Source organism: Bradyrhizobium sp. B039, assembly GCF_038965675.1.
Lineage (GTDB): Bacteria > Pseudomonadota > Alphaproteobacteria > Rhizobiales > Xanthobacteraceae > Bradyrhizobium > Bradyrhizobium diazoefficiens.
This window is the reverse complement of record NZ_CP152416.1, coordinates 8578951-8809636: the sequence shown is the minus strand read 5'-3', so window position 1 is coordinate 8809636 and position 230686 is coordinate 8578951. Positions and strand designations below refer to the sequence as shown.

The window sequence follows — 230686 nt, the reverse complement described above, 5'->3', positions numbered from 1 at the left end:
CAGACACCGGCAGTGCGACGATGGCGGTGTCGAGCCGGCCTTCGACCAGTTCCTGGATCAGCCGCGGCGTCATCGTCTCGCGCACGCGGATGTCGAGTTCCGGATGCATGCGCGTGAGATTCTTGGTGATCTTGGGCAGCAAATACGGCGCGATCGTCGGAATCATGCCGATGCGCAGTCGGCCGGCGAAGCGGTCCTGCGACGCCCGCGCGAAATCGCCGAGCTCATCGACCGAGCGCAGGATGTCGCGGACGCGGGGGGCGAGCTCTTCGCCGAACCGCGTCAGCGCGACCTGCCGGGCGGTGCGCTCCAGCAGCAGGCCGCCGAGCGCCTCCTCCAGTTCCTTGATCTGCATCGACAGGGCCGGCTGCGAGATCGAACTCGCCTCCGCCGCGCGCCCGAAATGGCCGTGACGCGCCAGCGCGTCGAAATACCGGAGCTGGCGCATCGTCACGTTGACCATCAGAAAATCCTATCGCAGCGATCATTAAAGTCAACTTCCCCTGATGGAATGCGAGGCTTAGACTGCTTCTACCTGGTCAAAGGCGCGAGTTCGACGCCACCAGAGGAGGTATTCATGGACGACACTTCAAAGTGCCCGTTTTCGGGTGGAAAACGCGTGCCGGCGAACCGCGATTGGTGGCCAACCCAGCTCAGCATCGAGATGCTGCACAAGAATTCCGGCCTGTCCGATCCGATGGGCAAGGAATTCGACTACGCCAAGGAATTCAAGACGCTCGACCTGAACGCGGTCATCAAGGACCTGACCGCCCTGATGACGGACTCGCAGGAGTGGTGGCCCGCCGACTTCGGTCATTATGGCGGCCTGATGATCCGCATGGCTTGGCACAGCGCCGGCACCTACCGCATCACCGATGGCCGTGGCGGCGCCGGTGCCGGTCAGCAGCGCTTCGCGCCGCTCAACAGCTGGCCTGACAACGCCAACCTCGACAAGGCGCGCCGGCTGCTCTGGCCGATCAAGCAGAAATACGGCCGCAAGATCTCCTGGGCCGATTTGATGGTGCTCGCCGGCAATGTCGCGCTGGAGTCGATGGGCTTCAAGACGTTCGGTTTCGCCGGTGGCCGCGCCGACGTCTGGGAGCCGGAAGAGCTGTATTGGGGTCCGGAAGGCACCTGGCTGGGCGATGAGCGCTACAGCGGCGAGCGCCAGCTCGCCGAGCCGCTCGGCGCGGTGCAGATGGGCCTCATCTACGTCAATCCGGAAGGCCCGAACGGCAAGCCGGACCCGATCGCCGCGGCAAAGGACATCCGCGAGACCTTCTTCCGCATGGCGATGAACGACGAGGAAACCGTCGCGCTGATCGCCGGCGGTCATACCTTCGGCAAGACCCATGGTGCGGGCGATCCGTCGCTGGTCGGACCGGAGCCGGAAGCGGGCGCGCTCGAGGATCAGGGTCTCGGCTGGAAGAGCAAGCACGCTTCGGGCCTGGCGGGCGATTCCATCACCAGCGGTCTCGAGGTGACGTGGACGACGACGCCGACGAAGTGGAGCAACAACTTCTTCGAGAACCTGTTCAAGTACGAATGGGAGCTGACGAAGAGCCCGGGCGGCGCGAACCAGTGGACGGCCAAGGGTGCCGATGCGATCATTCCCGACGCCTTCGACAAGTCGAAGAAGCACCGGCCGACGATGCTGACCACCGACCTCTCGCTGCGCCTCGATCCGGCCTATGAGAAGATCTCGCGGCGCTTCCTGGAGAACCCGGATCAGTTCGCGGACGCATTCGCCCGTGCCTGGTTCAAGCTCACCCATCGCGACATGGGTCCGATCCAGCGCTATCTCGGCCCGCTGGTGCCGAAGGAGACGCTGATCTGGCAGGATCCGATCCCGGCCGTGAATCACGAGCTGGTCAGCGATCAGGACATCGCTGCGCTGAAGACGAAGATCCTGGCCTCGGGCCTCTCGGTGCCGGAGCTGGTCTCGACCGCATGGGCGTCGGCCTCGACGTTCCGCGGTTCGGACAAGCGCGGCGGCGCCAACGGCGCGCGCATCCGTCTCAGCCCGCAGAAGGACTGGGAGGTGAACCAGCCGGCTCAGCTCTCGAAGGTCCTCGGCAAGCTCGAGGCGATCCAGAAGGAGTTCAACGCCTCGGCCGGCGCGAAGAAGGTCTCGCTCGCCGACCTGATCGTCCTCGGCGGCACCGCCGCGGTCGAGAAGGCCGCGAAGGACGCCGGCATCGACGTCAAGGTCGCGTTCACGCCGGGCCGCATGGATGCTTCGCAGGAACAGACCGATGCGGCTTCCTTCGCGCCGCTGGAGCCGCGCGCCGATGGTTTCCGCAACTACGTCGGCAAGCGGCAGCAGTTCCTGCAGCAGGAAGAAGCGCTCGTCGATCGCGCACAGCTTCTGAAGCTCACCGGACCCGAGTTGACCGTGCTGGTCGGCGGTCTGCGCGTGCTCGGTGCCAATGCGAACGGTTCGAAGCACGGCGTCCTCACCGCGAAGGTGGGTGCGCTGAGCAACGACTTCTTCGTCAACCTGCTCGACATGAGCACGCAGTGGGCGCCGGCGGCCGACGGCACCTACGAGGCTCGCGACCGCAAGACCAACGCGGTGAAGTGGACCGGCACGCGCGCCGATCTCATCTTCGGCGCGCACTCGCAGCTCCGCGCCTACGCCGAGGTCTATGCCACCTCGGACTCCAAGGAGCAGTTCGTGAAGGACTTCGCCAAGGCCTGGACCAAGGTGATGAACCTCGACCGGTTCGATCTCGCGGCGTAAGGCGGTGTTACACCTCTCCCGCTTGCGGGAGAGGTCGCGCCGAAGGCGCGGGCTCACCCCAGCCCTCTCCCGCAAGCGGGAGAGCGAGCGCAGCTCTCCCGGGGCGAGCACGAACACAAACAAAAAGGGCGGCCTCTCGGCCGCCCTTCGTTTTTCTGGACTGGTGCGAGACTTACTCGCCGGCCGCTTCGCGCGGGGCCTTCTCGCCCTCGGCGGCCTTGTCCTTGGCCTCGAGGTCCTCGCCGGTGGTCTGGTCGACCACCTTCATCGACAGGCGGGTCTTGCCGCGGTCGTCGAAGCCGAGCAGCTTGACCTTGACCTTGTCGCCTTCCTTGACGACGTCGGAGGTCTTCTGCACGCGCGCCGAAGCGAGCTGGCTGATGTGGACGAGGCCGTCCTTGGAGCCGAAGAAGTTCACGAAGGCGCCGAACTCCATCACCTTGACGACGGTGCCGTCATAGATCTGGCCGACTTCGGGCTCGGACGCGATCGACTTGATCCACTTGATCGCGGCCTTCATCGCCTCGCCGTCGCTGGAGGCGACCTTCACGGTGCCGTCGTCCTCGATGTTGACCTTGGCGCCGGTCTTCTCGACGATCTCGCGGATCACCTTGCCGCCGGTGCCGATCACTTCGCGGATCTTGTCGGTCGGGATCTTGAAGGTCTCGATGCGCGGCGCGTATTCGCCGAGCTCGGCGCGGGCGTTGGTCAGCGCCTTGGCCATCTCGCCGAGGATGTGGATACGCCCATCCTTGGCCTGGCCGAGAGCGACCTTCATGATCTCCTCGGTGATGCCCTCGATCTTGATGTCCATCTGGAGCGAGGTGATGCCCGATTCAGTGCCGGCGACCTTGAAGTCCATGTCGCCGAGATGATCCTCGTCACCGAGGATGTCGGAGAGAACCGCAAAGCGCTTGTCTTCCAGGATCAAGCCCATCGCGATGCCCGCGGTCGGCCGCTTCAACGGCACGCCTGCGTCCATCAGGGCGAGCGAGGCGCCGCAGACCGAAGCCATCGACGAGGAGCCGTTGGATTCGGTGATCTCGGAGACCACGCGGATCGTGTACGGAAACTCGTGATGCGGCGGCAGCACCGGGTGGATCGCGCGCCAGGCGAGCTTGCCATGGCCGATCTCGCGGCGCTTGGTGCCGCCGAGGCGGCCGGTCTCACCGACCGAATAGGGAGGGAAGTTGTAGTGCAGCAGGAACGTCTCTTTGTACGTTCCCGACAGCGCGTCGATGTACTGCTCGTCCTCGCCGGTGCCGAGCGTGGTCACGACCATCGCCTGGGTCTCGCCGCGGGTGAACAGCGCCGAGCCGTGGGCGCGCGGCAGCACGCCGACTTCGGCGATGATGTTGCGCACGGTCTTGGAGTCGCGGCCGTCGATGCGCTTGCCGGTGTCGAGGATGTTCCAGCGAACGATCTTGGCCTCGAGCTCCTTGAACACGCCGGCGATGCGCAGCTTGTCGTATTTCGGTTCCTGCCCTTCGGGGAAATAATGGGCGATCACCTTTTCCTTGACCTTGCCGACCGCGGCGTAGCGATCCTGCTTGACCGGGATGGCGTAGGCGGCGCGCAGTTCCTGCTCGACGAGGCCGAGCATTTCCTTCTCGAGCGCGGCATTGTCGATGACGGTGACTTCGCGCGGCTCCTTGGCGGCCTTCTCGGCGAGCTCGATGATCGCGTTGATCACCGGCTGGAAGTGGCGGTGACCGAACATCACCGCGCCGAGCATGATGTCTTCGTTCAGTTCCTTGGCTTCCGATTCCACCATCAGTACGGCGTCGGCCGTGCCGGCGACGACGAGGTCGAGCTGGGTGTCGACCATCTCGTCGAGCGTCGGGTTGAGCACGTATTCGTCATTGACGAAGCCGACGCGCGCGGCGCCGATCGGACCCTTGAAGGGAGCGCCCGACAGGGTCAGCGCAGCCGACGAGGCCACCAGCGCGACGATATCGGGATCGTTCTCCATGTCGTGCGACAGCACGGTGGCGATCACCTGGGTCTCGTTGCGCCAACCGTCGACGAACAGCGGACGGATCGGGCGGTCGATCAGGCGGGAGACCAGCGTCTCCTTCTCGGTCGGACGGCCCTCACGCTTGAAATAGCCGCCGGGAATGCGGCCGGCGGCGTAGGTCTTCTCCTGGTAGTCGACGGTCAGCGGCAGGAAGTCGACGCCTTCGCGCGGCGCCTTCGCCGCGACGACGGTGGCGAGCACCACGGTCTCGCCATAGGTGGCGACGACGGCGCCGTCGGCCTGGCGGGCGATCTTGCCGGTTTCGAGCTTGAGAGGGCGTCCGCCCCAGTCGATCTCGACTGAATGCTTATTGAACATAGAGGTCTTCTTTCATGGGTTCTCGAAACAAGGGACGCTTCGAAAAACAAAAACCATGCGCAAGATTGCGGGACGCTGATCGGAGCGGATGATCAGCGTCCTGCGATCCTGCCATGGTTTTTGGATTTCGGATGGCGTCCATCCTTTCGGGTCATACGGGCGCCTTGCCCGTTGTGCCCAGCCGCCGGATTGCTGCTGGACTGTCAGTCGGCACGAACGCGAACACCGAACTGCGGTCTTCGCCGATCGTGCCCCGGATGCTGGCCGTCACTCGAGTATGATCCGGAAAAGTGCGAATCGGTTTTCCGAAAAGATCATGCTCAAACAACAATCCAAAGTGCGATTCTTCGCGCTTTGGGCTCGCATCCGACGCGCACGCAGCCTCGATCAAAAACCTTCAAACAAACGCTTTCGTTCGAAACCACGCGCGAAAACGCGCGCCAGTGGCGCGCGCAGGAACACTTAACGACGAATGTTGTGCTTCTCGAGCAGTGCCTTGTAGCGCGCCTCGTCCCTCTTCTTGAGGTAGTCGAGGAGCGAGCGGCGGGTCGAGACCAGCTTCAAGAGACCGCGACGCGAATGGTTGTCCTTCACGTGGGTCTTGAAATGGCTGGTGAGGTTGTTGATGCGTTCCGACAGGATCGCGACCTGAACCTCGGGCGAGCCGGTATCGCCGGCCTTGGTGGCATTCGTCTTGATGACTTCCGCTTTGCGTTCTGCGGCAATCGACATCGTCAATTTCTCTCGTTGCGACCGGGGCTGGCAGTCAGGCCGGTCAGGTTGAACACACGCTTGGGGATGATTTCGCCATTGCCGACTTCGGCAAGCGCCAAAAGGCGGCCTGCCACCGTGACATAGACTGTGCCGCTACAAGTGGGCGCATCCCGTCCGCGCAACAAAACGGCCTGGCCCCGATGGAGCCTTGCCGCATCAGCCCGAGTGACGGCCAGTGCCGGGATGTCGTCCAGCGCGGTCTCAACGGGCAAAAGCGCGTCGGCGAGGCTGCCCTCGCCGGACGCGGCTCTATCGCACAAAGCCTCCAACTGATCCAGCGGAATCATGTCGTTTTCGCCAAATGGGCCGACCAGGGTCCGTCGCAGCGCGCAGATATGGCCATAAGTGCCGAGAATCCGGCCCATATCGCGGGCCAGCGCACGGACATAGGTGCCCTTGCCGCACTCGGCCTCGAACACGGCCCGGTCGTTATCCGGTTGATCCACAAGGGTTAATCGGTGAATCTCGACCGGGCGGGGAGCCAGCTCCACGACCTCGCCGTCGCGGGCGAGGTCATAGGCGCGCTCGCCCTGGATCTTGATCGCAGAATAGCGCGGCGGGATCTGCTCGATCACCCCGGTGAAGCGGGGCAACAGCGCCAGGATGGCCTCCCGGGTCGGGCGCAGCTCGGAGGTCGCGGTCACCCGGCCCTCGATGTCGTCGGTGTCGCGCTCCTCGCCCCAGCACACGGTGAACTGGTAGCGCTTGCGGCCGTCCATGACGAAGGGAACCGTCTTGGTGGCTTCGCCGAGCGCAATCGGCAGGCCGCCGGAAGCGAGCGGATCGAGCGTGCCGGCGTGGCCGGCGCGCTTGGCGTTGAACAGGCGCTTGAGCACGGCGACGGCCTGCGTCGAGGTCATGCCGATCGGCTTGTCGAGCACGACCCAGCCATGGACGTCGCGGCGGTCGCGGCGAACCTGGTTGCCCTTCTGCTGCTTGGCGCGGGGATCGTTGTTGACGCGGCGCGGCTCCTGGTGCGGCTGGGAATTGCCGCCCATGTCCGCAAAATTATTTTTCTGCACGTCGCGCTGATCGGCCTGTTCGCCGCCGATCGTGCCGTGAGCCGGGTCCATCGTCATTGCTCTTCTTCCCGATCCGAATCCGGATCCTGTTCCAGGTCCTTCTGCACCGCAGGTGTTCGCAAAAGCTTCTCGATCCGTTCCGCTTCGTCGAATCGCTCGTCGACGCGGAAGCGAACGTCAGGTGCAAATTTCAGGTTAACGCGCCGCGCGACTTCGCCGCGCAGGAATTTCTTGTTGCGCTCGAGCGCAGCGATGACGATCTCGGTGTCGCGGCCACCGAGCGGCATCACGTAGATTGTCGCGAGCTTCAGGTCGGGGGACATCCGCACCTCCGGCACGGTGACGATGTGACCTTCGAGGTCCGCATCATGCACGTTGCCTTGCGCCAGAATCTCGGCCATCGCATGGCGAACCTGCTCGCCGACGCGCAACTGGCGCTGCGAGCCTCCGCCGGACGCGGAACTTTTTTTCTGGTGGTGGCGCGGCATTCTGGAAATCACCTCGTCGTGCCCGCGTTTGGGACACGAGCATTGTCATTTGTCCGTTGAAACGAAGAGGCGCGGATGGCCGGAAAAAATCCGGCCATCTCACTCCCGCTATTTCAGCTCAAAAAGATCCGGGCGCTTCGGTAAGATTTGGACTTACAGGGAGCGCTGGATCGTCTCCACGCGATAACACTCGATCACGTCACCGGCACGCATGTCGTGATAGTTCTCGAAGGCCATGCCGCATTCCTGACCGGACTGGACTTCCTTCACTTCGTCCTTGAAGCGCTTCAGCGTCGACAGCTTGCCTTCGTGCACGACGACGTTGTCGCGGATCAGGCGCACATTGGCGCCGCGTTCCACGGTGCCGTCGGTGACGCGGCAGCCGGCGACCTTGCCGACCTTGGAGATGTTGAAGATCTCCAGGATCGCGGCATTGCCAAGCATGGTCTCGCGCAAGGTCGGCGCGAGCAGGCCGCTCATCGCCTTCTTCACGTCGTCCACGAGGTCGTAGATGATGTTGTAGTAGCGGATCTCGATGCCGTTGCGCTTGGCGGCCGCAGCGGCTTCCTTGTTGGCACGAACCGAGAAGCCGATGATCGCGGCGTTGAAGCCTTCCGCGAGCGTCACGTCCGACTCCGAGATACCGCCGACGCCGGCATGCAGGATGCGGGCGGCGACTTCGTCGGTGCCGAGCTTCTCCAGCGAGCCGAGGATCGCTTCCAGCGAGCCCTGCACGTCGGCCTTGATGATCAGCGGGAATTCCTTGCGGCCCGCCGTCTTCAGCTGCGACATCATCTGCTCGAGCGAGCCGCGCATGCCGGAGATCGAGGCTGCCGCGTTCTCGCGCTTCTGGTGCGCGCGGTAGCTCGTGACCTGGCGGGCGCGGGCTTCGTTCTCGACGACGGCGAGGCGATCGCCGGCTTCCGGCGGACCGTTGAAGCCGAGCACCTCGACCGGCACCGAGGGACCGGCTTCCTGCACCGTCTCGCCCTGGTCCGAGATCAGCGCGCGGACGCGGCCCATCTCGGCGCCGGCAACGATGATGTCGCCGACACGGAGCGTGCCGCGCTGGACCAGCACGGTCGCGACCGGGCCACGGCCGCGGTCGAGCTTGGCCTCGATCACGGTGCCTTCGGCCGGACGCTCCGAATTGGTCTTCAGGTCGAGGATATCGGCCTGGAGCGCGATCATCTCGAGCAGCTTGTCGAGATTGGTCTTGTTCTTGGCGGACACCTCGACGTCGACGACGTCGCCGCCGAAGGATTCCACCTGCACTTCGTGCTGGAGCAGCTCGGTGCGCACGCGCTCGGGCTTGGCATCGGGCTTGTCGATCTTGTTGATGGCAACGATGATCGGCACCCGCGCCGCCTTGGCGTGGTTGATGGCTTCGACGGTCTGCGGCATCACGCCGTCATCGGCCGCGACCACCAGCACGACGATGTCGGTGACCTTGGCGCCGCGGGCGCGCATCGCGGTGAACGCGGCGTGGCCGGGCGTGTCGATGAAGGTGATCTTCTTGCCGCTTTCGGGCGACACCACCTGATAGGCGCCGATATGCTGGGTGATGCCGCCGGCTTCGCCGGAGACCACGTTGGCATGTCGGAGCGCGTCGAGCAGCGAGGTCTTGCCGTGGTCGACGTGACCCATCACGGTCACCACGGGCGAACGCGTCTCGGTGTCGGTGGAATCGTCGACCTGGTCGAACAGGCCTTCTTCAACGTCGGACGCGGCGACGCGCTTGACGGTGTGACCGAGCTCTTCGGCGATCAGCTGCGCGGTGTCGGCGTCGATCACGTCGGTGATCTTGTGCATCGCGCCCTGCTTCATCAGCATGCGGATGACGTCGACCGCGCGCTCGGCCATGCGGTTGGCGAGCTCCTGGATCGTGATCGCTTCCGGAATGATCACCTCGCGGATGAGCTTTTCCTTCGGCTCGTTCGAGGCATGGCCCTTCAGACGCTGGGTGCGGCGGCGGAACGAGGCGATCGAGCGCTCGCGCACCTCGTCGGCGTTGAGCGCGGTGACCACCGTGAGACGGCCGCGCTCTTTCTGCGGGCCGGGCTTGTGAGTGGTCTTGGGAGGCGGCGCGGGACGCGCGGCGCCGCCGGGACCGCGACGGATCTGGCGCGGCGCCTCGTCCTCGTCCGGCTCGGCCGCAACTGCGGGGCCGCGACCTGCCGGTGCACCCGGACGCTGCGCGGTCGTCGTTGCAGGACGCGCGGTCGTTGTTCCCGGGCGGGTCGTCGTGGTTCCGGGCCGTGCCGCGGGCGCACCGGGGCGCGGTGCGGGCGCGGCCGGCGCTGCGGTCGCGGGACGCGCGGCCGAAGCCGGCTGCTCGCCCTCGCCAAAACGCTTCTTGGCCTCGGTCTCGGCCTTCCGCTTGGCTTCGTCCTCGTGGCGATGGCGCTCGTCCTCGGCCTTGCGGCGGGCTTCGGCGGCTTCGCGCTCGGCGCGTTCGGCGGCCTCGCGGACAGCGCGGCGCTGGGCCTCTTCCTCGGCCTGGCGGCGTTCCTCGACTTCGCGCAGCTTGGCATCGGCCAGCGCGCTGGCACGGGCCGAACGCTCGTCCTCGGTCAGGGTGCGCAGCACCACGCCGGAACCGGCATTGCGCGGCGCGGCGGGCGGCGGAGCCGGGCGCGACGGGGCAGGCGCGGCGGGCGCCGGCTTTGCGGTCACCTCGGGCGCGTGCGGCTCGGGACCGTCGCCAATACGGCGCTTGCCGCGCTTCTCGACCACGACCTGCTTGCTCCGGCCGTGGCTGAAGCTCTGGCGCACGGTGCCCGTTTCGACGCGCGGCTTGAGCGATAGCGTCTTGCTCGGAACGCTCAGCTTCTTGTCGCCAGGGGTCTTGGTATCAACCATTCAGCAGTCCTAATCCTGATCTTGTTGTCGTTGTGCGTTGCCGCACAGTCATGTCGGTTGGTCGTTGTCTCTCAGAAATCCTGGCCGCGCTTTTCGGCAGTCTTGTCATCGTCCGCCATCCGGTATCGGACCAGCATCTGGCTACGTGACAGGAATGACCTGCTCGCCGGGCCCGCGAGCAGCGCAGCATGTATCACATTTGACCGGGTCAGTGCCAAATCCAATTCTATCGATTTCAGTCCGGTCACGACGGGAATCTGCGGCTTGGCGCCGCGATTTCCGGCATTTTGACGCGCCAGCATGTCCAATTTGCGGATTCCGTCCGCGGCCCCGTCGCTGGCGTGGATCAGGACCTCGACCGTGCCTTCCCGAAGCGCGCTCTCGACCTTGCCGAAGCCGGCCACGACCTGGCCCGCCTTTGCGGCAATCCCAAGGGCTTCCGTCACGCTCCGGACCAGGAGCGCCTCGATGTCGGCGGGAAGCGTCTGAGGGGTGCGCAGCTCGCGCTTGAAGGCCTTGCTAAATTGGTGACGCCGCACCGCTTCCGCAACCACCTCGCGCGAGGCGGTGATCCACATGCCGCGTCCGGGCAGCTTGCGCTTGAGATCGGGAACTATGTGCCCTTCTGGCGAGACGACGAAACGGATCAGCTCGTCGATCGGTCGGACCTCGCGGCTGACCGCGCACATCCGCATGGTCGCGGACCTTTCGGTCCGCGGCCCATGGTCGAGATCGTGGTCAGTATCTGCGAGCATCCGGGCGACATTCTCCTTCGTCCTTAAGCCGGCTGATCTTCGCTCGCCTCAGCCTCTTCAGCGGGCTTGGCGAGATCGGCCTCGGTGATCCAGCCGGCCTTGACGCGGGCCTGCATGATCATCGCTTCGGCATCGTCACGGGAAATCTCGATACCGTCGAGCGCACCCGGATATTTGGTGGATTCGCCACCTTCCTTGCGCTCGGTCCAGCCGACCAGATCGTCGGTGGCGCAGCCGGCGAGGTCGTCGACGGTCTTGATGTCGTTCTCGCCGAACTTCACCAGCATCTTCGAGGTGACGCCGGGCACGTCCTTGAGAGCGTCCTCGACGCCGAGTTCCACGCGCTTGGCCTCGAGCTCGGCTTCCTGCTGCTCGAGATATTCGCGGGCGCGGTTCTGGAGCTCCTGCGCGGTCTCCTCGTCAAAACCCTCGATGCCGGCGAGCTCCTTGATGTCCACCATGGCGAGTTCCTCGACCGAGGTGAAGCCTTCGGACGCCAGCAGCTGGCCGACCACTTCGTCGACGTTGAGCGATTCCATGAAGACGCGGGTGGAGTTCTCGAAGTCGGCCTGGCGGCGCTCCGATTCCTCCTGCTCGGTCAGGATGTCGATATCCCAGCCGGTGAGCTGCGAGGCCAGGCGCACGTTCTGGCCGCGGCGGCCGATCGCCAGCGAGAGTTGGTTGTTGGTATCGGGCACCACGACCTCGATGCGCTCGCGGTCTTCGTCGATGACGACCTTGGAGACTTCGGCCGGCGCCAGCGCGTTGACCACGAAGGTCGCGATGTCGGGCGACCAGGGAATGATGTCGATCTTCTCGCCCTGCAATTCGTTCACCACGGCCTGCACGCGCGAGCCGCGCATGCCGACGCAGGCGCCGACCGGATCGACCGAGGAATCGCGGGAAATCACGCCGATTTTCGCGCGCGAGCCGGGATCGCGGGCAACCGCCTTGATCTCGACGATGCCGTCATAGATTTCCGGCACTTCCTGCGCGAACAGCTTCGCCATGAACTGCGGATGGGTGCGGGAGAGGAAGATCTGCGGGCCGCGGGTCTCGCGGCGGACGTCGAAGATATAGGCGCGGACGCGGTCGCCGTTGCGGAACACTTCGCGCGGCAGCATCTCGTCGCGGCGGATGATGGCTTCACCGCGGCCGAGATCGACGATCACGCTGCCATATTCGACGCGCTTGACGACGCCGTTGACGATGTCGCCGATGCGGTCCTTGAATTCCTGATATTGCCGGTCGCGCTCGGCCTCGCGCACCTTCTGCACGATCACCTGCTTGGCCGACTGCGCAGCGATGCGGCCATATTCGAGCGGCGGCAGGGTGTCGGCGATGGTGTCACCGACCTGGGCGCCGGGATTGGCGCGCTGCGCATCCACCAGCGAAATCTGGTTGGAGTGGTTTTCGACCTTCTCGACCACCAGCATGTGGCGCGACAGCCGCAGCTCGCCCTTCTTCGGGTCGATCTCGGCGTGAACGTCAGTTTCGCTGCCGTAACGGGCCCGCGCCGCCTTGGCGATGGCGTCCTCCATCGCCGCGATGACGATGCCGCGGTCGATCGATTTCTCGCGCGCGACGGCATCGGCGATCTGGAGCAGTTCAAGTCGATTGGCGCTGACTGCCATGGCTAGTCTCCTTCGTCAGGCTCGATCTCGCCGCGCCGCGCGCGTTCGGCGGCCAGGCGATGTTTCTTCGTATTGGTCGGTGCCGGCTTCTTCTTCGGCTTGGTGTTCTTGGTCGTTTTTTCGCTGATTTTCGCGTGAGGCGCAGCCGGCGGCTCCAGGCCGAGATTGCGGCGCATCTCGCGCGCCGCGGCCTTGCCACGGCGCATCGATTCCGCGATCAGCTCGTCGGTCAGTACCAGCCGGGCCTCGCTGATGTCCTCCATCGTCAGGAGAACGTCGCGTTCCTCGCCGGCCTTGACGTCGTCGCGCTGCAGATGCACGCGGTCGCCTTCGACAGCGCCGATCATGCCGCGGAACCGCTTCCGCCCCTCATGGGCGACCGCCATCTCGACCTTCACCAGATGTCCGGCATAGCGCTCGAAATCGGAACGCCGCACCAGGGGGCGATCGATCCCCGGCGAGGAGATTTCCAGCCGATAGGCGCGATCGATGGGGTCGGCGACGTCGAGCACGGGCGACAGCGCCCGCGAGATCGCCTCGCAATCCTCGATCTGCATCGAGCCGTCCGGGCGCTCGGCCATGATCTGCACGGTGCAGCCGGCCTCGCCGGAAATGCGGATCCGCACCAGGCGGTAGCCCATGCCCTGGAGCACGGGACCTGCCACCGCGGACACCCGTGCCGCGACGCCCGGCTCGACCACGAGCCTCGGCTCGGCCAGCAACTCGGCATCCGTGGAACCAGCGGTCGGTTCGGTCATATCCAGGGTCAAGGCGCTCGATGGTTAAGGCTTGGTTACGATTTCAAAGCCCGCTTCGGAACTCTCCCGGCAGCTCGCCGGGCCGCATCTTCCGCCAAGCCGCGCTCAGGTAATAAAAAAGAGCGGGTCCTTTCGGGCCCACTCTCACTACGCGGATCGTATGAGAAGATGAATTGGCGCTGATATAGCCCTTTCCACCCTCGCGGACAAGGCCCATCGCACGGCAGGCGAGGCTTTTTGCGCCTTTCCAATGGCCCCCCGCGCAACGCTTCCTTCATCAACGGGGCCTAAATTCCCTGATTGTGGGGCGACTTGGACCAAGGGCGCACCCGCGGCGTGCCCTGTACGAGTTTGCGTTTTCATGACCGTTGCCACGTCGCTCATTCCCGGACTGGACGATATCGTCAAACGCGGCGACCCCCGGCGCCGTGGCGAGATCGCGCGTGCCATCGCCGAGCTGTTCTTCCAGGATCCCGCCAAGCTCCGTCCCGAGCTCATCGATCTCTTCGACGATCTCCTGATCGATCTCGTCCCGCATGCCGAGCTCGCCTCGCGCGTCGATCTCGCCGAGCGCTTCTCGCGCCTGGACAACGCGCCGCGGCACCTGGTGAACCAGTTCGCGCGCGAAAACGAGATCATGGTGGCGGCCCCTGTGTTGCGCCGCTCGCCCGTGCTCGACGAAGCGGCGCTGGTCGAGATCGCGCGGCTGAAGGGCCAGGGTCATCTGCTGGCGATGACGGAGCGTCCCGCCCTGTCGTCTGTCGTCACCGACGTACTGGTCGAGCGCGGCGACCGCGACGTGGTGCGTCGCGCCGCAGGCAATGCCGGTGCGATGTTCTCACCCGGCGGCTATTCCGAGCTGATCAAGCGTGCCGCGCAGGACGGCGTGCTGACGCTCAAGATCGGTCAGCGCAACGATCTTTCGGGCGAGCACCTGAAAGAGCTGCTCAACGGCACGCTCGACGTCATTCGCCGCCGTCTCTCCAGCGTGGTCAATCCCGTGCGCCAGGTCGAGATCAAGCGCGCCATGGCGGCCATCGAGGAGGCCGCGCTGCCGCCCGGGCCGCGGCGCGATTTCACGGCGGCACAGCGCACGGTGCTCGGTCTGCATCGCGAGGGCCATCTCGGCGAGAGCGCGCTGCTCGGCTTTGCCAAGGCAAACAAATACGAGGAAGCGATCGCCTCGCTCTCGGCGATGTCCGGCGTCCGCCTCTCGATCCTCGACCGCCTGATCGCGGGCGACCGCTACGATCCGATTCTGATCCTGGGGCGCGTGCTCAATCTCGGCTGGCCCACGGTGCGCGCGCTCATCCTGCTCTGGTACGGTCCGCATCGCACGCCGGCCGATGCCGACATCGAGGCCGCCCGCATGAACTTCACGCGCCTGATGCCGACGACGGCGGAACGCGTCGTGAATTTCTGGCGCAACCGGCAGACGATCTGAAGTTACTGTGTTGGTCATTCCGGGGCGATGCGAAGCATCGAACCCGGAATCTCGAGGTTCCGGGTTCGCGCTTCGCGCGCCCCGGAACGACAATCAGCTTCTTCTGAACCGCAAATACGTCGCCTTGCGTCCTTCGCGCGCGGCCTTCCGGCCGTAGCGCGTCATCGTGTAGCCGTCCCATGGCTGCCGGAAATCGTCGGCGCGCTCCGCAAGCCATTTGAAGTCCGCCGAGCGCGCAAGATGCGACAGCGTCCAGGCGCAGTAATCGTCGATGTCGCAGACGAAGCGGAATTCGCCGCCGACCTTCAGCGCGCGCGCCATTGCGGCGATGGTCCTGTCCTGGACGAAGCGCCGCTTCCAGTGCCGCCGCTTCGGCCAGGGATCCGGGTGGATCAGGTCGATCCGCGACAGCGAGGCCTTCGGCAGCCAGGCCAGGAGCTCGGCGGCATCGCCCGCGAACAGACGGATGTTGGCGATGTTGCCGGCCTCGATCTGCGCGAGGATCTTCGCCATGCCGTTGACATAGGGCTCGCAGCCGATGAAGCCGGTCGTGGCGAAGTTCAGCGCCTCGGCCGCAAGATGCTCGCCGCCGCCGAAGCCGATCTCGAGCCGCACGTCGCTCGCCGCGGGATCGAAGATCTCGCACGCATTCCCCGGCGCCTCGCCCGCGATGTCGAGCGCAAGATGCGGCAGCAGATGATCGATCAGCTCGGCCTGGTGCTGCCTGAGCTTGTGGCCCTTGCGGCGCCCGAAGAAGGCGCGCTCGCTGTCATCGCGATCGGGATCTGACTTGCGTTCGCTCATCGCAGCGTCTGATACAGGCGATAGAGCAGCCGCGCGCGCGGTTCGAGCGACGAGACATAGAGCTGCTCATAATGGGTGTGTGCGCCCTTGCCGTCGACGCCGAGCCCGTCGAGCGTGCCGGTGTGGGGAGCGGTGAAATTGCCGTCCGAGCCGCCGCCCGTGTAGGTGTCGATCAGTTCGAAGCCGATCTCCGTGGCGAGCGTCCTGGCATGCTCGTACAGCGAGGCACCTGCATTGCCCTTCTCGTAGGGCGGACGATTGAGCTCGCCGGTGACCTTGACGGTGACGCCTTCCGTCTTCGACCTCAGGGCGAGGATCTTGCCGACGAATTCGTCCGCATCGGTGAAGCTCGGCACGCGCAGATCGATTTCGGCATAGGCCTCTTCCGGCGTCACGTTGGGGCGCGTGCCGCCGCGCACCACACCGACATTCACGGAGACGCCGCGCGCCGGGTCGTTCATCCCTTCCAGCGTCAAGATGATATTGGCGAGCTCGCGGACGGCGCTGCGACCATCTTCGGGTCGCGAGCCGGCATGCGCAGGCACGCCCTTGATGAACACCTGGAAGCGTCCGACGCCCTTGCGTCCGGTGACGATCTTGCCGCCGTCGCGTGCCGGCTCCGTCACCAGCACGTATTTGGCCTTGCGCCCTTCCTTCTCGATCAGCGCACGCGAGGTGGGGCTGCCGATCTCCTCGTCGGAGGTGAACAAGTGGGTGATGCCGAGTGGCGAGCGCTCGGCCGTGGCGCACAGCGCGCGAAACGCGTGATGGGCGATGTAGGCGCCGCCCTTCATGTCGTAGATGCCGGGACCGAACGCGCTGTCGCCTTCGACCTTGAACGGCAGGCGCTCGATGAATCCCAGGGGATGAACGGTATCGAGGTGGCTCAGCACCAGGATGCCGGGCCGGTCCTGGCCCCAGGCCGAGCGTGCCAGCAGATGATCGCCGCAGCCGTCGACGCCGGCGATGCGCTCGAGCGTGACAGGCAGATCGCGATAATGATCCGCGACCAACGACACCAGCCTGTTGACCTGTTCAGGCGCCTCTGTCGGCGTCTCGATCTCCACCCAGCGCCGGATGCCGTCGAGAATAGTTTGGTTATCAAACCAGTTGGAGTTCGTCATGGGCGCATCTATGCCTTTGAATCGCATCATCCGGGAGGACGCGCGTCAAAGCGCGGCCGCAAATGACGACATAGGCCAGATTTGGCGCAGCCTCAAATCGATTGAGCTGGCGCGCCTCAGCGCTTGTCGGGACCTTCGCGCGCCGCGATCTGCTCGACGAGATCGACGATCGAGCGGCGCATCTTCGAATCAGTGATTCGCGTGAACGCCTTGGTCAAAGCGAGTCCTTCGGAGGTCGCGAGGAAGTCCGAGACGTAAGAGGGCGAGGCGCCTTCCGCGAAGCCGTTCGGGCCGGCCACACCGCTCGGTCCGCCTTCGAACAGGAACGACACCGGCACCTGGAGAATTTCGGCAATCTGCTGGATGCGGCTCGCGCCGACCCGGTTCGTGCCCTTCTCGTATTTCTGGATCTGCTGGAAAGTCAGGCCCAAAGCTTCACCGAGCTTTTCCTGGCTCATGCCCAACATGATGCGGCGCATGCGCACGCGGCTGCCGACATATTTGTCAACAGGGTTGGGCGCTTTCGACATTTCCTCAGCCTCCAAACACCACCCTCAGCGCAATCGACGGAATGCCTCAGGTGCCAGCATCATAAAAATCAGACCCTGTTATTGGGAAACATTGCGGAGAAATTTAGCAATGCCCACTGTCTTTTGCAGCTGGTGCAGAATGAGGAACCCGCGTGCAGTCTGTCAACCGTGGGACCACGGTTGTCAAAGGATTCCGGCCGCTTCGGCGGTGACGGCGGGATCAGGGGTGCCGTTTGGCCACACGTCGGCGGACCGCGAGAAGCACGGCCAGCGCGACGAGCACGGCCGCGGGCACGTCGCCCACCCGTGCATAGATCGTCGGCGGGATCGCGGCGGGCAGGCTTGCATCCAAAATGCCTTCGACGCCGAGACCGAGGCTGGCGACGGTTCGCCCCACCGGATCGATCACCGCGGAGATGCCGGTATTGGCGGAGCGGACCAGCGGCAAGCCGAGTTCGATCGCGCGCATCCGCGCCTGCTCCAGATGCTGATAGGGTCCGGTCGAGATGCCGAACCAGCCGTCATTGGTGAGGTTCACGATCCAGCCCGGACGTTCGTTGCGACCGGCAACCTCGCCGGGAAAGATCGCTTCGTAGCAGATCAGCGGCAGCGCTGACGGCGCGCCGGGCATCGGCAGCGCGTGCCGCACGGTGCCGGCGATGAAGCCGCCGCGCACACGCGTGAGCTGCTCGAAGCCGAGCTTCTCCATCAGATCCTGGTAGGGAAGAAATTCTCCGAACGGCACCAGGTGCAGCTTGTCGTAGACCGCGAGCACGCTGCCGTCGTGATCGATCACGTAGATCGAATTATAGGCACGCGTGATCGGCGTTCCCCGCGGCAGATCGGGCGCGCGAACCGAGCCCGTGATCAGCACCGTGCCCTTCGGCAGCAGCTCGGCGATCTCGGCCATCGCGTCGGCTTCGCGGGTCAGGAAGAACGGAAAGGCGGATTCCGGCCAGATCAGGATGGTGGCATCGCGCACGCCGGTCGATTGCGGTCCGGAGGCGCGGTCCGACAGCGCCAGGTATTTCTTCATCACCTCCGTCTTGGCGGCGTAGTTGAACTTCGCGTCCTGCTGCAGGTTCGGCTGCATCAGGCGCAGCTTGGCGCCCGCGACCATCGTGGTCGGATGCAGCGACAGGCGGATCGCGCCGAAGATGCTCATGGCAATCAGAAGCGCGACTGCCGCGGCCGGCGCGCGCCACGCCACGCGGCGATCGGGCGTGCGGTCGATCAGCGTCGCGGGGCTTGCAAAGATCGCAACAGTCAGGAACGTCATGCCCCACAGGCCGATCAGCGACGCCGTCTGCGCCAGCGGCAACGGCTCGGACAGCGCATAGCCGAACGCGTTCCAGGGAAAGCCGGTCAGCGCGTGACCGCGCAGCCATTCGGCGATGGTGAGGCTTGCCGCGAGCGCAAGCACGCGCGTGGCGTTCTTGGTCCAGAGCAGGCGGGCGAGCGCAAATCCGATCGCCGTGAAGATGGAAAGATAGGCCGGCAGGCCCAGCACGGCGAACGGCGTCAGCCAGGCGAACACATCGGCGTCGACGAAGAAGGCATAGCCGATCCAGTAGAGGCCGGGGACGAAATAGCCGAGCCCGAACCAGTAGCCGGTCAGCGCCGCGGCGGGGATGCCGCGGTATCGCCCCGCGCCGGCGCCGTCGATCAGCCAGACCAGCACCGGGAAAGTGATGAACAGCACGGGGAAGAGATTGAACGGCGCCAGCGCCAGCACCGACAGCGCGCCGGCGGCCATGGCGACGAGGGCGCGCTTCCATCCCCAGGTGAGGATGATGGCAAGCGCAATCTGCCGGAGTCGCTGGAACGCGCTCACTGCGGGCCGGTCCCGTCGCTTGGCGGCGGGGTCGGCGTGTCACTGGCCGGCGGTTGACCGCTCTCCGGCGCGCTCTCGCGGCGTCGGCTCTCGCGCTGGGTGCGCGGCGCGGGGCGTTCCTTCCGCGTCGAGATGCGCAGCCGCTTGACGCGGCGCGGATCGGCATCGAGTACCTCGACCTCATAGTTGCCGGGGCCCGAGATCACCTCGCCGCGCACCGGCAGGCGCCCGACGAAGCTGACGAGATAGCCGCCCAGCGTCTCGACTTCCTCGCCGGCCTCGCCGGTGACGAAGTCCGCGCCGATCACGGTGCGGACGTCATCGAGGCTGGCGCGGGCGTCGGCGATGAAGGCGTTGTCGGGCAGGCGCACGATCGAGGGCGGCTCGTCGCTGTCGTGCTCGTCGTCGATCTCGCCGACGATCTGCTCGACGATGTCCTCGAGCGAGACCAGCCCGTCGCTGCCGCCATATTCGTCGACCACCAGCGCCAGGTGGATGCGCGTGGCCTGCATCTGCGCGAGCAGGTCGATCGCCCGCATCGACGGCGGCACGTAGAGCAGCTTGCGAATGATGCGCGCGTCCTCGAGCGGCATCGCGAGATCGACGGTACGAAGGTCGAGGCCGGCCGGCAGCGGCTTCTTGCGCTTGGTCTTGGTGGCGTCCGACACGCGTGCCCGCGCGGTCATGAACGCGAGCAGGTCGCGGATGTGGACGATGCCGACGGGATCGTCGAGCGTCTCGTTGTAGACGACGAGGCGCGAATGGCCGGCGCTTTCGAAGCGGTCCATCAGCTCGCCGAGCGGAATGTCGCGCTTCACCGCGATGATGTCGGCGCGATGCACCATGACGTCGGCGATGCGGCGCTCGTGCAGACCGAGGATGTTGCGCAGCATGGTGCGCTCGACGGCGGAGAAGCCGGTGTCGTCGGGCGTCGAGGCGTCGAGCACGACCTGGAGATCGTCGCGCACCGACCCCGCCTTCCAGCCGAACAGCGTGCGGATCGCGCGCAGCAGCCAGCCTTCGGCGGTCGGACGCAGCACCTCGCCGGGTGCCACCACGACCGGCAAATTGGGCGTGTTGCGGGGATTGTCGTGGATCGGGTCGGAATCCGGCATCTCAGTGCGTCCCCAGGCGGTCGGCATAGGGATCGGGAATGCCGAGATGGGCCAGGATCTGCGTCTCCAGCGCTTCCATCTCCTCCGCGTCGTCGTCGTTCTCGTGGTCGTAGCCGATCAGGTGCAGGAAACCGTGCACGGCCAGATGGCTCAGATGGTGGTCGAACGGCTTCTTTTCCTCGTCCGCCTCGCGCCGCATGGTCTCGTAGGCGATCGCGATGTCGCCGAGCATGCGCGGCGCATCGCCTTCCTTCCATTCGCCCTCCGGCTGGAGCGCGGGAAACGACAGCACGTTGGTCGGCTTGTCGATGCCGCGCCAGTTGCTGTTGAGCGTGCGGATGCCGGCATCGTCGGTCAGCATCACCGCCACTTCCGCCTCCGCGACGTCTTCGTCGACACTCTCGGCGGCGGCCGCGACCGCGCGCTGGATCACGGCTTCGGAATCGGGTTCGCGCTGCCAGCAATCGGCGACGACGAGGACCTCGGTCATGGGAAGGTTGGGGTGTGACATTGTCTTTGTTCGGAACGAAAAGGCGCTCGCGTCCGCGCCCATATGGTCCGGTTGTTGTCCCGTCAGGATTTACCGGCGGCCGGCCGCTGCGGCTGCCCTTCATAGGCGGAGACGATCCGCGCCACGAGTTCGTGGCGGATCACGTCCTCGGCTTTGAAATGAACTTGTGCAATGCCTTCGACGCCGTTCAGCAGGCGGGTTGCCTCGGCGAGGCCCGAGGTCTGGCCGTTCGGCAAGTCGATCTGCGAGGGGTCGCCGGTGACGATCATGCGGCTGTTCTCGCCGAGGCGGGTCAGGAACATCTTCATCTGCATCGACGTGGTGTTCTGCGCCTCGTCCAGGATGATGGCGGCGTTGGTCAGCGTGCGGCCGCGCATGAAGGCGAGCGGCGCGATCTCGATCTCGCCGGTTTGCAGCGCCCGCTCGACGATGCGTGCGTCCATGAGGTCGTAGAGCGCGTCGTAGATCGGGCGTAGATAGGGATCGACCTTCTCACGGAGATCGCCGGGCAGGAAGCCGAGCCGCTCGCCGGCTTCCACCGCCGGGCGCGACAGGATGATCTTGTCGACTTCCTTGCGCTCGAACAGTTGCGCGGCATGCGCGACCGCGAGCCAGGTCTTGCCGGTACCGGCAGGTCCAATGCCGAACACCAGTTCGTGGCGCTTCAGCGCGCGGATGTAGGAGTCCTGCGCGGCGGTGCGCGCGCGCACCGGGCGTTTGCGCAAGTTGATGCTGTCGAAGGTCGTTTTGGCCGATTTGGCGTCGAACTCGAACAGGGAGCCCTGTGCGATCACGGCGCGGATCGCGCCCTCGACCTCGCCCTGGTCGAGATCCTGCCCCTTCACCGCCTGGGCGTAGAGCACCTCCAGCACGCGGCGCGCGGCATCGCAACCGTCGCGCGTGCCGCCGATGGTGATGTGGTTGCCCTTGGAATCGACGACGACGCCGAGCCGGCGCTCGATCTGCGCGAGGTGCTGGCCGTAGGGGCCGACCAGTGCGGATGCGGCGCGGTTGTCGTCGAAGTCGATGACGACCTGGGTTTCGGGCGGAACTTGCATGTCGCGGTCAAATTTGCGGCTGGGAGCGATAGAAGACGAATCCGATGCGCTTTTTGGCAAGGGTTCAGGCTCCAGTGGCGATGGGTGATAAAGCGGGCTCGCGCGCAACGCGCGGTGTGACGAGCTCCCCGAGGAAGCTGTAGCGTTCGAGGCTGTCGATCCGCACCGGAAGGATTTGTCCGATGATGTCGGGTGAGGCCATCACATGCGCGGGCTGGAGGAAGGCGGTGCGGCCGACGATCTGGCCGTCCTTGCGCGCCGGACGCTCGAACAGCACGTCGACCGTTGAGCCAATCGCGGCCTTGTTGAAGGCCGATTGCTGGCTGTCGATCAGTTCCTGGAGCCGCTCCAATCGCTGGTCCATCTCGGCGGGGGACACCGTCTCCTGCATGTCCGCGGCCGGCGTTCCCGGCCGGGCGGAGTATTTGAACGAATAAGCGGCAGCGTAGCCGATTTGCGTGACAAGCGCGAGGGTGGCGAGAAAATCTTGCTCACTTTCACCCGGGAATCCGACGATAAAATCTGATGAAAAAGCAATGTCTTGGCGCGCGGCCCGGAAACGGTCGATGACACGCCGATAATCATCGGCGGTATGTTTGCGGTTCATGGCGGCCAGAATCCGGTCCGAGCCCGACTGCACCGGCAGGTGCACGAACGGCATCAGGGCCGCGAGATCGCGATGGGCCGCAATCAGGCTGTCATCGACGTCGCGGGGATGGCTGGTCGAATAGCGCAGCCGCGCGATGCCGGGAATCCCTGCCAGGTGTTCGAGCAGCCGGCCAAGTGGCCAGCTTTTTCCGTCGGGTCCGTCGCCGTGATAGGCGTTGACGTTCTGCCCGATCAGCGTGAGCTCGCGCACGCCGTTGTCGGCGAGCCGCTTCACGTCGTCGACGATCTTCGCGACAGGGCGGGAGACTTCCGAACCTCGCGTGTAGGGCACGACGCAGAAGGTGCAGAACTTGTCGCAGCCTTCCTGCACCGTGACGAAGGCGGAAATGCCGCGCGCGCGGATCGCATCGGGTTTCGGCTGGGCCAGGAAGCTGAACTTGTCGGCCGCGGGAAATTCGGTCTCGATCGCGCGGCCTTCGTTGCCGGCCCGCTTCAGCAGCTCCGGCAGGTGATGATAGCTCTGCGGGCCGACCACGACGTCAACCACCGGCGCCCGGCGCACGATCTCCTCACCCTCGGCCTGCGCCACGCAGCCTGCGACGGCGATCTGCATCGCGCGGCCCCCGCGGGCGGCCTCGTCCTTGGCGACGCGCAGCCGGCCGAGCTCGGAATAGACCTTCTCGGAGGCCTTCTCGCGGATATGGCAGGTGTTGAGGATGACGAGGTCGGCGTCCTCGGCGCTGGCCGTCTCCACGAATCCTTCCGGAGCCAGCGTGTCCACCATGCGCTGGGCATCGTAGACGTTCATCTGGCAGCCATATGATTTGATGTGCAGCTTGCGCGGCGGCGTCATGGAACCCGAAAATGGAGGTGGAGGACGGCCTTCAGATATAGGCTGGAGGGGGGAAAATCCAGCGAATGGAGCCCGAGGCGGTCATTCCGGGGCGCCCGCAAGGCGGGCGAACCCGGAATCGCTCCAAAAGCACGGGATTCCCGGTTCACGCACCTTGCGCGTGCCCCGGAATGACGAGCAAGGGGGCGAAGTCAGCCCGCCAAAGCGTCCGCCTCGACCCGCCGGACCAGCTCCGGCAACTGCCGCATATCGTCGAACGTCAGTCCGGCGCCGGCGGCCCGCAGCCTTTCGGCGTGCCCCGGCGGGCAATGGCTGCCGCCGTGAAAGCCCAGCACGGTCATCCCGGCGGCGTGCGCGCCGGTCACTCCGGGAAGGCTGTCCTCGATCACGAGGCAGCGCTGCGGGGCGACCTTCATCTGCGCGGCGGCAAACAGGAACAGGTCGGGCGCGGGCTTGCCGCGGGCGACCTGGCTCGCGGAAAAGATGTTCGGCGCGAGCAGGTCGTAGAGCCCGGCGCACGTCAGGCCGTGATGGATCTTCTCCGGCGTGCCGCTCGATGCGACGCATTTCGGTAGATCGATTGCGGCGATCGCCGCGGCCACATGGGTGATCGGCTGCAAATCGCTGGCGTAGAATTGCAGCGTGGCCGCATTCACTTGGCTCTCCAGATCGTCGGGGAGGCTGCGGCCGATTTCCTGCTCGACCATCCGCCGCGCGTCCTTCTCGGATACGCCGAGAAAGCGGATTAGCACCTGCTCCGAGGTGATCGGATAGCCGTGGCGGGTCAGCACATCCGCATGCGCGCGACAGGAGATCACCTCGCTGTCCACGAGCACGCCATCGCAGTCGAAGATGATGAGATCGACGGGCACTTAGCTTGTGGGCTTGTCGTCGTCGAGCGGGACGCAATAGAGCTCGAGCCGGTGGTCGACCAGCTTGTAGCCGAGCTTGCGCGCGATCTCCGCCTGGAGCTTCTCGATCTCTTCGGAGGTGAACTCGATCACCTTGCCGTCGCGCAGATTGATGAGGTGGTCGTGATGGCTGTCGCGCATCGTCTCGTAGCGCGCGCGTCCCTCGCGAAAGTCATGGCGTTCGATGATGCCGGCATCCTCGAACAGCTTGACGGTGCGATACACGGTCGAGATCGAGATCTTGTCGTCGACGGCGACGCAGCGGCGGTATAATTCCTCGACGTCGGGATGATCGACTGCCTCTGCGAGCACGCGGGCGATGACGCGGCGCTGCTCGGTCATGCGCATGCCGGTGGCGGCACAGCGCGCCTCGATGCCGGACGCCTTGGATGCAGAAGAAGGTTTCAGTGCGGTCATGATCTGTCTGCCTGACGGGGCGTTTTCTGCCATCAATGTTACGACAAGTCACGCCGCATCAGAAGGGCGTTCAATTGTTCCCCGTTCGGCTGTTTATAGTAGCGTTCGCGGCGTCCGACCACCATGAATCCGCACCTTGCGTAGAGCCGCCGTGCCGGCTGGTTGTTTTCCTCGACCTCGAGAAATATCGTGCGCACGCCGCGCCCGGCGAGGTGGCCGAGATGGCTCATCAGCAGCGTGTGGGAGAGGCCGCGGCCGCGATGGGCCTGGTCGACCGCGATCGAGAGGATCTCCGCTTCGTCCGCGCCGATCCGCGACACCGCAAAGCCGATGGTCTTGCGGCCGAGGCGCAGCCGATGCACCAGCGTATTGCGCTCGCTCATCATGCTCTCGAATTCGCCTTCGCCCCAGCCGCGCGCGAAGGAGGCGCCATGAAGCTGCGCGAGCCGCGCGGCATCGCGCGCGGAAGCCGGCTCGACGGCGGCCGTGCCGCCGCGCCACCATTCCGACAGCCATCTCATCATGGGGTTGCGGCTTGAGCTGCGAGCGACGGCAGTGCGGTCGGTTTTGCGTCGGGCGCCTTCAGATAGAATGGCCGCGCCGGATTTGTCTCGGGATCGGCGGCAGCGCCAAGCCATGCGACCCAGCCGATATCGGGCGCGGGCTGCGCGTCGACCGCGACCGGCTGCGGTGCATCCTTCGGCCAGCGATCGGCAAGGATGTTTGCGGCATTGCCGACCAGATGCGGTGCGCCGAATTGCGAGGCCGCGATCGCCTCGTCGACGGAGACGACGCCCGGCCGCACCAGCTGGCTGCCGTCGCCGGCGACGATCTGGAAGTAGACGTGATCGTGCCGCGCATCGATAGCGGAGATGACCGGGGCCGATTTGCTCTGGCCGACGACGGTGGCGGCATAGGCCGACAACGTCGTCAGCCCGACGGCCGGCCGCTTGGCCGCGAGTGCAAGGCCGCGTGCCGCCGAAATGCCGACGCGGAGGCCCGTGAAGCTTCCCGGGCCGACGGTGACGGCGATTCGGTCGAGCGCGGTGAAGGAAAGATTGGCCGATTGCATGACGCGCGCGATCATCGGCATCAACGCCTCGGCGTGGCCGCGCTTCATGAGAAGCTGCTCCTGCGCAAGCAGCTCGCCGGCGTCGGTATCGAGCACGGCGGCCGCGCACGCCTCGAGCGCGGTATCGATGGCAAGGATCAGCATGAGAACGCGAATGGCGAGTGGCGAATAACGAGTAGTGTAGCGAACCACGCGCCAATCCGCCATTCATCACGCACTATTTGCAGGCCTCCAAAATGCCCCACGCAAGCTGTCATTCCGGGATGGTGCGTCAGCACCAGACCCGGAATCTCGAGATTCCGGGCTCGGTCCTTCGGACCGCCCCGGAATGACGGCTTCGTCGTCACATCGGCCGGACTTCGACCACGTCGGGCACGAAGTGCTTGAGCAGGTTCTGGATGCCGTGCTGGAGCGTCGCGGTCGATGACGGGCAGCCGGAGCAGGCGCCCTTCATGTTGAGATAGACGATGCCGTCCTTGAAGCCGCGGAAGGTGATGTCGCCGCCGTCATTGGCGACCGCCGGCCGCACCCGGGTCTCGATCAGGTCCTTGATCATGTCGACCGTCTCGGCATCGGCCTCGTCGAAGAACTCGTCCTCGTCGTCGAGATCGGCATCGCTTTGCGCCGCGCCGTCGGCGAGCAGCGGCGCGCCGGACATGTAGTGCTCCATGATGGCACCGAGGATCGCGGGCTTGAGCTGCTGCCATTCACCGTTCGCCTTGGTCACGGTGATGAAGTCCGATCCGTAGAACACACCGGTAACGCCGGGCACCTCGAACAGCTTTTCGGCGAGCGGTGAACGCGCGGCCGATTCGCGGCTCGAAAATTCCATCGGGCTGCCGTCGACCACGACGCGGCCGGGAATGAATTTCAGCGTGGCGGGATTGGGGGTAGCTTCGGTTTGAATGAACATGGTTTTCTCCAGACGTCGCCGGTTCAAGGCCGGCGCGCAAGCTATCCACTAGCAGATGGCGACGGGGAACGCACGATCAAGGGGCGAGATGGCCGTTCCGTTGTTATATCAGTGGGTTAAGGTGCCAAGATATTCCAACCTCGTCATGGCCGGGCTTGTCCCGGCCATCCACGCCTTACTTCGCGGAAGCAAGAACGTGGATGCCCGGGACAAGCCCCGGGCATGACGAGCGCCCGGCCTACGACAGCGAATCCACGCTTTGGTCGCTCAGCGCGCCGGAGATGATCGTCACCGGCACCGGGAACGTGCCCAGCTCATGCGCGAGCAGCGCGACCAGGGGTCCCGGACCTTCCGCGCCGGGATTGGCGGCGAGCACCAGCATGGCGATGTCGGGGTCCTCGTCGATCACCGCGAGCAGCTGTTCCATCGCGGCCCCTTCGCGAATCACCCGCTCCGGCGTGATCGCGGCAATGCCGTTGGCGCGGCCGGCGGCGCGGTCGAGCGCGGCTTCCGCCGCCTCATGCGCCTCGGCGCGCATGATGTCGGCGACACCAAGCCATTCCTGGGTCTGCTGCTCGGGCTCGATGATGCGCAGCATCACCACCCCGCCGCCGGCGCGGATCGCCCAGCGGCTGGCGTAGTAGACCGCGCGGTCCCATTCGGCGGTGTCGTCGACGATGACGAGGCATTTGGGCTTGTGACCCGGCTCGAAGCAAAGTCGCTTGCTGGTCATGCATGTCCCGGCGTGTGCGCGGCCGGCATGCTGCCACACTCCCGCAACGTTTGGGAGAGGGGAAGCGGCCGACGCCGGCGCGCCGGCCGCGTTTTGCGAATGCGACAATCAGCGCCGGCGGATGAAGCCGACGATGTCCTTCGAGAGCTTCATGGTCTCGTCGGCGATCGCGCGGGCCCGGTCGGAACCCTCGTTCAGGATCGCGTCGATATGGCCGGGGTCGGCGACGAGGCGCTTCATCTCGCCGGCAATCGGCGCGAGCTTGGTGACGCACAGCTCCGCCAGCGCGTTCTTGAAGCTGGAGAACTGTCCGCCGCCGAAATCCCTGAGCACGTCGGCCTTGGAGCGGTCGGCGAGCGCCGCGAAGATGCCGACGAGATTGTCGGCCTCGGGCCGGGCTTCCAGGCCTTTCTCCTCGGTCGGAAGCGGCTCCGGATCGGTCTTCGCCTTTCGGATCTTCTGCGCGATGGTGTCGGCGTCGTCGGTGAGGTTGATGCGCGAATTGTCCGAGGCATCCGACTTCGACATCTTCTTGGTGCCGTCGCGCAAGCTCATCACGCGCGTCGCCGGGCCCGTGATGAAGGGTTCCGGCAGCGGGAAGAACATGCCGTCATTGGTGCCCTGGGCGCGGATCGAGTCGCCGAAGTCGTTGTTGAACTTCTGCGCGATGTCGCGCGAGAGCTCGAGATGCTGCTTCTGGTCCTCGCCGACCGGCACGTGGGTGGCGCGGTACAGGAGGATATCGGCCGCCATCAGCACGGGATAGTCGAACAGCCCGACGGAGGCGTTCTCGCGGTCCTTGCCGGCCTTCTCCTTGAACTGGGTCATGCGGCCGAGCCAGCCCATGCGCGCGACGCAGTTGAATATCCAGGCGAGCTCGGCATGACCCGAGACCTGGCTCTGGTTGAACACGATGTGCTTCTTTGGATCGATGCCGCTGGCGATGAACGCGGCGGTCACCTCGCGGGTGTTGCGCGCGAGCTCGACCGGTCCGCCCCAGACGTCCACGCCCTGCGTGATCGCGTGCATGTCGACGACGCAATAAATGCAGTTATGGGTTTCCTGCATCTTCACGAAGTTGACGATCGCGCCGAGGTAATTGCCGAGATGCAAATTGCCCGTCGGCTGGACGCCCGAGAAGACCCGTTCAACGAATGGCATGGCAAGCTTTCCTGGAAGGTACCGGCCGTCGTTTCCAACAGCGGCGCTGCCTCGTCAAGGGCAATTCGATCATCCTGCGCGCCGAGGTCGGGCTAGGCGGGCCGCCTCAAGGCGGCAGCCGCCTCGCGCCAGGAGGCCGCGCCGAGGATTTGCAGGAGCAGGCCGTAGACGGCGATTCCGGCCGCGATCTGCACGCCCAGCACGATGAATTTGATGACGCCATGCGCGTCGGGCGGCACCAGGCCCGCGGTCAGCCAGAGCAGGGCGCCCATGGCGGAAGCGGCGAGCACGATCCGCGGCAGTCGCCTGCGGGCGGCGGTGTCGACCGAGAAGCCGAATTCGCCCGTGCCCTTCCGCAGCAGCGAGAGCGCGCTGCTCCAGGCGCCGGCCGCGATACTCGCGGCGATCCCGCTTGCGCCGAAGAAATGGCCGAGCAGAACCGCAAGCGCGACCGCGACCACAAAACCCTTGGCCGTTGCGAGCAGCGGCGTCATCGTGTCGCTGCGGGCATAGAAGGCCGGTGACAGCGCCTTGATCAGCACGTGGGCCGGCAGGCCCAGCGCCAGCCACATCAGCGCGCGCGCGGTGGCCGTGCTGTCATCGGCGCCGAAGGCGCCATGCTCGAACAGCAGCCGCACGATCGGCTCGGCCAGCACGATCAGGCCGAGGGTTGCCGGCAGCGCGAGCCCGGTCGCAAGTTCCAGCGCGCGCGATTCCGCATGCGCCACCGCGTCGCGGTCGCCGCCGGTGACGGCGCGCGTGAGCTCCGGCACCAGCACCGTTCCCATGGCGACGCCGACGATGCCGAGCGGCAGCTCGATCAGGCGGTTGGCGAAATAGAGCCAGGAGACGGCAGAGGGCGTCGCCGAAGCGATGATCGCACCGGCCACCATCAGCCATTGCGGGCCCGAGCTTGCGATCATGCCGGGAATGGCCTTGGCGAAGAAGCCGCGCATCTCCTTGTCGAAGCTTGCGCGCAACGGTGCGGCAAGCCGTCCGCTTCGCTGCGACAGCAGCATGGCGAGTTGCAGTAGCCCGGCGATGCCGACGGTCGCCGCCAGCATCCACGCGGCGGAGGTCGCATCGGCATGCCAGACCAGCAGCGTCGCGATTGCGGCGATCAGGGCGATGTTGAACAGCAGCGGCGAGAACGCCGTGAGCGCAAAACGCCCCTGCGCGTTGAGCAGCCCCATCAGCACGGTGACGGGGCCGGCGAAAGCGAGATAGGGCAGCATCAGCCGCGCGTTCTGGACGGCGAGATCGAGGCTGCTGCTACCGAGAAATCCCGGCGCGATCACCGTGATGATCAGCGGCATCAAGAGCGCAATGACGAGCGAGATTGCGATCAGGGCCGCGCTGACCGTGCCGAGCACGCGTCCCGCGAACGCGGAGGCGGCCGCCTCGCCGTCGCGATCCCGGACGCGCAGCCAGGCCGGGATCAGCGCCGCGTTCAGGGCCCCTTCGCTGAGCAGCCGCCGCACCACGTTGACGAGCTGGAATGCCGCCAGAAAGGCATCCGCCACCGCGCCGGTGCCGAGCAGGGCGGCAATCATGGAATCGCGCGCAAAGCCCAGCAGTCGCGAGGCCAGTGTTCCCGTCGAGACGGTCAGGAAGGAGCGGATCATTGCGCGTGCATAATACCGTGGCTTGCCCGCGAAGGCCGGGTCGTGATAGGCCGCGAGCCAGATTTCAGGCCGACAGGAAGCGGATTTTCCCGGCAATCGCAATCCGCCAAACAGGATCAAGGTGAATGGCTGACGTGAAATATGACGTTCTCGGGATCGGCAACGCGCTGTTCGACGTGCTGGTCAGGACCGACGAGGCTTTTCTCGCCAAGCACGGCATGACCAAGGGCAGCATGTCGCTGATCGACGAGGCGCGGGCCGCCGCCATCTACCAGGATATGGGCCCGGCGACGGAAGTCTCGGGGGGATCTGCCGCCAACACCATCGTCGGCATCGGCAGCCTCGGTGCGCGTGCCGCCTATGTCGGCAAGGTCAAGGACGACCAGATCGGCAAGCTCTACGTCCACGACATCCGTGCCGCCGGCGTTGCCTTCAACACGCCCGCCGCGAAGGATGGTCCCGCCACCGGCTGCTCCTACATCCTGGTCACGGGCGATGGCGAGCGCACCATGAACACCTATCTCGGCGCGGCGCAGGATCTGTCGCCGGCCGATATCGATCCGGCCGAGATCGCGAGCGCCGGGATCGTCTATCTCGAGGGCTATCTCTGGGACCCCAAGAACGCCAAGGAGGCCTTCGTCAAGGCGGCCAAGATCGCTCATGACGCGAGGCGCAAGGTGGCGCTGACATTGTCGGATTCCTTCTGCGTCGATCGCTATCGCGACGAGTTCCTGTCCTTGATGCGCAACGGCACCGTCGACATCGTCTTTGCCAACGAGTCCGAGCTGCATTCGCTCTACATGACCTCGGACTTCGACACGGCGCTGAAGCAGCTGCGCAACGACGTCAATCTCGGCGTGGTCACCCGCAGCGAGAAGGGCTGCATGGTCGTCTCGGCGGAAGACGCCGTCGCCGCGCCGGCGGCTCCCATCGCCAAGCTCGTCGACACGACAGGCGCCGGCGATCTCTTCGCCGCCGGCTTCCTCTATGGCCTGGCGCGCAACCTGCCGTACAAGCAGTGCGGCGAGCTCGGCGCGCTCGCGGCCGCCGAAGTGATCCAGCACATCGGCGCGCGTCCGCAAGTGTCGCTGAAGGAGCTGGCGGAGCAGCGCGGGCTGACGGCGTAACGCAAGCCCGCGCCTCGCTCTCCGCTGTCATCGCCCGGCTTGACCGGGCGATCCAGTACTCCGAGACGCCTGTGATTTATTGAGAAGCCGCGGCGTACTGGATCCCCCGCCTTCGCGGGGGATGACAGTCGTCGTGTGGTGAGAGCCGTGCGCGAAGTCGCCCCCTCACGCCGCCTTCTGCCCGCTCCCCGCATCGAGCCCGGCATAGACGCCGCGCTCGAATCCCGCGAACGCCTCCAGGCACTTTCCGTCCGCGAACGGCAACACCTGCATCAGGATCACGCCGGTGACGTCGCGCGCCGGGTCGATCCAGTAATAGGTGTTGGCGAGGCCCGCCCAGGCGAGGCTGTTCGGGCTGCGGCCTTCCGGCGTCTTGGCGGTGTTGATGAGGAAGCTGAGGCCCCACTTCTTCACCTGGTCCGGATAGAGGTCGACGTCGTTGGTGTACATCGGCGCCACCGAGGTCATCTTGGTGACGTTGAGATCGCCGATGTGGTTCTGCCCCATCGTTGCGACCGTCTCGGCCTTCAGCACCTGGTTGCCGTTGCCGCGGCCCTTGTTCAGGATCATCTGCGTGAACCTGATGTAGTCGGCCGCGGTCGAATAGAGGCCGCCGCCGCCCATGCAAAATTCCGGCGCCTGCTCGAGCTCGAACGGGATCGCGCCGAGCTGGCCGTCCTCGCCGCGCGCATGCATGCCGACCAGCCGTTTGCGCATGTCGTCGGTGATCTTGAAGCCGGTGTCGCCCATGCCGAGCGGGGCGAACAGATTGTCGCGCAAATACGCGTCCAGCCGCTTGCCGCTGACGGCTTCCACCGCCTTGCCGACGAAATCGATATTGGTGCCGTATTCCCAGCGCGTGCCGGGATCGGAGGCGATCGGCGTCTTCAGCGCGGCGTTCTGGCAGGTGATGATACCCGGCGTTCCGGTCTTCTCGAGATAGATGCCCATATTGCCGTTCCACATGTCGTAGCAGAAGCCGGCGGTGTGGGTCATGAGCTGGCGCAGCGTGATCGGTCCCTTGGCCGGCCGCAGCTTCGGCTCGCCCTTGGCGTCAAAGCCTTCGAGCACCTGCGGCTTGGCGAGGTCGGGCAGCACCTCACCGATCGGCGCGTCCAGCGACAGCTTGCCTTGCTCGACCAGCTGCATCGCGCCCGCTGCGGTCACAGCCTTCGTCATCGATGCGATCCAGAACACGCTGTCCGCTGTCATCGCGTCGGGCTTGGACAGATCGCGCTTGCCGAACGCGCCCTGATACAGCACGTCGTTACCGCTGGCGGCGATCGCCACCACGCCGGGAATCTCCTTGGCGTCGCTTGTCTTACGCAGAACCTCGTCGATCTGGGCTTGGCTTTGCATACGCGTTTCCTCCGGTTTGATTATTGTTGGAAGTGATCGATTGTCCTCCTGCATGCCCCGCGCGGCAAGCGCGTCGCGATGTCTCCGCCGGTCGCGATGTCGTGACTTGACGACCCGCGCCGCGCGCAGGACGACAGGGTCGTCTGAACTGAAACACTCCGTCACAATCTGGGGTGGATGGCCGCAACGAACCGTGACCGTGGACGGGCTCCGGCGATATGTTTCGCGTGTTTGAAGCACTTGAAACATTTTGTGCGTCGCGGCGTTTGGCAACGGGCCCAATCAGCCGCGGACGTTAGGACTTGATACAAATTTGGCGGCCGGCACCGGCCGCGAGGGGGACCTCTGATGATTTCAACCTGGAGCGAATGGAAGCGCTATCCCCGTCCCGGACGGGGCGACAATCTCGAGGCGCCGATCTCGCCCGGCATTTACGAGGTCCGCATCGCCGGCAGCGGCGCGCTCTATTCGTTCGGCGCGGTCGACAATCTGGCGCAGGCGCTGGCGCTGCTTCCGGTCGGCTCGAAATCGTGGTTTGGCCGCCGCGACACCACGGGCGTTCCCGATCTCGAATATCGCACCTGTGCGACCTCCTCGAAGTCCGACGCCAAAGCCGCCGCCGAGCGCATGATCGGCCGGCGCGAGACCTATATGAGCGGCGCGGCCTGAGCATGATCCGGACCCGAAGGGCCGCGTTAGCGCAAAGTGTGCAGCGGTTTTCCGGAAAGATCATGCTCAAACAATAAGTTCGCCGCTACGAGCTTAGCTCCCATCTGATGTGCGTTGCGGGGCGGTGCATTACGCGCCGTCTGTCCCTATATTCCGGGCCGATCCGATCGCGCTCCGAGGAGTAACGCTATGACCCCGACTGCCGCCGCACGCGCCCAGCACGCCACCGCCACCCTGCGCGACCGGTTGAAGGACCCGTCGCTGCTGAAGGAGGCCTGCTACATCGACGGCGCCTGGGTCGGCACGCCGGTCTTTGCCGTCAACAATCCCGCCACCGGCGTCGAGCTTGCGAAGGTTCCACAGCTTGGTGCGGACGATACGACCAAGGCGGTCGAAGCCGCCGAGCGGGCCTTTCCCGCCTGGGCCAAGCACACCGCCAAGCAGCGCTCCAACATTTTGCGCAAATGGTTCGAGCTGATCATCGCCAATCGCGAGGACCTTGCGCTGATCCTCACCTCCGAGCAGGGCAAGCCGCTCTCCGAGGCATTGGGCGAGGTCGACATCGGCGCCGCCTATATCGAGTTCTTCGCCGAGGAAGCCCGCCGCGTCTATGGCGAAACCATTCCGACGCAACGTCCTGATGCGCGCCTGCTCGCGATCAAGCAGCCGATCGGCGTCTGCGGTGCGATCACGCCGTGGAATTTCCCGAACTCGATGATCACGCGAAAAGTCTCGCCGGCGCTGGCGGCCGGCTGCACCGTGGTGCTGAAGCCGGCCAACGAGACGCCGCTGTCGGCGCTGGCGCTGGCCGTGCTCGCCGAGAAGGCCGGCATCCCCAAGGGCGTACTCAACATCATCACCGGCGACGCGCCGCCGATCGGCAAGGTGCTGTGCGAGCATCCGGCGGTGCGCTTCGTCGGCTTCACCGGCTCGACCGCCGTCGGCAAGATTCTCTACCAGCAGGCCTCCGTCGGCGTGAAGCGGCTCGGCCTCGAGCTCGGCGGCAACGCGCCCTTCGTGGTGTTCGACGACGCCGATATCGATGCGGCGGTCGAAGGCGCGATCGTCTCGAAATACCGCAACATGGGCCAGACCTGCGTCTGCGCCAACCGCCTCTACGCCCAGGACAAGATCTACGACGAGTTCGTGCAGAAGCTGTCGAAGAAGGTCGCGGTGATGAAGATCGGCGACGGCACAGAAGCCGGCGTGACGCAGGGCCCGCTGATCAACCTGAAGGCGGTCGACAAGGTCGAGCGCCACATTGCCGACGCCGTGAAGCGCGGCGCCAAGGTCGTCACCGGCGGCAAGCGCAGCGAGCTCGGACGCTCCTTCTTCGAGCCCACGGTGCTCGCCAACGTCAAGCCGGATTCGCTGGTGGCGCAGGAGGAAACCTTCGGCCCGCTCGCGCCGGTGATCCGCTTCAAGGACGAGGCCGACGTCATCGCGATGTGCAACGCCTCGCCGTTTGGGCTCGCCTCCTACTTCTATTCCCGCGATCTCGGCCGCGTCTGGCGTGTCGCCGAAGCGCTGGAGTCCGGCATGGTCGGCGTCAACACCGGCCTGATCACCACGGAAGTCGCGCCGTTCGGCGGCGTCAAGGAAAGCGGCTTGGGGCGCGAAGGCTCGCGCCACGGCATGGAAGAGTATGTCGAGATCAAATACGTGATGATGGCGGGGGTCTAACCGGCAATCGATGCTGCGCGCCGGCGATTTGAACTCGCCGGCGCGAATGCATCAGCGGCACACGTAGGCGCCGTTCACATATACGCGGACGCATGCTGTGCCGACCGCTGCCGCGCCTACCGCCGCTCCCCCTACGACCGCGCGCCGCGTGGTTCGACGTGCGACGCCGGCGACGCTCGCCGGGGTTGCCGGTCGTCCGACCCTGGCTTCAGCGGCTTGAACGACGAGCGTGATGCCGTCCTCGTGTGACCAATTGATCGAGCCGAAAATTCCACAGCCTAGAACGGCTGCAACAAGTAGCATTCGCTTGGTGCCGGCCAGCTTCATGGCAATCTCCCTCGGGTATCAAAGCCGAGCGATCAGCATTCTCTGGTCATTTGCTCCCGGCTTGATCTGGATCAATGGAGCACAGGAATTGCAAAGCGGCTTGCTCGCTGTTGCGAGGCGTGCGCCGTCTGGCAAAGGTGCAAGATGCGGGAGGCGGCTCGAAAGCCGCCTCCCGCTGATGCGACTGTGCCATTACTGACAGCGATACATGCGGCCGTCCTCCATCTTGGTCAGCGTACCGGGTGTGCAGACCATGCCGTTTCGCCTGCGCCAGTCCTCCGGCGAGTAGGCGTAAGACGCGTAAGGACCGCCGCCCGCATAATAGCCCGGACCGGCCCCCCATCCAGGTGACGTTGCGGCAATCGCGGCGGCTGTGCCAACCGCTGCGACACCTGCTCCGACACCGTAGGCGCCGGCACCATATACGGCGCGCCGTGTCTGTCGACGCGCCACGCCGGCAACGCTCACGGGAGTCAGCGGGCGACCGACCCGCGCCTGTGCACTGTCGACCGACATCGAGACGCCGTGCTCCTCAGACCAGGCGAAGGAGAACAACGTCGCGCAGGCGAAGGTCGAGACTGCTATTGCAATTCTTGTCGCGCATGTACGTGTCATGTTTTTTCCTCCATTGCTGTCTTCCAAATGCGCTTTCGCTGTCCGGGGGCCGTTGCGCGGTCCCTGGCGGTCTTCTCGCGCTGGTCTGGAGCGGCGTGCAACCGACGCCGTTTGCGCGCGGCGCAAGCGGCGGCCCTTGCGATAAGAGAAGCTTCATCGGAGGCACGCCGTATCGTACTCGGAGAGCAATGGCAGGCAGGATCATATTGCAGATCGGCGACGCCCGCTATTGTCCCAATGCACCGCAATGGGTCACGCCAACTGCCTCATTGCAATGCTTGGTGGCGCAATCTCATGAGACGGAAGTGCCGTAGCCCGGACTGCGTTTCGCTCCGTCCGGACTACGCGGTCGTTACCGCCGCAGCACCGCGATCGTCCTGTTCGCAAATGTCAGTCGCTCGGCCATGACCGACACGAAATAGGTCAGCAGCTTGCGGCTGAGCGCGGGGGCCTCGTCCCTGATCGCGTCGAACTGGTGCGTGTTCAGCACGTAGAGCACGCTGTCGACCTCGGCCTGGATCGTCGCGCTGCGCGGCGTCTGCGACACCAGGCCCATCTCGCCGATCGTGGTGTAGCGCCCGAGGCTTCGGACCCGCGTCATGCCATTCTGCTCCGCGGGGATCATGATCCCAACGCGGCCGTCGAGGATGAAGTGCATGGAATCGGCGGCATCGCCGGCCTGCACGATGATTTCGCCGGCCTCGACCTCGAGGCGCTGGCAGCGGCGGATCAGTTCGTCGGCATCGTCCTCGCTGTCGAGAATCCCTGCGAACCAGTCGCGCAAATTCGCCTCTTCCTGCGCCAGGCCCTGATGCTGCGCGATGAGCTCGTTCTCGCACCACTCCAGCGCATGATCGAGCTCGGGAATGACGGTGACGCCGTCGCCGAGGAAATCGCTGGAGCGCAGCACCTTCTCGGCCGCGGCTGGCAGGTGCACCAGGATCAGCTCGACGCCGAGGTCGCCGGCGCTGCGCTTGATCTGGGCAAAACTGTAGGCGGCCGACGAATCGACGCCGGTGACGAGCTTGAAGTCGAACAGCAGATAGCGGCACTCCGGGCGTTCGTGCAGCAGTTTCTTGACGTGCTGATAGAGCCGGTTGGCGGACCCGAAGAACAGATAGCTCTGGAGATTCAGGCCCTGGATCTTGCCGCCATGAGCGAGCAGCACCTCCTGGTCGTCGCGCGAGCGATCGAGCGAGGAGCGATATTCGGCGCCGTCAAAACTGTATTTGATCGATTCGACCCGCGCCGCGCTGAATGCGAAGGTCGCGCAGCCGATGATCACGCCGATCAGGATGCCCGGCACGAAACCCCAGATGACGATGATCGCGATGATGGCGACCAGCGACAGATATTCGAGCTTCGAGAGCCGCTTGCGCGACTCGATGAGCCATTTGTGGAGCTGATCGGCGCCGAGATAGAGCAGCAGGCCGCCGAGCACGAATTTCGGCATGAAGCCGAGCAGCTCCGGTGCGATCGCGAGCATCAGCAGTGATATGGCCGCAACCGTGAAGCCGGACAGGCGTCCGCGGCCGCCGCTGCTGAAATTGAGGATCGAGCGGCTGACCGAGATGCAGCCGGCATAGCCGGCGAGCGCGCCGGACAGGATATTGGCGGCGCCGGTCGTGTTCAGCTCCCGCTCAAGATTGGCCTCGCGGTGAACGGCGACCTCGATGCCGGTGGTGTTGAACAGGGTGCTGGAGGCGCTAACGAAGATGACGGCGACGACGTTGCCGAGCAGGTCCGGCACGGCGAACCACGGATAGTGCGCGAGGTCGTCGATGTGCCAGGGCAACATGAAGGTCGCCGGCGGCGGCGGCTGGAACATCCAGCCCAAAGCGCGCGCCTCCTCCGGCGAAATCCCGGCGATCCAGAACGCCAGATGCGCGGCGAGCATGCCGCCGACCAGGATGATCGGCAACCCGAACGCGTTGCGCGAGCGGTGCCACGTCAGATAGAGCACCAGCGCCATCGCGCAGGCGGCGCCCAGCTCCGACATCGTGACGCCGTTGGTGAAGCGCGGCAGGGTGGCAAACTGCACGGGACGATCGGTGATCACCCGGATCGCGCCCATCACGATCAAGAGCCCGGTGGCGCCGAGAAAGCCGCCGATCACCGGATAAGGCACGTAGCGGATGGCGCGGCCCATCCGCGTCAGTCCCAGTCCGCACAGCACGATCCCGGTCAGCATGGTCGACAGGCCGAGCGTGATCAGGACGGGCGAGAGCAGCGGCGCCGACAGATTGGCCGCTTCAATGCGTTCGACCAGCGAGGCGGCCAAGATGCCCGTCACCGCGGCGGTCGAGCTGTCGGGGCCGGCGACCGCGAAGGGCAGGGAGCTTCCCAGCCCAATGACAGCCGCAAGGACCGCGGAGCTGATGAAAGTCGCGGCGATGCCGTAGGACAGATAAGGCGACAGCGGCCCGGTGAAGATCAGCAGCGCGTAGGATAGCCCGAAAGTGACGGCCAGGACGCTGGCGGCGCTCCCGCCCAATATATCATTCAGCGCACGCCTGAGGGCCGGGTTGAAACGGGCAGCCGGACTGAAAATAATTGCTGGATCGGTCACGCGGTTGCGCTCGCCCCTGAAAAAGTCCCGTCCGAGACGTAGACGACTGCGGACTTAGCGCAACAGGATTCTAGTAGCTATGAAATATCCGACAGTTTCGGCGATGGCATGTGAACGGCCAATCATGCGTGAAGAAATAGAGCCGGACGGACAATGCCGGAGCGGCGCACCGACCCCCTCCACGTCATTGCGAGCGTAGCGAAGCAATCCAGAATCCCTCCGCGGAAAGACTCTGGATTGCTTCGTTGCGCTCGCAATGACGAGTTTGTGGCAGCAACTGCGCCTAAATCTTCAGCTCTTTCCCCGTCACGCGCCGATACGCCTCCAGATACCGTTTGCTGGTCGCCTCCACCACGCTCGCCGGCAGCGGCGGCGGCGGGGCGTCGCCGTTCCAGCGGCCGGCGCGGCGCTCGACGTCGAGATAGTCGCGCAGCGGCTGCTTGTCGAAGCTCGCCTGTGGCTGGCCGGGCTTGTAGGCATCGACGGCCCAGAACCGCGACGAATCCGGCGTCATCACCTCGTCGATCAGGATGATGCGGCCGTCCTTGTCGCGGCCGAACTCGAACTTGGTGTCGGCGATGATGATGCCCTGCTCGCGCGCCAGCTCCTCGCCGAGCGTGTAGATCGCGCGCGTCATGCTCTCGAGCGTGTAGGCTGTCTCGTCGCCGACCACCTCGCGCATCCGCGCAATCGTGATGTTCTCGTCATGGCCGGTCTCGGCCTTGGTCGCCGGGCTGAAGATCGCTGGCTCCAGCTTCTCGCTCTCGACGAGGCCGGCCTTCAGCTTCTCGCCCGCGAGCGTGCCGCTGGCGGCGTATTCCTTCCAGGCCGATCCCGAGAGATAGCCGCGGATCACGCATTCGATCGGAAACACCGTGGTGCGGCGGGAGAGCATGGCGCGGCCGAGGATCTCGGCGCGATGCGGCTTCAAGGCGGGCACGGCCGCGATGATCTCGTCGGTGTCGGCGCTGATCATGTGATGCGGCACCACGCCTTCAAGCTCGTTGAACCAGAACGCGCTGATCTGGGTCAGCACCGCGCCCTTCATCGGGATGGTCTCGCCCATGACGACGTCGAAGGCGCTGATGCGGTCGGTGGTAAGGAGCAGCAGGCGGTCGTCGTCGACGGCATAGATGTCGCGCACCTTGCCGCGCCCGATCTTGGGGAGCGGCAGGTCGCTGGAGAGCATGGTGGTCATCGGCAAAGCTTTCGCAGACAGATCTTTCGAAGGCATGGCCTTCAGGCGGGAAATCCGGCCGCGCCTGACGGCACGGCCGGAAACCGGATTAGCCTATTCCGGCAACGGAATGAACTCATGTTCCTGAGGAACCGCCGCGAAGCGGCCGGTTTTCCAGTCCTGCTTGGCCTGCTCGATCCGCTCCTTGCTGGAGGAGACGAAATTCCACCAGATGTGGCGCGGGCCTTCCAGTGCATCGCCGCCGAGAAACATCATTCGCGTGGCCTTGAGTGCCTTCACGGTGATGCGGTCACCGGGGCGGAAGATCAGCAGCCGCGGCCCCTCATAGCGCTCGTTCGCGATCTCGACCTCGCCGTCGACCACGTAGATCGCGCGCTCCTCGTGATCGGGGTCAAGCGGCACGCTCGCGCCCGCGACCGCCGTGACCTCGGTGTAGAACCAGGGCGAGACCATGGACACCGGCGACGTGATGCCGAAGGCGGAGCCCGCGATCACCCGCGCGGTGAAATCCCGCTCGGAGATCATCGGCAGGTCGCCGGCGCCGTAATGCTGGAACGACGGTGCGATCTCTTCCGATCCGGCCGGCAGCGCGATCCAGCTTTGCAGGCCCAGCATCTGCTGGCCCGAGGCGCGCTGCGCATCCGGCGTGCGCTCGGAATGCGCGATGCCGCGGCCCGCCGTCATCAGGTTCATCGCGCCGGGCGCGATCTCCTGGACGTTGCCCTCGCTGTCGCGATGCATGATCGAGCCGTCGAACAGATAGGTGACGGTGGCAAGTCCGATATGCGGATGCGGCCGCACGTCCATGCCCTTGCCGGAAACGAACTGCACCGGGCCGAAATGATCGAAGAAGATGAAGGGTCCGACCATTTGCCGCCTGCCATGGGGCAGCGCGCGTCGCACGACGAAGCCGTCGCCGAGGTCGCGCGTGCGCGGCACGATCACAAGATCGAGCGCATCGCAGGACATGGGATCGCCGAGCACGGGATCGTTGGAGGGTTGCCAGCTCATGATGGACTCCTTTTAACTTTCTTGGCCACGATCGTAGCAGGATTTGGCGTCGCCGTCGCGACAAAGCCGGACAAGATGTTGTGGGGGCGGCGGTGCCACATTTTCAACTGTCATGCCCCGCCTAGTGCGCAATTGCGCACGGGGGCGGGGCATCCAGTACGCCGCGGCCTCTCGGCTCAATCACAACCGTCTCGGTGTACTGGATCGCCCGGTCAAGCCGGGCGATGACAGTTGGGGTGTGGATGGTCCTTGAAAAAAAGGACGTAACGAACGATGTTCGGCTGATTTCAACCGCGACCGATCGCATCACCCGATGACACTTGCCGCAACAGAACTCGCATTTCGCGCGGCGTCCGTGGCGCTGCTGCTGGTGCTTGCGGCGTCCTTGGTCTCGGATTTTCGCAATGTTCTGGCGGCCCGGCTCGGTGCGGCCTTCGCGCTGGGCTCAGCGGCGCACGCGGCGAGCTATTCGGTAGATGTCACGTCGCGGATCCCGCTCCTGCATGCGCCGCTGATCGCGCTCTCGACCGGCACCATCGTGGTGTTCTGGCTGTTCACACGCTCCCTGTTCGACGACGAGTTTCGCCTCCGCTGGTGGCACGGATGGGTCTGGGCGCTGGTGACCGCCTTCAGCTTCGCAGGCTGCGTCTGGATTGCACCCAGCGGCCATGTGCGGTTCTCGGTGACGGTGGTCAATCTGATCGCGCTCGGCTTCATCGCGCTCGCGGTCGGGCAGATGATCGCCTCCTGGCCGGCCGACCTGGTCGAGCGCCGCCGCCACGTTCGTGTCTTCATCGTCTGCGTAACCGCACTCTATGGCGGGCTGAACGCGGTACTCCAGATCGTCGTCGCCGGCCACCACGTCGGCGATGTCGCCGAAACCATCAATGCCGGCGTGCTTGCCTGCACCGTCGCGGCGATCGTCTATGCCATGATGCGCGTTGACGGGGCGGATCTGTTTCCGGCTGCGGCGGAGCCCGCACCGCCGATTGTTTTCAGTCAGCCTGCAGCCGATGACGCGGCCGATCAAAAGCTCATCGACGCCCTGATGCGGCTGATGGCCGACGAGCGGATCTATCGCCAGGAGAACATCACCATCGGCGTCCTGGCGGGCCGGCTGAAGATTCCCGAATACCGGCTGCGCCGGCTGATCAACCAGCGGCTCGGCTACCGCAACTTCAATGTCTTCCTGAACAACCACCGCATCGAGGAAGCCAAGGCCGCGCTCGCCGATCCCGCCCAGGCCGAGGTCCCGGTCATCACCATCGCCATGGACGCCGGCTTCCAGTCGCTCGGCCCGTTCAACCGCGCCTTCAAGGCGGTCACCGGCGTGACGCCGACGGAGTACCGGCGGCTGAAGGTGAATGCGGCGTAACCGGCTCTTCGCCTCTCCCCGCGTGCGGGGAGAGGCCGACGCGCGAAGCGCGGCGGGTGAGGGGGAGCCTCCGCGAGTCCAACTCTCACCGCCCCCGCGGAGGCTCCCCCTCACTCCAACCCTCTCCCCGCAAGCGGGGCGGGGGAGCGGACCACCGTCGTGACTGCATCCTCGCATTGCTTTGAAATATTTGAGTTATTTCGGAATCGGCCAGCACCCGCTCGGTTTCAGCCACGCTATTTTCCAAATCCGGCGAGCGCGTGTCGCCCGCATCCGGCCTGCTCTCCCGCACCTGCCCCGAAGCCGGAGAAAGCCCGTGACCCGCCGCCGCAAGATCATCCTCCTCACCACCACCATCGTCGCTGCCGGCCTCGCGCTCGGCGCGGCGCGGGCGCACGACGTGCCCAGGATCGCCACCGGCTTCGTCGCCGACATCCTGTGCTCCGAGACGTTCGTCTCGGGCCTGGATATCAGGCGGACCTTCGCCGAAACCATGGACGCCATGCCGGGCACCAGTCTGATCACCTGGGCGATGGACTATCAGGTCGATCGCGCGCGCAAGGACGTCACGGTGACATTGTTCGGCATCGGCCGCAGCCATGCCGTCTATCGCGAGGGGCTCGGCTGCACGCTGGAGCACGGCGCGGCGATCGCCGACGTCACCGTGCCTGCGGACGACAGGCAGCCGGCGCTGCTGCCCGAGATCGCCGGCCCTGCGATCGTGCCGCCGCAGAGTCCCGAGCTTGCCGCCGCGCTCGACCGTGCCTTTGCGGAGCCCGCGCAGCCGCCTCATCGCCGCACCCGCGCGGTCGTCGTGATGAAGGCGGGCCGCATCATCGCCGAGCGCTATGCGGACGGCCTCGGACCGGAGACACCGCTGCTCGGCTTCTCCATGACGAAATCGGTGATCTCGGCGCTGACGGGCGTGCTGGTGCGCCAGGGCAAGCTGAAGCTCGATGGGCCTGCGCCGGTCGCAGCCTGGAAAGATCCTGACGATCCGCGCCACGCCATTACCGTCGATCAGCTGCTGCGCCACACTGCGGGCCTTGCGCTCGGCAGCTCATTGGAGGCTTCGCTCGGCTCCGCCTTCGAGCCCGTCAACCGGATGAAGTTCATGGAATCCGACATGGCCACCTATGCGGAGAGCATCCCGCTCGAGACCGCACCGGGCACCGCGTGGAACTATCACGACGGCAACACCATCATTCTCGCGCATCTGATCCGCGTTGCTGCCGGCGGTACCCCCGAAGACGCGCTGCGCTTCGCGCGCCGCGAATTGTTCGCTCCGCTCGGCATGCGTCATGTCACGCTCCAGCTCGACGGTGCCGGCACGGTCGAGGGCTCCAGCGAAATGCTGGCGACCGCGCGTGACTGGGCGCGGTTCGGCCAGCTCTATCTCAATGACGGCCTCGCCGGCGGCAAGCGCATCCTCCCCGAGGGATGGGTGAACTATTCGGCGACGGCGACGCCAAACGCGTGGGTCGGCATCGGCGCCGGCTTCTGGACCAACCACGGCGACAGCTTTGGCGCGAACCTTCGCATCACACACGGCTGGCCGCGCGATGCCTTCTTCGCCAAGGGCACGATCGGGCAGTACACGATCGTCATTCCCTCGGAGCGACTCGTGATCGTGCGGCTCGGCCGCTCGCCGAACTGGCCGCCGGAGGCGGACGGCGTGTTCGATCTCGTGCGCGACGTGGTGGCCGCAACGCGCGAGAAGGGGAAGCTGGCGGGGGTGAATTGATTTAACCTCTCCCCGCTTGCGGGGAGAGGTCGGATTGCGCAGCAATCCGGGTGAGGGGGTACAGGTCTCGCGGCCATCTCATTCGCGGAGAGATGCCCCTCACCCCAACCCTCTCCCCGTAAGAACGGGGAGAGGGGGAAGAGAGAGTCCTACCTCCCCAATTCCGTCGCCTTCGCCACGCGGTCGAACCGCTCCAGCGTCAGGATCGCGTCGGCAAATTTCTCCGCCCGCGCATTCAGCACCGGGCGCGCCAGCGTCAAGAATTTCTGCTGCATCGCCTGCGCATCGGGAAACGAATTCGGCTCGCCGGAGGGATCGGCATACAGCCGCTCGTGCACGCCGTCGTCCGTCGTGATGCTGACGCGCGCGCCGAACGGATGGGTGCGGCCGATCTCGAGCCGGTCGTCCTGCACCACGTCGAACTTGTCGGCGAGCGCGTCGATGGCGGTATCGCCGAGGCGGTTGTAGTCGTCCCAACCAAAGCTGCCCTGATCGAGCGCGAGCGCGCCGGTGAAGAACATCGAGAACTGGCCGCCGACGATCGAGGTCGGATGCCGCTTGGTCGCGGCATCACCGGTCAGCGTGATGCCGTTGCGATGCAGGCCGATCTCGACGCGCTTGACCTGGTCTGGCGTCAGATTGTGCTCGCGCCGCATCGCGATCAGCGCGTCGATTGCGGCATGGGTGTAGCGGCAGCTCGGATACGGCTTCACGCCGATCTTCATCGTCTCATAGGTCTTGCCGAGCTCGGCGACGGCCTTGCCGGGATGCGCGTCGTCGGTGTAGCCGGTGAGCAGGCCGTGCTTGCCCTCGACCGATTCGGTCGCGCCGACGAAATCGTTGCGCGCCAGCGTCGCGGCGATCACGCCGTTCATCGCGGCGGCGCCGACTTGGTAGCGCTTGTTCCAGGCGCCGTTGACCAGGAATTGCAGCGAGCCGGCGGCCTGGCTGCCGGAGACGCCGAAGGCGGCGATGATCTGCTTTTCGCTGAGGCCGAACAGTTTTCCGGCCGCGGCGGCCGCGCCATAGGTGCCGGCGGTCGCGGTCGGATGGAAGCCGCGCGCATAATGCGAGGTCGGGTCGAGCGCGTTGCCGAGCCGGCAGCAGACTTCATAGCCCGCCACGATCGCGGTCAGCACGTCGCGCCCGGAAGCGCCGACCATCTCGCCGACGGCGAACGCGGCCGGAACGACCGGCGCGCTCGGATGCAGCGAAGAATCCGCATGCGTGTCGTCGAAATCGAGGGAATGGCCGAGTGCGCCGTTCAGCAGCGCCGCCACCGCCGGGGTCCAGGTCTTGCTGTCGCCGAACACGGTGGACTCGCCCCTGGTGTCGAGCGCGAGCGCCTCCAGCATCTTCAGGATCGAGGGGGTGGATTCCGCTTCGCTTCTGGCCCGGATCGCGCTGCCGAGGAAATCCAGCGTCAACACCTTGGCGCGATCCAGCACTTCCGCCGGAATATCCTGGTATTTCAGATTGAAGACATAGGCGGCGAGCGTTGCGGTTTCGTGGGCCATCGTGTTTCCTCGTTTTGGCGCGCAAGTTAGGCGGGCTGATTTGGCCTTTCAAGCGGCCTTGGGGCCGCGGGCATCAGCTATGCTTTTGGCAGGCGCAAGAGGATCGGACCGGGACATTCGACGATGGCACTCGCAAGACAAATGTTCGACCGGATCCGATCACGGCGGACGCAGTTGGGGTTGGCCATCCGGGTCACGGTCGCCGCGGTGGCGGCCTATGCCATCGCCACCGCGCTGCATCTGTTGCTGCCGCTCTGGGCGGTGCTGACCTCGCTGATCGTGACCCAGATGAGCGTCGGCCGCTCGCTGAAGGCGACACGCGACTACGTGCTTGGCACGATCGGCGGCGCCATCTATGGCGGCGCCATCGCGATCCTGATCCCTTACTCTACCGAGGCGGGCCTGTTGGGGCTGCTGGTGCTGGCGGTCGCGCCGCTCGCCTTCGTGGCCGCGATCAACCCAAGCCTCAACGCGGCGACGGTGACCGCGATCATCGTGCTGCTGGTTCCGACCATGCATCATTCCGATCCCATGACCTCGGCGATCGATCGCGTCAGCGAGGTCGGGGTCGGCGCCATCACGGGATTGCTCGTTTCGTTCCTGGTGCTGCCCTCACGCGCGGTGCGGCAGATCCGCGCCAGCGCGGCAAGACTGCTCGAACTGATCGCGGACGCCTTCACCGAGCTGCTCGCGGGTCTCACGCGCGGCCGCGACAACGATGCGCTGCACCGGATCCAGGACGGCATCGGCACCGCGATGGTGGGCATGAATGCCATCGGTGCAGAAGCCGAACGCGAGCGTGCCGCGCGCCTGTCGAGCGGGCCCGATACCGGTCCCTTGCTGCGAACGGTGCTGCGGCTGCGCCATGACGTCGTGATGATCGGCCGCGCCACCGTCGTCCCGCTGCCGGTCGAGGTGCAGATGCGGCTCGCCGCGCCGCTGGCGGAGGTCAGTGCGGCGATCGTGCGCTTCCTGCGGTCGGCGGCCGAAGCGTTGCGGGCTGGCGCCGGCGCGCCGCCGATCCATCCCGTGCATGTCGCGCTTCAGCACTACGCCGAGGCGGTTGCCGCCGTGCGCCAGGACGGTCTGATCCGCGGCCATTCCGGCGACACCGCCGAGCGCTTCTTCGCCATCGGCTTCTCGCTGGAGCAGATGCACCAGAATCTCTGCGATCTCGACCGCGTCGTCGGCGAGTGGTCGGAGGCAGCAAGCGACAAGCCCGCGCGCGTGGCGGAGTGAGCCGGTGCTGGAACTAGCAGGCCGATGCGACCCGCCGGTCACGCTGGATCAGCAGTGCCAGAGAGACAGCTCCAGCCACCAACAGCGCCCAGTCTTGCGGCACGCGGAGCAGTATCGCGGCGCTGCCGCCGACAAGCGACCATAGAAACGGGATCACAAGGAGCCAGCGCGGGACCGGCTGCCTTGTCAGCAGCAACATGCCGAAGCTGAAGATGGTGACGGGACACGGCGTGACTCCGAACATCGGCAGTTCGTTGGGGTGCTGACCCATCTCGAGGCCGAACAGGGGGTAGATCGCCGCCGCGTAGAACACGAACGCGACTCCGATAACCCCCGCTGATTCCTCATTGTAGTCGAAATCGATCCGGTTTTGGCACACGCCGAAATAGACGAAGGCCGCAGCCTGGACGACAAACAATGCGCCGAAAATGTAGGCCAGCTTGTTGATCGTTGCGAAGAAGGTCAGGTGATAGACGATCCCGGTCCATGCCCACATCGCCGCAAGAATGCCGGCGACGATCTGATCGGCCCATCTGTCCTTGCGAAACACCAGCACGAAGGCCAGCCCGCCCAACAGATATGCGAGAACCTGCATCGGCCAGATTGCCCGGTTGTAGCTCGCAAAAACACCTAGGAATTGCTCGATCGTGAACGGCAGCATGATCGCGGCTCCTTCCGCGAGGAGACGCTATGCAGCCGGCGAGATGCGTCATTTGACCGGGATCAACGCGGATGCACGCCCGGCCGCGGCATGTTGACCTATGGCGGTCATGGGCCGAGGCCGGTACGCATCAGGACTTGCCCTACCGCTTCGTCAGGCCCTTGTCCTGCATGCGCCAGACCAAGAGATCGATGCGGTCCTGGCCGAAGAACGGCTCGTTCTCGAACACGAAGGTCGGCACGCCCCAATGGCCGGAGGCGGCGAGGTCCTTCTCGTTCGCCGCGATCACCTGCTCGTAACGATCCGGATCGGCGCTGATTGCAGCATCCATCGCGGCGAGATCGAAGCCGGCCTTCTCGGCCGCGCGGGCGAGATGATCGCCTTCGTTCCAGCCCGCCACCGAGCCGTCCCATAGCACGCGCGCGATCGCATCGGTGAATGCGAGCGAACGGCCCTCGAGCTGCGCCATCGCGCCCAGCCGGGTCAGGCGGTGGATGTAGGGTTGCTCGGCCGCGACATCGAACGTCGTCTTGTCTTGCACGATCGGATCTGGCCTCGGAAAGCGGAATGGAATGCCCTCGTGCTGCGCTACGCGCGTGCTGTCGAGCACCACATAGCGAATGAAGTTCGGGCTGGCCTTCTTGAAGAAGCCGGGGACGCGGACTGCGAGCGGATAGACCGGTCGCAGGTTCACCGCGAGGTCATACTCCGCGACGAGCTTCAGCGTCTTCGGCAGCGCCAGATAGCTGAAGGGACTGCGGTAGGAGTAGAAGAGGTCGACGGACAGGGTCATCTCGCCGGTTCCGCGATGCGCTTCATCATGCCGCGGACCACGAACTTGTGGAAGGGCATGATGAGGGCGAGATAGGTCCGGCCGAGCAGATTGTGGGTGCGCACCAGCGTGGTCGATGTCACCTGGCGGTCCGCCTCCGTTCCGGCGACATCGACGACGAGGCGGAAATCGAGATGGGAATCGTTGAAGCCCGCGACCAGCCGCTCGGGTGTTTCGCTGACCACCGGAAACAATCCGATCAGGCCATACGGCGCCGGTGCGCCTTCGCCCGAGGTCTTCAGTCCGAACGGTCTCACCAGGATGTTGCGCAGGCGTATGAGCGCATCGACCCAGCGCGGTCCGTGGAGAACCATCCGCACGCAGGCCTCGCGGGCATTCACCGCCGTTGCGCCGATCTCCACGCGAAATGCGTCCATGAACTGCGCGCCCGCCAGCAGCGTGCCGGCGTCGACATTGGGAGGAACTTCGCGGACTGTGCCGATCATCCCGCCAGTCTGCGCGCCAGCATCCGGAAGCGCAAGACCAGGAGGCCGGCATAGACGAACGTGCCGATCGAGAATCCGATCCAGACGCCGACTGCGCCCAGCCCGGTGTGGAAAGCCAGGACCCAGGCGACGGGAAAGGCGACGCACCAATAGCCGATCGCCGCGAACACCAGCGTCATCCTGGTGTCATTGATGCCGCGCAGTGCGCCACCCATAATGGTCTGGAGGCCGTCGGCGATGAAGAAGGTCGCGCCGACCAGCAGCAGTGTCGCCGTCAGCTCGATCGTTGCCGCGCTGGCCTCGCTGCCGCCGAAGAACAGCCGTCCGAGCTCGTAGCGGCCGAGGATGATGGCAACCGTCAGGGCCGAGACCAGCGCCACGCCAAGCACCGCAGCGACGAGGCCCGCACGTCTCACCGCGGCCGGGTCGTTGCGGCCGAAGGCGTGGCCGACGCGGACCGTCGCCGCCATGCCGATGCCGAGCGGGACCATGAACAGCACGGCCGTGACCTGGAGCGCAATCTGGTGCGCGGCAAGCGCCGTGGTCGAGATCAACCCCATCAGCAGCGCGGCGGACGAGAACAGGCCATATTCCAGCAGCAGGGAAAACGAGATCGGCGCGCCGAGCGCGATGAGCTGGCGCATCAGGGGCCAGTCGATCCGCCAGAGATGGGCGAGCGGGCGGTAGTCCGCGAATGGTTTTCGCCATGCGGCGATGGCGAGCACGGCGAGGAAGGTGCCGAGATTGACGAGCGTGGTCGCGAGCCCGGCGCCGAACAGGCCGAGCTCCGGCAGGCCGAACAACCCGTGGATCAGGACATAGACCAGCGCGGCATTGACGGGGATCGCCGCGACCGTGATCCACAGCGGCGGCTGCGGCCGGTTCACCGCGCTCATCATGCTGCGCAGCGCGATGAAGCCGAGCGCCGGTGCGATGCCCCAGGCGAGGCCGTTCAGATAGCGCTGGGCGAGCGCGGCCGATTGCGGCACCTGTCCGAGAGCGATCAGGATGTGTTCGCCATAAAGCGGCGAGGCCATCATCGGCAGCGAGATCAGCAGCGCGACCCACAGGCCGACGCGCAAGGCGCGGCGGATGCGCCTGACGTCGCCGGCGCCGAACGCCTGCGCCACCAGCGGCGACACCGCAGCCATCAATCCGAGCCCGAAGGTAAAGCTGACGAAATAAACCGTATGCGCCAGCGCGGCGGCGGCGACCGCATCCTCGCCGAGCCGGCCGATCAGCGCGAGATCGGTCGTGATCATCGCGATCTGCCCGAGCTGCGTCAGCATCATCGGCACGGCCAGCCGCAGCGTCTCGACGAACTCATCGGCGAGATGGTTTTGCGGCACGCCGGATTGCGGCTGCGAATGATGTTGCACGGTGTCGAGCATGGTCACTCAATAGCATCACTGAGCGACGAAAACATGGCCCGTGTTTTTTCCCTCTCCCCGTTCTTACGGGCCGCGACGAGCTTTGCTCGCGCTGAGAGGGTTGGGGTGAGGGGCCTGTTTCCGCAGAAAAGATGGCAGTTGGATTCGCGGAGGCTCCCCCTCACCCGGATTGCATCTGCGATGCAATCCGGCCTCTCCCCGCAAGCGGGGAGAGGCAAAGACCTCAGCTCTTCCTTTCCGGCACGCGCTTGATCTTCGCGCCCAGCGCGTTCAGCCGCTCCTCGATGCGCTCGTAGCCGCGCTCGATCTGGTCGGCGTTGTTGATGGTCGAGGTGCCCTCGGCGCAGACCGCGGCCAGCAGCATCGCCATGCCGGCGCGGATGTCGGGCGAGGTCATCGGCGCGCCGCGCAGGCGGCTGGGGCCGGCGATGATGGCGCGATGCGGATCGCAGAGCACGATACGCGCGCCCATCGCGATCAGCTTGTCGACGAAGAACATCCGCGATTCGAACATCTTCTCGAACATCAGGATCACGCCCTCGCATTGCGTGGCGGTGACAATCGCGATCGACATCAGATCGGCCGGGAAGGCCGGCCATGGCTGGTCCTCCAGCTTCGGCACGTGGCCGCCGAAATCGTCCTGGATCTTCAGCGTCTGGTTCGAGGGCACGATGAGGTCGTCGCCCTCGACGCGGCAGACGATGCCGAGCCGTTCGAAACCCATGCGGATCGAGCGCAGATGCTCGACACCGGCGCGCACGATGCGAAGCGGCGAGCGCGTCACGGCGGCAAGCCCGATCAGCGAGCCGACCTCGATATGGTCGGGCTGGATCCGGTAGGTCGCTTCCCCCAGCGTCGCCGGCCCGTGCACGATCATGGTGTTGGTGCCGATGCCCTCGATTTTGGCGCCGAGCGCGACCAGGAAGTTGGCGAGGTCCTGCACATGCGGCTCGGAGGCGGCGTTGCGCAAATAGGTGACGCCGTCGGCGGCGACCGCCGCCACCAGCGCGTTCTCGGTCGCGGTGACGCTCGGCTCGTCCAGGAACACGTCCGCGCCGGCGAGCTTTGGCGCGCGGAATTCGAGCCGGTCGGTCGCGGTGACTTTGGCCCCGAGCTGTTCCAGCGCCAGCACATGGGTGTCGAGCCGGCGGCGGCCGATGACGTCGCCGCCGGGCGGCGGCAGCATCACCTCGCCGCAGCGGGCGAGCAGGGGGCCCGCGAGCAGGATCGAGGCGCGGATGCGGACGCAGAGCTCGGGGTCGAGATCCGCAGCGCGGATGCTCTTGGCATGGATATGAAGCGTGTTGCGGGCGGTCCACTCCGCCGCCGCGCCGACCGAGCGGATCAGCTCGACCAGCGTCTCCGTGTCGCGGATCCGCGGCACGTTCTCCAGCGTCACCGGATGCTCGGTGAGCAGCGCGGCGGCGATGATCGGGAGCGCCGAATTCTTGTTGCCGGACGGCTCGATCGAGCCCGAGAGCCGGTGACCGCCCTCGACGATGTACTGGATGGGCGCCACGGTGGTTCTCGCTGTCCTGTTGGGTGGGGCGGGCTACTTTGGAGGCGCAAACTACCGAGATTTGGGCACGGTAGCAATTCGGGCTTGATGGTCGCCACGAAGGAGGTGTGCTCCCTCTCCCGCTTGCGGGGGAGGGCTGGGGTGGGGGTGCTTCAGCGGTGGGGTTGTCGAAATCTACGGAGAATATCCCCGCGAGGAGAAAGCCCTCACCCGCCGCGCGCGGGACGATGCTTCGCATCGCCCGGGGCGCGCCGACCTCTCCCGCAAGCGGGAGAGGTGCAACGAGGTCGGGGCTAGATATCGATCGTCGCGCTCAGCGAATGTTCCTGGATGAAGTCGCGGCGCGGCTCGACCACGTCGCCCATCAGCTTGGTGAAGATGTCGTCGGCCTCGTCGACCTCCTTGACCTTCACCTGGAGCAGCGAGCGCGCATTGGTATCCAGCGTTGTTTCCCAGAGCTGCTCCGGGTTCATCTCACCCAGTCCTTTGTAGCGCTGCAGGGTGACGCCCTTGCGGCCGGCGTCGGTGACCGCTTCGAACAGATCGACCGGACCGTGGACCGTGTGCTCGACGTCCTTGCGCCGCAGGTTGCCGGGGCGGGCATAAACATCCTGCAGCTTGGGCGTAAATTCGTCGAGCTTGCGGGCCTCGGCCGAGCCCAGGAACGCGGAGTCAATGATCGCGACGTCCTTGACCCCGCGCACAGTGCGCTCGAACTGGAAGCCCTGGCCTTCCACGTAGTGGCCGACCCATCCGCGTTCGACATCCTCGGCCTGCTTGTCCAGCCGTCCGGCGACGTATTGGGCGGCCGCGGCGGCCTTGTCGGGATCGCCGTAGATGTCCTTGTTCAGCACGCCCGTGATGGCGGCCTGCTCGACGACCTTGCGGTTGTAGCGGGTGTGCAGATTGCGCAGGATGCTGCGAACGACGCGGGCGTCGTCGATCAGTCCGCGCAGGTCACGGCCGCTGCGGTCGCCGCCGGTGCCGGGCGTGAATATGCAATCATCGAGACCGGTCTCGATCAAATAGTCCTCCAGCGCCCGCTCGTCCTTCAGGTACTGCTCGGACTTGCCTCTGGAGACCTTATAGAGCGGCGGCTGGGCGATGTAGAGATAGCCGCCGTCGATGATGTCGCGCATCTGCCGGTAGAAGAAGGTGAGCAGCAGCGTGCGGATGTGGGCGCCGTCGACGTCGGCGTCCGTCATCACGATGATCTTGTGATAGCGCAGCTTCTCGATCGAGAACTCGTCGCTGATGCCGGTGCCGAGCGCCGTGATCAGCGTGCCGATCTGCTCGCTTCCCAGCATCTTGTCGGGACGCACGCGCTCCACGTTGAGGATCTTGCCGCGCAGCGGCAGCACCGCCTGGAATTCGCGGTTGCGGCCTTGCTTGGCGCTGCCGCCTGCCGAGTCGCCCTCGACGATGAAGAGTTCGGACTTGGCCGGATCCTTTTCCTGGCAGTCGGCGAGCTTGCCGGGCAGCGAGGAGACCGAGAGCGGGCTCTTGCGCGTCAGCTCGCGCGCCTTTCGCGCGGCTTCGCGGGCGGCTGCGGCCTGGATCACCTTGCCGACGATCATCTTGGCTTCGCTAGGGTGCTCCTCGAACCAGGCCTGGAGCGCCTCGTTGAGCACGTTCTCGACCACGGGACGCACTTCCGAGGACACCAGCTTGTCCTTGGTCTGCGACGAAAACTTCGGATCGGGCACCTTGACCGACAGAACGGCGGTGAGGCCTTCGCGGCAATCGTCGCCGGTCAGCGCGATCTTTTCCTTCTTCGCATTGGCCTCGGCATAGCCGTTGACCTGGCGCGTCAGCGCGCCGCGGAAGCCGGCGAGATGGGTGCCGCCGTCGCGCTGCGGGATGTTGTTGGTGAAGCACAGCACGTTCTCGTGGTAGCTGTCGTTCCACCACAGCGCCGCCTCGACGCCGATGCCGTTGGCTTCCGCGCGCACCATGATCGGCGCCGGCACGATCGCCTTCTTGTTGCGGTCGAGATATTTGACGAATTCCTCGACGCCGCCGGAATAGTGCATCTCCTCGCGCTTCTCGACCGCGTGGCGCATGTCGGAGAGGGCGATGTTGACGCCGGAGTTGAGGAAGGCGAGCTCGCGCAGGCGGTGCTCGAGCGTCGCGAAATCATATTCGATGTTCTTGAAGGTGTCGGGCGAGGCCAGGAACGTCACCTCGGTGCCGCGCTTGCCCGGCGCGTCGCCGACCACCACCAGCGGTGCGACGGCATCGCCATGGGCGAACTCGATGTAGTGCTCCTTGTTGTCGCGCCAGATGCGCAAGCCGAGCTTGCTCGACAGCGCATTCACGACGGAGACGCCGACGCCGTGCAGGCCGCCGGACACCTTGTAGGAGTTCTGGTCGAACTTTCCGCCGGCATGGAGCTGGGTCATGATGACCTCGGCCGCCGAGATGCCTTCACCCTTGTGGATGTCGACGGGAATGCCGCGGCCGTCGTCGCGCACGGTGACGGAATTGTCGGCATTGAGCACGACATCGACGCGCGTGGCGTGGCCTGCGAGCGCCTCGTCGATCGCGTTGTCGACGACCTCGTACACCATGTGGTGCAGGCCCGAGCCGTCGTCGGTGTCGCCGATATACATGCCCGGGCGCTTGCGGACGGCATCGAGACCCTTGAGCACGCGGATCGATTCCGCCCCGTAATCGCTCGGATTTGAGGGCTCGTTTTCGGCAGGCGTCTGCCGAGCAGGTTCTGTCATAAGAGGCCTTCGAGATGTCGCCCGAATCAGCCGCGCAAAAGGCGCTGATGTGAGGCTATTTGTGCCATGAAAGACCGCTCGCGCCTAGCGCAAAGTATCCTCCGGCAACCCTTTGACTAAATAGGGATTTTTGGCCGGTTTTCAAGCCTCGCAAAGGCCGATTCTGGGCGCCGCAAAAAGCGCGATTCGGACCCTCTTTTTCACTCCCTCGAAGGCGTGGATTTTGCGGGGTGGGAAACGGCGTTCCGGGCGCCGTGGCGCGCCGGACCAGGCCACTGGGTTCAGTATATCTGGGACGGTTTCTTATCGTCGCTGAGGCCCCAGGCCTCGCCTGAGGCCAGGGTGACGGTATCGGTGCGCACCAGAAGGCCCGACACGCGTAGCTCGTAGGAATACGTGCCGGGCGGCAGATCCAGCGTTTGTGGATGATTTTCGCCGCCCGCGATCTTGATGGTTTGATCGTTGATCACAAGCGAAGCCACATCCGGCCTTAGATAGCCGAATATCAGCCGCGCTTGTCCTGATATCGGCAGGACATCGGCCTTGGCTGCAGCCTCCGGATTCCGCTGCGCCAGGCTGACCGTGGTCTCGCCCTTGGCGCGGCCAAGCTTCAGCACGGCCGGGCCCTTCGGGGAGACGAAGGCCAGTTGCACGCGATCGGCGGCGATCACCGCGTCATCCGGCTTCTCCTGCCAGCCGCGCTGTCCGAGCTCTCTGCGGTAGAAGGCGAGCACCTCGCTGAGCTCCGCGGGCACGCGCGCTTCGATCTCGAGCCGGAGCGGGACCTTGGCGTCATGCGCGTGCGTGGTGCGGAATTGGCTGAAGCTGCTTTGCTTCGGTGCCGGCATGTCGACGTCGGGATCTGCCGTCAGCGGCTCCTTCGAACAGCCTGCGAGAAGCGTGAGGGCGCACACCAGCAGCCGCCATCGTGCCGGAACTCTCGTCCCGCGCTTGACCGTTGTCATGCTCCATCTCCGAGAATGTCGCGCGTTGTGGTCTTCGCGCGATGCGGCGGCTGCGACACGGTCGCCGCCGCTTCCAGACGACTAGTCGCCCCAGGAACCGGACAGGTTCAACCTGGCCGTTACAGGCACAGGCGGCGGAATCAATACATCTGCAGCGGAAGCACCTCGCCGGTCGGACCCACCATCAGGCCCCAGGCATCGCCGGCGGCGACCGTGAGGGTCTCGGTGCGGGCGGGACGCCCCGGTACGCGCAGCGCATACTGATACTTGCCGGGCGCCAGATTGAGCATCGGACCTTTCGGCGACTGCGGGCCGCCGGCGCCGGCCGCGATCTTGATGGTCTGCTTGTTGATCGTGAGCGATGCTTCCTTCGCCCCGATATTGCCGAGCATCACCCTGGCCTGGCCCGGCTTGGGCATGATGTCCGCCTTGGTCGCGGCATCCGGATTCTTCTGCGCCAGATTGACAATGGTCTCGCCTTTGGCGCGACCGAGCTTGAGCACGGCCGGGCCTTGCGGCGAGGTGAAGTCGATCTGCGCGCTCTCCGCGGACACGGCGGCGCCGTCGGCCTTTTCCTGCCAGCCGAGCTTTCCAAGCTCGGTGCGGTAGAACGCCAGCACGTCGCCGAGCGGGGCGGGGATGCTGGCCTCCAGCTCGCGGCGGAACGGCGTCTCGCTGCCCGGCAGTTTCGTGGTGGCGAGCGAGGTCGACGACCGCTGCGTCGGCACGGGAAGCTGGGATTCGGTGTCCGGCTTGAGCGGCTCGGATGACTTGGCCTGCACCTCCGCAGGCTTATCCGCAGGCTTGGCCGCAGTCACCCTGAGGCCCGAACCCTCGGCACTGACCCGCACCTTGGGGCCCATCTGCATCACGGTGAAGGAGATCGACTTGCCGCTTCTGGCAAACTCCAGCATCGCCATGTTGGGCTGGTTGATGACCGAAGGCCGCTCGTTCCAGCCCAATGGCTTCAGCGAGGCCCGGTAGAACGCGGTCAGCGCCTTCACGCTCGATGTGGACGAGAATTCGAGGCTGCCGTCGCTGCCTTCGAACTTCACGCCCTCGGCGTTCTCCGGCAGCGGCACCGGCGTCTTGCTGTCGGCGAGCGCGTTGAGCGGGACATCGGACAGCGCGGCCGCCTGCACCTTGCGCCGCGCCTCGTCGGCGGCGATGACCTGCTTTGCGGCTGCCGCGGCATCGCTGAAGAATCTGTCGTCAGCCTCCTTCTTTGCCTTGGCGCGGGCGGCAAGGGCTGATTCCTTCACCTGCGCGGTCAGGCTGACCATGGTGAAATCGTATTTGCGGCCAAGCCGCAGCACGCCGGCTTCCTCGGCGTTGGAGATCTTGATCGCCACCTCGTCGCCGGGCGCGAGCGGCGCGCTGCCGTCCTCCTGCCAGCCGCGCGCGGCGAGCTCGCGATGATAGAAGGCCAGCACCGCGGGCAGCTCGGCCATCGCGGCCGCCGACATCTCGCGCTTGTTGGAGCTTGCGCTGCCGAGCCCCCTCGACGACTTGGTGAAAGTTGGCCGCGGCAGCCCGGCGGCGTCGCTGTCGGCCTTGAGATCGAAGGGAAGCGCGAAGGGCGCGACGCGGATGTCGACATTGGTGCGGCCGTCGTCGCGGCGCGTCAGCGTCAGCATGACGGGCTTCTGCTTGTAGAAGCCGGTGACCTCACTGTCGGGATGCTCGTAGAACACGCGTAAGCCGTTGGGAACGGTCTCATCCAGGCTGGTCGTCCAGCGCGCGGCCGTTTCCGGCGTGAGCTTGCGCCAGCCGATCGCTTCCATCTGGCCGGTGTAAAAGTCCGATGTCGCATCGAGCGCTTGAGGCGCGACGCAGCCGAGATAGGGCCTTGTGCCATCGAACACGATGTCGCTCGCGCCGTCGGGGAACGGCACGTTGCCGTAGATCCGGTCGGTCGAATAGTAGACCACGGACTGGTCGGGCCGGCCGAGGGCCTGCGTGAAATGAACGGACAGGCCCTGCCGTCCCTTCTTGAAATTCAGCGTGGTGCTCTTCTCCTCCAGTGGCCGCACATAGGGCACCCAGCCGGCGGCGCTGAGGAGCTTCTTCACCGCCGGCGATGTCACGGATTCCGGCGTCGCCATGCGATATTCGACGCGGTAGGGATCGGGGCGCGAATTATCCTCCACCGCACCCTCGAGCTGCGGCAGCGCGTGAACGTCGACAATGCCATCGTCGGCGCGTGCGGGCAGAGACGCGCTCGCCATGAGCAGAAGGCCGCAGGCAAGCAGCCGCCAGCGTGCCGGGACCTGCGTCCCGCGCTTGATGATCGACATCGCCAAAACTCCTGGATTTCGCGCGGGTCTTGATCCCTCGCGCAATTGCAGACTGCGACACCGTCGGCGCGGCCTCAGACGAGAAGTCGCGGCAGGAACCCGTGAGGTTCAAAAGGGCTCAATACAGCAGGAGCGGCGACCATGCGTCACCGTCGGGCCCGACGGTGAGCTCCCAGGTATCGCCGGCAGCGACGTCGAGGACATTCGTGGTGGCTGGATGGCCCGGCACGCTCATCTCGTAGGAATATTTGCCGGGCTGCAGATCCAGCGACACCGCATGGGCGCCGGCGGCGCGCTTGATGTTCTGCTCATTGATCGTGAGCGTGGCGTCCGTCTTGCTGATATTGGCGAACACCAGCTTGGCCTGGCCGGGTTCGGGCATGACGTTCGCGTCGGTCGCGACCAATGCGTTCTTCTGCACGAGCTTGACCGTGGTGCTGCTGTCCTTGCGGTGGAGCTCCAGCAGCGCTGGTCCCAGCGGGGAGGCGAAGGCGAGCTGGACGTGATCGGCGGCGATCACCGCGCCGTCGCGCTGCTCCTGCCAGCCGAGCTTGCTGAGCTCGGTGCGGTAGAAGGCGAGCACGTTGCCGAGCTCGGCGGGTACGGTGGCCTCCAGTCTGATGCGAAGCGGCGCTTTAACGCCCTGCACCACGGTGGTGTGGGTCCCCCTGTAGCTGTAGCGGGTCGGCGCGGGCAGCTTGGCCTCGGGGTCCGGCGTGAGCTCTGCCGAAAACAGCCGCGGCAGATCCGGCACAAAGGCGCCGGCGGTTGCCGCGAGCATGCAGCTTGCGAGCAGGGCGAGGCCGCACGCAAACGCCCGCCATCGTGCCGGGGCTTGCGCCCCGGACCTTACCGTCCGCATCTCACTCTCCAAGGGATTGCGATTCATGTCATCGCGCAGTCACGGCTGCGACGTCGTCGGCGCGGCCTCCGACAGCTAGTCGCGGCGGGAAATCGTCGGGTTCAATGGCGTTCTAGCGCCGGGCGGAGACGCGTCCGCTCTCGACGTCAAAGACTTCGCCCCCGGCGCCGATCTCGGCGAAAGCGGCGGGGTCCGCGCCGGTCAGCCAGACCTGCGCGCCGAGCTTTTTCAGCTCCTCGAACAGCGCGGCGCGGCGGTTCGGATCGAGATGGGCGACGACCTCGTCGAGCAGCAGCAGCGGCACGATGCCGGTCATCTCGGCGACCAGCGTCGCGTGCGCCAGCACGAGGCCGATCAGAAGCGCCTTCTGCTCGCCGGTCGAGGCATCGCGCGCCGGCATGCCTTTCGGCGCGTAGATGACCTGGAGATCGGTCAAATGCGGGCCGTCGGTGGTGCGGCCGGCGATGGCGTCGCGCGGACGGTTGTCGCGCAGGATCTGGCGGTAGCGGTCCTCGACCGACGTCGCGGTCTCCCGGAGCAGCGCGTTCTCCATCCAGCCGTCGAGCGCGATCTGCGCCGAAGGAAAGGCGGAAGCCTGCGCGCGTGCGTTCAGCATGCCGGTCAGCCTTGCTGCGGTCTGGCCGCGGGTTGCTGCGACCGCGACCGCAAGCTCGGCGGTCTCGCGCTCGATCGCGTCACACCAATGGTCGTCGTAATTGCGCGTCTCGAGCAGGCGGTTGCGCGAGCGGAGGGAGCGCTCGAGCGCGTTGATGCGGCTGGAATGCTCGCTGTCAATGGCGAGCACCAGGCGGTCGAAGAAGCGCCGCCGCTCGGAGGCCGCGCCCATGAACAGCCCGTCCATCGCCGGCGTCAGCCACACCATGCGGATGTGGTCGCCGAAGGCGGCCGCCGAATTCACGGGCTCGCGGTCGATGCGGCAGCGCCGGGTCACGGCAGCGTCGGCGCGCGGCGGCTCGATGCCGGTGCCGAGCGTGGCGAGGCCCAATGCGCCCTCGACCTGCGCAGACACGGCCCAGGAGCCGTCGCCCTGATTGTCGGCAACGTCCTCCAGCGTCGCACGCCGCAGGCCGCGCCCCGGCGACAGGAACGAGATCGCCTCGATGCAATTGGTCTTGCCCGCCCCGTTCGGCCCGACCAGCGCCACCATGTCAGCCGCCGTCTCGAGCCCCGCCGCCCGATAATTGCGAAAATGCGTCAGCGTCAGGCGATGAATGCGGGAGGGGGTCATCAGTTCTTCGTCATGGGCGCGTTCTCCCTTTGCGGGAGCCTGCCGTAGGGTGGGCAAAGGCGCGCGCTTCGCGCGGCGTGCCCACCGTCTTGCCGCGATCTGCGGTGCTGCATGGTGGGCACGCTTTCGCCTTCGCTCTTCGAGCTCCGGCGCAAGCTTTGCCCACCCTACGGCTTCGATGGTTGGCCGAGAGAGGGCCCTCACACCCGCATCGGCATCAGCACGTAGAGCGCGCTCTTGTCGTCGCGGTCCTGGACCAGGGTGGGCGAGCCGGGGTCGGCGAGCCTGAGGGTCGCGACCTCGCCTTCGATCTGGGCGGCGATGTCGAGCAGATAGCGGGAGTTGAAGCCGATATCGAGGGCGTCGGAGGCGTATTCGACCTCGAGCTCTTCGGTCGCGCTGCCGGAATCGGGGTTGGTCACCGACAGCACCAGCTTGCCCGGCGACAGCGACAGTTTCACCGCGCGGCCGCGCTCGCTGGAGATGGTGGAGACGCGGTCGACCGCGTTCTCGAAATCCTTCTTGTCGACGACGAGCTCCTTGTCGTTGCCTTGCGGGATCACGCGGCCGTAGTCGGGGAAGGTGCCGTCGATCAGCTTCGAGGTCAGCACGACGTTGCCGATCGTAAAGCGGATCTTGGCCTGCGACAGCTCGATCGTCATCTCGGCTTCGGTGTCCTCGATCAGGCGCTGCACCTCGCCGACCGTCTTGCGCGGCACGATTACGCCGGGCATGCCGTCGGCGCCCTTGGGCTGGACCAGGTCGAGCTGGGCGAGGCGGTGGCCGTCGGTGGCGACGCCGCGCAGGGTCGCGGCCTTGGCGGTGCCGGCGGCGTGCAGATAGATGCCGTTGAGATAATAGCGCGTCTCCTCGGTCGAGATCGCGAACTGGGTGCGGTCGATCAGCCGCTTGACGTCCTTGGCGGCGAGCGAGAACGAATGCGACATGTCGCCGGCGGCCAGATCCGGGAAATCATTCTCCGGCAGGGTCTGGAGCGTGAAGCGCGAGCGGCCGGCGCGGATCGCCAGCACGGCGCGGTCGCCGTCGGCCTCGAGCACGATCTGGGAGCCGTCCGGCAGCTTGCGCACGATGTCGTAGAACATGTGCGCCGGCACCGTGGTGGAGCCGGCAGTCGCGGTTTCCGCGGGCAGCGTTTCCGTCACCTCGAGGTCGAGGTCGGTCGCCTTCAGCGACAATTTCGCGTTCTCGGCCCGGACCAGCACGTTGCCGAGGATCGGAATCGTATTGCGGCGCTCGACCACGCGGTGGACATGACCCAGCGATTTCAGGAGTTGCGCGCGTTCGACCGTAACCTTCATTGCACTACTCGCCCGATCCCCAAGATGAAAAAAGCCGGGCGGCCGAAAAGCGCGCCGCGGCACCGAAGACCCCGACAGGCCAGGGTCTCCAGCCGATATGACCAAAGCCGTCAGGGTCGCGCAAGGTGGCGCGGATGGCCCCCGGTTTCAAGGGATCGGGAGGCAGTTCCCCACGATTTACAGGCAAAAACACCCGCCGCCGCTCAGGCATAGGTCTGCTCCCTCGCCCCGCTTGCGGGGAGAGGGTTGGGGTGAGGGGGAGTTTCCGCAAGGGAGGTGAGAGTTGGACGCGCCGAGAGTCCCCCTCACCCGGAATCCGCGCTGCGCGCGTATTCCGACCTCTCCCCGCAAGCGGGGAGAGGTGAAAGAAATAGGCGTTTATTCCTGAAGCTGGCGCTTCAGCGACTCGACTTCCTCCGACAGCGCGGTGTCCTTGGAGACCAGCGCCTCGATCTTGCGCACGGCGTGCAGCACCGTGGTGTGGTCGCGTCCGCCGAAGCGGCGGCCGATTTCGGGCAGCGAGCGCAGGGTCAGCGTCTTGGCGAGGTACATCGCCACCTGGCGCGGACGGACCACGTTGGCGGTGCGGCGCGAGGACAGCAAGTCGGAGCGGCTGACATTATACTGCCGCGCCACCACGCGCTGGATGTCCTCGATCTTGATCCGCTTCGGCTCCTGCGGCCGGACCAGGTCGCGCACCTCGCGCTCGGCCATCTCCAGCGTCACCGGCTGGTTGTTGAGCTTGGAATGCGCCAAGAGCCGGTTGATCGCGCCTTCGAGGTCGCGGCCGTTATGGGTGATGGTGCGGGCGAGATAATGCAGCACCTCCTCCGGCACGTCGAACGTCGCATGATGGGCGCGGGCGGCGGCGACGCGCGACTTGAGGATGCCGTGGCGCAGCTCCTCGCCGAGCGAGCCCATCTCGACCACGAGGCCGCCGGCCAGCCGCGAGCGCACGCGGTCATCCAGGCTTTCGAGATCGGACGGCGGACGGTCGGCCGCGATCACGACCTGGCGGCCGGCGTCGATCAGCGCGTTCAGCGTGTGACAGAACTCGGCCTGAGTGGACTTGCCCTGCAGGAACTGGAGATCGTCGATCACCAGCACGTCGATACCGCGCAGCGCTTCCTTGAAGGCGAGCGCCGTCTGCGTCTTCAGCGCGGCGACGAAGCCGTACATGAACTTCTCGGCCGTGAGATACAGCACCTTACGCTCGTTGCCGGAATTGCCGGCCCAGGTCACCGCCTGGAGCAGATGCGTCTTGCCGAGGCCGACGCCGGCATGGATGTAGAGCGGGTTGAACATGACGGGATCGCCGCGACGTCCTTCGGCAACCTGGCGCGCGGCTGCATGGGCCAGCGTGTTGGAGCGGCCGATGACGAAGCTCGCAAAGGTCAGGCGCGGATCGAGCGGCGAGCCGCCGAGCGCGTCATGATTGGCCGAGACCGGCGCGGTCGCAGTCGAGCGCAGCTCCGGCGCAGGCGCGCGGCGTGTTTCGACCGGCACCGGGGCTTCCTTCGGCGGCGCGACCGGGCGCACCGCGGAGCGCACGGTGAGATCGATGCGATGCACTTCCGGCATCTCGGCCTGCCAGCACGACAGCACGCGCTCGGCATAATGGGCCTGGATCCAGCTCTTCAGGAAGCGCGTGGGAACCGAGAGCCGCACGCTCTCATCCTGCACGTCTTCGAGATCCATGCGCGCAAACCAGCTCGTATAGATGTCTTCGCCGACGCTCGAGCGCAGCCGACCCTTCACGCGTGACCAGCGATCCTGTTCCGATGTGTTCATCGTCAAAACTTCTCTTGAGAGATTTAGTTGCGTTGTGAGCGCCATGCAGGGTTCCTGCCATAGGGTTCCTGGCATGGCGCGACCTCAAAGCGAGTCCATCGTCAGGCATGGCTCGACCGTTCGGCGAGAACGCCGCGTCCGATCAGCGATGTCAGAGATGGAGGGGTCGCGAGGTCAGCGCGTACTCGGCGCTCCGTCACACGCGGGAGGCTGGGTGTCCGACGGATTTAAAACGGCATCGTTGGAATGGGAAACCTGTTTCAATACCGCGTTCTGTCCGTAAGACATGATACCTCCCCGTCCTGCCGTGATTGCTCACGGCAAGGTCCTGCGTGTCCTGAAGACATCCGCGGCTAAAGTCGCCGATGTCCTGCCCGTCTGCACTGTTCGTTCGCCCGGCTTCGCCAATCACGCGTGTCGGGGTAGTCTCAAGATGTCTCTCGTTTGCGCTTGGATCTCGCTTGGAGACATTCAGACAAAAAGCTACCATTCCCATGTTGCTATGGGTTTTGAACCGACAATCGCTTGTTGAAGCGTCGCCAACGTGCACACCGCCGCCGATTTGCACGCTCGCCCCGTTTCCAAAACCGCGCTGGTCTCAAGATCGTGGGCGCCGCGAACGACTTAAGGAATACACTAAGCGGAAAGACTCGCAACGAAATTGATTCACACTCGATGCATCAAAAAACTTGACCAGCGTTAACGCCGCGCGCGACTTGTGCACAGGCTCGTGACCAAGTTTTTGGATTCGTGCACAGAATCGAAAATGCGCCGCGTCATGTGACAAATCCTCGTCACAGCCAAAAATTTTTTACAAAATCGTCACGCGCGCGACGTGCAGACGAATTTTCCAAATGCTTGCGATCGCTATGTCGATAAGTGATTAGCGAGACACCGTTTTTTGAGTCTCGTTTCACAGGGTAACTCCATCGCACGATGTGTCCCGGTGAAACTACGGTGTGCAGAACCTGGCGCGCGTGCAGGTGCGAGTTGGGCCCGCCTCGCAAGGGTTTTTCGCAGCGCAGCGCAGCGAAAGTTTCCGCTGTTGCAATATCACCCGCAACGAGGCTGGAGGTAAAATTGCGGAACGCATCATAGTGCGGAGATGCAAATCCTCCAATCGAGGATTGGCGCGTGACTGCTTGCGTGAATATGACAGGCAGCAAAAAGCCCGGCGCGAGGCCGGGCTGATTGACGAACGTGATGTCGAGCGGATCAACCGATCGGATGATTGCAACCAGTCGCTTGGCGAGCCTGGTCAGCGAACTTGCTTCGCGAACTTACTTGGCGAGCTTGGCGATCTGCGCGGTGAGCCGCGAGACTTTGCGGCTGGCATTGTTCTTGTGAATGATGTTGCGCTGCGCGGCGCGCATCAAGGCGGGCTCGGCATTCGCCAGCGCCTTCACGGCGGCGGCGCGGTCGCCGGTCTTGATGGCTTCCTCGACGTTGCGCACGGCGCCACGCATCTGGGTGCGGCGCGACTTGTTGACGGCGGTGCGGCGGGCGATCTTGCGCGTCGCTTTCTTGGCGGAGGTGGTATTGGCCATGGTCTCAATGTCCTTTGCGGGTACCGGTCGCGTCTTGGTCGGGTAGCGCCGGCTTGCTTGACCGCGTAATCGACGCTCGGATTTAGGGTGTTCGGTTCAAGGCTGTTCCCGGAACATGAGGCCTCAAAGAGCCTGCAACTGCTCAAAGAACAGCGGCGGCAGGATTGCGCCCGCCGCCAGTTGGCGCCCTTATAGAGAGGGTCTTTGGCACCGTCAACGCTTTCAAGACCCGGAAAACCGGCTCTGGCGGCCTGAATGGGTGCCGTAACGCCCTGAAGAGGTTGAATTTCTGCCGTCGCCCGGCTATTGGCTGGCGGCGTTTCTTTGGGTCCTCCGACCGGACGACCATATAAGGTGAGGCATGATCCGCGGCTTTTTCCGACTGATTGGGCTGTTGCTGCTCGCCGGCGGGTTCATCTTCATGGTCTATGACGGCGCCCGCTGGGTGGCCGACCAGACCCTCAAGTTCACCCGGTTCGGCCAGTTCTGGAACGACATCAATCAGGCCAGCCAGTCGGCGTTCCGGACCTGGGTCGAGGCCAAGGCGCCCTGGCTCTGGACCTCGGTGATCCGCCTTGTGCTGGATCAGCCGGTGTTCGCCGTCCTCGGCATCCTGGGCATCCTCCTGATGATCCTGTTCCGCCCGCGCAAGCCGCTGATCGGCTATTCCCGGGACTGAGTCCCGCGCGCGGCGCCGCGTAACAAGGCTGCCCCTTCGCGCGTAAACGCCTATATTCCCACCTGATCGCGAGCACGCCGCCTGAGCGCCTGGCTTTTCAAGTCGGCACAAGCGACGGACAGCTCGTTCTTCGGAGATCCGACCATGCTGTTCATGCGCAAGACCACCGCATTGCCGAGCGCAACTGAGGCGCTGCCGGGCCGTGCGCAAGCCATCCCGACCGCGAGCACCCATTTCGTCAACGGCAGCAAGTTGCAGCCGCCTTATCCCGCCGGCCTCGAGCAGGCCGTGTTCGGGCTCGGCTGCTTCTGGGGCGCCGAGCGCAAGTTCTGGGAGCTTGGCGATGGCGTTTACACCACCGCCGTCGGCTATGCCGGCGGCCACACGCCGAATCCGACCTATGAGGAGACCTGTTCGGGACGCACCGGCCACACCGAAGTGGTGCTGGTCGTGTTCGATCCGAAGAAGGTCTCCTACGAGAAGCTCTTGAAGACGTTCTGGGAGAGCCACAACCCGACGCAGGGCATGCGCCAGGGCAACGACGTCGGCACGCAGTACCGAAGCGCGATCTACACTTACTCGGATGCGCAGAAGAAAGCGGCCGACGAGTCGAAGGCGCTCTACCAGAAGGCGCTCGCGGCCAAGGGCCTCGGTGCCATCACCACCGAGATCGCGCCCGCCGGCGCATTCTATTTCGCCGAGGACTACCATCAGCAATATCTGGCGAAGAACCCCGCCGGCTATTGCGGCCTCGGCGGCACCGGCGTGTCCTGCCCGATCGGCGTCGGTGTGAGCGCGTAAGTCAGCTCCGGACTCGCTGCACCTCTCCCGCTTGCGGGAGAGGTCGGCGTGCCCGGGCGATGCGAAGCATCGTCCCGCGCGCCGGGTGAGGGCTCTATCCCCTGGGGGATTGTCCCGTTGTGGAGACACCCTCTCCCCAGCCCTCTCAGCGCGAGCGAAGCTCGTCGCGCCCCGCATCCGCCTTCGCCAAGGCTTCGGCGGACAAGAGCGGGAGAGGGAGCGCAGTGTGCCCGTTGCTCGCGGCGCTCCATCCCCCTCAACGCTTTATTAACCATAACCGGTGCATCACTGGAGCCGTCTCGTTTCGAGGGATAGGTCCGGTGCCGGTTGCACGCGCGTTTCGATGGTCGATGTTGGCAGCGTCCGCCGCGCTTGCCCTTGGCGGCTGCATGCAGACCGCCGGCCCCGTCGCGGTGATGCAGCCGCGCGCCGATCTCGATTCGATGGCCTACGGCCAGCCCTACAACGCGCCGCAGCCGGTTGTCGTCGCCGACGGTGGCGGCGCCATCGGCGCGCTGCGCAACTCCTTTGCCTCCGCGCCTGCGCCGATGCCGGTCGGCTACGCCGCGCCGATGGGAGCGCCGGTCCGTTATGACGCCTCCTACCATCTCGATGCCGGCGACAAGCTGCGCGTCGTGGTCTACGGCCAGGAAGGTCTCACCAACAGCTACGCGATCGATGCCGGCGGCTCCATCACCATGCCGCTGATCGGCGCGGTGCCGGCCCGTGGCCGCACCACGGCGGGCCTCGCCGGTGAAATCGCCGCGCGCCTGCGCAACGGCTACATCCGTGAGCCCTCGGTCGCCGTCGAGATCGAGGCCTATCGCCCGTTCTTCATTCTCGGCGAAGTCTCGGCGCCCGGCCAATATCCCTACGTGCCGAACATGACGGTCGAAAGCGCCGTCGCCATCGCCGGCGGCTTCTCGCCCCGCGCCAAGCGCGACGTAGTCACCGTCACGCACACAGAAGCCGGCGGCTCGATGCGCGCCGTGGTTCCGCTCGGCACGCCGTTGGCACCGGGCGACACCGTGTTCGTCGGCGAGCGCTGGTTCTAGCTCTCTCGTCATTCCGGGGCGCGCGTAGCGCGAGCCCGGAATCTATTTCTCCACCATCTCTGACGCACGGTGGATTCCGGGCCTGCACCGCTGCGCGGCGCATCCCGGAGTGACGGCAGGGATGATGTCGGCGACCTCGCGACCTATCTCCTGAAATCCAGCCGCCCTTCCGGAAAACATCCGTCGATGCGCGCGGCATCGACCACGCGCCCGACCCACGGCCGCGTGATCGCAGGGTTGGTCAGGTTGATGTACTTGCCGACCAAGCGATCCGCGCCCTCGCGCACAGCGTCGATCAGCCCGTGCCGGCGGCCGTTGTCCCAGTCGAAACGCAGATAGATCCGGTTCCCCGCGACGCGAATTTCCGCGCGGCCCTGCTTCCACATCTCCGGCGTATCGCCCGCGATGGTTGGATCGGCGCCGCCGTTCCAGCGGCTTGCCCAGATGCCTTCAAGCGGATCGGCGCGCGAAGAAATGTCTGCCCAATGCGCCGCATTGACGTCGGCTGCATCGCCGGAAAGCGTGGCGGCCGCGGCGTAGTTCATGACGTCAGAATCGTCCGGGCCGGGGACGTCCATCGTGCCGAAGGGGTTGCGGATGACGAGGTTCGTGTTGACCTGCTGCATGACGATCTCCCGGCGTGTGTTGGCTTGATCGGCCAGCTCTAGCGCCGGGGGCAAGGTGCGGCCACCCGATTCCCGCTCTCTCCTCTGGTCATTCCGGGGCGCGCGTAGCGCGAACCCGGAATCCATCGCGCCTCCGACTTTGACGCATGATGGATTCCGGGCCTGCACCGCTTCGCGGCGCATCCCGGAATGACGGAGGAGAGAGTCGCCCGCGCTACTTCGTCAAATGCTTCGCGAAGAATTGCATGCTGCGTGGCCAGGCGATGTCGGCACTCGCCTTGTCGTAGCTCGCGCGCTCGTCGCAATGAAAGCCGTGCTGGGCGCCGGGATAGATGAAGACCTCCACGTCCGGCCGTTTCGCCTTGACGGTCTCGACGTCGGTCAGGGGAATGCCGGCATCCTTCTCGCCGAAATGCAGTTGCGTCGGCACCTTCGGCGTCTCGTCGGCAAAGCGCACGACCGCGCCGCCGTAATAGCCGATCGCGGCCTTCAGGCCCGACAGCCGCGTCGCTGCGACGAAGGCGACGCTGCCGCCGAGGCAAAAGCCGATGATGCCGACCGGGCCGACGCCCTTCACCGCATCGATCGCGGCTTGGGTGTCGCGCAGCATCGCGGCCCAGTCGGGACTGGCCACGAACTTGCGCGCCTCGGCGATCTCGTCGGGCGTATAGCCCGACTGGAAATTGGGCGAGGTGCGGTCGAAGATCGACGGCGCGATCGCGACATAGCCTTCGCTCGCCAGCCGATCGCAGACCGAGCGGATGTGATGATTGACCCCGAAGATCTCCTGGATCACCACCACCGCGCCCTTCGGGCTGCCTGCGGGATCGGCGCGATAGCCGCCCAGCTGGAAATTGTCGGAGGCCGTCAGTCTGATGTCTTGTCCCACGCGGGTTGTCCTTCTTTGTTATTGCGAACTCAGCTCTCTCCCCTCATCCTGAGGAGCGCGCCCTTCGCGCGCGTCTCGAAGGATAGAGGCCGAGCTGCGAGAGGCGGGCCTGCATGGTTCGAGACGCGCGTTCCGCGCTCCTCACCATGAGGGGTGACAGTTATTCCCACATCCAGTTCTCGCCGTAGTCCTCCTTCCATCCCGCCAGCCGTCCGTGGCGGAATTGCAGGAACAGGCGGTGGCGGTAGGGGATCAAGCCGCTGCCGCCGATGTTGCGAAGCGCGAGGTAGATCTCGTTGCCGGGACGTCCCCGTACATATTGCAGCGGCTGCCCCAGGGCTCGCGCGCTCTGCTCGGCGTCCATGCCGAAGGCGAGCGGTGTGTTGTTCGACAAGGTCGCGACGAAGGGCCGGCGCGGCGGCATGGTGCCAAACGGCTCGGCCTGCACAGGCGCCGAGAAAAGTGTCGCCACGACGCCCGCAACCAACATCGCTCGCTTCATCGCCTCAGGTCCCCGTCCGGCCGGCCTATTGCGGCAAGTTCTTCAGGAAAGGCACGACCGCGTCAACAAAAGCCTTGGGCTGATCGATGTTGACGGCGTGTCCGGCGGCGGGGATCACGACCTTTTGTGCGCCGGGGATCTTGGCCGCCATGTAGTCGGATGCGGCCAGGAACGGCGTGTCGTCGGCGCCGACCACGATCAACGACGGCACCGTGATATCGGGAAGCAGCTCGATCACCTTCGCATCGCGCTGGGTCAGCATGCCGCGTGCGGCGAGCGCCAGCCCGCTGGCGTTGCGATGACTAGCGGAGGCGCGCTCGTGCGTCGCCGCCTTCAGCACGTCGAGACCTTCGCGCTCGAGCCTGTCGGCGGTGGCAAGCGCCCGTGCGTTCCAGGCCTCGCGTGCATCGTCCTTCTTGAAGCCCGGGCCGGTGTCGATGATCAGCAGAGCGCGGACGCGTTGCGGATAAGCACGCATGAAGGCGAGCGACATGTAGCCGCCGAGCGACAGCCCGCCGATGACGGCGCGCTTCGAGCCGACGGTATCGAGGATCGCCGCCATGTCGCCGACGGTGAGCGCTTCGCTATAGGCCTTGGGATCGTCGGGATAGTCGGACTGGCCGTGGCCGCGCATCTCCCACAAGACAAGCTTGTGGTCCCTCGCCAGCGCATCGACCTGTTCATGCCACATCGCCGAGGTCGATGAGTAGCCGTGCGTGAGCAGCAGCGGCGGCCCGTCGCCATGAACCTCGTAATAGATTCCGACGCCGTCCCGATCGATCTTCGGCATTTCTCCCGCCTTTATTGTTTGTTTCGTCGCGGCCATCCTAGCCGCCGGGTTACCTCGAAGAAACCGCCTGAAGGCGATGGCATGTATGCTTGACGCGAGGTCTGCCGTTTTCCTTTGCATCATGCGCGCTGCGTCAGTTCCGTTCTCGCAACGCACAACATGCAAAGGCCGAGATGGCTTCGATCAATTCCAGATTGCATTTGCCTCTGCAGCGGAACGCGATCATTCTTGCGATCAAGGTTGACGCCAGCCCGGTGGGCGTCCGCCAATACAAGTTGCCGCCGTAAGCGGCTTCATGCACCGGCAGGGGAAGACGCCTATGCCAACTCTCACCATCAACGGGCGGAGTCTGTCCGTGGATGCGGCGAACGACACGCCGCTCCTCTGGGCTATCCGCGAGCAATTGCAGATGACCGGCACCAAGTTCGGCTGCGGCGCCGGCCTGTGCGGTGCCTGCACCGTGCACGTCAACGGCGAAGCCGTGCGCTCGTGCCAGACCATGGTCGGCGATGTTGCCGGCAAGAAGGTCACCACCATCGAAGGCCTCTCCGCCAAGGGCGATCATCCGCTCCAGAAGGCATGGATCGCCGAGCAGGTTCCGCAATGTGGCTACTGCCAGTCCGGGCAGATCATGCAGGCAGCCTCGCTGCTCGCGAAGAATGCCAATCCGACCAAGGAAGAGGTCGTCGCACACATGGACGGCAATCTCTGCCGCTGCATGACCTATTCGCGGATACAGAAGGCAATCATGCGTGCCGCAACCGAGATGCGCACTGCATCCGCCTCCGGCAATGAGCGGAGGTCCACATGAATAAGCACGTGAACAACGTCGCCCCCGGGACGACCGATCTCAGCCGCCGCTCCTTCCTCGTCGGCACCGCCGCGTCCGGCCTCGTGCTCGGCTATGCCGGCATGCCCGGCATCGATCCGGCGTCGGCCGCCGCGCCCGCCAATTTCGAGCCGAGCGTCTGGTATGCGATCTCGCCTGACGGTCTCGTCACCGTGACCTGCGGCAAGGCCGACATGGGCCAGCACATCGCCTCCACCATGGCGCAGATCGTCTGCGAGGAGCTGGGCGCGAAATGGAGCGACATGCGCGTGCAGCTCGCCTCCAACGATCCGAAGTTCAACGATCCCGTTCTGGGGGCGCAGATCACCGGCGGCAGCTGGTCAACCATGATGAATTTCGAGGCGATGAGCCGGGCGGGCGCTGCCGGCCGCATTGCGCTGACGGAAGCGGCGGCCGCAGCCATGGGCCTGCCGCCCTACTTCAAGGACCAGCTGGTGGTGCGCGACTCCATGGTCTCGCATCCGAAGTCGAAGAAGCAGATGTCGTTTGCAGACATCGTCAGGAGCGGCAAGGCGACCAAGACCTTCACGCCGGACGAGCTCAAGGCGATCAAGCTGAAGACGCCGGATCAATACACCATGATCGGCGTGTCGGTGCCGCAGCTCGACATCCCCTCCAAGACCAACGGCACCGCCAAGTACGGCATCGACGTGATGCTGCCGGGCATGGTCTACGGCAAGGTGGTGACCCCGCCGGTGCGCTTCGGCGCCACGGTGAAATCGGTCGACGACAGCGAAGCAAAGAAGGTGCCCGGCTTCATCAAGGCCATCATCCTCGACGACAAGACCGGAACCACCTCCGGCTGGGTGGTCGCGGTGGCCGGCACCTATGCCAACGCGCGCAAGGCGGCGGATGCGCTGAAGATCGCCTATGACGGCGGTCCGAACGCCAAGCTGTCGAGCCAGTCGCTGCTCGACGAGGCCAAGCGGCTCCAGGGCCTCGAGGATTCCGGCCAGTTCTTCGTCAAGGACGGCGATCCCAATGCGGCCTTCGGTTCGGCGGCCAAGGTCGTGGAGGCCGAGTACACCACCAGCATCAACATCCACGCGCCGCTGGAGCCGATGAACGCCACAGCGGAGTTCAAGGGCGACATCCTGCACATCTATTCCGGCAACCAGTTCGCGACGCGCTCCGGCGCGATCGCCGCGGGCGCGGCCGGGATTGATCCGAAGTTCGTGGTGATGCACCAGCATTGGCTGGGCGGCGGCTTCGGCCGGCGTCTCGATGCCGACATGATGATTCCGGCCGTGCAGGCGGCAAAGGCGGTCGGCAAGCCGGTGAAGGTGATCTATTCGCGCGAGAACGACATGACGATGGATTTCTCGCGTCCGCTCACCTACCAAAAGGTGAAGGCCGGCGTGGACGGCGACGGCAAGCTCATCGCGCTCAGCCACGACGTCGTCTCCGCCTGGCCGACCGCGCGCTGGGGAATCCCCGATTTCCTGACGCCATCGGTCGACAAGAAGGGGCCGCTCGACAGCTTCACGGTGAACGGTGCCGACTTCTTCTACACCGTGCCCAACCATTATGTGCGCGCGATCAAGAACGAGCTCGCGCACAATGCGACGCCGTCCGGGCAGCTTCGCTCGGTGGCGCCCGGCTGGACCTTCTGGGCGGTCGAAAGCATGATCGACGAGATCGCGGCTGCGACCGGCAAGGATCCCGCGCAGTTCCGCATCTCGCTGCTCGACGGTGCCGGCAAGAACGACGGCGGGGCGCAGCGGCTGCGCAACACGCTGCTCGCCGCAATGGGACTGTCCGGCTACGGCACCAGGCAACTGCCGAAAGGCGAGGGCATGGGCGTCGCCTGCGTCTCGTCGCAGGAGCGCGCGACCGCAAGCTGGACGGCGTGCGTCGCCCACGTCGCGGTGGCGCCGTCGGGCGAGGTGACCGTGAAGAAGCTCACGGTCGCAACCGATGTCGGCACGCAGGTGCATCCCGACAACATCCGCGCCCAGGTCGAGGGTGCGGCGCTGTGGGGCCTGTCGCTGGCGATGTACGAGAAGGCGACGCTCAAGGGCGGTGGCATCGAGCAGACCAATTTCGACAGCTACACGCCCTTGCGCATGAGCCAGATGCCCGAGGTCGCGGTCACCGTGATCGCCAATGGCGAGAAGGCCACCGGCGTCGGCGAGCCGGCGGTGACGGTGATCGCCCCCGCCATCGGCAACGCCATCTTCAACGCCAGCGGCGCCCGCGTGCGGGCGCTGCCGATCACGGCCGAGGCCGTGAAGGGCGCAATGAAGGCGTAAGCCGGTCGAAGGCGGCCAGAGATCATCCGCCGGAGGGCAACTTCCGGCGGATTGGTTGTTATGCGGAACGCCGCATCCACATATTCACTGTCATGCCCCGCGCAGGCGGGGCATCCAGTACGCCGCGGCCTTTCCGTATCCTCACGCTGCCTCTGGAATACTGGATCACCCGCCTTCGCGGGTGATGACAGTGGGACCCAAATTCCCCTTTATCTTCAATGGCCGTTCTACTGTGCATGGGGTTGTTTTCACCGTTCTGCAGTTCCCTTGCCGGTAACCGAAATCCGTAAAATTGCGCGCAATTCCGGAAGGTTCCATTGAGTACGCCTCTTAAGGGCCGGAGAACCTGATCCGGCTTAGGCTTTCGCCCGAAACACTCCCGTTCTCTTGGGGAAGCCATGAACGCCTCAGTGAAACCCGCCGCCAAACGCCGGCTTCTGCTCGCCTCCGACCGGAGCGACGAGAGCACCGAGCTTGCCAGCATCCTGAAGGCGGTCGGCGACGTCTCGACGGTGACGACCCAGGACATCCCCGAGAAGCCCTCGCGCGATCTCTCCGGCCTCGTGGTCGACATCAATCTGCGCTCGCCCGAGAGCGTGCAGCGGGTGCGCAACAAGCTGCGCGGCGATGCCTATCGTTCGATGCCGCGGCTGTTCGTGCTCGCCGATGCCCTGCACCACGGCACCATGCAGGCCTGGGCGCTGGGCGCCACCGACACGATCTCGCGGCCGCTTCAGGCCGACGCGATCCTGCAGCGCATCCGCGCCGCATTTCCCGACACCGCCACCTATGACGCGACCGATCGCGGCAAGACGCTCAACCGCGGCGTCGAGGCGGCGCACGCGGTGCTCGCCAAGATGTTCGAGAAGCTGCCTCTCGGCGTGCCCCTGACCTTCGACGACGTCATCGCCGCCGAGAGCAAGATCCTGAAGGCGATGAAGCACTCCTCGCTGCGCGAGTGGCTCACCACGGTCGGCTGCCACCATGTCGGCAGCTATCGCCACTGCCTGTTCGTCACCGGATTTGCGGTCGCCTTCGCGCAGCATCTCGGTATGCGCGAGGACGACCAGCGCCGCCTGACCCGTGCCGCGCTGCTGCACGACGTCGGCAAGGCCTTCGTTCCCTCCGCGCTGCTCGACAAGCCCGGCAAGCTGACCGACGAGGAGATGGACGAGGTCCGCCAGCATCCGCGCCGCGGCTATGATGCGCTCGCAGCCCAGGGCGGCTTCCCGCCGGAGATGCTCGACGTCGTGCTGCATCACCACGAATTCCTCGACGGCAGCGGCTATCCCAACGGCCTGTCGTCGAACCAGATCAGCGACATCGTGCGGCTGACGACGATCGTCGACATCTACGCCGCCCTGGTGGAGAAGCGCGCCTACCGCATGCCCTTCACCCACTCCCGCGCCTTCACGATGATGGAAGGCATGGGCGGCAAGCTCGACCAGCAGCTGCTGCAGGCGTTCAGGCCCGTGGCGCTGGGGTCGTTTTGACTTCTTGACGAGTCATTCCGGGGCGCGCGCAGCGCGAACTATGGTGCGCAGTTGCGCACCTGAGAATCTCGAGGTTCCGGGTTCGGTGCTTTGCACCGCCCCGGAACGACTGTGATCACCCCACCATCTTCCTCAGCTCCGCCTTCGCCACCTTCTCCAGCGTCGAGCGCGGCATGTCGTCGACCAGCCTGATCTCGCGCGGCACCTTGAAGTCGGCGAGGCCTTTGCGGCAGGCGGCCATCACGCTGTCATGCAGGTCCGGCGCTGCACCCGCGACGCCGCCGTGCGGGATGATGAAGACGACCGGCACCTCGTCCAGCATCGGGTGCTTCTTCGCCACCACCGCCGCCTCGCGCACGCCGGGGACGAGCGCGATCACCTGCTCGATCTCGGAGGCCGCGACGTTCTCGCCGCCGACCTTCAGCATGTCCTTGGCGCGGTCGCCGAACCTGATGAAGCCGTTCGCCAGCCGCTCGACGCGGTCGCCGGTGAGGAAGAAGCCGTGCGTGTCGAAGCTCTCGCGCGTGGCTTTCTCGTTGTGGAGATATTCGGCGAACAGCGACAGGCCGCGGATGCCCTTGATCGAGAGATTGCCGGTGTCGCCGACCTCGGTCGGCCGTCCGTCATCGTCGGTGATCCGGATCTGGTACTCAGGCGCGGCGCGGCCGATCGACATCGGGATGTTGGGCTGATCGACCTCGCCGACGATGCCGTGGGTGATGGTCTCGGTCATGCCCCACCAGCCGATGATCTTGACGCCGAACGCGGCAAAGGCCGGCGGCTCGTTGACGGCGCTGCCCCACAGGCGGAATTTGTGGTCCTTCGGGATCTCCTGCTCGAGCAGCGCCTTCATGCAGAAGGGAATGGTCGAGGTCCAGGTCGAGCCGTGCTCGCGCGCGACGCGCCAGAACCGGCTTGCGGAGAAGCGCGGCTGAATCACGCAGGTCGCCCCGACCCAAAGCGTCGCCAGCATGGAGTAGGCCAGCGCGTTGGTGTGAAACAGCGGCAGATAGGCCTGGTGCACGTCGCCGGCGTGCAGGTCCTCATGCGCGGCGTTGATCTTGGCGCCCCACAGCGCGTTGGCGTGGGTCCACAGCACCGCCTTCGGCCGCGATGTCGTGCCGGAGGTGTATTGTACGCTGCACGGCGCGAGCGGATCGGCCATGCGCCCGGGACGGTCGGCGCTGTCGGCGAACAGCGCCCCGAAGCTGTCGTCGTGCGCGACGGGCTGTGCCGGCGCCGCGCCCGCATCGTGCGAGGTCACCGCGATCCAGCGCAGATTGCGGCAGTGCTTTGCAAGGATCTCGGCGTAGGACGGTTGCGTGATGGCGGCAACCGCGCCGCAATGATCCGCAAAATATTCCATCTCGGCCGGCGCCGAACGCGTGTTTGTGGTCACTGCGATGGCGCCCAGCTCGACGCAGGCAAACCAGGCCAGCAGCGCCTCGATGCAATTGTCCAGGTGAATGAGCACATATTCGCCCGGCCTGACGCCGCGCTTCGCCAGCCCCGCCGCGAGCGCGCCGACCCGCTCGTGAAACTCGCCATAGCTCCAGTGCCGCGCCGGCGCGTCGAACGGCGCCCAGATCAGGAAGGGATGAGCGCTGCGCACCTCGGCGCGCATCTTCAGGAGCCACGGCACATCCAGCCCGTCAAACGGGCCCACGATTCCGGCTGCGGTCTGTTGATTGGGCATGCGTCCTCCCGTGCAGCCTGCATCTTGATGGCGGCCGCCTTTTGATTATTGCGTCTTCCTGCCACCGGACGGCGCGGGGAGCAAATCGGGGGCGGTGTGCGCTGTGCAGTGGCCGCGCGCTCGTTCTCTCATTCGTCATTCCGGGATGGTCCGAAGGACCAGACCCGGAATCTCGAGATTCCGGGTTCGATGCTTCGCATCGCCCCGGAATGACGAGTCTAGTTTTCGTACGACGAGATCTCGATCAGGCTGCCGTCCGGATCCCTGCAATAGACCGAGCGCAGCGTGCCGCGGGCGCCCTGCTTGGGAACCGGGCCTTCCTCGATCGCGACGCCATGTGCCTGCAAATGCGCCACCACCTCGTCGGGCGCGGCGGAGGTGAGGAAGCACAGATCCTCGCTGCCGGCGGTCTGGTGATCGGCGGTGAACCACTCGACCTTGTCGGCATCGCGCGGCCGGACGTTGATCTTCTGGTTACCGAATTGAAGGGAAGTCCGCGGCGCTTTGCCGCCGCCGGGGTCGAACACCTTGACTTCCATGCCGAGAATCTTGCGGTACCACTCCGCGGTCACCGCGACGTCGGCGACGTTGATCACGAGGTGATCGAGGGCCTCGACCTTGACCGGCATGCCTTATCCTTTCGTCGCCATGTGCGTTGCGCACTTTCCGCGTGCTTCCGGCTTTGTTACAACGCCGCCGACGACGCTTTCAAGATATCTGGCTTTCAAGAACAACACGTTGGGAGAACCCTTGAAATGATCACTCGCCGTACCGCGCTGGGCCTGCTTGCCGCCACTCCTCTTGCAGCCAGCCCGCTGTCGAAGGCGCTTGCCGCCGATTATCCGGCTCGCCCGGTGAAATGGGTGGTCGGCTATCCGCCGGGCGGCGCCACCGACATCCTGGCACGGCTGATCGGCCAGCGGCTGTCGGAAAAGTTCGGCCAGCAATTCGTGATCGAGAACAAGCCGGGCGCCGGCAACAATATCGCCACCGAATCCGTGATCAATGCCGAGCCCGACGGCTACACGCTGCAGCTGGTCAATCCGGCTAACTACATCAACGCCTCGCTCTACACCAACCTGAAGTTCAACTTCGTGCGCGACATCGCGCCGGTCGCCTCGTTCCAGCGCGTGCCGAACGTGATGACCGTGAACAAGGACGTGCCGGCCAAGACCGTCGCCGAGTTCATCGAATACGTGAAGGCCAATCCCGGCAAGGTCAATATGGCCTCGTCAGGCAACGGCACCTCGGTGCACCTGTCCGGCGAGATGTTCATGGCGATGACCGGCTGCAAGATGCAGCACGTGCCCTATCGCGGCGCGGCGCCCGCGATCACCGACATGCTCGGCGGTCAGGTGCAGGTGATCTTCGACAACATGCCCTCGATCATCCAGCACATCCGTTCGGGCAGCCTGCGTGCGATCGGCGTCACCACCGCGCAGCGCTCGCCGCAACTGCCCGACGTGCCGGCGATCGGCGAGACCGTGAAGGACTACGAGGCGAGCGCGCTGTTCGGCATGGGGGCGCCGAAGAACACGCCGAAGGAAATCATCGCCAAGCTCAACGATGAGATCAACACGCTGATGAAGGAGCCCGACATGACCAAGCGTCTGGTCGAGCTCGGCGGCGAGCCGCGGGTGCAGACCCCCGAGGCGTTCGGCGAGGAGATCAAGGCCGAGACCGAGAAGTGGAAGAAGGTCGTCGAGTTCGCCGGCCTGAAGGTCGAGTAGCGATCTTGTGATGATCGGAATTGGAGCCCTGCCGTTCGGCAGGGCTTTTTTTCTTGCGCGCGTTGTCTCGTTGATCTGGAATAAAGCGGCCCGGCGAAACCTGATGATGTATGGCGCCGTATCTGGCGCCGTGAAGAGAGGAGTTGGGACATGCGCAAGACGCAACTGGTCCTGCTGACATTGGGTGCGACGGCCCTTGCCGGTGTCGTCACCGTCACGCCCGCCGCGGCGCGCGACTATCCCTGGTGCGCCCAGGGCGGCGAATATGATTATCCCGGCGAATGCGCCTACAGCACCTACGAGCAGTGTCTGGCCAGTGTGTCCGGCCGGCTGCTGTACTGCGGCCCCAATCCGCTCATGGCCTATGGCCAGGTGCCGCAGCGCCAACCGCAGCCGCGCCGGCGCACGCGGCCCGTCGCGCCGTACTAGCCGCACGAAGTCATCTCGAAACCCGCAGCGGCGCATTTTCGCGTGATCGCTCCGGAATAAACTGGCTCCGCGAGCCTTTCTCTCTGTGAGGTCGCATGTCGCGCGGCGAACATGGGAGATCGGTCATGCGCAAGGCGCAACTCGTGCTGGGCACCATGGTCCTTGTGTGGCTCGCCGGCGGCAGCCCGGCGCGGGCGGACTATGCGTGGTGCATTCAGGATTCGGAATATGGCTATCCCGGCGACTGCTCCTATCAAACCCGGGAGCAGTGTCTGCTGAGCGCCTCAGGCCGCAAGGGCTTTTGCGGTCAGAATCCCGCCTTGGTCACGCGAGCGCCACCTCAGCCGGCTCCACGAGCCCGGCACGCTCCGCCATACTAGCGGCGCCTCTCATTGACGTCTGCCTGATCACCTGATCGTGCAGATCCGGGCGCGCGGGTTCCCGCTTGACGCCTTCTCGTTCACGTCTATACTAAACCACATGGTTAAGTATCAGGACGAGACGCTGGACCGGACCTTTGCGGCGCTATCCGACCCGACGCGGCGCGCGCTTCTCGCCCGCCTCGGCGAGCAGGACAGTCTGTCGGTGAGCGAGCTGGCCGCGCCGTTTCCGGTCTCGCTGCCGGCGATCATGAAGCATCTCGATGTGCTCACGGACGCAGGCCTGATCGTGCGCGAGAAAACCGGTCGCACGGTCTCGTGCCGGCTCACCGCGCAGCCGATGGAGCAGGCGATGAACTGGCTCAATCGTTACGCGCAGTTCTGGTCCGACAATCTAGATCGTCTTGCCGCCTTCGTGGAGGAAGAGACATGGCCAACACAGCCGTCAACGCCGATTCCCGCAGCGCCGAGCGCCCGGCAGAACGTCCAAGCGAACGTCCAAGCCTCACGCTCACGCGCCGGCTCCGCGCGCGGCCGGAAAAAGTCTACGCCGCCTGGACGCAGGCCGCGCAGCTAGCGCAATGGTTCGGGCCGCCGAACATGAAACCGGCGACGCTGACCGCCGAGCTCGACGTTCGCACCGGCGGTCGCTACCGCATCAGCTTCGTCAGCGACGACGGCGAATATTTCGAGGCCGGCGGCACCTATCGCGAGGTCGTGCCGAACGAGCTTTTGGTCTTCACCTGGGCCTGGCACTCGACGCCCGAGCGCGAATCGCTGGTCACGATCTCGTTCAAGCCGGATAGCGCCGGCACGCTGATGATCTTTCATCACGCCCAGTTCTTCGACGAGGCCGCACGCGACAACCATCGGCGGGGCTGGAGCTCGTTCCTCGACAAGCTCGATGCCTTCGTCGCCTGATTTCTGTCAGAGGAGACCGTCATGCAACCCCATCAGATCGTATCGCGCGAGCAATGGATCGCGGCTCGCAAAACCCTTATGGCGCATGAGAAGGAGCTTACAGCGGCTCGCGAGCGCCTCGCCGAGGAGCGCCGCGCGCTGCCCTGGGTCAAGGTCGACAAGGACTACGTGTTCGACGGACCGAGCGGCAAGGTGACGCTCGGCGATCTCTTCAAGGGGCGTCCGCAGCTCGTCGTCCAGCACGTGATGTTCGCGCCCGACTGGGAAGCGGCCTGCAAGAGCTGCTCGTTCTGGGCTGACGGTCTTGATCGCATGGTGCCGCACCTGGCCGCACGCGACACCGCGACGGTCGCAATCTCGCTGGCGCCGATCGCAAAGCTCGAGGACTTCAAGACGCGGATGGGCTGGACCTTCGACTGGGTCTCGTCGGGAAGCAACGACTTCAACCGGGATTACGGCGTGACGTTCTCGCCGGACCAGATCGCCACGGACAAGCCGATGTACAATTTCGGCACCACGAAGATCTACGGGCCGGAGCTGCCGGGCATCAGCGTGTTCTACCGCAACGAGGCCGGTGAGATCTTCCACACCTATTCCTGCTTCGCCCGCGGCCTCGACATGATGAACGCCGCTTATCAGTACCTCGACCTCACCCCGCTCGGCCGTCACGAGGAGGGACTGCCCTATCCGATGGATTGGGTGCGCCTGCGCGACCAGTACGAGCCGCAGGCGGAGAAGGGTGCGTGCTGCCACGGGTGAGGGGGCGGGGACGCCCTGCCCACGTCAAAGGTGTCATCGCCCGGCTTGACCGGGCGATCCAGTACTCCGAGAGGGGAGTGATAGAGACGAGAGGCCGCAGCGTACTGGATTCCCCGCCTTCGCGCGGAATGACAGCAGTGGTCGGCGCGGCAGCTTGCCTTGCTCGTGAGGGCTACCGCTTCGCGTCGGCCTGCTCCGTCGCGTTGCACGAGATCAGCATCGTATAGGGCCGCGCGTTGCCGGCGATGTCGGTGGTCTTGAGCTCGGCCTTAGGCTCGGCGGTCTGATAGGGCACCACGGAATTGTCGAGGAAGTCGCGCAGCACGCCGGTCTTGATGGCGAAGTTGATGTTCTCGGGAATGTTGCCGGTCGCCACGGCGATGCGGAGCGCGTCGACCTTTCCGGTAACGACGCCCACGATCTGCCCGGTGGCGTCGAACAGCGGGCCCCCGCTGTTGCCGGGCTGCACTGGCGCACTGATCTGCAGGAAGCGCGTGTCGTTGCGCATGCCGCTGAGTGAGCTCACGATACCGGTCGTCACGGTGAAGTCCGAGGTCAGCATTCCATGGTAAGGAAAGCCGATCGCGATGACGGAATCGCCGGAGCGGATCGAGCGGTCGCGGATACGGGCAAAGTCCTTGAAAGCCGCCGTCGACGGCGCCTGCAACAAAGCGAGATCGTTGTTCGCATCGCTGGACACAACGCGCAGCGCCATCGAGGCCTCGCTGGTGAGGTTGCCCTTGATGTCGCCGACGCAGCCGTCGATCACATGGTTGTTGGTGACGACGTGGCCGTTGGCGCTGACCACGAAGCCGGTGCCGCTCTTGGTTCGAGCAGATTTGCCGCCGGTTGCCGGTGATGCCTGCTTGTCCGGCGCGGTCTGCGGCTTGGCGGCAATCTTTGTAAAATCGCCGGCCTTATCCAGGCCGTCGGCTTTGACTCTGGTCACACAATTGGTAATCGCAGCCACCAAAGGCGCAGTTGACGTCAGGCTGAACTGAAAGGGCGTACCTCTCGCCACCGCCACCATCAGGCTCGCCTTCTGGAGCGCGCGGGCGACGTTGGTGGGCAGAACTGCCGAGACCATCACCTCGGAAAACGCGGTCGCGAAGAGTCTTACCTCGGCCTGACCGTCGAAGGTTACGTCGATCGTCAGGTTCTCACCCTTCTTGAAGCGAAATGCCGGATTGGCAAAGCCGAGCAGCCAAGAGCTGTTTGCATCCTGGCCAACAAGCAAGGTGACGCCGTTGGCGTAAGGTGTGCTTGCGGCGCAGTGAGAGAACGCGCCGGTCGAATCATTGGAATAGGCGCCACCGTTCCAGTTGCCGACGCGGATCGTGCCGAAAGGCCCCGCCGCATGGGCCACCCCGGCCAGGATCATCTGTAGCACGCACGCAACAACAGTCGTCTTGAACATCTCCACGCCCCCGGAACGCTATTGGCTCATCTTATCCGGCCGGTCCCCATTGGCGCAACCGGCAGTTGTTCTGTTGAAGCGTGTTTCCTCGGGGCATCCTTCGGGCTTGCGCTTACTTTGCAATGCTATATACTTTGCAATACAAAGTAACGGATCCCGACAAGCGGGGTCGAGCGAGGTTCTGGCGTTGCCGATGCGCGATCTCGACAAGGCGCTGGCCGACATCGTGGCGATCCGCAGCCAGATTGCGGCCGGCACGGCGTTCCGCGGCTACGGCCCGGCAACCATGGTCGCGACCGGCGGTGTCGCGCTGATTACGGCAATCCTGCAATTCTGGCTGCTCGGCGACCCCACCGGAGAGCCGCTCGGCTTTTTCTTCGGCTGGTTCATCGCCGCCGTGGTCTCCGGCCTGATGATCGGGATCGAGATGCGCGCGCGTTCGCGCCGCCATCATTCCGGCCTTGCCGACGCCATGATCCACCAGGCGGTCGAGCAGTTCCTTCCGGCAGGCGTCGCCGGCGTGCTGCTTGCGGTGGTGATGTGGAAGTTCGCGAGTGAGACGCTGTGGCTGTTGCCGGGTCTGTGGCAGATCCTGGTGTCGCTTGGCATCTTCGCCTCCATTCGCTCGCTGCCGCGCACCGTCGCGCTCGCCGGCGCCTGGTATTTCGTTTCGGGTTTCGCGGTCGTGGTGCTCGCGAGCCGAACCCACACGCTGTCGCCGTGGACCATGGGCCTGCCTTTCGTGATCGGCCAGTCGGTGATGGCGGGCATTCTGTATTTTGCGTCCGGAGATCATGATGTCGAAGACTGACAGCGCGCCTTTTTCCTATGAAGGGCTCGACCGCGTCATCCACGAGAAGGCGAGGCTCGGGCTTCTGACCTCGCTGATGGCGCATCCGAAGGGGCTGGCGTTCGCCGACCTCAAGCTGCTCTGCGGCCTTACCGACGGCAATCTCAGCCGGCATCTTGCCGTGCTGCAGGAGGCCGGCCTCGTCGAGGTAACCAAGGGCTATGAGGGCAATCGCCCGCACACCACATGCCGGCTGACCAGGGCAGGCCGCCGCCGCTTCCTCGACTATCTGGCCGTGCTCGAGCGCCTGGTGCGCGACGCCGCCAAGGCCGCCGGTCGCGAAGCGCCGCCGCTCGGCCGTCTCGGTATCATCTCGACCTGATCCTCCCCTTTTTTGACCGGAGACTTTGCAATGCAAAGTGACATGACCTCTCGCAGCGAGAAGCTTCACGTCGGCATCATCATGGACGGCAACGGCAGATGGGCGACGCGGCGCGGCCTGTCGCGGCTGCGCGGCCACGAGGCCGGCGTCGAGACGATCCGCCGCATCGTCGAGGCGGCGCCCAAGCAGGGCATCGGCACGCTGACGCTCTATGCGTTCTCGACCGACAATTGGCGAAGGCCGAAGGCCGAGGTCGCAGCGCTGATGACCCTGCTACGCTTCTATCTCGCCAACGAGGTGCAGAGCCTGGTGAAAAACGGGGTGCGTCTCACCGTGATCGGCCGTCGCGACCGACTGCCTGACGGCATCGCGAATGCGATCGCGCGGGCCGAAGCGGCCACCGCCCACGGCAGCACGCTCCACCTCCGCATCGCCGTCGATTATTCCGCGCGCGATGCCATCCTCAACGCGGCGGCGAAGGCGGCGGCGCTGACCAGCCTCACCCGCGAGGCGTTCTCGCAGCTCGTCACCGGCGAGGCCGGTTTGCGCGACGTCGATCTCATCATCCGCACCTCGGGCGAGAAGCGGCTGTCGGACTTCCTGCTGTGGGAAGGCGCCTATGCCGAGCTGCACTTCACCGAGCGGATGTGGCCGGAATTCGATGCGGGCGATCTCGCCGAGGCGCTCGCCGCGTTCCACGGCCGTGAGCGGCGCTTCGGCGGCCTCCAGGCGATCATGCCCGAGGAGGTGCCGTCACTCTCGCGGGTGTGAGGTACGGCATAGGGCGGCGCGCAGTTCGTTTTCGGCCGCAAGATTGGCAGCAATGTCCAAGCGGTAAGTGCACGGTCTCGGCTAGGTGTGCGGTTCACGCAACCTGCCGAGAGCGTCACGCATGCTACAGCTGTTTCCGGGGGGCGTCGTCGCGCCGGTTGAACTGGCCGAAGCGAAGGGGATGGTCTGCATCAGGGCCGCCAGTGCGTCCGATGTGGAGGACCTGTCGGTCTATTTCACCGGCCTGTCCACGTCATCGCGCAACAAGCGTTTCATGGGGGCGCGCGCCGACCTCGCCGTGGTCGCGGCCGAATGCGTGGCGAAGGCCGACCGTCCCGGTCACTTCACCTTGCTGGCCGAGTTCAGGCAGGAGGGGCAGCGCAACATCATCGGCGAAACGCACTACGCCTACGATGCGGCCGCACGGCACGGCGAGTTTGCCATCTCGGTCGCCGACGCCTTCCAGCGCCTGGGCCTTGGCCTCCAGATGATGACGGCGATGGAGACGCGCGCGATCGATCTCGGCCACGAGATGATCGCCGGCGAGACCGCGCGGACGAACGCGGAAATGCGCGGCCTGGCGAAGAAGGCCGGGTTCAGGGATACCGGGCTCGGCGACTGGCAGTCGGTTCACCTCGCAAAGCACCTGTCGCGATAGCTCTACACAGGTCGAATTGCCGCGTGGCACGGATCGTGCTCTAGTATCCCGGCGATGGGTATCCCCAGCGATGGGAGCTTCGGCGATGCGCGCAGTCCTGGATTATTGCACCGGCGGAATGGAGCGGCAGGTTGCGGCCGGTACGGTTTTCGTCACCGAGGGCGGCACCAGCGGCCATCTCTATGTGCTGATGCAGGGCAAGCTCGAAGTGCTCAAGGGCGAGATGGTGGTCGCCACCGTCACCGAGCCGGGCGCGGTGCTGGGCGAAATGTCGGTGCTGCTGGGCCAGCCGCACACCGCGACGGTCAGGGCCTGCTCCGATGCAATCGTCTACGAGTTCGAGGATGCCGCCTCGTTCCTGAAGCAGGAGCCGGGGGTGGCGCTGCTGATCGCGAAGATGCTGGCGCAGCGGCTCAACGTCGCCAACACCTATCTTGCCGATCTCAAGCGGCAATATGCCGGCCACGGCACGCATCTGGCCATGGTCGGCGAAGTGCTTCAGAGCATGATCAACTTGCCACCGCTTGAGGTCTCGCCAGGCTCGGATCGGCAATCCGATCCAAGAATGTAAGCCAGTCCGGCGGCGCCTCGACAAATGCCGCCGGCCGCTTCAGCGGCGCGCCGAGGTCGATCCACTGCGCCTCGCCGGCCGCGAGCCAGTACGCCCTGTCGGCATCGAGATCCAGCACGATATGCGTCGGCGGCCGGCCCGGTTGCAGGCCCGCGTTGAAGACCCAGGTCTGGCCCAGCCGGTCGAACCACGAGCCGTCGGTGATGAAGGGCGACTGATGCACATGTCCCGAGATCACCATCGACGGCTGATACTGCATGATCCACTGCACCACCTCGACATCGCCGAAGAAGCGCTTGCCGCCCCAGCTCGTCGGCGAATTCGCCGGCGGCGCATGATGCGCCCAGATCCAGCGCTGCGGCCGGCTCGCCGCGGCATCGCGGAGCTGGTCGGCGATGCGCTGCTTGACCAGCGGTCCATCCCACCACGGGCACACCGTGAACAGGGTGTCGCCGATGGTGAGGCTGTCGCCGTCGCAGGCGATGCCCAGCTCGCGCACCTCCGAGATCCAGCGCGAGATCTTCTCGCCTTCCGCATTGCGCTCGTCGAGGTCGTGGTTGCCGGAGCGGATGATCACGCGGGTCTTCCCGGCAAGCAGCGCGAGGTATTTCTTCACCACCACGATCTGCGCGCGAAAATCCACCATCGAGCCGATATCGAGCGCATCGCCGGCGAAGATCACCAGGTCGAATTGCGGCGCCGCGCTGACCAGCCAGTCGAACTGCGGCAGCGCGTAGTGCAGGTCAGCCACGACCAGGCAGCGCATTTGAAATCCGTTCGCGATTGAAATTGTCTGGGAATTCCAAAACGGCAAAAAGCAAGAAGCAGACCAGCACGGCCGCCCCCTCGCGTCAATCCAATGAGCCGGAGCATGCCGCGGCGTATCGCGGCATGCAGGGCATCGGGCGTCGCAGGTCTGGACCGGACCATCGAATTCTGCTGTCGTGGCATATCCTCAATCGCTCGTGTCCGCATGACCCCCTTCAAGACCATTCGTGCCCGCGCCGAGAAGCGCAAGGGCGGCCCCAAGGCGCTGGACAGGCTGATGCCCGACAAGCCCGACCTCAAGCGTCTGGCCAAGCTCGGCGACGACCGCATCCTCGCCGAGATGACCCGGCGGGTGTTTTGCGCAGGGTTTGCCTGGAGCGTGATCGATTCGAAATGGGACGGCTTTGAAGCGGCCTTCCTGCATTTCCAGCCGGCCAAGCTCACCTTCCAGCCGGAAGACTATTGGGAAGGTCTGCTGCGCGATGCGCGGATCGTGCGCAACGGCGCCAAGATCATGTCGGTGCGCGACAACGCCGCCTTCGTCCAGGCGATCGCAAAGGAGCACGGCAGCTTCGGCAAGTTTTTGGCGAAGTGGCCGTCGTCCGACGAAATCGGCCTGCTCGATCTCCTCACCAAGCGCGGCAGCCGGCTCGGCGGCAATACCGGCCAGATGCTGCTGCGCTTCGTCGGCTGGGACGGTTTCGTCACCTCCAGGGATGTCGTGGCCTGCCTGCGCGGTGCCGGCCTCGATATCGGCGAAGAGGTGAAGTCGAAGGGCGATCTCGCAAAAGTGCAGGCGCAGTTCAACGCCTGGGCCGGGGAGACCGGTCTGCCCTACACATATCTGTCACGCATCTGCGCGCTCTCGGTCGGCGAGGTCAGGAGCGAGTAACGGATCAAAAGGCATCAGGAGAAGCCTATCAGGCTGCCCATGATTTGCTCGGCGACGGCGCGGACCGCGACATTCGGATCGTCGAAGCTGCCGATTAGAGCCGCTCACAGGCAGATCGTGGACATCGTGTGGCGAACCCGTGCCGTGAGCGCGGCGGATGAAACTCGCGATCACGAAATACATTTCATCGGAACATTTGTGCGCAGCACCGGTTCGGGAATTTGAGCCAGGCGACACAGGCGCAGGGAACGCCGGTCCTAGCTCAACTCAATGAAACCCGGCACGACAGAAACGGAGCAGCTCATGAAGCTCACATCCGAACAGGTGAAGCAGACCGTCAACCAACTCGGCGCCCAGGTGCTGCCCGACGAGCATCCCGCAATGCCGCAGCTCAACAGCATGTTCGGCGAGCACACCTTCTTCGTCGACGAGACGGGCCTGAAGGTCCTCGAGCCGACCCCGTCGCTCGGCGCCGAGCGCCAGACCGGCGAAGTCGTCAGCCTCGCCGACTGGAGCGATGCCGACCTCACGCGCCTGATGGCCCACGAGCCGGAGCCGACGGGTGTGATCGTCGTGTTTGAGCATGTGAGGCATTGACCATTGCCGGTCGTGAAGGAAGATCAGATCGGCGGGGGAGACCCCCGCCGTGAAGGTGTGACGCCGTCAATCGATACGGCCGCCTTCAGGCAGCTCCGAGCTTGAGATTTTCGCGATAGCGTGGGCGCTTTTCGCCTCAGGTCGCATCAATAAACGCCGCAGCGTCTGGCAAGGGCTTTTACTGGCGGTATGGCCGACGCGTCGGCGATATAATTCGCCTCCATCCATCCATGGAGGTCGAGATGCATCGTGCCGTTCCGATGCTGGCATTGCTTGCCACATTTTTATCCGTTGTATTCTCGGGGCCGGCCCAGGCCGCCGAGGCGGATCGTTACTGCCTGCGTGGTCGCAACTGGGGCTTTCCGGGCAATTGCCAGTTCGCCACACGCCCGCAATGTCTGGCTGCCGCTTCCGGCACGAACGCATATTGCGGCATCAATCCACGCTATGCCGCTCCGCGGCGGCGCTGATCACCCTCAGAGATAAACCGTTCTGCGGTTATCTGCGCGGCAGACGCGTCCAATCAGGAAAGGCACGCTCAGATGCGAAAGCTTGCACTGTTCGTCATCCTGCTCGCGTTCGCGGGAATGTTCCCTTCCAGCGAATCGTATCCTCAGAGCGCGCTTCGGGGTGCGGTCATCGGCGGTGCCGTCGGCGGTCGTCGCGGCGCTGCGATAGGAGCTACGGCCGGAGCGATCGCCGGCGCCCACCGGCGGCATCGGCATTGGCATAGATATTATTGGCGGAACGGCAGCTGCTGGTACCGCTCGAGCAGCGGAAGGTCGCACCGCGTGTCGCATCGGTACTGCCGTTAAGTGGAGCGACGGATCGAGAACGGTAATTCAACGAGGGGATGGCAATGTTCTTCGTTCAAGAGGGATTCACGTACCGAAATTTCCTGATGGACATGATTGCGATATTCGCATTCGTCGTCTGGTTCTGGCTGCTCATCGTCATCTATGGCGACCTGTTCAGGCGCCACGACATCTCCGGGTGGGGCAAGGCACTATGGGTGCTCGTGCTGGTTCTGACCTCCTACCTCGGCATCTTTGCATACCTCATTACGCAAGGGCGAAGCATGGCCGAACGTAACGCCGAGCAAGCTCAACGGGCGCGCGAGGAGTTGCGGCACATCGTCGGCTTCAGCGTTGCAGACGAGCTTACCAAGCTTGATCAGCTCAGAAAGGCGGGATCCGTAACGGATGACGAGTACAGGCGGCTTCGCACCAGGCTGGTTTCCTAGCCGTCATTGCGCGCGGCACATTCGGAAGCGATGTTTGAAAAATCCCGTCACCGTCCATCCGGTTCAAATGCCGAAAGTCAGCTGCGGCTCCGGATCATCCCCGTCCTGGAGGGCAGACAGCGATACGCCCAACAGCCTGACGCGCTTGGGCAGCGGCATCTCGACTTCGAGCAGGCCGCAGGTCAGCCGCTCCAGATCGTCCCGGCCTGCAACCGGTGTTGGTGCGGACCTGCTGCGTGTGATGATCTCGAAGTCGGCAAATTTGATCTTCAAGGTGACGGTGCGGCCGCGGTTGCCGGTCGCCTCGCAATGGCGCCAGACCTTGTCGACGAGAGGCTTGAGCGCGGCGACCAGCGCCTCGAATTCGTCGAGGTCGGCCTGGAACGTGGTCTCCGCGCCGATCGACTTGCGGATCCGGTTGGCCCGCACCGGACGTTCGTCGACACCGCGTGAGATCCAATAGTAATAGGCGCCCGCCTTGCCGAAATTCGCGTTCATGAACTCCAGCGTCTGGTTACGCATGTCGCGACCGGTAAATATGCCGAGCGCATTCATCTTCGCGCTGGTCGCCGGGCCTATCCCGTGGAACTTGCCGACGGGCAGCGCCTCGACGAAGGCGGGTCCCATCTCCGGCGAGATCACGAACTGGCCGTTGGGCTTGCGATGATCGGAGGCGAGCTTGGCCAGAAACTTGTTGTAGGAGATGCCCGCCGAAGCGTTGAGCCCCGTCTCGGCCTTGATCTTCTCGCGGATCCGCAGCGCGACGTCGCGTGCCAGCGGAATGCCCTGCAGGTTTTCCGTCACGTCGAGATAGGCCTCGTCGAGTGACAACGGCTCGATGATCGGGGTGTGTTCGGCAAAGATCTCGCGGATCTGCCTGGAGATCGCCTTGTAGACCTCGAAGCGCGGCCTGACGAAGATCAGGTCGGGACATTGCCGCTTCGCCGTCACCGACGGCATGGCAGAGCGAACGCCGAACTTGCGGGCCTCGTAGCTGGCGGCCGCGACGACGCCGCGTTCGGCGGAGCCTCCGACCGCGACCGGCTTGCCGCGCAGCTCCGGATTGTCGCGCTGCTCCACGGACGCATAGAACGCATCCATGTCGATATGGATGATCTTGCGGACGGGCGAGGTTTCGCCCGTCACCGTGCCGGAATCGCTCATGGAGAGATGATACAATCGTGCAAGGAGAAGCGCGAGGCGATCGATGCTTTTCGCGCCTTACGCAGCCTGGGTTCGCGTTTGCCGGCCTGCTCAATGCGGCCATCTGGCGTTTGAATTGAGGCGTTCAGTCTCGACCAGGTTCAAACAACAGTCTCAGGCTTGTGAGTGGCAAGCATGGGCACGCGATCTAATATGAGGGCGCGGAGGACAACCCATGCAATACAGCTCCGAGCTCATTCGCACGATGCGTCAAGCGCTGGAGACCGTGATGGCGAGCGTACCGGCCCATCAATCGGTCTTCGGTCTGAAAGCGGCTGTGGCCGAATGCATCCTGAAGGCCGCCGCACACGGCCAGACGTCCTACGACGGCCTGGTCGCGTCCGCCTCGGACCAGATCCAGACGATGATCTCGATGCTCAGCTAGGCGCTGGCGTGAAGACGGCGACAAGGCTGGCGCACCCGACACGATTCGAACGTGTGACCTTTGCCTTCGGAGGGCAACGCTCTATCCAGCTGAGCTACGGGTGCAGTGGGCCTCATTTAGCCGATTGGCGAGGGGTGGGCAACCGCTTCCGCCGTGTTCGGCCACGTTGATTTGCGGGCAATGCGGACAGGAACCGGCAGGCTGTCGCAGCCAAGCCGTATTGCCGCATAGAGCGCCTGGTCGGCCAGGCCCAGCAGCCGGTCGGGGGTGCCGTCGGCCTCGCCGGGAATGTGGCTGGCGACGCCGACGCTGAGGGTGACGTGGTCGCCGGCTCCCTGGCGCCATGGGCGATCCGCAAGGCCATGACGGCGATGCGGATCTCGCCATCTCAGGCCACCGCCGCCACCGGAACGGCGTGGCTCGGGCCGAACAGCTTTCGCACCTCGCTGGCGGGCTTCGGCGCGCTGAACAGATAGCCCTGCATCTCGGTGCAGCCGAGCGCGCGGAGCAGCTCGCGCTGGGCCTCGGTCTCGACGCCCTCGGCGACCGTGGTCATGTGGCTCGCGGCGGCGATGTTCACCACCGCCTGCACGATCACGGGCGCGCCGCTCGTCTCCGCGATGTCGGCGACGAAGCAGCGGTCGATCTTGATCTTGTCGAACGGGAAGCGCTTCAGATAGCTCAACGAGGAGTAGCCCGTGCCGAAATCGTCGAGCGCGATCCGCACGCCGATCGCGCGAAGCTGGTGCAGGATCGCGAGCGCCGCCTCGTCGTCGCGGATCAGCACGGCCTCGGTGATTTCGAGCTCGAGCCGGCGCGGATCGAGTCCGGAGGCGGCGAGCGCGCCGGCGATCCTGAGCGCCAGCGTGTCGCATTTGAGCTGCACCGGCGAGACGTTGACCGCAACCCGCACATGCGCCGGCCAGGTCGCGGCTTCGTTGCAGGCCATGCGCAGCACCCAGTCGCCGAGCTCGTTGATCAGGCCGGTATCCTCGGCGATCGGAATGAACTCCGCCGGCGAGATTCCGCCGCGTTCGGGATGGCGCCAGCGCAGCAGCGCCTCGCAGCCGGAGACCTCGCCCGAGCGCAGATCGACCAGCGGCTGATAGTGGATCTCGAAGCCGCCGTTCACCAGGGCCTGACGCAGATCCTGCTCCATGGTCAGGCGCGCCTTGGCGCACGCGTCCATTTCCGGCTCGAAGAAGCGGTGGGTGCGGCGTCCCTCGGCCTTGGCGCCGTACATCGCGAGGTCGGCGTTCTTGATGAGTTGGTCGAGATCGTTGCCGTCCTGCGGCGCCAGCGCGATGCCGATGCTGGCGTCGGTGGAGAGCTGGTGGCCGAGACAGTGATAGGGCTGCCGGATCGCCTCGTAGATCCGCGTCACGAAGGACAGCACGTCGGCACGGGACTGGATTCCGGTCTGGATCACTGCGAACTCGTCGCCGCCGAGCCGCGCGATCAGGTCGCTCTTCTTGAGGCAGCCACGTAGGCGGGTGGCGATCGCCTTCAACAGCTCGTCGCCGACGTGATGGCCGAGCGAATCGTTGATGCCCTTGAATTCGTCGACGTCGATGTAGAGCAGCGCGAACTGCCCGCCGTCGGCGACCTTCGCCAGCTCGCGTTCGATCTGCTCGCGGAACAACGTACGGTTCGGCAGGTCGGTCAACGCATCGTAGTGCGCCATATGCGCGATCTTCTCGTGGGCGCGCCGCCGCTCGGTGACGTCCTCGACGACATTGATGATGTAGCGCGGCTCGCCGGACTTGTCGCGAATGCCGATCCGGGTCGAGGTGATGTAGCGCCGTCCGATGGTCGGGGTGCTCCAGATGTGCTCATCCAGAAATAGTCCGTCCGGCGATTGCAGCAGCTTGTCGTCGTCCCGGGTGATGATCTCGGCGGCGTCCGTCGGATAAAGGTCGAACGCGGTCTTGCCGACGATCGTCTCGGGGGCGGTGACGAGTTGTTCCTCGGCCACCTGGTTGGCCAGGAGGTAGCGCCGCGTGTGGGCGTCCTTCACGGTGATGCGCGAGGGAATATGGTCGATGATCTCGCGCAGGAAGGTGTGGTTGCGATCGCGCTCCTGTTCCAGGTTGCGGCGCTCGGTGATGTCTTCGATCGTGGCGACCCATCCGCCCTGCGCGAGCGGGGTATTGATGACCTGGAAGGCGCGGCCGTTGGCGATCTGATGGGTTCTCGTGGAGACCGTGCCTTCGGCGACGGTCCTCATGACGTCGTCGCAAAATTCCTCGACGTCGCCGTCGAACGCGTCACGTTCCTTGCGATGGTACATCGCCTCGCGGATGTGACAGCCGGGCTTGATGACGTCGTGGGAGAGGCCGAACATGTCGGCGTACCGGCGGTTGCAGGTGACGATGTATCCGGCGGCGTCGTACAGGATCAGCCCTTGCGACATGTTGTTCAAGGCCGTGTCGAGCCGCAGCCGCTCCGCTTCGATTCCCTCCTGGGCTTCGCGGTTCTGCCGGTTGATCTGGCGGATGATCAGAAAGAGGATCAGCGCGATCACGACGGCCGAAAGCGCGGCCGTCGTGACCATGAAGCCGGTCTGCTGCCGCCAGTCGGCAAGCGCCGCCGCCGTGGTGTTGGTGGCAACGATGACCAGCGGGAAATGGTTCAGCGACGCGGCTGAGCCAAGCCGCTCCTCGCCGTCGACCGGGCTCCTGACGCGAAGCGTTTGATGGCCGCCCTCGGTCAGCACCTTGTGCATCAGCGGCGCGGTCTTGAAGCTCCTGCCGATCAGCTCCTCGACATGCGGATAGCGCGCCAGCATCTTGCCTTCGCGATCGAACAGCGAGATCGCCGTGCCTTCGGCGAGCGCCACGGATGCGAAATAGTTCTGGTAGCTGTCCGGATCGATCCGCCGGACCATCGCACCGACGAAGGTGCCGTCCGGCAGGCTCAGCCGGCGTGCGACGACCGTGGTCCATTTGCCGATGATGAAGCTGCGGACGGACTCCAGCAGCACCGGTTCGGCCATCGGGTCCGATTTGAAGGTCTGGAAGTAGGCGCGCGAGGAGATGTTGATCTTCGGCAACGGCTGGGCCCGCGACCAGTTGATCAGTTCGCCGTCGGCATCGTAGATCGCGATGTCTCCGAGATAGGAGACCGAGCTGACCTTGCTGCGCAGCATCTGGTTTGTGGCAGGTCCGTACATGCGCTCGCGGAACATCCCGGGCGAGGCGATGCCCGGCAGGTTCATCTGCCCGATCAGATCGGCGGCGACGACGTCGGAATCCTCGAATTGCTGATCGAAATGCCGCGCGATCAGCTGCACCGTGTTTTCCAGCTCGCGCTCGCGGTTGGCGAGGGTTCGCTCGCGGAATTCGCCGACGGCCATGGCGGTCACGGCGAAGATCCCCGCGACCAGCAACACGCCGCACAGGGTCAGCCACAGGACAGGACCACGCCGCGCCAAGGCCGCCCAGCCGCTCTTTGCGGCTAAGGACATTCCGGCTGCCACCGTGGAAAAGACCTGGCGCATTCCCCCTCCCTGGAGGAACATGAATACACCGCACAAATGGCCCAAACCTTAGGAAAGCCGGTTACCTGAGCATTAATGCGGTTGCACGGCCCGGCCGCATGCAGCTGGGCGGGAATCGCTCCGCGGTTGCGCGATGCGCGTAACAATCGCTGCGCTGCATCACTAACGGCAGCTTAATGCGAGGCGCCCGCGCTCTTGTCACCGCCGCCACTCCGCAGCCGTCCGACCACGCCGGTCGGGAAGAAATAGACGCTGGCAATGAACAGCAGCCCGAGCCACAGCAGCCAGCGGTCGGGATGCAGAAGTCCCGGCAGCAGCGGCAACCCGGCTTCCGACGCCGCCTTGGAGGCGACGCCCATCAGCGACTGGAGATAGTTCTGCGCGAGGATGAAGATGGTGGCGCCGATGATCGCGCCGTAGATCGTGCCCATGCCGCCGATCACCACCATCAGCAGGATGTCGAGCATGATCGAGAAGCTGAGCGAGGTGTCGGGGCCGGCGTAGCGCAGCCACAATGCGTTCAGGATGCCGGCGCTGGCGGCGACGAGGGCCGCGAGGCAGTTGGCGTAGGTCAGGTGGAACACGGTGCGGAAGCCGAGCGCCTCGGCGCGAAAACGGTTCTCGCGGATCGCCTGCAGCACACGGCCGAACGGCGAGTTCACCACGCGCAGCAATGCGAGGATCATCAGGGCCGAGATGGCGAGCACGAGGTAATAGGTGAGAATGCGGCCGTTGACCTCGAAGCCGAACAGGTTTCTGGAGATCAGCACCGTGCCGGGGCGCAGCAGTTCGGGCAGCTGGAAGCTGCGGCCATCCTCGCCGCCGGTTAGCCAGGACAGCTGCGAGGCCAGCACCTGGAAGGCGGAGGCGACCGCCAGCGTGATCATGGCAAAGAAGATCGCCGCGACCCGCAGCGAGAACAATCCGATCGCGAGCGCGAGCAGAGCCGCAAGCGGCAGGCCGATGACGATGCCGGTTGCGACCGCGGCCCAGTTCGGACCCATCCCGTACAGCGCGATCGCGATCGCGTAGCTTCCGATGCCGTAGAACATGGTGTGGGCAAACGACACCGAGCCGGTATAGCCGAGCAGCAGGTCGTAGGAGGCGACCAGCGCGGCGAAGACGCAGATCTTGGCCGCAACGTTCAGCGCCTTGGCACCGGGAAACAGGAACGGCGTCGCCGCAAGCGCCAGGATGATGAGGACGAGGACGAGCGTGAGAACGCGGCTGCGCGGCGGATCGCCTGAGAGGATCATCATCGGCTGGTCACCGCATAGAGGCCGCGCGGCCGCCACATCAGAATGGCGACCATCAGCAGGATGTTGGAGACGAGGGCGAGTTTCGGCACCAGGAAGCCGCCGTAATTGGCGACCATCGCCACCAGGATCGCGCCGATGAAGCAGCCGCCGATCGACCCGAGCCCGCCGATGATGACGACGATGAAGATCAGCACGGTGAGGTCGTCGCTCATGGAGGCGTGGACCTGCTCGCGATAGAGCGCCCACATCACCCCGCCGAGGCCTGCGAGCGCGGAGCCCGTCATGAACACGCCGAGGAACAGGCGGCGGATGCGATAGCCGAGCGCCTCGACCATCTCGCGGTTCTCGACCCCGGCGCGGATCAGCAGGCCGAGCTTGGTGCGGTTGAGCACGAGCTGGATCGCGATGAAGACGGCAAGGCCGATCAGCGTCGCCAGCACGCGGTACTTGGCGATCGCGACGTCGCCGAGGATGAAGGAGCCGCGCAGCGAGGTGGGCAGCGGCATCGGGATGATCTGCGGCCCCCACAGCGCATAGAGCGTCTGCTCGGCGACGATCAGGCCGCCGGTCGTCATCAGGATCTGCTTCAGGTGCTGGCCGTACACCGGCAGGATCAGCACGCGCTCGACGATCAGGCCGAGCGCGCCGGACATCGCCATCGAGAGGAGCGCAGCCGGCGCCAGCACCGCGAGGTTCATCCAGAGCGAATCGGCCTGAATGGACGCCGCAAACGGTGCCAGCACCAGGGTTGCGACATAGGCGCCGACGGCGATGAAGGCGCCATGACCGAAATTGAGCACGTCCATCAGGCCGAACACCAGCGTCAGCCCGGAGGCCATGATGAAGATCATCATGCCCATGGCGAGGCTCGCGGCGGTCAGCGTCAGCCAGGTGCTGGGCGAGCCGACCAGCGGGATCACCAGGAGGGCGAGCGCGATCGGCAGCAGGATCGGCGCGATGTCGCGCTTCGGCTTCGGCAGCGGATCGTTTGCGGCAAGTTCTGTCACTGATGCGCCTCCAGGCTCAGGCCGAGCAGCCGCTCCTGCAGCGGCACGTCGGCGGCGAGCGCCGCCATCTCGCCGCGATGAACGATGGTGCCGTTGTCCATGACCAGCACGTTGTCGCCGAGCTCGCGCGCGGCAAAGAAGTTCTGCTCGACCAGGAGAATGGTGGCGCCCTTGCGCTTGATCTCCTTCAGGCACTCGATCAGCGCCATGACGATGGCGGGCGCCAGCCCCTTGGTCGGCTCGTCGATCAGCAGCAGCTTTCGTGGCTCGATAATGGCGCGCGCGATCGACAACATCTGCTTCTGTCCGCCCGAGAGACTTCCCGCGCGCGACAGCCAGAACCGGCGCAACGCCGGGAAGAAGCCGAAGATCCAGTCGAGCTGGGCGTCGTCGAGCGGCCCGTCGCGGGCCGCCAGCACGAGGTTCTCCTTCACCGTGAGATCGGAGAACACCGCCATGCTTTCGGGCACGTAGCCGACGCCGAGCCGGGCGATGTCGGGCGTGGCGCGGCTCTCGATGCGCATCCCGGCGAGGCTGATCTCGCCCTTCGAGGCCTGCCACAGGCCCATGATGGTGCGCAGCGTCGTGGTCTTGCCGGCGCCGTTGCGGCCGAGCAGCATCGTGGTCTGTCCTTGCGGGACGACGAGATCGATGCCCTGGAGGATGTGATAGCGGCCGATATGGGTGTGCACGCCGGAGAGTTTCAACAGCTCGGTCATGCGGCGCTCTTCGGTGCGATGCCGAGATAGGCCTCCTGCACGATCGGCGAGGCGATCACTTCGGCAGGTACGCCGTCGGCGACGAGCTGGCCGTTATGCAGCACGATGATGCGGTCGGCCAGCGAGCGCACCACGTCCATCTTGTGCTCGACCAGCAGAATGATCTTGCTCCTGTCCTGCTTGAGCTGCGCGATCAGGTTGAGCACCACAGGCACCTCGTCGATGCTCATGCCGGCGGTCGGCTCGTCGAACATGAACACCTTCGGCTCCAGCGCGATCATCAGCGCCACCTCCAGCTTGCGCTGGTCGCCATGCGACAGCGCGGTCGCGGCGACGCCGCGGCGGCCACCGAGCGCGACCTGGTCCAGGATGGCGTCGGCGCGCGCGATCAGGTCGCGGCGGACCATCCACGGCCGCAGCATGTCGTAATGGGTGCCGTTCGCCGCCTGTACCGCGAGGCGGACGTTCTCTTCCACGGTGAGGTTCGGAAACAGGTTGGTGAGCTGGAAGGCGCGTCCGAGGCCCGCGCGGGTGCGCAGCGGCGCGGAATGCTGGGTGATGTCGGTGCCGTCGAACAGGATGCTGCCACTCGATGCGCGTAGCTGGCCCGAGATCAGGTTGAAATAGGTGGTCTTGCCGGCGCCGTTCGGCCCGACGATGGCGGTGAGCTCGCCGGGGCGGAACGTGCAGGAGACGTTGTTGACCGCGACGTGGCCGCCGAAGCGGATGGTGAGGTCGCGGGTTTCGAGAGAGAGCGTCATTCGATGTTTCGACCGAGTTTGGCGAATAAAATGGAGATGTATCCGCGATCACGCTGCGCTCCCTCCCCCGCTTGCGGGGGAGGGTTGGGGAGAGGGTGTCTCAGCAATCGAGAACCCCCGAGCGAGAAGAGCCCCCACCCGGCCTCCCCCGCAAGCGGGGGAGGTGAAGCAAGAAAGCTCAGCGCTTGTTGCGGACGGGAACGTCCATGTCCTCGATCTTCAGCTCGCGCACCGGCTCGAGCACGGCCCAGGCGACGTTCGGATCGACCTTGACCTTGAAGTGATACATGCTCTGGAGCGCCTGATGGTCGTCTTTCCGGAACACCATCTTGCCCTTCGGCGTGTCGAACTCCAGGCCTTCCATCGCGGTGATCAGCTTCTCGGTGTCGGTCGACTTCGCCTTGGTGACGGCGGCGACGACGGACATCGCGGCGGCGAAACCGCCCGCGGTGAAGAAGTCCGGCGGCGCGTTGAAGCGCTTCTGGTGCTCGGCGACCAGCCAGTCGTTCACCGGGTTCTTCGGGATCTCGTAGAAGTAATAGGTGGCGCCTTCCATGCCGGGCAGGCCCTTATAGGCGGCGAGTGCCGGCAGGATGTTGCCGCCGGTGGAGAGCTCGATGCCGTAGCGCTTCGGATCCATGTCCTGGAGCTTGGCCAGCGGATTGCCGGCGCCGGCCCAGATCACCCAGATCACCTTGCGGCCCGGCTTGTCCTTCAGCGCGTCGAACAGGCGCTGGCCGACCGCGGTGAAGTCGGTGGTCGAGGTCGGCGCATATTCTTCGGCGGCGAGCGTCGCGCCGGTCTTGGCAAGCGCCTCCTTGAAGGCGGCGACGCCGTCGCGGCCGAAGGCATAGTCCTGCGCCAGCGTTGCAACGGTGACGCCCTGCTTGCCGATCGCGACCGCATTCGAGATCGCGTCCTGCGAGGAGTTGCGCGCGGTGCGGAAGATGTAGCGATTCCACTTCTCGCCGGTAATCTGGTCCGCGACCGCGGGCTCGACGATCAAGATCTTCTTGTTCTCCTCGGCGACTGGGAGAATGGCAAGCGCTGCGGCCGACGATGTCGTGCCGATCGCGATATCGGCCTTGTCGTCCTGATAGGCTTCCGCGAGCGCGGCCTTGGAGAGATCGGGCTTGCCCTGGTCGTCCTTGGTGATGACGACGATCTTGCGGCCGTCGAGCGTCATGGTGCCCTTGGTGGCGTATTCAAAACCCATCTGCAGGCCGGTCTCGGTCTGCTTGGCATAGGCTTCCAGCGGACCGGTCTTGCCGTAGATCAGCGCGACCTTGAGATCGTCGGCCCGTGCGGAGGTGCCCGCGGCGAGGGCGAGGATGGTTGTTGTTATGATGAGTGATCGACGCACGATGGTCCCTCCTGATTCAAAGTTTCTCGGTAACAGCGAGTTGCACAACGTTACGAACATTGCAATTCATCCTTCCGGCGGACTGCGCCGGCACATGAGCATGCATCATTTTTAGGCCTGCCGTGTCACGCGCGTGTCGCCTGATGCGGCGGGGCTGCCGGCAGACTCGATCTGCCGCCGGTCCGACTGCGCCTCTTCCGCGCTCTCGAAGATGTGCGGCGCGACGCCGCGCTTCTCCAGGGCTTCGCCGAGCTTGATGCGCAGGAAGCCGGACGTGGTGTAGCGCGACACGCCGGAATAGAAGCGGTCGACCAGGCTGCGCACCATGGCCGAATAGTCGTCCATCAGCTCCGGCAGGATCGAGAAGTTGTCGTAGTTGACGATGGCGTAGACCCGGCGGCCGAGCGGGGCGAGCTTCGCCTCGACGAGGGCCGCGATCGCATCGATCTCGGCCTTGCTGCGCAGCGGATAGCGTTCCAGGTTGACGAAGAACAGGTTCTGCTGCTCGTCGAGCGTGAAGCGCTGGTCGAGCGGGATGGTCAGCAGCCGCTCGCGCAGGTCCATGGGGCCGTCGCGGAAGATGCGGGTGTCCATCAGGATAGGGTCGCGCGGGATCAATGGCTTGAAATCCATCAGGCGCAGGATGTCGCGCTCGATGTCGATGCCGGGCGCTATTTCCATGAGCTCGAGCCCGTCGGGCCGCAACGCGAAGACGCAGCGCTCGGTGACATAGAGCACGCGCTGCCCCCGTGCCGCGGCGAAGGGGCCGCTGAAGGTGACGTGCTCGACGCTGTCGACGAATTTGCGCGACCTCGCCTCGTCGAGGATGGCGAGCTTCCCGTCGTTCACCGCGATGCGCTGCTTGCCGGCGCCGAACGTGCCGACGAAGACGACCTCCTTGGCGTTCTGGCTGATGTTGATGAAGCCGCCGGCGCCCGCGAGCTTCGGCCCGAACTTGCTGACATTGAGGTTGCCGGCGCGATCGACCTGGGCGAGCCCGAGGAAGGCGGCATCCAGGCCGCCGCCGTCGTAGAAGTCGAATTGATACGGCTGGTCGATCACCGCCTGGGTGTTGATCGCCGCGCCGAAATCGATCCCGCTCGCCGGGATGCCGCCGATCACGCCGGGCTCCGCCGTCAGGGTGATGAGGTCGATGATCCGCTCTTCATTTGCGACGGAAGCGATCCCTTCGGGCATGCCGATGCCGAGATTGACCACGCTGTTGGCCTTGAGCTCGAGCGCGGCGCGCCGGGCGATGATCTTGCGCTCGCTGACCGGCATCACGGGCAGGGAGGCGGCGCGGACCCGGATCTCGCTCGAGAAGGCCGCATTGTATTGCGTGCCGAAGGTCTGCCAGTGGTTCTCAGGTCTCGCCACGACGACGCAGTCGACGAGGATGCCGGGAATCTTGACCTGGCGCGGATTGAGGCTGCCGCTCTCGGCGACGCGCTCGACCTGCGCGATGACGATCCCGCCGGAATTATGCGCCGCCATGGCGATCGCGAGCGCCTCCAGCGTCAGCGCCTCCTTCTCCATGGTGAGATTGCCGTCGGGATCGCCCGTCGTGGCGCGGATGATCCCGACATCGATCGGGAACGTCTTGTAGAGCAGGCATTCTTCGCCGCCGATCTTGATCAGCTCCACCATGTCCTCGGTGGTGCGCGCATTCAGCTTGCCGCCGCCATTGCGGGGGTCGACGAACGTGCCCATGCCGACGCGGGTGATGTGGCCGGGCCGGCGCGCAGCGATGTCGCGGAACAGATGCGTGATGACGCCCTGCGGCAGGTTATAGGCCTCGATCTGATTGGCGATCGCAAGCTGCTGGAGCTTTGGGGCAAGGCCCCAATGCCCGCCGATCACGCGCCGGACCAGGCCTTCATGTGCGAAATGATTGAGGCCGCGATGCTTGCCGTCGCCCTGGCCGGCCGCATAGACGAGCGTCAGATTGCGCGGCTTGCCCTGCGTATAGGGCGCATCGCCCTCGTGTGAGAGATAGAGCTCCTCCAGTGCGATCGCGATCTCCTCGGCAAAGCCGATGCCGACGAAGCCGCCGGTCGCGACGGTGTCGCCGTCGCGGATCAGCATGACCGCTTCGGCCGCCGTGACGACCTTGCCTTTCTCGGAATTGCGCAGATAGGGCAGAGCTGGATGATGGCTCACGGCGTTCCTCCCGATCCCTGGACGGTATGCCGTCGTTGCTGTGCGTCGATCCTAGCGCGGGGAGCAGGCCCGGAACAGGCTGCTCCTCGCGACAAGAGGTCAAGAGGTATCGTCAGGACGTTCAGGACTGCACTATCTTGCGTGTTTCGGTGGCGAAATAGACCGACACGACGGTGATGATCGCCAGCGCGATCATGTAGAGCGAGATCGGCCAGGTCGCCGGCGCGTACGCCGTCATCAATCCCGTCGCGATCAGCGGCGACAATGCGCCGGCGAAGATCGAGGCGAGGTTGTAGCCGAGTGAGACGCCGCTATAGCGCACCTTGGTGCCGAACAGCTCCGACAGGAAGCTCGCCTGCGGGCCGTACATCGCGGCGTGACCGACGGCGAGGCCGAGCACGATCGCGATCCAGGCATATTGCGGGTTCTTGGTCGAAAGCAGCATGAACAGCGGGAACGACATCAGCGCCGAGAACACCGCGCCGAAGATGTAGATCGGCCGCCGCCCGAGCCGGTCGGAGAGCGCGCCGAAGGCGGGAATGGTGAAGGTCTCGATCGCCGCGCCGATCAGCACGCCGTTGAGCATGTCCTGCTTGTTCATGCCGAGCGATTGCGTCGCATAGGCGAGCACGAAGGTCGCGTAGATGTAGAAGAAGCCGTTTTCGGCAAAGCGCGCGCCCATCGCGAGCAGGATGTTCTTGGGATACATCCGGATCGCCTCGAGGATCGGCATCTTGACCTCTTGCTTGGTGTCCTTGACCTTCTGGAACTCCGGCGATTCCGCGATGGTGAAGCGAATCCACAGGCCCACCAGCACCAGCGCGATCGAGAACAGGAACGGGATGCGCCAGCCCCAGGAAAGAAGCTGCGCGTCGGTCAGCATCGCGGACACCACCGAGAACACCAGCGTGCCGAGCACGAGGCCGAGCGGCGCCCCGAGTTGCGGCCAGCTGCCGTAGAATCCCTTCTTGTCCGCGGGCGCATGCTCGACCGCCATCAGCACCGCGCCGCCCCATTCGCCGCCGAGGCCAAAGCCCTGGATCAGCCGGCAGGTCACCAGCAGGACCGCGGCCCAGATGCCGGCGGTCTCGTAGGTCGGCAGGAAGCCGATCGCGGCGGTCGCCGCGCCCATGATCAGCAGGGTCAGATAGAGCATGGTCTTGCGGCCGATCTTGTCGCCGTAGTGGCCGAACACGACGCCGCCGAGCGGACGCGCGATGAAGCCGAGCGCGTAGGTCGCGAACGCCAGCAGCGTTCCCATCATGGGGTCGAAGGTCGGGAAGAACAGCTTGTTGAAGATCAGCGCCGCGGCGGTACCGTAAAGGAAGAAGTCGTACCACTCGATGGCCGTGCCGATCAGGCTCGCGGTGGCGACGGTCACGTGCGAGGGCTGTCTCGCCTCAAGCTGATGGACTGAGATCGCTTCACTCATCTTGCGTCCTCCCTGGTTGCGAATGCGCATGTGCAGCACGCGTCATTGTGCAGAGCGAAGAGCAAGCTCCGCGCCAGATGCCACAGGTTTGCGCAAAATGGCTGAAAACCCAGCAGTTTCAGCGCCTGATCCGGGACAGAACGGCAGCGCGCCGTGTCTGGAGTCCGAGACTCCGGACACGCGATGTCTCGCAACTCAGACGGATGCGGCTCCCGAGGCGAGGCCGAACTTGGCGAGCTTCTTGTAGAAGGTCGCGCGCGAGATCTGGAGCATCTTGGCGGCCTCCGAGATCTGGCCGTTGCTGGCGGCGAGCGCCTGTTCCAGCGTGTGCTTCTCGAACTCGGCCTCGGCTTCCGCATAGGGCAGGACGAGGCCGGCCGGCCGCGATGGTGCCGTGGGCACCGTCTCCGCGCCGACGGGGAGAATGCGATCGAAGTCGTCGCTGGTGAGGCGTCCCGAATCGCTCAGGATCAGCGCGCGTTCCAGGATGTTGCGCAGTTCGCGGACGTTGCCGGGCCAGCCATAACGCGCAAGCGCAGCCAGACCGCTCGGCGTGATCCTGGCATTGAGGTAGTCGCCGGATGCGCTGATGTCCTCGAGCAGCCGTCCGCAGATCTCGGGCAGGTCGTCCAGGCAGTGGCGCAGGGGCGGCAGCTCGATCGAGAGCACGTTCAGCCGGTAGTAGAGATCCGCCCGGAATGTCCCCTCGCTGACCCGCTTGTGCAGGTCGACATTGGTGGCCGCAATCACGCGCACGTCGACCCTGGTGACCTTGTCGGAGCCGAGTGGCTCGATCTCGCGCTCCTGCAGCACGCGCAGCAGCTTGGCCTGCAATTGCAGCGGCATCTCGCCGATCTCGTCGAGAAACAGCGTGCCCCCGTCGGCGATCCGGAATTTGCCGTCGCGACCCTTGCGGTCCGCGCCGGTATAGGCGCCCGGCGCGGCGCCGAAGAACTCCGATTCGATCAGCGTATCCGGGATCGCCGCGACGTTGACGCTGACGAACGGCTTTTCGGCGCGGGCGGAGGCGTTGTGGATGGCCTGCGCCAGCATCTCCTTGCCGGTGCCGGTCTCCCCGGTGAGCAGAACGGTGACGCTCTGGCGCGCGGCGCGCGCTGCAAGCTCCTTGGCCTGTGCGATGCCGGCGGTTGCGCCGACATAGTCGTCGAAAGTGAACCGGGCGGCGCGCGCATGCGACAATTGCCGCCGCGCCAGCCGCAAGTCGTTCTCGAGCTGGGCGACGCGACCGAGCAGTGGCTTCAGGCCCTCGAGGCGGTCGTAAAGCACGAAGCCGATCGCGCCGATGATATTCCCCTTCTCGTCCTCGATCGGCATGCGGGTCACGACGAGTTGCTCGCCGCCGAGCTCCATGATGTCGAGGATGATCGGTTCACCCGTCTCCACGACCCTGCGCATCAGGCTGTTGGGGATGACCTCCTCGATCGGGCGGCCGAGCGCCTCGGATTCATGCGAGAGGCCCATCGCGGTGACGTATTTCTCGTTGACATACACCACGCGTCCGCTGCGATCGATCGCGATGGCGCCCTCGCACAGATGCTCCAGCCGCTCGAACAGCGTCTCCATGGCGCGTGCGCGGATATAGGCGGGATCGCTGACGACAGAAGAGGGACCGGACATGGCGTGCCTCGCGGGAAGCCCGCCTGTTTATTACCAAAAGGGCAGTAATTTCAAAGGGGAGAATTGGCGCTGGCTTCGCGACCCATTCTCGGTCGTCGTCCTGGACAAGCGAGCAAAGCGAGCGCCGATCCAGGACCCATTACCCCAGGAAGCTGTTTGGCGAAGACTCGTGGTCACCATCCCGCGCCACGACACCTGCCTGGGGTAATGGGTCCTGGCTTTCGCCAGGACGACGGCGGTGTTTGTTGCGCCGCTGTCGCCCTACCGCCGATACCCGCCCGCCCGCGAATAGCCGTGTCGGTTCTGCTGCATCGGGCGGCTGGCCACGCTGGCGCGGGACTCGCTGGCGACGGGTGTTGCGAGCTTCAGCTCCTCCAGGAAGATCGGCCGCGAGAAATAATAGCCCTGCGCGTAGCGGATCTTGGTCGCGGCCTGCAGGTAGGCGAGCTCCTCGTAGGATTCGAGGCCCTCGGCGATCACGGTCATGCCGAGCGCTTCGCTCAAGGATTCGATCGCGCGCAGGATGCCCTGGCTGCGCGGCCGCTTATGGATGTCGGTGATGAAGGAGCGGTCGATCTTGATCTCGTCGGCCGTGATGTCGGCGAGCGCCGAGAGCGAGGAATAACCGGTGCCGAAATCGTCGATCGAGATGCCGACGCCGAGCTTGCGGAACATCGGCAGGATTTCCGACTGGAAATGGCTTTTGGCGACGAAGGCCTCTTCCGTCAGCTCGATCATGAAGCGTTGGGGAAAGCCGGTGTTGTCCAGCGCCTGCGCGAAGCTGCGCATGAACTCGGGATTGCCGGCCTGCCTGGCGGCGACGTTGATGCTGATCGAGGCGTCCGCGCCGAACGTGTCGTTGATCAGGTCGATCGACTTGACGATCTCGGCGAGCACGAGATGGGTCAGCTCGTCGATCAGTCCGAGCTCGCCGGCAAGGTTGATGAACGAGCCCGGCGCCTGGATCACGCCTTCGTCGTCGCGCAGCCGCACCAGGGCCTCGATGCCCTTCACGGCCTGCGTGCGGATGTCGACCTTGGACTGGAACGCGCAGCAGAAGCGCTTCTCCAGGATGGCGAGCCGCAGCGACTGCTCGATCTTGGTCCGCGCCAGCGCCTCGCGCTCCATGCTGGCGTCGAAGAAGGCGGCCGATCCCTTGCCGTCGTTCTTGATGCGGTACATCGCGATGTCGGCGTTCTGACGCAGCATCTCGAAGCTGCTTCCGTGATCGGGATAGATGCTGATGCCGACCGAGGTCGAGGCGAAGACCTCCGAATGGTCGATGAAGAACGGCGCGGTCAGCCGCTCCAGCGTCGCTTGCATGAATTCGGCGACTTCCTCCTGGCCCTGGATCGGGGAGAGCAGCAGCAGGAATTCGTCGCCCGAGATGCGCGACAGCATGTCGGAATCGCGCAGGTCGCGCCCGAGCCGCTTCGCCAGCTCGACCAGCAGCGCATCGCCGACGGCGTGGCCGTAATAGTCGTTGATGTGCTTGAAATTGTCGACGTCGAGAAAGGCGAGCGCGAAGCGCTCGCCGCCGCCATCGCGCGCGAGCAGGTTGTTGGCGCGGTGCTCGATCACGCGCCGCGACGGCAGGCCGGTCAGCTCGTCGAAATAGGCCGAGCGGAACAGCTGGTCCTCGAAATTCTTCTGCTCGGTGATGTCGGAGGAGGCGGAGATCAGGAGCTCTCGTCCGGCGAGGCGAACGGGGCGATGGGTCGTGAGCAGCACCTGGCGCGCCGCGCCGTCGTGCAGGGCTTCCTCGGTGACGACCGCCTGGCCGGCGCTCAGCGCCCGGCGGCAGGCTTCCCGGCGCGGCGTCAGATCGGGCGAGGGACGGCTGCCGTCCATGCCGAGCTGCGCCGCTGCGGCATCGTTAACCAGCAGAAGCTCGCCATGGGCGTCCTGAACGGTCAGGCCGGCCGGCAGCATTCTAACGATTTCCTTGAGGAATCCGAGTTCGGCTTCGCTCGCGCCGGAATATCTGTTGTCGTTCATAGAAGTCATGAATCTTGTTGTTTCAGCGCGCCTTTGCAATGGGCGCGATCTTGCGTGGTTCCCTCTTAAGTTTGGTTAAGGGGTCCGGAGAAATACGGTGGTGTCTTGCGGCGATGCGGCACGCGCGCCGATCGTCATTAACAGAGGGTCAATGCGCCCAGCGAAACCGCGAGCGGGGCGCGCGGGCCTGCTTTCGCTTTAGCGGCTTTCACCTTGGGGGATGCGGCATTGCATGATGCAATGCAGCCCGGTCTTCAGATACGAGATCTCGGTCCTGCCATCGAAGGCGGAAAGCGCCGATTTCAGCAGCTTGGTGCCGAAGCCAGGCTCGGACACCTTGTCCACGGTTGGCCCCTCGGTCTCGTCCCAGGTGATGGTCAAGCGATCGTCGCTGACGGTCCACGACACCTGCAGTAGACCGCGCGGCGCAGAGAATGCGCCGTATTTGCCTGCATTGGTGGCGAGCTCGTGAAACATCAATGACAGCGTGACCGCGAGCTTCGCCGGCAGGAACAGCCGGTCGCCGTTGAGGGTGAAGCGGACGTGGCCGTAGGGGCCGAGCTCCGAGATCAGGAGATCGCGGATGTCGCAGCCGGCCTTGTCGATCCGCGAGATCAGATCGTCGGTTGCGGCCAGCGATCGCAGCCGCGGATCGACCCGGGCCCAGACCTGCGGCTGGTCATGCAGCACCTGGTGAATCACGGCGTGCACTGTCGAGAGCTTGTTCTTCAGCCGGTGCTGGAGCTCGTCGACCAGCAGCTTGCGATAGTCTTCTTCCTCGATCAGGCGCTTGGAGATCCGGCGCTGCTCCGCCAGCATGGTGCGATAGTGCTCGACGCCCCAGATGGTCAGCGCGCTCACGGCCCAGTAGAGCGCCAGCAGGGCAAAACGCGCGCGATCGGCAAGCGCATCGCTGAAATTCACGACGACGCCGAGCACGCCGCCGACGATCGCCGTCACGATGCCGATCCGGAAGCCTCCGAACGCGGCGGCAAAGAACACGGCCGGAAAGTACGGGGTGAAGTAGACGTCGGGCCGCACTTGCGCGAGGCCCCAGCGCGCCAGCGTCGCAACGAGCAGGCAGGCCACCGCAAAGGCAATGCTCAAGCCGAGCGACGGAGGTGCCGCGCCCTGCCAGCCCTTGCGGAATTCGTCGATCAGCTTCTCCATGCGCCGCCCGGTTGCGAGGTGCGTTCGTTGCGAATGTTACGCATCTCGCCAGCGCAAGCAAAGCTTGCCTTGTCGGGAGCCGGCAGGAATAGTGACCGTCGCGGCGCCGACTGTCGCGGCGTCGTCGTCGATCGGTATCCGCCATTTGGCGTCAAGAGGTTCGAAAACAGGGACATTCCATGGGCAGGCTGGACGGAAAGGTCGCGGTGATTACGGGTGCGACGAGCGGGATCGGATTACGGACCGCTGAAGTCTTCGTTGCCGAAGGTGCCAAAATTGTGATCGCGGGGCGGCGCATACCGGAAGGCGAGGCGCTGGCGAAGCAGCTCGGGGCCAATTGCATCTTCCGCCAGACCGATGTGACGGTCGAAGCGCAGATGCAGGCGCTGATCGCGCTCGCGGTAGACAAATTCGGCCGGATCGATTGCCTATTCAACAATGCCGGCGGGCCGGCGCAGACCGGCGGCATCGAGGGCCTCGAGGTCGAGCGCTTCGACGCGGCGATGGCGACGCTGGTGCGCAGCGTCATGCTCGGCATGAAGCACGCCGCGCCCTACATGAAGAAGCAGGGGTCCGGCAGCATCATCAACAATGGCAGCATCGCTGGCCGGCTCGCCGGCTTCTCCTCGTCGGTGGTTTACGGCGCGGCCAAGGCGGCGGTGATCCATCTCACCAAATGCGTGGCGATGGAGCTCGGCGAGTCCAACGTCCGCGTCAACTCGATCTCGCCCGGCGCGATCGCGACCGGCATTTTCGGCAAGGCGCTTGGGCTGGCGACCGACGCCGCGGAGAAGACGCCGGCGGTGATGCGCGAAGTCTACAAGACCGCCCAGCCGATCCCGCGCGCCGGCATTCCCGACGACATCGCCCATGCCGCGGTGTTCCTGGCGAGCGACGAATCCAGCTTCATCAACGGCCACGACCTCGTCATCGACGGCGCCATCACCGGCGGCCGCAACTGGAGCCAGCAGCAGCAGGGCTACGTGGCGCTACGCAAGGCGTTCGATCAGGAGGCGTAAGGCGGCCCAGCTATTTGCTGTCATTCCGGGGCGCGCGAAGTGCGAACCCGGAATCTCGAGATTCCGGGTTCGCACTTCGTGCGCCCCGGAATGACGGTGTTTGTCATCACACCGCCTTCACCCGCACCTTCAACCCGTCCCGCGGCTTCGGGATCGGCCACATCTGCCAGTCCGGCTTGTAGCCCGGCTCCAGCGACACCTCGATGTTCTGCAGGAAGTGCCGGGCAAAGCATTTGGCCTGCATGTAGGCGAAGTGCAGGCCGAGGCACATATGCGCGCCGCCGCCGAACGGCACCCAGGCGAAGCGGTGGCGGTTGCGCTGGGCCTCCTCGGTGAAGCGCAGCGGATCGAAGCGGTCCGGCTCCGGCCAGATGTCCTTCATGTGATGCGTATAGAGCGGATTGACGCCGACCGCGGTGCCGGCGGGAATCCTGAAACCCTTGAAGGTGAAGTCGCGCATCGCGCGGCGCGGCATCGACGGCACCGGCGGCTTGATCCGCAGCGCTTCCTTGAACGCCATTTCGGACAGCGGCATCTTCTCGAGATCGTCGAAGCTGCTTGGCGCGCCCGGGGCGAGCCCGAGCGCCAGAACCTCGGCGCGCAGCCTGTCCTGCCAGTCCGGGTTTGCGGCGAGCTCGCCGATGAAGGAGGTCAGCGACGAGGTCAGCGTGTCGTGCGCCGCCATCATCAAAAAGCTCATGTGGTCGATGATGTCCTGCTCCGACAGCAGCGCACCGTCCTCATGGGTGGCGCGGCAGAGCTGCGAGAACAGATCATCGCCGCCGTGATTGCCGCGGCGGAGCGGAATCTGCTGGCGGAAATAGGCGACGATGCGCTTGCGGCCCGCGACACCGCGCGCCATCTGCGTGCCGGGCAGGGGACGGCGGATCGGCGCGACGGCGGCCGCGACCATGTCGATGAAGGCGCGGTTGATCTCGTCGACCTCCGGCCCGATATCGGCGCCGAGAAAGGACGCGGCGGCGAGATCGAGCGTGAGCTGCTTCATCGCCGGATAGAGCTGCATCTCGCCGGGCTTGGCCTTCCACTGCGCGACGCGCGCGGAAATGCCGCGGTCGAGATCGCTGAGATAGGATTTCATCGGTCCGGACTTGAACGCGACCGACAGCGCCTTGCGGTGCAGCCGGTGCTCGTCGAAATCGAGCAGCATCAATCCGCGCGGAAACAGCAGGCCGAGCACCTTGTTCCAGCCGTGCGTCGACGAGAACAGTTTTTGCTGGTCGAACATCACGAGCTCGTTCGCTTCGGGTCCGAGCAGCACGACATTGGTCTCGCCGAAGACATGGGTGCGGTAGACCGGGCCGTATTTGGCGCCGTTCGCCTCGATATGCCCCTTGGGGTCGGCCAGCACCTGGAAGGTCTTGCCGATGACCGGCCAGCCCTCGTCGCCCGGGATGTGCGTCAGCTCGTTACGCCTGGGGGCGGTGAACTGAAGCGCAGGGGCGGCCACATTCTGCATCGACATGACGAGTGCTCCGGTTGGCTGACCGAACGGACATCGCGCGACCGCGACTTTATTGCGGCCTGCGCCAGCTGACCGGGGCAGCATAGCACAGGCCGATATCGCTTGCTTGAGATCGTGGTTACACGTGTAACGCCAACGAGCCCTACCGCTTCGCCGCTTCCTTCTGCAGATCCGGGGCGTTGACGGCGGGAATGGCGACGCGGCCGGGTCCGGTGACCTTCAGCGCTTCGGCAGCCTTCTCGTTCTCCATGATCTTGGCCATCACGGCCTGGCCGGCGCGTTCGAAGATCGCGCGGTTCTCGATCACGAATTTTTGCGACTTGCGGAGGCCATCGATATAGCCGTTGATCTCCGGCACGACATAGCGCGCGACCAGGTCCCAGCTCCGGCGCGTGTTCTCCGGGTTGGCCCAGTCGTGCACGAAGCCGATCACGGCGCCGACGCCGCCGGAGACCTGCATCACGTTCTTGATCATTTTCACGAGGTCGTCGGGCGTGCCGATGACGGAGGCGGCGCCTTCGACGAAGGCGGTCTTGTCCACGGCTTCGTCGGGCGAGGTGAACGCGGTGAGGCCCGGCCGCTGCAAGGTGCCGACATTATATTCGTTGTGCCAGCGCATCAGGCCGGCGCCGGCCTCGCGGCGGGCCTGCTCGCGGGTCTCGGCGACGTGCCAGGTCAGGAGCACGCGCCAGTCGGCGCGATTCACCGTCGTGCCGTGCTTCCTGGCGGCATCCTCGGCGAACTGCCATTGCTGCTGGAGCGACATCAGGCCCTGTGTCGTCATCGAGCCCAGCGAGATGATGCCGATGCCGTATTTGCCGGCGAGCGTCATGCCGGAGGGCGAGATCTGCGAGGCGACCACGAACGGCATTTCCTCCTGCAAGGGCAGGAGCTGGAGCGCGGCATCGTTCATGGTGAACCAGTCGCTCCTGGCGGTGACGCGCTCGCCGTTGAACAGGCGGCGGATCACGCCGATCGCCTCGTCCTGGCGGTCGCGCTGCGTCATCGGGTCGATGCCGAGCGTGTGCGCGTCGGAGGCGAGCGCACCGGGACCGGAGCCGAAGATGGCGCGGCCGCCGGTCATGTGATCGAGCTGCACCATGCGCTGGGCGACGTTGAAGGGATGGTGATAGGGCAGCGACACCACGCCGGTACCGAGCCTGATCCGCTTGGTGCGCTCGCCGGCCGCGGCCAAAAACATCTCGGGCGAGGCGATCATCTCCCAGCCGGAGGAATGGTGCTCGCCGCACCAGAACTCGTCATAACCGAGCGCGTCGAGCTGCTCGACCAGGTCGAGGTCGCGCCGGAACTGGAGCATCGGATGCTCCCCGATCGGGTGATGCGGGGCAAGGAAGGCTCCGAACTTCAGGCGCGCCATGGCGTTCTCTCCGGCTGGATTTTTTGTTTGTTGAGACGGTGAGGCTACGTGCCCGATGGCGCGAACGCAATCGCGCGATGTCCCGCGCGGCGGAATGCAGGCATGCGCTCATCTTCTCCCTCTCCCCGCGGGGAGAGGCGAAGGAAGATCACCGCGTCATCCTGTTCCACGCATCCAGGCCGGCGATCTTGTACGCCTCCGCCAGTGTCGGGTAGTTGAACGTGTTCTGGATGAAATAGTCGATGCCGCCTTTGAGGTTGAGCACGGCCTGGCCGATATGGATCAGCTCGGTAGCGCCTTCGCCGAGGATGTGCACGCCGAGCAGGCGGCGCGTCTTGGTCGAGAAGATCATCTTCATCATGCCGCTGTTCAGCCCCATGATGTGGCCGCGCGAGGTCTCGCGGAAGCGGGCGATGCCGACCTCGTAGGGAATGCCGCGCGTGCGCACCTCTTCTTCGGTGAGGCCGGCGGTCGAGATCTCCGGCACCGAATAGATGCCGTAGGGAAAGAACTCCGGCGGCGCCAGGGGCTCCATGCCGAGCGCGTGACAGGCGGCGACGCGGCCCTGCTCCATCGAGGTCGAGGCGAGGCTCGGAAAGCCGATCACGTCACCGGCCGCGTAGATGTGGGGCACGCTGGTCTGCAATGTCACGGGATCGACCGTGATGCGCCCGCGATGATCGACGGCGATGCCGGCGGCCTCGAGGTTGATGCTCGAGAACCTCGACCTCGTGATCGAGGGTTTTCTGCAGCCGGGTCGTCAGGTCGCTTGCCGCGATATCCTGCTTCACCCGGTAGGAGCGGCCGTAGAAGCCACGCTCGCGCCAGCCGGACAGATTGAGCACGGTCTCGCGCAGGGTTTTGGAGGGAATGGTGCCGGTGTGGACGGAGACGCCGCCGACCCGCCGGCCCTTCTCCACCACCAGCACCGCCTTGCCGAGCTTGGCGCATTGCACTGCGGCCCGGCGCCCCGACGAGCCCGAGCCGATCACCACCATGTCGTAGTCGTACATCGGAAGACTTCCGAACCCCGCGAGACCAGCGGGAACCGACATGCAGCAATCGGGCCAAGGCGGCAAGAAGGCGGCAAGGCCTACCTCGGAGGTAATCGCGCCGATGACGCCGATCTGCGAGCATCGCGCGCAAATAAATTCCGGAAGGGCCGCGCGCCGATGCATCAAACCGTCACAAAGCAGATCGATTCGTCGCGCCGCTGGTGGGTGCTCGGCATCGTCGTCGCCGCCCAGTTCATGTTCGGCGTCGACGCCTTCATCGTGAACGTCGCCATTCCGACCATCGCCGTCGATCTGCACGCAACGCCGGCGCAGATCGAATCCGTCATCGCGATCTATCTGATCGCCTATGCCACGCTGGTCGTCACCGGCGGCAGGCTCGGCGACATCCACGGGACCAAGAACGTATTCCTGGCCGGCGTGCTCGGCTTCACCCTGACCTCGCTGTGGTGCGGGCTGGCGCGATCAGGCGCGGAGCTGATCATCGCGCGGCTGGCGCAGGGCGCCACCGCCGCGCTGATGGTGCCGCAGGTGCTGGCGACGCTGCATCTGTTGTTCACCGACGGCCAGCGCAACCGCGCCTTTGCCGTCTACGGCATTGTGCTCGGGCTTGCGGGCGCCGCGGGCTTCCTGCTCGGCGGGCTTCTCGTCACGCTCGATCTCGCCGGCACCGGCTGGCGCTCGGTGTTCTTCGTCAACGTTCCCAGCGGCCTCGTCATCGCCGGTGCTGCCTGGCGCATCATGCCGTCGGTGCCTCGCCGGGCCGGTACGAAGCTCGACATCAAGGGCAGTGTTGTGCTGTTCGCAGGGTTGTTGTGCCTGATCGGTCCGCTGCTGTTCGGCCACGACGTCGGCTGGGCGCCGTTTCTGTGGGCGGCGATGGCGATCGGCGGGGTGATCCTCGCGCTATTCCTGAAGCTCGAGCACGCAGTCGGGCGCGCCGGCGGCATGCCGCTGATCGATCTCACGCTGCTGGCGGATGCGGCGTTCCTGCGCGGCCTCGGCGCGGCCTTCTTTTTCTTCGTCGCCAATCTCTCGTTCTATCTCGTCATGACGCTGTTCATGCAGCGCGGCCTGAAGATCCCGCCGCTCGAAGCCGGCATGGCCTTCATTCCGCTCGCGTTCGCCTTCGTCGTGGCCTCGCGTCACAGCGGTGTGCGGGCGCGCCATCGCGGCACCAAGGTGTTGATCGAGGGCTGCGCGCTTCAGATCGCGGGCCTCGCCGCGCTCGCGCTTGTTGTAGTCGATCTCGATGCGCCGACGCCGATCGGGCTTGCGCTCACCATGATCATCTTCGGCTACGGTCAGGGCCTGGTGATGGCGCCGCTGTCCGGCGCGGTGCTTTCCACCGTGAAGCCCGTCGCCGCAGGCTCGGCGTCCGGCATGTACGGCACCATTGCGCAGATCGGAAATGCGGCCGGAGTGGCCGCAATCGGCGCATTGTTCTTCGCGCTCGAAGCTCTGCAATCACCGCGCGCAGGATTTCTCGTCTCGCTCGCGCTGTTTGTGACATTAATAATGATCTGCGCCGCATTTCTGGCGTGGATGCGCCGCGCATCTGCACGAAGTTGAGGCATTGCGGTTAATGCGTGCGGTTTCTCCGTGAATTTCTGGTAATTGACAGCACACACACTTTTCATTTTGCAGTGCAGCAACTATCTGGTTTGGGTGGACGTTGAACGTCGCCTGCCAGGAGTTGCCGTGTCGCTTGCCAGAAATATCGATCTCTTGAGACGCCTGCCGAAGGTGGATGGTCTGCGCTTTGCCGACTTCGGCCGCAGCGCGGATGCGCCCGGTCCATTGCAAGAGGTTGCGGACTTCGGTGACAATCCCGGCAATCTTCGCATGTTCGCGTTCGCGCCGGCGCAGTTGCAGATGCCGCGCGCGCTCGTCGTCGTGCTGCATGGCTGCGGACAGACCGCAGCGGCTTACGATCTCGGCGCGGGCTGGTCGACGCTCGCACGGCACTACGGCTTCGCGCTGCTGATGCCCGAGCAGCAGCGCGCCAACAACGGCAACACCTGCTTCAACTGGTTCAATCCGGAAGACACTGCGCGCGACAGCGGCGAGGCGCGCTCGATCCGCGAGATGATCGCGCATATGGTCAAGACGCACCGCATCGATCCCAGGCGCGTCTTCATCACCGGCCTCTCCGCCGGCGGCGGCATGACGTCCGTGATGCTCGCGACCTATCCGGAAGTCTTCGCGGCCGGCGCGGTGATCGCAGGCCTGCCCTATGGCATCGCCTCGAATTTGCGCGAGGCGCTGGACGGCATGTTCCATTCGCCGGCGCGTCCCGCGCGCGAGCTCGGCGATCTCGTGCGCAACGCTTCCGATTATCGCGGCCCCTGGCCGAAGATGTCGGTGTGGCACGGCAGTGCCGACCGCACCGTCAATCCCGGCAATGCCAACGAGATCGTCAAGCAGTGGCTCGACCTGCACGACCTGCCTGACGTGCCGATGGCCGAGACCAATGTCGACGGCTATCCGCGTCAGGCCTGGTGGAACAAGGACGGCGAGACGCTGGTCGAGTCCTACGCCATCACCGACATGGCGCACGGCACGCCGCTCGGGCTAGCCGACAACGACCAGCGCTATGGCGTCGAAGGCGCGTTCCTGATCGAGGCCGGCATCTCCTCATCCTACCACATCGCAAAGTTCTTCGGCCTGACCGGCTGGATTCCGGACGCGGCGAAGAAGAAGGCGGAGGCAAAGCCTGGAGCGCCGAAGCCGGCGCTGACGCCAGCGCCGCATCTGGCCCGCTCGATCCGCGACGCGGTCGCCGAACCGCCGGCTGAGCCGAAGCGCGAGGACGCCCGCGGCTTCGACCTCGGCCAGATCATCACGCGCGCGCTCACCGCCGCGGGGTTGATGAAGTAGCTCAGCCCTCACGCGTCGTCCCGGATCTGCGCTTACGCTTGTCCGGGATGACAGCTCTGTTTGTGGCGACGCCGGTGCATCGCTGAATAGAGCTTACATCTCGCCGGTGATGAACGGATTGGTCATCCGCTCCTGGCCGATGCTCGAGCCGGCGCCATGGCCGCAAATGAAGCCGACATCGTCGCCGAGCGGCAACAGCTTGGTCTTGATCGAGCTGATCAGCGTGGCGTGACTGCCGCCGGGCAGGTCGGTGCGGCCGACGGAGCCTGCGAACAGGACGTCGCCGACATGGGCAAAACGTAATTCCTTGTTGAAGAACGCCACGCTGCCGGGCGAATGGCCGGGGCAGTGCAGAATGTCGAACTGCAAGCCGCCGATCGACACGGTGTCGCCCTCCTCTAACCAGCGGTCCGGCGCGAAGTTGCGCACCCCGGTCATGCCGAAGCGCGCGCCGCTCTCCACCACATTGTCGAGCAGGAACTTGTCGGCCTGATGCGGTCCCTCGATCGGCACCTTCAGCGCATCGCGCAATTCCGCGGCGCCGCCGACATGGTCGATATGGCCGTGCGTCAGCCAGATCTTCTCCACGGTGACGCCGGTCTGCTTGATCGCCTCCAAAATCTTCGGCACGTCCCCGCCGGGGTCGATCACCACGGCCTTCTTGCCGGGTTCGTCCCAGATGATGGTGCAGTTCTGCTCGAACAGCGTCACGGGGACGATGATCGCGCCGGCCTTGGCTTGCGAGGACTCTTGCGAGGATCCTTGGGTATCATTTTGCTCGGTCATGGCGCCACAATGCCGATTTTTGCCATGCCGCCAAGCAAAAGATTCGTGGCCCGGCCCCGGAACAGCCGCCTCGGCCGTCACACGGCCGTCCCAATTGGCCTGCTGGTTTGAACCGGGGCGTTGCTTCCGCGTTCTCTCGCGCGAGGCGGATTTTCGGGTGGGTTCTCCGACATGGCACAGGGCGAGGTGAATTGGTGGCGCGACGGCATCTTCTACCAGGTCTATCCGCGCTCGTTTCAGGACAGCGACGGTGACGGCGTCGGCGATCTCGCCGGCATCTTGCGGCGGCTGCCTTATGTGAAGTCGCTCGGCGTCGACGCGATCTGGCTGTCGCCGATCTTCCCTTCGCCGATGGCCGATTTCGGCTACGACATTTCCGACCATACCGGCATCGATCCGCTGTTCGGCACGATGGCGGATTTCGACGCGCTGCTCACGGCCGCGCATGAGCATGGCCTCAAGCTGATCCTCGACCTCGTGCCCAACCACACCTCGGACCAGCATCCCTGGTTTGTCGAGAGCCGGTCCTCGCGCGACAATCCCAAGCGCGACTGGTACGTCTGGCGCGATCCGGCGCCCGATGGCGGCGTGCCGAACAACTGGCTGTCCGAGTTCGGCGGCAGCGCGTGGCAGTTCGACGAGACGACGGGTCAATATTACTATCACGCCTTCCTCGCCCAGCAGCCGGACCTCAACTGGCGCAACCCGGACGTCCGCGCGGCGATCTACGACGCGATGCGGTTCTGGCTGGACAAGGGCGTCGACGGCTTTCGCGTCGACGTGATCTGGCACCTGATCAAGGACGCCGAATTCCGCGACAATCCGCCCAATCCTCACTACGTCGAGGGCCGTCCGCCGAACGAGAAGATCCTGACGCAATATTCCACCGACCAGCCGGAGGTGCACGACGTCATCGCCGAGATGCGGCGCGTCACCGATGCCTATCGCGCCCGCGTGCTGATCGGCGAGATCTATCTGCCGCTGCACCGGCTGATGGCCTATTACGGCAACGACCTCACCGGCGCGCAGATGCCGTTCAACTTCGCGCTGCTCTCGACGTTCTGGAGCGCGCGCTCGATCGAGACGATCATCGACGACTACGAGAAGGCGCTGCCGAAAGGCGCCTGGCCGAACTGGGTGCTCGGCAATCACGACCGCCCGCGGGTCGCCAGCCGTGTCGGGCCCGAGCAGGCCCGCGTCGCCGCCATGCTGCTGCTGACGCTGCGCGGCACGCCGACGCTCTATTACGGCGACGAGATCGGCATGCATCAGCTCGCGATCGCGCCCGAGGACGTGCGCGATCCCTTCGAGAAGAACGTGCCCGGCATCGGCGTCGGCCGTGACGGTTGCCGCACGCCGATGCAGTGGGATTCCTCGAACTTCGCCGGCTTCTCGGACGTCAGGCCGTGGCTGCCGCTGCCTGAGGATCATATCCACGAGAATGTCGTCAATCTCGAAGCCGACACGCGCTCGATCCTCAGCCTGTACAGGCGGCTCATCGTGCTGCGAAAGAGCAGCCCGCCCCTGGTGGCCGGCAACTATCATCCGATCGCGGCGCAGGGCGATCTCCTGATCTACCGCCGCGAGGCCGAGGGCAGGGCGGTGATCGTGGCCCTCAATCTCGGCCCCGACCCGATCGCCGTCACCACCAGCGCGATCCGCTTCGGCAGCGAGATCCTGCTGTCGACGTTCCTGGATCGTGAGGGTGAGAGGCTGGAAGGCGTGCTGGATTTGCGCGGGAATGAAGGGGTGATCGTGCAGCCGCCCTAAGAAGTAGGGCGAGGCGACAGCGTCATTCTCCAACGTCGTCCTGGACAAGCGAAGCGCAGATCCAGGACCCATTACCACAGGACGCAGTGTGGCGGAGGCTGGTGGTTATCAGCTCACGCGCCAACGACCTCTTGGGGTAATGGGTCCTGGCTTTCGCCAGGACGACGGCGGAGTGTGTGGATGCACCTACCCCGGATGCTTGTTACCCGCAATATCCTCATCGATATCGCTCCGCTTCAGTAAATAATCCAACCCGCCGACCCGATACCAGCGATAGCCATACGGCTCCAGGACGACGCGGTGCTGGCCGCGCTTGTCGGCGTGGCTGTGGTCTTCCGCGAGCAGATTGATCAGGTGCGCGCCGGCATCATCAGGCAGCCCCGTCGAGAACGCGATCTCGCGTGGCTTCTCATCGAGATTGTGCACGAACAGCACCGAATTGTTGCGCCAGTCATAGCGCATGATGAAGACGGCCGGATCACGCGTCGCAATGATCGCGAAATTGCCCCAGCCGATCTCCGGCACCTCCTTGCGCATGCGGACGATGCGTTCGGTCCAGTTCAGCATGGAATTGGCATCGCGCCGCTGCTTGGCGACGTTGACGTGCGGAAAGCCATAAGGGCCCTTGTCGATGACGGGACAGGCCGGCTTGTCGTTCTTGGTGAAGCCGCCATGCGGCTCGGTCGACCATTGCATCGGCGTGCGCGCGCAATTGCGCTCCAGCAATGAGAGATCGTCGCCCATCCCGATCTCGTCGCCATAGCGGATCACGGGCGTTCCCGGCAGCGTGCACATCAGGCTGTAGGCAAGCTCGAGCCGCCTGCGGTCGCCGCCGAGCATCGGCGCGAGGCGGCGGCGAATGCCGCGGTCGTAGAGCTGCATGTCCTTGTCGGGGCCGAAGCTCTTGAACACGGTGTCGCGCTGCGCCGGGGTCAAGCGCCCGAGATCGAGCTCGTCGTGATTGCGCAGGAACAGGCCCCATTGCGCCGAGCCCGGCCGCGGCTTGGTCGCCTTCAGCGCCTTTGCCAGCGGTCGCGAGTCGGCCGACGCCAGCGCATAGAACAGATGCTGGTTGACGTGGAAGTTGAACATCATGTGCATGCGGTCGGCATCGCGGCCGAAATATTCCATGTCGGTTTCCGGCAGCACATTGGCTTCGGCGAGGATGATGGCGTCACCCTGGCGCCATTGCAGGAATTCGCGGAACGCGCGCAGCATGTCGTATTGCTCGACCGGCTTCTTCACCTTGGCGCCCTTGGTCGCGATCACGAAGGGCACGGCGTCCATGCGGAATCCGGAGACGCCGAGCTGGATCCAGAAGCCCATGATCTTCAAGATCTCGGCCTGCACGTGCGGGTTCGAGGTGTTGAGGTCGGGCTGAAAATCGTAGAAGCGATGAAAATACCAGGCGCCGGCGTCCTTGTCGCGCGTCCAGGTCGATTTCTGCACGCCGGGAAACACCATGCCCTTGTTGGCATTGGCGGGCTTTGTGTCGGACCAGACGTACCAGTCGCGATAGGGCGAGTTCTTGTCGCGCCGCGCTTCCTTGAACCAGCGATGCTGGTCCGAGGTGTGGTTGACGACGAGGTCGATGATGATGCGGATGCCGCGCTGCTTGCAGCCATGGGCGAATTCGACGAAGTCGCCGAGCGTGCCGTAGCGGGAATCGACGCTGTAATAGTCGGCGATGTCGTAGCCGTCGTCGCGGCCGGGCGAGGTCTGGAACGGCATCAGCCAGATCGTGGTTATGCCGAGGCCGTGCAGATAGTCGAGCCGCCGCAGCAGGCCCTTGAAGTCGCCGACGCCGTCGCCGTCGGCATCCATATAGGTGCCGACGGACAGGCAGTAGATCACGCCGTTCTTGTACCAGAGATCGTCGATCATGCGCGAGCGGCCTCACAGGTCCCGCCGGGGTGCGGCGGCTGCGTGATAAGTGCGAGGGCAGGGGGAGGTTCCTGCCCGGCCGTCGTCCCGGGGCGCGCGAAGCGCGAGCCCGGGACCCACAGCCACAGGGAGTAGTTTTGCGAAGACCGGGAGTTACCCGTCCTGCGCCACAACCGCTCCCCGTGGTTATGGATTCCGGGCTCGCGCCAATTGGCGCGCCCCCGGAATGACGGGTGGAATGGAATCGGCTATCCTCATCCCATGGACAGCAGCGCCCGCAACATCGCCCTCGTGCCGCCGCCGGACCGCCGCCAATCCGAGACGGCGCTGGCGATCGCGCGCGGCACGGCGCGGCTGCTGCGCTCGCTCGGATTTTCCTGCATCAGCGAACTGCCGCTGCCGTCGGGCCGGCGCGCCGATCTGGTGGCGCTGAACGAGCGCGGCGAGATCTGGATCGTCGAGATCAAGTCGTCGGTCGAGGATCTGCGCGCGGATCAGAAATGGCACGAATACCGCGCCCACTGCGACCGGCTGTTCTTCGCCTTCACGCAGGACCTGCCGTGCGAGATCTTTCCGCAAGGCACCGGCCTCATCATCGCCGACGCCTATGGCGCGCATCTGCATTGCGAGGCGCCCGAGCACAAGATCGCGGCCGCCACGCGCAAGCAGATGACGGTGCGTTTTGCGATGGCGGCGGCTTTGCGGATCAACCGGCTGGTCGATCCGCAGGGGCACGCGGATTTCTGGGAATGAGTCCGTAGGATGGGTAGAGCGAAGCGAAACCCATCACTTTCGGTCAGGTAAGCAAGGCGGTCAGGTCAGCAAGGAAGGTGGGTTTCGCTTCGCTCTCCCCACCCTACGAAACCGTTACCGCGGCGCGCGCTTGGCCAAAATGCGCTGCAACGTCCGGCGGTGCATGTTGAGCCGCCGCGCCGTTTCCGAGACGTTGCGGTTGCACATCTCGTAGATGCGCTGGATGTGTTCCCAGCGGACGCGATCGGCGGACATCGGGTTGGTCGGCAGCTCGGATTTCTCTGCGCTGGTCGACAGCAGCGCGGCGACGACGTCGTCGGCATCGGCCGGCTTGGAGAGATAATCGATCGCGCCCATCTTCACCGCGGTCACCGCGGTGGCGATGTTGCCATAGCCGGTCAGCACGATCGCGCGTGCATCCGGGCGCTTCTTCTTCAGCGCCGAGACCACGTCGAGGCCGTTGCCGTCCCCGAGGCGCAAATCAACCACGGCGAATGCCGGCGCCGCCTTGCCGATCTGCGCGAGACCGTCCGAGACGGTGTCGCACGATGTCACCGCAAAGCCGCGCGTCTCCATCGCGCGCGACAAGCGCTCCAGAAACGGCTTGTCGTCCTCCACGATGAGAAGCGAGCGGTCGGTCTGTTCGTTCAGTTCGGCGATGGCGTTCAAGGTTTCGTCCTCTCTCTGCACATCCACATATGGCGTCGCAAACGGGCGGCGCCAAGGCCGCCAATAGTCGATCAGCCGGCCTGTGCGACGCAAGGTCGCGGTCTATCCTATTGTTTCTTCAAGCGTCTCGATAGCCTCAAAACGCTGTCGCGGCCACGTTATCTGGACCACCGCGCCGTGTTCCGGAAAGATCCGGTTGGTAAACGAGACCTTGGCGCCGGTGCGTTCGAGCAGGGTGCGCGCGATGAACACGCCAAGCCCGAGGCCGCGCCGTTCGCCGCCGGCGTCATCCGGGGTGCGCCGCCGCGACAGATAGGGCTCGCCGATCCGGTTAAGGATATCGGGCGGAATGCCGGGGCCGTCGTCGGAGATCAGGAGCTCGATCGTGTCCTTGTTCCACCACGCGTTCACCTCGACGGTGGTGTGGGCGAAATCGACTGCGTTCTCGACGATGTTGCCGACGCCGTAGAGGATCGCCGGGTTGCGCGAGCCGACCGGCTCGGCGAAGGCGGCCACCGCGATCCGCACCTTGATGTCGACGCCGAAATCGCGGTGCGGGGCCACCACTTCCTCGATCAGCTCCGACAGCTTCATGCGGTCGAACGGCGCTCCGGTGGAGGAGAGCTGGGTGATCTTGCTGAGGATGTCGCGGCAACGCTGGGTCTGCTCGCGCAGGGTTTTCAAATCGGCGGCAAAGATCGGGTCCTTCACCGTCTTTTCCAGCTCGCGCGAGATCAGGAAGATCGTCGCGAGCGGCGTGCCGAGCTCGTGCGCGGCCGCGGCGGCGAGGCCGTCGAGCTGGGTCAGATGCTGCTCGCGCGTCAGCACCAGTTCGGTCGCGGCGAGCGCATCCGCAAGCTTGCGCGCCTCCTCGGTGACCTGGAACGAGTAAAGGCTGGTGACGCCGATCGCGAGCACGATCGAGAGCCAGACGCCGACGAGATAGATCGGCGGCAGCACCAGCGGATCGTCGGAATCCCAGGGCAGCGGCAGGTGGAAGAAGAACAGGACCGAGGCGCAGGCGACCGCCAGCACGCCAAGCCCGAAGGTGAAGCGGGCCGGCAGCGCGGTTGCCGAGATCAGCACCGGTGCGAGGAACAGGAACGAGAACGGGTTCTGGAGCCCGCCGGTGAAGAACAACAGGCCGGCCAGCTCCACGATGTTCAGCGCAAGCAGTCCGGCCGCCTGCATCGGCTCCAGCCGCTGCAGCGGATTGGACACGGTCTGGAGCGCCAGATTGAGCGAGGCCGACAGGGCGATGATGCTGACGCAGGGGACGATCTCGACGTTGAACTCCAGCCCCTGCGCCACGATGAAGATCGCGGCGAGCTGGCCGAGCACCGCGAGCCAGCGCAGCCGCAGGATGGTGTCCAGGCGGATATGCCGCTGCGCGGGGCGAAAGTCGGAAGCGGCAATTTCGGTCATGTCGGCCAATGTGGCGGTGCCTTCTGGTCACGAACGCGCGGCTGGTGGAACCACCCGGATTACAAGCCTTGCGCTGTCAGCTGCAATAGCAGAAGAACGGCTCAGCATGACCGGGAACGACAAAGCTTCAAGTCCGCCGACTGTCGCGGAGCGCAGCTCCTCTGCGGCAATTGCGGTCGATCACCTCGTTAAGGTCTACAAGCAGACCCGCGCCGTCGACGATATCTCCTTTTCGCTGCCGCGCGGCAGCATCACCGGGCTCCTGGGCGGCAACGGCGCCGGCAAGACCACGACCATCGCGATGATCATGGGCCTGGTGCTGCCGACCTCCGGCCGCGTGCAGGTGCTCGGGCATAAGATGCCCGAGGAGAGCGCTTCCGTGCTGGGGCGGATGAATTTCGAAAGCCCCTATGTCGACATGCCGATGCGGCTCACGGTGCGGCAGAACCTCACCATCTTCGGCAAGCTCTATGCGGTGAAGAATCTCGCGAGCCGCATCGCCAGGCTCGCCGACGATCTCGACCTCACCGAATTCATCGACCGTGCCAACGGCAAGCTCTCCGCCGGCCAGAAGACCCGCGTCGCGCTGGCGAAAGCGCTGATCAACCAGCCCGAGCTGCTGCTCCTGGACGAGCCGACCGCCTCGCTCGACCCTGACACCGCCGATTGGGTGCGAGGCCATCTGGAGCGCTATCGCAAGGAGAACAACGCCACCATCCTCTTGGCCTCGCACAACATGCTCGAGGTCGAGCGTCTGTGCGACCGCGTCATCATCATGAAGCGCGGCCGCATCGAGGACGACGACACGCCGGAGGCCATCATGGCCCGCTACAACCGCACCACGCTGGAGGAGGTGTTCCTGGACGTTGCGCGCGGCCGGGTGAACGGAGCTCAGGAGGCGGCACGATGAGGGAGTCCCGATCTTTCGGTCCTAGCCCGGATGGATCCCGTCATCCCGGGGCGCGACATAGTCGCGAGCCCGGGATCCATAACCACAGGATTGAATTTGGCGAAGACTCGGGGTTACCGGCCTCGCCCCACAATCGCCGCCTGTGGTTATGGATTCTCAGATGCGCAATTGCGCATCATAGCTCGCGCTCCGCGCGCCCCGGAATGACGAAGCTTCATCCGGGCTACGCGGTGCAGCCATGACCGAGCTCACCCTCCATCGCGGCATCTCCATGCAGCGCATCGGCGCGATGATCCTGCGCTACTGGTACCTGTTGATGTCGTCCTGGCCGCGGCTGCTCGAGCTGCTCTACTGGCCGGCGCTCCAGGTCATCACCTGGGGCTTCCTGCAGCTCTACATCGCGCAAAACGCCAATTTCTTCGCGCGCGCCGGCGGCACGCTGATCGGCGCCGTCATCCTCTGGGACATCCTGTTCCGCGGCCAGCTCGGCTTCTCCATCTCCTTCCTGGAGGAGATGTGGGCGCGCAACCTCGGCAACCTCATGATGAGCCCCCTGAAGCCGATCGAGTTTCTGCTGTCGCTGATGATCATGAGCCTGATCCGGCTCGCGATCGGCGTGATCCCGATGACGCTGCTCGCGCTGTTTTTGTTTCACTTCAACGTTTACGCCCTCGGCCTGCCGCTGATCGCGTTCTTCTGCAATCTGATCTTCACCAGCTGGTCGGTCGGCATCTTCGTCTCGGGACTCGTGCTGCGAAACGGTCTCGGCGCCGAGAGCATCGTCTGGACCCTGATGTTCGCGATCATGCCGCTCGCCTGCATCTACTATCCGGTCAGCGTGCTGCCGGGCTGGCTGCAAGTTGTCGCCTGGACGCTGCCGCCGACCTACGTTTTCGAGGGGATGCGGGCGCTCTTGATCGAGAACACCTTCCGCACCGACCTGATGCTGGAGGCGCTGGCCATCAATTTAGGGCTGCTTGTTGCATCTTTTGGGGCATTCCTTGCCCTTTTGCGCAGCGCCAGGAAGAACGGCTCGCTGCTGTCCGCCGGCGAATAGTTTCACTTTCCCGTGGATTCAGGCTGATTTAACCGTCTTTGCCACGTAGATGTACGGGGACGGTGCATTGACGCAATATTACGCATTCGGCAGTATGCTGCGATGCGAAGAGGGATATAGCGATGCCTATTGGTGAGTTTGGCGGCGCGCCGCCCCTGGCTGCAGAAGGCAGTCCGGTCCTGACGACGCCGATGTACTGGATGTACGAGATGGCCCACGCCTCTCTCAATCCGGCACGTGCGGTCACCGACGCGACCAAGTTCCTGTTTCAGAATCCCCTCAATCCCTGGGCGCGCACCGAGGTCGGCAAGTCGGTCGCCGCGGCCTGCGAATTGTTCGAGCGCACCACGCGCCGCTACGGCAAGCCGGAATGGGGCCTCAACGACACCGAGGTCAACGGCATCCGCGTCCCCGTCGAGATCCGTTCGGTCTGGGAAAAGCCGTTCTGCCGGCTGCTCTACTTCGATCGCAAGTTCACCCGTCCGCTGCGCAGCCCGCAGCCGCGCGTGCTGATCGTGGCCCCGATGTCCGGCCACTATGCGACGCTGCTGCGCGGCACGGTCGAGGCGTTGCTGCCCGCGCATGATGTCTACATCACCGACTGGGCCGATGCCCGCATGGTGCCCCTCAGCGACGGCCGCTTCGATCTCGACGACTACATCGACTACATCATCGAGATGTTGCACGTCCTCGGCGGCAACACCCATGTCATGGCGGTGTGCCAGCCCTCGGTGCCCGTTGTCGCCGCCGTTTCGATCATGGAAGCGCAGCGCGATCCGTTCGTGCCGACCTCGATGACCCTGATGGGCGGCCCGATCGACACCCGCCGCAATCCGACCGCGGTGAACAACCTGGCCCAGGAGCGCGGCATCGACTGGTTCCGCAACCACGTCATCACCAAGGTGCCGTTCCCGCATCCGGGCATGATGCGCGACGTCTATCCGGGATTTTTGCAGCTCAACGGCTTCATCAGCATGAATCTCGACCGGCACATGGATGCCCACAAGCAGCTTTTCGCCCATCTGGTGAAGGGCGACGGCGATCTCGTCGACAAGCATCGTGAGTTCTATGACGAATATCTCGCGGTGATGGACCTCTCCGCCGAGTATTACCTGCAGACCGTCGACACCGTGTTCGTGAAGCACGCGCTGCCGAAGGGCGAGATGACCCATCGTGGAACCCGCGTCGATCCCTCCAAGGTCAAGCGTGTGGCGTTGATGACGGTCGAAGGCGAGAACGACGACATCTCCGGTCTGGGTCAGACCGAAGCAACGCACACATTGTGCCGCTCGATCCCCGATCATCGCCGCGTTCATTACGTCCAGAAGGGCGTCGGCCATTACGGCGTGTTCAACGGCTCGCGTTTCAAGTCGGAAATCGTGCCGAGGATTCACGACTTCATGGTCTCCGCTGCGAATCCGAGCTCGTTGCAGGCTCTCGCGGCCGAATAGAACGTTTTCGAGCGAAGCGGGACCGGTCCGCGCAAAGAAAACGCGTCAGAAGTGGAATCGAGAGCCATCTCCGTTCGATCACATCGGAGCGGACATCGCTCTCGACGCGTTTTTCGGCTTTCCCGTCGAAAATTCGGGTGCTGCCGGAGGTTCCGACAGGGCTTGGTTCCCTCCAGATTCGCGGTATTTAGGTAGCTTTATAGGAGTGAGTCAGCCCTCACCCCTTGGGGGTGTCGCATGCGTCCGGAGGGGGCGAAAAAAGCGGGTTCCAACCCCAGTCTGTAGGGTCTCCCGGACGCCAGACCCCTGTATATTGGGCAAATGATTTGTTTTTGCGCCGAGCGCTTTCCCTGGCGGCGGTTATGGCAGAATCCGGGCGAACTCCTGCTCCCCGGACTGACAGACATGGCCACTCGCGCACTCCTCTATCGGCGGCCCCACGAGCCAAAGACCCTCGTCATCACCCATGGATCGCAGTTTTTTGCGATTCGGCTGCGCCGGCACAGGCGTGCGCGCCGCTACACGCTCAGAATTCATCCGAGCGATCGCGAAGCCATCCTCACCATGCCGCCGCGCGGCACGCTCGCCGAAGCAAAAGACTTCGCGCAGCGTCACGGTGCATGGATTGCGGCACGTCTCGGGCGTTTGCCGAAGGCCGCGCCGTTCCAGCCTGGCACAGTGATACCGCTTCGCGGTGTTCCCCATCGCATCGTTCATCGCGCCGGTGCGCGCGGCACGGTGTGGACGGAAGTGCGCGACAGCGGTGAACGCATTCTCTGCGTCGCCGGCGGCGTCGAGCATGCTGACCGCCGCGTCCATGACTTCCTCAAGCGCGAGGCGCGCCACGATCTTCAGCGTTCGGCCGAAGCCTATGCCGCCGAGCTCGGTGTCAGGGTCAAGCGGCTGTCGATCCGCGACCAGTCCAGCCGCTGGGGCTCCTGCACCTCGACCGGCTCGCTGTCGTTCTCCTGGCGCCTGATCCTCGCGCCGCCCTTCGTGCTCGACTATCTCGCCGCCCACGAGGTCGCCCATCTCGTCGAGATGAACCACTCGGCGCGGTTCTGGCGCGTGTGCGGCAAGGTCTGCCCCTCGATGGAGCGCGCCAAGAAGTGGCTCGACACGTGCGGGAACGACCTGCACCGGTACGGGGTCGAGGATTAGCGTCCGCTGCTAACCAAATTGGAGCTGTCATCGCCCGCGAAAGCGGGCGATCTAGTATTCCGAGGCGGTTGTTATTGAATCGAGAGGCCGCAGCGTACTGGATTGCCCGCTTTCGCGGGCAATGACGGCGGAGAGTGGGGCGACGTCAGCGCCTTGCGCCACGGCTTTTGATTTGCCCGACGTATTAATGACCTCGCACAATCCACCGCGCATCGCGCCAGCAATCACCGGCTACTGTGCATGGGGTTGTTTTCGCAGTTTTTGTTTTGAGGCCCCAAAGGCCTCAAGCCGAACCTATCGATTCCCGCCAAACAGCCGGTCCATCAACCAGCCATCCAGCCCCGCCGCCGCTTCCGGCCGCGCATTGGCGCGCGTCGGTGGCGGGCGATAGCCGCCATTGCTCGCCGGCGCCGGCCCGGGCGCGGCCGCCGTCGGCGGCGACACCTGCGAAGCCGCCTGCGCGAGGTTCGACAGGCCCCAGCTGGCTTGCGAATTCGGCAAGCTCGCCACCGGCACGCCCTCGTGCGCGGTGCGCATGAAGCGCGACCAGACTTCGACCGGCAGGCCGCCGCCGGTGGCCTTCTTGGTCGGCGCGTTGTCGTCATTGCCGAGCCAGACGCCGGTGACGAGGTTGGCGGTGTAGCCGATGAACCAGGCGTCACGGTAATCCTGGCTGGTGCCGGTCTTGCCGGCCGCCGGCCAGCCGGGGATCTCGGCCTTCTTGGCGGTGCCTGATATCAGCGTTTCCCGCATCATTGAATTCATCATGCCGACATAGCGCGGGTCGATCACCTGGTTGCGCTCGTCCGGCTGGCGCATGTAGAGCAGCTTGCCACTGAGCGTCCTGATCCGCGTGACGACATGCGGCGTCACCGCGAAGCCGCCATTGGCGAAGGGCGCATAGGCGCCGACCAGCTCGACGACCGAGACTTCGGAGGTGCCGAGCGCGATCGAGGCATTGGGCTCGAGCTTCGAGGAGATGCCGAGCCGGTGCGCGGTGCGCACCACGTTCTTGGGCCCGACCTCGAGACCGAGGCGGATGGCGACCGTGTTGAGCGACATCGCCAGCGCCTGGGTCAGCGTCACCGCGCCGAAATATTCATGGGTGTAGTTCTCAGGTCTCCAGCCCTTGACCTCGATCGGCGCGTCCTGGCGTACGGTGTCGGGCGTCAGGCCCTGCTCGAGCGCGGTCAGGTACACGAACGGCTTGAACGAGGAGCCCGGCTGGCGCTTGGCGGTCACCGCGCGGTTGTACTGGCTCTCGGAATAGTTCCGCCCACCGACCATGGCGCGCACGGCGCCGTCGGGCGTCATCGCCACCAGCGCGCCCTGGCTGACATTGAACTTCACGCTCTTGGCCGCGAGTTCGTCGATGATGGCGGCTTCCGCCACGCCCTGCAGCTTCGGATCGATCGTGGTCTCGACCTTGATGCTCTCGTCGATCTGGCCGACGAGGTCGTCCAGCACCTCGCCGATCCAGTCGGCGACGTAATTGACCGTGCCGGCGCCGACCGGCTTCACGTTGTAGGAGGGATGGCCGATCGAGGCCTGCGCCTGCGCTTCGGTGATGAACTTTGCATCCGCCATCGCCGTGAGCACGATTTGCGCGCGCGCTTCCGCGCCTTCCGGGTTGCGGTTCGGCGCAAGCCGCGAAGGCGATTTGACGAGGCCGGCCAGCATCGCGGCTTCCGCGATGGTCACGTTCTTCGCCGACTTGCCGAAATAGCGCTGCGCGGCGGCCTCAACGCCATAGGCGCCGGAGCCGAAATAGACGCGGTTGAGATAGAGCTCCAGGATCTCGTCCTTGGAATGCTTGCGCTCCAGCCAGATCGCGAGCTCCGCCTCCTGCAGCTTGCGCTGCATGGTGCGCTCCTGGGTCAGGAACAGGTTCTTCGCGAGCTGCTGCGTCAACGTCGATCCGCCCTGCGACACGCCGCGATGAAGCACGTTGGTGACGAGGGCGCGCAGGATGCCGACGGGATCGATGCCGAAATGCGAATAGAAGCGGCGGTCCTCGATGGCGATGAAGGCCTTGGGCAGGTATGGCGGCAGATCCTTCAGCGCGACATTGGCGCCGGCCATCTCGCCGCGTTGCGCCAGCATGCTGCCGTCCATGCCGACGATCTGGATCGTCGGCGGACGCTTGGGAATTTCCAGCGACTGGATCGGCGGCAGATGGGCGCCGACATAGATCACGACGCCGACCACGGCGATGGCGCCCCACAGGCCCACCACCGCGCCCCAATAGACCAGGCGGCCAAGGCTGGCGCCGATACGCGACTTCGACCGGCGCTTGGCGCCGCTGCGGCCGGCCGGTGGCTTCCGCTCGCGCGGCGGCTCGTCGCCGGAATCCTCAGCTTTGCGCCTGGCGGACGATTTCGCTGACTTCTTCGGCTTGTCCTCGCCGCCCGGGACGCGGTCGGCCGCGGTCAGGCGTAGGTCGGCGAGCGCCGCGGGCAAGCCGAACAGCGGCTCCTTCCGCCCACCCTTTTTCTTTCCCCACGCCATACGCAAAACGCCCGGTCAGCCCGCCCCGCCGCACGCTAGCGGTCGCTGTTTAAGGCCCGGTTACCCAGAGCTTAACGCGCGATTAGGAGGTGCGGCATTCGCCCGCCGCAGTTCCGCTGATCGGACGGCGAAGCTAGGATCGCCGCCACAAAACAAGAGGGAACACACGAGGGAGTACCTATGGGCCACATCGATCCGACCAAGGAGATTTTCGCGCAATTCCGGGACAACGATCGCCCGGGCCCGATCCACATGCTCAATCTGGTGCGGCTGCGCAAAGACGCCGTCTACCCGGACGGCCGCAAGGCGAGCGGCGCGGAGGCCTACGCGGCCTATGGCCGCGAGAGCGGCCCGGTGTTCGAACGCCTCGGCGGGCGCATCGTCTGGCAGGGCAGGTTCGAGCTGATGCTGATCGGCCCGCAGGAGGAACGTTGGGACCATTGCTTCATCGCTGAATACCCAAGCGTCGCCGCCTTCGTCGAGATGATCCGCGATCCCGTCTATCGCGAGGCGGTGAAGCACCGCCAGGCCGCCGTGGAGGATTCGCGGCTGATCCGGCACGCGGTGCTGCCGGTGGGCAAGAACTTTGGCGAGGTGCCGACTTGAGAGCCGCGGAGCGACACTCTCTCTGCCGTCACGGCCGGGCTTGACCCAGCCATCCACGCCTTCTTGTTCAGTCATTCCGGGGCGGCTCGAAGAGCCGAACCCGGAATCTCGAGATTCCGGGTTCGATGCTGTCGCATCGCCCCGGAATGACAGCGGAGGAAACTAACCCGCCGGCCCCGCATCCTCCAGGATCGGGCCGAACAACTCCCAGCGCTCGCCGTTGAACTTCATCATCTGAAGCTGCTTGTTGACGCGGTAGTCGGTCGGCGAGGTGTTGGCCTTGATGCCCGGCAGCGCGATGTCGCCGGTCACGTCCTTCAGCGACGCCGCCTGCTTCATGACGTTCTCGCGCGTCAGGTTGTCGCCGCACTGCTGGAGCACATGGGCCAGAAGCTGCGCGGTGCCGTAGCCGTAGGTGTTGAAGTTCGAGTCCTTGTCGCCGTCCGGGTAGTATTTCGCCATGAAGTCGAGATACCGCTTCATGCCGGCATCGTCCTTCCAGGTCGGATCGAGCGGGTCCTTGCCGTAGTTGACGCTGATGACGCCCTTGGCGGCATCGAGCCCTGCCGGCTTCATCACCGCGCCGACCGAGGTCGCGTTGATGTCGACGATCTGCACCGGATGCCAGCCGAGCTCGGCGATCTTCTTGATCGCCTGCGCCGCCTGCTTCGGCGTGGTCGCGCTGAAGAACAAATCGGCGCCGGCATCCTTGATCTTGAGGATCTGCGAATCGACGGTCGGGTCGGACACCTCGTAGGACGCCTCCGTCACGATCATCTTGGCGGCCTTGTCGCCGAGGCCGGCCTTGATGCCGTTCAGATAGTCCTTGCCGAGGTCGTCGTTCTGATAGAGCACGCCGATCTTGGCGTTCGGATGCTCCTTCAGGATGTATTGGCCATAGATGCGGCCTTCGACGAAATAGTTCGGATTGTAGCCCATGGTCCACGGGAAGTTCTTGGGGTCCGTGAACTTCGAGGCGCCGGTGGCCGCGAACAGCTGCGGCACTTTCTTGGAGTTGAGATATTTCTGCACGGCCGCGTTCGACGGCGTGCCGATGATCTGGAAGGTGAGCAGCACCTCGTCGCTCTCGACGAGCTTGCGGACCTGCTCCACCGCTTTCGGCGGCGAATAGGCATCGTCGTATTGAATCAGATTGATCTTGCGGCCGTTGATGCCGCCCTGGTCGTTGATCATCTTGAAGTAAGCGGCCTGGGTCTTGCCGATCGACGCATAGGCCGACGCTGGCCCCGAGAACGGCACGGTCTGGCCGACCTTGATCTCGGTGTCGCTGGCGCCCGGATCATATTTTTTCTGGGCATTGGCCGCAGAGACCGACAGCGCCAGGGTCAGCGCCGTTGCCGTGGCCAGATGCAGCATTCCATTCCTCATTCGCAATTTCCTCAGCTTGTTATTGCCGATGATCTGCCGGACGCACTGTTGCGCGCCCGGCGCCATCGCTGCCGGGGAGTGTGGAGGAGGCGTTGCTGCAACGCAAGGCGGGGATGTGCCCGCAGTTCGTAGGGTGGGCTGCGGTTCGCCAACCCACCCTGTGACGTCTCCGAGTCGCTAGCCCGACGGACCGTTGTCCTCGATGATCGGTCCGAACAGCTCCCAGCGCTCGCCGTTGAACTTCATCATCTGCATCTGCTTGTTGACGCGGTAGTCGTTCGGCCCGGTGTTGATCTTGATGCCGGGCAGCGCGAAGCTCGGGGTGAAGTCCTTGATGTTGGCGACCTGCTTCATGACGTTCTCACGCGTGAGGTCGTCGCCGCATTGCTTCAAGACCTGCACCAGCAGCTCGGCCACCGAATAGGCATAGGTGTTGACGGTGTTGAGCTTGTCGCCTTCCGGGAAGTACTTGTCCATGAAGGCGAAGAAGGCCTTCACGCCCGGATCGTCCTTCCACTGCGGATCGCTGGGTTCCTTGCCATACTGGGTCGAGATGATGCCCTTGGAGATCTCGAGGCCGGCCGGCTTCAGCGTCGCCGAGATCGGGCTCGCATTGATGTCGAGGATGTGCACCGGCGTCCAGCCGAGGTCGGCGAGCTTCTTGATGGCCTGCGCGGCGAATTTCGGCGTCGAGGCATCATAGAACAGGTCGACGCCCATCGACTTCAGCTTGACCACCTGCGAATCCACGGTCGGATCGGTGACCTCGTAGGACACCTCGCCGACGATCATGCCGGCGGCCTTGTCGCCGAGGCCGCTCTTGAGCCCCGCGAGGTAGTCGCGTCCCATGTCGTCGTTCTGGTAGAGCACGCCGATCTTGGCGTTGGGGTGATTGGCCAGAATGTACTTGGCGTAGATGCGCCCCTCGGACACGTAGTTCGGATTGTAGGCGATGGTCCAGGGATAGTTCTGCGGATCGTTGAAACGCGCCGCGCCGGTCGAGGCCAGCAGCTGCGGCACCTTCTTGCCGTTGAGATATTTCTGCACGGCGGCGTTGGCCGCGGTGCCGATGAGCTGGAAGGTGAAGAGCACCTCGTCGCCTTCGACCAGCTTGCGGACCTGCTCGACGGTCTTCGGCGGCGAATAGGCGTCGTCATACTGGATCAGGTTGATCTTGCGGCCGTTGATGCCGCCCTGATCGTTGATCATCTTGAAGTAGGCGGCCTGGGTCTTGCCGATATTGGCATAGACCGAGTAGGCGCCGGAGAACGGCACGGTCTGGCCGATCTTGATCTCGGTGTCGCTCGCACCGGTGTCATATTTCTTCTGTGCGAGGGCTTGGCTGGCGGAGACCGCGAAGGCGAGCGCCGCCGTGGCAGCCATGAAGACTCTGCGATTGCTCATGTTGGGTTGTTCCTCCTGACGGAATTTTCGGCCGATGGTCTTTTTCCGTTGGTTGCAACGGTCGCCATCGCTGCCGAAGAGTGTGGAGGAACGTTCGCCGCCGCGCAAGGATCGCGGCACTGCGCCGTAGCGTCTCAGGCCAAGGATCTTAGGCCCAAGGATCTTAGGCCAGCGGTCCTAGGCCAGGAACAATGCCGCCAGCGCGATCGCCGCCGGCAGCGCCTGCACGAGCAGGATGCGCGTGCTGACGGTTGCCGCGCCATAGGCGCCGGCAACGATCACGCAAAGCAGGAAGAACGCCTTGATCTGGAATGCAAAGGCCGGGTTGCCGTGAAGCAGGCCCCAGATCAGGCCGGCGGCAAGGAAGCCGTTATAGAGGCCCTGATTGGCAGCCATCACCTTCGTGATCGCGGCCTTTTCCGGCGTATTGCGAAAGACCTTCAAGCCCTGCGGCTTGTCCCAGAGAAACATCTCCAGGATCAGGAAGTAGGCGTGCAGTGCGGCGACCAGCGCCACCAGGATATTCGCGATCAGACTCAAGTTGAGCTCCCCCAAAGCGTCAGCTTTCGGGTGGACGGTAGCACGCCCGGCATGGCAAGTGCGATCCCATGATTTGAAGTGATGGAGTCGCAATGGCCGCTCGATCAACCAGCCTGCCGGAACGCTTCGGCCTCGATCGTCTGGCGACGCCGATCGGAACCGCCCTGCTCGTCACCGATGCCGAGGGCGCCTTGCGTGCGCTCGACTGGGACGATTACGAGCACCGCATGCGCGAGCTGCTGCGCCTGCACTACGGCGCGGTGGATCTGAGCCAGCGCTCCGCGCCGGCAGCGATCAAGGCCGCGCTGTCGGATTACTTCGCAGGTAACCTCGGAAGGCTATCAGCGATCGCATGGCGCATCGCCGGCACACCGTTCCAGCAAAAGGTCTGGACCGCGCTTGCGCAAATCCCCGCCGGCACCACGATGAGCTACGGCGCGCTGGCCGCAAGGATCGACATGCCCAGGGCCATTCGCGCCGTCGGCCATGCCAACGGCTCCAACCCGATCAGCGTGGTGCTGCCCTGTCACCGCCTGATCGGCGCCGACGGCTCGCTGGTGAAATACGGCGGCGGGCTCGAGCGTAAGCGCTGGCTGCTGCGGCACGAGGGAGTGGAGGTCTAGGTTCTCACTCCCGTGGTCATTCCGGGGCGCGCGTAGCGCGAACCCGGAATCCATTTATCCGCGTCACCAGTGGCTCGATGGATTCCGGGCTCGCCGCTGCGCGGCGCCCCGGAATGACGAGGGGAGAGAGGTGCGCGCGACCGCCGTCACGCCGCGGGCTGAACCGCCTTGTCGCCGGCCATCACGTGGGTCAGCGCGCTCTTGATCGCGGACTGGCGGGTCGGCGCGTTGATCTGCGCGCCGAGCAGGTCGGTGACGTAGAACACGTCGCGCGCGCGCTCGCCAAAGGTCGCGACGTGGGCGGAGGCGATGTTCAGATTGAGCTTCGAGATCGCGGTGGTGAGCTCGTAGAGCAGGCCGGGCCGGTCGAGGCCGGATACCTCGATCACGGTGTAGCGGTCTGACCACTGGTTGTTGATGGTCACTTCAGGCTCGATCACGAAGGGCCGTGCCTTGCTGCGCACCGTGCGCCGCGCCACCACCTCGGGCAGGCGCAGCTTGCCTTCCAGCACGTCCTCGATCATCTCGCCGATGCGGGTGGCGCGCCTTCCCTCGTCCTCGTCGCGGTCGTATTCCCGGGAGATCGAGATCGTGTCGAGCGCGCGGCCGTCGGTCGTGGTGTAGATCTGGGCGTCGACGATGTTGGCGCCGGCGGAGGCGCAGGCGCCCGCGATGATCGACAGCAGCCAGGGATGGTCGGCCGCGAAGATAGTCAGCTCGGTGACGCCGCGCACCTCGTCGAAGCCGACATTGATCGCGAGCTTGTGGCCGGCCTGCTCGCTGGAGCGGACGAAGCGCGCGTGGCGGATCTTGCGCGGCAGCTCGACCTTGAGCCAGTAGGCCGGGTAGTGCCGGGCGATATAGGCATCGAGCTCGTCCGCCGGCCACTCGGCGAAGGCATTACGGAATTCGGCGTAGGCGGCCGTGAGGCGCTTGCCGCGATCGACCTCCGAGAAGCCGCCGGTCAGCACCGGCTCGGTCTCGTAATACAGTGAACGCAGCAGCTGCGCCTTCCAGCCGTTCCACACGCCGGGGCCGACGCCGCGGATGTCGGCGGTGGTGAGGATCGTCAGCAGCTTCATCTGCTCGACCGACTGCACCACGGCAGCGAAATTCTCGATCGTCTTGCGGTCCGACAGGTCGCGCGACTGCGCGACCGTGGACATGGTCAGATGCTCCTCGATCAGCCAGGCCACGAGCTCGGTGTCGGCCGGGCTGAAGCCGAGCCGCGGGCAGAGCCGCCGCGCCACCTTGGCGCCGGCGATGGAGTGATCCTCCGGCCGGCCCTTGGCGACGTCGTGCAGGAGCGTCGCGATGTAGATCACCGAGCGATGCTCGGGCCGGATCTTGCGCATCAGGTCGCTGGCTACGGCGAATTCCTCGATGCCGCCGCGCTCGATGTCCTGGAGGAAGCCGACGCAGCGGATCAGGTGCTCGTCGACGGTGTAGTGATGATACATGTTGAACTGCATCATCGAGACGATCTTGCCGAAGGCCCGGATGAAGTGGCCGAGCACGCCGGTCTCGTTCATCCGACGCAGCACGATCTCCGCGTTGTCGGAGGTCAGGATCTCCATGAACAGCCGGTTGGCTTCGGGGTTCTCGCGGAGCTGGGCGTTGATCAGGCCGAGCGAGCGCGTCACGTCGCGCATCGCGTCCGGATGAAAGGCGAGGTTGTTCTTCTGCGCCAGGCGGAAGATGCGGATCAGGTTGACCGGGTCGTGCTTGAAGACGTCGGGCGCGGCGACGTTGATGCGGTTGTTGTCGACGATGAAGTCGTCGCTGTCAGGCACGCGCCGCTTCGCGGGGGTCGGGCGCAGCCGCGCCATCATCCGGCTCAGGACCGGCGCGGGCTTGGCCTGCTGGTCCTCGAGCTTGGCGCAGAGGATGGCGGTGAGGTTGCCGACTTCCTTGGCGACCAGGAAGTAGTGCTTCATGAACCGCTCGACGTCCTGCATGCCGGGATGCGAGGTGTAGCCGAGCCGGACCGCGATCTCGCGCTGGAGATCGAAGGACAGGCGCTCTTCGGCGCGGCCGGAGTAGAAGTGCAGGTTGCAGCGCACCGACCACAGGAAATCGGCGCAGCGGCGGAACGTGCGGTATTCCTGCGCGTCGAACACGCCGCGCTCGACCAGCTCGTCGGTGTCGCGGACGCGGTAGACGTATTTGGCGATCCAGAACAGCGTGTGCAGGTCGCGCAAGGCGCCCTTGCCGTCCTTGACGTTGGGTTCGACCAGGTAGCGCGACTGGCCGCCGCGCCGGTGCCGCTCCTCGCGCTCGGCGAGTTTTGCGGTGACGAATTCGGACGCGGTGCCCTGCACCACTTCCTTGTCGAAGCGTTCGACCAGCTCGTCATAGAGCGGCTGGTCGCCGGTCAGGAAGCGCGTCTCCAGGATTGCGGTGCGGATCGTCATGTCGCCGCGCGCCTGCCGGATCGACTCGTCGACCGAGCGCGTGGCGTGTCCGACCTTCAGCCCCATGTCCCAGAGGCAATAGAGGATCGCCTCGGCGACCTGCTCGCCCCAGGCGGTCTGCTTGTAGGGCAGGATGAAGAGCAGATCGATGTCCGATTCCGGCGCCATCAGGCCGCGGCCATAGCCGCCGGTCGCGACCACCGCCATGCGCTCGGCGCCGCTCGGGATCGGCGAGCGGTAGAGATGGCGGGTTGCCGCCGAATAGAGGATGCGGATGATCTCGTCCTGCACATGGCACAGCCGCTCGGCGCAGCGACGGCCATGGCGGTCCTTCAGCAGGATCGCCTGTGCGGCGGCGCGCGCCGCGATCAGCTCGGCCTTGAGCAATTGCGCCATGGCCGTGCGGAACGCGTCCTCGCGTCCCTGGTGCTTTTCGGCAAGCGCATCGACCGCTGCGGTGATCCGCGCGGTGTCGAAGCGATCGTCCACCTCTTGCTTGTGCTCTGTCGTGACGCTGTCCATGTCACACCGGATATAAGAGGTGACAGGCGCTGTCACCCGCCATTCGCTGGCAATAGTCGTTCCATGCTTGAAAAGCCCGGCATCGGGCAAAGTTGTTCTCGGGCGACCCGCTTTCAAGGGTGGGATTTTCTCGTTGACCTCTAGATATAACTCATTGAAAAACAATGAAGTTTTTGAGGAGGGCGGGCATGACCAAGGTGACACGACGCATTCTGCTGGTGGGCGCGATGGCGCTCGCCATGACCCCCGCGGCGCGGGCGGCCGATCCGCTCAAGGAAATCCGCATCGACTGGGCGACCTACAATCCGGTGTCGCTGGTGCTGAAGCAGAAGGGGCTGCTGGAGAAGGAGTTCGCCAAGGACGGCATCACCATCACCTGGGTGCAATCGGCCGGCTCCAACAAGGCACTCGAATTCCTCAATGCCGGCTCGATCGATTTCGGCTCGACCGCGGGCTCGGCGGCGCTGGTGGCGAAGATCAACGGCAACCCGATCAAGTCGATCTATGTCTATTCGCGTCCCGAATGGACCGCGCTGGTGACGGGCAAGGAGTCCAGGATCGCAAGCGTTGCGGATCTCAAGGGCAAGCGCGTCGCGGTGACGCGCGGCACCGATTCGCACATCTTCCTGGTGCGCGCGCTGCTTGGCGCCGGCCTCGCCGAGAAGGACATCACGCCGGTGCTGCTCCAGCACGCCGACGGCAAGACCGCGCTGATCCGCGGCGATGTCGATGCCTGGGCCGGGCTCGATCCGATGATGGCGCAGGCCGAAGTGGAGGAGGGCGCCAAGCTGTTCTATCGCAAGGCTGACGCCAACACCTGGGGCATCCTCAATGTGCGCGAGCAGTTCCTGAAGGACTATCCGGACGTGGCCCGCCGCGTGCTCGCCACTTACGAAGAGGCGCGCAAATATTCCCTGGCGAACTATGACGAACTGAAGAAGACCTTCATCGCCGTGACGAAGCTTCCCGAGGCCGTCGTCGACAAGCAGCTCAAGGAGCGCACCGAGCTGACCCACAGCCGCATCGGCGCGCCCCAGCGCGAGTCGATCCTCGCGGCCGGCCTGGCGTTGCAGCAGGCGGGCGTCGTCGACACCAAGGTTGACGTGAAGGCGACGCTGGATGCGCTGATCGACGACCAGATCCCGCTGCCGACGAATTAGTCGGCAGGAAGAGGCAGCCGCGCGTGCATCAAACTCCGCCGTCGTCCCGGCGAAGGGCGGGACTCATAACCACAGGGAGTGGTTGTTGCGCGAAGGCGGTCACTCCGAATCCCCGTAACCACTCCTCCCCGTGGTTATGGATCCCGGATCGGCGCGCGCTTGAGGCGCGCTTGTCCGGGACGACGGTCGTGGGTGTGGCGACACTGTTGCATTCCCTCACCAGACGCGCTTCCTACCGACCATGATCTCCGACGCGCCTGCCTTGCAACAATCCTCTGAACCGGCCGAGGGCGCCACCGCGCCCTCGCGCATCGCGCGTTACGCGCGGCCGGTGCTGGGTGTGCTGTTGCCGCTCGCGCTCGCGCTCGGCTGGGAGCTCGTGGTGTGGTCCGGCTGGTCCAACGGCCGGCTGGTGCCGCCGCCCTCGCGCGTCTTTGTCACCATCACTGACCTCGCCCGCTCCGGCGAGCTGGTCCGTCACATCGCCGCGACGCTGTGGCGTGTCGGCCTTGGCTTCGCGTTCGGAGTGGTCGCCGGCACGCTGCTCGGCGCGATTTCCGGCTATTGGTCGCTGGCGCGCCGGCTGCTCGATCCGACCGTGCAGGCGCTGCGCGCGATACCCTCGCTGGCCTGGGTGCCGCTGTTCATCCTCTGGCTCGGTATCTTCGAGACATCGAAGATCGCGCTGATCGCGGTCGGCGTGTTCTTCCCGGTCTATCTCGGCGTGATGGGTGCCATCCTCTCGGTCGATCGCAAGATCGTCGAGGTCGGGCGCACCTTCCGCCTCTCCGGCCCGGCGATGATCCGCCGCATCCTCTTGCCCGCGGTGCTGCCGGCCTATGTGGTGTCGTTGCGCGTCGGCCTCGGTCTCGGCTGGATGTTCGTGGTGGCGGCCGAATTGATCGGGGCGTCCGAAGGTCTCGGCTATCTCCTGCTCGACGGCCAGCAGCTCGGCAAGCCCGCGCAGATCCTCGCCGCGATCGTGATCTTCGCCATGCTCGGCAAGCTCACGGACTGGCTGATCGAGGTCGGGTCCGCGCCCTTCCTGCGCTGGCAGGACGGCTTCGGGCGTCCCAGGGGAGCGTAACGCGATGCTCGCGCTCGACAGGGTCAGCAAGACCTATCCCAACGGCGTCGAGGCGCTGGCGCGTTTCTCGGCCGCGATCCGCCAAGGCGAGATCGTCGCCATCATCGGCGGCTCCGGCTGCGGCAAATCAACATTGCTGCGCGCCATCGCCGGCCTCGATCGCGCCAGCTCAGGCACGGTGACGCTGGACGACGAGGCGATCGCCTCGCCGCATGCCAAGATCGGCATCATCTTCCAGGAGCCGCGGCTTTTGCCCTGGCTCAGCGTCGCCGACAATATCGGCTTTGGCCTTGCCGATCTGCCCGCGGCCGAGCGGCGCGAGAAGGTGGCGCGCGCGCTCGCGCGCGTCGGGCTCGCCGACAAGGCGCAGGCCTGGCCGCGCGAGCTCTCCGGCGGGCAGGCGCAGCGCGTCGCGATCGCCCGCGCGCTGGTGCCGCAGCCCGAGGTGCTCTTGCTCGACGAGCCGTTCTCCGCGCTCGACGCATTCACCCGCAGGGATCTCCAGGATCATCTGCTCGATCTCTGGGCCGACACGCGCCCGACCTTGATCCTCGTCACACATGACGTCGACGAGGCCGTGGTGCTGGCAGATCGCGTGCTGGTGATGCGGCCGCGGCCGGGCCGCCTGTTCGACCAGATCGAGATCAATCTGGGCCGGCCGCGCGACCGCAATTCGCCGCTGTTCGAGAACTTCAAGCGAAGTGTGCTGACGTCACTCGACCGTTCGCTCGACCGCAGCGTGCCCGACCGTGACGCAACCCAGGGTCCCGGTCAGGCCATGTGGTGGTGACAATTTCTCCTCAAGCCGGTACATCGAGGGGCGATTTTTCCGGGAGAGAACGAAAATGGACGCTGCCCAACTGCGCCAGATGCAGGCCCCGATCAAGGAACGCTACAAGACCGATCCCAAGACCGCGCTGATCACGTTGAAGGCCAAGGGCTCGACTGACAGCGACGGCATCGCCTGCAAGGTCGAGACCGGCCGCGCTATCGCGCTTGCCGGCCTGCATCCGGCCACCGGCGGCTCCGGCCTCGAACTCTGCTCCGGCGACATGCTGCTCGAGGCGCTGGTTGCTTGCGCCGGCGTCACGCTGAAATCGGTTGCGACCGCGATCGAGGTGCCGCTCAAGACCGGCAACGTCTATGCCGAGGGCGATCTCGATTTCCGCGGCACGCTCGGCGTCGACAAGGAGACGCCGGTCGGCTTCGCCGAGATCCGCCTCCGCTTCGAGGTCGACACGCCGGCGCCGCAGGACAAGCTCGATCTGCTGCTCAAGCTCACCGAGCGCTATTGCGTCGTCTACCAGACCATCAAGAACGGCCCGAAGGTTTCGGTGTCGATGCAGCGGATGTGAGACGCGAGAGTCGCTGCTCCACAATTGGTGTCGTTCCCGCGTAGGCGGGAACCCATAACCCAAGGCTGTCGTGATTTCGGACGGTCGTAGGTCCGGCTCTCGAATCACTACGCCCTGTGGCTATGGATTCCGGGTTCGCGCTTCGCGCGCCCCGGAATGACGGACAGAATGCCTTCCTTCCGGATCTGCGCTTCGCTTGTCCGGCACGACAAACAAAAAAATGTCCACCGAGCTCCACTTCATCCTCTTCCTGCTCCTGCGCATGGCGATCGCGGCGGCGTTCGTCGTGACCGCCTCGATCATCACCGAACGCTCGGGTCCGGTGATCGGTGCGCTGATCGCGACCCTGCCGGTCTCGGCCGGTCCGTCCTACGTCTTCCTCGCGATCGACCATGACGCCGCCTTCATCGCGCAGGGCGCGCTGGCGAGCCTGCCGGTGAACGCGGCGACCATCTTCATGTGCCTCACCTATGTCGTGCTGTCGCAGCGGCACAATCTCGCGGTGAGTTGCGGCAGCGCCGTCGCGGTGTGGATCGGGCTGGCCTCGATCATCCGCCAGTTCGACTGGTCGCTCACCGCCGGGCTTGCCGCCAATCTGATCGCGTTCGGCATCTGCATTCCGCTGCTCGCAGGCTATCGCCACGTGAAGATGCCGCTGGTGACGCGGCGCTGGTACGACGTCCCGATGCGGGCTGCGCTGGTCGCGACCCTCGTCGCCATCGTGGTCTCGACTTCCAGCTGGGTCGGCCCCCGCATCAGCGGCATCATCGCGCTGTATCCCGTGGTGTTCTCCAGCATGATGGTGATCCTGCATCCGCGCATCGGCGGTCCGCCGACCGCCGCCGTGCTCGCCAACTCCGCCTGGGGTCTGCTCGGATTCGGAATGGCGGTCGCCGTCATGCACGTCGCGGTGGTGCAGTTCGGCCTGGCCGTCGGCTTGAGTCTTGCGCTCGGCACTTGCGTCACCTGGAACCTGACGCTGTGGGGGATCGGCCGGCGCGCGATGCACAAGGCTCGGCAGAAGCCGTGAGACTACGGATGAACGCGAGATGACGTCGAAGACATAACTGCGGCTAGTTCATTCGAGCAATCAGCGCGGCGTCCCACAAGCCGTTGAATGACAAATGTCATTTCAAATTTGGGCCGAGACCGCTGCGGGGCGCCGTGTGCACCGGCGATTTTCCCCGACTGCTGCTTTCCGACATTTCTATTAGAACTTTGTTCGAGCTTTTCCCGTACGAATCAATTTGCATACCCGCGTCCGACACCGCCCGCGTATATTTTGGCGGATCTCTATTCAAGCGATCGGACCTGCGGGAACCGCTGATTGGAATACGGCATCGTTGCCGCGCGGTCACATCCCCTGGTTCCGACGGGCACGTCCCGATCGGTGTTGTTTCGAGATGGAGATTCTTTGATGTTTGGTCGCAACTCCCGCAGTGATGCAGACGCACAGCTCGCCGCCATCGGCCGGTCGCAGGCCGTGATCGAGTTTGCGATGGATGGCACGATTCTTACGGCCAACCAGAATTTCCTGAAGGCGCTCGGCTACTCCTTCGACGAGATCAAGGGAAAGAAGCACGCCATGTTCGTGCCGGCCGATCAGCGCGACAGCGCCGAATACAAGGCGTTTTGGGCGCAGCTCAACCGCGGCGAGCCGCAGGCCGCCGAATTCAAGCGAATTGCCAAGGGCGGCCGCGAGGTCTGGATCGAGGCGTCCTACAATCCGGTGCTCGACAATGCCGGCAAGCCGGTCAAGGTCGTGAAGATCGCGACCGACATCACCGCCAAGAAGGTCCGCGCCATGACGGAAGCCTCCAAGGTGTCCGCCATCAGCCGCGCCCAGGCCGTGATCGAGTTCAAGCTCGACGGTACCGTCGTCACGGCCAACGAGAATTTCTGCAAGGCGCTCGGCTATTCGCTGGCCGAGATCGAGGGCAAGCACCACAGCCTGTTCGTGGCTCAGTCCGAGCGTGACGGCGGCGCCTATCGCGAATTCTGGGCCGCGCTCAACCGCGGCGAATACCAGGCCGGCGAGTTCAAGCGCATCGGCAAGGGCGGTCGCGAGGTCTGGATCCTCGCCTCCTACAATCCCCTGCTCGACGAGAACGGCAAGCCGTTCGGCGTCGCCAAGTTCGCGACCGACATCACCGCGGAGAAGCTGAAGAACGTCGATCTCGCCGGTCAGATCGCGGCGATCGACAAGGCGCAGGCGGTGATCGAGTTCAACATGGACGGCACCATCATCACCGCCAATGCCAACTTCCTCGGGACGCTCGGCTATTCACTCGCCGAGATCAAGGGCCATCATCACAGCATGTTCGTCGAGCCTGCCGAGCGCGACGGCGCGACCTATCGCGAGTTCTGGGCCGCGCTCAACCGCGGCCAGTACCAGGCGGCGGAATACAAGCGCATCGGCAAGGGCGGGAAGGAGGTCTATATCCAGGCCTCCTACAACCCGATCCTCGATCTCAACGGCAAGCCGTTCAAGGTCGTGAAATATGCCACCGACACCACGAAGCAGGTGCTCGTCCGCATGGGCAACGAGCGCGTCCGCGGCATGATGGAATCGGTCGCCGCGGGTTCGGAGGAGCTCAACGCCTCGGTGCGGGAGATTTCCGAGGCGATGACCAAGTCGCGCGAAACCGCGATGAGCGCGGTGGATCAGGTCGCCGCCGCCGACGCCCAGGCGCAGCGCCTCACCGAGGCCGCGCAGGCGATGAGCGGCATCGTCGAGATGATCAACAGCATCACCGGGCAGATCAACCTGCTCGCGCTCAACGCCACGATCGAATCCGCGCGCGCCGGCGAAGCCGGCCGCGGCTTTGCCGTGGTCGCCTCCGAGGTGAAGAGCCTCGCCAACCAGGCCAAGCAGGCGACCGACAAGATCGGCCAGGAGATCGGCAGCCTCAACGGCATCTCCGGCGACGTCGTCAGCGCGCTCGGCTCCATCAAGCAGGCGATCAACAATGTCAGCGAATACGTGACATCGACCGCCGCCGCCGTCGAGGAGCAGAGCACGGTCACGAACGAGATGTCGACCAGCATGCAGCGCGCCGCGGCGGAAGCGGCGGCGATCGCGGCGCGGGCGTAGGGCAGTATCGTAGGGTGGGCAAAGGCGCGCGCACTTCGCGCGCCGTGCCCACCATCCATCCGCGAATTCGTCGTTGCATGGTGGGCACGCTACGCTTTGCCCACCCTACGGCGCCGTTACTGCTTCGGCAGCTTGGCCTTCAACGCATACAGTGCATCGAGCGCTTCGCGCGGAGACATCTCGTCGGGGTGCAGCGCCTTCACCGCGTCCATCAGCAGCTCCGCCTCGCTCGGCGGCGCGGCTTCCGCGGCGGCGCGTGAGGGCACGGCGAACAACGGCAGATCATCGGCGAGGGCCCGCGCGGTCTGGCCGCGATCCTGCGCCTCGAGTTTCGCCAGCACGGATTTGGCGCGCGTGATCACGGCCGGCGGCAGGCCTGCGAGTTTTGCCACCTGGATGCCGTAGGAGCGGTCGGCCGAGCCCGGCAGCACCTCGTGCAGGAACACGACATTGCCCTGCCACTCCTTGACGCGCACGGTGGCGTTGAACATCCGCGGCAGCTTGGCCGAGAGCGCGGTCAGCTCGTGATAATGCGTCGCGAACAGCGTGCGGCAGCGGTTGCTCTCGTGCAGATGCTCGATCGCGGCCCAGGCGATCGAGAGGCCGTCGAAGGTTGCCGTGCCGCGGCCGATCTCGTCGAGGATCACGAGCGCGCGCTCGCCGGCCTGGTTCAGGATCGCCGCGGTCTCGACCATCTCCACCATGAAGGTGGAGCGGCCGCGCGCGAGATCATCGGCGGCGCCGACGCGCGAGAACAGGCGATCGATGATGCCGATGCGGGCGCGCGTCGCCGGCACGAAGCTGCCGATCTGCGCCAGCAGTGCGATCAGCGCGTTCTGGCGCAGGAAGGTCGATTTACCAGCCATGTTGGGACCGGTCAGCAGCCAGAGCTGGCCGGACTTTTGCGCGGGCGCCGGCGAGAGATCGCAGGCATTGGCAATGAACGGCTCGCCGTTGCGCTTCAGGGCCTGCTCGACGACGGGATGACGGCCGGCTTCGATCGCAAAGCCGAGCGAGGAGTCCACTTCCGGCCGCACATAGTTCTCGTCGACTGCAAGCTTGGCCAGCGAAGTCGCAACATCGAGCAGCGCAAAGCCTTGCGCGGCGGCGCGCAGGTCGTCGCTGATCTCGAGCGCCTTGGCGCAGAGCCGCTCAAAAATCTCGAGCTCGAGACCGAGCGCGCGGTCGCCGGCATTGGCGATCTTGGCTTCGATCTCGCCGAGCTCGGAGGTCGTGAAGCGGACCTGGCCCGCAAGCGTCTGGCGATGGATGAAGGTCGCGTTGAGCGGTGCCGACATCAGCTTGTCGCCATGCTGCGCGGTGACCTCGACGAAATAGCCGAGCACGTTGTTGTGCCGGATCTTGAGGCCTTTGACGCCGGTGTCGTCGGCGTAGCGGGCCTGCATCGAGGCCACCACGAGGCGCGAGGCGTCGCGCAGGTTCCGGGCTTCGTCGAGCGCGGGCTCATAGCCCTGGCGCACGAAGCCGCCGTCGCGCTTGATCAGCGGCAGTTGCTCGTCGAGCGCTGTCGCAAACTCGGCCGCGAGCTCGCGCGATGGTCGCGTCAAGGCCGCCATCACCGCCGCGATCTCCTGCGGCGGCTGGTCGAGTTCGCCGAGCCGCGCCAGCACCTGGTCGGCGGCGATGATGCCGTCGCGCAAGCCCGCGAGGTCGCGCGGTCCGCCGCGGCCGACCGAGAGACGGGCCAGCGCCCGCGACATGTCGGGCGCGCCGCGCAGGATGCTGCGGATGTCTTCGCGAGCGGCCGAATCGGCAACGAAGGCGCCGACCGCGTCGAGCCGCCGCGCGATCGCCGGCGCATCCGTCAGCGGCGCCGCCAGCCGCTGCGCCAGCAGGCGCGAGCCCGCCGAGGTCACGGTGCAGTCGATCGCATCGAGCAGGGAGCCGCGGCGCTCGCCGGCGAGCGTCCGCGTCAGCTCGAGATTGGCGCGCGTGGCCGGATCGATCGCCATGGTCGCGCCCGAGGCTTCGCGCGCGGGCGGCGACAGTGGCGGGTGCCTGCCGACCTGGGTGCGGTCGACATAGGTGACGGCGGCGGCCGCGGCCGTCGCTTCGAGCCTGGTCAGCTGTGCCAGCCCGTCCATGGTCGCGACGGCAAAGTAGTCGCACAGCCGCTTCTCGGCGGTGGCGCCGTCGAAGACGTCGCGGGTCAGCGGCGTCACCGCCGGCAATTCACGCAAGGTCTGTCCGAGCTCGTTGTCATTGTAGAGCGCGTCGGTGACGATCGCCTCGTTCGGATTGATCCGCGCCAGCGTTGCGGCGAGCTCGCCGCCCGAGCATTCCGTCACCATGAATTCGGCGGTCGAGATGTCGATCCATGCGAGCCCGAAGCGGTCGCCGCCGGTGGACGAGCGGGCGCGCGCGATCGCCAGCAGGTAATTGTTGGCGCGCGCATCGAGCAGCGTGTCCTCGGTCAGCGTGCCGGGCGTGACCAGCCGCACCACGCCGCGGCGCACCACGCTCTTGTTGCCGCGCGCTTTCGCGGCGGCGGGATCCTCGGTCTGCTCGCAGACCGCGACCCGGTGGCCGGCCGAGATCAGGCGGTGCAGATAATCCTCGGAGCGCTCGACCGGAACGCCGCACATCGGGATGTCCGCGCCCTGGTGCTTGCCGCGCTTGGTCAGCACGATGCCGAGCGTCTTGGAGGCGATCTCGGCGTCCTCGAAGAACAATTCGTAGAAGTCGCCCATCCGGTAGAACAGCAGCAGGCCCTGATGCGCCGCCTTGATCTCCAGGTACTGTTCCATCATCGGCGTGACGCGCGCGGCGGCTTCCGCCTGCGGTGCGGGCGTTTCGTCGGGCGGCGGTACGGGTATCGGCTGTTGCATCGTCATGGGCGGCGCAACCTACAAAATTTCGTCCCGCGCTCCTATCGGTTTGGCCGGGGAAGCGAGGTTTTCCACGCTGTCCGTATGGCGGGATGAGCGCGCCTCATCTTCGGTCGTCATTCCGGGATGCGCCGAAAGGCGCAGGCCCGGAATCCATAACCCCGGCTTGTGGTTATGGATTCCGGGCTCGCCCTCCGGGCGCCCCGGAAAGACGGAGGGGTTTGAATGACGGCCACCCGCGAAACCGTCAATTGACCTGCCGCGGGCGCCCTCCTAAAACTCCGCCGGAATTGAAGAATTTGGCCGGACCGCGGCATTCAGGGAGAACAACGATGCGTGACGTCTTTATCTGCGATGCCGTGCGGACCCCGATCGGCCGTTTCGGCGGCTCGCTTGCCAAGGTGCGTGCCGACGACCTCGCCGCCGCGCCGATCAAGGCGCTGATGGCCAAGCACCCCAATCTCGATTGGGCGCAGGTGGACGAGGTGTTCTTCGGCTGCGCCAACCAGGCCGGCGAGGACAACCGCAACGTCGCACGCATGGCGTTGCTGCTCGCAGGTCTCCCCGACTCGGTTCCCGGCCAGACCCTGAACCGCCTGTGCGCCTCCGGCCTCGATGCAGTCGGTGCCGCCGGCCGCGCCATCCGCTCCGGCGAGATCGAGCTCGCCATTGCCGGCGGCGTCGAATCCATGACCCGCGCGCCCTTCGTGATGGGCAAGGCGCAGGAGGCCTTCTCCCGCTCGGCCGAGATTTTCGACACCACCATCGGCTGGCGCTTCATCAATCCGCTGCTGAAGGCGCAGTACGGCGTCGATGCGATGCCGGAGACCGGCGAGAACGTCGCCGAGGAATTCCAGGTCTCGCGCGCCGACCAGGACGCCTTCGCCATCCGCTCGCAGCAGCGCGCAGGCGCCGCGATCGCGGCCGGCTATTTCGCCGAAGAAATCACGCCGATCAGCATTCCCGGCGGCAAGGCCGGTCCGATCACGGTGGACAAGGACGAGCATCCGCGTCCCGAGACCACGCTGGAAGGTCTCGCCAAACTGAAGCCGATTGTGCGCAATCCCGGCACGGTCACCGCCGGCAACGCATCCGGCGTCAACGACGGCGCGGCTGCGATGATCCTGGCGTCCGAAGCTGCCGTGAAGAAGCACGGCCTGACGCCGCGCGCCCGCATCCTCGGCCTCGCTTCGGCCGGCGTGCCGCCGCGCATCATGGGCATTGGACCTGTGCCTGCGACCCGCAAGCTGATGGAGCGGCTCGGCAAGAAGATCAGCGATTTCGACCTGATCGAGCTCAACGAGGCCTTCGCCTCGCAGGGCATCGCCTGCATGCGCCAGCTCGGCGTTGCCGACGATGCCGACTTCGTCAATCCGCATGGCGGCGCCATCGCGCTCGGACATCCCCTCGGCATGAGCGGCGCGCGCCTGGCGCTCACCGCCGTGCACGGCATGGAGAAGCGCGGCGGCAAGCTCGCGCTCGCCACCATGTGCGTCGGCGTCGGCCAGGGCGTTGCCGTGGCGATCGAGAAGCTGAACTGACGGGACGCTGCGCGTCCCGTCATCCCGGAGCCGCTCGTTAGAGCGGAATCCGGGATCTCGAGATTCCGGGTTCAGCCCTGTCGGGCTGCCCCGGAATGACGGGCGACCGGGAGGCAAGCATGATCATCGAACGTGAGCAGGACGTCACGGCCGCGGCACTGGCGGTGATGGAGCGGACGTCCGATCCGCGGCTTCGCCAGATCATGGTCTCACTGGTCAAGCACCTGCACGCCTTCGTCCGCGATGTTCGCCTGACCGAGGCGGAATTCCGCGACGCCACGGCGATCGTGGCCGAGCTCGGCAAGCTGACCACCGATACGCATAACGAAGTCGTGCTGATGGCCGGCTCGCTCGGCGTCTCGCCGCTGGTGTGCCTGCTCAACAATGGCGATCAGGGCAATACGGAAACCGACCAATCGCTGCTCGGACCGTTCTGGCGGTTGAACTCGCCGCGGGTCGAGAACGGCGGATCGATCGTTCGCTCCGAGACCCCGGGTGCGCCGCTGTTCGTCAGCGGCCGCGTCGTGGACAAGGATGGCCGTCCCGTCACTGGGGCGGAGGTCGATGTCTGGCATGCCTCGCCGGTCGGTCTCTACGAGAACCAGGACCCCGAGCAAGCGGACATGAACCTGCGCGGCAAGTTCACGACCGACCAGGACGGGCGCTTCGCCTTCCGTTCGGTGATGATGGTTGGCTATCCCATTCCGACCAGTGGTGTGGTCGGCCGCCTGCTGAAGGCGCAGAGCCGGCATCCCTATCGTCCCGCGCATCTGCACGCGCTGATCTTCAAGCCCGGATTCAAGGTGCTGATCTCGCAGGTCTACGACCCCGCCGATCCGCATATCGACAGCGACGTGCAGTTCGGGGTGACGCAGGCGCTGATCGGCAAGTTCCTGCGCCACGATACGCCGCATCCGGCCGCGCGCGACGTCGCGACGCCCTGGTATTCGCTCGACCACACCTACCGGCTCGAGGCCGGCGAGGCCGTGCTGCCACGTCCGCCGATCAAGTAGCACGCGCGCAAGTGCCGGGCCGAGCGCAGGAGGACCGCTAAACCCGCTTCCCCCAATTAGTTATATCCTATAATGATTGGCGGAAGTGTTGACCGGCCGGACCGAAAATGGCCGGGGGAGGAGTTCGCCAATGACATTCATCTATCCCGTCGATAGCAACAAGGCGCATCCGCTGCCGCTGTCGCCCGAGTACAAGAGCTCGATCAAGCGCGCACCGAACAAGCCCTTGATCCCGATGCGCCACACGCTGTCGGAATTGACCGGCCCGGTCTACGGCCACGAGACCGTGCGCGAGGGCGACAACGATCTCACCACACAGCATACCGGCGAGCCGATCGGTGAGCGCATCATCGTGCACGGCCATGTGCTCGACGAGGACGGCCGCGGCGTGCCGAACTCGCTGGTCGAGATCTGGCAGGCCAATTCCTGCGGCCGCTACGTCCATGTCCGCGACCAGCATCCGGCGCCGCTGGATCCGAACTTCACCGGCGCAGGCCGCACCCAGAGCGATGCCTCCGGCTACTACCGCTTCGTCACCATCAAGCCCGGCGCCTATCCGTGGGGCAATCACCACAACGCCTGGCGTCCCGCGCACATCCATCTCTCGGTGTTCGGCCATTCCTTCGTCACGCGCCTGGTGACGCAGATGTACTTCCCGGCCGATCCGCTGTTCCCGTTCGATCCGATCTTCAATTCGGTGCCGGACGAGAAGGCGCGCGCGCGGATGGTCTCGTCGTTCGATCTCGAGAACACCCAGCCCGAATGGGCGCTGTGCTACCGCTTCAACATCGTGCTGCGCGGCAAGAACGCCACGCCCATGGAGAACCACTAACGTGCAGGATTCTGTGAAGCCCGAGGGGATCACCCCATCGCAGACCGTCGGTCCGTTCTTCAAATACGGCCTGACGCCGACCGGCGACTACGCCTGGAACGACGCGTTCACCAACTCGACGCTGACGCCCGACGTCACGGGCGATCGTGTCCGCATCGAGGGCCGCGTGCTCGACGGTGACGGCGTCGCCGTGCCCGATGCCATGCTGGAGATCTGGCAGGCGGATGCTCAAGGCCGCTTCTCCGATCCGCAGGACAAGCGCGCGCTGCCGAACGCCAGCTTCCGCGGTTTCGCCCGCTGCGGCACCGACAAGGACGGCAATTACGCCTTCGACACCGTCAAGCCGGGCGCGGTGCCCGATCCTGACGGCAAGCCGCAGGCGCCGCATATCCTCCTTGCGGTGTTCGGCCGCGGCATGCTGCGGCATCTCTACACCCGGATCTATTTCAGCGACGAGGCCGGCAATGCCGCCGACCCCGTGCTGGCGCTGGTGCCCACTGAGCGCCGCGCCACGCTGATCGCGACGCGCGAGGCGGGGAAGGCGGTCTATCGCCTCGACCTGCGTTTGCAGGGCGACAACGAGACGGTGTTCTTCGACGTGTGAGGCGGCACGCGTGGCGGCGATATCGACGGCCGGCACGCGTTTCTCATCCCGCGCAACTGAGCTGGTTGCCGCGTTGCATCGGGCCCGAGTCGTTTCTCTTCGCGCCGTGAGTCAGTCTCGCTGACTCAAAACCGACCGTTTGACGTCCTGTCCCGTAATTTTCCGGTGTCCGCGGGATACAATTTCCGCGCGAAGCAATCCCGTGTTTACCGCAATCGTTTAGGGTCCGTTTGGATCTCGACCTGCGCCATTGGATTGTTCCATGAAATTTCGTCTCTCGCTTTCTTCTGCGGTCATTGCATTCGGGATCGTTCTCGCCATCGGCTTCACGGCGGTCGTTTCCACCAGCCTCTACGCCCTGCGCGAGCTCAAGGTCGGCGGTCCGCTCTATTCCGACATCAAGCTGGGCAACGACCTCATCGCGGACATCCTGCCGCCGCCGGAATATGTCATCGAGGCCTATCTCGAAGCGACCCTCGCCATGCGCGAGCCGGATCAGCTGGCGGCCCATGGCGAGCGCCTGGTCCAGCTCCGCAAGGATTACGACGAGCGCAAGGCATTCTGGATCGCCTCCAGCCTCTCGGCCGATCTGAAGAACGCGCTGGTGTCGAAGTCCGATGCCGAGGTGCAGAAGTTCTGGAAAGTCCTGTCCGATCAGCTCCTGCCGGCCCTCAAGGCCAAGAACAGCGCCGCTGCCGAAGGCGCCTACGCGCAGCTCAAGGACGCCTACACGGCCCACCGCGCCGTCATCGACAGCATCGTCGAGAGCGCCAACAAGCAGAACGCCGACATGGAGAAGCTGGCCGCGGAGCGCGACAGCACCATGCTCTATATCCTCCTCGGCGTCTCCGCCGCCGTCCTGGCCTTCGTTGCCGCAGGCCTGCTTGGCGTTGCCCTCGGCGTGGTGCGCCCGATCGTGCGCATGACGGATACGATGCAAAGGCTCGCGACCGGCGATCTCGCCGCCGACATTCCGTTTGCACACCGCCGGGACGAGGTCGGCTCGATGGCGGGCGCGCTTGTGGTGTTCAAGCAGGCGGCGGCCGAGAATTCGCGGCTGCGCGAGGAGCAGTTGCAGAAGGAGCGGGAGGCCGCGCTCGCCAAGCGCGGCGCCCTGCACCAGATGGCCGAAACCGTCGAGCGCGAGACCGGGCGCTCGGTCGACACCGCGAGCGCGGCGAGCCAGGGCGTCGAGCGGGCCGTCTCCAGCCTGTCCGAGATCGCGCGATCGCTGTCCTCGGAATCGCAGGCGGTGGCCGCGGCCTCCACCCAGGCCCTCGGCAGTTCCCAGACCGTTTCGGCCGCGGCCGAAGAACTGAGTGTTTCGATCCGCGAGATCGCGGGCCAGGTCGCGCGGACCAGCACGGTCACCAGATCGGCCGTTGCCGGCCGTGAGCAGGCGCGTTCGACCATTCAGGCGCTGGCGGGATCGGTGAAGAAGATTGCCGAGGTCTCCGACCTCATCGGCGGCATCGCCGGCCAGACCAACCTGCTGGCGCTCAACGCCACGATCGAGGCGGCGCGCGCCGGCGAGGCCGGCCGCGGCTTCGCGGTGGTGGCCGCCGAAGTGAAATCCCTGTCCGACCAGACCGCCAAGTCCACCGAGGAGATCGGGCGGCTGATCGCCGAGATCCAGGCCTCGACGCAGGCCGCGGTCGATGCCGTCGAGACCATGGGGGGCCACATCGTCGAGATCGACGGTGTGGCGACCTCGGTTGCTGCCGCGATGGAACAGCAGGACGCCGCGACGCGGGAGATCGCGCGGTCGATTTCCGAATCGGCGTCCGCCGCGAAGGAGGTCTCGGCCAAGATCAGCAATGTCAGCCGCGACGCTGCCTCCGTGAACGAGCGCGCCGCGGAGGTCAGGCAGGCGATCGCCGGCATGGCGTCCAATCTCGAACAGCTGCGGTCGGTCGTGGTCCGGACTGTGCGCGACTCGACCGCCGCGGCTTGAGCCCGGCATCGCGTCGGCCGCTGGTGCCCGGGGGCGTGATCGTGCAGTATGGCGCGGGACAGGGGCATCGTGGCTATGACATCTCCACAATTGCCGGCGGTCGTTGAGTCCGCCCAACTGACGGCGGCGCTGCGCAGGGGCGGCGTGCTTGACGCGGGCGCGGTGCGCGAGGTGAAGGTGCTGCATCAGCGTGACACCCTCGTGTCACAGATCGTCAGGCTCGGGCTGCGCTATGTCGGCGAGTCCGCTGGCGCCCCGCAGTCGCTGATCCTCAAGACTCCCAATTCCGCTTTCGCCGAGAGCCTCGCCAATGGCGGCCGGCGCGAGGTGGACTTCTACACGCAGCTTGCGCCGAAGATGCCGCCGGGACTGGTGCCGCGCTGCTTTGACGGGCATTTCGACGAGGACGGCCCCACCTGGCACCTGCTGCTCGAGGACCTTACCGACAGCCATGAGATCGCAACGAAGTGGCCGCTGCCGCCGTCGCGTGAGCAGGCGATGGCGATCGTCACGACACTGGCGCGCTGGCATGCGGCATGGTGGGACCATCCCGGTCTTGGCGACACCGTCGGCACCTGGGCGAGCGCCGAGGACCGCGCGCAGCACTTGGAAACCTTCGCCGGCCATTACGACCGCTTCGCCGATCTGCTCGGTGATCGCCTCGGCGAAGAGCGCCGCACCCTCTATCGCCGCCTGATCGAGCACTCGGCTCGGCTATCCCAGCGCTATCATTCGCGGCGTCACATCAGCATTGCCCATGGCGATGCCCATATCTGGAATTTCATGCTGCCGCGCCCCGGCGTCGCGGATACCGTGCGCATCTTCGATTTCGACCAGTGGCGCATCAACGTGCCGACGAGTGACCTTGCCTACATGATGGCGATGCAATGGTACCCGGACCGCAGGCAGGCGCTCGAACGGCCGCTGCTCAATCGCTATCACGAGACGCTGGTCGCCAACGGCGTCAGCGGCTACACGCGCGGCGCGCTCGATCAGGACTATCGTCTGTCGGTGCTCTGGCACATCACGGGGCCGGTCTGGCAGTGGAGCATCAACATCCCGCCGCTGATCTGGTGGAACAATCTGGAGCGGGTGATGATGGCGGTCGAGGATCTGGGGTGTGAGGAGCTCTTGGGGTAGGCGACGCTACATACTTGCTGTCGTCCTGGCGAAAGCCAGGACCCATTACCCCAGGGCGAGGTTGTGGCGCGAAGCTGGTAATCACGAGTCTTCGCCAAACTCCTCCCTGGGGTAATGGGTCCTGGATCTGCGCTTCGCTTGTCCAGGACGACGGCGGAGCTTGTGACGCCCCTCCCCTTACTCCATCACCGCATGTTCCGGCCCCGCGGCCTGCCTGCGCAGCGTGGCCTTGGTCGAGCCGATCAACAGGGCGAGCGGGATGGTGCAGAGGATGAAGACCATCACCAGCATATAGTCGTGCGCGAAGGCGATGATCTGCGCCTGCACGCTGACCATCCTGTCGGCCATGGCGCGGCCAGCGTCGGTGGACAGGTTGATCATGCCGCTGACGCTGGGCATCTGGAGTGCGTGGTTGAACGGGTTGACGTGCTCGGACAGGATCGCATAGGTCCGCCGCGTGCCCTGCGTCAGCTGGGCGATGACGACGGAAATGCCGACCGAGCTCGCGACGTTGCGCATCAGGGTCAGCATCGCGGTGCCGTCGGTGCGCAGCTCGTTCGACAGCGTCAGGAACGCAACGGTCGAGAGCGGCACGAAGACCAGGCCGAAGCCAAAGCCCTGGATGACGCTGACGGTCACGATCTCCGGCACCTGGGTCAGGTCGGTCCAGCCGGTCATCTGGTACAGCGAGCCCGCGGTCAGCGTCAGGCCGGAGATGATCAGCGTGCGCGCCTCGAAATAACGCATCATGCGGCCGACCAGCATCATGGCGAAGAAGGTGCCGAAGCCGCGGCTCGCCAGCAGCAGGCCGGCGGTGATGATGGGGTAGCCGATCACGTTCTGCATGTAGGGCGAGGCCAGCGCCATGGTCGAGAACAGCACGAGCCCCATCACGACCATGAACATGCAGCCGGTGACGAAATTGCGATCCTGGAACAGCGCGAAGCGGATGAACGGCGTCGAGGTCGTGAAGGAGTGCGCGACGAAGAAGTAGAACGCGACGGCGGAGACGATGAACTCCGCGACGATCTCATTGGATTCGAGCCAGCCCAATTGCTCGCCGCGGTCGAGCGCGAGCTGAAGCGAGCCGATCGCGACCGCCAGCGCAGCGAAGCCGAACCAGTCGAATTTGAGGCTGATGTCCTTCCTGGTCTCGTCCATGAAGATGATCAGCCCGAGCACGGTGATGGCGCCGAACGGCAGATTGACGAAGAACACCCAGTGCCAGGAATAGGTCTCGGTGAGCCATGCCCCTAGCGAGGGACCCATGATCGGGCCCATCATCACGCCCATGCCCCAGATCGACATCGCCTTGGCGCGTTCCTGGAGCGTGTAATAATCGAGCATCACCGACTGCGACAGCGGCACCAGCGCCGCGCCGAACACGCCTTGCAGCAGGCGGAACAGCACCATCTGGTTGATGTCCTGCGCGAGGCCGCACAGCACCGACGCCATGGTGAAGCCGGCGGAGCAGATGATGAAGATGCGCTTGCGGCCGAAGCGGTTGGCGATCCAGCCCACCGGCGCCGTCATGATCGCGGCGGCGACGATGTAGGAGGTCAAGACCCAGTTGATCTGGTCCTGCGAGGCCGACAGCGTGCCCTGCATGTAGGGCAGGGCGACATTGGCGATGGTGGTGTCCAGCGCCTGCATGATGGTCGCGGTCATGGCGCAGATCGTCACCATGTTCCGGCGCAGACCGGGAACCATCAGGCTGGCATTGGGGCCGGACATCGGATCAGTCCTTGTCCTGGCCCGCGGTCGCCGACAGGCCGAACAGGCCGGCGAGCGAGCGCCGATGGCCGGTGTCGATGGTGGCGTAGACGCTCATGCCGGCCTTCAGCTTCCGCACGTATTTGTCGGTCTCGTCGAAATAGATGCGGATCGGCACGCGCTGCACCACCTTGACGAAATTGCCGGTGGCGTTCTGCGGCGGCAGGATCGCGAACTGCGCGCCGGTACCGGGCGAGAGCGAGCCGATCTTGCCCTTGAACACGTGGTTCGGGAACGCGTCGACCTCGAGGGTAACAGGCTGGCCTTCGGTGACGTAGGTGAGGTCGCTTTCCTTCGGATTGGCGTCGACCCAGGGATGGGCGACGTCGATGATGGAGAACACCGGCGTGCCGGCAGTGACGTAACGGCCGAGCTGAATCTGCTCGACCTGCGTCGCGACGCCGCCCATCGGCGCGCGCACCACGGCGTGATCGAGATTGCGCTCGGCGTTGTCGAGCTTGGACTTGGCCTGCGCGTAGGGTGGGAATTTCTCCAGCGGCAGGTCGGTATCGCCGAGCAGTTGCGTCTTGGCCGCCGAGATCTGCTGCTTGACGTATTGCGCGATCGAGCCTGATGTGACCAGCGCGTTCGCCGCGTTGTCGAGGTCGAGCTGCGAGCCGTAGCTGTTCTTGACCAGCGCCTGCTTGCGCTCGACGTCGCGCTGCTTGAGGTCGACGCCCTGCTGGGCGAGGCTCAGCATGTCGCCGTAGATCTTGATGTTGGCGCGGAGATTGTCGTAGGTCGACTGCGCCTGCGCGAGCTGCGCCCTGGCCTCGTCCACCGCGAGGCGGAACGGCACGGGATCGATCTCGAACAGCTCATCGCCCTGCTTGACGAGCTGACCTTCCCTCACGACGACCTTCTCGATCTTGCCGGAGATGTCGGGCGTCACCAGCACCTTCTGCGCGCCGACATAGGCGTCATCGGTACCGACATAGCGGCCGCCATTCAGATAGAAGGTCAAGCCGCCAATGGCGACGACGATCGGCAGCACGACCATCAGCAGGAAGCGGCGATAGCGCCGCAGGCCTGCGACGATGCGGCGGCGGGGATCGGTGCCGGCTTTCTTGGTGGGCTTGCCGCTGTCGATCTTCTGCTCGGGCTGGAACTTGATGACTTGATCAGCCATAGCGCTGCTCCTTACGTGCTTGTTCCGCTCCGGATGTCTGGATCGCGGTACGCACGTTTTCCTTGATTGCTTCGAGTTGGGTGAGGAGGCGATGGGCATCCGCCGGATTGATACCGTCGAGCGCGTTGGCCGTGATTTCGGACCTGAGCCCGCTCATCTTGCCGAGCAATTGCCGGCCGGCCTTCCTCAGGTAGAGGCGCTTGACGCGCCGGTCCGAGGCGTCGCTGCGGCGCTCGATCCAGTCATTGTCGCAGAGCTTGTCGATCAGGCGCGTCAGCGTGATCGGCTGCACCTCGAGGAGCTCGGCGAGCTCCGACTGCTTCATGCCCTCGCTACGCTCGACCTTGGCCAGCACCGCCCATTGCGCGCGGGTGATGCCGAAGCGCGACGCCTCCTTGTCGGCATAGACGCGCAGCAGGCGATAGAGCTCGGCGAGCGTAAACAGGAAGTTCTGGTCCACGGGCCCGCGGCTCATGAGCTTGGTCTCCTATAAGCTTGAGATACTATAAGCAAGCTTATGATTTTTTCATGGCGGGTTAACGGGACGCTGTCCCGCTGCAAGAGCATGGCTGACCGCCGTTCGCCGGTCGTGCTTTGGGTTCCCTCGCCGAAATGCTAGAAGGCAGGCCAAATGACCCTCGCAAAGCCGGCATTCCCCGCGCCCGACCACGATCACGGCCGCTGCACTGCGGACGCGCTGGCGCATGCCGAGGAGGTTTGCGAGCAGCGCGCGCAGAAATTCACGCCGATTCGCCGCCAGGTGCTCGGGGCGCTGCTCTCCAGCCACCGCCCGCTCGGGGCCTACGAGGTGATCGACGAACTCGCCAAGTCGATGCCGCGGCCGGCGCCGATCACGATCTACCGTGCTCTCGATTTCTTGATGGCCAACGGCCTCGTGCACCGCATCGAAAGTCGCAACGCCTATCTCGCCTGCGCCGCCCACGACCACGATGCGACCTCCGCGGTGGCGTTCCTGATCTGCGAGCGCTGCGGTCTGGTCGGCGAGATCCCGTCGGCGTCCTTCGCCAAGGATATCAACGCCGCTGCGCGCAGCTCAGGTTTTGCCCCCAAATTGTCTGTGGTGGAGATCACGGGCATCTGCACCCATTGTCAGAAAACTGCATAAAGCAACAACGGCGCAAAGCCGATATCGGGAAGAAATGTCCTCACCTCAAGCCATACCGTCCGCCGGTCGCCCCCTCAGTGCCGGCGCCATCGCCCTGATGCTGATGCTGTGCCTGACCTGGGGGTTCAACCAGATCGCGGTGAAGCTGGTGCTGCCGGACATCCCGCCGATGCTCCAGGCGATGATCCGCTCGATGGGCGCGCTGCCGGTACTCTTCATCATCGGCACGCTGCGCGGCGTCAAATTCTTCGAGAAGGACGGCACGTGGAAGCCCGGCCTGATCGCCGGGCTGATGTTCGGCATCGAGTTCGTGCTGATCTTCCAGGGCCTGCGCCTCACGCCGGCGTCCCGGGCCGTGGTGTTTCTTTACACCGCACCGTTCTTCGTCGCGCTCGGCTCTTACCAGGTGCTCGGCGAACGGCTCGGCGGCACGCAATGGCTGGGGCTCGCGGTGAGCTTTGCCGGCGTCGCGCTCGCGATCGGCGTGCCGCAGCCGGATGTCGACGCCAAGGTGCTGCTCGGCGACCTCATGATCGTCGGCGGTGCCGCGCTGTGGGCGGCCACCACGCTGGTTGCCAAGGGCACGCGGCTGCGCTTCGCCGCGCCGGAGAAGGCGCTGGGCTACCAGGTTGCGACCTCGATCCCGATCCTGGGCCTGGCGGCCTGGTTGTTCGGCGAATCCATCACCCACACCCCGGCGCCGCTGTCCCTCGCCCTGATGGCCTTCCAGGCGATCTGGGTGGTGGGAACCACGTTCACGCTTTGGTTCGCGCTGGTGAAGGCCTATTCGGCCAGCAAATTGTCCGCTTTTACCTTCATCACCCCTTTGTTTGGCGTGGTGGGTAGCTATTTCATCATGCACGACACCTTGAGCCTGACATTCGGGGCCGCCGCGGTCCTTGTAATTGCTGGGCTTTTTCTGGTTAACCGTCCCAGCCAAACGGCTGCGGCGCCGCGCGATGCATTGCTGAACGTCACCAAAACCTGATATTTGGACCCCATGAACAAGCTCGAAAACACCATCGATTCAGACATCGCGGGCCCCGCGCCCCGGCACCGGACCACCCAGGTCAAGGTCGGAGACGTCGCCGTGGGCGGCGGTGCGCCGATCGTCGTGCAGTCGATGACCAACACCGACACCGCCGATATCGACGGCACCATCGCCCAGGTTGCAGCGCTCGCGCGCGCCGGCTCCGAAATGGTCCGCATCACCGTGGATCGCGAGGAGGCCGCGGCCGCCGTCCCGCACATCCGCGACGGCCTCGCCAAGCGCGGCATCACCACGCCCTTGATCGGCGACTTCCATTATATCGGCCACAAGCTGCTCGCGGCCTATCCCGCCTGCGCCGAGGCGCTCGCCAAGTACCGCATCAATCCCGGCAATGTCGGCTTCAAGGACAAGCGCGACACCCAGTTCGCCGACATCATCGAGATCGCGAACAAGAACAGCAAGCCGGTCCGCATCGGCGCCAATTGGGGTTCGCTCGACCAGGAGCTGCTGACCAAGCTGATGGACGAGAATGCCGCGTCCGCCAATCCGCGCGACGTGCGCGCGGTGACGCGCGAGGCCATGGTGCAGTCGGCACTGCTCTCGGCCGCGCGCGCCGAAGAGCTCGGCATGCCCAAGGACCGCATCATCCTCTCCGCAAAGGTCTCGGCGGTGCAGGATCTGATCGCGGTCTACCAGGATCTCGCATCGCGCTCCGACTACGCCATCCATCTCGGTCTCACCGAGGCCGGCATGGGCTCGAAGGGCATCGTCGCCTCTTCGGCCGCGCTCGGCATCCTGCTGCAGCAGGGCATCGGCGACACCATCCGCATCTCGCTGACGCCGGAGCCCGGCGGCGACCGCACCCGTGAGGTGCAGGTCGGCCAGGAGCTCCTGCAGACCATGGGCTTCCGCACCTTCGTGCCGCTGGTCGCGGCCTGCCCCGGCTGCGGCCGCACCACCTCGACCACGTTCCAGGAGCTGGCGCGCTCGATCCAGGATTTCATCCGCGACGAGATGCCGGCCTGGAAGACGAAATATCCGGGTGTGGAAGAGCTCAACGTCGCGGTGATGGGCTGCATCGTCAACGGCCCCGGCGAATCCAAGCACGCCAATATCGGCATCTCCTTGCCCGGCACCGGCGAAGCGCCGGCCGCGCCCGTCTTCGTCGACGGCAAGAAGTTCCGCACGCTGCGCGGCCCGACCATCTCCGCCGACTTCAAGGCGCTGGTGATCGACTACATCGACCAGCGCTACGGCCAGGGCGCCAAGGTACCGGTGACCGCGGCGGAGTAGTCGTTCCCAAACATTGGAATCGTGAGGCGGGTTCGCGAAGCGTAACCCGCCTTATTTTTTGCGCGGGTCGTAGCCCAGATTGCGCTTCGCTCCATCCGCGCTACGATGTCTCCAATCAAAATGATCGGGAGACACGCCATGAGCTCACTCGCCGGCAAGCAGGGTCCGCGCTATCGCCACATGGCCGAGGACGGCGCGCCTTACGAAACCATCGCGGTCGAAAAGCTCACACCGATCATCGGCGCGGAAATCTCCGGCGTCGACATCGGCAGGCTCGTCTCCGATGACGTTCGTTCCAATCAACAGATGGACGAGATCCATCGCGCGCTCGCGGAAAATCTCGTCATCTTCTTCCGCGACCAGCACATCTCGCCACAACAGCATCTCGCCTTCGGCCGCAAGTTCGGCGAGCTGCATTTCCATCCCGCAGCGCCGCACGAGGACGAAGACCCGGCACTGATGAAGATCTATGCCGACAAGAACTCGCCGCGCGCCAACGGCGAGGGCTGGCACTCCGACGTGTCCTGCGACCTCGAGCCGCCAATGGGCTCGATCCTCTACATCAAGCAGTGCCCGCCCCGCGGCGGCGACACGCTGTTCGCCAACATGTATGCGGCCTATGAGGCGCTGTCGGATCGCATGAAGGCCTATCTCGACGGCCTGACCGCACTGCATGACGGCGAGCCGATCTATCGCGGCCTCTATGCCAACTATGGCGTCGCCGATCGTCCATCCTATCCGAACGCGGAGCATCCGGTGCTGCGCACGCACCCGGTCACCGGCAGGAAGGCGCTCTACGTCAACCGCGGCTTCACTCGCCACATCAACGGCATCCCGCGCGACGAGAGCGACGCGATGCTCGCCTATCTCTACCAGCACGCCGAGAACCCGCTGTTCCAGTGCCGCTTCCGCTGGACCGAGAACGCCATCGCCTTCTGGGACAACCGCTGCACCCAGCACCGTGCGATGTGGGACTACTGGCCGCACACGCGCTCGGGGACACGGGTGACGGTGAAGGGGGAGCGGCCGGTTTAGGCATGGCTGCCGTAGGGTGAAAATGGCGCGTCAGCGCCGTGCCCGCCATCTCGCTGTGCATGCAACAGGACGGTGGGCACGACGCGCGAAGAGCGCGCCTTTGCCCACCCTACGAAACCGTTCTTGCGTTGACGTCGTCTCACGTCCGCGCCAATCTTCCCAAAAACAAATCGGGAGGATTTTCCATGCTCCGCGCAGAGGACAATAAATTCCTGACCGAGTCCGGCCCCGGGACGGGCATGGGCGAGCTGCTGCGCCGCTTCTGGATTCCTGTGCTCCTGTCGAAGGAGCTTCCTGAAGCCGATGGCGAGCCGAAGAAGATCGTCGTGCTCGGCGAGGAGCTGCTCGCCTTCCGCGATTCGCGCGGCGTCGTCGGTGTCATCGATCAATACTGCCCGCATCGCGGCGCCAATCTCTGGCTCGGGCGCAATGAGGAATGCGGCATCCGCTGCGTCTATCACGGCTGGAAGTTCGACACGGACGGTCGCTGCGTGGACATGCCGACCTCCTATCCCGATCTCAACGCCAAGGATCTCATCCGCATCAAGTCTTATCCGGTGCGCGAATGGGGCGAGATGATCTGGGCCTATATGGGCCCGGCGGACGTCATGCCCGAGCTGCCCGATCTCGAAATGGCGATGCTGCCGGCCTCGCATCGTTACGTCAGCAAGAAATGGCAGGACTGCAACTGGGTGCAGGCGCTGGAGGGCTCGATCGACACCGCGCATTTCACCTTTGCGCATCTCTCCTTCGACAAGGAGGAGAACGAGATCCTCGACATCAAGAAGCATTTTGTGAATCCGATCGCGCGGATGTCGAGCGACCACATGCGCTGGATCGCCGAGGACCCGCGGCCGGTGATCAAGATCGCCCCGCACGACGCCGGCCTCTCCATTGCCGGTGGCCGGCTCACCGGCAGCGACAACATCTATTGGCGGATCGCGCAGTTCCTGATGCCGTTCCACGCCTACGCACCGAGCGCGATGCCGGGCGAGAACATCTTTGGCCAGACCTTCGTGCCGGTCAGCGATACCAATTGCTGGATCTCCACCTACGCCTGGAATCCGGAGCGGCCGCTGACGCAGGCCGAACGCGACGCCTATGACCGCGGCAATGGCGTGATCGCGGAGGTCGACGACAATTACGTGCCGCTGCGCCACAAGGGCAACGACTATCTGATCGATCGCAAGCTCCAGAAGACGAGGAGCTATACCGGCATCAAGGGCGTCTCCGAGCAGGACGCCGCCGTGCAGGACAGCCAGGGGCCGATCGCCGACCGCACCCGCGAGCATCTCGGCCCGACCGATCTCGGCATCATGCATTTCCGGAAAGTCGTGATGGATCTGGCCCGCGCGCTCCAGCGCGGCGAAGCGCCGCCGCAGGCCGCGCATCAGGATCGCTATGCGGTGCGCTCCGGCGCCTGCGTCACCAGCAAGGCCAAGGACCTGCCCGCGGTGATGCTGGAACGTTTTGGCGATGTCGCGGGCTTCGTCGGCCGTCCCAAGGTCGCAGCAGCGGAGTAGCGCTTGGGCCAATTGCGCAGCATCATCGCCGGATTGGTCGCGTCGACCCTGCTGTCGTCGCTTGCCCCTGTCGAGCGCGGACATGCCGCTGCCGCGCGAACAATGACGAAGCCGCCGGCGTCATCGGCCAAATGCCAGATGCCGAAATTCCGGATCGTCGTGGATGTCGGGCACACCCCGGACTCCTATGGCGCGCTGAGCGCGCGCAATGATACGGAATTCGGCTTCAACTTCCGGCTCGGAAAGCTGATCACGGCGAAACTCAGGGACCAAGGCTTTGCCGCAGCCCGCCTGCTCGTGACGGACGGCAAGGCGCGGCCGAGCCTGTTCAAGCGCGTCAGTGCCGCGAATGACGGCCGGCCCGATCTCCTGCTGTCGATCCATCACGACTCGGTGCCGGACAAGCTGCTCGAGACCTGGGAATTCGACGGCGCGATGAGTTATTTCAGCGATCGGTTTTCAGGCCATTCGCTGTTCGTATCCGAACGCAATTCGCACTTCGCCACCAGCCTGTTGCTGGCCCGGATGATCGGCCGGCAGTTGAAAGAGCAGGGCCTGCATTATGCCAGCCAATACACATTGCCGGTGATGGGGCGCTACCGGCGCCAATTGCTGGACAGGGATTTCGGCGTCTACCGCTACGACGGGCTCGTCGTGCTGTCGCGAACGAACAGCGCCGCGGTGCTGCTCGAAGCCGGCTCGATCATCAACCGCGACGAGGAGATGGCGATGAACTCGCCGGAGCGGCAGGAGATGATCGCGGGAGCCGTCGCGGCGGCGATGGGGAAATTCTGCGAGAAGCGGTAGCTTGCGCAGCCGGTTCAGCAATGACGAGAAGCTACAGCGGCACGCCCCGATACTCCCGGTTCGCCAGACTCGCCTCCTCCAGATCCAGATCCCGCTCGATCCGGCGCCGCGTCTCGTCGGTGATCTGGCCGTCGCGCAGGAGGTTGTGGATGAATTTTCGTTCGGCGGCGATCAGCTCGCGGGTCAGCGCGGTGCCGGCGGCGGAGACGTCGTGATGGGTGGGATCGAGTGAATCAGGGAGCTGGTTGACGCGGATCTCGTGGCGGGCGCGCAGCAGCCGCATCACCTCGTCCGACACCTCCTTCGCCTCGGTCAGCGCATCGAGCGACTTCAGCGCAGCGTCGAGTGCCTGGCGGCGTGCCGCGATCTCGGCCTCATGCTCGGCGACATGCTCGTTGCGGCCGGCTTCGGCGACGCCGAGCCAGCGCACCACCGGCGGCAGCGTCAGTCCGACGCCGATCAGCGTGACGAAGATGACGCCGAAGGCGACGAACAGGATCAGGTCGCGATACGGAAAGGCATTGCCATCAGGCAGCGTGAACGGCAGCGCCAGCGCCGCCGCCAGCGACACCGCGCCGCGCACGCCGGTGAAGGCGAGCACGAACGGCCATTGCCATGGCGGCGACGGGTCGCGCTTGCGCAGCGATTTGGAGAGGATCCGCGGCAGATAGGTCGCGGGATAGAGCCAGGCGAAACGCGCGGTCACAATGATCGTCAGCACGACGGCGGTCGCGATGAGAATGTCGTCGAGTGGGAACGCCTTCGATTTCTCGTAGAGCGCGCGCATTTGGAAGCCGGTGAGCAGGAACAGCAGGCCCTCGATCAGGTAAATGATGAGGTCCCAGAAGAAGATGCCTTGCAGGCGCGTCGCCGAGGAGATCAGCAGCGGGCCGTTCCAGCTCACATAGAGGCCGCAGGCGACGGTGGCGATCACGCCGGAGCCGCCGACATGCTCGGGCAGCCAGTAGGAGACGTAAGGCGTGATCAGCGACAGCGTCAGCTCGACCTGCTGATCTTTCGCCCATCTGCGGAAGCGCAGGGAAAGCCAGCCGACGCCGATGCCGAAGGCGATCTCTCCGGCGATAATGAGGACAAACTCGCCGGCCGCCATCGGAAGCGATAGATGGCCGACCATGATGGCGGCGAGCGCGAAGCGGTAGAGGATCAGCGCGGTGGCGTCATTCGCGAGCCCTTCGCCTTCGAGTATGACCAGGAGGCGGCGCGGTATGTTGAGCCGCCGCGCGATCGCGAGCGGTGCCACCACGTCGGGCGGCGCGACGATGGCCCCGAGCAGGAAACCGATGGCCCATGGCAGGCCGATCAAATAGTGCGTGGCGGCCGCCACCATCGCCGCGGTGAAGATCACCGCGCCGACCGCGAGCAGCACGATCGGGCGCAGATTGTTCCGGAACTCGCGCCAGCTCATGGCGACGCTCGCCGAGTAGATCAGCGGCGGCAGCACCATCAGCAGCACCAGCTCCGGCGGCAGTTCCACCGGCGGCATGCCCGGCACGAAGGCGAGGCCGACGCCGGACAGCATCAGCAAGATCGCAGGCGCGATGTTGAAACGGCGGGCGACGAGCGCGGTGCCCGCCAGCACCGCGAGCAGGATGAGGAAGGTCTGGAATTTCGCTGCGATCATGGCCTGTCTTCGCCCGGAAGCGGCCAAGAGGTCAATGCGGGGGCCTTACGCCAGGCGCCCTGCCACCATGCGTCCGATGCGCGCGAACACGGCCTCGATCTGCGGGGCAGTCGGCGAGCCGCCCTGGGTGTAGGCCGCGATCAGGATCGGCGCATCGGGCTTAGTATCGGGCTTGGGCCAGGCGACCGCGATATCGCCCGATGCGTCCTTGCCGTTGTTGCCGGTCTTGTCGCCGATGGTCCAGCTCGCGGGCAGGCCGCCGCGCAGCCGGTTCGCACCGGTCTTGCAGCCCACCAACCATTCGGTGAGCTGGGCGCGCGACGCCGGCGACAATGCCTCGCCCGTCACCAGCCGCCGCAGATTGCCGGCCATCGCGGCCGGCGTCGTGGTGTCATGGGGATCGCCGGGCGCTGACTTATTGACCTCAGGCTCGTTGTGGTCGATCCGTGAGGTGGTGTCGCCAAGCGATCGCCAGAACGCCGTGAGGGCGGCCGGCCCTCCGATCCGTGCCAGCAGCAGATTGGCGCAGGTGTTGTCGCTGAGCTCGACGATCGCCTTGCACATCTCGGCGACCGACATCTTGCCGGCCGCGAGATTTTGCTTGGCAACAGGCGCATAGCTCAGAAGGTCGGCCTGGCCGTAAGGGATCATGGCCGCGAGCTGCTCCTGGCCGCGATCGACCCGCGCCAGCACGCAGGCCGCGAGCGAGGCCTTGAACGTCGAGCACATGACGAACCGCTCGTCGGCGCGCCAGGCGATCTTCGCGCCGGTCGCCAAGTTTTCCGCATAGAGCCCGATCCGTCCACCGCTTTCGCGCTCATAGGCTTCGAGCTCAGGCGGCGCGTCGGCGGCGAGCACGGGAGTGGCGGCCATCCAGCACAGCGAGGCGAGGAGGGAGCGGCGGTCGAGCAGCATGGGGGACCTTTGGGACAGATGGAACAGGGGGAGGGAAGGTCGCGCACGATTGTCCCACATCGTCATTGAGAGCGTAGCGAAGCAATCCAGTGTGTTTCCGCGGAGAGATTCTGGATTGCTTCGCTACGCTCGCAATGACGGAGGATGGGCATCGAGCGCGGCAGATATTGGGCAGCGGGAGATTGAGGCTCCCTTACTCCCTCAGGTCATACCGGTACGATTTCGACACGATCTGCCAGCCGTCGGCGAGCTTCATCGCCACCAGATAATCGGTGAAAAAACGTGGCGGCAGTTGGCACCGGACCTTGATGAAGGCGGTCTTGTCGTCCGAACGGTCGATGGTGACGATGAAATCCTCGCGCGGCTTGCCTTCCGCCTTGGCCGAGGGGCGCTTGCGCACCCAGGCGAGCCAGTCCGGCACGGTCAGGATCTTCAGCTCGCCCTTTTCCACCCAACGCAGATCGGCGGACGGATGGAATACGTCGCCGAGCTTGTCGGCGTCGCCCTCGTAGAGCCCGTCAAAGTAGCTTTGCACGACGGCTTCGACGCTCGAACGATTCTGGCTCATGGGTCATCCCTTTGAATGATGGCTCGGCGGGAATTTAGCCGTACGCATAAAAATGCGCTATGGGTGTGTCAACCATTTGCACGCAGGCGTTGCCATGACCGGATCAGAAAATTCGAATGCTCGTATCCTAACCGGTGAATGCTACTGCCGCGCCGTGCGCTACGAGGTCGCGGACCAATTCTCTTACGCAATGAACTGCCACTGTTCGAATTGCCGTCGCACCACCGGCTCCGCCTTCAAGCCGTTCGCCGGCATCGCGCAAGAGAAGCTCCGCATCGTCCGGGGTGACGACCAGCGGATCATTTTCGGGGACGACACCACCCATGATGCCCACTGCGCCCGTTGCGGCTCGCTGCTTTATTCCCGGGTGCGCGACGGAAAATGGGTTCATGTCGCCATGGGAACCCTGGTCGATGCCCCCTCGATCCGGCCGAGCGCCCACATTTTCGTCGGCTCGAAGGCGCCCTGGCATGAGATTACGGACAATCTGCCGCAATATCGGGGGCACGTCGGGGACGGATGAGGGAACCCGGCCGGGACCCCAGCGAACCGCGATGGCGCTGGCGCGACAAACCAAAGGGGGGCATTCGATCTGACAAGCACCGGCGCTGGAGCCTGCTAGAGCGATCCCAAAGGGGGCTCGAACGGCCCTGAACTTCGGAATTCGTGTCATGCGCAATTTGCTCAGACTTTGCCCGCTTCTCCTCGCCCTCGCGCTGCTGTTCGGCGCAGAACCTGCTTTTGCCGGAAAGCGCGTGGCGCTGGTGCTGGCCAATTCGGCCTATCAGCACGCGCCGTCACTCACCAACCCTGTCAATGACGGTTCGGTGATGGCGAAGACGCTGAAGGATGCCGGTTTCGACATTGTCGATTCCCGGCACGATCTGTCGGCACTCGAGACGCGGCGCGTGCTGCGCGACTTCGCGGACGCGACCCGCGATGCCGACATCGCCGTGGTCTACTATGCCGGTCACGGCATCGAGGTCGAAGGCTCCAATTATCTGATCCCCGTTGACGCCAGGCTCGAGCGCGATACCGACGTCTATGACGAAGCACTCTCGCTCGACCGCGTCCTGGTCGCCGTCGAACCTGCCAAGCAGCTCCGCCTGGTGATCCTGGATGCCTGCCGCGACAATCCGTTCGGCAAGACCATGAAGCGCTCGGTGGCCTCGCGCGGCTTTGGCCGGGGCCTCGCCCAGGTCGAGCCGACCAGCCCCAACACGCTGATTGCCTATTCGGCCAAGGCCGGCTTCACGGCGCAGGACGGCGACGGTGCCAACAGCCCGTTTACGGTTGCGTTGTCGAAGCACCTGACGACGCCGGGCCTCGATGTCCGCCGCGCCTTCGGCTTCGTGCGCGACGACGTGCTCAAGTCGACCGGCAACAAGCAGGAGCCGTTCGTCTATGGCTCGCTCGGCGGCGACGACGTCCCGCTGGTGCCGGTCAAGGTGGCGGCTGCAGCGTCGCCCGTGGCGAACCCGCAGGCCGACATCCGCCGCGACTACGAGCTCGCGCTCCAGGTCGGCAACAGGGCGGCATGGGACGCCTTCCTCGCCCAGCATCCGGACGGTTTCTATTCCAGCCTCGCCAAGCTTCAGCTCGAGAAGATCGGTGCCGAGCAGGCCCATGCGGCGGCGATCGAGAAGGCGAAGCAGGCCGAGGCCGAGCGCGATCGTCTTGCCGCCGTCGGTGCGCAGAAGGATGCGCAGATCAAGGCTGCGGCCGATGCGAAGGCCGCCGAGCAGGCGCAGCTTGCCGCCCAGAAGGCAAAGGAGCAGGCGCAGCAGCAGGCGGCCGCCGCCGAGCAGCAGCGCGTCAACCTCGCCGCCGCGGCCCCGAGCGCTGCGCCGGCCAGCACGGCGAGCCCCGCCGGGACCAACGTTGCGTCCCTGACGCCGGCGACCACGCCGGCCGATCTCAGCCGCTCGGTCCAGACCGAGCTCGGCCGCGTCGGCTGTTTCTCGGGCCAGGCCGACGGCAACTGGAACACGTCCTCGCAGCGGTCGCTGTCGCAGTTCAACCGCTATGCCGGCACCAAGCTCGACGTGAAAGTGGCGAGCACCGATGCGCTCGATACGGTCAAGTCGAAGCCGTCGCGCGTCTGCCCGCTGGTCTGCGAGCACGGCTTCAAGGCCGACGGCGACAAGTGCACCAGGATCGTCTGCGGCGACGGCTATGCGCTGAACGACGACAACGAATGCGAGAAGAAGCGCGCCGCCAAGCCGACGGCTTCCAAACCTGCGACCTCGCGGCGTGACGACAGCGAGGATCGCCCGGCACGGCAGCGTCCGCAGATCGGCGCCGCGGGCGGCCTCGGTGGCTTGGGCGGCGACGCTGCCGGCATCGCGACCGGTGCGCGGCGCGCCTCAGGCGGCGGGCAGGTCTTCTGCACTAATGGCGGCTGCCGCCCGGTCAACCGCGGTTGCCATCTCGAGTATCGCGGTGGCGGCGGCCCCGGCAACGATGCCAACGCCGAGGTGTGTAATTGAAGGGCACGGTGTCGTCCCGGCGAAGGCCGGGACCCATAACCACAGGAAGTGGTTTGGCGAAGATTAGCTATGATCTATAGAGTCTTCGGTACTCGCACCGTTCTCATACGATAGATCACGCGGTATGGGTCCCGGCCTTCGCCGGGACGACGTTACGTCGCAATCGCGCTCGCCGCGATGTTCACCGTCAGGGCCAGCAAGGCCGTGTTGTAGATGAACGAGATAATGCCGTGCGCGGTCGCGGTGCGGCGGATGGTCTTGTCGGTGATGCCGACGTCGGAGACCTGCGCGGTCATGCCGATCACGAACGAGAAATAGACGAAGTCCCAATAGTCGGCGTGGTCTTCCTTGTCGCCGCTCGGGAATTGCAACCCGCCCGGCGGGTGCCGATAGTAGTCATGGGCGTAGTGCAGCGCGAAGGTGGTGTGCACGGCGGCCCATGACAGCGCGATGGTGGTGATCGCGATCGTCAGCTCCGTGGCGCCGCGATGGGCGCCGAGCTCGGCGACGATCGCCGCGATGCTCGCGAATGCGCCGATCGCCGTCACCAGCAGGATCACGAAGCGGCCGTCGTCCTGCATCGCAGCGTTGCGGCGGATGTGCTGGTGGTCGTTGTTCAGCATCATCACGTAGACCAGCACCAGATAGGCCGCGATCAGCGCATCCCAGCCGAGCACGAGCCGCGTCGCCAGCCGCAGGGAGCCGGGCAGCAGCAGGCAGACCAGAATGCCGAAGCCGAGTGAAATGAAAGTCCGCGGCCGCGCGTAGATCACGCGCATCGGCCGCGACATTCTCTGGAAGCGCGCGAGGACGGGATCTTCCTTGTCGACGCCCGTCATCGCCCGGTCAGTTCTTGCGCTCGGCGACAAACCGCGCGGCGGCTTGCAGCACGGCGGCGCGGTCGCCGAAGATCGAGACCGCGCTGTCGGCCCGCGCGAGCAGGTCGCGCACGCGCTGCTTGGCGCCTTCGATGCCGAGCTGGGTGACGAAGGTGGTCTTGCCGAGCGCAGCATCCTGGCCCGAAGGTTTGCCGAGCGCCGCGGCATCGCCTTCGACGTCGAGCAGATCGTCGGCGATCTGGAAGGCTTCGCCGAGCGCGCGGCCGTAATCGTCGAGCGCCTGATATTCCTTGGCCGTGGCCTGGCCGAGAATCGCGCCGGCGATGCAGCCGTAGCGCAGCAGCGCGCCGGTCTTCATCTGCTGAATGCGGGCGACATCGATCGGCTCGTTGCCGCCGAAGCGGCCTTCGCCTGCGAGGTCGAGAATCTGGCCCCCGACCATGCCGCCGATGCCGGCGCAGCGCGCCAGCGCGCGCGTCAGCAGCAGCCGTACATTGGCGTCGCGATGGATCTCGTCGCGGGTGACGATATCGAAGGCGAGCGTCAGCAGGCCGTCGCCGGCGAGGATCGCGGTCGCGTCGTCGGTCTTCTTGTGCAGGGTGGGCCGGCCCCGGCGCAGGTCCGAATTGTCCATCGCCGGCAGGTCGTCATGGATCAGCGAGTAGCAGTGGATGCATTCGAGCGCCGCACCGGCGAGCAGCGCCGCCTCGCGCGGCACGCCGAACACGGCTGCGCTTTCAACCACCAGGAACGGCCGCAGGCGCTTGCCGCCGTTCAGGCTCGAATAGCGCATTGCGTCCATCAGTCGCTTGGGACGGGCGATTTCATCGGGCAGGATGTCGTCCGCGAGGAGGCGCCCGAGCAGGGCCTCGGTGTCATCAGCGGTCTTGTCCAGACGTTTGGCGAAATCGGACGGGGACGTGCCGGTCATCAAGAAGGGCTCCAGAACTAAAATTCGGCGGGACAATCCTTTATGAGCCCGCCTCAGTCAATCGTTTGGAAGGCCTAAAAAGTGCTGGAAAAGACCCGAATTATCACAGACTTAATGGCTGGGCCCGTGGCTGCGTTTCATTTTGCGCCGGAAAGGTCGATTTGCGCATCGTTAAAATCCTGCTGGTAGCGCTCGCGGTCGTGGTTCTCGCGCCCTATGTGATCGCGCCGTTCTACCGCACCGGCCATCCCGTTTCGACGCTGATGGCCTGGCGCAGCTTGCGGGGCGCGCCGATGCAGCGGGAATGGATCGATCTCGCGGCGATGTCGCCCTACCTGCCGCGGTCGGTGGTGGCGGCCGAGGACGCTCATTTCTGCAAGCATCACGGCATCGACTGGGGCGCGTTGCGCGAGGCGATCGACGACGCGAAGGAGGACGGCACCGCCTTCCGGGGCGCCTCCACCATCACCCAGCAGGTGGCGAAGAACCTGTTCCTCTGGCAGGGGCGGGACTTCATCCGCAAGGCGCTGGAATTCCCGCTGGCGTTGTGGATCGATTTCGTCCTGCCTAAGCCGCGGATCCTGGAAATTTACCTCAACATCGCCGAGCTCGGTCCGCAGGGCCAGTTTGGGGTGGAGGCGGCCAGCGCCTATGCGTTCGGTAAATCGGCCGCCAGCCTCTCCCCCCGGGAGGCGGCACTTCTGGCCTCGATCCTGCCGAATCCGGTCAAACGCAGCGCCAGGACCCCCGGACCGGGCGTCCGGCGGCTCGCCGGGACCTATGTGGCAAGGGCGCAGGCCTCGACGCTTGCGACCTGCTGGCGGGAAAATCGCTGATTTCGGGCCCTTTTCGGGCGCATTTTCCGGCCCAAGAGCCTAGCTTTGCGGCCAGCCTTCCTCTATAAGCGCGGCCTTGATCGGCATTCAGCTCGCCTCGTATTGCGGGTGCTGAGCCGTCCCTCGCGGACGATGCCCTGATGACACCAATCCCTAGAGGATATTGAAATGGCCGTTCCGAGAAGAAAAACCTCGCCGTCGCGCCGTGGCATGCGCCGCTCGGCAGACGCCATCAAGAAGCCGACCTATGTGGAAGACAAGGACTCCGGCGAGCTCCGTCGTCCGCACCATCTCGACCTCAAGACCGGCATGTACAAGGGCCGTCAGGTCCTGAAGAAGAAAGAGTCCTGAGGTCGGACTCTTCTTCGGGCAGGGTTATCCTCAATCAGGATGACGTGACCTGCCTGATTTCGGCCAACCCATGAGATATGACGGTGACGGCGGCGGAGCGAATGCTTCGCCGCTGCATTGTTCTGTCCGGATATCTTGATCGAGAAGGCATTTCGCCGATGGTCGGTTTCCCGCTGCTCCTGATTCCGCTCGCGGTCTACAACATCATCGCCTTCCTGATGCCCAGCGTGTCCTTCTCGGACGTGCTGTTCAAGGTGCCGATGATCACGGGCGAGACCTGGCCGGTCACGCTCGCCGATCTGATGCTTGCGCTCGGTATCGTGCTGCTGCTGCTCGAGGTGGTCAAAGGCGCGCGGCCCGGCTCGAAATTCCTGATGGATCATCTGCTGTCGCTGATCGTGTTCGGCGCGGCCGCCGCCGAATTCGTGATGTGGCCCAAATTCGGCAACTCCACCTATTTCCTGCTGGTGCTGCTCGCGATGGCCGATTTCCTCGGCGGCATCGCCCAGCGCACGCGCCGCCGCGTCACCTATGTCGCCGAGACGACGGTGCCCGCGCCGCGCAAGGCCAAGCGCCAGGCCGAGGCGCCGGCGGATGACGTCGCGTCCGAGCCCAAATTCGAGCCGGTGTCGGCACCGCAAGCAGCCCCGGTGCCGCCCGCGCCCACCGCGCAATCGGTCGCCGAATCCGTGCTGATGGACCATCCGGCGCCGAAGCCGGTGAGCCCGCCCTCGCCGGAAATTCCCTCGCCGCATCTGCAGCCGGGCAATGGCACGCCGTCGTCGCCGGATACGCCGCGCTGATCGAGCGCGTTACCCCTGTTGCCGCTTTGACGGTGTGCTCACTCTCCCGCTTGCGGGGGAGGGTTGGGGAGGGGGTGTCTCCGCAGAGGGAATCCCCAAGAGGAGAGAGCCCTCACCCGCCGCGCTCTTCGAGCGCGTCGACCTCTCCCACAGGCGGGAGAGGTGCAGCGAGCGTGAGGCAACAATTGTCCTGCAAGTTGGATTAAGCCACCTGCCGCGTGCGCGCGCTGACGCTTCCGAGCGGGCGCTTGCTGCCATAGGCCATCCGCGCATCTTCAGGGGAGGCGCGGCGGAGCCGGCTGGCCTGGGGCAAATGCTCGGCATTGGCGATGAGTTGGGTGACGAAGCTCGGATCGGGGCGAGGCAGCGGCGCCTTGATAACCCACTGCAACGTCGGCAGCAGCGGCACGAGGGCCGAGCCTGTGCCGTAGTCCGCCAAGTTCGATCGATCAGTACTCAACATCGCAATCACCGTTGATCCGGCGAAGATCGTCGCGTTTCGGGACGCGGGCGCCGGTGCGAGTCACGTACTCGCAAGGCCTATGCCGGCCGGGCCGGTTTGGTTCCGCGCTGCCCCGAAACATGGTTTCCAAATTGTTTATCAACTTTGCCTAGGGTTGGGGGCGAATCTGGCTCTATCCTGTGCCGGCTCAGGACTCCCCGCTGTCCCGAAATGAGGCGATTTTGACCCCCGCATTGCCACAAGCCTCCGACATCCTGGCCGCGCTCGGCCAGGCCGTGTTCGCCTGGGACATCGCCAGCGACGTCATCGTCTGGGGGGAGCACGCCGGCGCCGTCTTCCCCGGCATCCCCGCCGAGCGGCTCGCGACCGGCGCCGAATTCGCCAAGCTGATCGAGCCCGCGCCGTCGCTGCGGACCGCCGCGCTGGCGCAGACATCCGCCGTGCACGGCGCCGACGGCACGCCCTACCGGGTCGAATACGGCGTGCGCATGAGCGCCTCCGATCCCGTGGTCTGGGTCGAGGAGACCGGCCGCTGGTTCGCCGGTCCCGACGGCCGTCCGGTCCGCGCGATCGGCTCCGTCCGCATCAACAATGAGCGCCACGCCCGCGACGAGGAATTGACCAGGCTGGCCCGGCTCGATCCGCTGACCGGCGAACTCAACCGCTCGCATCTGATCGCGGCGCTGGCCGAGGCGATCGAGGAGACGACCCGCTTCCGCTCGACCGCGGCCTTCATGCTGGTCGGCATCGATCATCTCGCCCGCGTCAACGACGCCTTCGGCTTCGACGTTGCTGATGCCGTGATTCTCGATGTCGGCAAACGCATTCGCGCGCGGCTGCGCGGCGGCGACGTGCTCGGGCGCTTCTCCGGCAACAAGTTCGGCCTGATCCTGAAGAACTGCACCATCGACGACATGAACGTCGCCGCCGAGCGTTTCCTCGCCGGCATCCGGGACGAGGTGGTGCCGACCAAATCCGGCCCGGTCTCGGTCACCGCGTCGATCGGCGCGGTCAGCGTGCCGCGCTATGCCCGCAACACCGACGAGGCGGTCAACCGCGCCCATGAGACGCTGGACGCCGCAAAGCGCCGCCGCGCCGGCTCGTTTGCAGCGTGGCGTCCGGATGCCACGCGCGACGCGCAGCGCCGCGTCAACATCCGCGTCACCGACGAGATCGTCACCGCACTGAACGAGCGCCGCATCAAGCTCGCCTATGAGCCGGTGGTCTCGGCCGTCTCGCGCGAGCGCGCATTCCATGAATGCCTGGTGCGGATGGACCAGGGTGACGGCCAGGTGCTGCTCGCGCCCGACATCGTGCCGGTTGCCGAGCGCCTCGGCCTGATCCGCCTGGTCGATCACCGCGTGCTCGAGCTCGTGGTCGCCGAGCTTGCGGCCGCGCCCGCTGTCAGTCTCAGCCTCAACATCTCGCCGGACACCACCATGGATCCGGACTGGTGGGCGGGAATCGAGTCGCTGATGCTGGCGCATCCCGGGGTCGCCGAGCGGCTGATCGTCGAGATCACCGAAACGGTCGCGATCCAGGACATCGACGATGTCCGCGGCTTCGTCACGCGGCTGAAGAATTTCGGCAGCCGCATCGCCATCGACGATTTCGGCGCCGGCTACACCTCGTTCCGCAATTTGCGCAAGCTCGGCGTGGACATCGTCAAGATCGACGGCGCCTTCGTGCAGAACATCACCCGTTCCGCCGACGATCGCGCCTTCGTGCAGACCCTGATCGATCTCGCCCGCCGCCTCGACATCAAGACGGTGGCCGAATGGGTGCAGGACGACGAGGCTGCAAACATGCTGCGCGACTGGGGTTGCGACTACATCCAGGGCCGTCTGATCGGGCTGGCGTCAGCCGAACGCCCGTGGAGTGCGCCGCCGGACAGCGCGCTGCCTGCGGCGGGGTAGGAGTTCATCGTTTAATCGCGCTGCGATCTCGCTTCCCCTCCCTCACGCTCCCTCATCCAGCGCCACCAGCTCGCGCTTCCTGCGCAGCGACGGCAGCAGCGGGGCGACCAGCAGCGCCAGCGCCAGCGCAAGACACGCCGCCGAGATCGGCCGCTGCACGAAGGTCCAGAGATCGCCCTGCGACAGGATCAGCGATTTGCGCAGATTGTTCTCCAGCATCGGTCCGAGCACGAAGGCGAGCACCAGCGGTGCCGGCTCGTAGCCGAGCTTGCGCATGAAATAGCCGATGATCCCGAACGCGATCATCACATAGACGTCGAACACGTTGTTGCTGGAGCAGTACACGCCCAGGATCGTGAACAGGATGATCAGGGGAAAGAGGATGTTGTAGGGCAGCTTCAGGAGCTGCACCCACATGCCGATCATCGGCAGATTGAGGATCAGCAGCATGACGTTGCCGATATACATGCTGGCGACGATGCCCCAGAACAGGCCGGGGTTTTGCGTGATCAGCAGCGGCCCCGGTTGCAGGCCGTGGATGACGAAGGCGCCGAGCAGCAGCGCCATCACCACGTTCGGCGGGATGCCCAGCGTCATCAGCGGAATGAACGCGCCGCCAGCCGCCGCGTTGTTGGCGGATTCGGGGCCCGCGACGCCCTCGATCGCGCCATGGCCAAACCGTTCCGGCGTTTTCGACAGCCGCTTCTCCAGCGCATAGGACGCAAACGAGGCCACCACCGCGCCGCCGCCGGGCAGGATGCCGAGCAGGAAGCCGAGCAGCGTGCCGCGCGCGACGGGGCCGGCGCTGGCCTGCCAATCGGCCTTGTTCGGCAAGAGCTGCGTGATCTTGGCGTTGATGATGTCGCGCTTGATCGCCTGCTCGGTGTTGAGCAGCACCTCGGCGACGCCGAACAGGCCCATCACCACGGGCACGAGTCCGATGCCGTCGATCAGCTCCATGCGGCCGAAGGTCAGGCGCGGCTGCGCCGTGATGCTGTCGAGCCCGATCAGCCCGAGCACGACGCCGATGCACGCCATCAGCAGCGCCTTCGGCATCGAGCCCCGGGTGAGGAAGGTGAGCACCACGAGGCCGAGCACCATCAGGCTGAAATACTCGGCCGGGCCAAATGCGATCGCAATGCTGGCAAGTCTCGGCGCCACCAGCATCAGCGCCACCAGCGCGAACGTGCCGGCGATGAAGGAGCCGAAGGCGGAGATGCCGAGCGCGGGGCCGGCGCGGCCCTGCTTGGCCATCTGGTGGCCGTCGATGCAGGTCACGACGGAGGCCGCCTCGCCGGGGATGTTGACCAGGATCGAGGTGGTCGAGCCGCCATACATCGAGCCGTAATAGATGCCGGCCATCATGATGATGCCGGATTCCGGCGTACCCGACAGCGTCACGGGCAGCAGCAGCGACATCGCCGAGATCGGCCCGATGCCCGGCAGCACGCCGACCAGCGTGCCGATGAAGACGCCGATGAAGCAATAGAGCAAGTTGATCGGCAGCAGCGCGACGCCGAACCCATGCGCGACGTTGACGAGCGTATCCATGCGATCAGCCGATCCCGAACAGGCCGGAGGGCAACTGGATCAGGAGCAGGCGCTTGAGCACCCACCACATGCCTGATGGCACCAGCACGGCGATCGGGATCGCCAGCGTCCAGCGCACCGGATCGATCAGCCGCAACATCAGCAGCAGCAAGGGGATCGACGACAGCAGAAATCCCAGCGGCTCCAGCGCGAAGGAGAACGCGACGAGGCAGGCGATGACGAGCAGCGGCTTGCCCCAGCGCACATTTTCCCAGCGCGAGGCCAGCGTCGGCCCGCCCTCGGTGACGGCCGAGACGATGATGGAGGCCGCGAACACGCACATCAGGATGCCGGTGTAGAACAGCACGTAGCCAGAGCCGGGATCGTTGATTGTGCCGAGCTTCAGCCGCAAGCCCTGCCAGATCACGAAGCCGCCGAGCCCGAGCCCGATCAGCCCGCCCCAGAGTTCGGAGTTGGAGAGGCGGAGTTTGACGTCGGTTTGGTCGCCCATGTGAAACACTCCTAGACCACCGTCACCCCCGCGCAACGGCTAAGCCGTTGTCGCTGAGGCGGCCGCTTCTTCGGTGGCCCACGAAGGGCGACGGTGCCCGTGTCCATCCTTCGAGGCGAGCCGCAAGGGCGGCTCGCACCTCAGGATGACGTCAGAATTTGCAGTAGCCCAAGTTGTTCTCGCGATTCTACTTCTTCGCGAGCCCGAGCGTGTCGATGACCTTGCGTTCGGACTCCGTGACCTCGACGACGAACTTCCTGTAGTCCTCGGTGTTCTTGTAGTTCGGCACCATGTCGTACTTGGCGAGCGTGGCGATCACCGCGGGATCTTCGACGGCCTTCTTGAAGGCGTCGTGCAGCTTGGCGACGATCTTGGGGTCCATGCCCTTCGGGCCGGCGATGCCGAACGGGGAATCGTAGACCATGGGGTAGCCGAGCTCCTTCAGCGTCGGCACGTCGGGATAATTCGGCGATCGCGCGCCAGTCCACACCATCAGAAGCTTCAGCTTGCCGGCATCGACCAAGGGCCGCCATCCCGTGGAATCGGCCTGGAGCATCGTGTGCTGGCCCAGCACTGCGGCGTTGGTCTCGGCGCCGCCCTTGAACGGCACCTGCGTGAGCTTGATGCCGGACATCGCCGCGATCTGCTCCATGCCGATATGGAGCGAGGTTCCGGTGCCCGGTGTCGCATAGGTCACCTTGCCCGGATTCGCCTTCGCGAACTCGACCACGTCCTTCCAGGACTTGAACTGCGACTCAGCGCTGGTGGTCACGCCGAACGTGTAGCCGGTGAGGTGAATGATATAGGTAAAGTCCTTCGCCGGGTCCCATGACACGTCCTGCATCAAGGGCAGGCGGAAGACGGTGATCGGGATCTGCGAGATGGTGTAGCCGTCGGGCTTGGCGGCCGCTGCCATGGTCGCGGGGCCCACCGTGCCGCCGCCGCCGGCCTTGTTGTCGATCACGATCGGCTGTCCCAGCACTTTCGAGGCGCTGTCCGCGATCGCGCGCATCGAGATGTCGGTCGAGCCGCCGGCCGGCCATGGCACGATCAGCGTGACCGGCTTGCTCGGATAGTCCTGCGCGCCGGCCGCGGTCGCGAGCAGCGCTCCCACGGCAATATGTATGGCGGCGAATACAGCCGTCCTCAGCCCATACCGCGACATCGGGTTACCTCCCTCGCAGCGGCCTCGTTCGGGCCGCCGTCTCTCTTTGTCATGACGGGATTGTCCCTGAAATCGCCAGAGAAGAAAAGCGCATTGCGCGGACCGTGCGCAGCGGTCGACGCGGCTATCCAGCCGGAAACGTTATGTGCGACAATTGGTCGTTTGGAGGCGTGCCGAGGCACGGAATTTGACGTGGGCGTCCTTACGCCACGCGGCGAACCGCGTTCAGCGTCTCGATGGTACGTGCAACCTCGGCCGCCGGGCACGGTCTGCCGAAGTAATAGCCCTGCACCGCGGTGCAGCCGCATTCGCGCACGAAGTCGAGCTGCTCCTCGGTCTCCACACCCTCAGCGGTGGTCTCGACGCCGAGCACGGAGCCAAGGCTTGCGATGGTGCGAACGATGGCGACGCTCTCCGGGCTTTCGCCGAGCGTGCCGACGAAGGAGCGGTCGATCTTGATGCGGTCGAACGGAAACTTGCGCAAATAGCTCAGCGAGGAATAGCCGACGCCGAAATCATCGAGGCTGACGCGCACGCCGAGCGCGCGAAGCTGGTGCAAGATCTCGATCGTCGCCTCGCTGTCGTCGAGCAGCGCGGTCTCGGTGACCTCGAGCTCGAGCCGCTGCGGCGGCAGGCCGGCTTCCGCGAGCGCGCTCGTGACCATCGCCGTCAGCCCGCGCGCGCGGAACTGCACCGGCGACAGGTTCACCGCGACCGTGACATCGGGCCATGACGCCGCGGTCGCACAGGCCGTGCGCAGCACCCATTCGCCGATCGGAACGATCAGCCCATTCTCTTCGGCGATCGGAATGAACTCGGCCGGCGAGACGAAGCCGCGCGAGGGATGCTTCCAGCGCAGCAGCGCCTCGAAGCCGGTGAGCTCCGAGGACTCGAGCCGCACCTGTGGCTGGAACACCAGGTGGAATTCACGCGCCTCCAGTGCGCCGCGCAGGTCGTGCTCGAGCGCGTGCCGGCTGCGGGCCTCTTCCTCCATCTCGGGTTCGAACAGCTGATAGGCGCCGCGCCCCCTGGCCTTGGCCTGGTACAGCGCGAGATCGGCGCATTTCATCAGCTCGTCGGCATCGAGCCCGTGATCGGGCGCGATCGCGATGCCGACGGAGGCGCCGACATGGATCGACTGGCTTTCCAGCGGCGGCGGGTGGCCGATGATCTCGACCAGGCGGCGGGCGAGCTTTTCGGCCGACTGTGGCTGCGGGCCGCGCTGGAGAACGGCGAACTCGTCGCCGCCGAGGCGGGCGACGGTGTCGTGCTCACCGACATTCTCCTTCAGGCGCGCGGCGACCCAGCGCAGCAAGCGGTCGCCGGCGGCATGGCCGAGCCTGTCGTTGACGGTCTTGAAATTGTCGAGGTCGAAGCACAGGACGGCCATGGCGCCGCCGGCGATCGCGACCTGGTTCAGTCCCTCGCCCATCTTGTCGCGGAACAGCGTGCGGTTGGGCAGGTCGGTGAGTGAATCGTGCCGGGCCATGTGCGCGACGCGGGCCTGGGCTTTGTGGCGCTCGGTGATGTCCTCATAGGTGACGACCCAGCCGCCAAGCTCCATCCGCTTGTGGTTGAGCTTGATGATACGGCCGTCGCTCAAATGGCGGTGCAGCGTGTGTTCGCCCTCGCGCAGCCTTTCGACATAATCGGCATAGAGCTTGGCGCCGGTCGTGTCCGGATGGATGCCGAGCTCGCAGCTGTGATCCATGATCTCGCGCATCGAAATGCCCGGCTTCACCACGTCGGGCGACAGCCCGTACATCTCGATATAGCGGCGATTGCAGACGATCACGCGCAGGCTCGAATCGAGCATGCACAGGCCCTGGCTCATGTTGTTCAGCGCCGCGTCGAAGCGGCGATACTGTTCGCTCAGTTCCTCGATCGCGCGCTCGCGCTCGGTGATGTCTTCATAGGTGGCGACGAAGCCGCCCTCGGCCAGGGCGCAGTAGCGCACCGAGATCACGGTGTCGTTCGTCATGCGCCGGCGCATCGGCGAGGAATCGCGATTCGCGATCTTCGCGCTGGCGACTTCCAGGAGCTGTTGCGGACTGTATTCCGAAGCGAACGCGCCGTTCGCCATCGATCGTTCGATCAGCTCGCCGAGATGCGTGCCGGGCCTGGTTTCCTCCGGCGACAGCCAATAGATCTTGCGGTAGGTGGTGTTGCAGACGCGCAGGCGCATGTCGCTGTCGTAGAAGGCGAGCCCGTGCGCCATGTTCTCCATCGCCGCGTCGAGGATGAAGTTCTGCTGCCTCAGCGTCTCCTCGTATTTCAGCCGCTCGGTGACGTCTTCGTGTACCGTCACCCAGCCGCCGTCGGGCAGGAAGCGGGAGACCGCCTGCACCATCCGCCCGTCGTAGCGCATCACCAGCAGCGTCTTCGCCTTCCGGCTGCGCACGTCCTCGAGCCTGGTGTCGTGGAATTCGTCGGCCGACATGCCCGGCGTGTTGCCGCGCGAGAGCCAGTGTTCGATGGCCGCGCTGTGCGTGACGCCCGGCTTCACGACTTCTGGGTCGAGGTTGTAGAGTTTCAGGAAGCGTTCGTTGCAGACGACGACGCGGCTGTCGGCGTCATACATGATGAGGCCGTGCGACATGTTGGCGAGCGCATGCTGGCTGCGTTCTGTCTGCACGCGCAATTCCGCCTCGAGCCGGGCGAGGCGGCTGACGTCGTCGCAGATCGTCATCCAGCCGCCGCCGGGAAGCGGCTTCAGCTCGAGTGCCATGACGAGGCCAGTCGCCAGCCGTTGCTCGGTACGGAACGGCTTGCCTGCCGCGATCTGCACGATCCGCGTCGAATACAGCGAGTCGAGCTCGCTTTCCGGAAAATTCCCACGCGTCGCGCTGTGCGCGAGCACCTCGCGATAGCTCGTGCCCACCCGCACGACATCGGCCGACATGTCGAACAGCGACAGGTAGCGTTGGTTGACCAGCACGATCCTGTTGTCGGCATCGTAGACGCAGACACCCTGCTCCATGTGGTCGAGCGCAAGCTGGCTCAGCGCGACCAGGGCCTCCGGGCCCTGCTCGCGGCGTGCACCAAGCTCGTTGTCGCAGGTCGACGTCATGGGGTCGGCGTGATCTCGGCGGGCAATAGACTTAACGCAGCGTAATTCGAGCGCCGAGGGTAACGGAGACCCCGGAAAATTCCCTTAAGCGCAGTAGTTTACGGAGGGTGACCGGCGATGGAGAGCGTCGCCGGATTGCAAAGGTGCCTGCAAGCGCAACATATCCTGGTGTCGTCCCGGCGAAGGCCGGGACCCACAACCATAGGGAGAGGTTTGGCGAAGACTAGTAGTGAACAGGTTTTCCCGCGGTACTAGCACCCTGCGCTTACAGATAGATCACGCGGTATGGGTCCCGGCCTTCGCCGGGACGACACTGAGTGTGGCGGCATCTGCCCTCACGGCCCGTAGAGCACGAGTTCCGTGTCGGTGAGATCGGCGAGCTGCGGCTGGTGCGGACCCTTGAAATATTTGCGGCCACGCCGCTCGGTATAAATACCGACGAGGCCGGGAACCGGGCCGTTGGCATCGACCGCCACCGAGATCTTGCCGAGCCGCAGCAGCAGCCGGCCGATGCGACCCGCGCAGGCGGCGTATTCGGCGGCGCTGCGGCAGTAGATCAGCTTCATCGCGGGCGGCGCGATGAAGCCGCGGCGGATGCGCACCGGTTGCAGGATGAAGGGGAAGGTTCCCTGCGGCGTGCGGCAGACGAGGCTGAGGCAATTGTAGCGCGCATGCCGCGTCAGCAGTTCAGTCTCGGCCTCGGAAAGTCCCTCGATCGTCTTGGCGTGCTGCGAGATGACTTCGATCTTGCTCCAGCGCGGGGGCCGCGCCAGCGCTGGCACCGAAAAGAATATGCCGCGGCAATAGGCACGGAAGCCCTGCGTCTCGATGATCGGCCAGGTCCACGGCGCCGGGCTGATGTTGAGATAGGTCACGTCCTTGTGCCGCTGCGCGATCTTGGTCAGCAGCGGGGCGTAGTTGCGATACGCCGGATCGACATACCAGCTCGACAGGTTGCACTGGATCGCGGTCTCTTCACCGTTCTTCCGTGCCGTGTAGATCAGCAGCAGCACGCCGACCGGCGTGCCGTCATTGTCGATCATGTAGCCGAAGCGCGGATAGCCCTCCGGCACCGGCCGGAAGGCCTGCCGGCGCAGGCCCTGGATCCAATAGTTGCGCGAGCGGCCCACGAAGCCGCGCGTCAGCAAGTCCGCGATGGCATCGACATCGGACTCGGTAATCTCGCGGCATCGAACCTTGGTGTGGATCACGCTCGTCTTACCCGTGGAAATGGTCGGCCTCGTTTGGTCTATCGTTTCAGCATGATCTTTTCGGAAAACTGCTTCGCACTTTTCCGGATCATGCTCTAGCGCCAGCCTTCGCCATGGGCGCCGGCCGCAACATGCGGCTGCAGGCCCAGGATGTCCCGCACCTTGGCGGGCCAGGCGGAAAGATCGGTGCCGTGGGTGTGGAACATGGCGACCGCGAGCCGGTCCATGCCGAAGGCGACGCAGCCGGTGTGGGCCGGCTCGCCATTGGCGTCCTGGATGCCCCAGGTGGTGCCGAAATGCTCGCGGTGATAGTTGAAGCTCATGCAGGCGGTCGGCTGCTCTTCCGAGCGCAGCGGGATCAGGAGCTCGAACTTGAGCTGCTGCTGCTTCTGGCTCACCGCCTTCATCTGGCCGACACGGCCGAAGAAGGGATCGCTGGCGTAGTCGACGCGGAAGGTCAGGCCGAGATCGCGGGCGATCGCCTGCGCGCGCACCATCCAGCGCTCGCGGAAATCGGAAACGTCGTCGGGCGTGCCGATGCAGACATATTCGCGCATCCGGAATGATTGCAGCCGGTCGAGATGCTTCGACGGCTCACGGCGGAAGCAATCGGCGGCGACGTCGAAGCGGAGACCGCCCTTCGGCAAAGGTCCGCGGCTCGCCGCGATCGGATAGACGGGGTAGCAGGCGGCCGGCGACAGCACGAGGTCGGCCGGCGACAGCGACGTGGTCCAGTCGCCGCCGGCATCGAAACGGCCCACCGCGGCGTTGATCTCACGCTCGGTGCCGTGCAGGCCGCAGACGCATCCGAGCAGGTTCGGAAAGCTCTTGAGATAACCGGACTTCTCGAGCTGGGCGCGGCTCATCACAGGTGGGAAGCGCAGCGCTTCGGTGCCGGCTTCGCGATGGCTGGTGATCAGCGCGGCGAGCCGCTCGACGATGCCCTCATAGAGCGCGGTGCGGGCGTAGACGCCGTCCGAGCCCATGCTGTGGAACAGCTTGTCGGCGAGATGATCGAGCGGATCGGCGATTTGCGGCGCGGTGTCAGGCGAGTTGGGGAGAACAGCAATGTTCATGTTCGACTTCCTGCTATCTGAAATTATTCTTGTTGGACGAAGGCACGTCGGTCTCGAAAACCTGTCAGTCCCGCAGGCTCGCCGGAATGCCGCTCATCAGCGTCGAGGTCGCAGCGTTGGCCAGGATACGGTCGTTGTTGATCATGATCGGCGACGACAGCACGTCGCGCAGGTGGCGGCCCATGGTGAACTCGCCGTCGTTGCGGTAGCCGGAAAGGCCCGCGGTGCGCATCGCATGCATCACGGTCTCGACCGCGAGCTCGGAAGCTTGCACCTTCAGCAGCGTGATCGACGACTGGAAGTCGAGCGAGCCGAGTGCGCGCTCGTCATGCTCGGCGCGGGCGAAGGCGTCGATATTGGCGGCGATCAGCGCGCGGAGCTTTGCCAGCGACATCTTTGCCGCGGTGAAGTGCGCTGCTGCCGGCGGCATCTGGCCCCCGGAGCTGCGGGCCGCCTTGCGGATGAAGGCCTGCGCGCGCGTCACGGCCGCGGCGGCAATGCCGGCCCAGGCCGAGGACCAGCACAGATGCGCGAACGGCGTCATCGTCTGGGCATGGATCTTGTCGTAGGCTTCCGGGAAGACGCGGTCGGTCGGGCAGTCGACCTTCAACTCGAATCCGGTGGAGCAGGTGCCGCGCATGCCGAGCGTTTCCCAGCCCAGCGTCCGCTTCAGCGAATAATCGTCCTTGGCGAGCGCCAGCAGCACCTGGTCCGAGGCGGCGGCGTCGGTGGCGCGGCGGGCGATGGTGACGAGGCCGTCGGCCTCGGCGCCGTAGGAGATCACGGTGGCGTCGCGCACCAGCGAGACGGTGTCGCCGGCGACGTCGACGGCGGCAGCGCTGGCGCGGATGTTGCCGCCGTTCTGGCCTTCTGTGGTGGAGGAGGCGAGCAGCCACTGGTCGCGGGCGACCCGGCGCATCATGGTTTCCATCCAGGGAATGCCGTGGCCGTGCCTGATGACGCAGGCGACCTTGGTCTGGTGCATCGCGTAGATCATCGCGGTCGAGGCGCAGGCGCGCCCGAGCGTGTAGCAGATGTCGGTGACGTCGTAGATCGAGGCGCCGAAGCCGCCGAACTCGACCGGGATCATGACGCCGAGCAATTTCTGCTCACGCGCGACGTCGAAAGCCTTGTGCGGGAAGCGGGCGTCGCGATCGACCCCGTCTGCGTCGGCCGCTGCCGCTACCGCGGTTCGGGCGACGCGCTCGATCAGGGAGGGACCCTGCTCGAGGAGGTTCGTCTGCGTTTCGTCGACAGTGAGAACTGCTTCACGCACGTTCATGCTCGTCCGCCTCCGGTTTGCCGTTCGAGATCGCCGACATCATTCGCGATGCCGCGTAAGCGATCCTCCGGCCATCTTTGCTTGTGAGACGAGGCTACGGATTTAATTCAAATTCGTCGATGAAATACAGGGTAAACAAAGCCAAATTCCGAACGAACAGTTAAGGTCGGGTTGTTGGCATGGCCGGAATTTCCGCGATCGCGTTAGGGATCTGGAAGATGTCCGGATTCCCGACAATCTGAGTCATCGTTTACTAAGAAACGCGAAGTAATGGTGCCGGCCATTGCGGGATCGGCCGTCCCTGACCATCGTAGGCGGCAGTCCGGACCGACCAGACAAACGGGAATTTGCCGATGCAGGCCTTCAATACCGACGTGCGCAATCGCATCATCAAGCTGGTGAAGGGCATCCTCGAACAGAACGCGCTCGCCGCGGACGTCACGCCGCAGGCCAAGCTCGTCGATGTCGGCCTGACCTCAATGGATATGGTCAATCTGATGCTCGGCGTCGAAGCCGAATTCGATTTCACCATTCCGCAGTCGGAGATCACGCCGGAGAATTTCCAGTCCGTCGAGACGCTGGAGCGGATGGTGATGACCCAGCTGCAGCCGGCGACCGCGGCTTAGCTAAGCGCACAGCTGTCTCCCCGGGATCGTCCTGGCGAAAGCCAGGACCCATTACCCCAGGCAGGAGTTTGGCGAAGTTTGGTCGTTCGGGATTGATATCGCGCCCCATCGATGGACCTCGCGGTATGGGTCCTGGCTTTCGCCAGGACGACACCGAACGTGTTACGAGCGCCTCACGCCCCTCACGCGCATCGTTCCCCCACCCCCGTTCCAAAACCGCCGCAAAACTGGCATAGCTTAACCATGTCGCACGTAGCGGACAGGGTGGAGCAGGCATGACGCAGGCGGTATTGGGCATCATCGGTGGCTCCGGCATCTATGACCTGCCGGGCCTCGAGGGCGCGCACGAAGAGGTGATCAAGAGCCCGTGGGGCGAGCCGTCGGCGCCCCTGCGGCGCGGGACCATCGCAGGCCTGCCGATCGTGTTCCTGCCGCGGCACGACAAGGGCCACAGGCTGTCGCCCTCCGACATCAACTACCGCGCCAATATCGACGTGCTGAAGCGCGCCGGCGTCACCGACCTGATCTCGCTGTCGGCCTGCGGCTCGTTCAAGGAAGAGATGCCGCCCGGCACCTTCGTGCTCGTCGATCAATTCGTCGACCGCACCCACAAGCGCGAGAGCTCGTTCTTCGGCCGCGGCTGCGTCGCGCATGTGTCGATGGCCCATCCGGTCTCGCCGCGGCTGCGCATCCATCTTGCCGCGGCGGCCGAGGCCGAGGGTATCGCAATCGCGCGCGGCGGCACCTATGTCTGCATGGAGGGGCCGCAGTTCTCGACCTATGCGGAGAGCATGACCTACAAGACATCAGGCTATTCCGTGATCGGCATGACCAACATGCCCGAGGCGAAGCTCGCGCGCGAAGCGGAGATCTGCTACGCCACGGTCGCGATGGTGACGGATTTCGACTGTTGGCATCCCGACCATGACGCCGTTACCGTGCAGGACATCATCCGCGTGCTGACCTCGAACGCCGACAAGGCGAAGGCGCTGGTGGCGCGGCTGGCAAAGGATTTCCCGCGCGAGCATGAGCCGTGCCCGATCGGTTCGGACCGCGCGCTCGACACCGCGCTGATCACTGCGCCCGAGGCGCGTGATCCCGAGCTTCTGAAGAAGCTCGATGCCGTAGCAGGGCGCGTGCTACGTGGCTGAGACGAAAGGCAGAAAGCCATGAAGGTTGACGGCAAGCATTTCCGCAGCATCTGGCGCGAGCGCGACGGCTGGTCGGTCGGCGCGATCGACCAGCGCCGGCTGCCGCATGAGTTCGTCGTTGCAAGGTTGACCTCGTGCGAAGACGCGGCCGTTGCGATTCGCGACATGCTGGTGCGCGGCGCGCCGCTGATCGGCGCGACGGCAGCCTATGGCATGGCGCTCGCGATGCGCGAGGATGCTTCCGATGCGGGCCTGAAGCGTGCCTACGAGACGCTCGTCGTGGCACGCCCGACCGCAATCAATCTGAAATGGGCTCTGGATGAGATGCGTGCGACCCTCGCGCCGATCGATCCGGTTGAACGGGCCGAGGCGGCCTATGCGCGCGCCGACGAGATCGTCGAGCAGGACGTCGAGATCAACCGCGGCATCGCCGCCAACGGCCTGGCGCTGATCGAGGCGATCGCGGCGAAGAAGCCGGGCGAGGTCGTCAACGTGCTGACTCATTGCAACGCCGGCTGGCTCGCCACCGTCGACTGGGGCACCGCCACGGCGCCGATCTACCTCGCGCATGAGCGCGGCATCAAGGTCCATGTCTGGGTCGACGAGACGCGCCCGCGCAATCAGGGTGCCTCGCTCACGGCCTGGGAGCTCGGCCATCACGGTGTGCCGCACACGGTGATCACCGACAACACCGGCGGCCATCTGATGCAGCATGGCATGGTCGATCTCGCTATCGTCGGCACCGACCGCGTCGCCGCCAATGGCGACGTCTGCAACAAGATCGGCACTTACCTCAAGGCGCTCGCCGCGCATGACAACGGCGTGCCGTTCTACGTCGCGCTGCCGTCGCCGACGATCGATTTCGCCGTCCATGACGGCATCCGCGACATCCCGATCGAGCAGCGCAGCGGCGTGGAGGTCACCGATATGACCGGCCGCACCGCCGACGGAAGGCTGGAGACGGTGCGCATCGTGCCCGAGAACTCGCCGGTCGCGAACTACGCCTTCGACGTGACGCCTGCTCGCCTCGTCACCGGTCTCATCACCGAGCGCGGAGTGCTGAAGCCCGACCGCGCCTCGCTCGCCGCAGCGTTTCCGGAGCGAATCGCCGGCGCGGCGGAGTAGGCTCTCGTAGGGTGGGCAAAGGCGCGAAAGCGCCGTGCCCACCATCTGCTTGTCCCAATGGAATTGGTGGGCACGCTTCGCTTTGCCCACCCTACAGCCTTCGGGAACTATGTCAGCTTCAACCCTGTCGCCGCCTCGAGCTCGGCAATCGCCTGGGCGCCGCTGGTGACCTTGATGGTGGTCATACCCATCTCACGCGCGGGCTTCAGATTGACGCCGAGATCGTCGAGATAGACGCAATTTCCCGGATCGACCTTCAGCGTCTCGACCATCATCTTGTAAATGCGTGGGTCGGGCTTGCGCAGGCCGATCTTGGCGGACTCGATGACGTGGTCGAACAGCACCATCACCTCGGCAATGTAGAGCGAGCGCCCGGTCATGCTGCCGATGGCGTTGGCAGGCAGGTTGTTGGTGATGCAGCCGGTCTTGAGCCCGGCCTTGATTCGCTTCAACGCTTCGACCATCTCGGGACGCAGATCGCCCTGAAGCAGCGGCAGCACGTCGCGGCCGCGCACCTCCGCGCCGAGCGCGCGCGACTCCTCCGCGAACAACGTGTCGAAGGTGTCGATGTCGACCTCGGCGCGCTCGAACCTGGCCCAGGCGTTCTCCAGATGGTTGGCCGCGTTGGTGCGCCGGATGATGTCGATGGGCAGCCCGCGCTCGGTCTCGAACCGCGCGAACGCCTCGAACGGCGAGCTCGTCAGCACGCCGCCAAAATCAAAGATCACCGCCTCGATCGCCAATGTCCTGCCCTCGTCAATTCCTTTCCAAGAGGGCTAGCATGCGCTATCGGCAAGGGCCAGTCCGAAGCAATCCGCCCTCACCGAGGCCGCCGCCAAAGCGTGTTCCCATGAAGAAGCTTGCAACTCCCATCATCGCGGCGCTGCTGCTCGCCGCGCCCGCCCATGCCATCGTCGGCGGCGGCACGCCGCAAGCCGACGGCGTTGCGCGCGCCGTCGTCACCATCGTCGGCTCGCGCGGCAATTTCTGCACTGGCAGCCTGATCGCACCAAAACTCGTGCTCACCGTCGCCCACTGCGTGCAGCCCGGCGCGGACTACAAGATCGTGGATCGCGGCACCGACGGCCAGCCGCAATTGCTGAATGTCCGCACCGTCGCGATCCATCCGAACTTCAACATGCAGGCGATGCAGGCGCATCGCGCCACCGCCGACGTGGCGCTGCTGCAACTGGAAATTCCACTCAAGGGAAAATCGGCGGTGCCGGTTGGCATGCCGAATATTCCAATTCAGGTCGGCAGCCGCTTCGTCATCGCCGGTATAGGCGTCACCGTGCGCGGTGATGGCAAGAGCGGCGGCGCGACGCGCGTCGCGGGCCTCGTCGCCACCGGCCAGCCCGGCACGCTTCAGATCCGGCTGGTCGATCCCGTAACCAACGGTGTTCGCGACGGAATCGGCGCCTGCACCGGTGATTCCGGCGGTCCCGTGTTCGAGGACAAGCCGAACGGCGCCGTGCTCGTCGGCCTCATCAGCTGGTCCACGGGGGCGAATGGCGCGGCTGGCTGCGGCGGGTTGACCGGCGTCACGCCGCTCACGCTCTACCGCGACTGGATCTTGCAGACCGCGCGGAGCTGGGGTGCGGCGCTGTGATTTGACCGCAACTTGATCTATGTCATTTTGTAGCGGAAGCCCGATGGGCGACCATGCCTGTCGCGGAGGAAACGCGTCGCTCAATCAAGGGCGGCCGCAAAAACAAGCAAGGCATAGAAGCAACAATGAATGTCGCTGTTCGCAGTCACGCCACGGCCAAACAGGTTTCAGAGCATTTCGACGTGCTGATCGTCGGCGCCGGCATCTCCGGCATCGGCAGCGCCTATCACGTCACAAAGCACCTGCCGGGCACGAGCTACGTCATCCTGGAAACGCAAGCGACGTTCGGCGGCACCTGGAGCACGCATCGCTATCCCGGCATCCGCTCGGACAGCGACCTCCACACTTTCGGTTATAGCTTCAAGCCCTGGGTCGGGCCGCCCATCGCGACCGCCGAGGAGATCCTCGCTTATATGAACGAGGTGATCGAGGACAACGATATCGCCCGCCACATCCGCTACAAGCACAAGATCAATTCCGCGAGCTGGTCGAGCGACCAAAACCTCTGGACCATCGAAGCGGTCACGACCGATACCGGTGAAGCAAAGACCTTCACCGCAAACTTCCTCTGGATGTGCCAGGGCTATTATCGCCATTCCGAGGGTTACACGCCCGAGTGGAAGGGCATGGATCGCTTCAAGGGCCGCATCGTCCATCCGCAGACCTGGCCCGACGACATCGACCTCACCGGCAAGAGGGTCGTCGTGATCGGCTCGGGCGCGACCGCAGCGACGCTGGTGCCGAACATCGCGGACGATTGCGCGCATGTCACCATGCTGCAGCGCTCGCCGACCTATTTCCGCCTCGGCCGCAACGCCATCGAGATCGCCGAGGAGCTGCGTCGGCTCCAGGTGGATGAAGCATGGATCCACGAGATCGTCCGCCGCAAGATCCTGTTCGAGCAGGATGCGTTCACGAAGCTCTGCGTGTCCAGGCCCGAGCAGGTGAAGAAGGAACTGATCGGCCAGATCAGCGCGGTGCTTGGGCCGGATTACGATGTCGAGACGCACTTCACGCCGAGCTACCGGCCGTGGCGGCAGCGCATCGCCTTCGTGCCCGATGCCGATCTGTTCAAGGGGATCGCCAGCGGCAAGGCCTCCGTCGTCACCGACGAGATCGAATGCTTCGTCGAGAACGGCATCCAGCTCAAGTCGGGCAAGCTGCTGGAAGCCGATATCATCGTCACCGCGACCGGCTTCAATCTCGCGGCGCTCGGCGACATCGCCTTCGAGATCGACGGCAAGCCGCTCGCCTTCGGCGACACCGTCACCTATCGCGGCATGATGTTCACGGGCGTGCCGAACATGGTCTGGGTGTTCGGCTATTTCCGCGCCAGCTGGACGCTGCGCGTCGACCTCGTCGCCGATTTCGTCTGCCGTCTGCTCGGACATATGAAGGCGAAGGGCAAAAAGAAGGTCGAGGTGAGCTTGCGTCCCGAAGACCACAACATGCCGATCCTGCCCTGGATCGATCCGGAGAACTTCAACCCCGGCTACATGATGCGCAACATGAACCTGCTGCCCAAGCGCGGCGACAAGCCGGAATGGCAGCACAGCCAGGATTACTGGACCGAAAAGGACGAGATCCCGAAGACGGATCTGGATGACAAGGCGTTCGTGTACGGGTGAGGGGGTTGTTCCTGTAGGGGCGATGGCCGTCGTCACGCACGCCACTGTCGTCCCGGGGCGCGAAGCGAGCCCGGGACCCATACTCCCAGGCAGTGGTCGTAGGGCGAGCAGGTAACTCCGAGTCTTCGCCAAACGTCTCCCTGTGGGTATGGATCCCGGATCGGCGCTCCGCTCTAGACAACGCTACGCGTTGTCGGGAGCTGCGCTTGTCCAGGACGACACCGTTTGTTGGGTTAGCGGTGTCCCAACTCATTCGCGCCGCGGCTACGAATTTCTCCGCGTTGCGCTCGTCGCAATTGCCGCAGCCGCAGTCCGGTTCTCCACGCCCAGCTTCGCATAGATCTGCTCGAGATGCTTGTCGACCGTGCGCGGGCTCAATCCCAGGATCTGCGCGATGTCGCGATTGGTCTTGCCCTTGCTGAGCCAGGCCAGCACTTCCCCTTCGCGGGTGGTGAGGCCGAGCTCGCTGGTGAATTCCGGCGGCAACGCGGTGCCGGATTCCTTGGACAGCCGCAGCAGGAACTCGTTCGGCGCGGTTTCGCCCATGTAATAGAACCGGAGTTGCGGATTGTCGGGCAAGGAAGCGCCTTGCGACTTCGAGCTGCCCTTGCCCTTGGCCTGCTCCAGCCAGTGCAGCAGTGATGGCGGAAGGGCAAAGTCGTCGGCCTGGGCCCCGTGGTGATCGGACAGCAGCTTCTGCGCCTGCGGGGTCGCCCAGAGGATGCTGCCCTGCCGGTTGACCGCGAACAGGAAGCGGCCGGAGACGTCGAGCGCGGCGCGCGCGCTCTGGGTCAGGCGGGCGTTGCCGAGATGGACACGGATGCGCGCCAGCATCTCCTCGATCACGATCGGCTTGGTCACGTAGTCGACGCCGCCGGCGTCCAGCCCGCGCACGATATGCTCGGTCTCGGCGAGGCCCGTCATGAAGATCACGGGGACGTTGGCAAGGCCCGCATCGCGCTTGAGGCGGCGGCAGGTCTCGAAGCCGTCGATGCCGGGCATCACCGCATCGAGCAGCACGATGTCGGGCGTGATCTGCTCGACGATGCGCATCGCCGCCGCGCCGTCGAGCGCCACCATCACCGTCATCCCGGCGCCGTCGAGCGCGTCGGTGAGCAGCCGCAGCGTCTCGGGAGAGTCATCGACAACGAGCGCGACGTCGCGCTTCTTTGACTCAATGCTCATGCGCATGCAACGTCTTCAATGTGGTCATGTACTGGTCGAGATCGAAGCGGTCGACCAGCGATCGCATCTGGGCGACGAAGTCGGCATGCTCCGGATGCTCGCTGCCGATCTCGTCGAGCTTCAGCTGGATGCCCTTGACGTAGCCGATCTGGCCGAGCCCGATCAGCTCCTCGATGTGTCGCACCGGCGGCCGTGAGCCGCTCTCGGGCTGCCAGAACGGCACCGCGATCTCGTCCGAGCCGTATTGCCATTCGATCTTGAGCAGTTGGCGGATCGTCTCCAGCAGCCGCGGAATGTCGATCGGCTTCATCAGATAGCCGTCGTGGAACGGTTGCGCCAGCGGCGTGCCGTGAGCCTCCAGCGCGCTCGCCGAGACCATCAGGATTCGGGCCTGGTGATGGCCGCTCGCGCGCAGCGTCTCCGCGACCGTCCAGCCGTCCATGCCGGGCATGGAGATATCGAGCAGGAACAGATCGGGCCGGCAATGCTGCGCCAGCGCGAGGCAGCCCGGGCCGTCGGTGGCGCTGAGCAGGATGAAGCCGAGCGGCGTCAGCACTTCGCGCAGGAGGTCGCGATGAACGGGGTCGTCGTCGGTGATCAGGATCGTCTTGCGCGCGCCGTGATAGCCGGAGACCGGCGCCTCCACCGGCGCGATGCGCTGGGGATTGGCGACCTCCGACAGCAGGATCTTGACCTTGAACGTGCTGCCGGTGCCGACCGTGCTCATGACCTTGATGTCGCCGCCCATGACGCCGGCGAGCAGCCGGCTGATGGTCAGCCCGAGGCCCGTTCCGGTCTGTGGCTGCGAGACACCGAGGGCGCCGCGTTCGAACGGCGCGAAGATGCGTTCGAGATCGTCGCCCTGGATGCCGGGACCGGTGTCGATCACTTCGAATTCGGCAACGGGGCTGCGATAGTGCACCACGAACTGCACGCTGCCGGCCTGGGTGAATTTGATCGCGTTGGAGAGCAAATTGATCAGCACCTGGCGCAGCCGCTTCTCGTCGGCATAGACCACGACCGGCAAGTGGGCGGGACGCCTGAACACGAAGTCGATGCCCTTGGCGGCGGCCTGAAGACGGAACATGCCGACGAGCTGGTCGAGGAATTCGCTGAGGCGAACCTCGTCGCGCGAGAGATACAGCCGCCCCGCCTCGATCTTGGAGATGTCCAGGATGCCGTCGATCAGGCCGGAGAGATGGTCGGCGCTGCGGCGAACCACGCGGACCTGGTCGCGCGGCTTGGTGTTGAGCGTCGTATCCTGCTCGAGGAGCTGCGCATAGCCGCTGATCGCATTCAGCGGCGAGCGCAGCTCGTGGCTGAGGCCGACGACATAGCGGCTCTTGGCGAGGTTGGCGGATTCGGCGACCTCCTTGGCGCGCTGGAGTTCGGCGTCGGTGCGCTTGTGCGCGTCGATCTCCTGGATCAGCAGCGTGGTCTGCCGCCGCGTCTCGGCCTCCGCGGCCCGCCGGCTCTGCTGCGCCAGCACGAACAGCCAGGCCACCACGCCGATGATGATGCTGAGCGAGAAGAACACCTTCCACAGCACGTCGGAGACGAGCATGTTCTCGCCATGCGCGCTCGCGGAGGTCTGGAGATAGATCAGCCCCAGCACGAGCGCGACGAGGCCGGCCGAGATCACGAACACGCCGATGTAATGGCCGAGCTGCGAATTGATCCGCTGGTAGATCGGCTGCGGCAGGATCTTGCCGAGCGTCTCGGAGAATTGCGTCTGTACGCGCGCATGCGGCTTGCAGAGGTCGTGGCAGCGGGCGTCGAGCGAGCAGCACAAGGAGCAGATCGGCCCGGCGTAAGCGGGGCAGGAGGCCATGTCCTCCGGTTCGAACGAGTGCTCGCAGATGCAGCACTGGATCGCCTCGATGTTCTGCCAGCTCCGCTTCGGCTTGCGCGCGATGTAGTATTTGCCGCCGGTCGCCCATGCGATCAGGGGGGCAGCGAGGAAGGCAACCGCCAGCGCGATGAAGGCCGACAGCGCCTTCGCGGTCGGCCCGAACAGGCCGTAGAAGGCACTGATGGAGATGATGGTCGCGATCGTCATCGCACCGACGCCGACCGGATTGATGTCGTAGAGATGCGCGCGCTTGAACTCGATCTGCTGTGGCCGCAATCCAAGTGGCTTGTTGATGACGAGGTCGGCGACCAGTGCGCCGACCCAGGCGATCGCGACGTTGGAATAGAGTGCCAGCGTCTGCTCCAGCGCCTTGTAGACGCCGATCTCCATCAACAGCAGCGCCACGATGACGTTGAAGACCAGCCAGACCACGCGGCCGGGATGGCTGTGGGTCAGGCGCGAGAAGAAGTTCGACCAGGCGATCGAGCCGGCATAGGCGTTGGTGACGTTGATCTTGACCTGCGACAGGATCACGAAGGTGCCGGTCAGCGCCAGCGCGAGATCGGGCTGTGACAGCACGTATCGAAATGCTTCGAGATACATATGCGCCGGCTCGGCGGCCTCTTCGGGCGGCACGCCGTGGCTGAGCGCGAAGAAGGCGAGGAACGAGCCGGCCAGCAATTTCAGCGCGCCGAGCACGATCCAGCCGGGGCCCGCGCTCATCAGTGCGATCCACCAGGAGGTCCTGGAGGCCCGACGGTCGCGCGGCAGGAATCGCAAGAAGTCGACCTGCTCGCCGATCTGCGCCACCAGCGAAAACACGACCGAGGCCGCAACACCGAACAGCAGCAGATCGAAATGTCCGTTGAGGTCGCCGTGCTCGCCCGAGAACTTGCGCCACTCCGTGAACGAGTAGGGGTTGGCCCAGGCGATCGCCGCAAAGGGCAGGATGTGCAGAATGATCCAGAGTGGCTGGGTCCAGAGCTGGAAGCGGCTGATCAGCGTGATGCCGTAGGCCACCAGCGGGATGATGACGACCGCGCTGATGAGATAGCCGACCGGCCTCGGAATCCCGAAGCACATCTCGAGCGCGGACGCCAGGATCACCGCTTCGATCGCGAAGAAGATGAAGGTGAAGGACGCGTAGATCAGTGAGGTGACGGTCGAGCCGATGTAGCCGAAACCAGCGCCGCGCGTCAGCAGGTCAATGTCGATGCCGCATTTGGCGGCATAATAGGCAATCGGCACGCCGCAGCAGAAGATGATGGTCGAGACCACGAGGATCGCGGCGGTGGCGTTGGTGACGCCGTAATTCAGGGTGATGGTGCCGCCGATCGCCTCCATCGCCAGGAACGAGATCGCGCCCAGCGCGGTGTTGGCAACGCGGGCGGTGGACCAGCGACGCGCGCTCTTGGCCGTGAAGCGCAGCGCGTAGTCTTCCAGCGTCTGGTTGGCGACCCATTGGTTGTACTGGCGCCTGACGCGGTCTATTCGCTGCCGCCCTGCCACTTAATCCCACTCCCGATACGACCCGGATCCCTCGCAAATCCCGTACCAAAAGCCTACGTCGGCATTTTGCGGTGCAGTATACGCGATCTTGCGTATGCTTGCGCTGCACAAATTCGAGCCATCCTCACGGCACCAATCGCGTGTCCTCGAACAAAAGTGGGGTGCTCATGTCAGACGAAGCAAACAAGGGCCTGTTGTCGCCGCTCCGGCGCAAATTATTGATGGGAATGGCGGCGGTGCCGGCCATCACGATGCTGCCGCGGGCGTCTTTTGCACAGGCCCCGGCGACCTCGGCGGTCAATACCACGGGTCTCGCGGTCACCGACACCGAGGTGACGGTCGGCATCCTGCATTCGGCGACCGGCACCATGGCGATCTCCGAGACCGGCTCGATCGAAGCCGAAAAGCTCGCCATCGAGCAGATCAACGCCATGGGCGGCGTGCTCGGCCGCAAGATCAAGTTCATCCAGGAGGACGGCGCCAGCGACTGGCCGACCTTCGCCGAGAAGGCCAAGAAGCTGCTGGTCAACGACAAGGTCGCGGCGATCATGGGCTGCTGGACCTCGGCCTCGCGCAAGGCCGTGCTCCCGGTCATGGAGCAGTATAACGGCATGCTCTACTACCCGACCTTCTACGAAGGCCTCGAGCAGTCCAAGAACGTGATCTACACCGGCCAGGAGGCGACCCAGCAGATTCTCGCGGGCCTGAACTGGATCGCCAAGGAGAAGGGCGCGAAGTCGTTCTTCTTCATCGGCTCCGACTACATCTGGCCGCGCACCTCGAACAAGATCGCGCGCAAGCACGTCGAGAACGTGCTGAAGGGCAAGGTCGTCGGCGAGGAGTATTATCCGCTCGGCAACACCCAGTTCAATTCGGTCATCAACAAGATCAAGCTGACCAAGCCCGACGTGATCTTCACTGACGTCGTCGGCGGTTCCAACGTCGCGTTCTACAAGCAGCTCAAGGCTGCCGGCATCGACCTCGCCAAGCAGCCGCTGCTGACGATCTCGGTGACCGAAGACGAAATCGACGGCATCGGCGGCGAGAACATCGCAGGCGCCTATGCCTGCATGAAGTACTTCCAGTCGCTCGACAATCCGAACAACAAGACCTTCGTGCCCGCGTTCAAGAAGATGTGGGGCGAGAAGACCGTGATCGGAGACGTCACCCAGGCTGCCTATCTCGGCCCGTGGCTGTGGAAGTTGACGGTCGAGAAGGCCGGCTCGTTCGACGTCGACAAGATCGCGGCGGCTTCGCCGGGCGTCGAGTTCAAGGGTGCTCCGGAAGGCTATGTGCGCATCCACGAGAACCATCACCTCTGGTCGAAGACCCGGGTGGGCCGCGCCAAGCTCGATGGCCAGTTCGAGCTGATCTACGAGACCGCCGATCTCGTCGAGCCGGATCCGTTCCCCAAGGGCTACCAGTAAGAAGCGCTACCAGTCAGAGCGCGGCCTCTGCCGCGTCTCCCTCGAGGCAAAACCGCTCCCTGGCGTGGATCGCACGTCCATGCCCAAGACCCCCGCGTCGCGAACCTGCTCGCGACGCGGGACCCTTTCCCTGACGGAGGACATCGATGTTCGGCGACTACTCGATTGGCGACCTTGGCTCCATCTTCGTCATGCAGGGTTTTGCGGGACTGATCCTGTTCTCGGTCTACGTGCTGATGGCGCTCGGTCTTGCGATCATCTTCGGCCAGATGGGCGTCATCAACATGGCCCATGGCGAGTTCATGATCCTCGGGGCCTACGTCACCTGGATGACCTCGAATTTCTTCCAGTCCTATTTGCCGAGCCTGTTCAGCGGCTACTTCTTCCTCGCGATGATCCTGGCCTTCGTCGCGTCCGGCGCGCTGGGAATGCTGGTGGAATGGGTGCTGATACGGCACCTCTACAAGCGCCCGCTCGATACGCTGCTCGCCACCTGGGGCCTCAGCCTGATGTTGCAGCAGGCCTATCGTTCCGTGTTCGGCGCGCGCGAGGTCGGCGTCGAGCTGCCGCAGTGGATGCTCGGCTCGCTGCACGTGACCGACAGCATCGAAGTGCCGATCAACGGCGTCTTCGTGATGTGCCTCACCGTGCTGATCACGCTGGGCGTCGCCTATGTGATGTACAAATCGCGCTGGGGCCGGCAGGTGCGCGCCGTCGTGCAGAACCGCATCATGGCCGGCGCCGTCGGCATCAACACCGAAAAGGTCGATCGCTACACCTACGGCCTCGGCTGCGGCATCGCCGGCATCGCGGGCAGCGCCTTCACCATGATCGGCTCGACCGGGCCGACCTCCGGTCAGCTCTACATCGTCGACACGTTCCTGGTGGTCGTGTTCGGCGGCGCCGCGAGCCTGCTCGGCACCATCGCCTCCGCCTTCTCGATCTCGCAGACGCAATCCACCCTCGAGTTCTTCATGTCGGGCTCGATGGCCAAGGTGCTGACGCTGCTCGCCGTTGTCGGAATCCTGATGCTGCGGCCGCAGGGGCTGTTCGCCCTCAAGGTCCGGAAGTAAGAAAATGGGGCTGATGCAATGACCGACAATCGGTTCTTCAATCGATCGGAGCTCATCGGAATTCTGGTGCTCGCGGTGTTCCTGGTGGTGGTGCTGCCGCTCTCGCTCGATGTCTTCAGGCTCAATCTGGTCGCGAAATACCTGACCTATGCATTCGTCGCGCTGGGGCTGGTGATCTGCTGGGGCTATGGCGGCATCTTAAGCCTCGGTCAGGGCGTGTTCTTCGGGCTCGGCGGCTACTGCATGGCGATGTTCCTCAAGCTCGAGGCATCAAGCGTGGAGAACACCAAGATCCAGTCGACCCCCGGCATCCCCGATTTCATGGACTGGAATCAGATCACCGCGCTGCCGTTCTTCTGGAAGCCCTTCAACAGCCTCACCTTTACCATCGCCGCTATCATTCTCGTGCCCGGCATCTTCGCTCTCATCATCGGCACCGCGATGTTCAAGCGCCGGGTCGGCGGCACCTACTTCGCCATCATCACCCAGGCCGTCGCCGCCATCCTCACCATCCTGATCGTCGGACAGCAGGGTTACACCGGCGGCATCAACGGCATGACCGATCTGCGCACGCTGAAGGGCTGGGACATCCGGCCCGACCACGCCAAGATCGTGCTGTACTTCTTCGAGGTTGGACTGCTGTTCGCCTGCATCATGATCGCGCAGTTCGTCCGGCACTCCAAGCTGGGGCGCATCCTGGTCGCGATGCGCGAGAAGGAGGACCGGGTTCGCTTCTCCGGCTACAGCGTCGCGAACTTCAAGATCTTCGCCTTCTGCATCGCCGCGGTCTTCGCCGCGATCGGCGGCGCCATGTTCGCGCTGAACGTCGGTTTCATGTCGCCCTCTTTCGTCGGCATCGTGCCCTCGATCGAAATGGTGATCTACACCGCGGTCGGCGGCCGGCTGTCGATCCTGGGCGCGATCTACGGCACGCTGCTGGTCAACTTCGCCAAGACCAGCCTGTCGGAAACCTTTCCCGAATTGTGGCTGTTTGGCCTCGGCGGATTGTTCATCGCCGTGGTCCTGGCCTTCCCGAACGGCCTTGCCGGGATCTGGGGCGACTATGTGCAGCCGCGCATCGATCGCCTGATCTCGTCACGCAAACCGAAACCCGAGGGCTGGACCGAAAGCTCGGTCGCCGACGGCGCTCCGGCAGAGTGAGGAGATCATCATGCTCGTAGGTCACCACGATGCCGATGCCATGCTGGCAGTGAGGAGATAGGTCATGCTCGTCGGTCATCACGATGCCGATGCCACGCTGGCAGTGAGGAGATAGATCATGCTCGTCGGTCATCAGCCCAAGGAATTCCTGCTCGCCGTCGAAGCGCTCACCGTGTCGTTCGACGGGTTCAAGGCGGTCAATGATCTCTCCTTCTACGTGGACGAGAACGAGATCCGCGTCATCATCGGCCCCAACGGCGCCGGCAAGACCACGGTGCTCGACCTGATCTGCGGCAAGACCAAGGCCACGTCGGGCTCGATCCAGTTCCGCGGCAAGGAGCTGACGCGGATGAAGGAGAACGAGATCGTCAAGACCGGGGTCGGCCGCAAGTTCCAGAACCCCTCGATCTACGACGATCTCACGGTGTTCGAGAATCTGGAGATCTCATATCCCCGCGGCCGCTCCGTGTTCGGCGCGCTGACCTTCACCCGCGACGCCGCCGTGCGCGACCGGGTGCACGAGGTCGCCGAGATGATCTTCCTGAAGGATCGGCTCAACGTGAACGCCGATCTGCTCAGCCACGGCCAGAAGCAATGGCTCGAGATCGGCATGCTGCTGATCCAGGACCCGGACCTCTTGATGCTGGACGAGCCCGTCGCCGGCATGAGCGTGTCCGAGCGCGCCAAGACCGCCGAGCTGCTTAATCGCATCATCAAGAACCGCTCGGTGCTGGTGATCGAGCACGACATGAAGTTCGTCGAGGACATCGCGCACAAGGTCACCGTGCTTCACCAGGGCCAGATCCTCTCCGAGGGGACCATGGAGAAGGTGAAGAACGACCCCAAGGTCGTTGAAGTCTATCTGGGCCATTAGGGAGACGCGACGATGCTGGCAATTTCCGATCTTCACGTCGCCTACGGCCAGAGCGAGGTGCTGCACGGGCTCAACGTCAAGGTCGCGCCGAACGAGATCGTCGCGATCATGGGCCGCAACGGCATGGGCAAGACCACGCTGATGAAGTCGCTGATGGGCATTCTGCCGACGAAAAGCGGCTCGGTAACCATGGACGGCGCCGAGCTCGGTGGTCTGCCGAGCTACGAGAGGGTGGCCAAGGGCCTCGCCTACGTGCCGCAGGGCCGCATGATCTTCTCGACCATGACGGTGAAGGAGAACATCGAGACCGGCCTCGTCGTCTCCGGCGGCACCGAGGTGCCTGAAGACATCTACGAATTGTTCCCGGTGCTGCTGGAGATGAAGGGCCGCCGCGGCGGCAATCTGTCCGGCGGCCAGCAGCAGCAGCTCGCGATTGCGCGGGCGCTCGCGACCAAGCCGAAGGTGCTGCTGCTGGATGAGCCGACCGAAGGCATCCAGCCGTCGATCATCAAGGACATGGCGCGCACCCTGAAGCGCATCCGTGACGAAAAGGGGCTCTCGATCGTGGTGTCCGAGCAGGTCCTGAGCTTCGCGCTCGATATCGCCGACCGCGTGCTGGTCATCGAGAACGGCGAGATCGTTCGCGACGATCCGCGCGACGCCGTCGATGCCGCGCAGGTCTCCAAATATCTGTCCGTCTAATCAACCGTAGTAAAAGGGGAGCATCTCGATGCCAGAGACACTGATCAAGGTCGATCTCACCAAGTCGGCTTACGAAAATGACATGGTGCATAATCGCTGGCACCCCGACATTCCGATCGTTGCCTGGGTCAATCCCGGCGACGATTTCATCATCGAGACCTATGACTGGACCGGCGGCTTCATCAAGAACAACGATTGCGCCGACGACGTGCGCGACATCGATCTGTCGATCGTGCACTTCCTCTCCGGCCCGATCGGCGTCAAGGGCGCCGAGCCCGGCGATCTCCTGGTCGTCGACCTGCTCGACGTCGGCCCGATGAAGGAGAGCCTTTGGGGCTTCAACGGCTTCTTCTCCAAGCAGAACGGCGGTGGCTTCCTCACCGACCACTTCCCGCTGGCGCAGAAATCGATCTGGGACATCAAGGGCCTCTACACCTCGTCGCGTCACGTTCCCGGCGTCAACTTCGCCGGCCTGATCCATCCCGGCCTGATCGGCTGTCTGCCCGATCCGAAGATGCTGGATATGTGGAACAAGCGCGAGGCCGAGCTGATCTCGACCAACCCGACCCGCGTGCCCGGCCTTGCCAACCCGCCATTCGCGCCGACCGCCCATGGCGGCCGCGCCAAGGGCGAGGTCAAGGCGAAGATCGGCGCCGAAGGCGCGCGCACAGTGCCGCCGCGCGAGCATGGCGGCAATTGCGACATCAAGGACCTGTCGCGCGGATCGAAGATCTACTTCCCGGTCTATGTGCCCGGCGCCGGTCTCTCGATGGGCGACCTGCACTTCAGCCAGGGCGACGGCGAGATCACCTTCTGCGGCGCGATCGAGATGGCCGGCTGGCTGCATCTGAAGGTCGAGGTGATCAAGGACGGCATGGCGAAGTACGGCATCAAGAACCCGATCTTCAAGCCGTCGCCGATCACGCCGAACTACAAGGACTACCTGATCTTCGAAGGCATCTCGGTCGACGAGGCCGGCAAGCAGCACTATCTCGACGTCCACATCGCCTACCGCCAGGCCTGCCTCAACGCCATCGAGTATCTGAAGAAGTTCGGCTACTCCGGCGCGCAGGCCTACTCGATCCTCGGCACCGCGCCGTGCCAGGGGCACATTTCCGGCGTGGTCGACGTGCCCAACGCCTGCGCCACGCTATGGTTGCCGACGGAGATCTTCGACTTCGACGTGATGCCGTCGGCGGCAGGTCCCATCAAGCACATCACCGGCGATATCCAGATGCCGATCTCGCCGGACAAGTAATCCCTGCGCGACGGGATGCGGGACGGCGCGTATCTGCCGCCCCGCATCCGCCGCCAGGTGTGTTGAACAGGCAAGAGCGTGGGGATGATGCGATGCCGGTCTATGAATATCTCTGTGACGACTGCGGTCCCTTCAAGGACCTGCGCCCGATGGCGGAATGCGACGATCCGCAAAGCTGTCCGCATTGCGAGACCATGGCGCCGCGGGTGATCCTGACCGCGCCGAATTTCTTCTGCATGCCGGCGGAGAAGCGCAAGGCGCACGCCGTCAACGAGCGCAGCACGCACGCGCCGCAGACGCTCGCGCAATACAAGGCCTCGCACGGCCCCGGCTGCGGCTGCTGCTCCACGGGCAAGACGGTCAAGGACAAGAGCTCGACGGACAGGAGGAAGCCGGCGCGGTTGATGACCAAGAGCAGGAGCGGCGCCAAGGGTTTTCCAACGGCCCGCCCCTGGATGATCAGCCACTAACCCACGCGACCGCTCGATCGGCGGCCAACCCAGAACAACAAGTCAAGTACAGGAGCGGTCAAAATGCTTCACGGCGACATTTCCAGCAGCAACGACACCGTCGGCGTCGCAGTGGTGAACTACAAGATGCCCCGCCTTCACACCAAGGCCGAGGTGCTCGACAACGCCCGCAAGATCGCCGACATGGTGGTGGGCATGAAGGTCGGCCTGCCCGGCATGGACCTCGTGATCTTCCCCGAATACTCCACTCAGGGGATCATGTACGACTCCAAGGAGATGTATGAGACCGCCTCGGCGGTGCCCGGTGAAGAGACCGCGATCTTCGCCGAGGCCTGCCGCAAGGCGAAAGTGTGGGGCGTGTTCTCGCTGACCGGCGAGCGCCACGAGGAGCACCCGCACAAGGCGCCCTACAACACCTTGATCCTGATGAACGACAAGGGCGAGATCGTCCAGAAGTACCGCAAGATCATGCCCTGGGTGCCGATCGAGGGCTGGTATCCCGGCAATTGCACTTATGTCTCCGACGGCCCGAAGGGCCTCAAGGTCAGCCTGATCATCTGCGACGACGGCAACTATCCGGAGATCTGGCGTGACTGCGCCATGAAGGGCGCCGAGCTGATCGTGCGTTGCCAGGGCTACATGTATCCGGCCAAGGAGCAGCAGGTCCTGATTTCCAAGGCCATGGCATGGGCCAACAATGTCTATGTCGCGGTCGCTAATGCCGCCGGCTTCGACGGCGTCTATTCCTACTTCGGCCACTCCGCGATCATCGGTTTCGACGGCCGCACACTCGGCGAGTGCGGCGAAGAGGATTACGGCATCCAGTACGCCCAGCTGTCGAAGCATCTGATCCGCGACGCGCGCCGCAATGGCCAGTCGCAGAACCACCTCTACAAGCTGGTCCACCGTGGTTACACCGGCATGATCAATTCCGGCGAAAGCCCGCGCGGCGTTGCGGCGTGTCCGTATGATTTCTACAAGAACTGGATCGCCGATCCCGAAGGCACGCGCGACATGGTCGAGGCGATGACCCGCTCGACGCCGGGGACCGACGAGTGCCCGATCGAGGGCATCCCCAATGAGGCAGCAGCCAGCAACTACTGAGCTGTCGCGGATGTCGCAGGGTGGGCAAAGCGTTCGCGTGCCCGCCCCTCATCGCGAACCCGCGGACAGGGGCGCCAAGTGTGTTCGCGGCGCAGCGCCAAGCCCCGACTGGTGGGGCAGTTCTACTGTGCATGGGGTTGTTTTCGACGTTTTTGGGGGGCGGATCGGCTCGCCACGCCTACCGCTTCTTCTGCTCGGGCTTGCGCGGTGGCCGCGGCGGCACGGGCGTGCCGGCCATCTTGTTGGCGGTCTCGCTGACGTCGAGCAGCGAGCGACGAATGTCCTCGATGTAGCTCGCCGACTTCTTCCTCATGGTGTCGGTCAGCTCGCGCAGCCCCTGCACCGTCTCGAACAGCTCGTCGGCCTTGCCATCGACGAAGCCCGGCACCACGCCCTCGATCTTGGTGACCGCCTTGTCGAAGCCTGCGAAGGCACTGTCGACCTTGGCCATGACGGAATCGATTTCGCCGCCCTTGCTCCTGAGGTCGGCGCTGGAGTTCTCGAATGTGCGGAGCCCCTCCTTGATCGCAGGGGCGTTGCTCACGATCGTGCGGTCGACACTGTGCAAGGTGTCGACGATGGATTCGACGTCGCTGAGATCGGCGGTGAGCACGGGAATGCCGTCCGAATCAAGCGGCACCGGCGGTGCGGAAGGCGCTCCGCCGATCAGGGAGACCGCGGCGACGCCGGTGAGACCCTGGAACTCGATTCCCGCCACGGTGTCCTTGCGGATCGGTGCGGTGTTGTCGAGCATCACCAGCGCCACGACCTTGCGGGGATTGTCCAGCTTGATCGACAGGATCTGGCCCGCGAGCACACCGTCGAAATTGACCGGGCCGCCACGGCGCAGGCCGCTGGCGGAACCGCCTTCGAACACCACGCGCAACTGGCTGCGGCTCTGGATGGTGCGCCATTTCTGCACGCCGAGCAGACCGCCGAACGCCACGGCGATCACCGCCAGGGTCGCCGTTCCGATCACCAGATTGCTCGCGCGTGCCATGCGGGTGCGATTTTACGACCAAAGCGGGGAAGTTGGAAGGAGTCCGAACGACCGCAATGCTAACGCGAGCGGGTTAACGACTTGTCCGCCGTAGCTCGAAGAGCGAAGGCGGAAGCGTAACCCGCCACTGCTCTCCGCCGTGCAAAATGGCGCGCTAGTCCGCCCAACGCGACATCAATGCCCGGCCGCGCGCTTTGCCGCGGCATTGTTCAGCACGATCAGGGCATCGACGGCGACACCCGTCCTGGTGTTGATCAGGAACGGATTGATGTCGATCGAGGCGATCCGGTCGCCGGCATCCGCGATCAGGTTGGACAGGCCGACCAGCGCCTTCACCGCGGAGGCCTCGTGCAAGGCCGGCTTGCCGCGATAGCCGCGCATCTTGATGCCGGCCTTGGTGCGGCCGATCAGGAGCCGCGCCTCGGCCTCGTCGAGCGGCGCGCCGGCGAGCGCGACGTCCTTCATCAGCTCGATGTCGATGCCGCCGGTGCCGAACAGCACGACCGGGCCCATCTCGGCGTCGAGCGAGGCGCCGACCACGAGTTCGAGGTCGGCCTTGACCTGCTGCGCGATCAGGATGCCGTCGAGCCTCGGCTTGCCCTTCAGCCGCTTCACCCGCGCGGTGATATCGGCGAACGCCTTCCTCACCTCGGCCGCATTGCTCAGGTTCAGCACCACGCCGCCGATGTCGGACTTGTGCAGGATCTCGGCGCTGACGACCTTTGCCACGACCGGGAAGCCGATCTGTTTCGCGATCTTCACGGCCTCCGCCGCCGTCTGTGCGGTCGCTTCCTTCGAGGTCGGGATGCCATAGGCCTTCAGGAGCTTCTTCGAGGCGACTTCGTCGAGCGCGGCGCCGTTCGCCGAAGTCAGCGCCTTTTCCAGCACGGCACGCGCGGCGGGTTTCGAGCTCGAGACGATGTCGGGTACTTCCTTGCGTAGCTTCGCATAGGCGAGCAGTGACTTGATCGCGGTGACCGCGCGGTCCATGCCCTGCATGACCGCGAGATGCGGCAGCGATTTGCGCAAGGACTTGGTGAATTCGGTGAAGCCGATCGACATCGCGCTGATGTAGATCACGGGCTTTGAGGCCCGGCTCGCCATCTCGTCGACGATGCGCAGGTTACGCTCGCGCAGCTCGTGCGGCGCCTTCGGCAGCTCGGCATCGATGATGACGATGTCGATATCGGGGTCGTCGATCATCAGCTTGATAGACTTCATGTAGACGGAGGGATCGACGACCGCGGCAAAGCCGGCGTCAAGCGGATTGCCTACGATCGATCCGGGCCCGAGCATCCTCGCCAGCTCCGAGCTGACATGCGGGCTGAGCGGTGCGAAGTTCAAGCCTTCCGCATAGAAGGCGTCGATCAGCATGCCGCGCTTGCCGCCGGACAGCGTGACCGCGGCGAGCCGGTCCCCGTTGGGTACGGCGGCGTGGACGAAGCATTCGGTGGTCTCGATCAATTCGTCGAGCCCGCCGACCCGGATGACACCTTCACGCGTTGCGATTGCGTCGAACGTCTCGATCGAGCCCGCCAGCGCTCCGGTGTGCGCCATCGCCGCGGCGCGGCCGCCCTCGGATGCGCCGAGCTTGAGCGCGATCACGGGCTTGCTCGCCGCGCGCGCCGCCTTGCAGGCATCGCGAAAGGCCTTGGTGTTGCGCACGCCCTCGAGGTAGACCACGATCACCTTGACGCTCGGATCCTCCGCGAAATAACGCATCAGGTCCGGCGTCTCGAGCCCGGCCTCGTTGCCGGTCGTCACCATGTAGCCGACACCGACACCGCGATCCTCCAGCGCCTGGCGGATCGCCATGACGATGGCGCCGGATTGCCCGGCGATCGCCACCGCGCCCTGCTCCATGGTGACGATGCGGTCGTCGATATTGGTGAAGAGCTTTTCGCCGGCGCTTAAGTTGCCGAGGCAATTCGGGCCGGTGACGGCGAGGCCGGTTTCGCGGATGGCCGCTTGCAGTTCGGCGGCGAGCTTCTGGCTCTCGTCATCCTGCAACTCGCTGAAGCCGGAGGTGACGATGGTGGCCGAGCGCGCGCCGGCCGCGGCGGCATCGCGGATCACTTGCACGGCGAAACGCGCCGGCACCAGCACCAGGACATGATCGGGCTTTTCCGGGAGGGCCGCAAAGTCCTTGTAGCAGGGCACACCCCAGATCGTCTCGCGCTTGGCGTTGACCGGATAGAGCCCGCCCTCGAAGCCGTATTTGACCAGATTGTTCCAGATGCGCTCGGCATAATTGCCGGGCTTGTCGGTTGCGCCCACCAGCACGATGTTGTGCGGGTGCAGCATGGCATGGATGCCCTTTACGATGTCGCTGGCGTCGGGCGATGGAGACCATGGGCGCGGAGAGGAGAATGCAGCAGATACGCGAGCTTCCATGGTGTGACCTCACCTGTTGTTCTTCTTGGTGGCGCGTCACTCTGTTCTATGGCGAGTTCTTCGCAGTAGCAACCACATGGTATGCCGTGTGATGGAATGAGCGATGCATCGCTGCTATTCATTCGCTCCCATCAGGACGCCATGCAGGACATAACGTTCGGGACCGGACGTGACGGCGTCGAACGGCCAGCAGGTGGCGAGCACGAGCTCGGCATCCTGTGTCGCGGGATCGATGCCCGATGCGTCGAAACGGACAACGGCCGAAGAATCCACGCGATAGCGGAAATGCCTGCCGTCGCGGCGGGTGATCTCGATCACGTCTCCGATCGCAACATTCCGTAAGAAGCGGAAATGCGTATCGCGATGGGCGGCATAGACGGCAACGCCGCGTTCTCCGGCATCGGCTGTCCGCTCGATATGGCCGGGTCCGAAAGCGAGCGCCTGGCCGCTCGTGCCGTCCAGAACGATCGCACTGGCGCCGATCCGCTTCACCTCGATCCGGGCGACCGGCCAGGTATCGGCCCATGACCATGGCTTGACCACCTCTCCCGTCGCGACGCTTCTGTCGAACGCGCGTTCCAGCAGCACCTGCGCGAGCCACGCCTTGGCATGGATATAGGCGCCGTCGCCGAACAGGACGGCGCCGATCAGCGCGAGAACCAGGGGAGAGATGAGGCGCGGCATTGAGTATCTCTTGTTCGTCGTTCCGGGGCTCGCGTAGCGAGAACCCGGAACCTCGAGATTCCGGGTTCGGCTCTACGAGCCGCCCCGGAATGACATTCCCCAAAAAGGCGCGCGCGGCCGTTGGGTAGGGGACGGGCAGCCGCGCGCGCTAACAGAGGAGTTCGGGGGGCTCCTCTCTCAAGCGGCGTCAGTGAGCAAGGGCTGACGCCGGTTGAACACGAACAGGATCAGGGCGAGCACGATCAGGACCAGACCTGCGATCATCTTCAGCTCGGCCGAGGTGGCGGTCTTGGGCAGGCGGATCGCGTCGGGTGCGGCGGGGATCGGCCGCCTTGCCGCCGGCTGGTTGCGCGCATCGGCATGACGTTCGCGCAGCTGCGTCGGCACCTGCTGCGGCCGTTCGCCGAAGATCTTTTCGAAATCCCAGCCGGCCGGCAGATTGATCGGCAATTCGCTGAGCTTGAGCGGTTCGCCTTCGGGGCGGCTCGGCGTCTTGTCGATCGCGACGAGGCTGGTGAGCCGCGTGACGATCTGATGGTCGAGCGCCAGCGCCAGGATCGCCTTGTCGGCCTCTTCCGGCGTCATCTCGCGCATCGTGCGCGCCACTTCGGCGTCGCCGATCTTGCGCCTGGCCCAGAGTTTTGACAGGCCCTTGCCTTCGGCGGCATTCTGCAACGGCAGCGTCACCGACCACGGACGGTCGCCGACGCGTCCCTTGATCTCAAGCGAGCCTGCGAGCTTGTCGAGCCTGGCCGCCAGCACCAGGGGCTCGTCGCGATAGACGTCCGGAATGATCGCCGGGGTGACGTCGGCCGTGGCTTCGGAGAACTTTGCGCTGAGGCCGGTCACCGCCGGATTTTCCAGCTTCGCGAACAGGCCGCGCATGCGCTCCTCGACCTGCTCGACAGAGCCGATATGGGTGAAGGCGCCGCGGCCGAGCTCGGAAGCGCGCGTCATCAGATAGGTGTTTGGCGCGGACCCGATGCCGACCATGAATACGCGCGAGCGGCCGCGCATCGCCGTGATCGTCTCGAACAATTGCTGCTCGTTGCCGATCGCGCCGTCGGTCAGGAACACGACCTGGCGAACCATGCCGGTGTCACCGATCTTGTCGGTCAGCGCGGCGCGCATCGCCGGCACCATCTCGGTGCCGCCGCGCGCCTGCAAGGCGCTGACGAACGAGGTCGCTTCGCCGACATGGGCGGCATCCGCCGGCACGGAGGCCGGAAACAGCACATCCATGGTATCGTCGAAACGGATGACGTTGAAGCGGTCGGCCGGCTGGAGGCGGCCGAGGGCGTAAAGCAGGCTCGCCTTGGCCTGGACGATCGAGGTGCCGCCCATCGAGCCCGAATTGTCGATCACGAACACGACCTCGCGCGGAAGCGGCTTCTGCGTTGCCTGCTCGGCGCTCGGCGGCGTGACGAAGGCGAGCAGGTAATCGGCATCGCCGACATGCTCGCGGAAGAGGCCGACCGACGGTGCTTTCTGAGCCGCCGGCTTCCACGTCAGTTCGAAATCGCGGTCGGCGGGCACCGCGCCGTCGGCGAGCGTGACGATGCGCGTCGCGTTGTCCGGGCTCTCGATCTTGACGTTATGATGGTGGCTCTTGACCTCGCCGAGCGCAAAGCCGGCCTTCAGACGCACTGTGATGCTGGTCGGGTTAACCGGCGCATTCCTGGCGGGATCCAGCACTGTCGTGGAAATACGCTCGCGGTCGGGCACGGGATCGGACGTGGCGACGCCCCAGCCGGAGCCGTCGTTGCGGAAGTCGACACTCTGCACGATCGGCGCCGGATTGTAGCGCGGGGCGACCACCAGGGGCACGCGCAGCGAATATTCATTGCCGGATTGATGCACCGGCTCCTGATATTCGATCTGCACCAGCACGGTTTCGCCGGGACCGATATTCGCAACCGAGTTGGTGAAGATGTTGGGCCGCTCCTGCTCGGTGAGCGCGGCCTTCTGGCCGGCGCTGCGCGCCTGTTCGTAGATCACGCGCGCCTGTTGCCGCTCCTTGATGTCGCCGACGATGACGCGGTCGCCGACCACCATCTTCAGCGTGTCGACGGCGCCATTGGTCGCGAGCGGATAGACATAGGTGGCCTCGACCCAGTCCTTGGTCGGATTGCGGAACGCCTGGGTGACGCGGGTGCGCAGCGTCGGGCCTGATACCGTGATGTCGATATCGATGCCGAGGCGGATCGCTTCGGTGGTGGCGCCATCTTCCTTCAGGAGGAGGGTGCCGGACCTGGCATCGCCGGGCTGGAGCAGGCTGGCCTGTTCGGTCGTTGCTGACCAGCTCGTCCCGAAGCTCACCAGCAGGGCCACGAAGGCGACCAGCATCACTGCGATGCCCTGCGCGAGAAGAAACAATCCGAGCTTGATCAGCCGGCTCAGCATGGGATGTTCGTCGCTGTCGGCTGTGTCGTAGGTATTCATTTGGCCTGCTCCCGAAGGATGTTTGCAGGCTCAGCATCCGCCGGGAGGGCCTGATTTCGCGAGCAGAATGATCGGCAATGTTCCGCCGCGGCCGGCCCGGGCGGGCGGCGGACGGGTGGCCATGTGCGGTTTTGTGCTGGTTTGTCCGGCCTGCTAGAGTGGTGCTCCCAAGGCAGGGGTGACGATGCAGACGCAGGGCGACAAGCAGCTTTCGGACGAGCAGTGCCGCGAGATCGCGGAGACCATTCGCGAGGAGCTCGCCAGGCGCCGGATCTCCCGGCAGGCGCTGGCCGAACAGGCCAAGCTCAGCCTGTCGACGCTGGAGAAGGTGCTCGGCGGCCGCCGGCCGTTCACGCTGGCGACGACGGTCCGGCTGGAGCAGGCGCTGGGTGTGTCCCTACGCAAGAGCGTCGTCGTCGTGGCGCCTCCGGCCGCGAACGATGTCGCGCCCGACAGCCTCGGCTCCTATGCGCATCGCGCGGTGACCTGGCTCGAGGATGTCTACATCACGCTGCGGCCGTCGTTTGGCGACAAGGACGCGATCTTCGCCTACCGCACCGAAATCTTGTGGGAGCCGAAGGTCTCGTCGCTGGTCTTCCGCGAGGGCGATCGGACCGATGCCGCCTATGAGCATACCGGCGAGGTCGCCGTGCCGCATCAGTCCGGCTTCATCTATCTCGTCATCATCAAGCACGGCCAGCATCGCGTGATCACGGTGTCGCGGCCGACGGTCGCCGGCGAGATGTACGGCATCATCTCGACGCTCCGCGCCGGTCCCGGCTCGCAGCTGACGCCGATTGCAGCACCGATCGCCTACGTGCCGCTCAGAAACGTTCCGACGCCGTCCTTGGGACGGGTCGCGTCCGGCGACGCCAACTATGAGCTGTACCGAAAACACCTGCGCCGCACGGTGGAAGAGCCGTTCGCGCTGTTCTTGCCGGCATAGGTTCACCCTTGGTTCACCCTGGAGATCCGCGGACAAGGAGATGGCGGACTCGCGGCCGCCATCCCCCATGCACGGAGAGTTCGCCGAGAACTAGCCGCTCGGCTCCGCGCTGATGATGGGGCCGAACAGTTCCCACTGGCCGTTCTTGAACCGCCACATCTTGAGCTGTTCGATCGGCGCGAAGTCGGTGGGCGAGGTGTTGATCTTGATCCCCGGGATCAGCGTATCGGGGGCGAAGTCCTTCAGGCTGGCGGCCTGCTTCATCACGTTCTCGCGGGTGAGATTGTCGCCCGCCTGCTTCAGCACCTGCACCATCGTCTGGGCCGCGGCATAGCCGTAGACCAGATTGGCGTCCGAGATGTTTGCGCCGGGCATGTATTTGTCGATGAAGGCCATGAACTTCTTCATGCCCTCGTCGTCCTTCCATTGCGGATCCGACGCGTCCTTCAGATAACCGGCCGATAACACGCCCTCGGAGGCTTCGAGGCCGGCGGGCTTCATCACCGCGCCGATGGACACCGAGACATCAGTCATCAGGTGCATCGGCTTCCATTCCAGCTCCGCGATCTTCTTGATGGCTTGCGCCGCGAATTTCGGGGTCGAGATGTTCACGAAGACGTCCGCGCCGGTGCCCTTGAGTTTGACGATGTGTGAATCGATCGATGGCTCCGAGGTCTCGTAGCTCTCTTCGGCCACGATCAGCTTCGATGCCTTGTCGCCGAACACGTCCTTGATGCCGGCGACGTAGTCCTTGCCGAAATCGTCGTTGGCATAGAAGATCGCGACCTTCGCGTCCGGCTTCTCCTTCAGGATGTACTTGGCGAAGATCCGCGCCTCGACCCGGTAGCTCGGCTGGAAGCCCATGGTCCACGGGAAATTCTGCGGGTCGTTCCACTTGCTGGCGCCGGTGGCGAGGAAGAGCTGCGGGATCTTCTTGGCGTTGTGATATTTCTGCACGGCGGTCTGGGTCGGCGTGCCGAGCGCGTTGAACACCAGGAACACTTCGTCGCTCTCGATCAGCTTGCGGACCTGCTCCACGGTCTTGGGCGGCGAGTAGCCGTCATCATAGGAAATCCAGGTGATCTTGCGGCCGTTGATGCCGCCCTGGTCGTTGATCATCTTGAAATAGGCTTCCTCGGTCTTGCCGATGACGCCGTAGGCGGAGGCGGGGCCGGAATAGGCCTCGACATTGCCGATCTTGATCTCGGTGTCGGAGGCGCCGGTATCGTACCTCTTCTGTGCGTAAGCCCCTTGAACCGAGAGCAATGTCAGGGCCGTCGCCGCCGCGAGCAGGACGCGTTTCTTGTTTTTCATGGCAATTCCTTGGGTTTCTTGTGGGTCGGAGCAGGCACTACAAAAAGAAAAAGCGCCCGCGAGAGGGGCGCTTTGGTCAGGCGTTGGCGACTTTCTTGTCGACTTCGGAGGTCGCCGAGAATTCCTTGCGCAAGGTCGGCTTGTGGATCTTGCCGGTGGCGTTGCGCGGCAGCGCATCGACGAAGCGAATTTGGCGTGGGCATTTGAAGCGCGCGAGATTGGCCGCGCAATGTGCGAAGACGTCGGTCTCCGTCAGCCTTTGTCCCGGCTTGACCGCGACGATGGCAAGGCCCACCTCGCCCCATTGCGGATCGGGAATGCCGATGACGGCGGCTTCGGCGATGGCGCCAAGCTGGTGCAGGACGTTCTCGACCTCGGCCGGATAGACGTTCTCGCCGCCGGAGATGTACATGTCCTTCCAGCGGTCGACGATGTAGTAGAAGCCTTCCTCATCGACGCGTGTCGCATCGCCGGTGTGGAGCCAGCCGTCGGTGAAGGAGGATTTGTTCGCCTCCGGCCTGTTCCAGTAGCCGGGCGTGATGTTTGGTCCCTTCACCCAGAGCTCGCCAAGCTCGCCGACATCGGCGTCGCTGCCGTCGGGTCGCACGATGCGGACTTCCGTGTGCAGCACCGGCTTGCCGGCGGAGCCGGCCTTGCGCGCCGCATCCTCGCGGTCGAGCACCAGCACGGCCGGCGAGGTCTCGGTCATGCCATAGCCCTGCTGGAGTGCGACGCCGCGCGCCTCCCAGACCTTCAGCAGCGGCACCGGCATTGGCGCGCCGCCGACACCGCCGACGATCAGCCGGGTAAGGTCGGTCGTTGCGAAGGCGGGATGCTGCGCCATGAACTGGTAGATCGCGGGGACGCCGAAGAACACGTTGATGCCCTGCGCGGGATCGTTGATCAGGCCGAGCGCCGTGCCGGGATCGAAGGCCCGCATGATCATCACGGTGCCGCCGGCATGCAGCACCGGATTGGTGTAGCAATTCAGCCCGCCGGTATGGAACAGCGGCAGCACGGTGAGCAGCACCGAGGACGGTCCGATGCAGGCGGGACCGCCGAGATTGACGCAATTCCAGAACGTCATGCCGTGGGTGATGGTCGCGCCCTTCGGATGACCCGTGGTGCCGGACGTGTACATGATGGTCGAGACGTCATCGAGTGTGACCTCCTCGATCCGGTTGAGCGGCTTTGCGGCGGCGATGCCGGCCTCGTAAGCCCCGCCGGGGCCGAGCAGCAGGCTGGTCGCTACACCGCAGAGCTTGGCGACGCTCAGCGCCGTCTCGGCGAGGTCGGCATCATGGATCATCACCTTCGGCGCGCAATCAGCGGTGATGAACTGGAGTTCGGGAACGGTGAGGCGGGTGTTCAGCGGCACGAAGATCGCACCTAACCGCCCGCAGGCGAACTGCACCTCCAGCGTATCGGTCGTGTTCAGCGCCAGCACCGCGACGCGGTCGCCGCGCGAGACCTTCAGCGTGTGACACAGGAACGAGGCGAGACGCGAGACCCTCGCATCCAGCTGCGAATAGGTGAAGCGGCGCTCGCTCGCGAGGTCGATGACCGCGACCTTGCCAGGCGTGCGGCGGCCATGATGGGCGATCCAGTCGTAGTAACGAACGGCCAAAAAACCCTCCCTCGGCGGTCTTGTGCCGCCTGTATCCCTATTGCCGTGCAATGCCCGGCGTGGCCCTGGGGCCAGCCGGAGTTTGTGCAACACGTCTTTTTTGATTTGGAGTTGGCGCGCGAGGGGCGAAAATCGTCTTGCGTTGAGTTGCTAGGTGATGGCCTGCTGAATGGCCTTCCCGGGTCAGCCACTCCGCGCAAGTGAGCTGCCCAGGTTCCAGCCATGGTGGATGAGACGAATCCGTCCGCGAGGCGAGAGTGCGATGAAGAGCCCGTTCTATACCGCCGAGCACGATGCCTTCCGCGACGTGATGCGCCGCTTTGTCGAGAAGGAGATCTCGCCCTTCGCCCATGAATGGGACGAGGCCGGCGAATTTCCCCGCGCGCTCTATCGCAAGGCGGCGGAGATCGGCCTGTTGGGGCTCGGATTCCCCGAGGAATACGGCGGGATTGCCGCCGACCAGTTCATGAAGATCGTGGCGAGCCAGGAGCTGGCGCAGGCCGGCGCCGGCGGCGTCAGCGCCAGCCTGATGAGCCACACCATCGGCTCGCCGCCGATCGCGCGTGCGGCGCGGCCGGAGGTGAAGGCGCGCGTGCTGCCGCAGGTGCTGGCAGGCGAGAAGATCTCCGCGCTCGCGATCACCGAGCCGGGCGGCGGCTCGGACGTTGCAAACCTTCGCACGCGGGCGCGGCGGGACGGCGATCACTACGTCGTGAGCGGCGAGAAGACCTTCATCACCTCGGGCATGCGCGCCGATTATCTGACCGTCGCCGTGCGTACGGGCGGCGAGGGCGCCGGCGGCGTCAGCCTGCTCCTGATCGCGGGCGACACGCCCGGCCTGTCCAGGACAAAACTGAAGAAGATGGGCTGGTGGGCCTCCGACACCGCGACGCTGCATTTCGACGATTGCCGCGTGCCGGCCGAAAATCTGATCGGCGAGGAGGGCCAGGGCTTCAAGATCATCATGCAGAATTTCAACAGCGAGCGGATGGGCATGGCGGCGGGCTGCACCGCCTTCGCACGCGTCTGCCTCGATGAGGCCATTGCGTATGCCAAGGAGCGCAAGACCTTCGGCAAGCCGCTCGCCCAGCACCAGGTCATCAGGCACAAGATCGTCGACATGGCGCAGAAGGTGGCGGCCTCGCAGGCGATGCTGGAGATGCTGGCCTGGCGTCTGGAGCAGGGCGAAAGCCCGGTCGCCGAAATCTGCATGATGAAGAACCAGGCAACGCAGACCATGGCGTTCTGCGCCTCGGAAGCGGTGCAGATCTTCGGCGGCGCCGGCTTCATGCGCGGCATCAAGGCCGAGCGCATCTACCGCGAGGTCAAGGTCAACGCCATCGGCGGCGGGACGGAGGAGATCATGAAGGATCTGGCAAGCCGGCAGATGGGGCTGTGACCTTCGCCGTCATTCCGGGGCGGCGCGAAGCGTCGAACCCGGAATCTCGATATTGTAGGACTCATCTCTGGATTCCGGGTTCGCGCTTCGCGCGCCCCGGAATGACGAAGGGAAAGAAATGCTATTCACCGCCGACCACGACGACATCCGCCGCTCCTTGCAAAAATTCATCGCGAACGAGATCAATCCGCACGTCGACGAATGGGAGAAGGCCGATATCTTCCCCGCGCACGCGCTGTTCAAGAAGATGGGCAACCTCGGCTTCCTCGGATTGAACAAGCCGGTCGAATTCGGCGGCTCGGGGCTCGACTATTCCTATGCGCTGATGATGGCGGAGGAGCTCGGGGCCATCACCTGCGGCGGCGTGCCCATGGCGATCGGGGTGCAGACCGACATGGCGACGCCGGCGCTGGCGCGGTTCGGCTCCGACGAGGTGCGGCGCGAATTCCTGGCGCCCTCGATTGCGGGTGATTTCGTCGCCTGCATCGGCGTCTCCGAGCCCGGCGCCGGCTCCGACGTCGCCTCGATCAAGACCGCTGCGCGCTCCGACGGCGACGACTATGTCATCAATGGCGGCAAGATGTGGATCACCAACGGCACCCAGGCCGACTGGATCTGCCTGCTCGCCAACACCGGCGACGGGCCCGTTCACCGCAACAAGTCGCTGATCTGCGTGCCCATGAAGGCCAAGGGCGTCACGGTCGCCCGCAAGCTCGACAAGATGGGCATGCGCTCGTCCGACACCGCGCAGATATTCTTCGACAATGTCCGCGTGCCCAAGCGCAACCGGATCGGCGAGGAGGGCAAGGGTTTTACCTACCAGATGATCCAGTTCCAGGAGGAGCGGCTGTGGGGCGCGGCCGCCTGCCTCAAGGCGCACGAATACATCATCAACGAGACCATCGAATACACCCGCAACCGCAAGGCTTTTGGCCAGAGCATCCTCGACAACCAGGTCGTGCACTTCAAGCTCGCGGAGATGCAGACCGAGGTCGAGCTGCTGCGCGCACTGATCTATCGCGCCGGTGAGGCGCTGGTGGCGGGTGAGGACGTGACCAGGCTCGCGACCATGGCCAAGTTGAAGGCCGGCCGGCTCGGCCGGGAGCTCACCGACGCCTGCTTGCAATATTGGGGCGGAATGGGCTTTACCAACGAGACGCCGGTCAGCCGTGCCTATCGCGACAGCCGTCTGACCTCGATCGGCGGCGGCGCCGACGAGGTCATGCTGATGGTCCTGTGCAAGATGATGGGCACGCTGCCCGGCAGTAAAGGGAATGCATCATGATCACGCTCTATCACTGCGACGCCGCACGCTCGTTCCGTCCGCTCTGGATGCTGGAGGAGATGGGACTGCCGTACGAGTTGAAGATGCTGCCGTTCCCGCCGCGGGTGTTCGCCAAGGAGTATCTCGCGCTCAACCCGCTCGGCACGATTCCCTTCATGATCGACGGCGAGACGAAGATGACGGAGTCCTCCGGCATCTGCCACTACCTCGGCACCAGATACGCCCCGACGCCGCTGATGGTGGACGTCGAGGATCCCGCCTATGGCGCGTTCCTGAACTGGATGTATTTCAGCGATGCCACGTTAACCTTCCCGCAGACGCTGGTGCTCCGCTACACCCAGCTCGAGCCGGAGGAGCGCCGCAACCCGCAGGTTGCCGGCGACTATGCCAAATGGTTCCTGGGCCGGCTGCGCGCCGTTGAGGCAGCGACCGCGAATGCCGAAACCTTGTGCGCCGGCCGCTTCACCGCCGCCGACATCGTGATCGGCTACGCGCTCCGCCTCGCCGACAACATCGGGCTCGCCAAGGATTTCGGGCCAAACGTCGCAGCCTATTGGGCGCGATTGCAGCAGCGCGAGGGCTTCAAGCGCGCCGTTGCTGCGGAGCAGAAGGCTGGAGTCGAGCAGAATGTCGCGCCGCGGGTAAGGGCGTAGTTGTCGTCCTGGCGAAAGCCAGGACCCATTACCCCGGTAATCGTTTGGAGTGGGAGGTGTAACCGTCGACCTTCGCCAAATTCCTTACTGTGGGAATGGGTCCTGGATCCGCGCTCCGCTTCGCTGCGCTTGTCCAGGACGACGATGCTGGAGAGAGTTCCGGGTTCGCCCAACGGCCTACCGGAACCGCTGCCCTTTTGCGCGCCCTGACAGCGCTATCCCTTCGTGACAGCGCTCAAATTTGCGCTAAGGTGATCTTCGTCCGCAGCGGCCAGAGAGCCGCGCGAGGAGGACCCCAATGGAAGATAACGGTCGCGAATCCGACCATCTGATGCTGATCACGCCGGAACGGGTGTTTTATGCCGGCCTGCTCGGCCGCCCACGCAAGCGGACCCCCGGCTGCTGCCATGTCTATGTGGCGGTCAAGGGCAACCTGCACCTGACGATCGACGATGTCCTCGCCACCGGCGAGCTGTTCGTCACCCTGCCGAACCAGCGGCATTCCATTGCCGGCGACTACCGCACTGCAATCAGCGTGACGCTCGAGCCCGAAAGCATGCCGGATGGCGTGATCGAGGCTTTGGCCGAGCGGCTGACCGGACCGGACCGGGCCGTCTATGCCCGCAAGATCCTCGCCGCCTACGCGCTGCTGCGCCAGCGCCGCTACGGCGACATCACCACCGCCGAATTCGACGAGATGTGCTTCGGCGAGGCGCTGCCGCGCCGCGTGCTCGACCCGCGGGTGATGCGCGCGGTCGCGCGCATCGGGCGCTTCTCCGGCGAGCCGGTGACGGCGGATACTTGCGCGGCCGAAGCAGGTCTTTCCGCCTCGCGCTTCCTGCATCTGTTCAAGGAGGAGACCGGCATCTCGTTCCGCTCCTTCCGCGCCTGGAAGCGCGCGCGGCACTTGCTGCATTTCGCCAACCAGGACCTCAACCTCGCCCATCTCGCGCAGGACATCGGCTATCCCGATAGCACGCATTTCAGCCACTCGATCCGCCGCTTCTACGGCTTGAAGCCGCGCGCGATCTTCGTCGGCTCGCGCGATCTTGCGATCTATCGCAGCACCGAGACGGTGAGGCTCGCGGAAGCGAGCTAGGCTCGCTCTCGTAGGGTGGGCAAAGCGAAAGCGTGCCCACCATTTTCACCGAATACCAAGACGTGGTGGGCACGGCGCAAGAGCGCCTTTGCCCACCCTACGCACCTACAACTCGCTATTTTCCAGCTTCTCCGCGCAAGAAGCCGCATGCCGCGCGTCACATGATCGCAAGCGTTGAATTCTCAACGTGCGAGACATCCAAGTCATGAGCGTCAAGGCATGAGCGACAAGGCCGTCATCACCTGCGCGCTGAACGGCGTGCTCACCGACCCCAAGCAGCACAACGTGCCGGTGACGCCGGAGCAGATGGCGCGCGAGGCCAAGGCTGCGTTCGATGCCGGCGCCAGCATCATGCACATCCATCTGCGTCAGCAGGCGCCCAACAAAGGGCACCTGCCGTCCTGGGAGGTCAGTGTCAGCAAGGAGATCCAGCAGGCGATCCGCGAAGCCTGCCCGGGCGTGATCATCAACCACACCTCGGGCGTGTCGGGGCCGAACTACTCAGGCGCGCTCGACTGCATCCGCGAGACCAGGCCGGAGATCGCCGCCTGCAACGCCGGCTCGCTGAATTATTTGAAGGTGAAAGCCGACAACACCTGGGCCTGGCCGCCGATGATGTTCGACAACGCCGTCGAGAAGGTGAAGGACTATCTCGACGTCATGAACGCGGTCGGCACCATCCCCGAGTTCGAATGCTTCGATGTCGGCATCGTCCGCTGCGTCGGCATGTACACCCAGGTCGGCATGTACAAGGGCCCGCTCGAATATAACTTCGTGATGGGCGTCGCCTCCGGCATGCCGTCGGATCCCGACCTGTTGCCGATCCTGATCAAGCTGAAGCGTCCGGAGGCGCATTGGCAGGTCACGGCGATCGGCCGCGAGGAGATCTGGCCGCTGCACCAGCGCTGCGCCGAGCTCGGCGGTCACCTGCGCACCGGCCTCGAAGACACCTTCTATCTCGCCGACGGCGCGAAGGTGACGTCGAACGGCCAGCTGATCGAAGCCGTCGCCGCCTGTGCCCGCCGCGCCGGCCGCGAGATCGCAAGCCCCGCCGAGGCGCGGAAGATCTTTGGGACGAATCGGTAAGCCACACTCCGTCATTCCGGGATGGCCCGAAGGGCCAGGCCCGGAATCCATAACCACGATCGGGAATATGGATTCCGGGCTCGCGCTACGCGCGCCCCGGAATGACGGGAAGGAGCATTAATGTCCATTCTCGAAAACACCATTTCCCCCGGCAGCGCGGCCTACCACGCCAACCGCGACGGCATGCTGGGTTTGATCGACCGCATGCGCGCGCTGGAAGAGCGCACGCGTGCCGCATCGGCCGCGGCAAAGGACCGCTTTCACAAGCGCGGTCAGCTGCTGCCGCGCGAGCGCGTCGCGCTGGTGCTCGATCCCGGCGCGCCCTTCATCGAGCTGTCGACGCTCGCCGGCTACATGTTCGACGTGCCCGATCCGAACAAGAGCGTGCCGGGCGGCGGCGTCATCGCCGGCATCGGCTTCGTCTCGGGCATCCGCTGCATGGTCAGCGCCAGCGATTCCGGCATCGACGCCGGCGCGCTGCAGCCGTTCGGCCTCGACAAGACGCTGCGGGTGCAGGAGCTCGCGCTGGAGAACAAGCTACCCTACGTGCAGCTGGTCGAAAGCGCCGGCGCCAATCTCTTGCGCTACCGCGTCGAGGATTTTGTTCGCGGCGGCAATATCTTTCGCAACCTGGCGCGGCTCTCGGCGGCGGGTCTCCCGGTCGTCACGGTGACGCACGGCTCGTCCACCGCGGGCGGCGCTTATCAAACGGGCCTGTCCGACTACATCGTCATGGTGCGCGGCCGCACCCGTGCCTTCCTCGCAGGTCCGCCACTGCTGAAAGCCGCAACCGGCGAGATCGCGACCGAGGAAGAGCTTGGCGGCGCCGAGATGCACACCCAGGTCTCCGGCCTCGGCGACTATCTCGCCGAGGACGATCGCGACGCGCTGCGCATCGCACGCGAGATCATGGCGGCGCTGGAATGGGAGCGGCCGGACGGAGCTGCTCCGCAATTCAAGCCGCCGCGCTACGACCAGGACGAGCTGCTCGGTATCATGCCGATGGACCACAAGCGCCCCGTGGACATGAAGCAAGTGATTGCCCGCATCATCGATGATTCCGACTTCACCGAGATGGCGCCGAATTACGGCCCGGCCACCGTCTGCGGCCATGCCCGCATCGAGGGCCAGGCCATCGGCATCATCACCAACAACGGCCCGCTCGATCCTGCCGGCGCCAACAAGGCAACGCATTTCATCCAGGCTTGCTGTCAGACCCGCACGCCGCTGCTCTATCTCAACAACACCACCGGCTACATGGTCGGCAAGGCCTATGAGGAAGCCGGCATGATCAAGCACGGCTCCAAGATGATCCAGGCGGTGACGTCGGCGACGGTGCCGCAGATCACCATCTATTGCGGCGCCTCGTTCGGCGCCGGCAATTACGGCATGTGCGGGCGCGGCTTCCATCCGCGCTTCTGCTTCTCCTGGCCGAACGCCAAGACGGCGGTGATGGGCGGCGAGCAGGCCGCCGAGACCATGGCCATCGTGACGGAAGCCGCCGCCGCGCGGCGCGGCAAGCCGATCGAGAAGGACAAGCTCGATGCGATGAAGGCGCAGATCGTCGGCGTGTTCGATGGTCAGATGGACGTGTTCTCGACCAGCGCGCGCGTGCTCGACGACGGCGTGATCGATCCGCGCGACACCCGGGCGGTCCTCTCCGAAGTGCTTGCGATCTGCCGCGAAGGCGACGCACGCAGGCCCCAGCGCATGCAGTTTTCGGTGGCCCGGCCATGAGGAACGGATCAGTGCAGCACCGGCCGTTCTTCAAGGTCCTGATCGCCAACCGCGGCGAGATCGCGTTGCGGGTGATGCGCAGCGCGCGCAAGCTTGGCCTCGGCGTCGTCGCGGTCTATTCCGACGCGGATCGCGATGCGCTCCATGTGCGGCAGGCCGATCAGGCCGTGCGCATCGGCGAGGCGCTGCCGGCGCAATCCTATCTCAACATCCCCGCGATCATTGCCGCGGCGAAAGCCAGCGGCGCGGATGCCGTCCATCCCGGCTACGGTTTCCTCGCCGAGAACGAGGACTTTGCGCAGGCCTGCAAGGACGCCGGTCTCGTCTTCATCGGCCCATCGCCCCAGGCGATCGAGGCGATGGGCAACAAGGCCGGCGCCAAGGAGATCATGCGGAAGGCCGGTGTGCCCTGCGTGCCCGGCTATCAGGGCCTTGAGCAAGGCGACGAGGTCATGCTCGCGGAGGCCAGGAAGATCGGTTTTCCCGTGATGATCAAGGCGGTGGCCGGCGGTGGTGGCCGCGGCATGCGGCTCGTGACCGATGCTGCATCCTTCCCCGACGCGCTGCGCAGCGCGCGGTCGGAGGCGAAAGCCGCGTTCGGCGATGCCACGGTCATCCTCGAACGCGCGATCCAGAATCCACGCCATATCGAAATCCAGGTGTTCGGCGACAGCCACGGCAACGCCATTCATCTCGGCGAGCGTGACTGCTCCGTGCAGCGGCGGCACCAGAAGCTGGTCGAGGAAGCGCCGTCGCCGGCCGTCACGCCGGAGCTGCGTGCGAGAATGGGCGAGGTCGCCGTCGCCGCGGTGAAGGCATTGCGTTACGAGGGCGCCGGCACGCTGGAATTCCTGCTCGATGCGAGCGGGGAGTTCTACTTCATGGAGATGAACACCCGTCTCCAGGTCGAGCATCCCGTGACCGAGGCGATCACGGGGCTCGATCTCGTCGAGCTGCAGCTGCACGTCGCGCGCGGCGAGCAATTGCCGGTAAAGCAGCAGGACATCCGCTTCGCAGGTCACGCCATCGAGGTGCGGCTCTGCTCGGAAGATGCCGCGCAGGACTTCATGCCGCAATCCGGCCGCATGGCGCGCTGGCAGGTGCCGGATGGCATCCGCGTCGAGCACGCGCTGCAATCGGGCTCGGAGATCCCGCCGTTCTACGATTCCATGATCGCCAAGGTGATTAGCCACGGCGCGACACGCGAGGAGGCGAGGGGGCGGCTGATCGTCGGCCTGGAGCAGCTCACCGCCTTCGGCGTGACCACCAACCAGGCCTTCCTGATGTCCTGCCTGCGTCATCCCGGCTTTGCCAGGGGCGAGGCGACGACGGCGTTCATCGGCGCGCATCGCGACGAGCTGCTGGCTCCCCCGGCGGACGCGGCGTTCGGCACGGCGCTGGCAGGCCTGCTGCTCTACGTCACAAATCCGCGCGCGCCGTCATGGCAGGGCGGCCGGAGCCTGTCGGCAACGTTTCCGCTTCCTGCGAAAATCGAGATCGCCGGCCAGGCGCGCGAACTCGAAGTTACGCGAGAGCGGGATGGTGGGTACACCGTCGCCACCGACGGCCGGCAGGAAAAGTTCGAAATTGATCAGCTCGATCCTGACGCGATCCGCTTCCGTCACGACGGCATGATGGACAGCGCCAAATTCCTGCGCGATGGCGATCGGCTCTATCTCCAGCATCGCGGCTTTCCGCTCGCGGTGACCGACTTCACTCTCGCTGCGCCAAAGGCGGCGGCAACCAACGGCGGCGACGGAAAAGTCCGCGCCGCCATGAACGGCCGCGTCGTCGCCGTCCTGGTCAAGCCGGGCGACCGCGTCGCCGCCGGCCAGCCGGTGCTGACGCTGGAAGCGATGAAAATGGAGCACGTCCACAAGGCCGGCATCGACGGCGTGGTCGCCGCGATCGACGTCACCGAGGGTGAGCAGGTCACGACGGGCAGGATCGTCGCGGAGATCGGAGCGGGCTAGCGCGGCAAATTCGATTGCGAGCGCAGCGAAGCAATCCAGAATCTTTCCGCGGCGGCAGTCTGGATTGCTTCGCTGCGCTCGCAATGACGACGGAGATGTTGCCCCGAACTCAACTCGCTGTGGGTTGCTGGCCTCCGTCTCGTATGGAATCATAAATAATTTCAAAGAGATGTTAGAAATTTGTGTCGATCGCGCGATTCAGATTGAACAATGTTCATTAGTGGATTATCAATATTGAACATTGTTCAAATACGGAGCTCCCATGTTGTGCGCACATGACCACGCTCAAAAGCCCAATGTCGCGTTCCCCTCAACGCCCCGTCGGTTCGCCGCACCTACAGTTCGCGAAAAATACCTGATCGGCGCGCTCTTCGTTCTGGCCCTGGCGGCGCTGCTGGCGCCGACTCTGCCCCCCGGCGCGTGGCACATCCCGCATTTCGTCGACGCCCGCTCCTGGCTCGGCGTGCCCAACGCCGGCGACGTACTGAGCAATCTCGCCTTCCTCGCGATGGGCGTCTGGGGCTCGGAGCGGCTGCGCGCCCGCCATGATGCACCCGTGGGAGCAAGCTGGTTTTTTGTGGGACTGATCCTCACTTGCTTAGGCTCGGGCTTCTATCATCTGGACCCCGACATGCCGCAACGGCTCGTGGCTGATCGTCTCGGCATGGCGGTGGCGTTCGCAGGATTCCTGGGCATCGCGGCCAGCGAGCGCATCAGCGTGCGCGCAGGCGAGGCGGTGCTGGTGCTGATGATGGTTGCGGGCCTGCTCGCGGCCTGGGTGGCACGCGAGAACCTCACGCCATGGGTGGTCGTGCAGTTCGGCGGCATGGCGTTGGCCGTGGGACTGGCGCTGACACGGCCCCGGCCTGGTGCGCTTGGCGTGCCGCTCGGCGGCGTGATTTTCTTTTATGTGCTGGCCAAGCTTTTCGAGCTCGGCGACGAGGCCGTTTTCGAAGCGACAGGGCACATCGTCTCGGGCCACACACTCAAGCATCTGGCTGCTGCGCTGGCGGCGTGGCCGGTGATCCGGGCGTTGGCGCCTGTTGCTATTGGCTCCGCCCAGTCCCGTCATTGAGCAAACACGCCACCTGGTGCCCGTCGCCCGCATCTAATAGCGCCGGCCGCTCCGTCCTGCACCGGTCCATCGCGAACCGGCAGCGCGTGTGAAACGCGCAGCCGGATGGCGGATTGACCGGGCTCGGCACGTCGCCGTCGACCAGCGGCGCGAGCTTCTTCGCGAGCGGGTTGGCGATCGGCACCGAGGCGAGCAGGGCCTGCGTGTAGGGATGGCGGGGGTTCCTGAACAGCTCGTCCTTGGCGGCGATCTCGACGATGCGGCCGAGATACATCACCGCGACGCGGTGGCTGATATGGGCGACCACGGCGAGGTCGTGCGCGATGAAGAGATAGGAGAAGCCGTGCTGGCGTTGCAGGTCGATCAGCAGATTGATCACCTGCGCCTGGATCGAGACGTCGAGCGCGGAGACCGGCTCGTCGCAGACGATCAGGCGCGGCCCCAGCGCGAGCGCCCGTGCGATGCAGATGCGCTGGCGCTGGCCGCCGGAGAATTGATGCGGAAAGTTGCGCATCTGGTCGGGCCGCAGGCCGACCTGCTCGAACAGCTTTGCAGTCCGCGCTTCCAGCTCCTTGCCGCTCGCGAGCCCGTGCACGGCCAGCGGCTCTCCGACAATGTCGCCCGCGGTCATGCGCGGATTGAGCGAAGCAAAGGGGTCCTGGAACACGATCTGCATCGAGCGACGGTGCGGGCGCAGCGCCGCCTTGGAAAGATGCGTGATGTCCTCGCCCTCGAGACGGATCTGGCCCGAGGTCGGTTCGACCAGCCGCAGCACGCTGCGCGCCACCGTCGACTTGCCGCAGCCGGACTCGCCGACCAGCCCCAATGTTTCGCCGACACCAACCGTGAACGAGACGCCGTCCACCGCGTGCACGGTGCCGACCTGCCGGCGCAACACGCCGGCGCGCACCGGGTAGTGCTTCCTAAGGTCGGTGACCTCGAGCAGCGCTTCGGTCATGCGACCTCCGCGACGTCAGCCGCGCGCCAGCAGGCGGCGAGATGGCCGCCGCCCCAATCCTGCAATGGCGGGTACTCCTCGCAGCGCTTGATCGCGAGCTTGCAGCGCGGCGCAAAAGCGCAGCCTGACGGCAGCCGCACCAGCGACGGCACGGTGCCGGGAATTTCGTTGAGCCGCGCCTGCGTCGCGGCGCCGGACGCCGGCACCGACGGAATCGAGGCCATCAGCCCGCGCGTATAGGGGTGTCTGGGATCGGCGAACAACGCCTCGACGCTGGCTTCCTCGACCTTCCTGCCCGCATACATCACGATCACGCGCTGCGCGGTCTGCGCGACGACGCCGAGATCATGCGTGATGAGAACGAGCCCGGTGCCGAGCTCCTTCTGGAGGTCGAGGATCAGCGCCAGGATCTGCGCCTGGATGGTGACATCCAGCGCAGTGGTCGGCTCGTCCGCGATCAGCAGCGCCGGCCGGCAGGCCAGCGCCATCGCGATCATCGCGCGCTGACGCATGCCGCCCGACAACTGGTGCGGATATTCCCGCGCGCGCCGTGCCGGCTCTGGAATCCGTACCAGCCGCAGCATCTCGACTGCGATGTTCCGGGCTTCTTTGGCCGACATCACCCGGTGCAGCCGCACGGCCTCGACGATCTGGTCGCCGATCCGCATGACGGGATTGAGCGACGTCATCGGCTCCTGGAAGATCATGGAGATGCGGTTGCCCCTGACGGCGCGCATCTCCGCTTCGTCCAGCGTCAACAAATCGGTGCCTTCGAGCGAGACCGACCCGCCGACGATGCGGCCGGGCGGATCGGGCACCAGCCGCATCAGCGATAGCGCGGTAACGCTCTTGCCGCAGCCGGACTCGCCGACGATCGCCAGCGTCTCGCCGCGCCTGACGGTGAAGGAAACATCATCGACGGCCTTGAAGAGACCGGAGTTCGTGAAGAACACCGTCTTCAGGTTCTTCACTTCGAGCACGAGATCGGATTTATCAGCCATCAGCCGCGCTGCCGGGGATCGAGGATGTCACGCAGGGCGTCGCCGAACAGATTGGCGCCGAACACGGCGAGGCTGATCGCGATCCCCGGGAAGATCACCAGCCACGGCGCGGTGCGGGCATATTCGGCAGCGGATTCCGACAGCATGCGGCCCCAGGACGGATAAGGCTCGGGAATGCCGAGGCCGAGGAAGGAGAGCGAGGCTTCGGTCAGGATCGTCGAGCCGAGCTGGGCGGTCGCCAGCACGATCAGCGGCGCCAGCGTGTTCGGCAGCACGTGGCGGAGCGCGATGCGCACCTCGCTCATGCCGATCGACTTGGCAGCTTCGATAAAGGGCAGCTCGCGCAGCGCCAGCGTGTTGGCGCGGACGACACGCGACACGGTCGGGATCAGCGGAATGGCAATGGCGATGATGACGTTCGGCAAGGACGGACCGAGTGCGGCGGTCATGATCAACGCCAGGACCAGCAATGGAAGCGCCTGGAGGACGTCGGAGACACGCTGGAACACCAGATCGACCCAGCCGGAGAGATAACCGGACGTCAGCCCGACGATCACGCCGATCGTGCCGCCGAGCGCGGTCGAGCCGATGCCGACGGCAAGCGAGATCCGCGAGCCATGAATGATGCGGCTGAAGACGTCGCGGCCGAAGGAATCCGTCCCCATCCAGTGCGCCAGGCTCGGGCGGGCCAGCGCACGGGCGGCGTCGATCGTCAGGGGGTCATAGCGTGCAATGAAATCGGCAAAGATTGCGGTCAGCACGAACGCCGTCATGATGACGAGCCCCGCAGCGCCGAGCACATGCCGCTGCGCCAGAAACAGCACGCGCCGCCAGCCCCCGGTCGCATGCATGCCGGCGCGCCTGAGTTCGAGATCATAGTCGATCGTGGCCAATCGGCTCTCCTAGTCCGTGTACCGGATACGCGGGTCGAACACCGCATACAGCATGTCGACGATGAAATTCGCGCTGACCACCACCACGGCGATCAGCATCACGAGGTTCTGCACGATCGGATAATCGCGCCAGCGGATCGCCTCGACCAGGAAGCGTGCGACGCCGGGGATGTTGAACACGGTCTCGGTGACGATCAGGCCGCCGATCAGGAACGCGGCCTCGATCCCGATCACGGTGATAACGGGCAGGATCGCGTTCTTCAGCGCATGCTGGTAGTTCACCGCGGCGTCGGACGCGCCCTTGGCGCGCGCGGTGCGGATGTAATCCTGCCGCAGCACCTCCAGCATCGAGGAGCGGGTGATGCGCATGGTCAGCGCCGAACTGCGGAATCCGACCACCATCGCCGGGATGCAATAGGTTGCAACCGCCTCCCCAAAACTCTGGGGGTTCGGATTGAAGAGCGGCATCTGGCCGAACATCGCCACCGATGCCGTGAGGACCAGCAGCCCCAGCCAGAATGACGGCAGCGACAGGCCGGAAAGACTGACGACACGCAGCGCGTAGTCGAGCCGCGTTCCCTGCTTCACCGCGCTGATGACGCCCAAGGGAATCCCGATCGACGCCGAGAACAGCAGTGCCAGGCCGGCGAGCCGCGCCGTGATCGGGATCCGCGGCAGGATCTCCTGAAGCGCCGGTTTCTCCGAGACATAGGAGTAGCCGAAATCGCCGCGCAGGAAGCCGCTGATCCAGTGCCAATATTGCACCACCAGCGGCTGGTCGATGCCGAGCTCCTTCTCCAGATTGGCCTTGTCGGCGGGATCGACATAGCCGGCCGCGGCGAACAGGATGTCGACGATGTTGCCGGGCACGATGCGCAGCAGGAAGAAGATGACGACCGAGATCCCGAACAGGGTCACGAGCATCAGGAACAGGCGCCGTACCAGATAGGCAAACATCCCGCGCCCTCCCGTCGAACCGTTAGCGCGCTACTTGTCCATCCAAACGTCTTCGTACCGGTATCCATTATAGGAGCTGTTCGACATCACCGTCACGCCCTTGACATAGGGCTGCCAGCAACTGCCGGTGCGCGCGTGGAAGATGATCGGGCGCGCGACGTCCTCCTGCAACTTCTTGTCGATGTCCCACACCAGCTTCTTGCGTTTGGCGATATCGGTCTCCTGCGACTGCACGTCGAACAGCTTCTCGATCTCCTTGTTGCAGTAGTTGGTGTAATTGCGTTCGGAACCGCAGGAATAATTCTCGTAGAACGACTGGTCGGGATCGTCGACCGCGTTGCCGGTCAGGTTGAGCCCGAGCATGTAGTCCTTGCGCGCGATCTTCGGAAACCAGTTCGCGGTCTCGACCACGTCGAGCTCGCCGTCGATATAGATGCTCTTGAGCTGGTCGATCAGGATCACCGCGGGATCGCGGTAGACCGGAATGTTGCGGGTGGAGATCTTGACGGCGAGGTGCTTGTCCGGGCCGTAGCCGGCCTTCTGCATCAGCTTCTTGGCTTCCTCGCGGTTGGCGTTCACATCGGGGCCATAGCCCGGAATGGTCTCGAGCATCTCCTTCGGCATGCCCCACAGCCCGTTCGGCTGCGGCAGCATGGTGCCGCCGACATCGCCCTGGCCCTCGAACATGATCGAGATGAAGGCCTTGCGGTCGAGCGCCAGCGCCATGGCGCGGCGGATGTCGATGTTGTCGAACGGCGGCGAGGAGGAGTTGACGATGATGTTGGTCGCGACATTGTTGGGTTCGACCACGCAGACCGCGTTCGGCGCCTGGGATTTCACGTCCTTGAGCAGCGGAATGCTCACCTCCGTCGGGAAGGTCATGTCGAACTTGCCGGCGACGAAGGCGAGGATGGCGGTCGAGCGGTTCGGAATGATGGTGAGCTCGATGCCGTCGAGATAGGGCCGGCCCTCGCGCCAATAGTCGGGATTGCGGGTCAGCTTGATCGATTCATTGGCCTTGAACTCGACGAACTTGAACGGGCCGGTGCCGATCGGGTGCGTACGCATGTCGCCGGGCGAGACATGGCAGGGATAGACCGGCGTATAGCCCGAGGCGAGCAGCGCCAGCAGCGAAGGCTGCGGCCGCTTCAGGTTGAAGGAGACCTCGAGATCGCCGTTGGTCGAGATGTCGTTGACCTGGTCGTACCAGGTCTTGCGCGGGTTCTGCCGGAACTTCTGCTGCGATTTGCCCATCAGCATGTCGAAGGTGCATTTGACGTCCGCAGAGGTGAACGGCTTGCCGTCGTGCCATTTGACGCCCGGGCGCAGCTTGAAGGTCAGTGTCTTGTTGTCGTTCACCCATGCCCAGCTCTCCGCGAGCTCGGGGACGATGGTGTCCATGCTGTTCTGCGCCACGTCCTGCTTGTAGATGACGAGGTTGTTGAACACAGGCATGAAGGGAACGTTGAGCGAGTAGGTCGCGCCTTCATGGATCGAGGCATTGCCGGGGCTGTCGCGGTGATACATCCGCAGGATTCCGCCCTGATTGGGCCCGCCGGCCAATGCGATGGTCGAAAACGCCAGCAAAGATAGCGCCGCCGTCGCGGCAAGCGCCCGCACGCTCCGCATCCTCGTCCTCCCTGGACAACAGCCTTTTGCGGCCTGTTGAAGCGACGATAGCGACGCGCGCGCAGCGAGGCAACCGGCAAGGGTGGCGGCGCTCTCGACAATTCGGATGACGGAAGGCCGCAGGTCTCACTCTTTCACAATGAAAGAGTTCCCCCGGCGTCGTCCTGGCGAAAGCCAGGACCCATTACCCCAGGGAGGTGTTTGGCGAAGATCGTCGTCCGGTATTGCGACCTACAACAATCGCGAGATCACGCGGTATGGGTCCTGGCCTTCGCCAGGACGACACTGAATGTGTGGCGCAGGATTGCCCAAAACCGCTCACACAATCCGCGACGACTTGTTCCCCCAGTACCGGTCGCGCAGCAGCCGCTTGTACAGCTTCCCCGTCGGCAGCCGCGGCAATTCCTTCTCGAAATCGACCGAGCGCGGCACCTTCTGCCGCGACAGCGATTGGCCGCAGAAGGCGATCAGCTCCTCGGCAAGCGCCTCGCCCGGCACCACGCCCGGCATCGGCTGCACCACCGCCTTCACCTCTTCGCCGAGATCGGGATTGGGCACGCCGAACACGGCGGCGTCCGCAACCTTCGGGTGGGTGATCAGCAGATTTTCGCATTCCTGCGGATAGATGTTCACGCCGCCGGAGATGATCATGAAGGTCGCGCGGTCGGTGAGGTAGAGGAAGCGATCGGCATCGACATAGCCGACGTCGCCGACCGTGCTCATGCTGCCGTCGGCCGAGCGCGCCTCTTTCGTCTTCTCCGGATCGTTGAAATATTCGAACGGCGAGGCGGTCTTGAACCACACCTGGCCCGGCGTGCCGGTCGGGCATTCCCGCATGTTCTCATCGAGAATGTGGAGGTCGCCCAGCAGCACCTTGCCGACGGTGCCGCGATGGCTAAGCCACTCCTCGCTGTTGCAGGCGGTGAAGCCGAGGCCCTCGGTGGCGCCGTAATATTCGTGGATGATCGGCCCCCACCATTTGATGATGTCGTCCTTGACCAGGGCCGGGCAGGGCGCCGCGGCATGGATCGCGATCTCGAGCGAAGACAGGTCGTAGCGCTTTCGCACCTCTTCCGGCAGCTTCAGCATGCGCGAGAACATCGTCGGCACCAGCTGGGTGTGCGTGATACCCCATCGCTCGACGAGCTGGAGGTAACGCTCGGGATCGAAGCTCTCCATGATGATCACGGTGCCGCCCATGCGGATCGTGAGGTTCACGGCGGCTTGCGGCGCGGAGTGATAGAGCGGCGCCGGCGACAGATAGACCATGCCCTCGCGGTAGTGCCAGAGCTTCGTCAGGAAATCGAACAGCGGCAGATTGTGTTTCGGCGGCTCCTCCGGCAGCGGCCGCAGGATGCCCTTCGGCCGCCCTGTCGTGCCGGATGAATAGAGCATCGCGGTGCCGAGCCACTCATCCGCAATCGGGGTCTTCGGCAGACCGGCGGTCACTTCGGCAAGTCCGACGATGCGGTCACTCTCGCCGGGACCGTCGGCGACGACACAGAGCCTGATGTCGGGGCAGGCCTGGATCGCCTCGCGCGCGATGTCGAGCTTCGCCACGGAGGTGATC

193 protein-coding genes, 1 tRNA gene and 3 pseudogenes (2 of these 197 running past the window's edge) are annotated in these 230686 nt (G+C 65.1%); 87 read left to right on the top strand and 110 right to left on the bottom strand.

Going from position 1 to position 230686, the window contains the following annotated elements; genetic code table 11:
• On the bottom strand, positions 1–463 hold the 5' end (the start) of the coding sequence (locus AAFG50_RS41485; protein ID WP_011083599.1) for a hydrogen peroxide-inducible genes activator. 464 nt of this gene lie to the left of the window's left edge; 463 of the gene's 927 nt are visible here — the first part of the coding sequence; it begins with the start codon at positions 461–463; the stop codon falls past the left edge of the window.
• Positions 464–577: 114 nt separating this feature from the next.
• On the opposite strand from AAFG50_RS41485, the gene katG reads away from it, so the two are divergent.
• Positions 578–2743: a catalase/peroxidase HPI gene (gene katG / locus AAFG50_RS41480; RefSeq protein WP_028172516.1), complete on the top strand. Its 2166-nt coding sequence runs from the start codon at positions 578–580 to the stop codon at positions 2741–2743.
• Positions 2744–2915: 172 nt separating this feature from the next.
• On the opposite strand, the gene pnp is transcribed toward katG, so the two are convergent.
• The 8 genes from pnp to rimP form a co-directional block, all read right to left on the bottom strand.
• Positions 2916–5078: a polyribonucleotide nucleotidyltransferase gene (pnp, locus tag AAFG50_RS41475; RefSeq protein WP_028172517.1), complete on the bottom strand. Its 2163-nt coding sequence runs from the start codon at positions 5076–5078 to the stop codon at positions 2916–2918.
• 462 nt (positions 5079–5540) lie between these two features.
• Entirely contained in the window at positions 5541–5810 is a 270-nt protein-coding gene (gene rpsO, locus AAFG50_RS41470) for a 30S ribosomal protein S15 (RefSeq protein WP_011083602.1), read from the bottom strand.
• Between the two features lie 2 nt (positions 5811–5812).
• A complete protein-coding gene (truB, locus tag AAFG50_RS41465; protein ID WP_028172518.1) occupies positions 5813–6931 on the bottom strand; it encodes a tRNA pseudouridine(55) synthase TruB in 1119 nt (372 codons plus the stop codon).
• Entirely contained in the window at positions 6928–7362 is a 435-nt protein-coding gene (gene rbfA, locus AAFG50_RS41460; RefSeq protein ID WP_011083604.1) for a 30S ribosome-binding factor RbfA, read from the bottom strand. Before rbfA ends, truB begins: the two co-directional genes overlap by 4 nt.
• Positions 7363–7515: 153 nt before the next feature.
• Positions 7516–10224, bottom strand: a complete 2709-nt coding sequence (gene infB, locus AAFG50_RS41455; RefSeq protein ID WP_028172519.1) for a translation initiation factor IF-2 — start codon at positions 10222–10224, stop codon at positions 7516–7518.
• A 71-nt stretch (positions 10225–10295) separates the two neighbouring features.
• Positions 10296–10979, bottom strand: a complete 684-nt coding sequence (locus tag AAFG50_RS41450; RefSeq protein WP_011083606.1) for an RNA-binding protein — start codon at positions 10977–10979, stop codon at positions 10296–10298.
• 23 nt (positions 10980–11002) lie between these two features.
• Positions 11003–12613, bottom strand: a complete 1611-nt coding sequence (gene nusA, locus AAFG50_RS41445) for a transcription termination factor NusA (protein ID WP_028172520.1) — start codon at positions 12611–12613, stop codon at positions 11003–11005.
• A 2-nt stretch (positions 12614–12615) separates the two neighbouring features.
• Positions 12616–13371: a ribosome maturation factor RimP gene (gene rimP, locus AAFG50_RS41440; RefSeq protein WP_028172521.1), complete on the bottom strand. Its 756-nt coding sequence runs from the start codon at positions 13369–13371 to the stop codon at positions 12616–12618.
• 361 nt (positions 13372–13732) lie between these two features.
• Here rimP and AAFG50_RS41435 point away from each other — a divergent pair, with 361 nt between their 5' ends.
• Positions 13733–14815 (top strand): DUF2336 domain-containing protein, encoded by a 1083-nt coding sequence (locus AAFG50_RS41435; protein WP_011083609.1) that lies wholly within the window; start codon positions 13733–13735, stop codon positions 14813–14815.
• Positions 14816–14908: 93 nt separating this feature from the next.
• Here the strand turns inward: AAFG50_RS41435 and AAFG50_RS41430 are convergent, their stop codons facing one another.
• The 16 genes from AAFG50_RS41430 to murJ form a co-directional block, all read right to left on the bottom strand.
• Positions 14909–15619, bottom strand: coding sequence for a tRNA (guanine(46)-N(7))-methyltransferase TrmB (locus AAFG50_RS41430; protein WP_028172522.1), 711 nt, complete (start codon positions 15617–15619; stop codon positions 14909–14911).
• On the bottom strand, positions 15616–16773 hold the full coding sequence (locus AAFG50_RS41425; RefSeq protein ID WP_039186496.1) for a M20 family metallopeptidase: 1158 nt from the start codon (positions 16771–16773) through the stop codon (positions 15616–15618). Before AAFG50_RS41425 ends, AAFG50_RS41430 begins: the two co-directional genes overlap by 4 nt.
• Positions 16774–16859: 86 nt before the next feature.
• Positions 16860–17273: a helix-turn-helix transcriptional regulator gene (locus AAFG50_RS41420; RefSeq protein WP_027546813.1), complete on the bottom strand. Its 414-nt coding sequence runs from the start codon at positions 17271–17273 to the stop codon at positions 16860–16862.
• A gap of 220 nt (positions 17274–17493) precedes the next feature.
• Positions 17494–19107: an apolipoprotein N-acyltransferase gene (lnt, locus tag AAFG50_RS41415; protein WP_028172524.1), complete on the bottom strand. Its 1614-nt coding sequence runs from the start codon at positions 19105–19107 to the stop codon at positions 17494–17496.
• On the bottom strand, positions 19104–20222 hold the full coding sequence (locus AAFG50_RS41410; protein WP_028172525.1) for a hemolysin family protein: 1119 nt from the start codon (positions 20220–20222) through the stop codon (positions 19104–19106). The genes lnt and AAFG50_RS41410 overlap by 4 nt, the downstream gene beginning before the upstream one ends.
• Position 20223: 1 nt before the next feature.
• Positions 20224–20733: an rRNA maturation RNase YbeY gene (ybeY, locus tag AAFG50_RS41405; protein WP_028172526.1), complete on the bottom strand. Its 510-nt coding sequence runs from the start codon at positions 20731–20733 to the stop codon at positions 20224–20226.
• A gap of 62 nt (positions 20734–20795) precedes the next feature.
• A complete protein-coding gene (locus AAFG50_RS41400; RefSeq protein ID WP_011083616.1) occupies positions 20796–21791 on the bottom strand; it encodes a PhoH family protein in 996 nt (331 codons plus the stop codon).
• A gap of 64 nt (positions 21792–21855) precedes the next feature.
• A complete protein-coding gene (gene miaB / locus AAFG50_RS41395; protein WP_028172527.1) occupies positions 21856–23253 on the bottom strand; it encodes a tRNA (N6-isopentenyl adenosine(37)-C2)-methylthiotransferase MiaB in 1398 nt (465 codons plus the stop codon).
• A gap of 191 nt (positions 23254–23444) precedes the next feature.
• Positions 23445–24125 carry an HAD family hydrolase gene (locus tag AAFG50_RS41390; protein WP_028172528.1) on the bottom strand — a complete coding sequence of 227 codons (681 nt, stop codon included), beginning with the start codon at positions 24123–24125 and terminating at the stop codon, positions 23445–23447.
• Positions 24126–24581, bottom strand: a complete 456-nt coding sequence (locus AAFG50_RS41385) for a Fur family transcriptional regulator (protein ID WP_011083619.1) — start codon at positions 24579–24581, stop codon at positions 24126–24128.
• Positions 24582–24619: 38 nt separating this feature from the next.
• Positions 24620–25105, bottom strand: coding sequence for a ribosomal protein S18-alanine N-acetyltransferase (rimI, locus tag AAFG50_RS41380; RefSeq protein ID WP_028172529.1), 486 nt, complete (start codon positions 25103–25105; stop codon positions 24620–24622).
• The gene (gene tsaB, locus AAFG50_RS41375) at positions 25102–25797 is read right to left on the bottom strand and encodes a tRNA (adenosine(37)-N6)-threonylcarbamoyltransferase complex dimerization subunit type 1 TsaB (protein ID WP_028172530.1); all 696 of its coding nucleotides are present in this window, start codon (positions 25795–25797) and stop codon (positions 25102–25104) included. The genes rimI and tsaB overlap by 4 nt, the downstream gene beginning before the upstream one ends.
• Before the next feature lie 199 nt (positions 25798–25996).
• Positions 25997–26566, bottom strand: a complete 570-nt coding sequence (locus AAFG50_RS41370) for a NifU family protein (RefSeq protein WP_028172531.1) — start codon at positions 26564–26566, stop codon at positions 25997–25999.
• A gap of 238 nt (positions 26567–26804) precedes the next feature.
• Positions 26805–27299 carry a universal stress protein gene (locus AAFG50_RS41365; protein WP_028172532.1) on the bottom strand — a complete coding sequence of 165 codons (495 nt, stop codon included), beginning with the start codon at positions 27297–27299 and terminating at the stop codon, positions 26805–26807.
• A 108-nt stretch (positions 27300–27407) separates the two neighbouring features.
• On the bottom strand, positions 27408–28460 hold the full coding sequence (gene trpS / locus AAFG50_RS41360) for a tryptophan--tRNA ligase (protein WP_028172533.1): 1053 nt from the start codon (positions 28458–28460) through the stop codon (positions 27408–27410).
• 92 nt (positions 28461–28552) lie between these two features.
• Positions 28553–30085 carry a murein biosynthesis integral membrane protein MurJ gene (murJ, locus tag AAFG50_RS41355; RefSeq protein ID WP_028172534.1) on the bottom strand — a complete coding sequence of 511 codons (1533 nt, stop codon included), beginning with the start codon at positions 30083–30085 and terminating at the stop codon, positions 28553–28555.
• 125 nt (positions 30086–30210) lie between these two features.
• On the opposite strand from murJ, the gene AAFG50_RS41350 reads away from it, so the two are divergent.
• On the top strand, positions 30211–31212 hold the full coding sequence (locus AAFG50_RS41350) for an adenosine kinase (protein WP_011083626.1): 1002 nt from the start codon (positions 30211–30213) through the stop codon (positions 31210–31212).
• Positions 31213–31377: 165 nt separating this feature from the next.
• On the opposite strand, the gene AAFG50_RS41345 is transcribed toward AAFG50_RS41350, so the two are convergent.
• A complete protein-coding gene (locus AAFG50_RS41345; protein WP_028172535.1) occupies positions 31378–32571 on the bottom strand; it encodes a serine hydrolase domain-containing protein in 1194 nt (397 codons plus the stop codon).
• 348 nt (positions 32572–32919) lie between these two features.
• Here AAFG50_RS41345 and AAFG50_RS41340 point away from each other — a divergent pair, with 348 nt between their 5' ends.
• Both AAFG50_RS41340 and AAFG50_RS41335 read left to right on the top strand, forming a co-directional pair.
• On the top strand, positions 32920–33240 hold the full coding sequence (locus AAFG50_RS41340) for a hypothetical protein (RefSeq protein ID WP_011083628.1): 321 nt from the start codon (positions 32920–32922) through the stop codon (positions 33238–33240).
• A gap of 189 nt (positions 33241–33429) precedes the next feature.
• Positions 33430–34923 carry an NAD-dependent succinate-semialdehyde dehydrogenase gene (locus AAFG50_RS41335; protein ID WP_028172536.1) on the top strand — a complete coding sequence of 498 codons (1494 nt, stop codon included), beginning with the start codon at positions 33430–33432 and terminating at the stop codon, positions 34921–34923.
• Positions 34924–34974: 51 nt separating this feature from the next.
• Here AAFG50_RS41335 and AAFG50_RS41330 read toward each other — a convergent pair whose 3' ends face one another.
• From AAFG50_RS41330 to AAFG50_RS41310, 5 genes and pseudogenes are all read right to left on the bottom strand, one after another.
• Positions 34975–35250 (bottom strand): hypothetical protein, encoded by a 276-nt coding sequence (locus AAFG50_RS41330; RefSeq protein WP_011083630.1) that lies wholly within the window; start codon positions 35248–35250, stop codon positions 34975–34977.
• Positions 35251–35673: 423 nt separating this feature from the next.
• Positions 35674–35865 (bottom strand): annotated as a pseudogene (locus tag AAFG50_RS41325) (hypothetical protein); the annotation flags it as partial.
• Positions 35866–36217: 352 nt separating this feature from the next.
• Entirely contained in the window at positions 36218–38434 is a 2217-nt protein-coding gene (locus AAFG50_RS41320; RefSeq protein WP_028172537.1) for a SulP family inorganic anion transporter, read from the bottom strand.
• Between the two features lie 283 nt (positions 38435–38717).
• Positions 38718–39632, bottom strand: a complete 915-nt coding sequence (locus AAFG50_RS41315; RefSeq protein ID WP_028172538.1) for a phosphoribosylaminoimidazolesuccinocarboxamide synthase — start codon at positions 39630–39632, stop codon at positions 38718–38720.
• A 93-nt stretch (positions 39633–39725) separates the two neighbouring features.
• Positions 39726–40643 carry a pirin family protein gene (locus tag AAFG50_RS41310; protein ID WP_028172539.1) on the bottom strand — a complete coding sequence of 306 codons (918 nt, stop codon included), beginning with the start codon at positions 40641–40643 and terminating at the stop codon, positions 39726–39728.
• 313 nt (positions 40644–40956) lie between these two features.
• Here AAFG50_RS41310 and AAFG50_RS41305 point away from each other — a divergent pair, with 313 nt between their 5' ends.
• On the top strand, positions 40957–42018 hold the full coding sequence (locus AAFG50_RS41305; protein ID WP_028172540.1) for a helix-turn-helix domain-containing protein: 1062 nt from the start codon (positions 40957–40959) through the stop codon (positions 42016–42018).
• Between the two features lie 316 nt (positions 42019–42334).
• The gene (locus AAFG50_RS41300; protein WP_028172541.1) at positions 42335–43762 is read left to right on the top strand and encodes a serine hydrolase; all 1428 of its coding nucleotides are present in this window, start codon (positions 42335–42337) and stop codon (positions 43760–43762) included.
• 149 nt (positions 43763–43911) lie between these two features.
• On the opposite strand, the gene AAFG50_RS41295 is transcribed toward AAFG50_RS41300, so the two are convergent.
• Positions 43912–45279, bottom strand: coding sequence for an MmgE/PrpD family protein (locus tag AAFG50_RS41295; protein ID WP_028172542.1), 1368 nt, complete (start codon positions 45277–45279; stop codon positions 43912–43914).
• 123 nt (positions 45280–45402) lie between these two features.
• Here AAFG50_RS41295 and AAFG50_RS41290 point away from each other — a divergent pair, with 123 nt between their 5' ends.
• Complete coding sequence (locus AAFG50_RS41290; RefSeq protein ID WP_028172543.1) at positions 45403–46518, top strand: FUSC family protein; 1116 nt, start codon at positions 45403–45405, stop codon at positions 46516–46518.
• A 13-nt stretch (positions 46519–46531) separates the two neighbouring features.
• Here the strand turns inward: AAFG50_RS41290 and AAFG50_RS41285 are convergent, their stop codons facing one another.
• The 13 genes from AAFG50_RS41285 to rpsT form a co-directional block, all read right to left on the bottom strand.
• Entirely contained in the window at positions 46532–47179 is a 648-nt protein-coding gene (locus tag AAFG50_RS41285) for a DUF6064 family protein (protein ID WP_011083640.1), read from the bottom strand.
• Positions 47180–47321: 142 nt separating this feature from the next.
• Complete coding sequence (locus tag AAFG50_RS41280; RefSeq protein ID WP_028172545.1) at positions 47322–47972, bottom strand: 2-hydroxychromene-2-carboxylate isomerase; 651 nt, start codon at positions 47970–47972, stop codon at positions 47322–47324.
• On the bottom strand, positions 47969–48457 hold the full coding sequence (locus tag AAFG50_RS41275) for a DUF2867 domain-containing protein (protein WP_028172546.1): 489 nt from the start codon (positions 48455–48457) through the stop codon (positions 47969–47971). Before AAFG50_RS41275 ends, AAFG50_RS41280 begins: the two co-directional genes overlap by 4 nt.
• On the bottom strand, positions 48454–49848 hold the full coding sequence (locus AAFG50_RS41270; protein ID WP_028172547.1) for an MATE family efflux transporter: 1395 nt from the start codon (positions 49846–49848) through the stop codon (positions 48454–48456). Before AAFG50_RS41270 ends, AAFG50_RS41275 begins: the two co-directional genes overlap by 4 nt.
• A gap of 223 nt (positions 49849–50071) precedes the next feature.
• Entirely contained in the window at positions 50072–51367 is a 1296-nt protein-coding gene (gene murA, locus AAFG50_RS41265; protein ID WP_028172548.1) for a UDP-N-acetylglucosamine 1-carboxyvinyltransferase, read from the bottom strand.
• A 293-nt stretch (positions 51368–51660) separates the two neighbouring features.
• Positions 51661–54096, bottom strand: coding sequence for a DNA topoisomerase (ATP-hydrolyzing) subunit B (gene gyrB, locus AAFG50_RS41260; RefSeq protein ID WP_011083645.1), 2436 nt, complete (start codon positions 54094–54096; stop codon positions 51661–51663).
• 281 nt (positions 54097–54377) lie between these two features.
• Positions 54378–55061, bottom strand: a complete 684-nt coding sequence (locus AAFG50_RS41255) for a hypothetical protein (protein WP_028172549.1) — start codon at positions 55059–55061, stop codon at positions 54378–54380.
• Between the two features lie 140 nt (positions 55062–55201).
• The gene (locus AAFG50_RS41250) at positions 55202–57358 is read right to left on the bottom strand and encodes a hypothetical protein (RefSeq protein ID WP_028172550.1); all 2157 of its coding nucleotides are present in this window, start codon (positions 57356–57358) and stop codon (positions 55202–55204) included.
• A gap of 118 nt (positions 57359–57476) precedes the next feature.
• A complete protein-coding gene (locus AAFG50_RS41245) occupies positions 57477–58220 on the bottom strand; it encodes a hypothetical protein (RefSeq protein ID WP_028172551.1) in 744 nt (247 codons plus the stop codon).
• 112 nt (positions 58221–58332) lie between these two features.
• A complete protein-coding gene (gene recF, locus AAFG50_RS41240) occupies positions 58333–59469 on the bottom strand; it encodes a DNA replication/repair protein RecF (RefSeq protein WP_028172552.1) in 1137 nt (378 codons plus the stop codon).
• Positions 59470–59669: 200 nt separating this feature from the next.
• Positions 59670–60788 carry a DNA polymerase III subunit beta gene (gene dnaN, locus AAFG50_RS41235; RefSeq protein ID WP_011083651.1) on the bottom strand — a complete coding sequence of 373 codons (1119 nt, stop codon included), beginning with the start codon at positions 60786–60788 and terminating at the stop codon, positions 59670–59672.
• Between the two features lie 378 nt (positions 60789–61166).
• The gene (gene dnaA, locus AAFG50_RS41230; protein ID WP_028172553.1) at positions 61167–62579 is read right to left on the bottom strand and encodes a chromosomal replication initiator protein DnaA; all 1413 of its coding nucleotides are present in this window, start codon (positions 62577–62579) and stop codon (positions 61167–61169) included.
• A gap of 1280 nt (positions 62580–63859) precedes the next feature.
• Entirely contained in the window at positions 63860–64126 is a 267-nt protein-coding gene (rpsT, locus tag AAFG50_RS41225; RefSeq protein WP_011083654.1) for a 30S ribosomal protein S20, read from the bottom strand.
• Positions 64127–64487: 361 nt separating this feature from the next.
• On the opposite strand from rpsT, the gene AAFG50_RS41220 reads away from it, so the two are divergent.
• The 3 genes from AAFG50_RS41220 to AAFG50_RS41210 all read left to right on the top strand — a co-directional run bounded on the left by AAFG50_RS41220 (position 64488) and on the right by AAFG50_RS41210 (position 66661).
• Positions 64488–64805 carry a hypothetical protein gene (locus tag AAFG50_RS41220; protein ID WP_011083655.1) on the top strand — a complete coding sequence of 106 codons (318 nt, stop codon included), beginning with the start codon at positions 64488–64490 and terminating at the stop codon, positions 64803–64805.
• Between the two features lie 144 nt (positions 64806–64949).
• Positions 64950–65606: a peptide-methionine (S)-S-oxide reductase MsrA gene (gene msrA, locus AAFG50_RS41215; protein WP_011083656.1), complete on the top strand. Its 657-nt coding sequence runs from the start codon at positions 64950–64952 to the stop codon at positions 65604–65606.
• A 350-nt stretch (positions 65607–65956) separates the two neighbouring features.
• Positions 65957–66661, top strand: a complete 705-nt coding sequence (locus AAFG50_RS41210; protein WP_231166607.1) for a polysaccharide biosynthesis/export family protein — start codon at positions 65957–65959, stop codon at positions 66659–66661.
• 143 nt (positions 66662–66804) lie between these two features.
• Here AAFG50_RS41210 and AAFG50_RS41205 read toward each other — a convergent pair whose 3' ends face one another.
• From AAFG50_RS41205 to AAFG50_RS41190, 4 genes are all read right to left on the bottom strand, one after another.
• Entirely contained in the window at positions 66805–67287 is a 483-nt protein-coding gene (locus AAFG50_RS41205; RefSeq protein WP_028172555.1) for a hypothetical protein, read from the bottom strand.
• 214 nt (positions 67288–67501) lie between these two features.
• Complete coding sequence (locus AAFG50_RS41200) at positions 67502–68176, bottom strand: dienelactone hydrolase family protein (protein ID WP_028172556.1); 675 nt, start codon at positions 68174–68176, stop codon at positions 67502–67504.
• A gap of 160 nt (positions 68177–68336) precedes the next feature.
• Positions 68337–68678, bottom strand: coding sequence for a hypothetical protein (locus AAFG50_RS41195; protein ID WP_028172557.1), 342 nt, complete (start codon positions 68676–68678; stop codon positions 68337–68339).
• A gap of 25 nt (positions 68679–68703) precedes the next feature.
• On the bottom strand, positions 68704–69468 hold the full coding sequence (locus AAFG50_RS41190; RefSeq protein ID WP_028172558.1) for an alpha/beta fold hydrolase: 765 nt from the start codon (positions 69466–69468) through the stop codon (positions 68704–68706).
• 319 nt (positions 69469–69787) lie between these two features.
• Here AAFG50_RS41190 and AAFG50_RS41185 point away from each other — a divergent pair, with 319 nt between their 5' ends.
• From AAFG50_RS41185 to AAFG50_RS41175, 3 genes are all read left to right on the top strand, one after another.
• A complete protein-coding gene (locus AAFG50_RS41185; RefSeq protein ID WP_028172559.1) occupies positions 69788–70279 on the top strand; it encodes a (2Fe-2S)-binding protein in 492 nt (163 codons plus the stop codon).
• Positions 70276–72570 carry a molybdopterin cofactor-binding domain-containing protein gene (locus AAFG50_RS41180; protein ID WP_028172560.1) on the top strand — a complete coding sequence of 765 codons (2295 nt, stop codon included), beginning with the start codon at positions 70276–70278 and terminating at the stop codon, positions 72568–72570. The genes AAFG50_RS41185 and AAFG50_RS41180 overlap by 4 nt, the downstream gene beginning before the upstream one ends.
• 398 nt (positions 72571–72968) lie before the next feature.
• The gene (locus AAFG50_RS41175; protein WP_011083664.1) at positions 72969–74063 is read left to right on the top strand and encodes an HD domain-containing phosphohydrolase; all 1095 of its coding nucleotides are present in this window, start codon (positions 72969–72971) and stop codon (positions 74061–74063) included.
• A gap of 115 nt (positions 74064–74178) precedes the next feature.
• Here the strand turns inward: AAFG50_RS41175 and AAFG50_RS41170 are convergent, their stop codons facing one another.
• Positions 74179–75759 (bottom strand): ATP-dependent acyl-CoA ligase, encoded by a 1581-nt coding sequence (locus AAFG50_RS41170; protein ID WP_028172561.1) that lies wholly within the window; start codon positions 75757–75759, stop codon positions 74179–74181.
• A gap of 218 nt (positions 75760–75977) precedes the next feature.
• The gene (locus tag AAFG50_RS41165) at positions 75978–76388 is read right to left on the bottom strand and encodes a VOC family protein (RefSeq protein WP_011083666.1); all 411 of its coding nucleotides are present in this window, start codon (positions 76386–76388) and stop codon (positions 75978–75980) included.
• Positions 76389–76514: 126 nt separating this feature from the next.
• Here AAFG50_RS41165 and AAFG50_RS41160 point away from each other — a divergent pair, with 126 nt between their 5' ends.
• The 6 genes and pseudogenes from AAFG50_RS41160 (at position 76515) to AAFG50_RS41135 (ending at position 79978) form a co-directional block, all read left to right on the top strand.
• Positions 76515–77489, top strand: coding sequence for a tripartite tricarboxylate transporter substrate binding protein (locus AAFG50_RS41160; RefSeq protein ID WP_028172562.1), 975 nt, complete (start codon positions 76515–76517; stop codon positions 77487–77489).
• A gap of 150 nt (positions 77490–77639) precedes the next feature.
• Positions 77640–77918: a DUF3551 domain-containing protein gene (locus tag AAFG50_RS41155; RefSeq protein ID WP_028172563.1), complete on the top strand. Its 279-nt coding sequence runs from the start codon at positions 77640–77642 to the stop codon at positions 77916–77918.
• 95 nt (positions 77919–78013) lie between these two features.
• Complete coding sequence (locus AAFG50_RS41150; RefSeq protein ID WP_312000463.1) at positions 78014–78298, top strand: DUF3551 domain-containing protein; 285 nt, start codon at positions 78014–78016, stop codon at positions 78296–78298.
• Between the two features lie 37 nt (positions 78299–78335).
• The gene (locus tag AAFG50_RS41145) at positions 78336–78875 is read left to right on the top strand and encodes a metalloregulator ArsR/SmtB family transcription factor (protein WP_028172565.1); all 540 of its coding nucleotides are present in this window, start codon (positions 78336–78338) and stop codon (positions 78873–78875) included.
• 11 nt (positions 78876–78886) lie between these two features.
• Positions 78887–79219 (top strand): annotated as a pseudogene (locus AAFG50_RS41140) (SRPBCC domain-containing protein); the annotation flags it as partial.
• Between the two features lie 21 nt (positions 79220–79240).
• Entirely contained in the window at positions 79241–79978 is a 738-nt protein-coding gene (locus tag AAFG50_RS41135) for a DUF899 domain-containing protein (RefSeq protein WP_028172567.1), read from the top strand.
• A gap of 172 nt (positions 79979–80150) precedes the next feature.
• Here AAFG50_RS41135 and AAFG50_RS41130 read toward each other — a convergent pair whose 3' ends face one another.
• Complete coding sequence (locus AAFG50_RS41130; RefSeq protein ID WP_039186762.1) at positions 80151–81395, bottom strand: serine protease; 1245 nt, start codon at positions 81393–81395, stop codon at positions 80151–80153.
• 193 nt (positions 81396–81588) lie between these two features.
• Between AAFG50_RS41130 and AAFG50_RS41125 the strand changes: the two genes are divergently transcribed.
• The 5 genes from AAFG50_RS41125 to AAFG50_RS41105 all read left to right on the top strand — a co-directional run bounded on the left by AAFG50_RS41125 (position 81589) and on the right by AAFG50_RS41105 (position 84567).
• Entirely contained in the window at positions 81589–82206 is a 618-nt protein-coding gene (locus AAFG50_RS41125) for a hypothetical protein (protein WP_028172569.1), read from the top strand.
• On the top strand, positions 82193–82567 hold the full coding sequence (locus AAFG50_RS41120; RefSeq protein WP_028172570.1) for a transcriptional regulator: 375 nt from the start codon (positions 82193–82195) through the stop codon (positions 82565–82567). The genes AAFG50_RS41125 and AAFG50_RS41120 overlap by 14 nt, the downstream gene beginning before the upstream one ends.
• Before the next feature lie 30 nt (positions 82568–82597).
• Positions 82598–83338 carry a di-trans,poly-cis-decaprenylcistransferase gene (locus AAFG50_RS41115; RefSeq protein WP_011083674.1) on the top strand — a complete coding sequence of 247 codons (741 nt, stop codon included), beginning with the start codon at positions 82598–82600 and terminating at the stop codon, positions 83336–83338.
• Positions 83339–83459: 121 nt separating this feature from the next.
• Positions 83460–83996, top strand: coding sequence for a GNAT family N-acetyltransferase (locus AAFG50_RS41110; RefSeq protein WP_028172571.1), 537 nt, complete (start codon positions 83460–83462; stop codon positions 83994–83996).
• A gap of 85 nt (positions 83997–84081) precedes the next feature.
• A complete protein-coding gene (locus AAFG50_RS41105) occupies positions 84082–84567 on the top strand; it encodes a cyclic nucleotide-binding domain-containing protein (protein ID WP_028172572.1) in 486 nt (161 codons plus the stop codon).
• On the opposite strand, the gene AAFG50_RS41100 is transcribed toward AAFG50_RS41105, so the two are convergent.
• A complete protein-coding gene (locus AAFG50_RS41100; protein WP_028172573.1) occupies positions 84506–85333 on the bottom strand; it encodes a metallophosphoesterase in 828 nt (275 codons plus the stop codon). The two genes, AAFG50_RS41105 and AAFG50_RS41100, sit on opposite strands and share 62 nt — an antisense overlap.
• Positions 85334–85540: 207 nt before the next feature.
• On the opposite strand from AAFG50_RS41100, the gene AAFG50_RS41095 reads away from it, so the two are divergent.
• From AAFG50_RS41095 to AAFG50_RS41080, 4 genes are all read left to right on the top strand, one after another.
• The gene (locus AAFG50_RS41095; protein ID WP_028172574.1) at positions 85541–86227 is read left to right on the top strand and encodes a DNA-3-methyladenine glycosylase I; all 687 of its coding nucleotides are present in this window, start codon (positions 85541–85543) and stop codon (positions 86225–86227) included.
• A gap of 303 nt (positions 86228–86530) precedes the next feature.
• Positions 86531–86824: a hypothetical protein gene (locus AAFG50_RS41090; RefSeq protein WP_028172575.1), complete on the top strand. Its 294-nt coding sequence runs from the start codon at positions 86531–86533 to the stop codon at positions 86822–86824.
• Positions 86825–87066: 242 nt separating this feature from the next.
• Complete coding sequence (locus tag AAFG50_RS41085; RefSeq protein ID WP_028172576.1) at positions 87067–87294, top strand: DUF3551 domain-containing protein; 228 nt, start codon at positions 87067–87069, stop codon at positions 87292–87294.
• Positions 87295–87683: 389 nt separating this feature from the next.
• Complete coding sequence (locus AAFG50_RS41080) at positions 87684–88067, top strand: SHOCT domain-containing protein (RefSeq protein WP_028172578.1); 384 nt, start codon at positions 87684–87686, stop codon at positions 88065–88067.
• Positions 88068–88130: 63 nt separating this feature from the next.
• Here the strand turns inward: AAFG50_RS41080 and dinB are convergent, their stop codons facing one another.
• Positions 88131–89231 (bottom strand): DNA polymerase IV, encoded by a 1101-nt coding sequence (gene dinB / locus AAFG50_RS41075; protein WP_028172579.1) that lies wholly within the window; start codon positions 89229–89231, stop codon positions 88131–88133.
• A gap of 214 nt (positions 89232–89445) precedes the next feature.
• Between dinB and AAFG50_RS41070 the strand changes: the two genes are divergently transcribed.
• A complete protein-coding gene (locus tag AAFG50_RS41070; RefSeq protein WP_011083684.1) occupies positions 89446–89655 on the top strand; it encodes a hypothetical protein in 210 nt (69 codons plus the stop codon).
• A 27-nt stretch (positions 89656–89682) separates the two neighbouring features.
• Here the strand turns inward: AAFG50_RS41070 and AAFG50_RS41065 are convergent.
• The 12 genes from AAFG50_RS41065 to AAFG50_RS41010 all read right to left on the bottom strand — a co-directional run bounded on the left by AAFG50_RS41065 (position 89683) and on the right by AAFG50_RS41010 (position 106661).
• A tRNA-Arg gene (locus AAFG50_RS41065) sits at positions 89683–89759 on the bottom strand.
• A gap of 284 nt (positions 89760–90043) precedes the next feature.
• On the bottom strand, positions 90044–93154 hold the full coding sequence (locus AAFG50_RS41060) for an EAL domain-containing protein (RefSeq protein ID WP_028172580.1): 3111 nt from the start codon (positions 93152–93154) through the stop codon (positions 90044–90046).
• A gap of 173 nt (positions 93155–93327) precedes the next feature.
• Positions 93328–94413 (bottom strand): branched-chain amino acid ABC transporter permease, encoded by a 1086-nt coding sequence (locus AAFG50_RS41055; RefSeq protein WP_028172581.1) that lies wholly within the window; start codon positions 94411–94413, stop codon positions 93328–93330.
• Complete coding sequence (locus tag AAFG50_RS41050; RefSeq protein ID WP_028172582.1) at positions 94410–95420, bottom strand: branched-chain amino acid ABC transporter permease; 1011 nt, start codon at positions 95418–95420, stop codon at positions 94410–94412. The genes AAFG50_RS41055 and AAFG50_RS41050 overlap by 4 nt, the downstream gene beginning before the upstream one ends.
• A complete protein-coding gene (locus AAFG50_RS41045) occupies positions 95417–96139 on the bottom strand; it encodes an ABC transporter ATP-binding protein (RefSeq protein WP_011083707.1) in 723 nt (240 codons plus the stop codon). The genes AAFG50_RS41050 and AAFG50_RS41045 overlap by 4 nt, the downstream gene beginning before the upstream one ends.
• Positions 96136–96900 (bottom strand): ABC transporter ATP-binding protein, encoded by a 765-nt coding sequence (locus AAFG50_RS41040; protein WP_028172583.1) that lies wholly within the window; start codon positions 96898–96900, stop codon positions 96136–96138. The genes AAFG50_RS41045 and AAFG50_RS41040 overlap by 4 nt, the downstream gene beginning before the upstream one ends.
• A 178-nt stretch (positions 96901–97078) precedes the next feature.
• On the bottom strand, positions 97079–98263 hold the full coding sequence (locus AAFG50_RS41035) for a substrate-binding domain-containing protein (RefSeq protein WP_028172584.1): 1185 nt from the start codon (positions 98261–98263) through the stop codon (positions 97079–97081).
• A 111-nt stretch (positions 98264–98374) separates the two neighbouring features.
• Positions 98375–100423: an acyl CoA:acetate/3-ketoacid CoA transferase gene (locus AAFG50_RS41030; RefSeq protein WP_028172585.1), complete on the bottom strand. Its 2049-nt coding sequence runs from the start codon at positions 100421–100423 to the stop codon at positions 98375–98377.
• Positions 100424–100544: 121 nt separating this feature from the next.
• Positions 100545–101855, bottom strand: coding sequence for an MFS transporter (locus tag AAFG50_RS41025; protein WP_039186767.1), 1311 nt, complete (start codon positions 101853–101855; stop codon positions 100545–100547).
• Between the two features lie 195 nt (positions 101856–102050).
• Positions 102051–103493 carry a sigma-54-dependent Fis family transcriptional regulator gene (locus tag AAFG50_RS41020; RefSeq protein WP_011083712.1) on the bottom strand — a complete coding sequence of 481 codons (1443 nt, stop codon included), beginning with the start codon at positions 103491–103493 and terminating at the stop codon, positions 102051–102053.
• Positions 103494–103754: 261 nt separating this feature from the next.
• A complete protein-coding gene (locus tag AAFG50_RS41015; protein ID WP_028172586.1) occupies positions 103755–105491 on the bottom strand; it encodes an EAL domain-containing protein in 1737 nt (578 codons plus the stop codon).
• Between the two features lie 198 nt (positions 105492–105689).
• A complete protein-coding gene (locus tag AAFG50_RS41010) occupies positions 105690–106661 on the bottom strand; it encodes a sensor histidine kinase (RefSeq protein ID WP_011083714.1) in 972 nt (323 codons plus the stop codon).
• Between the two features lie 179 nt (positions 106662–106840).
• Between AAFG50_RS41010 and AAFG50_RS41005 the strand changes: the two genes are divergently transcribed.
• Positions 106841–107680: a glucose 1-dehydrogenase gene (locus tag AAFG50_RS41005; protein ID WP_028172587.1), complete on the top strand. Its 840-nt coding sequence runs from the start codon at positions 106841–106843 to the stop codon at positions 107678–107680.
• Between the two features lie 106 nt (positions 107681–107786).
• Here the strand turns inward: AAFG50_RS41005 and AAFG50_RS41000 are convergent, their stop codons facing one another.
• From AAFG50_RS41000 to AAFG50_RS40990, 3 genes and pseudogenes are all read right to left on the bottom strand, one after another.
• Positions 107787–109163 (bottom strand): cytochrome P450, encoded by a 1377-nt coding sequence (locus AAFG50_RS41000; RefSeq protein WP_028172588.1) that lies wholly within the window; start codon positions 109161–109163, stop codon positions 107787–107789.
• Positions 109164–109305: 142 nt separating this feature from the next.
• Positions 109306–110541 carry an LLM class flavin-dependent oxidoreductase gene (locus tag AAFG50_RS40995; protein WP_011083717.1) on the bottom strand — a complete coding sequence of 412 codons (1236 nt, stop codon included), beginning with the start codon at positions 110539–110541 and terminating at the stop codon, positions 109306–109308.
• Between the two features lie 148 nt (positions 110542–110689).
• Positions 110690–111554, bottom strand: a pseudogene (locus AAFG50_RS40990) (FAD-dependent oxidoreductase).
• Positions 111555–111713: 159 nt separating this feature from the next.
• On the opposite strand from AAFG50_RS40990, the gene AAFG50_RS40985 reads away from it, so the two are divergent.
• Together AAFG50_RS40985 and AAFG50_RS40980 are read left to right on the top strand one after the other, a co-directional pair.
• Entirely contained in the window at positions 111714–113126 is a 1413-nt protein-coding gene (locus AAFG50_RS40985) for an MFS transporter (protein WP_342714110.1), read from the top strand.
• Positions 113127–113255: 129 nt separating this feature from the next.
• Complete coding sequence (locus AAFG50_RS40980; protein WP_028172592.1) at positions 113256–114434, top strand: PHB depolymerase family esterase; 1179 nt, start codon at positions 113256–113258, stop codon at positions 114432–114434.
• A 93-nt stretch (positions 114435–114527) separates the two neighbouring features.
• On the opposite strand, the gene AAFG50_RS40975 is transcribed toward AAFG50_RS40980, so the two are convergent.
• Complete coding sequence (locus AAFG50_RS40975) at positions 114528–115220, bottom strand: MBL fold metallo-hydrolase (RefSeq protein WP_028172593.1); 693 nt, start codon at positions 115218–115220, stop codon at positions 114528–114530.
• Positions 115221–115391: 171 nt separating this feature from the next.
• Here AAFG50_RS40975 and AAFG50_RS40970 point away from each other — a divergent pair, with 171 nt between their 5' ends.
• Positions 115392–116990, top strand: coding sequence for an alpha-amylase family glycosyl hydrolase (locus AAFG50_RS40970; protein WP_028172594.1), 1599 nt, complete (start codon positions 115392–115394; stop codon positions 116988–116990).
• A 186-nt stretch (positions 116991–117176) separates the two neighbouring features.
• On the opposite strand, the gene AAFG50_RS40965 is transcribed toward AAFG50_RS40970, so the two are convergent.
• Positions 117177–118874: an alpha-amylase family protein gene (locus AAFG50_RS40965; protein WP_028172595.1), complete on the bottom strand. Its 1698-nt coding sequence runs from the start codon at positions 118872–118874 to the stop codon at positions 117177–117179.
• Between the two features lie 261 nt (positions 118875–119135).
• Here AAFG50_RS40965 and AAFG50_RS40960 point away from each other — a divergent pair, with 261 nt between their 5' ends.
• Entirely contained in the window at positions 119136–119627 is a 492-nt protein-coding gene (locus tag AAFG50_RS40960; protein ID WP_011083725.1) for an MmcB family DNA repair protein, read from the top strand.
• A gap of 114 nt (positions 119628–119741) precedes the next feature.
• Here AAFG50_RS40960 and AAFG50_RS40955 read toward each other — a convergent pair whose 3' ends face one another.
• Positions 119742–120296: an ActR/PrrA/RegA family redox response regulator transcription factor gene (locus AAFG50_RS40955; RefSeq protein ID WP_008141807.1), complete on the bottom strand. Its 555-nt coding sequence runs from the start codon at positions 120294–120296 to the stop codon at positions 119742–119744.
• Between the two features lie 102 nt (positions 120297–120398).
• A complete protein-coding gene (locus AAFG50_RS40950; RefSeq protein WP_011083727.1) occupies positions 120399–121721 on the bottom strand; it encodes an ActS/PrrB/RegB family redox-sensitive histidine kinase in 1323 nt (440 codons plus the stop codon).
• Positions 121722–121827: 106 nt separating this feature from the next.
• On the opposite strand from AAFG50_RS40950, the gene AAFG50_RS40945 reads away from it, so the two are divergent.
• The 4 genes from AAFG50_RS40945 to AAFG50_RS40930 all read left to right on the top strand — a co-directional run bounded on the left by AAFG50_RS40945 (position 121828) and on the right by AAFG50_RS40930 (position 126300).
• Entirely contained in the window at positions 121828–122631 is an 804-nt protein-coding gene (locus AAFG50_RS40945; RefSeq protein WP_028172596.1) for an ABC transporter ATP-binding protein, read from the top strand.
• Positions 122632–122869: 238 nt separating this feature from the next.
• Positions 122870–123688, top strand: a complete 819-nt coding sequence (locus AAFG50_RS40940; protein ID WP_028172597.1) for an ABC transporter permease — start codon at positions 122870–122872, stop codon at positions 123686–123688.
• A gap of 122 nt (positions 123689–123810) precedes the next feature.
• Positions 123811–125139: a polyhydroxyalkanoate depolymerase gene (gene phaZ, locus AAFG50_RS40935; RefSeq protein ID WP_028172598.1), complete on the top strand. Its 1329-nt coding sequence runs from the start codon at positions 123811–123813 to the stop codon at positions 125137–125139.
• A 321-nt stretch (positions 125140–125460) separates the two neighbouring features.
• On the top strand, positions 125461–126300 hold the full coding sequence (locus AAFG50_RS40930; protein WP_028172599.1) for a SprT family zinc-dependent metalloprotease: 840 nt from the start codon (positions 125461–125463) through the stop codon (positions 126298–126300).
• 294 nt (positions 126301–126594) lie between these two features.
• On the opposite strand, the gene AAFG50_RS40925 is transcribed toward AAFG50_RS40930, so the two are convergent.
• Positions 126595–128808 carry a penicillin-binding protein 1A gene (locus AAFG50_RS40925; protein ID WP_028172600.1) on the bottom strand — a complete coding sequence of 738 codons (2214 nt, stop codon included), beginning with the start codon at positions 128806–128808 and terminating at the stop codon, positions 126595–126597.
• A gap of 180 nt (positions 128809–128988) precedes the next feature.
• On the opposite strand from AAFG50_RS40925, the gene AAFG50_RS40920 reads away from it, so the two are divergent.
• On the top strand, positions 128989–129414 hold the full coding sequence (locus tag AAFG50_RS40920; protein WP_011083733.1) for a DUF1330 domain-containing protein: 426 nt from the start codon (positions 128989–128991) through the stop codon (positions 129412–129414).
• A 162-nt stretch (positions 129415–129576) separates the two neighbouring features.
• Here AAFG50_RS40920 and AAFG50_RS40915 read toward each other — a convergent pair whose 3' ends face one another.
• From AAFG50_RS40915 to AAFG50_RS40905, 3 genes are all read right to left on the bottom strand, one after another.
• Positions 129577–130803: an ABC transporter substrate-binding protein gene (locus AAFG50_RS40915; RefSeq protein ID WP_028172601.1), complete on the bottom strand. Its 1227-nt coding sequence runs from the start codon at positions 130801–130803 to the stop codon at positions 129577–129579.
• 177 nt (positions 130804–130980) lie between these two features.
• Positions 130981–132207: an ABC transporter substrate-binding protein gene (locus AAFG50_RS40910; RefSeq protein WP_028172602.1), complete on the bottom strand. Its 1227-nt coding sequence runs from the start codon at positions 132205–132207 to the stop codon at positions 130981–130983.
• A gap of 177 nt (positions 132208–132384) precedes the next feature.
• Entirely contained in the window at positions 132385–132741 is a 357-nt protein-coding gene (locus AAFG50_RS40905; RefSeq protein WP_186363054.1) for a DUF1304 domain-containing protein, read from the bottom strand.
• Between the two features lie 98 nt (positions 132742–132839).
• On the opposite strand from AAFG50_RS40905, the gene AAFG50_RS40900 reads away from it, so the two are divergent.
• Positions 132840–133370 (top strand): methylated-DNA--[protein]-cysteine S-methyltransferase, encoded by a 531-nt coding sequence (locus AAFG50_RS40900; protein ID WP_028172604.1) that lies wholly within the window; start codon positions 132840–132842, stop codon positions 133368–133370.
• A 146-nt stretch (positions 133371–133516) separates the two neighbouring features.
• Here the strand turns inward: AAFG50_RS40900 and AAFG50_RS40895 are convergent, their stop codons facing one another.
• On the bottom strand, positions 133517–136306 hold the full coding sequence (locus tag AAFG50_RS40895; RefSeq protein ID WP_028172605.1) for a [protein-PII] uridylyltransferase: 2790 nt from the start codon (positions 136304–136306) through the stop codon (positions 133517–133519).
• A gap of 188 nt (positions 136307–136494) precedes the next feature.
• Here AAFG50_RS40895 and AAFG50_RS40890 point away from each other — a divergent pair, with 188 nt between their 5' ends.
• The 6 genes from AAFG50_RS40890 to AAFG50_RS40865 all read left to right on the top strand — a co-directional run bounded on the left by AAFG50_RS40890 (position 136495) and on the right by AAFG50_RS40865 (position 143002).
• Complete coding sequence (locus AAFG50_RS40890; protein ID WP_028172606.1) at positions 136495–137466, top strand: aliphatic sulfonate ABC transporter substrate-binding protein; 972 nt, start codon at positions 136495–136497, stop codon at positions 137464–137466.
• Positions 137467–137707: 241 nt separating this feature from the next.
• Positions 137708–138553, top strand: a complete 846-nt coding sequence (locus tag AAFG50_RS40885; RefSeq protein WP_028172607.1) for an ABC transporter permease — start codon at positions 137708–137710, stop codon at positions 138551–138553.
• A gap of 4 nt (positions 138554–138557) precedes the next feature.
• Positions 138558–139343 carry an ABC transporter ATP-binding protein gene (locus AAFG50_RS40880; protein ID WP_028172608.1) on the top strand — a complete coding sequence of 262 codons (786 nt, stop codon included), beginning with the start codon at positions 138558–138560 and terminating at the stop codon, positions 139341–139343.
• A 55-nt stretch (positions 139344–139398) separates the two neighbouring features.
• On the top strand, positions 139399–139908 hold the full coding sequence (locus tag AAFG50_RS40875) for an OsmC family protein (protein ID WP_027542149.1): 510 nt from the start codon (positions 139399–139401) through the stop codon (positions 139906–139908).
• 220 nt (positions 139909–140128) lie between these two features.
• On the top strand, positions 140129–140938 hold the full coding sequence (locus tag AAFG50_RS40870; protein WP_028172609.1) for a hypothetical protein: 810 nt from the start codon (positions 140129–140131) through the stop codon (positions 140936–140938).
• Positions 140939–141325: 387 nt separating this feature from the next.
• Positions 141326–143002, top strand: a complete 1677-nt coding sequence (locus AAFG50_RS40865) for a PAS domain-containing methyl-accepting chemotaxis protein (RefSeq protein WP_028172610.1) — start codon at positions 141326–141328, stop codon at positions 143000–143002.
• A 116-nt stretch (positions 143003–143118) separates the two neighbouring features.
• On the opposite strand, the gene mutS is transcribed toward AAFG50_RS40865, so the two are convergent.
• Positions 143119–145857: a DNA mismatch repair protein MutS gene (mutS, locus tag AAFG50_RS40860; protein WP_028172611.1), complete on the bottom strand. Its 2739-nt coding sequence runs from the start codon at positions 145855–145857 to the stop codon at positions 143119–143121.
• 326 nt (positions 145858–146183) lie between these two features.
• Here mutS and pcaF point away from each other — a divergent pair, with 326 nt between their 5' ends.
• The 6 genes from pcaF (at position 146184) to AAFG50_RS40830 (ending at position 152935) form a co-directional block, all read left to right on the top strand.
• A complete protein-coding gene (gene pcaF, locus AAFG50_RS40855) occupies positions 146184–147392 on the top strand; it encodes a 3-oxoadipyl-CoA thiolase (protein ID WP_028172612.1) in 1209 nt (402 codons plus the stop codon).
• Between the two features lie 119 nt (positions 147393–147511).
• The gene (locus tag AAFG50_RS40850; protein ID WP_028172613.1) at positions 147512–148405 is read left to right on the top strand and encodes a dioxygenase; all 894 of its coding nucleotides are present in this window, start codon (positions 147512–147514) and stop codon (positions 148403–148405) included.
• A gap of 130 nt (positions 148406–148535) precedes the next feature.
• A complete protein-coding gene (gene pcaH, locus AAFG50_RS40845) occupies positions 148536–149237 on the top strand; it encodes a protocatechuate 3,4-dioxygenase subunit beta (RefSeq protein WP_028172614.1) in 702 nt (233 codons plus the stop codon).
• A 1-nt stretch (position 149238) separates the two neighbouring features.
• The gene (pcaG, locus tag AAFG50_RS40840; RefSeq protein WP_028172615.1) at positions 149239–149841 is read left to right on the top strand and encodes a protocatechuate 3,4-dioxygenase subunit alpha; all 603 of its coding nucleotides are present in this window, start codon (positions 149239–149241) and stop codon (positions 149839–149841) included.
• 262 nt (positions 149842–150103) lie between these two features.
• Positions 150104–151795 carry a methyl-accepting chemotaxis protein gene (locus tag AAFG50_RS40835; RefSeq protein WP_028172616.1) on the top strand — a complete coding sequence of 564 codons (1692 nt, stop codon included), beginning with the start codon at positions 150104–150106 and terminating at the stop codon, positions 151793–151795.
• A 48-nt stretch (positions 151796–151843) separates the two neighbouring features.
• The gene (locus AAFG50_RS40830; protein ID WP_028172617.1) at positions 151844–152935 is read left to right on the top strand and encodes a phosphotransferase; all 1092 of its coding nucleotides are present in this window, start codon (positions 151844–151846) and stop codon (positions 152933–152935) included.
• A 177-nt stretch (positions 152936–153112) separates the two neighbouring features.
• On the opposite strand, the gene AAFG50_RS40825 is transcribed toward AAFG50_RS40830, so the two are convergent.
• The 3 genes from AAFG50_RS40825 to AAFG50_RS40815 are packed head-to-tail and all read right to left on the bottom strand — an operon-like array spanning position 153113 to position 156312.
• The gene (locus tag AAFG50_RS40825) at positions 153113–154669 is read right to left on the bottom strand and encodes an MDR family MFS transporter (protein ID WP_011083753.1); all 1557 of its coding nucleotides are present in this window, start codon (positions 154667–154669) and stop codon (positions 153113–153115) included.
• A 4-nt stretch (positions 154670–154673) separates the two neighbouring features.
• Positions 154674–155837 (bottom strand): HlyD family secretion protein, encoded by a 1164-nt coding sequence (locus AAFG50_RS40820; protein WP_028172618.1) that lies wholly within the window; start codon positions 155835–155837, stop codon positions 154674–154676.
• Positions 155830–156312, bottom strand: coding sequence for a MarR family transcriptional regulator (locus AAFG50_RS40815; RefSeq protein ID WP_011083755.1), 483 nt, complete (start codon positions 156310–156312; stop codon positions 155830–155832). Before AAFG50_RS40815 ends, AAFG50_RS40820 begins: the two co-directional genes overlap by 8 nt.
• A 156-nt stretch (positions 156313–156468) precedes the next feature.
• Between AAFG50_RS40815 and AAFG50_RS40810 the strand changes: the two genes are divergently transcribed.
• The 6 genes from AAFG50_RS40810 (at position 156469) to AAFG50_RS40785 (ending at position 162612) form a co-directional block, all read left to right on the top strand.
• Positions 156469–156963, top strand: a complete 495-nt coding sequence (locus tag AAFG50_RS40810) for a transcriptional repressor (protein ID WP_011083756.1) — start codon at positions 156469–156471, stop codon at positions 156961–156963.
• Positions 156964–156997: 34 nt separating this feature from the next.
• Positions 156998–157951, top strand: coding sequence for a DMT family transporter (locus tag AAFG50_RS40805; protein ID WP_011083757.1), 954 nt, complete (start codon positions 156998–157000; stop codon positions 157949–157951).
• Between the two features lie 12 nt (positions 157952–157963).
• On the top strand, positions 157964–159247 hold the full coding sequence (gene ispG / locus AAFG50_RS40800; protein ID WP_027542165.1) for a flavodoxin-dependent (E)-4-hydroxy-3-methylbut-2-enyl-diphosphate synthase: 1284 nt from the start codon (positions 157964–157966) through the stop codon (positions 159245–159247).
• A gap of 138 nt (positions 159248–159385) precedes the next feature.
• Positions 159386–160282, top strand: coding sequence for a TauD/TfdA family dioxygenase (locus tag AAFG50_RS40795; RefSeq protein ID WP_028172619.1), 897 nt, complete (start codon positions 159386–159388; stop codon positions 160280–160282).
• Between the two features lie 185 nt (positions 160283–160467).
• Positions 160468–161805 carry a Rieske 2Fe-2S domain-containing protein gene (locus AAFG50_RS40790; protein WP_028172620.1) on the top strand — a complete coding sequence of 446 codons (1338 nt, stop codon included), beginning with the start codon at positions 160468–160470 and terminating at the stop codon, positions 161803–161805.
• A 3-nt stretch (positions 161806–161808) separates the two neighbouring features.
• Complete coding sequence (locus tag AAFG50_RS40785) at positions 161809–162612, top strand: N-acetylmuramoyl-L-alanine amidase (protein WP_028172621.1); 804 nt, start codon at positions 161809–161811, stop codon at positions 162610–162612.
• A 31-nt stretch (positions 162613–162643) separates the two neighbouring features.
• Here the strand turns inward: AAFG50_RS40785 and AAFG50_RS40780 are convergent, their stop codons facing one another.
• The 3 genes from AAFG50_RS40780 to AAFG50_RS40770 all read right to left on the bottom strand — a co-directional run bounded on the left by AAFG50_RS40780 (position 162644) and on the right by AAFG50_RS40770 (position 165737).
• A complete protein-coding gene (locus AAFG50_RS40780; protein WP_074076494.1) occupies positions 162644–164254 on the bottom strand; it encodes a Na+/H+ antiporter in 1611 nt (536 codons plus the stop codon).
• 45 nt (positions 164255–164299) lie between these two features.
• Positions 164300–165169, bottom strand: coding sequence for a class A beta-lactamase (gene bla / locus AAFG50_RS40775; RefSeq protein WP_028172623.1), 870 nt, complete (start codon positions 165167–165169; stop codon positions 164300–164302).
• 193 nt (positions 165170–165362) lie between these two features.
• Complete coding sequence (locus tag AAFG50_RS40770; RefSeq protein WP_011083764.1) at positions 165363–165737, bottom strand: nuclear transport factor 2 family protein; 375 nt, start codon at positions 165735–165737, stop codon at positions 165363–165365.
• A gap of 94 nt (positions 165738–165831) precedes the next feature.
• Here AAFG50_RS40770 and AAFG50_RS40765 point away from each other — a divergent pair, with 94 nt between their 5' ends.
• Both AAFG50_RS40765 and AAFG50_RS40760 read left to right on the top strand, forming a co-directional pair.
• On the top strand, positions 165832–166260 hold the full coding sequence (locus AAFG50_RS40765; protein ID WP_028172624.1) for a GFA family protein: 429 nt from the start codon (positions 165832–165834) through the stop codon (positions 166258–166260).
• Between the two features lie 148 nt (positions 166261–166408).
• Positions 166409–168226, top strand: coding sequence for a caspase family protein (locus tag AAFG50_RS40760; RefSeq protein ID WP_028172625.1), 1818 nt, complete (start codon positions 166409–166411; stop codon positions 168224–168226).
• A gap of 152 nt (positions 168227–168378) precedes the next feature.
• Here AAFG50_RS40760 and AAFG50_RS40755 read toward each other — a convergent pair whose 3' ends face one another.
• Both AAFG50_RS40755 and AAFG50_RS40750 read right to left on the bottom strand, forming a co-directional pair.
• Entirely contained in the window at positions 168379–169065 is a 687-nt protein-coding gene (locus tag AAFG50_RS40755) for a DUF1345 domain-containing protein (RefSeq protein WP_028172626.1), read from the bottom strand.
• Positions 169066–169072: 7 nt separating this feature from the next.
• Positions 169073–169996, bottom strand: coding sequence for a polyprenyl synthetase family protein (locus AAFG50_RS40750; protein ID WP_011083768.1), 924 nt, complete (start codon positions 169994–169996; stop codon positions 169073–169075).
• A 161-nt stretch (positions 169997–170157) separates the two neighbouring features.
• On the opposite strand from AAFG50_RS40750, the gene mtgA reads away from it, so the two are divergent.
• From mtgA to AAFG50_RS40735, 3 genes are all read left to right on the top strand, one after another.
• On the top strand, positions 170158–170832 hold the full coding sequence (mtgA, locus tag AAFG50_RS40745; protein WP_028172627.1) for a monofunctional biosynthetic peptidoglycan transglycosylase: 675 nt from the start codon (positions 170158–170160) through the stop codon (positions 170830–170832).
• Positions 170833–171000: 168 nt separating this feature from the next.
• On the top strand, positions 171001–171183 hold the full coding sequence (gene rpmF, locus AAFG50_RS40740) for a 50S ribosomal protein L32 (protein WP_007598106.1): 183 nt from the start codon (positions 171001–171003) through the stop codon (positions 171181–171183).
• Between the two features lie 158 nt (positions 171184–171341).
• Entirely contained in the window at positions 171342–171986 is a 645-nt protein-coding gene (locus AAFG50_RS40735; protein WP_028172628.1) for a hypothetical protein, read from the top strand.
• A 202-nt stretch (positions 171987–172188) separates the two neighbouring features.
• Here the strand turns inward: AAFG50_RS40735 and AAFG50_RS40730 are convergent, their stop codons facing one another.
• Positions 172189–172449 carry a hypothetical protein gene (locus AAFG50_RS40730; protein ID WP_028172629.1) on the bottom strand — a complete coding sequence of 87 codons (261 nt, stop codon included), beginning with the start codon at positions 172447–172449 and terminating at the stop codon, positions 172189–172191.
• A gap of 221 nt (positions 172450–172670) precedes the next feature.
• Between AAFG50_RS40730 and AAFG50_RS40725 the strand changes: the two genes are divergently transcribed.
• Positions 172671–174365 carry a bifunctional diguanylate cyclase/phosphodiesterase gene (locus AAFG50_RS40725; protein ID WP_028172630.1) on the top strand — a complete coding sequence of 565 codons (1695 nt, stop codon included), beginning with the start codon at positions 172671–172673 and terminating at the stop codon, positions 174363–174365.
• Between the two features lie 42 nt (positions 174366–174407).
• On the opposite strand, the gene AAFG50_RS40720 is transcribed toward AAFG50_RS40725, so the two are convergent.
• The 7 genes from AAFG50_RS40720 to AAFG50_RS40690 all read right to left on the bottom strand — a co-directional run bounded on the left by AAFG50_RS40720 (position 174408) and on the right by AAFG50_RS40690 (position 184210).
• A complete protein-coding gene (locus AAFG50_RS40720; protein WP_028172631.1) occupies positions 174408–175916 on the bottom strand; it encodes a tripartite tricarboxylate transporter permease in 1509 nt (502 codons plus the stop codon).
• Between the two features lie 4 nt (positions 175917–175920).
• Entirely contained in the window at positions 175921–176406 is a 486-nt protein-coding gene (locus tag AAFG50_RS40715) for a tripartite tricarboxylate transporter TctB family protein (protein WP_028172632.1), read from the bottom strand.
• Positions 176407–176593: 187 nt separating this feature from the next.
• A complete protein-coding gene (locus tag AAFG50_RS40710; RefSeq protein WP_011083775.1) occupies positions 176594–177571 on the bottom strand; it encodes a tripartite tricarboxylate transporter substrate binding protein in 978 nt (325 codons plus the stop codon).
• A gap of 202 nt (positions 177572–177773) precedes the next feature.
• A complete protein-coding gene (locus AAFG50_RS40705; RefSeq protein WP_028172633.1) occupies positions 177774–180641 on the bottom strand; it encodes a PAS-domain containing protein in 2868 nt (955 codons plus the stop codon).
• A 335-nt stretch (positions 180642–180976) separates the two neighbouring features.
• The gene (locus AAFG50_RS40700; protein WP_011083777.1) at positions 180977–181852 is read right to left on the bottom strand and encodes a hypothetical protein; all 876 of its coding nucleotides are present in this window, start codon (positions 181850–181852) and stop codon (positions 180977–180979) included.
• 95 nt (positions 181853–181947) lie between these two features.
• Entirely contained in the window at positions 181948–182928 is a 981-nt protein-coding gene (locus tag AAFG50_RS40695; RefSeq protein ID WP_028172634.1) for an amino acid--[acyl-carrier-protein] ligase, read from the bottom strand.
• A 64-nt stretch (positions 182929–182992) separates the two neighbouring features.
• Positions 182993–184210 carry an acyl-CoA dehydrogenase family protein gene (locus AAFG50_RS40690; protein ID WP_028172635.1) on the bottom strand — a complete coding sequence of 406 codons (1218 nt, stop codon included), beginning with the start codon at positions 184208–184210 and terminating at the stop codon, positions 182993–182995.
• Between the two features lie 353 nt (positions 184211–184563).
• On the opposite strand from AAFG50_RS40690, the gene AAFG50_RS40685 reads away from it, so the two are divergent.
• The 3 genes from AAFG50_RS40685 to mtnA all read left to right on the top strand — a co-directional run bounded on the left by AAFG50_RS40685 (position 184564) and on the right by mtnA (position 187112).
• Positions 184564–184836, top strand: coding sequence for a phosphopantetheine-binding protein (locus AAFG50_RS40685; RefSeq protein ID WP_011083780.1), 273 nt, complete (start codon positions 184564–184566; stop codon positions 184834–184836).
• Between the two features lie 275 nt (positions 184837–185111).
• Entirely contained in the window at positions 185112–185987 is an 876-nt protein-coding gene (locus tag AAFG50_RS40680; protein WP_011083781.1) for an S-methyl-5'-thioadenosine phosphorylase, read from the top strand.
• An 18-nt stretch (positions 185988–186005) separates the two neighbouring features.
• Positions 186006–187112, top strand: coding sequence for an S-methyl-5-thioribose-1-phosphate isomerase (gene mtnA / locus AAFG50_RS40675; protein ID WP_028172636.1), 1107 nt, complete (start codon positions 186006–186008; stop codon positions 187110–187112).
• A gap of 107 nt (positions 187113–187219) precedes the next feature.
• Here mtnA and AAFG50_RS40670 read toward each other — a convergent pair whose 3' ends face one another.
• On the bottom strand, positions 187220–187855 hold the full coding sequence (locus AAFG50_RS40670; RefSeq protein WP_028172637.1) for an HAD-IA family hydrolase: 636 nt from the start codon (positions 187853–187855) through the stop codon (positions 187220–187222).
• Positions 187856–187962: 107 nt separating this feature from the next.
• Between AAFG50_RS40670 and AAFG50_RS40665 the strand changes: the two genes are divergently transcribed.
• Both AAFG50_RS40665 and AAFG50_RS40660 read left to right on the top strand, forming a co-directional pair.
• Entirely contained in the window at positions 187963–188721 is a 759-nt protein-coding gene (locus tag AAFG50_RS40665; protein ID WP_028172638.1) for a trypsin-like serine protease, read from the top strand.
• 125 nt (positions 188722–188846) lie between these two features.
• Complete coding sequence (locus AAFG50_RS40660) at positions 188847–190349, top strand: NAD(P)/FAD-dependent oxidoreductase (protein WP_028172639.1); 1503 nt, start codon at positions 188847–188849, stop codon at positions 190347–190349.
• A 264-nt stretch (positions 190350–190613) separates the two neighbouring features.
• Here the strand turns inward: AAFG50_RS40660 and AAFG50_RS40655 are convergent, their stop codons facing one another.
• Positions 190614–191540, bottom strand: coding sequence for a response regulator transcription factor (locus AAFG50_RS40655; protein WP_161532938.1), 927 nt, complete (start codon positions 191538–191540; stop codon positions 190614–190616).
• Entirely contained in the window at positions 191524–194895 is a 3372-nt protein-coding gene (locus AAFG50_RS40650; protein ID WP_028172640.1) for an ATP-binding protein, read from the bottom strand. Before AAFG50_RS40650 ends, AAFG50_RS40655 begins: the two co-directional genes overlap by 17 nt.
• Positions 194896–195062: 167 nt before the next feature.
• On the opposite strand from AAFG50_RS40650, the gene urtA reads away from it, so the two are divergent.
• From urtA to AAFG50_RS40610, 8 genes are all read left to right on the top strand, one after another.
• Positions 195063–196322, top strand: coding sequence for an urea ABC transporter substrate-binding protein (gene urtA / locus AAFG50_RS40645; RefSeq protein ID WP_028172641.1), 1260 nt, complete (start codon positions 195063–195065; stop codon positions 196320–196322).
• A 146-nt stretch (positions 196323–196468) separates the two neighbouring features.
• Positions 196469–197395 (top strand): urea ABC transporter permease subunit UrtB, encoded by a 927-nt coding sequence (gene urtB / locus AAFG50_RS40640; protein WP_011083789.1) that lies wholly within the window; start codon positions 196469–196471, stop codon positions 197393–197395.
• Positions 197396–197413: 18 nt separating this feature from the next.
• Positions 197414–198556: an urea ABC transporter permease subunit UrtC gene (urtC, locus tag AAFG50_RS40635; protein WP_028172642.1), complete on the top strand. Its 1143-nt coding sequence runs from the start codon at positions 197414–197416 to the stop codon at positions 198554–198556.
• Positions 198557–198674: 118 nt separating this feature from the next.
• Positions 198675–199430 (top strand): urea ABC transporter ATP-binding protein UrtD, encoded by a 756-nt coding sequence (gene urtD / locus AAFG50_RS40630; protein ID WP_011083791.1) that lies wholly within the window; start codon positions 198675–198677, stop codon positions 199428–199430.
• A gap of 12 nt (positions 199431–199442) precedes the next feature.
• Positions 199443–200132, top strand: coding sequence for an urea ABC transporter ATP-binding subunit UrtE (urtE, locus tag AAFG50_RS40625; RefSeq protein ID WP_011083792.1), 690 nt, complete (start codon positions 199443–199445; stop codon positions 200130–200132).
• A gap of 28 nt (positions 200133–200160) precedes the next feature.
• Positions 200161–201390, top strand: a complete 1230-nt coding sequence (gene fmdA / locus AAFG50_RS40620) for a formamidase (protein ID WP_028172643.1) — start codon at positions 200161–200163, stop codon at positions 201388–201390.
• A 92-nt stretch (positions 201391–201482) separates the two neighbouring features.
• Positions 201483–201860 (top strand): zinc ribbon domain-containing protein, encoded by a 378-nt coding sequence (locus AAFG50_RS40615; RefSeq protein ID WP_028172644.1) that lies wholly within the window; start codon positions 201483–201485, stop codon positions 201858–201860.
• Between the two features lie 63 nt (positions 201861–201923).
• Positions 201924–202964, top strand: coding sequence for an aliphatic amidase (locus AAFG50_RS40610; RefSeq protein ID WP_028172645.1), 1041 nt, complete (start codon positions 201924–201926; stop codon positions 202962–202964).
• Positions 202965–203142: 178 nt separating this feature from the next.
• Here the strand turns inward: AAFG50_RS40610 and AAFG50_RS40605 are convergent, their stop codons facing one another.
• From AAFG50_RS40605 to AAFG50_RS40590, 4 genes are all read right to left on the bottom strand, one after another.
• Positions 203143–203964: an MlaD family protein gene (locus AAFG50_RS40605; protein ID WP_028172646.1), complete on the bottom strand. Its 822-nt coding sequence runs from the start codon at positions 203962–203964 to the stop codon at positions 203143–203145.
• A 174-nt stretch (positions 203965–204138) separates the two neighbouring features.
• Positions 204139–206358, bottom strand: a complete 2220-nt coding sequence (locus tag AAFG50_RS40600; protein WP_028172647.1) for an acetate--CoA ligase family protein — start codon at positions 206356–206358, stop codon at positions 204139–204141.
• Between the two features lie 114 nt (positions 206359–206472).
• The gene (locus AAFG50_RS40595) at positions 206473–207042 is read right to left on the bottom strand and encodes a class GN sortase (protein WP_028172648.1); all 570 of its coding nucleotides are present in this window, start codon (positions 207040–207042) and stop codon (positions 206473–206475) included.
• A 177-nt stretch (positions 207043–207219) separates the two neighbouring features.
• A complete protein-coding gene (locus AAFG50_RS40590) occupies positions 207220–209484 on the bottom strand; it encodes a marine proteobacterial sortase target protein (protein WP_028172649.1) in 2265 nt (754 codons plus the stop codon).
• Positions 209485–209668: 184 nt separating this feature from the next.
• On the opposite strand from AAFG50_RS40590, the gene AAFG50_RS40585 reads away from it, so the two are divergent.
• Positions 209669–210430 carry a helix-turn-helix transcriptional regulator gene (locus AAFG50_RS40585; RefSeq protein ID WP_028172650.1) on the top strand — a complete coding sequence of 254 codons (762 nt, stop codon included), beginning with the start codon at positions 209669–209671 and terminating at the stop codon, positions 210428–210430.
• Positions 210431–210520: 90 nt separating this feature from the next.
• Here the strand turns inward: AAFG50_RS40585 and AAFG50_RS40580 are convergent, their stop codons facing one another.
• Positions 210521–211744 carry an ABC transporter substrate-binding protein gene (locus tag AAFG50_RS40580; protein WP_028172651.1) on the bottom strand — a complete coding sequence of 408 codons (1224 nt, stop codon included), beginning with the start codon at positions 211742–211744 and terminating at the stop codon, positions 210521–210523.
• 76 nt (positions 211745–211820) lie between these two features.
• Positions 211821–213371: a long-chain fatty acid--CoA ligase gene (locus tag AAFG50_RS40575; RefSeq protein ID WP_028172652.1), complete on the bottom strand. Its 1551-nt coding sequence runs from the start codon at positions 213369–213371 to the stop codon at positions 211821–211823.
• Positions 213372–213633: 262 nt separating this feature from the next.
• Between AAFG50_RS40575 and AAFG50_RS40570 the strand changes: the two genes are divergently transcribed.
• The 8 genes from AAFG50_RS40570 (at position 213634) to AAFG50_RS40535 (ending at position 223678) form a co-directional block, all read left to right on the top strand.
• Positions 213634–214770, top strand: coding sequence for an acyl-CoA dehydrogenase family protein (locus tag AAFG50_RS40570; RefSeq protein WP_028172653.1), 1137 nt, complete (start codon positions 213634–213636; stop codon positions 214768–214770).
• Between the two features lie 118 nt (positions 214771–214888).
• Positions 214889–216055, top strand: coding sequence for an acyl-CoA dehydrogenase family protein (locus AAFG50_RS40565; RefSeq protein WP_028172654.1), 1167 nt, complete (start codon positions 214889–214891; stop codon positions 216053–216055).
• Entirely contained in the window at positions 216052–216708 is a 657-nt protein-coding gene (locus AAFG50_RS40560; RefSeq protein WP_011083803.1) for a glutathione S-transferase family protein, read from the top strand. Before AAFG50_RS40565 ends, AAFG50_RS40560 begins: the two co-directional genes overlap by 4 nt.
• 298 nt (positions 216709–217006) lie before the next feature.
• The gene (locus AAFG50_RS40555) at positions 217007–217807 is read left to right on the top strand and encodes an AraC family transcriptional regulator (protein WP_028172655.1); all 801 of its coding nucleotides are present in this window, start codon (positions 217007–217009) and stop codon (positions 217805–217807) included.
• A 219-nt stretch (positions 217808–218026) separates the two neighbouring features.
• The gene (locus AAFG50_RS40550) at positions 218027–218893 is read left to right on the top strand and encodes a 3-keto-5-aminohexanoate cleavage protein (RefSeq protein WP_028172656.1); all 867 of its coding nucleotides are present in this window, start codon (positions 218027–218029) and stop codon (positions 218891–218893) included.
• Positions 218894–219013: 120 nt separating this feature from the next.
• Positions 219014–220630 carry an acyl-CoA carboxylase subunit beta gene (locus AAFG50_RS40545; RefSeq protein WP_028172657.1) on the top strand — a complete coding sequence of 539 codons (1617 nt, stop codon included), beginning with the start codon at positions 219014–219016 and terminating at the stop codon, positions 220628–220630.
• Positions 220627–222603, top strand: a complete 1977-nt coding sequence (locus AAFG50_RS40540) for an acetyl-CoA carboxylase biotin carboxylase subunit (protein WP_028172658.1) — start codon at positions 220627–220629, stop codon at positions 222601–222603. The genes AAFG50_RS40545 and AAFG50_RS40540 overlap by 4 nt, the downstream gene beginning before the upstream one ends.
• 262 nt (positions 222604–222865) lie before the next feature.
• Complete coding sequence (locus AAFG50_RS40535; protein WP_028172659.1) at positions 222866–223678, top strand: hypothetical protein; 813 nt, start codon at positions 222866–222868, stop codon at positions 223676–223678.
• Here the strand turns inward: AAFG50_RS40535 and AAFG50_RS40530 are convergent.
• The 6 genes from AAFG50_RS40530 to AAFG50_RS40505 all read right to left on the bottom strand — a co-directional run.
• Positions 223650–224636 (bottom strand): dipeptide ABC transporter ATP-binding protein, encoded by a 987-nt coding sequence (locus AAFG50_RS40530; RefSeq protein WP_028172660.1) that lies wholly within the window; start codon positions 224634–224636, stop codon positions 223650–223652. The genes AAFG50_RS40535 and AAFG50_RS40530 overlap by 29 nt on opposite strands.
• Positions 224633–225637 carry an ABC transporter ATP-binding protein gene (locus AAFG50_RS40525; protein WP_028172661.1) on the bottom strand — a complete coding sequence of 335 codons (1005 nt, stop codon included), beginning with the start codon at positions 225635–225637 and terminating at the stop codon, positions 224633–224635. Before AAFG50_RS40525 ends, AAFG50_RS40530 begins: the two co-directional genes overlap by 4 nt.
• Positions 225637–226530 carry an ABC transporter permease gene (locus tag AAFG50_RS40520; RefSeq protein ID WP_028172662.1) on the bottom strand — a complete coding sequence of 298 codons (894 nt, stop codon included), beginning with the start codon at positions 226528–226530 and terminating at the stop codon, positions 225637–225639. Before AAFG50_RS40520 ends, AAFG50_RS40525 begins: the two co-directional genes overlap by 1 nt.
• 9 nt (positions 226531–226539) lie before the next feature.
• Complete coding sequence (locus tag AAFG50_RS40515) at positions 226540–227487, bottom strand: ABC transporter permease (RefSeq protein WP_011083812.1); 948 nt, start codon at positions 227485–227487, stop codon at positions 226540–226542.
• Positions 227488–227517: 30 nt separating this feature from the next.
• Positions 227518–229116, bottom strand: coding sequence for an ABC transporter substrate-binding protein (locus tag AAFG50_RS40510; protein WP_342714109.1), 1599 nt, complete (start codon positions 229114–229116; stop codon positions 227518–227520).
• Positions 229117–229434: 318 nt separating this feature from the next.
• Positions 229435–230686 carry the 3' portion of an AMP-binding protein gene (locus tag AAFG50_RS40505; RefSeq protein ID WP_028172664.1) on the bottom strand. Its footprint extends 299 nt past the window's final position, so 1252 of the gene's 1551 nt are visible here — the last part of the coding sequence; the start codon falls outside the window, past its right edge; it ends in the stop codon at positions 229435–229437.

Coding starts and splice junctions, on each gene's coding strand:
- AAFG50_RS40695 (WP_028172634.1), bottom strand. CDS start 182,928: ATGAACATTGCTGTTCTCCCCAACTCGCCTGACACCGCGCCGCAAATC.
- AAFG50_RS41335 (WP_028172536.1), top strand. CDS start 33,430: ATGACCCCGACTGCCGCCGCACGCGCCCAGCACGCCACCGCCACCCTG.
- AAFG50_RS40690 (WP_028172635.1), bottom strand. CDS start 184,210: ATGAACGTGCGTGAAGCAGTTCTCACTGTCGACGAAACGCAGACGAAC.
- AAFG50_RS40815 (WP_011083755.1), bottom strand. CDS start 156,312: ATGAGCCGCGGGCCCGTGGACCAGAACTTCCTGTTTACGCTCGCCGAG.
- AAFG50_RS41340 (WP_011083628.1), top strand. CDS start 32,920: ATGATTTCAACCTGGAGCGAATGGAAGCGCTATCCCCGTCCCGGACGG.
- dnaA (WP_028172553.1), bottom strand. CDS start 62,579: ATGAACACATCGGAACAGGATCGCTGGTCACGCGTGAAGGGTCGGCTG.
- AAFG50_RS41400 (WP_011083616.1), bottom strand. CDS start 21,791: ATGCAAGTTCCGCCCGAAACCCAGGTCGTCATCGACTTCGACGACAAC.
- pcaH (WP_028172614.1), top strand. CDS start 148,536: ATGACATTCATCTATCCCGTCGATAGCAACAAGGCGCATCCGCTGCCG.
- urtE (WP_011083792.1), top strand. CDS start 199,443: ATGCTGGCAATTTCCGATCTTCACGTCGCCTACGGCCAGAGCGAGGTG.
- AAFG50_RS40680 (WP_011083781.1), top strand. CDS start 185,112: ATGACGCAGGCGGTATTGGGCATCATCGGTGGCTCCGGCATCTATGAC.
- AAFG50_RS40720 (WP_028172631.1), bottom strand. CDS start 175,916: ATGGATACGCTCGTCAACGTCGCGCATGGGTTCGGCGTCGCGCTGCTG.
- AAFG50_RS40730 (WP_028172629.1), bottom strand. CDS start 172,449: ATGTTGAGTACTGATCGATCGAACTTGGCGGACTACGGCACAGGCTCG.
- AAFG50_RS41015 (WP_028172586.1), bottom strand. CDS start 105,491: ATGAACGACAACAGATATTCCGGCGCGAGCGAAGCCGAACTCGGATTC.
- AAFG50_RS40835 (WP_028172616.1), top strand. CDS start 150,104: ATGAAATTTCGTCTCTCGCTTTCTTCTGCGGTCATTGCATTCGGGATC.
- AAFG50_RS41105 (WP_028172572.1), top strand. CDS start 84,082: ATGCGCGCAGTCCTGGATTATTGCACCGGCGGAATGGAGCGGCAGGTT.
- katG (WP_028172516.1), top strand. CDS start 578: ATGGACGACACTTCAAAGTGCCCGTTTTCGGGTGGAAAACGCGTGCCG.
- AAFG50_RS41180 (WP_028172560.1), top strand. CDS start 70,276: ATGAATAAGCACGTGAACAACGTCGCCCCCGGGACGACCGATCTCAGC.
- AAFG50_RS41270 (WP_028172547.1), bottom strand. CDS start 49,848: ATGCTCGACACCGTGCAACATCATTCGCAGCCGCAATCCGGCGTGCCG.
- AAFG50_RS40685 (WP_011083780.1), top strand. CDS start 184,564: ATGCAGGCCTTCAATACCGACGTGCGCAATCGCATCATCAAGCTGGTG.
- AAFG50_RS41100 (WP_028172573.1), bottom strand. CDS start 85,333: ATGCGCTGCCTGGTCGTGGCTGACCTGCACTACGCGCTGCCGCAGTTC.
- AAFG50_RS41385 (WP_011083619.1), bottom strand. CDS start 24,581: ATGACCGCACTGAAACCTTCTTCTGCATCCAAGGCGTCCGGCATCGAG.
- AAFG50_RS40545 (WP_028172657.1), top strand. CDS start 219,014: ATGTCCATTCTCGAAAACACCATTTCCCCCGGCAGCGCGGCCTACCAC.
- AAFG50_RS40510 (WP_342714109.1), bottom strand. CDS start 229,116: ATGCGGAGCGTGCGGGCGCTTGCCGCGACGGCGGCGCTATCTTTGCTG.
- AAFG50_RS40615 (WP_028172644.1), top strand. CDS start 201,483: ATGCCGGTCTATGAATATCTCTGTGACGACTGCGGTCCCTTCAAGGAC.
- nusA (WP_028172520.1), bottom strand. CDS start 12,613: ATGGCAGTCAGCGCCAATCGACTTGAACTGCTCCAGATCGCCGATGCC.
- AAFG50_RS40770 (WP_011083764.1), bottom strand. CDS start 165,737: ATGAGCCAGAATCGTTCGAGCGTCGAAGCCGTCGTGCAAAGCTACTTT.
- AAFG50_RS41425 (WP_039186496.1), bottom strand. CDS start 16,773: ATGATGCGATTCAAAGGCATAGATGCGCCCATGACGAACTCCAACTGG.
- AAFG50_RS41060 (WP_028172580.1), bottom strand. CDS start 93,154: ATGCGCCAGGTCTTTTCCACGGTGGCAGCCGGAATGTCCTTAGCCGCA.
- AAFG50_RS41005 (WP_028172587.1), top strand. CDS start 106,841: ATGGGCAGGCTGGACGGAAAGGTCGCGGTGATTACGGGTGCGACGAGC.
- rbfA (WP_011083604.1), bottom strand. CDS start 7,362: ATGCCGCGCCACCACCAGAAAAAAAGTTCCGCGTCCGGCGGAGGCTCG.
- AAFG50_RS41195 (WP_028172557.1), bottom strand. CDS start 68,678: ATGAAGCGAGCGATGTTGGTTGCGGGCGTCGTGGCGACACTTTTCTCG.
- AAFG50_RS41020 (WP_011083712.1), bottom strand. CDS start 103,493: ATGTCCGGTCCCTCTTCTGTCGTCAGCGATCCCGCCTATATCCGCGCA.
- AAFG50_RS40705 (WP_028172633.1), bottom strand. CDS start 180,641: ATGACGTCGACCTGCGACAACGAGCTTGGTGCACGCCGCGAGCAGGGC.
- AAFG50_RS40540 (WP_028172658.1), top strand. CDS start 220,627: ATGAGGAACGGATCAGTGCAGCACCGGCCGTTCTTCAAGGTCCTGATC.
- AAFG50_RS40805 (WP_011083757.1), top strand. CDS start 156,998: ATGTCCTCACCTCAAGCCATACCGTCCGCCGGTCGCCCCCTCAGTGCC.
- AAFG50_RS40810 (WP_011083756.1), top strand. CDS start 156,469: ATGACCCTCGCAAAGCCGGCATTCCCCGCGCCCGACCACGATCACGGC.
- AAFG50_RS40560 (WP_011083803.1), top strand. CDS start 216,052: ATGATCACGCTCTATCACTGCGACGCCGCACGCTCGTTCCGTCCGCTC.
- miaB (WP_028172527.1), bottom strand. CDS start 23,253: ATGACGCCGCCGCGCAAGCTGCACATCAAATCATATGGCTGCCAGATG.
- AAFG50_RS41350 (WP_011083626.1), top strand. CDS start 30,211: ATGGCTGACGTGAAATATGACGTTCTCGGGATCGGCAACGCGCTGTTC.
- AAFG50_RS40885 (WP_028172607.1), top strand. CDS start 137,708: ATGATCTCCGACGCGCCTGCCTTGCAACAATCCTCTGAACCGGCCGAG.
- rimP (WP_028172521.1), bottom strand. CDS start 13,371: ATGACCGAACCGACCGCTGGTTCCACGGATGCCGAGTTGCTGGCCGAG.
- AAFG50_RS40830 (WP_028172617.1), top strand. CDS start 151,844: ATGGCGCGGGACAGGGGCATCGTGGCTATGACATCTCCACAATTGCCG.
- AAFG50_RS41045 (WP_011083707.1), bottom strand. CDS start 96,139: ATGACCGAGCTGTTGAAACTCTCCGGCGTGCACACCCATATCGGCCGC.
- AAFG50_RS41315 (WP_028172538.1), bottom strand. CDS start 39,632: ATGACCACCATGCTCTCCAGCGACCTGCCGCTCCCCAAGATCGGGCGC.
- rimI (WP_028172529.1), bottom strand. CDS start 25,105: ATGATGAGATGGCTGTCGGAATGGTGGCGCGGCGGCACGGCCGCCGTC.
- AAFG50_RS40910 (WP_028172602.1), bottom strand. CDS start 132,207: ATGAGCAATCGCAGAGTCTTCATGGCTGCCACGGCGGCGCTCGCCTTC.
- AAFG50_RS40890 (WP_028172606.1), top strand. CDS start 136,495: ATGACCAAGGTGACACGACGCATTCTGCTGGTGGGCGCGATGGCGCTC.
- AAFG50_RS40750 (WP_011083768.1), bottom strand. CDS start 169,996: ATGACCGGCACGTCCCCGTCCGATTTCGCCAAACGTCTGGACAAGACC.
- AAFG50_RS41255 (WP_028172549.1), bottom strand. CDS start 55,061: ATGACAACGGTCAAGCGCGGGACGAGAGTTCCGGCACGATGGCGGCTG.
- AAFG50_RS41310 (WP_028172539.1), bottom strand. CDS start 40,643: ATGAGCTGGCAACCCTCCAACGATCCCGTGCTCGGCGATCCCATGTCC.
- AAFG50_RS40780 (WP_074076494.1), bottom strand. CDS start 164,254: ATGATCGCAGCGAAATTCCAGACCTTCCTCATCCTGCTCGCGGTGCTG.
- AAFG50_RS40605 (WP_028172646.1), bottom strand. CDS start 203,964: ATGGCACGCGCGAGCAATCTGGTGATCGGAACGGCGACCCTGGCGGTG.
- AAFG50_RS40580 (WP_028172651.1), bottom strand. CDS start 211,744: ATGAAAAACAAGAAACGCGTCCTGCTCGCGGCGGCGACGGCCCTGACA.
- AAFG50_RS41220 (WP_011083655.1), top strand. CDS start 64,488: ATGATCCGCGGCTTTTTCCGACTGATTGGGCTGTTGCTGCTCGCCGGC.
- AAFG50_RS40760 (WP_028172625.1), top strand. CDS start 166,409: ATGCGCAATTTGCTCAGACTTTGCCCGCTTCTCCTCGCCCTCGCGCTG.
- AAFG50_RS41110 (WP_028172571.1), top strand. CDS start 83,460: ATGCTACAGCTGTTTCCGGGGGGCGTCGTCGCGCCGGTTGAACTGGCC.
- AAFG50_RS40535 (WP_028172659.1), top strand. CDS start 222,866: ATGTTGTGCGCACATGACCACGCTCAAAAGCCCAATGTCGCGTTCCCC.
- AAFG50_RS41190 (WP_028172558.1), bottom strand. CDS start 69,468: ATGCCGAAGATCGATCGGGACGGCGTCGGAATCTATTACGAGGTTCAT.
- AAFG50_RS40850 (WP_028172613.1), top strand. CDS start 147,512: ATGATCATCGAACGTGAGCAGGACGTCACGGCCGCGGCACTGGCGGTG.
- AAFG50_RS40755 (WP_028172626.1), bottom strand. CDS start 169,065: ATGACGGGCGTCGACAAGGAAGATCCCGTCCTCGCGCGCTTCCAGAGA.
- AAFG50_RS41365 (WP_028172532.1), bottom strand. CDS start 27,299: ATGACCAGCAAGCGACTTTGCTTCGAGCCGGGTCACAAGCCCAAATGC.
- AAFG50_RS40550 (WP_028172656.1), top strand. CDS start 218,027: ATGAGCGACAAGGCCGTCATCACCTGCGCGCTGAACGGCGTGCTCACC.
- AAFG50_RS40945 (WP_028172596.1), top strand. CDS start 121,828: ATGACCGGGAACGACAAAGCTTCAAGTCCGCCGACTGTCGCGGAGCGC.
- AAFG50_RS41280 (WP_028172545.1), bottom strand. CDS start 47,972: ATGACCCTGTCCGTCGACCTCTTCTACTCCTACCGCAGTCCCTTCAGC.
- mutS (WP_028172611.1), bottom strand. CDS start 145,857: ATGACGATGCAACAGCCGATACCCGTACCGCCGCCCGACGAAACGCCC.
- AAFG50_RS40555 (WP_028172655.1), top strand. CDS start 217,007: ATGGAAGATAACGGTCGCGAATCCGACCATCTGATGCTGATCACGCCG.
- AAFG50_RS41130 (WP_039186762.1), bottom strand. CDS start 81,395: ATGTTCAAGACGACTGTTGTTGCGTGCGTGCTACAGATGATCCTGGCC.
- truB (WP_028172518.1), bottom strand. CDS start 6,931: ATGACGATGGACCCGGCTCACGGCACGATCGGCGGCGAACAGGCCGAT.
- AAFG50_RS41295 (WP_028172542.1), bottom strand. CDS start 45,279: ATGGCCCACGAAACCGCAACGCTCGCCGCCTATGTCTTCAATCTGAAA.
- AAFG50_RS41430 (WP_028172522.1), bottom strand. CDS start 15,619: ATGAGCGAACGCAAGTCAGATCCCGATCGCGATGACAGCGAGCGCGCC.
- dinB (WP_028172579.1), bottom strand. CDS start 89,231: ATGAGCGATTCCGGCACGGTGACGGGCGAAACCTCGCCCGTCCGCAAG.
- AAFG50_RS41085 (WP_028172576.1), top strand. CDS start 87,067: ATGCATCGTGCCGTTCCGATGCTGGCATTGCTTGCCACATTTTTATCC.
- AAFG50_RS40790 (WP_028172620.1), top strand. CDS start 160,468: ATGCTCCGCGCAGAGGACAATAAATTCCTGACCGAGTCCGGCCCCGGG.
- recF (WP_028172552.1), bottom strand. CDS start 59,469: ATGACCCCCTCCCGCATTCATCGCCTGACGCTGACGCATTTTCGCAAT.
- AAFG50_RS40665 (WP_028172638.1), top strand. CDS start 187,963: ATGAAGAAGCTTGCAACTCCCATCATCGCGGCGCTGCTGCTCGCCGCG.
- AAFG50_RS41245 (WP_028172551.1), bottom strand. CDS start 58,220: ATGCGGACGGTAAGGTCCGGGGCGCAAGCCCCGGCACGATGGCGGGCG.
- bla (WP_028172623.1), bottom strand. CDS start 165,169: ATGCTGCTCGACCGCCGCTCCCTCCTCGCCTCGCTGTGCTGGATGGCC.
- AAFG50_RS40765 (WP_028172624.1), top strand. CDS start 165,832: ATGACCGGATCAGAAAATTCGAATGCTCGTATCCTAACCGGTGAATGC.
- AAFG50_RS40565 (WP_028172654.1), top strand. CDS start 214,889: ATGCTATTCACCGCCGACCACGACGACATCCGCCGCTCCTTGCAAAAA.
- AAFG50_RS41055 (WP_028172581.1), bottom strand. CDS start 94,413: ATGATGATCCTCTCAGGCGATCCGCCGCGCAGCCGCGTTCTCACGCTC.
- AAFG50_RS41285 (WP_011083640.1), bottom strand. CDS start 47,179: ATGCTGCCGTTCACGATCGAGCAATTCCTAGGTGTTTTTGCGAGCTAC.
- AAFG50_RS40970 (WP_028172594.1), top strand. CDS start 115,392: ATGGCACAGGGCGAGGTGAATTGGTGGCGCGACGGCATCTTCTACCAG.
- ispG (WP_027542165.1), top strand. CDS start 157,964: ATGAACAAGCTCGAAAACACCATCGATTCAGACATCGCGGGCCCCGCG.
- AAFG50_RS40915 (WP_028172601.1), bottom strand. CDS start 130,803: ATGAGGAATGGAATGCTGCATCTGGCCACGGCAACGGCGCTGACCCTG.
- AAFG50_RS41210 (WP_231166607.1), top strand. CDS start 65,957: ATGTTGGCAGCGTCCGCCGCGCTTGCCCTTGGCGGCTGCATGCAGACC.
- AAFG50_RS41435 (WP_011083609.1), top strand. CDS start 13,733: ATGACCGTTGCCACGTCGCTCATTCCCGGACTGGACGATATCGTCAAA.
- AAFG50_RS41345 (WP_028172535.1), bottom strand. CDS start 32,571: ATGCAAAGCCAAGCCCAGATCGACGAGGTTCTGCGTAAGACAAGCGAC.
- pnp (WP_028172517.1), bottom strand. CDS start 5,078: ATGTTCAATAAGCATTCAGTCGAGATCGACTGGGGCGGACGCCCTCTC.
- AAFG50_RS41120 (WP_028172570.1), top strand. CDS start 82,193: ATGTCGAAGACTGACAGCGCGCCTTTTTCCTATGAAGGGCTCGACCGC.
- AAFG50_RS40590 (WP_028172649.1), bottom strand. CDS start 209,484: ATGAATACCTACGACACAGCCGACAGCGACGAACATCCCATGCTGAGC.
- AAFG50_RS40930 (WP_028172599.1), top strand. CDS start 125,461: ATGATTTGTTTTTGCGCCGAGCGCTTTCCCTGGCGGCGGTTATGGCAG.
- AAFG50_RS40570 (WP_028172653.1), top strand. CDS start 213,634: ATGAAGAGCCCGTTCTATACCGCCGAGCACGATGCCTTCCGCGACGTG.
- AAFG50_RS41175 (WP_011083664.1), top strand. CDS start 72,969: ATGAACGCCTCAGTGAAACCCGCCGCCAAACGCCGGCTTCTGCTCGCC.
- AAFG50_RS40825 (WP_011083753.1), bottom strand. CDS start 154,669: ATGTCCGGCCCCAATGCCAGCCTGATGGTTCCCGGTCTGCGCCGGAAC.
- mtnA (WP_028172636.1), top strand. CDS start 186,006: ATGAAGGTTGACGGCAAGCATTTCCGCAGCATCTGGCGCGAGCGCGAC.
- AAFG50_RS40960 (WP_011083725.1), top strand. CDS start 119,136: ATGGACAGCAGCGCCCGCAACATCGCCCTCGTGCCGCCGCCGGACCGC.
- AAFG50_RS40995 (WP_011083717.1), bottom strand. CDS start 110,541: ATGGCGCGCCTGAAGTTCGGAGCCTTCCTTGCCCCGCATCACCCGATC.
- urtD (WP_011083791.1), top strand. CDS start 198,675: ATGCTCGTCGGTCATCAGCCCAAGGAATTCCTGCTCGCCGTCGAAGCG.
- AAFG50_RS40920 (WP_011083733.1), top strand. CDS start 128,989: ATGGGCCACATCGATCCGACCAAGGAGATTTTCGCGCAATTCCGGGAC.
- AAFG50_RS41095 (WP_028172574.1), top strand. CDS start 85,541: ATGACCCCCTTCAAGACCATTCGTGCCCGCGCCGAGAAGCGCAAGGGC.
- AAFG50_RS41170 (WP_028172561.1), bottom strand. CDS start 75,759: ATGCCCAATCAACAGACCGCAGCCGGAATCGTGGGCCCGTTTGACGGG.
- ybeY (WP_028172526.1), bottom strand. CDS start 20,733: ATGTCACACCCCAACCTTCCCATGACCGAGGTCCTCGTCGTCGCCGAT.
- AAFG50_RS41205 (WP_028172555.1), bottom strand. CDS start 67,287: ATGCAGCAGGTCAACACGAACCTCGTCATCCGCAACCCCTTCGGCACG.
- gyrB (WP_011083645.1), bottom strand. CDS start 54,096: ATGACAGAACCTGCTCGGCAGACGCCTGCCGAAAACGAGCCCTCAAAT.
- AAFG50_RS40600 (WP_028172647.1), bottom strand. CDS start 206,358: ATGGAAGCTCGCGTATCTGCTGCATTCTCCTCTCCGCGCCCATGGTCT.
- AAFG50_RS41305 (WP_028172540.1), top strand. CDS start 40,957: ATGACACTTGCCGCAACAGAACTCGCATTTCGCGCGGCGTCCGTGGCG.
- AAFG50_RS41275 (WP_028172546.1), bottom strand. CDS start 48,457: ATGATCGGCACAGTCCGCGAAGTTCCTCCCAATGTCGACGCCGGCACG.
- AAFG50_RS41155 (WP_028172563.1), top strand. CDS start 77,640: ATGCGCAAGACGCAACTGGTCCTGCTGACATTGGGTGCGACGGCCCTT.
- AAFG50_RS40985 (WP_342714110.1), top strand. CDS start 111,714: ATGCATCAAACCGTCACAAAGCAGATCGATTCGTCGCGCCGCTGGTGG.
- AAFG50_RS40655 (WP_161532938.1), bottom strand. CDS start 191,540: ATGCGCATGAGCATTGAGTCAAAGAAGCGCGACGTCGCGCTCGTTGTC.
- AAFG50_RS41080 (WP_028172578.1), top strand. CDS start 87,684: ATGTTCTTCGTTCAAGAGGGATTCACGTACCGAAATTTCCTGATGGAC.
- AAFG50_RS40530 (WP_028172660.1), bottom strand. CDS start 224,636: ATGACCGAAGCGCTGCTCGAGGTCACCGACCTTAGGAAGCACTACCCG.
- AAFG50_RS41160 (WP_028172562.1), top strand. CDS start 76,515: ATGATCACTCGCCGTACCGCGCTGGGCCTGCTTGCCGCCACTCCTCTT.
- AAFG50_RS40895 (WP_028172605.1), bottom strand. CDS start 136,306: ATGGACAGCGTCACGACAGAGCACAAGCAAGAGGTGGACGATCGCTTC.
- AAFG50_RS40660 (WP_028172639.1), top strand. CDS start 188,847: ATGAATGTCGCTGTTCGCAGTCACGCCACGGCCAAACAGGTTTCAGAG.
- AAFG50_RS40925 (WP_028172600.1), bottom strand. CDS start 128,808: ATGGCGTGGGGAAAGAAAAAGGGTGGGCGGAAGGAGCCGCTGTTCGGC.
- AAFG50_RS40870 (WP_028172609.1), top strand. CDS start 140,129: ATGTCCACCGAGCTCCACTTCATCCTCTTCCTGCTCCTGCGCATGGCG.
- trpS (WP_028172533.1), bottom strand. CDS start 28,460: ATGCCATTCGTTGAACGGGTCTTCTCGGGCGTCCAGCCGACGGGCAAT.
- urtB (WP_011083789.1), top strand. CDS start 196,469: ATGTTCGGCGACTACTCGATTGGCGACCTTGGCTCCATCTTCGTCATG.
- AAFG50_RS40735 (WP_028172628.1), top strand. CDS start 171,342: ATGGTCGGTTTCCCGCTGCTCCTGATTCCGCTCGCGGTCTACAACATC.
- rpsT (WP_011083654.1), bottom strand. CDS start 64,126: ATGGCCAATACCACCTCCGCCAAGAAAGCGACGCGCAAGATCGCCCGC.
- AAFG50_RS41450 (WP_011083606.1), bottom strand. CDS start 10,979: ATGCTCGCAGATACTGACCACGATCTCGACCATGGGCCGCGGACCGAA.
- AAFG50_RS41290 (WP_028172543.1), top strand. CDS start 45,403: ATGGCACTCGCAAGACAAATGTTCGACCGGATCCGATCACGGCGGACG.
- AAFG50_RS40975 (WP_028172593.1), bottom strand. CDS start 115,220: ATGACCGAGCAAAATGATACCCAAGGATCCTCGCAAGAGTCCTCGCAA.
- AAFG50_RS40940 (WP_028172597.1), top strand. CDS start 122,870: ATGACCGAGCTCACCCTCCATCGCGGCATCTCCATGCAGCGCATCGGC.
- infB (WP_028172519.1), bottom strand. CDS start 10,224: ATGGTTGATACCAAGACCCCTGGCGACAAGAAGCTGAGCGTTCCGAGC.
- AAFG50_RS40900 (WP_028172604.1), top strand. CDS start 132,840: ATGGCCGCTCGATCAACCAGCCTGCCGGAACGCTTCGGCCTCGATCGT.
- AAFG50_RS40865 (WP_028172610.1), top strand. CDS start 141,326: ATGTTTGGTCGCAACTCCCGCAGTGATGCAGACGCACAGCTCGCCGCC.
- AAFG50_RS40965 (WP_028172595.1), bottom strand. CDS start 118,874: ATGATCGACGATCTCTGGTACAAGAACGGCGTGATCTACTGCCTGTCC.
- AAFG50_RS40515 (WP_011083812.1), bottom strand. CDS start 227,487: ATGTTTGCCTATCTGGTACGGCGCCTGTTCCTGATGCTCGTGACCCTG.
- rpsO (WP_011083602.1), bottom strand. CDS start 5,810: ATGTCGATTGCCGCAGAACGCAAAGCGGAAGTCATCAAGACGAATGCC.
- AAFG50_RS41010 (WP_011083714.1), bottom strand. CDS start 106,661: ATGGAGAAGCTGATCGACGAATTCCGCAAGGGCTGGCAGGGCGCGGCA.
- msrA (WP_011083656.1), top strand. CDS start 64,950: ATGCTGTTCATGCGCAAGACCACCGCATTGCCGAGCGCAACTGAGGCG.
- urtC (WP_028172642.1), top strand. CDS start 197,414: ATGACCGACAATCGGTTCTTCAATCGATCGGAGCTCATCGGAATTCTG.
- AAFG50_RS40595 (WP_028172648.1), bottom strand. CDS start 207,042: ATGCCGCGCCTCATCTCTCCCCTGGTTCTCGCGCTGATCGGCGCCGTC.
- AAFG50_RS40610 (WP_028172645.1), top strand. CDS start 201,924: ATGCTTCACGGCGACATTTCCAGCAGCAACGACACCGTCGGCGTCGCA.
- pcaF (WP_028172612.1), top strand. CDS start 146,184: ATGCGTGACGTCTTTATCTGCGATGCCGTGCGGACCCCGATCGGCCGT.
- AAFG50_RS41185 (WP_028172559.1), top strand. CDS start 69,788: ATGCCAACTCTCACCATCAACGGGCGGAGTCTGTCCGTGGATGCGGCG.
- AAFG50_RS41135 (WP_028172567.1), top strand. CDS start 79,241: ATGCAACCCCATCAGATCGTATCGCGCGAGCAATGGATCGCGGCTCGC.
- AAFG50_RS41070 (WP_011083684.1), top strand. CDS start 89,446: ATGCAATACAGCTCCGAGCTCATTCGCACGATGCGTCAAGCGCTGGAG.
- AAFG50_RS41115 (WP_011083674.1), top strand. CDS start 82,598: ATGCAAAGTGACATGACCTCTCGCAGCGAGAAGCTTCACGTCGGCATC.
- tsaB (WP_028172530.1), bottom strand. CDS start 25,797: ATGCTGATCCTTGCCATCGATACCGCGCTCGAGGCGTGCGCGGCCGCC.
- AAFG50_RS41125 (WP_028172569.1), top strand. CDS start 81,589: ATGCGCGATCTCGACAAGGCGCTGGCCGACATCGTGGCGATCCGCAGC.
- murJ (WP_028172534.1), bottom strand. CDS start 30,085: ATGATCCGCTCCTTCCTGACCGTCTCGACGGGAACACTGGCCTCGCGA.
- AAFG50_RS40820 (WP_028172618.1), bottom strand. CDS start 155,837: ATGGCTGATCAAGTCATCAAGTTCCAGCCCGAGCAGAAGATCGACAGC.
- AAFG50_RS41410 (WP_028172525.1), bottom strand. CDS start 20,222: ATGCCGGATTCCGACCCGATCCACGACAATCCCCGCAACACGCCCAAT.
- AAFG50_RS41370 (WP_028172531.1), bottom strand. CDS start 26,566: ATGTTCATTCAAACCGAAGCTACCCCCAATCCCGCCACGCTGAAATTC.
- AAFG50_RS40585 (WP_028172650.1), top strand. CDS start 209,669: ATGCAGACGCAGGGCGACAAGCAGCTTTCGGACGAGCAGTGCCGCGAG.
- phaZ (WP_028172598.1), top strand. CDS start 123,811: ATGCCTATTGGTGAGTTTGGCGGCGCGCCGCCCCTGGCTGCAGAAGGC.
- AAFG50_RS40715 (WP_028172632.1), bottom strand. CDS start 176,406: ATGGGCGACCAAACCGACGTCAAACTCCGCCTCTCCAACTCCGAACTC.
- AAFG50_RS41250 (WP_028172550.1), bottom strand. CDS start 57,358: ATGTCGATCATCAAGCGCGGGACGCAGGTCCCGGCACGCTGGCGGCTG.
- AAFG50_RS40710 (WP_011083775.1), bottom strand. CDS start 177,571: ATGTCGCGGTATGGGCTGAGGACGGCTGTATTCGCCGCCATACATATT.
- AAFG50_RS40950 (WP_011083727.1), bottom strand. CDS start 121,721: ATGACCGAAATTGCCGCTTCCGACTTTCGCCCCGCGCAGCGGCATATC.
- AAFG50_RS41150 (WP_312000463.1), top strand. CDS start 78,014: ATGTCGCGCGGCGAACATGGGAGATCGGTCATGCGCAAGGCGCAACTC.
- AAFG50_RS40795 (WP_028172619.1), top strand. CDS start 159,386: ATGAGCTCACTCGCCGGCAAGCAGGGTCCGCGCTATCGCCACATGGCC.
- rpmF (WP_007598106.1), top strand. CDS start 171,001: ATGGCCGTTCCGAGAAGAAAAACCTCGCCGTCGCGCCGTGGCATGCGC.
- AAFG50_RS41330 (WP_011083630.1), bottom strand. CDS start 35,250: ATGAAGCTGGCCGGCACCAAGCGAATGCTACTTGTTGCAGCCGTTCTA.
- AAFG50_RS40875 (WP_027542149.1), top strand. CDS start 139,399: ATGGACGCTGCCCAACTGCGCCAGATGCAGGCCCCGATCAAGGAACGC.
- AAFG50_RS40880 (WP_028172608.1), top strand. CDS start 138,558: ATGCTCGCGCTCGACAGGGTCAGCAAGACCTATCCCAACGGCGTCGAG.
- AAFG50_RS41420 (WP_027546813.1), bottom strand. CDS start 17,273: ATGTCGAAAGCGCCCAACCCTGTTGACAAATATGTCGGCAGCCGCGTG.
- AAFG50_RS41090 (WP_028172575.1), top strand. CDS start 86,531: ATGAAGCTCACATCCGAACAGGTGAAGCAGACCGTCAACCAACTCGGC.
- AAFG50_RS41000 (WP_028172588.1), bottom strand. CDS start 109,163: ATGTCGATGCAGAATGTGGCCGCCCCTGCGCTTCAGTTCACCGCCCCC.
- AAFG50_RS41025 (WP_039186767.1), bottom strand. CDS start 101,855: ATGAGTGAAGCGATCTCAGTCCATCAGCTTGAGGCGAGACAGCCCTCG.
- AAFG50_RS41040 (WP_028172583.1), bottom strand. CDS start 96,900: ATGACGCTCTCTCTCGAAACCCGCGACCTCACCATCCGCTTCGGCGGC.
- AAFG50_RS41165 (WP_011083666.1), bottom strand. CDS start 76,388: ATGCCGGTCAAGGTCGAGGCCCTCGATCACCTCGTGATCAACGTCGCC.
- dnaN (WP_011083651.1), bottom strand. CDS start 60,788: ATGAAGGTTACGGTCGAACGCGCGCAACTCCTGAAATCGCTGGGTCAT.
- fmdA (WP_028172643.1), top strand. CDS start 200,161: ATGCCAGAGACACTGATCAAGGTCGATCTCACCAAGTCGGCTTACGAA.
- urtA (WP_028172641.1), top strand. CDS start 195,063: ATGTCAGACGAAGCAAACAAGGGCCTGTTGTCGCCGCTCCGGCGCAAA.
- AAFG50_RS40525 (WP_028172661.1), bottom strand. CDS start 225,637: ATGGCTGATAAATCCGATCTCGTGCTCGAAGTGAAGAACCTGAAGACG.